The organism is Microbulbifer sp. ABF4_148 (assembly GCF_056158985.1).
The window spans coordinates 757,231-987,916 of sequence record NZ_JBSWUI010000001.1 but is presented as its reverse complement, the minus strand read 5'-3'; the positions used below and the strand labels follow the sequence as shown (position 1 = coordinate 987,916).

Genomic DNA, 230,686 nt, shown 5'->3' with positions numbered 1-230,686 from the left:
ACGCCGGCGTCTTCCGCCTGAACGGCAGCGCGGGCCAGCTGGCCTGGTACGTGGACGGCGTTTACCGCGAAAACGGCCTGACCCAGATCCCCGGTGAGGCCATCGTCCACCACGAAGAGCACGACCACGCCGAGGAAATGGCCGGCGAAGAGCACGCCGAGGAAGAAGAATTCAACACCGATGGCTTTGTGGGGAACAGCAACAACCGCGCCCACAGCTACAGTGGCGGCCTGTCCTGGATCACCGAAACCGGCTTTGTGGGCTTCTCTGTCAACCAGCTGGAAAGCAACTACGGCATCCCGCTGGGCGCCCACGAGCATCATCATGAAGAAGAGCATGAAGGCGAAACCGCAGAAGAGCACGCCGAGCACGAAGAAGAAGGGGCCGAGGCTGTCCGTATCGCCCTGCAGCAGACCCGCTACGACCTGAAGGGCGAGCACCGCCTCAACAGCGAATACTGGGACAAGCTGAGCGTACGCCTGGGCTACAACGACTACGAGCACGCTGAGCTGGAAGAAGGCGAGCCCGGTACCGTGTTCACCAATGAAGCGCTGGAAGGCCGCATCGAGATCACCCACGACAACGGCGGCGAGTGGCGCGGAGCCTATGGTCTGCAGCTGACCGACAAAGACTTTGCCGCCGTCGGTGACGAGGCCTTTATCCAGCCGAGCAACACCACCAGCATTGGCCTGTTCGCCATGAAAGAACGCACCTGGGGTGACTGGCACCTGGACCTCGGCGGCCGCGTTGAGCAGGTCACCATCGATCCAGAACTGGCCGACAGCCAGGACTTCAACCTGCTGGGCCTGAGCAGCACCCTGCAGTACTTCCTGACCGAGCACCAGCACCTGAGCTTTGGTGCCACCCACGCCGAACGCGCGCCGGTCGCGGAAGAGCTGTTCGCCTTCGGTGAGCATCTGGCGGAAGCCCGCTTTATCGAGGGAGAAGAAGACCTCAACAAGGAGAAGTCCTTCAACCTGGAGCTGGGCTACCACCACCACAACGAGGAAGCCTCCGGCTGGCACGCCATGCGCGTCGAAGCCAACCTGTTCTACAACCGTGTAACCGACTACATCTACTCGGCCAATACCGGCGAGATGTTCGTGGAAGAGCACCTGGAAGAAGATCCGCTCGCTGAAGAGCCGCACGAAGAAGAAGGACTGGCCATCTACGGTTACACCAACCGCGATGCGGTGTTCTACGGTGCCGAGGCTTCCGTGAGCTTCCCGTTTGCCGGCGGCCACTACGTGGAACTGTTCGGTGACAGCGTGCGCGCCAGCTTCGACGGCGCCCTGGAACTGCACCACGAAGAAGAGGAACACGCCGGCGAAGAGGAGCATGCCCACGAAGAGGTTGTGGACAACAGCCGCTCTGTACCGCGCATGCCGCCGCTGCGTGTCGGTATCGCCTTTGGTGGTAACTACGACCAGTGGAACTGGCAGCTGCGCACCACCAAGGCGTCTGCCCAGGAACGCGCCGGTGCCTTCGAAGAAGAGACCGAAGGCTACACCCGCATGGACCTGACCGCGCGCTACAACCTGAATGTGGCCGGCAACAACGCGGTGCTGTTCGCCAGCGCACGCAACCTGCTGGACGAAGAGATCCGCAACTCCACCTCCCTGCTGCGTGACTTCGCTCCGGAAGCCGGCCGCAGCGTGGAAGCCGGTATTCGTTTCCGCTTCTAAGCGCACTCAAGGGGCGTGGCACCTGGACCCCGGCCTGCGCCGGGGTGACGGGATACTGGATGGGCAAGCAGGCTCCCGTTGGGCCTTCACCGGTTCCTACCTCCGTCCCGGCGCAAGCCGGGAACTTGGTGCCACCGCATCCGACTCTGGACTCTGGCTGCGCCGGAATGACGAGAACCGCAACACCTCCACGGTCGTCATCCCGGCGCAGGCCGGGATCCAGAACCCACCGCGCTCGACGCATTGCAGGAGTCCATTTGCTCCCCCGTGTTTTTAGACGACACACTTTCCCAGCGTCAAATTCCTCCTTTCGCAAAATCCCCGAGCAAATTCCTGACGTCATTCACCACACGGCCAGCCTTTTCTCCTACAATTGCCGGATAAACCAATAACGCCTGCAGCGCCGGTTTGCGCTGTGAACAAGGGATTGTCCGCTCCATGGCCGTGCTCAAGCGCATACTCATTACCCTGCTTATCCTGATCCTGCTGCTGGTGGGCGTTGTCGCCTGGCTGCTGTCCGGGATCGACATCAACAAATACAAGCCGCAGCTGATTGAGCTGGCGCAGAAACAGGGCATTGCGCTGCAGCTCGACGGGGACATCGGCTGGCAGCTATGGCCGGACATCGGCCTGGAACTCGAGGGCGTGCAGCTGGCACCGCTGGCCCTGCCGGAGCAGCCGCTGGTCAAGGCCGAGCGCCTCGCCATTGGCGTGGCCCTGATGCCCCTGCTGAAAAAGCAGGTGGATGCGGAAGAGATCGTGCTGGTCGCGCCGCAGATTGAGCTGGCGGTAAACGAGCAGGGCAAGGGCAACTGGGAAGTGCTGGCAGAAGCCATCCAGGCCAAACAGAAAGCCGATGCCCAGCAACCGCCGCAGCTGGATGTGCCCCAGCAGGGCACACAGGCCATCGACCTGTCGCTGAACAAGCTGCGTATTGAAGACGGCCGCATCCGCTACACCGATGCCCAGGCCAAGACCGAATATGCCGTGGACCAGCTGCAGGTCACCGCCGACAATCTGGTACCCGGCGGTGAACCCGGCCAGATCAGCGCCACCGCTGAAGTCACCGGCAGCGCCCTGACCGAGCCTGTCACCCTGCAGATCAACAGTTCGCTCGCCATCGACGAGGGCCTCAACGGCCTGCGCCTGCAGCCGGTGGAAGTCACTGCCAGCGCCGGCGACGCCCGCGCGGAGTTTTACCTGCGCGGCTATGTGCGCCGCAGCAAGCCGGAGCAGCCCTGGCAGATCCAGCTCAACACCAACGCCAAGCTCGAGCCCCTGCGCCCGTGGCTGGCCGTGGTAGGCAGCGAACTGGAAACCCAGAACGCCAACGCACTGCAGAAGCTGACTCTCGAATCCAACCTGGAAGGTACCGACAAGCAGCTCACCTTCACTCCGCTGCAGATACAGCTGGATGACACCGAGTTCGCCGGCAGCGCCCAGTTCCGCAACGACAACATTCCCGGTATCGACCTGAACCTGCGCGGCGGCGCACTGGTGCTCGACGACTACCTGCCCCCGTCGACGGACGAAACCGCCGCGCCCGCGGCAACCGCCGACAGCACCGCGGCTGAGCAGGCTGCCGACCCTGCCCCCGCCGAACAGACGGCAGACGTCAGCGCGGAAAACAAAGCCGCAGATAAGCAAGCCGCAGAAGAAAAAGCGGCAGAAGCCGAAGCGGCAGAAGCCACGCCGCTGCCGCTCACCGCCATGCGCGGCTTCCGTGCCAATATCGACCTTTCGCTGGAAAAGCTCACCGCCGCCGACCTGCAGCTCGACAACCCGCAGCTGCAGCTGAATGTGGATAACGGCCTGTACCGCCTGCAGAAACTCGCCGCCGGCTTGTACGGTGGCCAGTTCAGCAGCAATGGCACCTTCAACGCCCGCGCCCAGTCAGCGGTGGCTGCACTCGATGGCGGCCTGGCCGATGTGGAAATCTCCAAGGTGCAGGAAGCCCTGTTCCCCAGCGACAAGGTCAAGGTCTCCGGCCAGTCCAGCGTGAACTGGACCGCACAGACCCGCGGCGCCGATACCGCCGAGCTGCAGAAGCAGCTGCGCGCGGTGGTACAGGTATCGAGCAAATCGATGGCACTGGCGCCGTTCAACCTGGAAAAAGGCATGTGCCAGCTGGTGAGCTACGCCGAAAAAACCGAGCTGCCCGCGCGCGACTGGCCCGCCCAGACCCGCCTGCAGGACCTGCGCGTGGACCTCACCGTGAGCGGTGACGAGGTGAAGGTCGAGGAGATCCTCGCCGGAGTGGAAAACATTGCCGTCACCGGCGATGGCGAAGTGGACCTGGACAAGGGCGAGTTCGACTTTGCCCTGGGCCTGGCACTGGTGGGCCAGCAGACCTCTGCCGACGGCTGCACCATCCGCAACGAACGCTGGCGCAACCGCCCGCTGCCGCTGCGCTGCAAAGACAGCTTTGCCGACGCCGGCGCCACCAGTTGTAAACCCGACAGCCGCCGCATCGACGACGTGCTGCGCGAGGAAATCAAGCACAAGGCCAAGAAGAAGTACGAGGGCAAGGTGAAGGAGCAGGTCGACAAACTCAAGGACCGCTTCAAGGGCCTGTTCGGGCGCGATCGCAAGGACTGAGTTGCACACGCAACATTCGCTCAAACCGTTCCACCAACAGCAAAACGGCGCCAACCCGACGAGGGTTTGGCGCCAATCTCGGGGCCGCGCCACAGGCCCCGGCCTTTCGGCCAGATTGCCACCTTTTGCCAGGCGCTTTGCGCCGCCAGGCCGTTCCCTTCCCCGCAGAAATCCCCTAAGGTGACCCTCGCCGGTACAGGACCGCGACCGGCACAGGAGAGATTTGCCAGGAATGCCCGTGACCGAGCCAACAACGCGAGAACTCAACCGCATCCCCAGCGTGACCGCCATGCTGCTGCGCGCCGGTACCTGCCGCAAGCCGAAGCAGACGGACCCACAGTTTCCGCCCATCGAGCTGATCGCCCGCAATGTGCGCGCCGATGCCGGCAAGCTGCGCAAATTCCGCCGCGCCTGTGACTTCGCCGACGGCGACACCATGCCGGTCACTTATCCACATATCATGGCCTTCGCCCTGCACCTGCAGCTGATGCTGGAACCGGCCTTCCCTTATGCGCCCATGGGCGCCGTACACCTGCGCAACCAGATCCACCAGCGCCGCCCGATCCGCAATGACGAGGCGCTGGATATCAGCGTGCGCCTGGGCGAGGCCCGCCCCGTCACCAAGGGCTACGAAGTGGACATCATTACCGAAGCCCGCCCCGCCGGCGACAGCAGCGGCGAACCCATCTGGGAAGAACTCAGCGTGGTGCTGATCCGCAAGGGCCCGCACCTGGGCAAGGGCAAAGCCAACAAGACCGCCGCCGCCAAACCCACGCGCCCCGCGCGCGAAGCCGCCAAAGCCTTCGCCCGCTCGGTACAGTGGCAGCTGCCCGCCAATAAGGGCCGCCAGTACGCCGCCGCCTCCGGCGACTTCAACCCGATTCACCTGTACCCGTTTACCGCCAAACTGCTGGGCTTCCGCCGGCAGATTGTGCACGGCATGTGGAGCAAGAGCCGCACCCTGGCCGAACTACTGCCCGCCGATCACAGCGGCCCCATCACCACCGACGTCGCGTTCAAGCTGCCCATCTACCTGCCCGGCACCGTCACCCTGCTGTCCGACAGCAGCAACGGCGCCACCGAGTTTGAACTGCGCGACGGCCGCGGCCGCAAGCCGCACCTGTCGGGCAACCTGCAGCTGGGCTGAGCCACCCCCTCTGGACCCCGGCCTCCGCCGGGGTGACGACATCTCATTGTCACACCACAAACCATAAACCGGTCCAAAGCACACACTTACGCCATCGTCATCGCGACACAGACCGAGACCCAGCCACCACAACACCACCAGTACCTCCCATCGTCATCCCGGCGAAGGCCGGGATCCAGCCACCACAAAACCATCAGCGCCTTCCAACACGCACACACCCCTCCTCGTCATCCCGACACAGGCCGAAACTCAGCCACCACAACACCACCAGTCCCTCCATCGCACACATAACCCCATCGTCATCCCGGCGCAGGCCGGGACCCAACCACCACAACACCATCAGCCCCTCCCATCGTCATCCCGGCGCAGGCCGGGATCCAGCCACCACAACACCACCAGCACCCCCCATCGTCATCCCGGCGAAGGCCGGGATCCAGGGACCACCCAACCCCTCCGTACCGCCAGAGCCACAACAGAACCCGGAACAACCCAGCTCTGGTAAACTCCCCCCAAATGCAACAGCCCGCCAACCCCATGCCCACGAAGATGTCCCCCACCCAATTCCAGCAAGCCGTCCTCACCTGGTTCGACCAGCACGGCCGCAAAGACCTGCCGTGGCAGCAGGACATCAACCCCTACCGGGTGTGGGTATCAGAGATCATGCTGCAGCAGACCCAGGTCACCGCAGTGATCCCTTACTTCGAGCGATTTATGCAGAGCTTCCCCACGCTGGACGCCCTCGCCAGTGCACCGCTCGACCAGGTACTAGCCCACTGGAGCGGCCTTGGCTACTACGCCCGCGCGCGCAACCTGCACAAGTGCGCACAGACCGTAATGACAGAACACGGCGGGGCTTTTCCGCAGGATGTCGAGGCCCTCACCGAACTGCCCGGTATCGGCCGCTCCACCGCCGGCGCCATTGCCAGTATCAGCATGGGCCTGAACGCGCCCATCCTCGATGGCAACGTCAAACGGGTACTGGCCCGCTTTAGCGCCATTGCCGGCTGGCCCGGCCAGAGCGCCGTGGCCAAAGACCTGTGGGCCCTGGCCGAACAGTTCACCCCAGAAGAGCGCACCAACCATTACACCCAGGCCATGATGGACCTGGGCGCCACCGTGTGTACCCGCAGCAAACCCCGCTGCGACGCCTGCCCATTGCAAGCAGGCTGCACCGCACGCGCGCAGGGCAACCCGCAGGACTACCCCGGCAAAAAGCCCAAAAAAGAGAAACCGGTGCGCTGCACCACCATGCTATTGATCGAGCACGACGGCGAGCTCTACCTGGAACAGCGCCCACCCAGCGGTATCTGGGGCGGCCTGTGGATTCCGCCACAATTGGAACAAGACGATGGCGGGGAGGCCAGCGCACAGGAATGGCTCGCCAGCCGCGACCTGGCCGCCAGCGAGCTACAGGCCCTACCCACCCTGCGCCATACTTTCACCCACTTCCACCTGGACATCAGCCCCGTGTGGATCCAGCTGGCTAAACGACCAACGCTTGGCAAACAGCAGGTAGCCGAAGGCGGCAGCGGCTGGTATAAACTGCGCCAGCTCAACCGCCCCCGCGCGGCACAGGACCTGGGCCTGCCAGCCCCCATCGCCAAACTGGCGAAACAACTGGACGCCATGCGCGCCCCGCTCCTCACCGAGCAGGCCGGCAGCTAACCATCCAGCAAACAGGCAAACCAACAGACAGCGCAGCGGCCCAGCCGCCGCTGCCCACAACAGACCAGTAACGACTGCACAGGAAGGAGACCCCCATGTCGCGCACCGTATTCTGCCGCAAGTACCAGCAGGAACTCGAAGGCCTGGACCGCCCACCCTTCCCCGGCCCGAAAGGCCAGGACATCTTCGACAACGTCTCCAAAAAAGCCTGGGGCGAATGGATGGCCCACCAGACCATGCTCATCAACGAAAAGCGCCTCAACATGATGGAGCCGTCGTCCCGCGCCTACCTGGGTGAGCAGATGCAGAAATTCCTCAGCGGCGAGGAGTACGACGACGCAGAAGGCTACGTTCCCCCGTCGGAATAAGCCCCAAAAGGAAGCCCGAGGCGCCTAAAAAGTAAGCACTCACTTACAGAAAAACTGATTTGCAATCAAAGGGTTGACTCCTCCCCGGCAAGCGGGTTTAATACGCGCCTCGCTACCGGGGACACCCCGGAAAAACAGCGAAGCCCGGATAGCTCAGTTGGTAGAGCAGGGGATTGAAAATCCCCGTGTCGGTGGTTCGATTCCGCCTCCGGGCACCATACAAAACAGGCTCCATCCGAAAGGATGGGGCCTTTTTTGTATGGCTCTCGGGGGCCGGATGATGAACCACCGCTGGTTCGACTAATTGCGACAGCAATTAGAAACGAGCGCGAACGCGCGAAGCCCGCAGGGTCGTAATAGCCCCTAGGCTATTACGATTCTTCCGCCTCCAGGCAACCCTACCCGACACCTCAAAATCGCCTAGAACCACCGATGTGGTTCGACTAATCGCGACAGCGATTTGCAACGAGCACAAAGCGCGACTAACCAGCGCAGCGCCAGTTAGCAAAGCGAAGCTTCCCGAAGGGCGCACACCTGAAAGGTGGGCGTATACCCCGCAGGGGCACAATAGCCCCCAGGCTATTACGATTCTTCCGCCTCCGGGCACCTCTTCCCGACACCTCGATACTCTTTAGAACCACCGCCGGTTCGACTAATCGCGACAGCGATTTGCAACGAGCGCAAAGCGCGACTAACCAGCGCAGCGCCAGTTAGCAAAGCGAAGCTTCCCGAAGGGCGCACACCTGAAGGGTGGGCGTATACCCCGCAGGGTCGTAATAGCCCCTAGGCTATTACGATTCTTCCGCCCCTACCCGACACCCCTCAAGCCGATAGAACCACCACTGGTTCGACTAACTGCGACAGCAGTTAGAAACAAGCGAAAACGCGCGAAGCCCGCCGGGGCACAATAGCCCCTAGGCTATTGTGATTCTTCCGCCTCCGGGCAGCTCTACCCGGCAGTTAAAAACCTCCCGGGAATAGTTCGATAAGTATATCCGCGCTCTAATTACCATTGGCCACCGCGCCCCACCGGAAACACTTTAGCGTACATGACACTCTTACAGTCAACGGACACCCACAACCAACCTTCGAACTCTAGGCCGAACTTAAATATTTTACGAAAGACTTATACCAACTGACCCAAAAAAATTCTGCTCAGATAGTTCGAGCTATCAAATTTCGTCCCGCGCAACCAAAAGATGGCGAGAGCTGAAGCTAGCTTTTCAAATAACCTTTGATGAAACAAGACTTCGCCCCCACAAAACCTAAAGAATGCCTTTTACTTTAGATTTGTGCCCTACGAGCCGCCAACTCTGCCCGTCTAAATTTTTTTCCAAAAGAATACCAATTCAAGCTATGTTAAAGGGCCCTCCCTAGCTCTTATCGTCCGCTCGCTCATCTGGACACCAATACTAAAACTTGAAGGCTTCCCATAACTCAAAAGACGAGCATCTCAAAATCGAGAGAACAAATTTCAAACACTTCATTACGAAACGCTCATGCCGAGCAAAGCGTGTTGCTCAACTATCTACAGGAAAAATCCAAAAAACGGCTATTTTTAGGCTGTTGTTTCCATCCAATTGGTAGATAATACCGAAATGCATGAAGTCTATTAGCGTCGATCTCGATGGAAACAACCACATTAAACAAATCATATTCAGGCATGGTAGGAACGTATATAGACCTATTTAGTGGCTGCGGAGGCCTTTCGCTCGGGCTTGGAAAAGCAGGCTGGACAGGTATCTTTGCTATTGAGAAAGATCAAATGGCATTCGAAACCTTTAGGCATAACATGATTGACGGTTCGAGGTACTCTCACTTTACGTGGCCAAAGTGGTTACCCAAGGAATCAACAACTATCGAGACCCTTCTGAGTCAACACTACGAAAAGCTAGAAAAACTTAAGTACAAAGTAGACCTGATAGCGGGGGGGCCACCGTGTCAAGGATTCTCTCTGGCTGGAATGAGAAAATCGGACGATCCGCGTAACCGCATGTCGCAAGAATACATAAAGATGGTCGGCATTATTCGACCAAAATTCTTACTTTTAGAAAATGTAAAAGGCTTCGATGCGGCATTTAACAATAGCAATAAAGAAGCCAAGAAAACAGCATACTCACTAATTGTCCAAAAATCACTTGAGGATCTTGGATACAAAGTTTATCGCGAAATATTAAATTCAGACCGCTTTGGCGTGCCTCAAGTCAGATCTCGTTTCATAATGCTCGGAATTCGCAACGATCTTAAGCATGATGGAATTTCGCCGTTCATATTACTTGAAGATATTAGGAAGAAATTTCTTGAAGAAAAGAGGCTACCGATCAACAGGCCTATCACCGTAAAAAATGCAATCGGTGATTTAGAAATTTCCAAGCACAAACTGGTACATCATTCTGGGAATATCCAGAGTGGATTTAAGAAAATAAAGTATAAGCCACCTAAAAAACCAAATAGGTTCCAAAAATTAATGAGGGAAGGACTTAACGGGCGCCCTCCAAACAGCATGAGACTAGCCAGACATAAAGCCTCAACAATAGAAAAGTTTAGGCTCATCAAAAAAATATCTCGACCAGGCATAGTGTTAAACGCTAAAGAGAAGGCAATTATTGGTACTCGAAAACATGCCATTTGTGTTCTAGACCCAACCAAACCATCCAAGACGGTCACGACGCTACCGGATGATATATTGCACTACAGCGAGCCGAGAATACTTACGGTGAGAGAAACGGCGAGAATTCAATCGTTTCCTGATGATTTTGTATTCACTGGAAAGTACACCACAGGCGGTAAAATACGCACCAGCGAGTGCCCAAGATATACACAGGTTGGAAATGCTGTTCCCCCTCTTCTGGGAGAAGCACTCGGAAAGCTAATTTTATTCCTCTTAGTAAAAACCATGCATTGACGCGTAATACAAGGACGTAATCGATGGAAGATAATTCAGTTAGCGATGCAGACTTGCAGCTTATAGAGGACATTTCTCAATCTGAGATCACAGGTAAAAATGCCACGACCAAGCTGAAAACGGACGAGAAAGTACTAGCTCGAGTAACCGATGGGATCTATCGACTACCGGGCTCAGCCATTCGCGAGCTAATTTCCAATTCTTATGATGCTGACGCTGAACAGGTAACAATTTATACCGATGCTCCACGTTTCGAAAGCATGACCATTAAAGATGATGGCAACGGTATGTCAGTTGAAACATTAGTTAACCTAATTGGACACATTGGCGGGAGTGCAAAAAGAAGCCTAAAAGGTCAAAACTTAAATATAACCGACCCGAATGATTTGACTCGCTCCCCGCGAAAAAAACGTAAGCTAATTGGAAAGATCGGCATTGGCCTTTTTAGCGTTGCGCAATTAACCCGTAATTTTGAAATTATCACTAAGCAAGAAGGTACAGATTTTTATCTCAACGCTAGAGTACGTCTCTACAATTACTCAGAAGAAAATGTTTCCAAAGAGGATGCTCTGGCCTCTCAGGAGAATCGTGGCGCGAGCTTCGAAACCGGCGACGTTGAAATCTGGAAGGAAACGACTAAGAATCTTTCTGCCCATGGCACAGATATAATTTTACGTGACATAAAGAAGAGCGCAGCCGATCTTCTAAAGAGCGTCGATATTTGGGGGCAAGAATCTGCCGAAACAGAGAAAGCCGATAACACTGATGCTTTAGACTCTGGAAAAATAGAGAAAAACGACATCTTTGATTTCATGGACTCTTCTAAAGCAGTTCTGCCCGAATATCATATTGGATATTTGAGCGGGAAAAATGGATTCGAGTTTTTCGATGAAAAAAAACAGAGATCCCCTAAACTCCCTTGGAATGAAGAAGACAAATCAAGCGATAAATTTAATAAACTACATGATGCGGTTATTCGTCTAACTCGAAGCAGAGTAAATCCAAAACTAAAAGAAGTTCTTGATGAATATCTTCAAATGCTATGGACTCTGTCACTTTCGGTTCCTCTAAATTATATAGATAAGCATCCATTCTCATTATCTATTGCTGACATTCCCCAAACTTACATCATTAGCAATAAGTTAAAGGGACAAGCTGAAAAACTATCAGCCAAAGATAGCTTAGCTAGCTTTTCCTCATACATCCCGCTCAAAACGACGTCCAAAAGAATAGACTTTAATGTAACTATAGATGGTATTGATCTTTATCGCCCGATTCGATATTCAGACTTGCCGACTAGTTCAGCTTCAGTAAAGAAGCCAATTTTATTTCTTGGCTCCTACTCTCCAAACTTAAAGGCAATGGATCCCAAGGACTCTGCTGGTTCTCTCGCTTTTGATGCCTATCTTTTATGGTCTCCAAAAGTTGTCCCTAAAGATCATAACGGAGTTCTCGTTCGCCTTCATAACTCTTCGGGCATAATGTTCGATGAAACATTCATGAAACATCAAGTTGCAGAACACACTATAAAAAGCCAGCTAACAGTTGAAATTTTTGTTACCGAGGGCTTGGACTCTGCATTAAATATAGATCGTGAATCATTCAATATTGCCCACCCACACTATCAAATAGTTATGAGATGGCTACACCAAGCTATTAGGCAAGTTGTAAATAAGTACAAACAAATAAAGAAAAACCAAACACTTATCAATCAGGATATAAGGCGCTCAAAATTTGCTCAAAATCTTTCTAACCATGTAGACAATAGAATTGTGGCTCTTGGGCAAGATCCAAACGAAAAACCAAAATTTGAGGTCAAGGACGGAGAGGATCGCAAAACCAATAATAGCGACTCTTTTTCTATTTCAAAAAATCTATATCAAGAGTACACAGGAATTAGACAGACAGCATCAGAGAAGAGCTTAAAGATCGAAGCCAAATCCGAAGCTATTCTTCAAATTCTAGATGCCTACGGTCTATTAGAAGGTATCACTCAGAATCAAGCTGACAGCCTAATCGTCGATTTATTAAAGATTTTAAGTACGGATGCATAAGGGCCTGAAGTAATGTTTGAATCTAATGATGATTTTTTCGATAAAAATGAAGTCTCTGGGATTAAGCCGACTTCAAATGATCACCCTAGTTTTAAGCCTTGGCACAAACCTAGAAAACAATTCGTGCGAGAGAATCAATGGTGGTCCGCTATCAATCAACTAGTCACGAGGTATAGCAATCACTATGAATCCATCCCTACCATACGGTATTTTGGCTTACCGGGCGGAGACCTTTTAGATGTTCAATATATTAAAGAAAAGCTATCTAGCACTACAAAAAATCTACTCGTACATGGTTTCATCAGCAACCCTGAAGATAAATGTCGCGCGGATTCCAGAATCGCGGTTCTAACAGACGACCCGAACATTCATGAGGAATCCAGAGTTGATAGGTTCAATTTTGCGTCACTTGAAACCCAAAACTCTATAAGTTGGAGTCGAATCAAAGAGATTGGCCCCTATCACTTCATCAATCTGGACTTCTGCGACGGAATATTTAAGGCTCAAACCCTATCTTCGATGATGCTTTTACTGAATTACCAAATTCAGCGATTTATAGAAACCCCATGGATGTTTTGCTTGACCACAAGAGTAGATCGCAATGGCGTGAACAGAGACCTATTTGATAAGCTAGAAAGTGTTCTCGAAAATCTCAATGCGGAGGCCATCCTAGAACTTCTTGAAAATCAGTTTTCAGACGCTTTCACAGTAGTTACTCAGGCGATGTCATTGTCTGACGATAGCCTGTCAGACGCCAAGTTTTCAGAAATTTTGCAAATTTGCGTTGTAATCTGGGTGGTTTTGTATGCCCTAAACCACGGCTGTAGAATTTCTCTCATTAGCTCATGTAAATATAAGGTAGATCCAAGCAGTACGCGTCCGGATATGTTTTCCTTCGTATTTAGGTTAAGAAAAAGCGAAACGGTAATACCCGATGAGACAGGCTTAGCATCTCCAGACTTTTCTCCAGCACTAGAAGCTGATGAAAGACTTGACCTGCAGCGTCAAGCCTTATCTAGACTTTCTGAGAGCCTCGATGTAGACGCACATTTAGAATCGAATTCAACTGTTCATCGCCAGTGCGCAAAGAAGATGGAAGAATTGCTAACTGTCTGTGGATGGGATGTATCCGATTACATGGATCAGGTATGTCCGGATCTTATCTAGATGGTTTGTGTTTTCGTTGAGTCACTTTCGTATACAATTTCCAGTAAATAGCGATGGTAATTTTTACACTGACAATGCTTGATGTTTCAGCGTGCAAGGCTGGAGACAAAATGGTCGTCAAACCAGATACTTTTGGAGCCTTGTCGAAAATCTAAGCTCTCATTCTGGAAAATTGCACTTCGAAACACGACAGCTATAGATAATCTTGGTCGATGCTAAGCGGGTTTAGAGCAATTACATCAATTTTTTAGAGGTATAAATATTCTATCTTCTTATATCTCCGAGGTCGCTTGCTAAAACCATTACAGATGATTGACCCTATGGCTCGATGACTTTTGTACAACGTGGTCTGATCAAAGGATATCTGCCCTCGAAATTCTCGCTTCCAAAGGAAATATGTAACGATTTCACTGAGAATTAACTTTGGTTGACTAAAGCGCTGCTATCTCCACGATGAACATTCCAGACACTCTACAGTGCTTTCTCGATATACAAGCTACTAGCCAAGTGGTGACAACGTTAATCATTAGCAGAGACGAGTCTTCGAGAGATTCACCTCCCGCACAGTATGGACGAAGTCTCGCACCTTAAGGAGCAGGAGAACTTAGTCGCATGTATACCTCCGGTATTATCCAACCCAAGTCCATTACATTTTTTGACATCTTTATGCTCTTAGATTTCGCTCAACGACTTGCCTGCCTGTTCTAACTCATTAACTTTCTCCTCAACGATTTCTGGCGAGGGAGGAAAAACCTCATGGGATATAAATCTATCTTCATTCTCACTGTACCCGGCGTACAGTTTTCCATCGAAGTACAGGTAATCGATAAAGTAATCAAACCCATAGAATTGGTAGCCGCCATCCGCATAGTAGGTGCGCAGTATGTCCATGCCTAACTGGGAATGCTTTAGATCAACCCCTCCGCTTGTCACCGGGTACTGGAACCCATGCTCCTCACTTTTTTGGTAAACAATTTCACCATTCTCATCGAGCACAGTGCCACTGGTGAGAATCGTCAGCCAGCCATTGGCTGGATCCGTTTTCCAGGCTGGAACAAAGCCGTGCGCAAGGACCTCCAGCGGGTGCACATTGTCCAATTCAACGGGTTTGAGTTCAAATTGTTGGGTAATAAAAGTCAGGGACCCTTCGGGACGAAATACGTAACTGGAAAAGTCTGTATTCTCTGTAAAATCTACCCGGTAAGTTTTTCTGCCGTATTCTTCCTCAAATTTGTCAAGGGAGATTTTAAAGCCGAATTTTTCTTCAACGGCACGCAACCTTTGTTGAACCAGATCCTCGGCAGCGCGCTGAGCTTCCTCCTGGGAATCGAGCGTTTCACCCTGGTACTCTGCCGGTAGAGCAATACCAGATACAATGTCGTACTCACCGTGACTTCCGAAGGTGCTTACCAGTCCCGCACCAATTTCAAGCGCGGCTAATCCGAGCCCCAGCTCCGACAGATAGGGATCATTGTTCAAGGCAAAATGCGCGGTAGAAGCACTGCTTATACCTGATTTCAGCGCATCGGAGATCTCAGCGTTTTGCTCATTAATACGCTGGAGAAACTGCCTTCTGTTTCCTGGTTTAGCATAAACCTTGCGATATAGCTCAATTTGTCGAGTTCGATTTGTTCGACCTCCATCTCGACATTCTCTTCCAAACGATGATCTACGTTCCAGGCTGTTGTAGAGCAACCAGACAGCAAAGTTGCTCCTGCAACCGCTGCGATAATAATTGAATTTTTATTCAAAAATCTCCTGAGAATATCCATAGCGCCCCCTTGATATGTAACGAGTACATATACGTTTATCTAATCCATTAAGAGGGGATATTTATATTCGAGAAAAATTTATTCTCAAACTTTTTCCTATGAATGCCAGGATATAAGAGGAAATGAGCAGATCCAGATGATTTTTTGGAAATGCAGCCGAATGATTATTGCGGTATTAATGCTATAGGTTTTTCGCCCATGCTCGTTGATACATCGCTACATATGAACTGTGATCACTTTTCTGCAACGCAGTATTTTCTCCCGCAGAGACGCAATGGCGCTATCTGGGTGTATTCGCCCGTAACACACCACCTAGTATTCGAATCATGGAAAAAATCGGCGCGCATGCAGGCGTTAATACCTACATTGGTCGGGACTCACGATTTCCTACTACTGAGAACCGCTACGACTTCAGGAAATAACGGTTTTTTTTCATTTACACGTGCGAATTCTTATATCCCTGGCGCCGGTGCAATGATTCAAGCATTAGTGTTCTGACTTCGATACCGTTTAACCAACCCCCTCTGCCTAATCTGCCCCAACACCAAACTCACCAGCGGATGCAGTTTCTTCACCCGCTTGGCCGCACCCCAGCGTTTCAGGTAGCGCTTGATGATCGCCATGTTGGCAAGGCCACTAAGGGTTTTGTCTTTCCAATTGGCGGTGGGGATATGTGGGCGGTGTTCGGGTGTATTGGCCCATTGATTGGGGAGATCCGGTTGTACCGCCAGGGCGCTGGCAATACCCACCACATCCACGCCGGCGGCGAGCACGTGCTCGACGGTATCGAGGCCGCGGATACCGCCGGTGGTCATTAAGGGTACCTGGCTGACTTTGGCCAGTTGTTCGGCGAATTCCAGAAAGTAGGCTTCCCGCGCGAGCGTGCTGTCATCGACGGTGCGGCCCTGCATGGCGGGGGCCTCGTAGTTGCCGCCGGAAATTTCGATCAGGTCCACACCGGAGCCATTCAGCATTTGCACCACACGCGCGGCATCGAGCTGGTCGAAACCGCCGCGCTGGAAATCGGCGGAGTTGAGTTTAACCGCCACTGCAAAGTCCCGGCGCACGTTGGCGCGGATGCCCTGCACCACATCCATTAACAGTCGCGCGCGATTTTCCAGGGTGCCGCCCCAGCGGTCTTCACGCTGGTTGGTGCGCGGTGACAGGAACTGGTTGATCAGGTAACCGTGGGCGCCGTGCACTTCAACTCCATCAAAGCCGGCACGCTCGGCCTGCATGGCGGTGTTGATAAAGCGCTGGATAACATCCTGGATTTCCTCTTCGTCCATGGCCTTGGGCACCGGGAACATGCCGGAGTGTTTGCCCATATCCAGCTGGATGGCAGACGGTGCCAGTGCCTTGCCGCCCATGGCCTTGAATACCTGGCGGCCCGGGTGGCTGATTTGCATCCATACGCGGGTGTGGTTGGCACGCGCAGAAAGGGCCCACTGGCGGAAGGGTTCGAGGTCCTCATTGGCCTCCAGCGCTATACCGCCGGGACCAGTCATGGCCAGCTTATCGATCATCACGTTGCCGGTAATAATCAGCCCCGCGCCGCCCTCGGCCCACTGCCGGTACAGATGCCGGATCTGCCCGCCGGGCTGCAACCGGGCGGTGCCCATGCCTTCTTCCATGGCGGCTTTGGCGATGCGGTTCTTGAGGGTCTGGCCATTCGGCAGCACCAGGGAGGCAAACGTCTGCTCGGACATAAACAACGGATCTCGTAACGCGGGAAACTTGCGATGCTTGTGGTAATACAGAAATGTTAAAGTTGAAGCTAACTTCAACTTCAAGGCCTTTGGTTAACCAATTGCCGTTCTACCCGGAGGCTTTCAACCTCCCTTAGCTGTCAGAACATGATTATGCGCATAGGTTCCCTCGCTGAGCAAACCGGCGTCCCGGCTTCCACCATCCGCTACTACGAGCAGCGCGACCTGCTGCCCGGTGTGACCCGCACCGCCGGCGGCAACCGCCGCTACAGTGACGAGACCGCCATGCGCCTGCAGATGATCCGCGGGCTGCAGTCACTGGGGTTTTCCCTCGAGGAAATGGCGGTGTTCTTCCGCCCCCATGAAGAGTTCGAGCCCGACAGCGCGCTGCAGGCGATCGATACCCGGCTCGGAGATATCCAGCAGCTGATCAGCAGCCTGCAGCAAAAGCACGCGACGCTGACTGAAGTGCGCGGGATGGCGATCAACGCGTGGGAGAAGCGGCGCTGCCTGGTATCGGAGGACTTGCAGAGGATGGCCGAGGTCATGGAAGTGGGAGAACAATAACCGCGGCGATTATTCCGCTGTGATAAAAAATAGTTTTTCTGGCTGCCGACAGCGCAGCCCTTAACCTTCGGACAGTTGCTGTGTGAACTCGTCGAATACCTCGGGGAACCCCTCGGTACTTAGCCAGCGCGCCACTTCATCGAGATTGACCGGCTGCAGGCGTGTAACCATCAGCGCCTGCGCCAAACCCTGCTGGTCCTGCCAGTACCTTGCGGATTTTGCGAGCAGGCGCATAACTGACATCGATCAGGTAGAGATCCTTCGAGACATACGCTTCGCTGGAGTAAATAGAAACGCAGGATCCACCGGTCAGGACGACCTGGATACCATCCAACTCAAGCTGCGTGCAGATACAGGCAGCGAGCTCTGCCCGGAACAGGCCTGCGATGCTCATAATGGCTTCCCTGTCCGGCGGGGACGGCGGCGGCTCACTAGGAGATCTTCGCGTAACTTCGACGGCAGGCGATCGAGGGCCGCGCGCAGCAGGGCCCGGGTCTCTGAAAGAAATACAAAACGTGGATTAAAACGAAACACACGGGTTCGTCCGACCGTCTCGCTCACCAGGAGGCCATCCGCTTCCATCCGATACAGGTGATTTTGCACCACGTTGAGGCTGAGCCCATAGAAGTCACTGATCTCACGGGCATAGCCGGACTCTCTTGCCTCAAGGAAGAGCAGTGTCCGTTCCGCGCCTTCTGAGCCGAGGAGTGCTTCCAGCATCTTGCGACCTAGTTATTGGGTTATATGACCTAAATTATCGGTCTTATGAGTTCGAGTGCAAGTACGCAGAAGGAGCGCTGCGGTTAACCCGAACGAGATGCATGAAGAGACGAAGCAAGCCCGGTAAAAAATTGCCGGCATGGGTAAGTCGCGCTTTGAGCGCGCAGCTCAATTACTCCGCTGCCGCGGCTGCACCGGTTTTGCTGGATTCGTACTGCTGCATTAATCGCTGCGCGCGCTGGAGCTGCTCTTTGGTATGCGCCCAGTCCACCACGCGCTCGAGGAAGTGCACGGCGCGCTCTTCAATACCGGCCTTGATCATGGTTTCTGCGGCGAGGGCATTGGCGGAGAAGCTGGCAGGGTTCAGTTCGATAATGCGATCCACCTCATCCATGGCCACGCGCTGGTTGCCGAGCGCCCAGTGGATGCGCACCAGTAAATGTTCTTCGCCGTAGAGGGCGTTCTGGCTTTTGGATAACCCCAGGTGGTGCAGCGACTGCTCCAGCAATTCGCGGCCACGCTTGGGCTGGAGGCGCGCCTGTTCATACAGAGCGCGGCCCAGATAACCGTGCCCGACCGCGCTCAGCGTGGGTTCCTGCAGCAGGGCTTCAATGGCCTTCTGCAGCTTTTTCATATTCTTGTCTTCACGTACTGTCAGCACGGCCAGTGCGGCCTGCACTTCGGCACTGAGGCGCTCGTCGTGCTTATCTATCATTGCTTTGACGTAGGGGCTCCAGCCGCGCACGGCGAGGGCGAGGCGCACCTGCAGATTAAAGGCTTGTTCGTCATTGAGCTCGGCCACGGCCACATAGTTGCTGACCTGGGGGGCCGGAATACTGACGCCATTGGTTTTGTTCTGGTTGAGGTAGTTATCCAGGTCCAGTTGGAGCGCATTCGGCTCAACCCCGAGGGACTCAAAAAATACTTCGGGGGCGTGCTCGCCACTGTTGTAGCGCACCAGGTAATCGATGAGTCCGGCGGTATGGTTTTGCAGGCCGTTCTGGTCGGCTAGTAACAGCCGATGAGTGAGCAACCAGGCGGTGGCATAGAAGCCGGTGGTAAATTGTTTGTCGGTTTCACTCTGGCCACTCAGGCGTTCGCCGGGGGCGAGTAGTTGTTCCACCGGCAAAATGGAATCCCGCGCGATCCAGTGGGCGGCCAGGTCCGGCAGCTTGCCGACGATGGCATTATCGCCATCAAACTGCATGGTCGAATAAAATTCCGCGAGACCCTCGCCGTACCATTTGGGGAACTGGAAACTGCCGAGCCGGTGCACGAGGAAGTGCACATACTCGTGGTACATGGTTTCGTTATTGCCCCCGGCCCCCACTACCATCAGTGGATGTCCGGTACGGTCGATAAAAAAGCCGGCCACGTTGTCGCGGTTGATCAGTTGGCGCAGCGCGCGGTCATTGCGAATCAGGTAGATTTCCAGCGGGGTGCTGTGGGCGGTTTCGGGAATGCTGAGGAAGTTATGCACCGCCTGGCGGAACAGCTCGAACTCCTCGATCTTTTGCAGGCTGACCTGTTCGGAGAAATCCGAGTAGACAACAAAGTTTTCTGACTGGTATTGGCGCCAGTCTGGGGTGGCGCTGGCGTAGCCGGCCAGCAGTAGTGCAGCGAGAAAAATGACTGTCGATGCCACCCGGTTTCGCCACACGCCAATCACCCCGACTGCTGTTCGCTCACGCCATACCTTGGCATTTAGCTTAGTGGATTACAGTTCCGCTGTCCCATCCGGTTCTGGTTGGGCAGTGACGGCCTTGTGCGCATCGGCCTCCCGGCTCAGCTTTAGTACTCTGGCCAGCCGTTCAGCCTCTTCGCGCTGACGCTCAGTATGGGCCCAGGCGAGTACGTTGCCCACGAAGTAGTCCGCATTGTCCTGCAGACGCGCCTTGATGGCATATTCTGCCGCCAGGGCATTGGCCGAGAAGCTGGCCGGGTTGAGCTGGATGATCCGGCTGAGCTCGCGGATCGCTGCATTTTTCTTGCCGAGCAGCCAGTTGACCTCCACCAGAATGGACTCGTGGCCATACAGCGCATTGTGGTCGCGGGCATGCTCCAGGTGCCCCAGCGCCTCAGCAAGCATGGCATCGCGGCCATAGCCGGGCTTTCTGGCCAGGTCATATAGGGCGTGCCCCAGATAGGCGCGACCCACCGGGCTCAGGGACGCGTCCTCTGCCAGCGCGGAAAGCGTTTGCTCAAAGTCCGGATCGACTGTCTCTTCATGCCCTTCGAACACCGCCTGCGCCGCTTTCAGTTCACCGGTGAGCGGCAGCTTCTGCTTGTCGAATAGTGTTCTGGTGTATTCACTCCACCCGCGCACCGCGATATGCAGGCGCAGATTCACGCTAAATGCTTCCTCTTCACTCAGTTCGGTGACGCTAATTTGTGGATTCACTTGCGGGGCAACCAACCCCGCGCCGTTGAGCCGCCGTTTGCGCAGGTAGCTGCTCAGATCCTTGCGGAATGCCTTGTCATCCATTCCCAGTGATTGCAGAAACTGGTCGGGATCATGTTCACCCTGATTGTATTTGATCAGGTAATCCGCAACGCCTTTTTTATAATCCGGCAATCCGTTTCGATCACCCAACAAAATTCGGTGGGTCATTACCCAGGAGGTGGCATAAAAACGACCGATAAAGCGGTTGGCAGTTACGCTTTTCTCAGACAGCTTATTGCCTGGCGCGAGCAGGTCATTGGTCTTGAGCATCGAGTCATACCGCAGCCACTGTGCGCGATCTTCCGGCACCTTGCCGATCACTGCCTTGCCGTCTTTGAAGGTCATGGTGGAGTAAAACTCGGCCAGCCCCTCGTCATACCATCTGGGCAGTGTGACGGCACCAAACCGACGCACCACGAAGTGAATATATTCGTGATACATCGTTTCATTGTTCCGACCAGGGCCGACGACCATCAGCGGATGACCCGTTCTATCGATAAAAAACCCGCTCAGGTGTTTTGCATTCGCGAGTTTGTTGAGCTTGCGGGAGCCGGAAATAAGGTGAATTTCCAACGGTGTTTTGGTTTTTTCTTCGGGAATACTCAGGAAGGTATGTATCGACTTTCTGAAGAGTTCGAACTCTTCGATACGCTTGCGGGTTTTCTTTTCGGAAAGCTCGGAGTAGACCACAAAACTGTCGGTTTCGTATTTGCGAAGATCAGCGGCGCCTGCAACAGGGAGATGAACAACGACGGACAGGACAAGCGTCGCGAAAAGAAAGGACGGTTTCATGGTGTGCGCACCTTATGATTCGTGCGCCCGAAGTTATAACAAATTCGATTCGCCCACAATTGGGCTAATAGCGGGATACCCGATAGTTACTCCCGGCGATATCAGCCCCGGTTACAATTATCCCAGTGGGGAAGAGCGCTAACCACGCCGATTGGGTTAGCGCTCTGTTTATGTCAGACAGTACTTAGTCTTTAAAGACCTTGCCGCCCTTCATGACAAAATCCACATCCAGCAACTCTTCGATATTGTCGAGCGGCGAGCCTTCGGTAGCGATGATGTCCGCATGCTTGCCCACTTCGATGGTACCGAGGGAATCGGTCATATCGATCAGATCGGCGGCGTTTACAGTAGCGGATTTGAGGATCGCCATATTGTCCATACCGGCCTCGCTCATCAATACCGCTTCGCGCGCATTGGTGCCATGCCTGGACACACCGGAGTCGGTCCCGAACGCGATCTTCACACCGGCATCCACCGCCTTGCGGAAGTTACCGCGCATATCAGTGCCGACGCGGATGGCTTTTTCTTTCTGTGCTTCACTCAGTACATCGGTGTTCTTGGCCATCTGCACCACGGTGTCACCGGCCAGCAGGGTGGGTACCAGGTAGGCGCCGGTCTGGCGGAACAGTTTGTGCGAACGGGGACCCGCGTAGGTGCCGTGCTCGATACTGGCAACGCCGGCTTCCAGCGCGGCGATAATGCCGTCTTCCTGGTGCGCGTGGCTGGCGACTTTGCGACCCATACGCTTGGCTGCCAGCACCACTTCTTTCAGCTCGTCCATTTCCATCTGCTGGCCGGTGCCAGTGGCGCGATCGGTGAGGACACCGCCGGTGGAAGTAATCTTGATCAGGTCAGCACCGTACTTGATGGCATGACGGGCCGCGCGGCGACAGTCGTAGGGGCCATCACAGACGGTCTTGGTCTTATGGTCATGAAATTCCATCAGCTCCGGGCTAACGCCGCTCACGTCCGCATGGCCACCGGTAATTCCCACGCCCCCGGCCGCAATAATGCGCGGGCCATCGACCCAGCCTTTGTTGATGGCATCGCGCATTGCATACATTTCTTCACCGCTGTTACCCACGTCGCGCACGGTGGTAAAGCCGGCTTCCAGGGTACGGTTGGCAAACATCTGCGAGCGCATTTGGGTCAGCGGCATGGACATTTTCAGGGCTTCGGAATCGTTCTTGGGGCCGAGCTCGCCCTGCAGGTGCACGTGCATATCCATCAGGCCGGGCATCACGAAGCTGTCTTTCAGGTCGATCACGGTGGCGCCGTCACGATTTACGTAGCCAGCGCTCACACCGGTGATCTTGCCGTCTTCGATCACCACACTCTGCTCTTTTAAGGGCGCCTCACCGGGAACGGCGAGCAACGTGCCGGCATGGATCACGGTGGTGTCTGCCAGTGCAGAGGAGGACATCAGGGCAGCGGCTGCGGCCGCGAGGAGGGCGTGCTTCATGGTCTGTGTACCTAATTATTGTTGCGGTACACGCTAAAGGAATTTGCCGGGGATGACAATTGGGCTACCAGCCAAGCGGCGCTTGCGCTTTTTGGCGGGGAGACAGCCTGCGCCCCGGTAAGTCACCGGAGGCGCAGGCCAGTATCGTTTAGATGATTTATGAACGATAAGCGCTTTGCATCAACCGCCGATAGAGGCCGCCAGGCGCATACTCTGGTCGATGGCACGCTTGGCATCCAGCTCGGCTGCTTCGTCTGCGCCGCCGATCAGGTGATACGGCTTGCTCAGGCCTTCGACCAATGCGCGTGCCGGTTCCTGACCCGCACACAAAATGACGTTGTCGACGTCGAGCACTTTGCTCTCGTCACCCATCTTGATGTGCAGGCCGTCGTCATCAATCTTCACGTATTCACAGCCCGGAATCATCTTGACCCCTTTGTTGGCGAGGCCGGTGCGATGGATCCAGCCGGTGGTTTTACCCAGTTTGCCGCCCACCTTGCTCGCCTTGCGCTGCAGCAGGAAGACTTCGCGCGGTGAGGCCGGTACTTCTGCCTCAACGCCTTCGATACCACCACGCGCCTGCAGGGTCATATCCACACCCCATTCGCGCATAAATGCTTCGATATTCTGGCTGGTGGCTTCACCGGCATGAGTCAGGTATTCGGACACATCGAAACCGATACCGCCCGCACCAATGACGGCGACTTTCTTGCCGACCGGCTTTTTGTCTCTCAGTACATCGAGATAACCCAGTACTTTTTCGTGGTCGACACCGGGGATGGCCGGCACACGCGGGGTAATACCGGTGGCGAGAATGACTTCATCGAAGTCGCTGTCGTTCAGCTGCTCAGCGTTCACCGGTGTATTCAGCTTGAGGGTCACGCCGGTAGTCTCGATACGGCGGCGGAAGTAACGCAGGGTCTCGTAAAACTCTTCCTTGCCCGGAATCTGTTTGGCGATATTGAACTGGCCACCGATTTCGCTGGCAGCATCAAACAGGGTGACGTCGTGGCCACACTCCGCCGCCGAAGTGGCGAACGCGAGGCCGGCAGGGCCCGCACCAATGACGGCGAGTTTTTTCACATTGGTAGCCGGCAGCAGGTTCAGCTCGGTCTCGTGACAGGCTCGCGGGTTAACCAGGCAGCTGGTCATTTTCAGGCTGAACACGTGGTCCAGACAGGCCTGATTACAGCCGATGCAGGTATTGATTTCGTCACTGCGGTTTTCCGCCGCCTTGTTGACGAAGTCGGCATCCGCCAGGAACGGGCGCGCCATGGAAACCATATCGGCATCACCGCGCTGCAACACTTCTTCGGCCACTTCCGGCGTATTGATCCGGTTGGAAGTAATCAACGGTACCGACAGTTCTTCACGGAACTTGGCGGTAACCCAGGTAAACGCGGCACGCGGCACCTTGGTGGCAATAGTGGGGATGCGCGCTTCGTGCCAGCCGATGCCGGTATTGATAATGGTGGCACCGGCTTTTTCGATGGCTTTACCCAGCGTGACGATTTCCTCGTAGCTGCTGCCACCTTCGACCAGGTCGAGCATGGACAGGCGGTAAATAATAATAAAGTCTTCGCCCACCGCTTCGCGCACGCGGCGCACTACTTCTACCGGCAGGCGCATACGGTTTTCGTAACTGCCACCCCAGTCGTCATCTCGCTGGTTGGTGCGCGCAGCGAGGAACTGGTTAAGGAAGTAGCCCTCAGAGCCCATGATCTCCACACCGTCGTAGCCACTCTCTTTGGCCAGTACGGAAGTGCGCACGAAGTCGACGATCTGCTCTTCGATCTCGTCTTCGGTCGCGGCCTTGGGCATAAACGGATTGATCGGTGCCTGGATGGCAGACGGTGCAATGGGGTTTTCGTTAAAGGCGTAACGGCCGGTGTGCAGGATCTGCATACAGATCTTGCCGCCTTCTTTATGCACCGCATCGGTGATCAGGCGGTGATCTGCGCAATCCTCTTCACTCCACAGCATCTTGGTGTGCTCGTGGGTGGCAGCGCGCTTGTTGGGGCCGAAGCCACCGGTGACGATCAGGCCAACGCCGCCGCGGGCACGCTCGGCAAAAAACGCGGCCATACGCTTGTGGCCATCGGGTGCTTCTTCGAGGCCGGTGTGCATAGAACCCATCAGTACGCGGTTGCGCAGGGTGGTGAAGCCCAGGTCGAGGGGCTCGAGCATTTTCGGGTAAGGGCTGGCGGAGGTGTGACTCATGATCTGCTACCTAAAATTTGTGGACATCGTTACCCGGGACACACCCGGGTATCGTGGAATGCGTTGGCGTATCAGGCGAAGCCGGCGGCAACGACACGCGCATTCATGTGTTCGAATACTTTCTGCAGGCCGTTGAGGGGCCGCAGCATCACTTCGAAGTGAATAATCTGGCCGTTGTCATCCCAGCGAATCAGGTCGATACCCTTGATGCTTTTGTCTTCGACCGTGGCGGAGAACTCCAGGGCCATATCGTTGCCGTTAACCAGCTGACGGTGGTACTGGAAGTCCTGGAAGATATCGATCACGTTCATCAGGATGAACTGGGTTACGTCGCGCCCGAGCTTCGGCTTCCACACGGTGGGGGAGTGGAACTCCACCTGCTCTGCCAGCAGTTGCCGCAGCAAGTCCTGGTCTTTTTCAAATACAACCTGATGCCATTGTTCTAAACGTGGGTCGGTCATCGCCTGTCTCCCTTGTGCTGTGCTGGCTCTGTTTGTCGTTCTTGTTCGGGCTGTGTTCTGTGCCGGCCGCGCGGTGTGAACGCCCGTCCACCATCGCTATCGCCGGCGGGAAGCCGGTTTGCGCCTTCTTGACACTGTCAAAATATGCTCAGCTACCATATGCCGGCGTTTTGACAGTGTCAAGATGGCCTGTTAGATTGCGTGACATGACCACATCTACCAGCCGTACCAGCAGTTACCACCACGGGGATTTACGCCAGGCCCTGGTCAATGAGGCCGTGCGTATCATTCGCGAGGAGGGGGAGAGCGCGCTGTCGATGCGCAAGCTAGCGCTGAATATCGGTGTGTCCCGTACCGCTTCCTACCATTACTTTTCCGACAAGCAGGCGCTGCTGTGCGCCATCGCCGAGGAGGGCTTTCGCCGCTTCAACGTGATGCTGGCGGAGGTTCATAAGAACGGGCAGCGGGACCCGAGTGCCGAGAGCATGAAAGAATTTGTGCGCGGCTATGTGCAGTTCGCGACCGAGCAGACCGAGTATTACGACCTGATGTTCGGCGGGCATATCTGGGAATCCCGCACTTTTACCGACTCCCTGCGGGAAGAAGCCCACAACAGCTTCCGCAACTATGTGACCAGCGTGCGCCGCTGGAAAGACCATGGCCAGATCGCCGCCAGTGTGGATGCCCTGCGTTTTTCACAGGTGAGCTGGAGTACCCTGCACGGCATCAGCCGCCTGATTATCGATGGCATCTATGTGGATTCCGCGGCGATCGACCCGATCTGCGACAATGCGGCCGAGATGTTCTGGCGCGAGCTGGCGCCCTGACGTTCGCTATGCTGACCACACCGCAAACTGTCATACACTGAACGCCTGTTCCCCAGGAAAGCCTCCGCGATGGACAACCAACAAGCCAACAACCCGCTGCACGGCGTTACCCTCGAGCGTGTCGTCACACGACTGCAAGAGCACTATGGCTGGGATGGGCTGGCCCAGAAGATCAATATCAACTGCTTCAAGTCGGACCCGTCGGTGAAATCTTCCCTGAAGTTCCTGCGCAAAACCCCCTGGGCCCGCACCAAGGTCGAAGCGCTGTATATCAAGACGTTCGCCAAACCCTCGCCCTGGCAGCAGCGCAAGTAAACCTGTCTCGATTTTGTGCACCCCCAGCACCAGAGCGCTCTCTATACTAGGGCGACTGGCCCCAGCTCACGGGTAACCGCATGAATGACCCCCACAATCTACAGCGCTTCATCAGTGCCCAGGATGGCATTTATCCACAGGCACTGGCGGAGATCCGCGCGGGCGACAAATGCTCTCACTGGATGTGGTTTGTTTTTCCGCAGATCGACGGTCTTGGCCGCAGTTCGATGGCCCAGCACTACGCCATCAAAAGCCATGCGGAAGCGGAGGACTATCTGGCCCACCCCATATTGGGCCGTCGCCTGAGGGAATGCTGCGCGGCGCTACTCGCGGTGCGTGGACGCACCGCCCACCAGATTTTCGGCAGTCCGGATGATCGGAAGCTCAAGTCTTCGATGACCCTGTTTACCCAGGTCGAGGGTGAGGAGAGTGATTTTCAGGCGGTGCTCGACCGCTATTACGACGGCGAGCAGGACGACGCGACACTGGAGATTCTCGGCAGCCTCAGTAGCTGACTCCCAAAGCTTCAGCCTGCCATGGCCGGGTTACCCGGCTCCACAAACAGCTTGGCCACATAGAGGATGGCCAGGATCAGCATGGCCCAGCCACCGACGGTACAGAGTTTACGGATATGCGCCTCGCGCTCGGGCGTGACCGGCTTGTGTAATTTGGGCAGCGGGCGGCCGCGGCCCAGGGCGAGCAGGTAGAGGCCCAGCAGGGTGTTGATCACTGCCATGATGATTTCGAACATACTGCCTTCCTTATATGTCTTTTAACGCGCTTTCGGGGATACCCGATAACGCCCCCTGCCATGGCCGGCAGTCTAGCCGAAAACCGAATCGATAGCGGCGCCGGCGTCCGAAAATAACCATTGACTGAAAACTATCCAAAGGTCACCTTTCAGACCAGCGAATGTGTATTTTTTACGCATTGGCGACGCTTTTAGAGAAATTCGCACTAACGGCTTTCGAAATCCGCGACATTTGACCGAAAAGTAACCTATTGAGGCCCTCGCATCTCTGGTATTCTGCTGCCCAGAGAATTGGACGAATGTACCAAGTACAAAAATCGGCACCTGTATCTAAGATAAAAAGGTGAGTCCCGCGCCAGACAATTTCGGCCATGGGATTAAGCCAACAGAAGGACGAGCACTACCGTGAAGACAATTCCGACCAAATTTCTGCTGGCCGCTGTGCTGGCCACCTCCGCCAGCGCCGTAATGGCTGCCGGCGATGCAGCAGCCGGCAAGGCCAAATACGCCACCTGCGTGGCCTGCCACGGCGCCAATGGCGAAGGTAACCCCGCCCTGAACTCCCCGGCCATTGCCGGCCAGTCTGCCGCTTATGTCGAGCGCCAGCTGAAACACTTCCGCTCCGGCCTGCGCGGTACCGCAGCTGGCGATACCTTCGGCGCACAGATGCGCCCGATGGCGCTGGCGCTGCCCGATGACCAGGCCGTCGCCGATGTCGCCGCCTATGTCGCGAGCCTGCCGCTGGCGAAGCCCGCTGCCACCGTAGAGGGCGATGCCAACGCCGGCGCCAAGCAGTACCAGAGTAAGTGCGGTGCCTGCCATGGCAGCAGCGGCCAGGGTAACGAAGCGTTGAATGCGCCGCGCCTGACCAACCTGGGCGATGCCTACCTGATTCGTCAGGTAGAGCACTTCCAGAAAGGCATCCGCGGTGGCAAGCCGGAAGACAAGTACGGCATGCAGATGAAGATGATGGCCAACACGGTCAACGAACAGCAGCTGAAGGACATTGCCGCTTACCTGAACTCCAAGTCAGAATAACAATCCAGGCGGCCACTGGTCGCCCCGAACGGCAGAACATAAAAAAAGATGTATCCAAAAAGCCTGATGAAAAAAGCCACCCAACTGGTGGCAGCCTGCATTGCGACGGGTGTGGCCGCGACAGCGAGTGTTGTGTCGGCCGCGCCTGCAATCACCCCCACTTCTGAAGCGCCCATCGAGCTGTCCAAGTACTGCCCGCCCGGCTTCGAGCGTACACGCTATAACCAGTGCAAGCTGCGCAGCATGTACGACGGCTACAAATCCCTGGAAGACTCCGGTGTGGGCGGCCTCAAGACCGCATTGCCCGATGTGCGCGATGGCTTCAGCCCGCAGCAGATCGACCTGGGTCGCTACCTGTTTTTTGATCCCATGCTGTCCGGTGATAACACCCTGTCCTGTGCCAGTTGCCACCACCCTGACCTGGGCCTGGCCGACGGCCGCCCGCGCAGTGTGGGTGTCAACGGCCACGAGCTGACCCGTGCCGCACCCAGCTTGTGGAACGTGGGCTTCCTGAAGAAATTGTTCTGGGATGCGCGCGCTGACGATCTGGAAGAGCAGGTACTCGGCCCGCTGTACTCCCCGGTGGAAATGGGCAATAACCCGGTCAAGCTGCTGAAAGACGTGGGTGGCAACGCGACCTATCAGCGCCTGTTTAAGGAGGCCTTCCCCGGTGATGAATCCGAAGAGCCGACCCTGCAGCAGATTTACACCGCGATTGTCGCATTTGAGTCCTCGCTGATTTCCCTCAACAGCCGCTACGACCAGTATGCCCACGGTTACGAAGACGCCCTGACGGCGAACGAAAAAGAGGGGATGAATATTTTCCGCTCCTTCGTCGCGCGCTGTGCCGAATGCCACACGCCGCCGTTGTTCACCCACCAGCAGGTGGCGGTGATCGGTGTGAACGAGCCGGAAGGCCTGCCGTTCGATCCGGGTGCCGGTGCCATCTACGACAACCCGACCTGGCACGGGGGCTTCAAGGTGCCGTCACTGCGCAATATTGTGAAGACCGCGCCGTACATGCATTCCGGTACCTTCGACAACCTGCGTGACGCCACCGAGTTCTATACCCTGGGCCGTGGCCACGCGCTGCCGAAGGAAGAAAAGGATCGCATGATCCTGCACTGGCATATCTGGGAGCCCAACCTGACCGACGAGGAAATTGACCGTCTGGTGGACTTTATGGGTACCCTGACCGATGAATCTTTTGCTCCGAGGATCCCTGACCAGGTTCCCTCCGGGCTGGCTCCGATTGGCACCTTGCCGCCGGCGCTGCAAACGCAGACTGCTGCACAATAACCAACGACATACACAACAATAACCGAACCACAGGATTTTCTTATGGCGAGTAAACTCGTAACCCTGACCGCGGCGGCGGGCCTGCTGGCAGTGGGTGCCTTTGTCGGCAGCCAGCTGGGCAAGGACAACAGCGCGACCATCGTTTCCAGCGAAGACCGCTACGCGGAGAGCGGCGAACTGAAAACCAGCACTGCCCAGTTCGACAGTTCTGTGGGCGCCAGCGGCTCTGGCGACGTGTGGGAAGTCAAAGATGGCGAATCTATCCAGGCCGTGGTTAAAAAGGCCAAGTCCGGTGACGTGATCAAGGTTTATCCGGGCACCTACTCCGAGACCGTGTATATCGATAAAGACGATATCCAGCTGTCCGGTGTCATCGTTGATGGCGAATGGCCGGTAATGGAAGGCCTGAAAAAGCACAACGATGCGATCCTGTATTCCGGTAACAACATCACCGTCGAGAACTTCCGCATCCAGCACTACAAGGGCAATGCGGTGATGGGCCAGGCGGGTAACAACTTCCTGATCCGCAACAACCACGTGATCGACACCGGTGTGTACGGCATCTTCCCGCAGCTTGGCAAGAACGGCCTGATCAGCCACAACGTACTGAGCGAAATTGAAGATGCGGCGATCTACGTGGGCATGTGCGACAACATCCACGTAAGCCATAACGAAGTATTCAACAGCGTTGCCGGTATCGAAATTGAAAACACCCGCAACTCGATTGTTGAAAACAACTACGTGCACAACAACACCGGTGGTGTACTGGTGTTCATTACCCCTGGCCTGCCCATCAAGGACACGGTCAACACCATCGTGCGTAACAACTTTATCGTGAACAACAACACCGCCAACTTTGGTGCCGAAGGCTCCATCGTTGCGGGTGTTCCGGCCGGTACCGGTATCCTGAACATGGCGGGCGACAAGACCACCATCGAAGGCAATATCATCAGCGGCAACAAGAACATCGGTATCCTGATTACCGACCACCACAATGCGCCGAACCTGACCCTGGACCCGGACTCCGATCCGGACTCCGACGAAGTGGCCATCCTGAACAACTTTATGTTCGACAACGGCACCGACCCGATCCCGGAAATCAAGGCCCTGAAAACCCTGGCCCTGATGAACGGCCCGGTGGATATCCTCAACGTGGGTAACAGCAAAAACAGCTGTATCCTCGATCGCAACCAGTACCCAACTGTGGGCCTGAGCGATTTCGGTACCTGTGGTTTCACCAACACCAACGACGTGGCCACCTTCCTGCTGGACGAGCCGGCGCCGAAGCGTGAAATTGCCGCGGCAGATATGGGCAAAGCGGCTTACTACGGCGTGTGTGCCGGCTGCCACGCGTACAACGTGCGCATGATTGGCCCGCCCACCCAGATTATCCAGGCGCTGTACATGGATAACCCGCAGGGCATTTACGACTACATCACCAACCCGACCAAGAAACGTGATGACTACCCGGAAATGCCGCCGCAGAACCACCTCTCCGAAGAAGTACGTATGGCTGCCGCCAAGTACATGCTGGAAGTGGAGCGTGTATGGGTGAACTCCGAGAACCCGGAGAAGATCAAGAAGGATATGGAGAAGGCCAAGGAGCTGGAAGACAGCCAGGGCTAAGCCGCCTTATCCAGACCTCCCCGAAATGCTTGAAGCCCGGCCCAGTGCCGGGCTTTTTTGTTGTGCTGTGGCGCAGTTTTTCACTCGATTTGGCGGCAACCCATCACATCCCATCACAAGCGTTACGCAGGCGCTGGCGAGCGCCACTTTACAGATGCTATGTTTGGCGGTTCAAAACCGGGACAGGGATTATTACCGGTTGGAGACCAAGCAGTACCTGTAAACACAATAAAAGGAGCAGGCCATGCGCAACGCAAATTGGCTGGTGGCGGTATTGTTAGTCGGCACCCTTGCCGGCTGTCAGTCAGAAGAAAAAACCGAACAAATTGAAGAGCAGTTATCCACAGCAGCGGAGACCGAATCTACCGCTGCAATGACCGTTGAAGCAAAAGAAGAAAAATCTGAACTGATCCCGCGCGCGGAACTGTTCGGCAACCCGGAAAAATTCCGGGGCCGTATCAGCCCGGACGGCATGACCGTTAGCTGGCTGGCGGCAGTCGACGGGGTAATGAATATCTGGGTGGCACCCACTGCCGCACCGGAAAAAGCAAAGGCCATTACTGCCGATACCGGCCGCGGTATCCAGGTATATCACTGGGCGCCGGACGGCTCCTCCATTCTGTATTTGCAGGATAAGGGTGGTAACGAGAATGACCACCTGTACAAGGTCGCGCTCGATACCGGTGAAGTCACTGACCTGACGCCGATGGATGATGAGCACAAGGCCCAGATAGTCGGCGTCAGCTACAATCGTCCTCACGTCATTGCCGTTGGCCTGAACACCCGCAATACCCAACTATTTGATATCTACGAGATTGACCTGAAAACCGGCGAACAAACCCTGGTGATGGAAAACCCGGGCTATGGTGGCTGGCAGCTCGACAACGACCTGGTGCCCCGTCTTGGTTATCGCCCCTTGCCGGACGGCGGTCTGGAACTGGTCTCCGTGCACGGTGATAACGCCGGCGAAGTGGTGTTCACCATCGCCTCGGAAAACATGATGGATTCCAACCTGCTCGGTTTTGCCGGCGATAACCAGCATGTCTACCTGACCGACAGCAGCGGCCGTGACAAGGCGGCCCTGGTCAAGCTCAACACCGAGACTGGCGAGACCAGCGTGCTGGCGGAGTCCGACAAGGCCAGTATCAATGCGGTCATCCAGCATCCACAGACGCACAAGCCGATCGCCTACTCGGTGAACTACCTGAAGAACGAATGGTTCGGTCTCGGCCAAACAGGCGCAGCGCAAATCGCCGACCTGTCCACTGCCATCAACGGCAGCCTGCAAATCCTGAGCAGTACTGCCGACGGCAAGCAGTGGGTCATCTATGCAGACGACCCGCAGGCACCGGGCAGCTACTTCCTGTTCGACAGTGAAAAAGGCGAAGCCAGCCTGCTGTTCAATACCCAGCCCGCCCTGGCGGCGCGCAACCTGCAACCGATGCAGGCACTGGAAATTGAAGCGGGCGACGGCCTGCAGCTGGTCAGCTACCTGACCCTGCCCGCCGGCAGTGACAGCGATGCCGACGGTATTCCCGAAGAGCCGGTGCCCCTGGCGCTGACTGTGCACGGCGGCCCCTGGGCGCGCGATGAGTACGGCTACAACTCCTGGCACCAATGGCTGTCCGACCGCGGTTACGCGGTACTGTCGGTGAACTACCGCGGCTCTTCCGGTTTTGGTAAATCCTTCACCAATGCGGCCATCGGCGAATTCGCCGGCAAGATGCACCAGGACCTGCTCGATGCAGTGGAATGGACCGTAGACCAGGGCATTGCCGATGAAAACAAAGTCGCGATCATGGGCGGGTCCTACGGTGGTTACGCCACCCTGATCGGTGTCAGCCATACCCCGGACACCTTTGCCTGCGGCGTCGACATTGTGGGCCCGTCCAACCTGGCCACGCTGATCGAGTCCTTCCCGGATTACTGGAAGCCGTGGCTGGCCGGCACCTGGTACAAGTTTGTCGGCGACCCCGCAGATCCGGCGCAGCGTGAAGAAATGATCGCGCGCTCGGCCATCTCCAAGGTGAACCAGATTCGTGTCCCACTGCTGATTGGCCAGGGCGAAAATGACCCGCGTGTGATCAAAGCGGAGTCCGACCAGATTGTGGCAGCAATGGAAGCCAAGGATCTGCCGGTCACCTATGTGAACTATCCCGACGAGGGCCACGGTTTTGCCCGTCCGGAAAATCGCCAGTCCTTCTACGCCATTACCGAAGCCTTCCTGGCAGATTGCCTGGGTGGTGAGGTCGAGCCGATTGGCAATGCCTTCGCCAATTCGAGCCTGGAAGTATTGAAGGGCAAGATGCTGGTCGCAGGCCTGTCAGACGCGCTCGAGGATCAGCTCGAGGCCGCGGAGCCGATCGAAGAAGCGGGAACTGAAACCAGCGAGTAGTTAGTGCTGGCACCCGCGTAAAGAAAGCCCCTTAACCGGGGCTTTTTTATATCTATGTAATGTACCCCGGGTGTAAAGAGCGACTCAGGATTTGTCCAGCTCTTCCATATACGCCTCGAGCAACAGGTTACTGGTCGCGCCCTTGCGGGTGATGGCAGAGAAATGGGTGACGTAATTGCGCTCGGCCACATCGATAGCGCGCATCTTCCCCTGCGCCACCCAGCGCTCGGCAAAATGAGTGGGCAGGAAGCCGATAAAGCGCCCGGTGAGAATCAGGAAGGCAGTACCCTCACGGTCGGTACTGGTAGCGCTCGCCTTCAGCAGTTTCTGTTGCTGCTTGATATCCGCCGCCTGTGGATAAGCCGGCACCACCGCATCGTAGTTAGCCAGTTCACGATTGGTCAGGTGCTCGACGTCACCCTGGAACAGCGGATGCTGGTCACCGCAGTAGAGCAGGGATTCCTCCTCATACAGCGGATGGTAATCGAGCCCCGGCAGGCTGCGCAGATCAGGCACCACACCAAAATGCAGACGGCCGTCGACCACCGCCGCCTCGATATCATTGGGCGGCATCATGCGGATGTTGTAGACGATATCCGGCGCGCGCTCTTTGAGGGACCGCAAGGCACCGGTTACCCGCATGTGCGGAATGGTCACGAGGTTGTCGGTAATACCGATATTGAGCTCGCCCACCAGCTCGGTATTGATGGCATTGATCTGCGCGCGGAAGGTTTCCAGGCTGCCCAGCAACTGCAGCGCTGCCTGATACACCTGGGTGCCCTGTTCGGTGACTGCAAAGCCACTGCGCCCCCGCTGGCACAGCTTCATGTTCAGCAGGGACTCGAGCTCGCTCATGGCCTGGCTGATGGCCGGGCGGCTGATATTGAGCTCCACCTCGGCGGCGGCAAAACCACCGGATTCCACCACCACTTTGAACACCCGCAGCAGGCGGATATGGGCATCCCCGAGGCGCTGGGGCAGAAGGCTCTTGCTGGCAGTGGTCATGGGGCGCTCACGGTCATTTTGGCGGTGTTTTCCGGTGAATCCGGACCCCCTGATTATAGGTAAGCAATCACTTAACTTAAATTTATTTATTCCGTCTTTTATGACCTTTCCTGCGGGGCAATAATCAGCCTATACCACTGCGGCGATCGCCCCTGCGACGCCGGCAGACATAACAACCGGAAAGGTGGAACCCCACATGAGTGACAAGTTTGCGGGCCTGAGCCCCGACCAGCTGGACGCCCACTGGATGGCGTTTACCGGCAATCGCCAGTTCAAGAAAGACCCGCGCATGATGGTGAGCGCCGAAGGCCGCTACTACACCGATGCCGAGGGGCGCCGCATCTTTGACGGCCTGTCCGGCCTGTGGACCTGTGGCGCGGGCCACAGTCACCCGCTGATCAACGAAGCCGTGGCCAAACAGGTGAAGGAGCTGGATTACTCGCCGGCGTTCCAGTTCGGACACCCCAAGGCTTTCGAGCTGGCCAACAAGGTGGTCGAGTTTATGCCCGAGGGGCTGAACCGCGTGTTCTTTACCGGCTCCGGTTCCGAGTCGGTGGAAACCGCCCTGAAGATTGCCCGGGGTTACTGGCGCAAACTGGGCCAGCCGGAAAAGACCCGCTTTATTGGCCGTGCGAAAGGCTACCACGGGGTGAACTGGGGCGGCATCAGCGTGGGCGGCATTGCCCCCAACCGCGCGCTTTACGGCCAGGGTATCGAGGCGGCGCACCTGCCCCATACCGTACTGCCACAGAATGGGTTCTCCAGGGGCATGCCCGAGGAAGGCGCGCATCTGGCGGACGAACTGGAAACCATGATCGCCACCTACGATGCGTCCACTATTGCCGCGGTGATCGTCGAGCCGATGGCGGGCTCTGCCGGCGTACTGCCGCCGCCCAAAGGCTACCTGCCGCGTCTGCGCGAGATCTGCACCAAGCACAATATCCTGCTGATTTTTGATGAAGTGATTACCGGCTTTGGCCGCATGGGCGCCAATACCGGTGCGGAAGAATTTGGTGCGATCCCGGATATCATGACCACCGCCAAGCAGCTCACCAACGGTGTCGTGCCGATGGGCGCGGTAATTTCCCGTCAGGATATTTACGATACCTTTATGGAAAAAGGCGGCCCGGAGTACCTGCTGGAGCTGCCCCATGGTTACACCTATTCCGCACATCCGCTGGCGTGTGCCGCCGGCCTCGCTTCGCTGGAAATCCTGCAGCAGGAAGCGCTGCCCCAGCGCGTCAAACAATTTAGCCCATTGTTTGAGGAATCCCTGCACGGCCTCAATGGCTGCGAACATGTGACCGATATCCGCAATTACGGATTTGCCGGTGCGCTCACCCTGCAAGCCAAAGACGGGCAGCCGCTGCTGCGTCCGTTCGAGGTGGCCATGAAAATGTGGGAAAAAGGTTTCTACGTGCGCTACGGTGGCGACACCGTGCAGCTGGGCCTGCCGTTTACCACCGAGCCGGAAGAGATCGACCGCCTGATCAATGCGCTGGGCGAGTCCCTGAACGAAACCGAATAAACAGAATATTTAACGAGATTGTTGTTATGACCAAAGTAGTTGGCCACTTTATCGGTGGTGAAATGATTGAAGACACCGCCCGCACCCAGGACGTGTACAACCCGTCTACGGGCGAAGCGGAAAAACAGGTGGCCCTGGCTTCTGTAAAAACCACCGAAGACGCGATTGCCGCTGCCGAAGCCGCCTTCCCGGCGTGGCGCAATACGCCGGCGATCAAACGCGCGCGCATTATGTTCCGCTTCAAGGAACTTCTGGAGCAGCACGCCGACCGCATCTGCGAACTGATCGGTGAAGAGCACGGCAAGATTTCCCACGACGCCGCCGGTGAACTGCAGCGCGGCATCGAGAACGTCGAATTTGCCTGCGGCGCGCCGGAACTGCTGAAGGGCGAGCACAGCCGCAATGTGGGCCCGGGCATCGATGCCTGGAGCGAATTCCAGCCGCTGGGCGTGGTGGCCGGCATTACCCCGTTCAACTTCCCGGCCATGGTCCCCATGTGGATGTTCCCACTGGCACTGGTCTGCGGCAACACCTTTGTATTGAAGCCGTCCGAGCGCGATCCGTCCTCCACTCTGTACATCGCCCAGCTGCTGCAGGAAGCCGGTCTGCCCGACGGCGTACTGAACGTAGTGAACGGTGACAAGCAGGCGGTGGACGTACTGCTGACCGACGAGCGCGTCAAAGCGGTCAGCTTTGTGGGCTCCACCCCTATTGCCGAATATATCTATGCAACGGCCAACGCCAACGGCAAGCGCTGCCAGGCCCTCGGTGGTGCCAAGAACCACGCGATCGTGATGCCCGACGCGGACATGGACAACGCGGTCAACCAGCTGCTGGGTGCGGCCTTTGGTTCTTCCGGCGAGCGCTGCATGGCACTGTCGGTTGCCGTCGCCGTGGGCGATCAGGCGGCCGATGCGCTGGTGGAAAAAATGTCTGCGGCCATGAAGGACCTGACCGTTGGAGCCTACAGCAACAGCAACAACGACTTTGGCCCGGTAATCACTGCGGCCCACAAAGAAAAAGTACAGGGCTTTATCACCAGCGGTGAGCAGCAGGGAGCCAGCGTGGTCGTGGACGGGCGTAATCCCTCCGTCGAAGGCTACGAGAACGGTTTCTTTGTCGGCGCCACGCTGATGGATCGGGTGACCCCGGAAATGGACAGCTACAAGGCCGAGATTTTCGGTCCGGTACTGCAGGTCGTGCGTGTCGACACCATGGAAGAAGCCATGCAGCTAATCAACGACCACGAGTACGGCAACGGCACCTGCATCTTTACCCGTGACGGCGAAGCCGCGCGCTACTTCTCTGACCACATCCAGGTGGGCATGGTCGGTATCAACGTACCGCTGCCGGTGCCGGTGGCCTATCACAGCTTCGGCGGCTGGAAGCGTTCCCTGTTCGGTGACCTGCATGCCTACGGTCCGGACGGTGTGCGCTTCTACACCAAGCGCAAAACCATTACACAACGCTGGCCATCCAGTGGTGTACGGGAAGGCGTCTCGATGTCTTTCCCATCCTGAGACCTGTTTCTGGAGACTCCCAAAACTCTGAAGGCAAGGCGGCCTGACCCGGCTGCCAAGCCCGCTTAAGGAACCAGGTTTCAGACGCTTGAGCCGACTCTTCCACCCTGTAAGAGTCGGCTTTTTTGTGCCTGCAGAAAATAGCGGGGTGCGCGCGGTGCCCCGCTACTTGAGTCACACCGACAGCACGTCGCTTCGTGTAATTTGGTGTGCCTGAAGAATGAGAACTATGCCCAGAAACGATCGCCCTGACCCACCATTCCCCCAAACCTCCGCTCGCCATTCATGTCAAAGCTGTCTTTATAGCCGCGGGCAAAAAATATAGCTCTGATACCATTTCGTCGCGAAAAAAAACATTCACATAGAAAATGGGGATTCTTCTAGTGTTAAGAAAAATAGTGCTTCTCGCGTCCGTCAGTTAGATGGCAGCGTGCTCGGTCACGCCTTATGAAAACTTCGACGCCAATGCGGTTCAAGGCAAGCAATCGATGAAGCTTGTCTCGCAAGTCCAGCAGGAAGAGATGGTCAAAGAGTTCGTGCCTTCGAACACAGCCAGCAGTACCGGCGGTCAGTTTGGCCTGGTGGGTGCCCTTGTAGGCTCAGCCATCGATGCTTCTGTGAATAATTCTCGTGCAAAAGATGCAGAAGAAGCGGTGGAAGCTTACCGCAATGCTCTGATTGATATGAACGTACGCGAGATGTTGTACACCGAGGCTGCCAACAATGCACATCGCCTTGATTGGATTGCCGAAATCAATCCCGTGCAGGAACAGTTTGAAAAGAATACCAAAACCAAAGACTACGTCTCCCGGGCGGAAGAAGATTTGGTCCTGCTGGTGAACAGTAACTACAGCATCAAGCCGGGCTCCCAGGTGATCGAGTTCGCTGCCAACTACGCACTGTATGACAAGGCGGCTCTTGCCAAGTCTGGCAAATCAAAAGCGGAGCCGGTTTACAGTAACTCCGCCATCGTGCAATCGTACCCGCATAACGCCAGCGTTCGCCGCCTGACGAAGGAAGAGAAAGAAGCCAGACGCGCAGAACTTACCGAGCGGTATCCGACTGAGGGGAGCTATTCCTCATCGACCCTCAAGCGCAACAAGAAAAGTCTCGCCAAGGCAATGGCCAAACTCGATACAGAGACCACAAACGTCGCGAGCTATGACGCAGAAGGCAGTATTTGGCTGGCCAACGATGCCCAGTTCCTGCGCGAGGAAGTGACCGGAGCACCCCCCCTGTTGGTAGATATGATCATCAAGGACTTAACTGGCGAATACGCCCTTCCCGCTGTTGCCGAAGGGGAGAAGCGTAAGGTACCAACCGAGCCGCAGGTACTTGAGGAATCAGAAAATGGCATGGTCATTACCCGTCAACCGAACGGCGTACTGTTGTCCAAGCATCGTGATGCGCCTTTGTATACCCTGTTTGGCACCGTATTCTGATGAATAGCCATGCCAACTATGCGCGGGCATTGCTCGCCGGAGTAGTGCTGGGCCTGACCGCCTGCACTACTCAGGGGAGCAATACGGTAATCGGAAGCGGTCCGTTGCCATTGGTTGAGCCATCTACGACAGAAATCGATGCGGAAAAGGCCGGCTGCCCAGCGACTATTTCCATTGTCGACAGCAGCACCAAGGCGATCCCGCTGAATGAGCTCGACGAGGACCTGGTGCGCCTTGCCGCTGAGCAGGTACTCGCTGACCTCGGCCCGGAAATTGTCCGGGATGAGCAGGGTATCGAAAGCGAGATGCATATAGATATCAAACGTGCTTATGTACATGGGCTCGCAACCTCAAAATCTGCAGTTGTCGTACTCTCGGTCAGCAGCAAGGACTCACAAGAGTCCACTTTTTACCGTGGCAGATCGGTTGGCGTGAACTGGGCCGGCTCTTCCGGTGAATTTACCAATTCAATCAGAAGAGCGATGCGCGAGGCACTCAAGCCCCTTACGTATCAGCTTTCGAGAAACTGCGCCGCGTAAAAAGCTGCAGGTTTCTGCCATAAAATATTCCCGGCCCTGCCGGGAATATTTTTTTCAAAACCAGCCAACCGATGAGGCCCAACCGATGCCACTGACCCCGTTTCACCTCGCCATTCAGGTCCGCGATATTGATGAAGCGCGGGATTTCTATGGCAACAAGATGGGACTGGCGGAAGGCCGTAGTTCCGAACAGTGGATTGACTGGAACCTGTTTGGCCACCAGCTGGTGACCCACCTGAACCCCTCTATTGGCAAAGACGGCAAGGTACCGGCGATTGCCAATCACGTAGACGGCCACGGTGTGCCAGTGCCGCACTTCGGCGTGATCATGGACTTCGGTGACTGGGAACTGTTTGCCCAGCGGGCACGTGGTTTTGTAGAAGAGTTTGTTATCGAACCCTATGTACGCTTCGCCGGCCAGTCCGGTGAACAGGGTACGCTGTTCTTTATGGATCCCAGTGGCAATGCACTGGAGTTCAAAGGCTTCCGCGATATTGAGCGCGAGCTGTTTGCCAGCTAAGTAGCACTGAACGTCTGACGATCCAAGGCTAGCGCTTCACGGGAATCGGCCACAGTAGACGGGTATGGGCCTTGTACTGCTGGTAGCCCGGCTCCTGGCCCCAGCGCGCATCTGCGCGCTGTTCCAGCATGGGCACACCGCTGATATAGCGCAGCAATACGTAAACAAATACCGGTGAAATCAGAGCCAACCACTGACTGCCCTGCAGCACCGGGACCGCAATCAGGGCAACACCGGTCCACAGTAAAATCTCACCGGCATAGTTGGGGTGTCGCGACCAGGACCACAGCCCTTCATTGATGAACTGTCCACGATTTTTGGGGTTCGCCTTGAAGCGGGATTTTTGTGTATCGGCGGTTACCTCAATAGCCATCCCCAGCACCCACAGCGCCGTGCCGGCTGCGGCCCAGATGCCCAGTGGCTGTGTATTTTCACTGGTCAGCACCACCAGCGCACAGGCAGCGGTCAGACTGACCCATAGCCCCTGCAGAGTCCACACCATCAGGAAACGAATAAACGACGGCTTGATTGCGTCGAAGCGACCGTCTTTGCCATCTTTATGAATACGGGTGAACAAGAATGATCCCAGGCGCAGGGCCCACAAGCTGACCAGTACCGCTACCAGCACTCCACGTACAGACACCTGTGGATTCAGCAACAACGGCAGCAACACAACACTGAGGTAACTCAGGCTACCGGTGAGGTCAAAAAACTTTTCCGTCTGCGCCAGGTAGGAGGGAATAAAGACCAGCCACTGAATGACAAAGGCGAGTGCAAACATCCACATCACCAGCGGCACGCCGGCCACGACAACGCTATGGGAAGACAGCGCGATTGCCAGGCCTACGGCCAGTGCAACAATGACCGGTAATGCCACTGCGGAAACTTTTTCTGCCTTGTTCATAACGCTCCCTAATCAATCGTGTCCGTCTGCAGGCTGTTACTCCAGCACGATCAAATTAGATCACTCATTGAACCCGCAGACACATTGAGAATAGAAGTTTCAGGCGGATTCCGCCTCACGCAGTTTTCGCCGCTGCTTCATCCAGGTGGACTGCTGCTTGAGTACCCGTTTGCTGGCCTCGAAGACGGACAGGTCACGATCCGGCTTACCCTGCTGCCCAATGGCCTCGAGCTGACTATAAAACCAGTACTGCAACGAGAAACCAGATAGGGAACGCATCACACTGCCGCGGTTGAGAAATTGCAGCCAGCTCGGCAGCAGCGCGACGGTATCTTCAAAACGCTCCAGGGTTTCCTCGCCAGCCAACAGGCGGGCGGGCGCATCCGGCACCACGCACAGGGGGCGGCCCAGGCCTATCATGTCCGCCGCGCCGCTGGCAATCGCATGCTCCATAACCGCGCGCTGCCGGAAACCACCGGTGACCATCAGCGGGATCGTGATTTTTTCCTGCATCGCCATGGCGAATTCGACAAAGTAGGCTTCCCGCTGTGCGGTGGATTCCGCTACATTTTGTTTTTCCTCAGCCTCGATTCCCTGAATACCCAGCAGCTTGGGTTGCTCATAAGTACCGCCGGAAATTTCGATCAGATCGACGCCCGCCTGCTCCAACCACTGGGCTACCTGCAGACTCTCTTCGAAGGCGAAGCCGCCTTTCTGGAAGTCGGCACTATTGAGCTTAACCGCCAAAGGCACTGACGAACCAATCGCGCTACGTACCGCGGAGATAATTTCCAGTAAAAAACGCGCGCGATTTTCCAGCGAACCGCCATAGTGATCTTTGCGCACATTACTGCGCGGGCTGAGGAACTGGGACACGAGATACCCATGGGCAGCGTGCACCTGCACGCCGGTAAAGCCCGCCTCGCTGACCGCTTTTGCCGCCGAGGCAAAGCGTCGTACGATTTCTTCAATCTCTGCAGTGGTGAGGGGCTCGGGCTGTCCGAACTGGCCACCGGGTAGATTGACCTTGATCGCCGAAGGTGCCCTGGGTGTGGGATTCACGAGCTTCTGGGTCTGGCGACCCGCGTGACTCAGCTGTGCCCAGAAGTGATTGCCGTTACGGGTCGCCGCCGCAGCCCATTCGGCCAGTGCGACGCCCATCGCGGCATCGGGTTCACGATCGAGAATCACATTGCCGGGGCGTTCCAGATGATCACCATCTACCTGAATGTTGCCCGACAGCAACAGGCCAGCGCCGCCATCGGACCAGACGCCATAGAGTCGCGCCAGCTCTGGCGTGGGCAAACCGTCCGGTCTCGCCAGTCCTTCGGTCATGGCGGCCTTGCACAGGCGATTGGGGATCACCGCCCCGCAGGGCAGGGTCAACGGCTGGGACAGGCAATTGTTCACTGTTGAGACTCCGGGGTTATTCAGGATCCACTGGCTCATGCTGCCACGTCTATGGCGCGGTGCAACCGTTTCGGGTTGCTATTGATCATCCGCCGGCCGCACGATGGCTCGGCACACAGTGTTCAACACAGCCATTTCACCCAGCGACTGCGAGCCTGCCGTATCGGCCGGACCGATAGGGCCCTGCACGAAAGACCGCGACCCCATGGGTAAACTGGCAACAAGGTTATTACTTACTTACGGTGCAGCACCCATGAAAGTTCACACCCCGCTTCGCGCCCTGCTCCCGGCCCTGCTCTGGCTTTCCGCCTGCTCTGAAGTCATCGAACCACCGAAGAGCAATCGTGCGGATGTCGATTCCTTTCCGCCCATCACTATTGCGGCAGACGACAAACCCTATAAGTTTAAGGAGGGCGAGGGTGCCTACCGGGTGCACTTCAACTACACCGGCGACAACTGGACCCATGCGGATGTTGCGGCGATTCGCGTCGATACGGACAAGCCCATCGCCATTCTGCCCATGCAGTACACGGCGCCTGGCGGCATGATGCATGGAGCGGTGGTCAACGAGAAACCCACCGGACAGCAGTGGAACCTGATCACCCAGGAAGAGATGGCGATTCGCCTGCGCGAGCGCGGCTTTGTGGTGTTTACCCCCACCATTACCCAGTACGGTGAAGATCTGCCCGGCTATCAGGCCTTCGAGCATTTCATCGCGGGCCTGCATAAGGGTAATCCCAACGTACAAACCGTCTTGCTCACCGCGGATGCACACAACCCCAATGCGCAGAACCCGCTCCCCGGTGCGCAGATGCTGGTCACCGGTAACAATCCACGCAACGAAGCATGGGAAGCGCTGATCCAGCGCCATATCGCTCCGTTTTATCAACAGGTCGGCCTGGGTAACCGCGGTGCGCGCGTACGCGGTGGTGCGTCGGATCAGGAAGGCTCTTCACTCGCCTGGCATCCGTTGATCGAACGCGCGGCAGAGTACGGCCCTACTGTGTCCATCCTGGAAGTCTCCCGCGCAATCGACATTGTGGAACAAGCGGGCTCGATCGAGGCCGGCCGTGAGTGGGCAGCGCCATTGTTTGATGCGCTTGCAGATGCGATGCAGGAGTGGGCTACCAGTCAAGCTCAAAACTCAGTGGCGAAAAAAACATTCGACGCCAAATAAATGCGAACCACCGCAGGCCAGAGAGGTTCGGTTTTCCACATGATGATCCATTGATACAGTGGTCAGGTTTTTGCCTAAAACGGATCACCAGTAAGCGATAATAATCAGGGAATGATAGCCATGTTTTCAGTATCTCGCAGAAGGGTTGTACTCACCGCAAGCGTCGCCCTTCTCTCATTGCTCGCCAGCATCGCCTCTGCTGGCAATATCAAACCGGATGTCAAACAACTGGACCTGTATTTTGATGCCCTCGAGCAGAACCAGCGCTGGCAAGGCTCGGTGGCTCTCCTGGTGGATGGCAAGCTGGCCTATCAGCGTGACCTGACACTAGCTCAATCCGGTGATACTTCACCAACCTATCGGGTGGGTTCAATTTCCAAGAGCCTTGTCAGTACGCTGGTTATGCAACAGGTCGAAGCTGGAAACCTGTCCCTGGATGCCACCCTCGACAGCTGGTATCCGAAGATCCGCAATGCAGACAAAATTACGATCACCCAGTTACTGAACCACCGCAGTGGCATTGCCAACTATACGGATCAGGCAACATATCTTCAGCAGAGCAAATCTGCCACCTCTCACCAGCAGATGCTGGACTTGTTCCAGTCCCTTGCCAGTGAGTTTGAGCCAGGCAGCGAACACCGCTACAGCAATACCAATTATTATTTGCTCGCCCTGGTACTGGAAAAGGTGTCCGGCAGCGCTTATGCAGATCTGATCCAAAGCAATATCGTAAAGCCAGGTAAGCTCGAGCAGCTTCAGGCCAGCGGCCCGACTACACCATCGTTAATCTGGAGTGATCGCTGGCAAGAGATGCCGATCACAGATGCAAGCTGGACATTCGGTGCCGGAGACATCACTGCATCAGCTAGGGATATTGCGCACTTTTATCACAGCTTGCTCAATGCAAAGCTACTTTCTCAGGCGAGTATCGAGGCGATGAAACCTGTAGAGGACAACTATGGATTTGGCCTTATTTCAATTCCTTACAATGATCGCATAGGTTTTGGGCATGGCGGTCGGATTGACAACTTTAACGCAAGCGCAGCCTACTTCCCGGATGGAGCGGTAACAATCACCGTGTTGGAAAACGGTAGCCGTTCGATCATCAACAATGATGTGGTCATTGCGATGCTGGCGGCCGCCTACGGGGATCCAATTCAGATCCCCCAGTTCGCAACGGAAGAAGAGATCGCCAATGCATCGGCTTTGATCGATAGATACACCGGCCTCTACACCAGTGATGAGTTCCCTCTGGATCTGACACTGTTCATCGAAAACAGGCAGCTGTTCGGTCAGGCAACCGGCCAGGGCCCCTTCCCTCTGACACCAATGAGCGATACAGACTTTGAGTTTCCCGCTGCGGGCATTGTGATTCGTTTTTCTGAAAATGCACTGCTACTGGAGCAGGGCCCTATCAAGGTTAACTTCGAGCGAAAAAGCGACTGAACTAACTGCCGACAGTGATACCCCGATCAGCAAACTCGCTGATCGGGAGCAGTTTTAGCGACCGTACAATGCCCGGCGAAGTGCAATCAGCAACGGCGGGATCAGTAACCAGCCGAGCTCCCAAATCAGCGGACTGATAAAAGCCAGGCCGATGGTCAGCAATGCCGTCAGCGGTTCAATGCTTGAGTTTCTCGCTACCTGATGTTTTTGTTTCTCGTCCAATGCCGGGTTGGCATAGCCTTTCCGGCACGCATATTTCCACCCTGCCAGACCGATCACTCCGGCCATTGCCAGGCAAACACTTTGCCCCACCGTGGAAGAGACGCTGGTCAGGTCGGGATCGGCGATGGCGAAAAACAGATAGAGCCCGACCACCACCAGCTGTAACAGGACCAATGAGGTATGCAGGCCATCGGAGCGCTCTACCGGGCCGAGTAATTTATGCGTCAGATTCCAGTTCACCAGCGTCAGGCCGACGGCAATCACGAGTCGCAGTAATAACTGTGGATCCTCCACCAGCAAACTGAACAGGCCGTAAGGTTTTTCGACCCAGGCCATGTCCTCAGTGGGCGGCAGGTACATGATGAAATTAACGAACAGAACGGCATAGGCGACGTCCAGGAAGGTTTCGAGTCGTCTGAGTCGACAGCGCTGGATCGATACCTGTGCAACGTCTGTAGTAGCCATCCGGGAGACTCCATCTTCTAGAGTCTTCCAGACTAGCAGTTAGGGCGGGATGGAAGGTGGTGACGCCCGAATAGAGACGACAGGAGAAGCTTGCGCTCTATTCGGGCAGAACAACCCTACGCTTTGGTCAGCGTGTCAGCTGCACATTGTCGACTTGTAGTACTACACCGTTCTGGTTTCCCACGCCGGGTGAAATCACAAACGGGGTATTAACTTGTGTAAGGTTCAGTCCGCCATTTTCCAGTTCCATCAGCGGAATCTGGTAGTGGGTCCAGGTGTCTTTTACCGGGTAGGCGAGTAGATAATCGCCGGACGTACACGGCCAGGTACAGTCGGCACGAAATACCAGCGAGGCGGCAAAGCTGTCCGCGGGTTCGGTCACCAGTTTCAGGTCAAATTCCACATAGGTATAGCCGCTCAGATCGTGCCCGGTGGGCGACTGGAAAAAGCCAATCCCGTCATCAGTCGCGTAGCTGAGCTGCCCGACCGTACCGTAATTCCCACCGACATCCAGTGTCTCAACTTCTACGCTGCCGGTGCCTGCGTAGGTACCCCAGGCGTAGGGGGCCTGCGCCGCACCATCAAAAATCAGCAGGGTGTTACCGCTGTCGTCCGGTGCGGTGGGAGGTGTGTGGCCCGGGTTCTGCTCATAGTCGTTGTCGCGGGTCGCGCAACCAGCTCCGGTGTCACGATCTTCCGTACACTGGTAAACGCGCACGAAGTCGACCTGCATCTCCTGCGGGAAAGCACTCTCGTCAATGCCGGTATCGTTGACGTTGGCCGCCCAATTGCCACCGACAGCCAGGTTCATGATCAGGTGGAAGTGCTCGTTGAAAGGTGCATCCGGATCATCCAGCGCCGCAGAGGAATACCAGCCATCACTGGTCTGGGTCGCATAATGGTCGCCATCGACATACCAGCGGATTTCACCCTGCTCCCACTCGATTGCATAGGTATGGAAATCGTCTGCCGGATTGGCGCCGCCGGGGAGGCGATACTCAACACCGGAATAAACGTTGCCCGGCCAGGGACCACCATAGTGCAGGGTGCCATGCACGCGGTCTTCACCGCCTACCTTGAGGTTGACCGCCTCCACGATATCGATTTCGCCGGAGCTGGCCCAGGCACCGTGCACCCAGTCACTGGGCAGCATCCAGATGGCCGGCCAGGTGCCCTGCCCCTGGGGCATCTTTGCGCGAATTTCAAAGCGACCATAAGTCCAGTCGCCTTTGTCGAGTGAGCGCAAGCGCGCCGAACTGTAGGTACCGCTACCGCTGGTGTCATTGGGATCGTAGCCATCCTGCCCTTCCGCAACGGCCGGGCCAGTCAGGTCCTCGCGAATGGCCTTGATGTGCAGCAGGCCGTCAGCGACCCAGGAATTCGCAGCACTGTCGACATAACACTGGGCTTCGTTGTTACCGCCACCCCAGCAGTTGCGTTCATGGGACCAGCGGTCGGTATCGATGGAATCGCCATCGAATTCATCGGACCACACCAGGCAATAGCCACTCGCCTGCGGATCTTCCTGACACCAGTCGGGCGCATCAGGTACCGGATCTGGATCCGGTACAACCGCCACCTCATCATTGGCAGAACCACCGCCGGAACCGCCACCACAGGCCGTCAGGGAAAGGGCCAACAATGTGCCCGCAAACAACATCCATCTTTTTTGGTCTTTATCCGTCATTCTCTCTTCCATTTTTGTGTTGTCGTTATTGTTGTTATTGATCGCCGCAGACTGGACTTCTCTATTCGTCATAGGTCAGGCCGAATCCAAAGGGAAACAGCGGATCATAATTTTCGTCGCCTTTATTCATCGGTATCTGATCAAGATGTTTCGGCCAGGTTACCGGTAGCTTGCCGACCGCCGGCCGATCACCGAAGAGAACATCTGCCACGCCGGCACCCTCGCTGCCTGGCAACCAGGCCGCGACCGCAGCCTGCCAATGGGGTATCTCATCGGCGATCATCAGCGGACGACCGGAGACCACCAATACAACCATCGGCACCCCGCTGGCCTTTACGCGCTTGAGCATTGCGATCTGCTGTTCAGGCAAAGTGATGGGCAGACATTTCTCACAGGGTGCTGGACGGTAATCACCCATGCCTTCGGCATAGGGCTCCTCGCCGACAACGACCACGGCCACGTCGTGCCCTTCGGCCCCTTCACCCGCTGCGCTGTAGGTCACTTCACCAGTGGCGGCCTGCTGGATGCCCTCGAGAATGCTGGTGCCGCGAGTAATGGGGCCGCGCTTGCCCTGCCATTCGATAGTCCAACCACCGGACTGCAGGCCAATGTCGTTGGCGTGATCACCGGCAACAAAGACTTTCGCCTGTTTATCCAGCGGCAGCAGGTTGTTCTGATTTTTTAGCAGGACCTGGGATTCCGCCACAGCCTGACGTGCCAGTGCGCGGTGGTCCGGGTGGCCAATCAAACTGTCGGCTTCAGGAGAACTCGCCAGCGGTGCAATCGGCTGATCCATCAGGCCCGCACGATATTTGATGGTGAGGATGCGGGTTACCGCATCATCGATGCGACTCATGGGTACTTCACCGGCTTCCACGGCCGCGGTCAGGTCGGTAATAAATTCACGCCATTTTTCCGGCTCCATGACCATGTCGAGACCGGCATTGATAGAACGCACCACTCGTTCGCGATTGGTCTCCGCGGGGATTTCACTCAGCGCGGACCAGTCGGAAATGGTAAAGCCATCAAAGCCGAGCTCTTCCTTCAGGGTATCGGTCACCAGGCCTTTGTGTTCATGCAGCTTGGTGCCGTTGACGCTGCTGTAGGACACCATCACGGTGCCGACATCGGCACTTAACGCCGGTAGGTAGGGCGCAATATGCAGACGACGCAAGTCTTCTGCACTGAGCTGTGTATCACCGCGGTCAATGGCATAGCCCTCATCGCCGGTGCCATAAGTGGTGCCGCCATCAGCGACCCAGTGTTTGGCGGTGGCGACAATCTTGTTGGACTTGAGGGTGTCGCCATCGAGACTGTTGCCTTGCAAGCCCTCTACAAACGGACCGGCGAACGAGGCAACCAGTTCCGGATCTTCGCCAAAACATTCATAGGCGCGGCCCCAGCGATCATCCCTGGCTACGCACAGGGTCGGTGCAAAGGTCCAGTGAATACCGGTTGCGGCGACTTCCTTTGCCGTGGCCGCAGCAATGTCACCGACGAGCTGCGGATTGCGGGTTGCACCCAGCCCGACGTTGTGCGGGAAAATCGTCGCGTCTTTGACATTGCTGTGGCCATGTACCGCATCGGTGCCATAAATAATCGGAATGCCCAGTCGGGTCTCACTGGCCGCCTGCTGGTAATCGCCAATCATTTCTACCCAGTCGCTGCGGCGGTTTTCGCCAGGGATGGATCCGCCCCCGTTGAGAATCGAACCGAGAAAATAGGTTTTTACGTCCTCGGGCGTTGCAAACTTGCGCTCCGCCTGGGTCATCTGCCCGACCTTTTCCGCCAGCGTCATCTGGCTGACCAGCGCAGCCACCTTCTCCTCGACGGAGCGATTATCTTCCATCGCCTCTTGAGCAGGGGTTTGCGTGCTGTCGACAACCGAGGAAGCCGGTTGTTGATCCGCCAGGAAAAAGACGCCAGCAGAAACCAGCGCGAGCGCAGATAGCCCCAACAGGGCCGATTGGGTTTTATTCACGATTCTCTCCACGCGATGCGTCGCGCTGTTATTGTTTAGTCTTCGTTATCGAGCGCAGCAATTTTTCTCTGCGTTGCAACCGCGAGGTCACGCACGTATTGCAGCAATGTGGACGAGTGAAGGGAGACATCCATGTTCGCGGGAACAGGTTCGACCAGCCAGTAAGTGCGCCAGTCGAGAGACGCACCCCTGGCAAGTGGCCGCGCAGCACTCTGCACTTCCAGTTCCAGATACGGGTGTCGGTCACTCAGATAGAGTTCGATATCGCCCTCGTTGGTGGCCATCTGCTCGACAGCCACCGGAGGATAGAGTTTGAGGTACAGGTGCGCCGCATCCACATACGCCAGCCACCCCTCACTGCCATTGGCGATCACCTTGCCTTCACGTAAAGGCGCAGCGGGATCAAGCGGCAACCACAGCACATCATTCTCAACGCTTACGTCCATGCTTCCACGGACGATTTCGACGCTGCCTTTGGTAACCGGTGCAAACGCAATACCACGGTTGGCAACGCGACTAATCTGCCAGGCAGCAAGTTCCGGAAAATCCTGATCAGCAGTAACGCGGTAGTCGAGTTGCAGTAGTCGGTCGCCAGCGAAACGAATAGATTTTTCCACCGTAGCGCCCGCGCCGGAGTCACTGGCCATACGCACGGACCGGGGCGTCTGCTCCAGCAACTGATAGGCCGCGGAATCATGCGCAACTACGGGCGGCCATTCCCAGATCGCCTGCGGGCTCAGCCAGAACGTGGACCCGAAATTATTCGCGTCGACCTCAGGACCACTGAGGAACTGATGCTCGCCCAGCCACAAACCCGTCAGACGTCCGCCATATTGTGGGTCGACCGATACCGCCAGCTCTCCCTGGCGGAGGGTCAGTTCGTGCCCGTTTTCTGCTGGCGGGCTGGCGCGTTCACAGCCAGCCACACCCAACAGCGCCGTCCCGATAATCGCTACCGTCGCGACGCTAATACGCCACGACCTGTTTGTGGCGTTCATCGAGTTAGCCTTCGCAAGTAATGGCAGCGTTGGCGGCCACACCCGGTACGTATTTAACGTTGGCAACGGACAGCTGCAGCGCACCCTCACTGGCAAAACCGATGGCGCTGGAGACGCGACTGAAGTCTGCGCCTTTCTCGGCGAAGCACTGCAGGTCGATGGAGATGTTCGACCAGTTACCCGGCTCCAGTTCGGCGAGTGCTGACTGCAGCGGCAGCTCTGCGACACAGTCTTCACCACAGTCGATACGAGCGCTTACCGGCAGTTCCGGTTTGCGGTCGACACGCACATCGAAGGTCAGTGCCGCGCCCTCTTTGATGTAGCGGCTCAGGTCCTGCGGCTGTTCTGCACCCAGTTGTACGGTACCCGGACGCAGGCCCTTAAACTCGAGCAGGCGCGCATCTTCCTGCGACTCCATATCGATAGAGGCAACGGTAATGTTTTCGTCGGCACCGCTGGTCGCGCGGTTACCGGTGACAGCCACCAGCCCTTCGGCGTCGGCGATAAACAGATCCCAAGGCGCACGCGGACGCGACACCATCAGCCAGGCATCTTCCAGCGCGCCGTCGGCGTAGGTCTCACCGTCTTCGGTGAGGGTATTGCTTACGATGGACTCGTCAGCGGCAGCCAGGCCATAGCCCAGCTCGAACAGCGGCTCGTAGCCAGCGTGATACGGATTCAGGACCGCCTGATGCACATACTCCGGCCAGCTGAACGGCAGGGTCCCGGTGAAGTCATGCTGTACGGCGCCATCGGCGTCGGTAAACAGTACATCCGCAACACCGGCGCCTTCAGAGCCCGGCAGCCAGGCTGCCACAAACGCATCGGAGGCATTCAGCTCCTTGTTCACCCACAGCGGACGACCGGACAGGAACACGCTGACCACAGGCACCCCTTCGGCACGCAGCTTCTTCAGCAGCGCCAGGTCTTTCTTGCTACCGAGCTGATATTCGATGCTGGCAAGGTCGCCATGCCATTCGGCATAGGGCTCTTCACCGAACACGACAATCGCGACGTCTGGCTTGTCGGCATCCGCAAAGGTGTCGGCATCAAACTCGCCTTTTTCACTGAGTACCACTGTGCCGCCTGCAGCGCTGACCGCGGACTCGATACCTTCAAAGATCGAAGTGGCACCGGGGAAATCTTCGCGGGTGTTACCAGTGCCCTGCCAGGAAATGGTCCAGCCACCGGACTGCTTGGACAGGTTATCGGCACCATCACCGGCGACGAGGATATTCTGACCGGGCTTGAGCGGCAGCAACTTGTCGTTGTTTTTCAGCAGCACCAACGACTTGCGCACGGCTTCGCGCGCCAGCGCACGATGGTCGTCATTACCGAGGATGCCATCTTTGCCCGCCAGCGGTCGCTCATGCTCAAACAGGCCCGCACGGATTTTCACGCGCAGTACGCGACGCACGGCGTCTTCGAGACGCTCCGGCAGGATCTCACCACTCTTGGCCTGGGCGAGGGTGTTTTTGTACAGCTTTTTCCAGTCGGACGGAACCATAAACATATCGAGGCCGGCGTTGATCGCGGCTGCACAGCTGTCGACCGTACAACCCGGGACAAAGCGGTGTCCGTTCCAGTCACCAACGACAAAACCATCGAAGCCAAGGCGCTCTTTCAAAACGTCATTGAGCAGATACTTGTGGCCGTGCAGACGGTCACCGTTCCAGCTGTTGAAGGAAGCCATCACCGTCTGCACGCCGGCCGGCAACGCACTCAGGTATCCGGCAGCGTGGACTTCGGCCAATTCTTTTTCCGGTACCCGGTTGTCGCCGCGGTCGATACCGCGCTCGGTTCCGCCATCACCCACAAAGTGCTTGGCAGTCGCCACCAGGTTTTCGCCACGCAGGAAATCCCCATCGGTCTTTTCACCCTGCAGGCCTTTTACCATGGCTTCGGCATAGGCTTTTACAATGGCGGGGTCTTCGGAATAGCTCTCGTAGGTACGGCCCCAGCGATCATCGCGCACAACGGCGATGGTGGGCGCAAAGGTCCAGTCAACACCGGTGACCGCCACTTCACGGGCAGTGGCTTCACCAATTCGGCGGATCAGTTCGGGATCGCGTGCGGCACCCAGGCCAATGTTATGCGGGAACAGCGTGGCACCAACGATATTGTTGTGGCCATGCACCGCGTCGCTGCCCCAAATAATCGGAATGGCAACGCCGCCATCACTGGTATCCATGGAAGCGGCGAAAAACGCCTCTGACAGCGCCAGCCAGTCCTGCGGGGTAGAGAACTTGTTGTTGTTCGGATAAGTACCGCCGCCGTTCAGTACGGAACCAATGTGATATTTCTTCACATCTTCCGGCGTGATGTATTTGATCTCAGCCTGAATCAGCTGACCGACCTTTTCTTCCATCGACATCTGCGCCATCAACTCGGTGATCCGCGCTTCGAGATCCGGGTCGACCGCGAGGGCCGGAGCGATTTCAGGCCACACAGAGATATCCGTGGCCTGAGCAGTTGCAGTGGTTTCAGACTCTGACGACATGGCAGTCTCGGACTCCTGAACCTCGCGCTCGCAGCCCGCGAGCATAGCGCTGCAAATCAGCACGCTGGCGGTCACCTTGTTAGTCAATTTCATCATCTCTCTCCTGATTTTTATCTTTCTCGGCCGAGGTACGCCGCAGCCCCGCTGAGGGCTGGAAACGGATGGCGTACCAGATAGACCGGCAGGTTATTCAAGTAGTCGGACATCACGCCCTTGGCGCACATCCGCTGTTCAAACTGGCTTTCACGCAAGAGCGGCTCAACGCGCGGCAGAATGCCACCACCCAGGTACACGCCGCCGCGCGCCCCCAACTTCAGGACCACATCACCACAAAAACTGCCCAGCAAATCACAGAACATCAAGATGGTATCCTGCGCGAGACGGTGGCGCCCACCCAGCGCCGCCACGCTGATATCGGCGGCAGAATCTCCTGCCGGCGCCTGGTCACGCACTGCGGCAAGCCCGCGGTGGATATTTTCGATCCCGCGACCGCTCAGTAGATGCTCGGCGGAAACATGCTCGAAGTCGCGACGCAGGAACTGCAGCAACGCAAACTCCTCGTCGGTTACCGGTGCAAGGGCAGAGTGGCCACCCTCTCCGGGCAGTGCCTGCCAGCCTTCACCCTCTGGCAGCAGACCGCAGACGCCCAAGCCTGTGCCGGGGCCCACCACGGCGCGTGGCGCACTCTCGGCCACTTCAGAATCCGTCCAGGACGCAGAGCCCAATCGGGTCATATAAGCGGGATCGAGTACCGGGCAGCTGAGTGCCAGTGCGGCAAAGTCGTTGATGACCTCGAAGCGGTTATAGCCGAAGGTCGCGCCCACCTTGCGCTTGGAAAACTCCCACGACAGGTTGGTCACGGAGACCGTATCACCCTCGGTGGGACCGGCAATCGCAACACAGGCGTCTCGCACCGCCGCACGCTTACTCTCTGCCAGGCCGTCCAGATAGGCGCCGACCGCCTGCTCAATGGAGCCGTACTCCGCACAGGACAAGGTTTGGATATCTTCCACGCGCCCCGCGCCACTGGCTGCAGCAAGGCCAAAGCGCGCATTGGTGCCGCCGATATCGGCGACGAGGTGCCAGTGGGGATGATCTGATCCGGTTTCCTGCAGGTGCATCGATTACTCCATCTGTTGCTCGCCTTGCAGCATCCTCATAGGAAAGCCATCCCAGCTAGGTCGAGCCAATTCTCTGCGCCGCATTTTTCGGTCGCAAAGATTCGAAATTCAATCAGCCTGACAAAATGCAATATCAGGCACAAGGGAACAACAGAACCCCGCTCAATTGTCGGCAGGAGGGATTAATTTTTGGCTAAGCGGGAAGCGCGCTCAGACTGCGCGATACACCCAGGCAAGATGCCCCCGTCATGCGACCCTGTTGCGAAGCAAAGGAGAAAAAGCACCGTAATAAACGATGTAGCAATAGCACAATAGAGGTACACAGAAAGACCACTGTATCCCGGCCGCATCGGCGAGCATTCCCTGCATCAACGGGACAACGGCCCCGCCAACAATTGCCATACACAGCACGCCGGAGCCCTGACTGGCAAAACGCCCGAGCCCACCCAATGCGAGACTGAAAATGGTTGGGAACATAATGGAGTTGCACAAACCAACCGCAAGAATCGCCCATACGGCAACCATGCCACTCGAAAGCATGGCTACAGTGATTAATACAGTGGCAAAAAATCCGCAGACAGCGAGCAGTACTCCTGCACGAACATAGCGCAGTAATGCCGCACCGATGAAGCGACCGACCATAGCGCCAGCCCAATAGTAAGAAACATAGCGCGCAGCGACAGCCGCCTCCATATTCGCAACGCTAGGCTCACCAAAGAAGTTCACCAGGAAACTGCCGATCGCGACTTCCGCGCCCACATAGACAAAAATGCCTACCGCACCCAGAGTGAGACGCGGGAAACGCAGAATCTGGAATCGACCTGAAACTTCACCATCCACGCCTTCATCTGGCTCTGCCTGCTCCCTGACCGTCGGCAGTCGCACCCAGGCAAAAAATGCCACCATTACCAGCAGTACAACCGCCAGCCAGAAATAGGGCTTTTCTACCAGCGCAGCCTCATGGGCCCTGAATGCCAGTAAACCGGCTTCGGTGGAAACATCAGGGCCGATATAGACCGCAGAAAAGATGACGAGACTACCGAATACCGGCGCAAGCGTTGTGCCCAGAGAGTTGAATGCCTGAGTCATGTTCAGACGACTGGGGGCTGTTCGGCTATCACCGAGCGCAATCACATACGGGTTGGCGGAAACCTGTAGAACAGTGATGCCCGCCGCGAGGATGAACAGACCAAACAGGAAGATCGCATATACCTGCATTCGTGCCGCCGGGATAAAGACCAGACATCCGGCGCAGGCGATCAGCAAACCCAGCACCAGACCAAGTTGGTATCCCACACGCTTGATCAGCATTCCCGCGGGAATGGACACGATGAAATAGGCTGCGAAGAAGCTAATCTGGACGAAGCTCGCGCCAGTGTAGCTCAGATCAAAAACGTTCTTTAAATGGGGAACAAGAATATCGTTGAGACTGGTGATAAATCCCCAGATGAAAAACAGGGACGTGAGCACGACCAGACTGATGCGCGGGCTCACCGCCGCCGCGCCAGTATTGGGTACCCCTGCAGCGACTGCTGCCTGGCCTGTCTCTGCTACAAACTCTTTCATGGGTGATTCGCCAGCCCTGCTGGTCGTATTATTCTCGCCAGATCGATCCGGCACATCCCGACATCTGGCTTCGGCATCACGAAACTCGTAACCCGAAATCCGTCAATCCTACCTCTCCGCCAAGCCAAACCTCCAGTGAGCGCCTGGGCTTGCACGTATTTTGCCCGACAATAGCACAGCCGCCCGGTAGCAGCAGAGCCGTAGCCGGCAACGCTCACGATAAACGGGACTGAATGCACGGCGGACAGGATGATCGGGGCAGAGCCCGGCTCCCCCGCGCACCACGCCGCGCGTAAAGTTTGACCAATGTAGACGGGACGGTCCGAAAGCACGATAACCCGGACATCTGGTCATACGGGTTGCTAGCCTAACTTTTCGCCAGCCGTTAGTATCATGACAATACCGCGCTACAACATAATCACAGCGGTCAGAACGATGATACAAGCGATGACACTCGGCAGATGATGCCGTCCAGCACCCAACCTTACCCCAGCGATTCCGCGGACCTTCAATCGCCGCGGTGGTTCTGGAAATTACAGCTCATATGTTGGCTGGGGATCGTTGCGACCACCTTTCTCTCCCTCGGTTTCTGGGATTCCACCGCAGAGTGGCCACACTTTGAGCCTTTCAACACCATGTTCCAATGTGGTGTCGGATTCCTGCTCTCCCTGTTGCTCAAGCCTATTTTTGACGTGGCCTGGGAAACGCCGCTGGCATTGAGAACGTTTATCTATCTAGTGGGTGTTGGCATCGTTGCCGGCATCTGGACCCTGGTGAGGATGGAGACCTATATCCACCTGACCGGGGAGCATTCGATATGGTCTGAATTTGCCGGCTGGTACTATGCGTCGCTTTTCGTTTTTTTGTTCTGGAGCGCCCTGTATTGCGGGGTAAAGTATTCTCTTTTGCTGCGCCATGAGCATGACAAGGTACTCGATGCTGCGGCCCTCAGCGAGAGAGAGCAGGTTCGCCGACTGCACGCGGAAGCAGTCGCCAAGGAAGCGCAACTGAAAATGCTGCGCTATCAGCTCAATCCCCATTTCCTGTTCAACACCCTGAACTCCATCAACGCGCTCATCCGCTTCGACCAGTCAAGTGAAGCCCGCGATATGGTGGTGCGTCTGAGCCAGTTCCTGCGTCATTCCCTGACAGAAGACCCGGTCAAGAAAGTTAGCCTGGAACAGGAAATCAGCGCGGTGTTACTGTACCTGGAGATTGAAAAGACGCGCTTCGCCGATCGCCTCAAGGTCAAGCTGGACATTGAAGAAGGCACGCGTGAAGCGCTCGTTCCGAGCATGCTGCTACAGCCACTCGCCGAGAATGCGGTGAAATATGCAATTGCGCTCAGCGAATCTGGCGGCACGATCAAGATTCGCGCCCGTCATGAGGCGCAACGCCTGCGCCTGCAGATGTGTGACTCAGGCAGCTCCACTGACCGGATCACACGGGACGAGGACAGCCCGGCTTCGACCGGAGTGGGGCTGGCCAATATCCGCGAGCGACTCTCCACTCTGTATGCGGACGAATATGATCTGACCCAAACCCGTAAAGAAAGCGGAGGCATGCTGGTCAGCATCGAGCTGCCCTTTGAGCGCGACAATAATCACGATTTCAGCACTCGCAGCCATAGCCAGCGAGAGGTAATAACATGACAACACTCAAGGTCGTTCTGGTCGATGACGAACCCCTCGCTCTTCGCTTGATGCAAACCATGCTGGAAGACTTGCCCGGCATTGAGATTGTGGCGACCTGCCGCAATGGGCGTGAAGCGTTAAGTGCTGTCGCCCGGCATACTCCCGACCTGTTGTTTCTCGATGTACAGATGCCCGGCATGAATGGCTTTGAGACCGTGCGCAGGCTGCAGGGGGATACGATTCCGCTCGTTATTTTTGCCACCGCCTATGACCACTATGCGATCGAGGCCTTTGAGGTGCATGCTGTCGACTATGTGCTCAAGCCGATTGAGACGGAGCGGCTGCAGCTTGCGGTCGATCGGGCACGCACGCGCATTGCCCAGCAGGTTGCCGGTACGCTGGACGGCCCCAATGGTGATAAAGCGCGCCTGATGGCCTCTCTTGACGCAATGAATCCGGAAAGCAAGGCGCAAGTCAGCCAGGGTACTGAGGGACCGGGAAAGCTAGCGATCAAGGATCGCGGACGCATCATCATGCTGAGCCAGTCAGAAGTAGAGTGGATCGATGCCGCGGGCGACTATATGTGCGTTCATGCGAGTGGCGAAACGCACATCATGCGCAGCACCATGAAGGAACTGCAACAACAACTTTGCGCAACGACCTTCAAACGGGTTCATCGCTCCACGTTAGTGAACCTCAACTATATCGATCAGATCAAAGTACTGACCAAGGGTGAGTATTTACTCACGCTGAAGAGCGGCGCAGAGGTTAAGGTGAGCCGCAACTATCGCCAGCCCATCAAGGACTACCTGGATGCCAGCCGTGGCACGGTGACCTCCTGATTCTGCGGACCAACCACCGCTTTCCCAACTCAGTCTAGACAGCGAGCCACCGGCTCGCTCGTCCGAGCCCAATTCTCCCAGCACGCTATTCCGGACAAAAAAAAGCCCGGCTCAAGGCCGGGCGTCCAAGGGAGATACAAGCTCTCAGTGATCAACCTTATGTCCACGGACTCCGTAGAACATGATGTACAGGTAGCAAAGGATCGGCAGGACAAACGCCAGCTGGATGCCGATGCTGTCCGCGAGCACACCTTGCAGCAGCGGCACCAGTGCACCACCGACAATGGCAAGGCAGAGGATCCCGGAACCCTGGCTGGTGAGTGAGCCGAGGCGTGTCAGCGCCAGGCTGAAGATCGTGGGGAACATGACCGAGTTGCACAGACCTACAGCGAGCACTGCCCACATAGCAACCTTGCCGGTGCCGAGGATAGTCACCATCAGCAGAATGCAGGCACCGAGGGAGCATGCCGCAAGCACCTTGCCCGCCGGGACGGAACGCATGACGACGGCACCGATAAAGCGGCCCACCATCGCACCACCCCAGTACAGGGAGACATAGAAGGCGGCTTCCTTTTCAGTAATTCCGGCAATACTGTCTTCGGACAGGAAGTTGACCAGGAAGCTGCCGATGGCAACTTCTGCACCCACGTACAGGAAAATGGCAATCGCACCGAGCAACAGGTGTGGTTTTGACAGGGCCCGGCCGAAGGCAGCCAGATCACTGACATCAGTCGCTGCCGCATGGCTGTCAATTTTCGGCAGCTTCAGGAAAGCAAAGGTAACGGCAAGCGCCGCGAGTGCAGCCGCCAGAATCAGGTAAGGCAGCTCAACCGCTGAGGCGCGCTCGGCGGCAGACAGCGCTTCGCCGGCCGGCTCAGCCACAGCAAGAATCAGGAACGCACCGAAGAAAGGCGCAACCGTTGTACCCAGGGAGTTGAAGGCTTGGGTCATGGTCAGGCGGCTGGCCGCTGTGCGCTCGTCACCCAATGCAGCAACATAGGGGTTTGCCGATACCTGCAGGACGGTAATCCCCGCAGCCAGCACAAACAAAGCGATCAGGAACAGCGCGTATACCTGGATACGGGCCGCAGGAATGAACATCAGGCAGCCAACAACGGCAATCGACAAGCCCACCACGATGCCTCGCTGGTAGCCGAGACGACTGACCAGCCATCCGGCCGGGAGGGAAACCAGGAAGTAAGCACCGAAGAAGCAAAACTGCACCAGCATCGCCTGGGTGTAGTTCAGATCGAAAACGCCCTTGAGGTGCGGGATCAGAATGTCATTGAGACAGGTGATAAACCCCCACATAAAGAACAGCGAGGTCAGTGCGACCAGCGCAAACTGCTGTGTAGACTCGCCCATGTCAGCCCGGCGCGCCGCAGCTGTATCCATATTGGTTCCGAGTGTTGCCATTTTTATATCCTGAGACTTCTTGGTTTTGTTATCGGCAGCAACGGTCGATATCCCTGAAATCGATCTGCCGGTATTTTGCTAGGATCTGTTTTAACACAGCAATAAACCCGCTTTGCCCCATATACGACAAGCGGGTACAAAACAGGGGCAACAAGGAATTAGCGAAACTCGAAGAAGATATTTGCGGTGAGACGACCGGTGGCGGGAGAGGCACCAATATCCTGTACAGGGTCTACCAGAATTGAGTGCAGCAGATTGCCCGGATAAACAGCAAGCCGATGCTGGCGGTAGTCTATCTGGTGGTATAGCTCATATTGCCCTGACGATTTTGTAGGATATCCGGGTGCCGGCTGACCATGCACGGACTGATATTGATCCGCCTTGGCGAAATAATTGTCTACCCGCTCGTCGCCGATGCGCTCATATCCAGTAGGCTGGTGGCGGAAGAACCCAGTTGCACCGAACGTGCCGGGATTCAGGTAAAGAAGTAGCGCGAAAAAATAACGTTCAGAGGTATCGAAATGTGGAATGCGCTGCAAAGCGGATAATGTTTCCGGCGCACGGGTCACCAGAGAAAAACTTCCCTGAATAGGACGCAATCGCCGATCTGCCGGTATCTGGTAAATTCGATAGAGCTGGCGATACACGCCCTGTAAAATTTCCACAACCGCATCCCGAGGCATCCGCGCACGCATTCCCGGATAGAGCGAATCACGATCAGGGCCAAACTCGGCATTGCTGGCAGCCTGTCGCAGGGCAGCAGTAAACCGGGTGACGCCATCGACAACGACAATGGGCGTTCTCTCTTTGCCAATCACATCGATCGACGTCTGCTGCGGCTCCCGGGCAGGTTCACCTTTTTCCATAGCGCCATACGAGGCCAGCCCACTCATTCGACAGTGGCTTTGCAGTAATGATCGAGGAACTCTACATGATTGGGGAAATTCTCGACCTGCCGTCGCACTTGCATGCGAATATTACCGAGAAAAGCCTCCAGCTCTGCGTCATCCATCAAATCGACGATCGGATGATGTCTTTCCGGCATCATGCCCTGTCCAAGCATGACCTGAATCCAGGAGGCAATACCGAACAGATCTGATTCATACTTAAATAACGTACCGCTTTCCCGGAACATCTGCAGCCGGTGCGTCAGGGAGTCGGGAATCGGCATCGAGCGACAATAACGCCAGAAACCGGTGTCGGTACGATCGGTAACGTGATAGTGCAAGACGATGAAGTCGCGAATATATTCCAGCTCATCCAGCGTCTGGCTATTAAATTCATCGATATCCGCCTGACAAAAACCACGTGATGGAAACAGCTGCATCAATCGCACCACACTGCGCTGGATCAGGTGAATACTGGTTGATTCCAGCGGCTCGATAAATCCGCTTGAGAGACCGATGGCGACGCAGTTCTTGTTCCAGTGTCGGCGCCTGGTTCCGGTGCGGAATGGGATGACACGCGGGTCATTGAGCAACTCCCCCTCCACGTTGTCCAGTAGCTGCGCTCGTGCCTGCTCTTCATCCATGTACTTGCTACAGAAAACAAGTCCGTTGCCTACACGGGTTTGCAGGGGAATTCGCCATTGCCATCCCGCCTCCCTGGCAATGGATCGTGTATAGGGTATCGGGTGATCCACTGATGTGGTCTGTACCGCGACGGCGCGATCACACGGTAGCCAGTGGGTCCAATCATGATAGCCAGTATGCAGCGCCTGCTCGATCAACAGTCCGCGAAAACCGGTGCAATCGATAAACAGGTCACCCTCGACTACCTCACCGCTCTTTAACAGGACGGACTCGATACTTCCAACTTCATGATTGAGATGCACTGCATCGATGATGCCTTCTGTACGCACGACACCGTGTTTCTCTGCGAACCCGCGCAAAAATTTTGCGTACAGCGAGGCATCCATATGGTAGGCATGATTACGATCCTGATTGGGCAGCACCGCAAAACGTCCCTGCCGAGCGGCAAGATGCTCTTTGCAGTAATCGCCAATCTCGAACTCGATTCCTTTATCCAGCCCCTTTCGCCAGAAATGGTGAAACTGTGCAGCCCAGCAGTCTTTGCCAAGGTGCCCGAATGAATGCAAATATTCCTCACCGACATTGCGCCAGTTCTCAAACATAATACCGAGTTTGAACGTTGCATTGGTCGCGGCCATCACTTCCTGCTCGTTCAGGCCAAGCAACTGGTGAAAAATATGCAGGGTCGGTATCGTTGCCTCACCAACGCCAACGGTACCAATTTGATCCGACTCGATCAGCCGAATATCCAAATGCTTGCCGATCAATTTTGACAGCGCGGCCGCTGTCATCCAACCGGCAGTACCACCACCAGCGATCACCACCTTTTTTACTTGTTGGTCCGTGTACACATCGAGCCCCTTTATTGTCTTTTTCACTCGCGAGCAGGTCAGCGTTTTAATCGATTCAGCAGTTCTGCGCGTAGCTGCCGCGCCTGCATCTCGTCCATCGGATGGGCGAGGACACCACGCGCGCGTTCAGCGATATGGTCGGCCGACTTTTCATTGGCATCAAAAACGTAATAATCAAACAGAGACTTCCACGCCTTGCGCTGACTCTCCGGTAAATTCCTGATACCAAGCATTGCATGCATCAATGCATTCATCGGTCGCCCCAGATATGCAGGAGATGTTCGCCACCAATGTGTATACAGCACATTCAGAACGTCGATGCTTTCAACATGGTGCCACCACATGCCTGGCAAAAATAATGCATCTCCCGGACTGAGGTCGGCGACCTGGCCATAGGCAAGCGCCTGGCGAAATTTTGGAAAGCGATCAAAATCTGGCGCAGCCAAGTCAACCAGGCTGATCTCCTGGCCACCTGGCGCAAATTCCAAAGGTCCAGGGTAAAGATTGTTGATCTGATCTGGTGGGAATAAGGTAAACTTTCGACGCCCGGCAATCACACAGGCGAGGTTATCGGGGAAATCATAATGTGCAGCCACGCGCACCTGATTGCCAAGCCACAGGAAACCTATAGGACTCAGGTGACCCACGCCTGCATCATTTTCTGCGGCAAAACCGGGGAACCAGTGGCTGACATCAGTAGATGCCATGTAAATCATTGGCGGTTCGGCACTGTCCCCGTTGGTGAGGATATCATCCAGCAGTTTATTGAGGTCAACTCGGGATCCACGAAAGTTGAATCCACTCATATCCTCGTTGTAGAAGACACGACCGCCAGTGTCAGCCTCACCATAACTTGCAGAAACCGGCACGCCGCTATAGCAGCCTCGCAGATACTCTGTCATCCGCATCGGAGATTCCTGGCCCGCAATAACAGCAGGCCAGTGACCACAAAAATCGCGCAAAACCAGTGGTGTTGTCCTTCCCTCAACAACACTCGCAACATCCTCCGGGCGTACACCCACAACCTCTTCGACAGGTGCCAACTTGTCCGTCACTTTTGAACAGTCTCCGCGACGGTTCGTCACTTGGCTGCCACCCTGCGATTCTTTTCATTAATCAGGTAACGCATATTGGACTGCGATGCCATGACATAGTAAATCGACTCCAGATACCCGGCGCTGTGCAGTTCAACCAACTTGTCGGCGTCCAGATCCCGCAGGCGCTCTTCATTGATGGTATAAAAGCCGACCAACTGATGCCGATCGCCATTATCCAGCGCGATATCTGCGGTGAAGGACTCGAGTAGTTCATTCGCCAGCAAGGCATCGACAAATGCCTCACTGTCAGAAATGCCCTGATGTATCGCTTCCAGAATATCCGCGACCTGGTCGAGATAGGGTGTATTTCCCCCGAATTCCATAAACAGGGGCACACCCTGATCGCGACTCACCCTGGGATTGTCCAAATCGATATGAATCACACGCTGTGTCAACTCCTGTCCATCTTCGACAATTTTCTGCTGACCAATCAGGAAGGGCTGGCGCCGGATTGTGAGCGGGACATAGGATACACCCCATGTCGTATTGTCGAGATACAGATTCTCGCCTTCAGAGAACCCCAACAGCGCCAGGGGAAATAGATTTCCGGTACGCGGATCCTTCTGAAAGAAAATCGGATAGTGTGCCTGCAGAGCGCGAAACTCCAACGGAAAAGTCAGTGCATACCAGATGTCATCTCCATATTCGGCAGAGCGCTCTGTAATCACCTTCAGGTCACTGTGCTCAACACTGTTGAGTAGAACGGCGTTGGTCATCTCATCCTCTTTCTTGTCTTTTCATTATCGTTATTGTCAGGCCAGTTAAATTGTCGGCAATGCGACGCTCTGAACCTGCTTGAGTAATTGGCGGTTTCCGGGCAGAGCCTTGAGGAGCTTTTCCCCCTGTACAAGATTGTCCTGCATCAGGGCAAGTGCCTGTGCAGACCGATCTGCACGTTTTCGTAATGCATTGACGTCCGATAAAAATTCCATACCGGACAGTACATACTGGAAGCTTGCCGCCGGGAACAGTTCATCGGCCATGACGCCATCATTTGCTGAGGCTGGGTGGCTTCGCCAGATGCTGAGCGCGTCCAGCAGTTGCAATGGGACGGTAGCTTCAGCGCGGTGATCGCGCCAGTAGTCGCTGTCATTACGCCGTGAGAGCACGTAGTGGAGTTTCAGGAATTCAATAATCCGCTCCCAGTGCCCGCTGAACCTGCGATTGAAGCGGCGCTCCAGCGCAGCCAGTCCGGAGCGGTGCGCCGGTAACTGTTCTGCAAGCATCTGTGCAGACTTTTCGATCATCACCAGCGCAGACGCTTCTAGCGGCTCAATAAAGCCCGCAGACATTCCGATAGCAACACAATTACGATGCCAGAACTTCTCACGGTAACCCGGCTCGAAGCGAATTTTGCGCGGCTCTGCCTTTACCAGCTTGTGGCCTCCGGCAAAGCGCTCGACGTAGTCACACAGTATCTTTTCGGCAGCTTCATCTGTACTGTGCGCACTGGAATAGGTGTAGCCAATACCGCGACGTGACGGCAACCCGATATCCCAGACCCAGCCACTGCTTCGCGCAATCGAATGGGTGCAGGAAGCAATCGGAAGATCGTCACTTTCATAGCCGACCTGCATGGCCAGCGCCCGGTCATTAAACAGAACTTGCTGTTGCGGTCGAAGATCTACACCGTAGTGTTTGCCAATCAACAGTGCCGCGGCACCGGTACAATCGACAAACAGGTCGGCGCCAAGCTCTGCTCCACTATCCGTGATTAATACTTCGATATAACCGCTGGCATCTTCACGCAGTTCTGACACCCGGGCTTTAATATGCTGAACGCCAAGTTTTTCCGTGCAATGCCGCTGCAGGAAAGCAGCGAACTTCCCGGCGTCGAGGTGATAGCCATAGTTGAGCGCGAAGGCATACTCTGGCATGGAAGGCAGTTTGGGAGCCAGCGCACGGCGGCTCACCTCCGCTTGCACACCAACGGCATCGGCAAATGGACGTGCGCCCCCTTCCTTCTGCCAGTAAGGGGCAAGATTGAGCTGCTGGAAGGCAAGGGGTGGTGTAAATGGATGGAAGTAGTCCTCACCATTGCCATCGAGCCAGTCGATAAAACGGCTACCCTGCTTGAAACTCGCATCGCATTCACGCAAAAAATCAGTTTCAGAGACACCGATGCGCTGGAGGGTACCGCGCATTGACGGCCAGGTGCCCTCACCGACGCCAACGGTTGGCACATCAGGAGACTCCACCAGAGTCACGGCAATACCACCGTCTCCAGCGGTCTCATATTCGGCAGCGATAATTGCAGCGGTTAACCAACCGGCGCTGCCACCACCGACAACCATCACATGGTTGATTGTCTTATTATTCTCGCTCATAGACCTCGACCATAGCGCGATTCCAGCGCTATGCCCATAGCAGTTTTCGGACAATCGGTAACGTAAAAACGGAAAAGCCGCTGGATATCCAGCGGCCTTTCGTACTTCATTGTGACAATAGGTCAGTCACGCTGTTAGAACGCGTAACGCGCACCCATCTGCCAGCGCGCACCGCCCTGGTATACCCCGAGGACCTGCTGCTCAGAGCGACCGAATACACGGCCATACTCATCAGTCACGTTAAGACCTTCGAGGAATACCTGGAGCCCGTCGACCTGTGGCACTTCGTAGCTCACATTCAGGTCAAGCTGCTGATATGCCTCCGTGAACTGCGGGTTACTGCCGGTGTCCTGGCCACGCGAACTCAGGAACTCATCACGCCAGTTGTATGCCAGTCGAGCCTGAAGGCCATTCTTATCGTAGAACGCAGCAAAGTTGGCACTGTCGCTCAAGCCGAGCATGGCTTCCTGATCTTCCAGAAGGAAGGGGTCATACTCGAGCCCGGAGTCAACAATGGTGTAGTTGGCTACGACACCAAAGCCGGTGTCGCCAAACATATGCTGGACGTTCAATTCCCAACCGTTGACAGTCTCTTCACGATCGCTGTTTACCGGGGTATCCAGCAGGAAGCTCATCAGATTGTCAGTAGCCGGATCACCGATTACCACAGTATTGAGCGGATCAATTGAACCATCATCGTTAAACGCGACGGTGACAAACGGTGTATCACCGTAGTTTTCCGCAATGTAACGCTTGATATCCAGGGCATCCACACCGACAGCTGCGCGAGCTTCAGCAGCCCGGGCGCCATTTGACGGATCAGGAATGCCCAGCGTTGCGTCGGTCTTACCAATAGTAATGAAGTTGGAGATTTCCTTACGGAAGTAACCAACAGACGCATAGCTTGTTTCGTCGAAGTACCACTCAACCGCCAGGTCAAAGTTCACCGATTCAAACGGCAGCAGACTGGGGTTGCCGGTACTTCCGCTACCGCCATTCTGGTTGGCGAGGTTGCCTACAACCGTACCACCTTTGATGTCATTGTAGTTAGGTCGACCAATTGTCTGACTCGCAGCGGTGCGCACAACCACATCTTCCATCACTTCGAGACGGAAGCTGGCGCTTGGCAACCAGTAGTCATAGCCACCGGTCTGTGAGAGATACTGGCGTTCTTCATCGACCAGAAGGATCTCGGTTGCGGCAATCCATTCAGCACCGTTATAGGCACGTACCGCAGACTCGGAATCGACCGAGGTGTCTTCGTAGCGCAAACCCAGGTTCAGGGTATAGGGCATACCACTGATTTCGGAGTTCAGGTTGTACTGTGTATAGAGGAAAGTTGTCTCCTCTTTGGTCATGCGATCCGTATCGGCACCATAGTCAGTGGAGGGGCAGAATTGCGTGCCACAATCGCCAATGACACCCGGTTCGATCTGATCGCCATACAGCTCTTCGGCGCGTGCGCGCAGTGCGGCAAAGTCCCAGTCGAAATAGACATTCTGAATATCTGCGCCATCTACCGTTGGATCTTCGGAGAAGTCACCGGTATCGACGTCAAATTTGTCCTGGATAGTGTCTGCCGGGAAGAAGGAATCATCGAAGTCACCGGCAGCACCCACACCGCCCCAGGCATTTCGCTGGACGTTGACGGATTGCGAGTGGTTCATGACCTCCTGCATACCGATACCGAAATCAATGTCGCTACTATCGGTAATTTCAAAGTTCCCGCTAAACCGGAATGCATCAACCTCAGACTGGTCGCGCGAGTTGCCAAACACACTGCCGGTAAGGCGCATATCGGAGGGCTGCACGCTATTACCATTCTCTACGTAGAGAGCGGGCAGATCCTCGGTAAAGTCGGTTGCCGACTTGGTGCGAATAAATGCAGCGGTGGACAGTGTATTACTTGAACCCCAGGGGCTATCTGGACGACGCTCGGCATCGGAAGTGTGCGCATCCAGCTCAAGTGCCAGGCGGTCATTCAGCTGCCACTCGACGTTGACACCGAAGGTCTGCCCGGTAAATGTCTCGGCACTATCACGAGCAGCCATCGAGAGATCGGTGGGGTTATCGAAGGTCTCAGAGTATATCAGCGGTGATGCGACAGGCCCGTCGGTCCATACGTTCTCGGAAGGTACGAAGTTATACCAGGCAGAAATCTCGTTATGCTGAGTCGCGATATCGTTGGCATAGTAGTTATAGTCAACACTTGCCGTTACATCGTCAGTAGGAGCCCACTGCAACACCAGCTGCCCGTTGGTACGCTTACGCTGCTGCTCCTCGAACTTGTAAATGGTCGTCTGTGGGACCGAATAGATGTCATCAGGACCCGGACGGTTAACCTGATTATCCTGCGGCACACCACCCCATTCAGCGGTACCGGCACCCCAGTCGTTATCGACGGATCCGGAGAAGCTGCGCCAGCCTGTACCAACCAGACCCTGCTGGCTACCACTCTCACGCTCCTGAACACTTGCAGAAATCGCAACACCAAACTGGCCATCAGCGAAGGTTTCAGAATAAAAACCGGAGTACTCCGGAGTAATTGAGGCATCTTCTGCAGACTGATCGAGAACACCTTTAGTGGCAAACTGCATGCGACGCTCGCCAATCTCGAGCGGGCGTGCGGTCAGCATATTCACAGTGGCTCCCATGCCTCCACTGGGCACTGAGGCATCACTGCTTTTTGCAACCTCTACGCCATGGACCATTTCCGACGCAATGTTCTGAAAATCAAACGAACGGTCACCGGTGGTTCTGGCAAGCTGGCGACCGTTCAAAGTGACGAGGTTGAACTCTGGACCAAGGCCACGAACGGTGATCTTACTGCCCTCGCCATTGACGCGGTCGATCGATACACCGCTCACGCGCTGCAGTGATTCAGCCAGATTGGTATCCGGGAACTTACCAATATCTTCTGCGGAAATAACGTCGACAATCCCATCGGCATCGCGCTTGATGTCCATGGACTTGCTCAGACTGCCGCGGATACCGGTTACCACCACCTCTTCAATGTCACCATCTTCCTGAGCCAGCGCAGCACCGGGCAAAGCCGCCGCGCCAAGCATCATGGAAATAGTGACCGCCAGGCGATCCTTGTGGAATATTTTCTTGCTCATCAACACTTCCCCGAGTCTATTGTTGTTCTGTGTCGTTGTATGGTTTGTTAGCAGCGTTGGTGGCGCCCGGCTTGCGAAAACGCCGGCCTCTCTCTCCATCTCGCCTCAGATTACCACTTGCTGAAGCGCATTTATCCGGTATTTCCCGCCGGACAAACTCCGACACGAAACTGCAAACCTTCACGCTGTGATTGCATATTGCCGTGTCCAGCGTGTACATCAATTCACCCCCTCAGCAAACAAGACAATAGGGATTAAATGCACGGCAACAGGGAAGGCGGCACGGGGAAGCGGTCAAAAACGCCCACAAAACGAGCACGCAGTGGGGAAGTCCCCTCTTTTTCCGCCGGGACCAATCAGTCAGGCAACTCCTTCTCATTGCCCGGCAAAACACTTACGGCCGAGCCCCAACAGCAAAAACGGCGATCACGACCTTTCAAGCGCCCTTCAGGCACGCCTGGAGTCGGGCGGACGCAACAGGTAGTCTAAAAAGCCAACAATTTTCATAATCACGATAAATAATTCCTTGTTAATGCATAAAATTGGAATAATCGGCTCTCATCGGTTCAATTTTGGTTGTATACTGCGCCACCGGTGTGCCTGCCGGGTCCAACCCCCACGCCCGACGCCAGCAGTTGCACCGCTTTTGGAAATTGTATCGAGGGAATAGTTGCGAAGAAGATTTTGATCGCCGCTGCCATCGCAGCATCGAGCCAGGCGAGCGCCTATACCGAAGGAAATAACTGGTATACACGGGTGAGTTTCGGGTTGGCTAACCCGGATTCGGCCGAACTCGAGAGAGGCATCAGCAACGTCATATTTGACACCGTGGGGATTGCGGAAGAAGTGGATTTCGAGAACCCGCGTGCCTATAGCTTTCACCTGGGCTACCAGATCAACCAGTACATGGCCGTCGAAGGGGGTTACACCAACTTTGGCGAGAGCACTCCACGCTATGAATACTGGCTGCAAAGCGGCAACCTGGCGAATACGGGTTACTCATCGTACGAGCAGATCACCTTCAAGAACCGCGTGACCGGCTCATCCCGTACGCTGGGTTTTGTACTCAGCAGCGATGTCCGCAAGAACTACTTTGGCGGGATTCGTACCGGCCTGAGCCTGTGGAACACCCGCGCGGAAGTGGATTATGAGCGCGCACTGACCGAGTATGTGGCCAGCGTAGACGGTGAGGGCAAGGAGACGGTACTGACGCTCGAATCCAACACCTATGAAACGCTGTTGGACGACGACCTCTCCGGGGAAGATCTGTACCTTGGCCTGTTTGCCGGCGCCCGGTTTAATGAATGGTCCTATACCCTGGATTTCACCGCGTTCAAGACCGACGAATCCGACCCCACCATTTCGTCTCTTTCCATCAATTACGCATTCTGATGAATGGCAGGATGTCGCGACCGCGGCATCCTGCAGCGCCTGTCAGCCCCCTTACAGCCACACCGACCAGAACAACCGGATGACATTGGCACCGAAGCTGTACGTTGGCTCTTCTCCTGGAGCAATCACGGTATCCGGGCCGTGCACCGTTACGTCATGGAAGTTGTCATAGTCGAACAACATATGATCCCAGTAGAGGTTCAATGTGTTCTTGCGATCAAACAACGCCCATCGGTCCGGGACCCGGTAACTCACACCCACCCCGAATGACAGGTTGGTGTAGTCACTCAGCTCTTTGTCACGCGCCCGAAAATTGGTGGCATTGAGGTAGGGAAACAGGTCGCTGTAAAAGTCCGCACCCTCTTGCTGGTAATAGCGCAGTTTGGCTTCCAGGATCCATTCGTCCTGTTCTTGCAGAGGATGCACATAGCGGAATTCGACATTGTCCGCCTCGACACCCCAGCTATCCGCATAGCGACGGTATTCCGCTTTCACTGCGGCCCGGTAGGGCAGGCGATACTTGGCCCGTAGCGCAACCGCATCACTGTTCCGCGTGGTGGGATAAAGCTCCGCCTGATAGCTGAAGCCGGTGCCGGAATTCGGATCGAGATAGCGCACACTGCGGTAAGGATTGTTCAGGAAACCCTCGTCAGCAACTGTCTCGACATTGAGTTCGGCAATCAGCTTTTGGGTCACGATTTGGTTCCAGGCGATGGAGTAGCGGCGGTGCTGGGCATCGGCCGCAAAGTTTTCATCACCATTACGGAACACCTGGTCGTCCCCCAGGCTAACCTTCAGGTCCAGGGTACTGAGATCTCCAAAGAAAGACTGGCTGACAGTGAAACCAACCGTTTCTGCCTGATAGTCGTTTTCCGAACTGTTGGTATAGCCGAGGGACAGGGTGGTTTTATCCACCAGATAATTAACCCCGAGCGAGTACTCGTCACGCTGTTCGGAATACGGACTGGCAGTGGCCTGCACATCGATAGACGCCCCCGAGATCATATCGACATAGTAATTTGCCGATACGGATACCGAGTTACCGATATTCTTCCGGATCAAAAAGGAAGGACCATCGATCGTAACGCCGCCACCACTGTAGGAGTGGTACATGCTGTCGGCACGCTCTTCTGGCAGTACCGCGGCATTGACGACAGGCGCGGCGGCCACCAGGAGCAGGGCCGCAACCGACGCGGCTACCGAACGCCATCCTCGCTGTGGCGATGTTTTAGTTACAGCCACATCCGCCTCCGCTTCCACCTTCAGCACCACGCGCAGCTTCACGGGCTTCATAGACGTGGTTCAGGTAGCTGGCCGCGACCGGATCGCGCTCGAACCCCATGATCGGGTCCGCCAGGTAATGTCGTTCGTAGGGTTTGACCCAGGGCTCGACACTGGCACACCCGCTGAACAGGGCAAGTGCGAAACCGATTAAAGCCAGGCGCATCAACATGGGTTACTCCCGGATAAGTTCCTTGATGACTTTCTTGTACGCAGCGAGATCACCATCGCGATAGCCACGGTGGATGTGACGCACCTTGCCATCACGATCGATAAATACGGTACTGGGCATTGCTTGCACGCCGAACAGCTTGCTGACGTCGCCTGCACTGTCAAACAGGATGGGGAAGTCCACTGGAATTTTCGCCAGCATCTGCTCTGCATCCGTGCGCTTTGCGTCGACGTTTACACCCCACACTTTGAAACCTGCGGATTCATAGCGCGCATGCAGGTCATCCAGCAAAGGCATTTCCTGACGGCAGGGACCGCACCAGGATGCCCAGAAGTTCAGCATAATGACATCGCCACGCTGCTCGGCGAGACGCAGGTTCTCACCGCCTCTGGATGCCAGGGTAAAGTCCGGCGCGGTACTGGCGGCGGCACTCGCCAGCTGGGAAGAGATTGCCAGTACGGCGACAACGAGAAAGCGCATCATTGACAGGACTCCTTACAAGTCAGAAATAAATGGAAAAGCCGAGTTGCGTCGACAAATTGTTGGTCAGCTGCGCCTCACCAAAGAGTTCATGCTCAAAGACGTGGTCGCGCACATCCAGGCGCAAGGCCAGCCAGTCATTCGCCAGCAGGCGCACGCCGGCACCCAGGTTGTAGGTGAAGTAGTCACTATCGGCGAAGTGGGTATTGCCAATACCACCGATCAGGTAAAGACTGCTGTTCAGGGTCCAGTCGTCCAGCACAAAGGTTTCACCCGGCAGGATGTTCCAGGCCAGTGACAGGTTGTACATGGTTACTTCGCGCTGCTCTTCGGTAAGCAGGGGCGCGGAGCCACTCAGACGCTCATAGCTGGACTCTCCCAGCTCGGTCTGGCCATAAAACGCCTCCGCAAAGAAGTCTTCACTGATGTGATAGGCGAGCGCCCCGCCATACAACGGATTGGAACCAAAATCTTCAACATTGATGACGCCACCAAGATAGGCGGTCACCTCAAAGTCTTCGGTATCAATATCCGCCTCACGGATTTCACGGCGCTCGAGTCCGGGCGAAATGATTTCGTCCAATACCGTGTCGTCTTGCGCAAAAGCACCACCGGCGAACAGGCAGGTCACTGCGGCTACATAAATACGTCGAAACCCAGTTTCCATTCGGTGATCTCCTGGTTGTTCTCTCGGGAGGTGAGCAGGTAGTGGTTGGCCACTTCGGCGCGCAAGACAAACCGGCGCGACAGGTAGGTCTTCAGGCCAAATCCGGCGAGCATGGCGGTATCTTCGCGGTCTTCTGTCGCGACGATGGTGGCATTCGGGGAAGTGATGTTCATCCCGGTTCCCAGCATGAAGTAGGGAGAGACCCGCCAGCTGGGAAATGGCTGGTGGGTGACCGCGACCTGATAAGTCTGGCTGTCAGAGAAAGTGCCTACCGCCTGGGTTGCGCGCAGCTCACCGGTGAGGTTGGCAGTAAAGCGATAGCCGATGATCACCCCCAGTGAATCGGCACCACCGAAGTCTCCATAGGTCGTGCCAATATGCAGGCGCTGGTTGCGATAGTCATCGAAATCCGGCTGACGCAGGCGCAGCGGCTGACCGGCCACATCGGTAATTTGATCGAGGTCGCGCACCCGCACCCAGCCACTCACGCCACGGCGCGTCGACACTTTCACCCAGTCGGTACGGCGCTTTTCCAGCCACAGGTACTCGCCGTGCTCAACGACATGGAATATCGGGTAGCCGCGCCCGGGGCCCTTATAGATATTGACATAAGGCGCACCGACGCGAACCGGCAGGGCGTCCTCTGGAACCTCTTCCTCGCCACGCCACTCGCTGCGCCAGTCGGGTTGCTGCTCGTCACCCAACACTGCACTGTCCTGGTTCGCGGGCCCGTCCTGCTGGGCGAGCGCCGATCCGCCAGACAGGAGAAGGCCCAGCAGCGTGGTCAGCACGCAGCGGAGTCGACAGGTTTGATGGCGGTGGTACAGCATGAATCAATCAACCGGGGCTTCGAAGGGATCGTTGTAATACTGGGCACCCAGATCAATCCACTCGGAAATCAGGCGCAGCTCTACCGGATCGAGATACCCTTCGTGAGCTCCCCCGGCTGCAAAAATATCAAAGAAGCGGCTCGCCACCGCCGCGCCACCCACCAGGCGTGGCACTTCAACAGTAACCATAACCGGTATTGGGTCGCCGTTGCTATCCAGAATCAGCTCACCGTTTTCATCGGTCTCAAACAGGGGGTTACCCTGATCGTCCGTATCCTGCACCTGAACTTCCTGCAGCGCCCCGTCAACCAGCTGCTGCTGTGCGGTATTGAGCACCAGCTCGGGATAGGACACCATCCAGGCACCATTAATACCGGACTGCCCCGACCCCAGGTCCAGCTGTCCTGCAGGCACCTGTGTCATGCCGGCGGCGTCGCGGTTGGTGTGACAGTCCTGACAGCGGTTATTGGCCACTTCCAATCCCATCCCGTCCAACACCGGGCGACCCCGCTCCCACAGCGCAGCGATATGGATCGGGTAGTGAATCACGGTGCGGCACAGGCGACTCCAGTCGTCCAGGCAGCTGGGCGGGAACGGCAGCAGGGTCTCCAGATCGGCATAGGGCACGCTGCTGGCAACATCTTTGGGACGCACCAGGGGATCGGTCCACAGGTCGGCAAATTCGATGTCCCGTTGCAGCGAGGCCTCACCGGCAATCCGCGCCAGCACCTGGGCCATGGTTTCTCCCATTTCCGCCAGCAATGCGGGCTCGGTGTTGGCGAAAGGGGCCGCTGAGGTCGGCGCGCCCGCCCAGGCAGAAGCTGGTTCCTTGTCGGCACGCCCGTGCGGCACCTCACTGCCCCCGGTATGACACCCATTACAGGTACGAATCTCTCCCGGGCGCAACTGCAGCCAGCTGCGATGGCGGCCGGTGATCCGCTGACCATCAGCATCCACTACCGAAATCGCCAGCGGCATATCCGCCGGCAAGATAACCCGCACCGAACCATCGGGCTGGATCGGCGTGTAACCGAGAATCTCGCGCATCCCCTCGGCGCGATTGCGGCCAAACGCGGCGCGGTCAAAATCCCGCACATCGTCATCCGGGATGGCAACGCCCTTCACTACACGCAGGTAACGCGCAGGGCGCAGGTCGGCGGTGGTTTGCGCGGGGTCTGCCAGGACATCAATGCCGGCAATATCGACGCCGTCAAAATCGTATACGCTGCGTATATCCAGCACTCCTGAACCCTCGTCCACGAGCGTGCGGTCCAGGTCAGTTACAGGGATTTTTTCCGGCAGGAATTCGGGAAGGGCACTGGGCTCCATAATGGCGCCCTCGGAGATCATCACGCCCTCTTCTGCCAGTACGATGGGCAGCTGGGTGCCACTCTCATAGTCGTAAATCCAGAGGCCATACAGCGGATCTGCGGCAACCACCTCGGGATCGGCGAGGCGCTCATCAGTACAGGGCTGGGTCAGGGTCTCTCCTGCCGTATCGGTTTCCAGCACCCGGCATTCGCTCCAGCTCACCAACAGACGACTGGTGCCGTCGCGAAACGGCCAGGCGGCGGCGAACAGGCCATGGGGTGACAGGCTGCCATCCGTCAGGACTTCGAGCACTGACAGGGAGGCCTGCCCCTGGAGGACTCCCGACATATCAGGCTCGCTATAGGCCTCGACATAATTTGCTGCATCGACCGCAACCAGGTCACCACCGAACCCGATACCCTCGGCCGAGCGCAAAATCACCAGCAGGCGACCATCTGGCAGCTCACGGGGTGCGGAGAAAATTGCCTCACTACCGCCGGTGCCGGTTTGCTGGCTGTGGTATCCGTAAAGCAGGGATAAGTCCGTGCCATCCGGACGCACCGCGTACAGACTCACGTTATCCACACCGCCCATATTGTCCCAGCGATTGAACACCAGACGCCCGTCCGCCAATAGCGTCGGGTGCAGGTCATGGCTCTGGTTAAAGGAGATCTGGCGAATGTCGGAACCATCGGGCTCCATGGAATGCAGAACAAACGCCTCGCTGTTCAGGTCCTCTGTCAGCGTGGGGAACTGTGGCTTGTTGTCATCGAGCAGCAGGGCCCGCGAGCGCCGCTGGCGCGTCGAGGAAAATACGATACGGCCATCCGCCAGAAAGGACGGCGCGACATCTTCACCTTCCTCGGCTATCAGGTCCGAGGAGATCACCCGGCTCAACTCATTGGCACCCCGGTCATACAGCCAGATGTTCCAGGTGGGCTGTTCATCTTCATCCGCATCGGGGATTTCCGGGGCGCGCATGGCAAACACCAATTGCTGCCCATCCGGAGAGACACTCAAGTCACGAACGTCATAGTCCCCTTCGAACAATCCGGCGGTAATCTCCTGCTCCGCCGCACTGGCAGAGGCGCGGTCCTTGAGGATGAGTTTCGCCCCGGGACGGAATTCGGCCGGTTCCAGAAGATTGTCCGGCATCAGCGAGCCGTCTTCTTCCTCAAAATTCAGGGCGCGAGAGACATAGGCAATCGGGAAATCCACCGCGACCGGGTCGGGATCCTGCTCGCTACTGCCGGAAGACGAGCCTCCGCCACTACATCCCTGCAGCAACGCGATGCTGGCGACGCCTGCCAGCAACCACTGTAATCGCACTGTCATATTCACCCGTGCCCACCCCGGCGGAAATTCTTTTTGATCGACAACGGATTCTCACTGCTGCCCCGCATACACTCAAGATAATTGCCGTCAAAATGCTAACTGCGACGCACTTCAATTAATTACCGGTGGAAAATCGGCCCGTACCACTTACCATCGGAGCTCGATAGGAATAAGCAGGCTCCCCATCGATGGAAACACGAGCAAACCTACCGAGGTTCCCCTTTGCCAGATATCTGGCCCTCGGCACCGCACTGACCGCCAGTCTGTACGTCAGTACCACTCACGCAGGACCACACGAACAAGCGGCACAGATTCACAGCCGCCTGACCGGCGTAAAACCCTCGGAGTCCGTACTGTCGGAAATGGCTGAGGCGATCGAAGCCGGCGACGCACGCGCGGCGGCATATACGGCCATGGAAAACGATGCGTTTTACGATGTTACGCTGAAGAATCTGGCCACACCCTGGACCAATCGCGACCAGGACGTCTTCGCCCCCCTGAACGACTACACCGCGACCTTTGTCGGGATCGTGCGCGACAATGAAGATTTTCGCCAGCTGCTCACCGGCAACCTGATTTATACCGGGGACAGCAGCCTGGGCCTGCCGAGCTATCGCAATGACGATAATGATCACTACGAGGCACTGGAAGCTGGCGGCTACCCACTGCAGTCCAGCCTGATCCAGCGCAGCCAGTCTTCCGTCACGGGGCTCCCGGCGGAGGCGACCGCCGGCGTCATGACCACCCGCGCCGGGGCCAAGGCATTCTTCATTGCCGGCACCAACCGCGCCATGTTCCGCTTCACCCTGCTGAATCACCTCTGCCGCGACCTGGAACAGGTGCACGACACCAGCCGCTCGCCCGACCGCATTCGCCAGGACGTGAGTCGCAGCCCGGGTGGGGACAGCCGTGTTTTCCAGAACAACTGTGTCGGCTGCCACAGCGGCATGGACCCCATGGCCCAGGCCTTCGCCTACTACAACTTCGAGTACGATGCGGACAATGATCCGACCGGCGAAAATGGCCGCCTGGATTACAACGGGGCCAGCGAAACGGATCCGGTCACTGGCCTGCGGGTAAAAGCGAAGAACCACATCAATGCCGCCAACTTCCAGCCGGGCTTTATCATCCCCGACGACCGCTGGGACAACTACTGGCGCGAAGGACCCAACATGCACCTGGGCTGGAGCCCGGTCCTGCCGGGCAACGGCAACGGCGCCAAGTCCCTGGGGGAAGAGCTCGCCAACAGCCGCGCCTTCTCGCAGTGCCAGGTCACCAAGGTGTTTCGCCAGGTTTGCCTGCGCGCGCCGGAAGATGCCAGCGACCGCCTGGCTGTGAGCAATATCACCGACAGTTTTGAGTCCGGCGGCTACCTGCTGAAGCAGGTCTATGCAGACTCCGCGGCTTACTGTGCGGGGGAGTAAGGACATGCTGAACAAGACAATCGCCCTGTCGACGATCGCTGCAGCCCTGCTGATTGCAGGCTGTAGCGGGGGCAGCGGCCAGGGTACCGAGCAGCTGCCGGACACCAGCGGCAACAACAATAATGGCTCTGTGTATTCCGGCCCCGCGCCGCGCGATCAGGATGTGCAGGACTACAAGCGCTTTATCTGGGATAACCTCGCAACAGAAGACCGCTGCGGCAGCTGTCATATCGATGGTGGCCAGAGCCCGCAATTTGTCCGCAGTGATGACATCAATGCGGCTTACGACGCGGGACGCCCGCTGATCAGCCTGAGCTCCCCGGCGGAATCGCGCCTGGCGACCAAGGTCGGCGGCGGCCACAACTGCTGGCTGGCAGACGCCAGCGCCTGTGCAGAGATCATCACCAACTACATCGAAGAATGGGCGCTGGAAAACGGCAGCCTGGCGAATACCCTGGTACTCACCGCACCGGCCCTGCGGGAAGTTGGCGAAAGCCGCAGCTTCCCGGAGTCCAGCGGCAATTTTGCCAACACGGTGTACCCGCTGCTGACTGAATACTGCGCCGGCTGCCACAGTGAAGACGCCCCGACCGCACAGCAGCCGTACTTCGGCAGTAGCGATGTGGACATCGCCTACGAGGCATCGAAGAGCCGCATGAACCTGGATACGCCGGCCAACTCGCGTTTTTCCGTGCGGCTGGGCCGGGAGTTCCACAACTGCTGGAGCGACTGTGCCGACAACGAAGACGAGATGACCGCGGCAATCCAGGCATTCGCCAACAACATCCCGCTGACCACCGTCGACTCGAGCTGGGTCATCAGTAAGGCCATGCGCCTGCCAGACGGTATCGTTGCCAGTAGCGGCGGCCGGATCGAAAACAATGCGATCGCGCTGTACGAATTCAAAACCGGTACTGGCACCACCGCCTACGACACTTCAGGGGTCAATCCGGCCATCGACCTGAACCTGTCCGGCGACGTGGAGTGGCTCGGTTCCTGGGGGATCCAGCTGAAAGGCGGCAAAGCCCAGGGCGCCACTGCATCCAGTCGCAAGCTGTTCGACACCCTGACAGCCTCCGGTGAATATTCCATCGAAGCGTGGGTAGCGCCCGCCAATGTGGTGCAGGAAGGACCCGCGCGCATCATTACCTATTCAGGCAGCAATGATTCGCGCAACTTCACCCTCGGGCAGGTGATGTACAACTACACCTTCCAGAACCGCAACAACAGCAGTGACGCGAACGGCATGCCGGTGATGATCACCGATGATATGGCTGAGCGCGCGCAGGCCACCCTGCAACACGTGGTTGCCACCTACTCTGCGGTGGAAGGGCGCAAGCTGTACGTCAACGGTGAGTACACCGGCGACCCCGACCCGGGTACGGCTGACCTGCTTAGCACCTGGGATGAGTCTTTCGCACTGGCAATCGGCAGCGAAGTGTCCAACGAGTTTGGCTGGGAAGGCTCTGTGCGCCTGCTGGCCATCCACTCCCGCGCACTGGCGCCGGAAGATATCGCCACCAACTACAACGCTGGTGTCGGCGAGAAGTACCTGCTGCTGTTCAATGTGGATGAGCACACCGGGCTCACCGACAGCTACGTGATGTTCCAGGTACAGCTGTTCGACAATTACGGCTACCTGTTCAGCGAGCCGAAGTTCATCAGCCTGGATGAGACCGCAGACCTCAGCGGCCTGGTGATTGAGGGGCTGCGTATCGGTATTAACGGTCGTGAAGCAGAAGTCGGTCAGGCCTGGTCTCGCCTGGCAGCCACTGTCGACGACACCTATATCGTGGGTGAAGGACAGCCGCTGTCACGTCTCGGCTCTATCATTTCCGTGGATAAGGGACCGGAAGCCGATGACTTCTTCCTCACCTTTGAGCGGATCGGCGATGCCACCTACACCCGGGTGGAACCGACCCCGGCCGCCCCACCGGAACCGGCCAACCTGGAACCGCAGCCTCGCATTGGCCTGCGCCGCTTCGAGCAGATCAACGCTGCCCTGTCGCGCGCAACCGGCGTTGCCAGCAGCAACCCCGACGTCGCAGAGACCTGGGACAAAGTGAAACGCCAGCTGCCGGTGGAGAGTGATATTCAGGGCTTCCTGTCCGCACACCAGATGGGCATCACCCAGCTGGCAGTGAAATACTGCTCGGTGCTGGTGGACTCGCCGGCGGCCAGCGGCTATTTCGCCGGCTTTGACTTCACCGACGCGGTGACCTCTGCCTTCGATACCGATGCCAAAAAAGCCCAGGTGGTGGATCCGCTGATCGAAAACCTGCTGGCCCACGACATCACCTGGCACGATGGCTCCGTAAGCCCGCTGGCAACTGCCGCGCAGAGCTCAGAAGTGCGCACCGAACTCAACGCCCTGATCGACAAGATGGTCGCATCCTGTGGCACCAACTGTGGCTCAACCCGCACAGTCACCACGGTCAAGGCCACCTGTGCCGCTGCCATGGGCAGTGCGATGATCCTGATTCACTAAAGACGAGAAATGCCTGAGCCGCGGCACATGACTGCCGCGGCGCACAGCCGACTGGAATCACCATGAGCAAGAAAAAACATTTTGAACTGGACCAGCCCCTGGCACACCCGGACCACCATCGCCCGGTGACCCGTCGGGACTTTCTCGCGCAGGGTTTTCGCGCGGGCCTGGCAACTGTCCTCGGGGGCTCGGTGTTCAGTCTATTCGCCAACCCCCGTGCCGCGCATGCGGCGCTTTCGTCGGATGTCGAGGCGCTACGCGGTCCCTGTGGTATCAGCCCCATCGGCGGTGCGGGTCGCATTCCGTTTATCTGTTTCGATCTGGCCGGCGGCGCGAATATCGCAGGCTCCAATGTGCTGGTCGGCCAGCGCGGCGGCCAACTGGATTTCCTCAGCACCGCTGGCTATAGCAAGCAGGGGCTTCCCGGCGATATGGTGCCGTCCGTTACCGACGCTGCCGGCAACAGCCTGATCAATACCGACCTCGGCCTCGCTTTCCACAGCGACAGCGGTATGTTGCGCGGCATTCTCGACAAGGTCGCAGCCGGTACTGCCGCCGCCACCAATGGCGCGGTGATTCCGGCGCGCTCCGAGAATGACACCGGCAACAATCCACACAACCCGATGTATGGCATCAACCAGGCCGGCGCCAATGGCGAACTGCTCGCCCTCATTGGTTCCAACTCCAGCGAGTCCGGCGGCAACTCCATGGCACCGGCGTCGATGATCAACCCCGAGGTCCGCCCCACCAAGGTTGACCGCTCTTCCGATGTGACCGGACTGGTGGACGTCGGTGACCTGGTCGGCCTGCTGGAAAAATCGGATACCGTTGCGGTCATGGAATCCATGTATCGCCTGTCCAACGCCAAACTCGGCCGGGTCAACACCCAGGTGACCGCCGACGCGGTGATCAAGGACATGGTGCGTTGCGGCTATATGAAGAGTGCGGATCTGGCGGACCGTTTCGGCGAGCCGGAATTGCTCAACCCCGAGCTGGATCCGGATATCGTCGGGCCCGCCGGCATTTTCACCAGCGCAGAGCTCAGCGGCGACCGCGAATTCCAGAAAACTGCCTCGGTAATGAAGCTCGTCATGAACGGCTATGCGGGTGCAGGCACCATTACCATGGGTGGCTACGATTACCATACGGGCGAGCGCGCCACCGGTGAGATTCGCGATTTGCGTGCGGGACGCTGTATCGGCGCCTGCCTCGAGTATGCCGCGCGCATCGGCACCCCCGTGATGATTTATGTATTCAGTGACGGCTCCGTGTTCAGTAATGGCATGCTCGACGATTCCATCGAAGGGCGCGGCAAGGGCGTCTGGACCGGCGACAACCAGCAAACGGCGGCCTCGTTCTTCCTGGTATACAACCCGGTCGGCCGCCCACAACTGCTCGGCGGCACGCCCGAAGAGCAGGCGATTCACCAGCAGCTCGGCTATATGCGCCCATCCGGCGATGTGGAAACCGCTTCGAGCCCGGCAGCCAACAACGTCAACCTGCTGGTCGAGACGGTCATTCTGAATTACATGGCGCTGCATGGTGACCAGGGCAACTTCGCCAGCGTGTTCCCCAACCATGGCCTCGGCAATGCTTCGCTGATGGACAGCCTCACGGCATTTGCCCCCATCACCTGAGCAGACGAATGTGATCAAGATGTACCGCACCCTGGCCGCAGCGCTTTTCGCGCTTGCGGCTTCTTTGCTTTCGCTACCCGTGACTGCGGAGTGGCACTTCAGCCGTGCCCCCATTATGGGCACCGAGGTGACGGTGCAGCTGTGGCACGAGGACCCCGTTCAGGCGGAACAGCTGATCGCCGATGTGATGGACGAATTTCGCCGTCTCGACAACAAGCTGTCCCCATACAAGTCCGATAGCGAGCTCACACAACTGAACGAGACAGCGCCCCGCGAACCGATGAAAATTTCAGCGGAACTACAGGCACTGATCGAAAAATCACTCTGGTACAGCGCGCAGACTGACGGTGCCTTTGATATCACTTACGCCTCGCTGGGCAGCCACTATGACTTTCGCAAGGGCCAGCAGGCCGATGACAAAACCACAGAGGCTCTGCTGCCTGCGGTGGGTTATCGCCAGCTACTGCTCGACACCGAGGCGGGCACGCTGCAGTACGCCCACCCGCAGACGCGGATTGATCTCGGCGGTATCGCCAAGGGCTATGCGGTGGACCGTGCGATCACCATCCTGCAACAAGCCGGCGTTACCAATGCCAGTGTGAGTGCCGGTGGTGATGCACGCATGCTGGGAGATCGTCGCGGCAAACCGTGGCTGGTCGGGATTCGCCACCCCAGGGAAAAATCCAAGAATGCGGCAGTGCTGCCACTCTCGGACAGCGCCATCTCCACCTCCGGAGATTACGAACGCTATTTTCTCGATGAGGAGGCAGGACGGGTCCATCACATTTTTAACCCCTCTACCGGGCGTCCCACCGAGACCTCTCCCGAGGGCAGTGCAGACAAATTGATCAGCGTGACCATCATCGGTCCCGCAGGTTTCGATACCGACCCGCTCTCCACCAGTGTGTTTGTACTCGGACTCAACTGGGGACTCGCACTGGTGGACAAATTGCCCGGTTTCGAGGCCATTGTGATCAATAGTGAAAAGAAGCTGTTTTTCAGTCGAGGACTGGAGCAGCCCAATTAGGGGCGCACAGGGAATTTGCCAACCCTGTCACACCAGAGATATGAAGCCCTGCGATAATTTTTAACATTCACAAAGACCCGCACCACCGCGTACCATCACCGGTCCGGGCCAGAATTAACCGAGAAGAACATCCCCATGCGCCGCTGTATCCAGTTACTACTCCTTGCCTTCGTGGCGCCGCTACTGGCCCAGGCCCAGTCGGATGCTGCCAACTTCTCTGCCGACGATATGGAGGCACTGAAGCGCGAGGTCCTCAAGCTCAACCGCGACCTGCTGATTCTGGAAGAAGATCTGCTGTACCCGGCCCAGAGCCAGCTGGCTGTCTACGTTTCCATGGATGTCGGGCATTATTTCCAACTCGACGCGGTGAAACTTCATATCGATAACAAGCTCAGCGCCAGCCACCTGTACACCGAGCACCAGCGCGACGCCCTGATCCGCGGCGGTATCCAGCCACTCTTCAAGGGCAACCTGAAAACTGGTAGCTACACCATCACCGCATACTTCACCGGGATCGGCCCCCAGGGGCGTGAATACAAGCGCGCGGCCACCCTGGAGCTCGACAAAACCGACGAGCCTGCGGTGATTGAACTGCGTATCACCGACGCCGCCAATCGCCAGCAGCCGGAGTTCGAACTGGTTTCCTGGCCAGCGCCGTAACCCGCCATGTTGTACACCTCGCGCCTGTCCCGTTTTTTTACCGCCGTGACCCTCACTGGTCTCGCCGCTGCGTCCTGTGCGGAAGAAAACTTTCGCCAGGCACAAGATATGCGTTACGGCGCGGTGCTGTATGAGTATTTTCAGGGCAACAATTTTGAGGCCCTCACCCACCTGATGATTGCAGAGGATCGAGGCGGGATTCAGGTGCACGCCGATAATGCGGCGCTGATCGAAGGTGGTATCAGTCTGGGTTTTGGCCTGCATCAACGCGCTGCAGACCTGTTCAACCAACAGTTACAGCATCAGCAGGGAGATCCGCGCGCACTGGCCCGCTACCGCGAGATTGCCTGGCTGAAACTGGCAGAACTGAACTATCTGCAACAGGCATTCGAGCGTAGCGCCGAACAGCTGGCATTTTCCGGCGCTGAGGCAAAAAGTGATCTCGCCCTCAACCTCGCCCTGCAACTGAATCAGCTGGAACAAGCCGAGCAGTTACTGGCAGGCAAAGGGCCGGCCCTGGCCAGCTTGCCACTGGAACAACGCGTACTCGGCCATATCAATCTGGCCGCGGCCTACGCCCGCGCTCAAGCATTTGATGCTGCCGCGCGTCACTACCGACGCGGCAGCGCGCTGGTCGAGCAGGAGAGCGAGCCGGGCAGCGAACTGCTGATCCTACGCGACAAAGCGCATATCGGCAGGGGCTTTGTGCTGTCGCTACAGGGACAACATACCGAGGCCGTCGATGCCTTCCGGGGAGTGCGTCTCGACACACCATGGTCTGAGCGCGCCCTGCTGGGGCTCGGTTCCGCCGCCATCAGCGATGGCAATTTTGCCGTTGCCGTGGATGCCCTGCATTACCTGATCGAACAAAACCCACTGGCGCCTGCCGTACAGCAGGCCCTGATGGCACTGCCATATAGCTATGAACAACTGAATCGGCCGGGCACGGCGCTCGCCGGTTATCAGCGTGCGGAGGCCAGCTACCGGGTCACGCTGCAGCAACTGGCAGACCTGGATCAACAGGTCGCCGCAGCGCGCTTCGACCAGCAGGCACAGTCCGGCCAACAGCGCTACGGCTGGTTGCAGGCCGCCGACGCACCACAACCACTGAAAGATGGTGATCGCTACCTGCATCGTTTGCTCAACAGCGATCGCTTCCAGCTCAGGTTATCGGACCTGCGCGACCTGCATCAGCTCGGCCAAGTCCTGGACCGGTGGGAGGCGCGTACGCCACTATTCGGTCAGTTGATCGATGAGCGCGCGCAGCGACACCAGAACATTGTCGCCAGCTATACCAGCGCCCAGTATGACCAGCAGGTTGACCTCGCCCAGCGCCAGTTTGAACAGCTTCGCGATGGCCTCGAAGCGATTGAGACCAATAGGGACGCTCTCGCCTTAATGCGCAATCGCCAGGCCAGTGAAGAGGAAGAAGAAGGGCAGGCCCTGGCAGAATTGCTGGTGTTGCAGGAACGCGCCACAGCGACCATGGAAAAACTCGAAGGCAGCGGCAAAGTCCGTCCTTACCAGCGCACCCTGCTCGAGCGGGCGCGCGGCCTGCTGGCCTGGGAAGCTTCCCAGCAATACCACCAGAATCTCTGGCAACAGCAGAAATCCCTGCAAGCGCTGGAAAAGTCGCTGAATAAAGCCCTTTCCCAACAGCGCCAGGTCGACCGCATCGCGCAACAGGCACCGGAACTTGGCGTCCTGCGCGGTCGCGTCCAGGACGCGCTGCCGCGACTACGTGCCCAGCAGGAAACCATTACCCGTGCCAGTGCCGCCATCGAAGCCTCTATCCGCCGCGACTTGCGTGCCCAGTTGGCCACGGAGCGTGCGCGGGTTGAGCAGTTCAGCGCCTATGCCCGTCTCGCGATTGCACGACTGCAGGATGCCGCTTCCACGTCGCCGGCGCCTGTCCCGACAGTAGCGGATACGACTGAAACCAATACCGGTGTCGCAACGCAGGAGGGCATGCCATGAGCAGAAGAACGCTGCTCGCCATCGCCATCTGCAGTGCCGCCCTGTCCGGTTGTGGCCAACAGCCGACGACGCCCACACTGGCCGACTTGCCGCGGATCAACCTGCCGGAAGAGACCGCCGTCGAAATTCCACAGGTGGACGTCAACACCCTGTTACAAAATTACGAGCAGGCACTGAGCGGCCAGACCGATCCGATGCTGCGCCGACATATTGCATTGCGTCTCGCGGATCTTGAGATGGAGCGCCTGGAACAGCTCCAAGCGGATAACCCCGGACAGCAGGTGTCGTTCCAGGGCGCCATTGATCGCTACGAGGCTCTGGTTGGCGCGGGCTCCGATGACGACTATTTACTGTATCGCCTCGCGCGCGCCCGCTCGCTGCAGGGCGAAGCGGTCGAGTCCCTGGTGGCGCTGGAACAAATTGCCCGTGCCGCACCCGAATCGCCGTTTATGGCAGAGGTGCTTTTCCGCCGCGGTGAATCCTCCTTTAACCGACGCAATTACCGCGCGGCAGCAGCAGATTTTGAAGCGGTACTCGCCCACGGCGATTCACCCTTCGCTGACAATGCGCGCTATATGCTGGGCTGGTCGCGATTCAAGGATTCGGACTATCCGGGTGCTACCCGCTCTTTCCTGCAGCTGCTCGACACCCTCCACAGCAATGGCGCACCCGCGGAACAATCCGCAGGGGTGCAGCGCCTGACAGACGATAGCCTGCGGGGGCTGGCACTCGCCTTCAGCTATCAGGGCGGGGCGAAAGTCATTGAATCCTATAACCCGCACAACCAGCCGCGCCCCTACCAGCACCGGCTGTATGAATCGCTGGGTGACTGGTATCGCGAGAAAGAGCGCTTCCGCGAGAGTGCCAACACCTACCTGACCTATGTCGAGCAGTACCCACAGACCGAGCAGGCACCGCGGCTGCATCTGCGCGCGATTGAAACCCTGCAGGTAGCGGGCCTTGCCGAAGAAATCTTGCCGGCCAAACGGGAGTTTGTGCAGCGTTACGGTATCCGCGGGGCCTACTGGGGCAACGCCACCGACAGCCAGCGCCAGCAATTGGGCACCTGGTTGCGCCCGTGGATTATCGAACTGGCGCAATTTGACCACGCACGCGCGCAGGCCCTGCAAAAACAGAAAGCCCGTTCAAACCGCGAACGCAAAACGCTGGCAGACCAGGCACGCAGCGCGTTCTTCGATGCCGCAGCGCTGTATCGCGAATTTACCGAGTCGTTCCCGCAGGACAGCGAAACACCGGAAATGGCCTTCCTGATGGCAGAGTGCCTGGAACAGGGCGGCGATTTCGCCGGTGCCTGGCGTGCCTACCGCGATGTCGCCCGGACCTATCCACAGCATGCCCGGGGTGCCGAAGCCGGATACGCGGCGATCCTCAATGCACAGTCAATGGCTCGCCAGTTGCGGGGCAACCAGCTGGAGACCGAGCAGGCCATCCTCTGGCTGGATCGCAAGATCGAGGCCGGACTCTACTTTGCCGAAACCTGGCCCTCCGATAGCCGCGCGCTGGCAGTATTGATTGAGGCATCCGACCAGCTTTACCGTCAAAACCGGTACCCCGAGGCCATTGCCGCCGCCGGTCGCGCACTCGACTGGCAACCACCGGCGAGTCGCATCCAGCAGGAAAGCCTCAACCTGCTGCTGGGGCAAAGCCACTTTGAACTGAAACAGTTTGCCCAGGCCGAACAGGCCTACCAGCGGGTACTGGCCGACCCGGCTGCCAAGCCGAGCAATGCGCAAGTTGCCCGCCAGAAAATGCAGGCGGCAATTTATCGCCAGGCAGAGTTGGCGCTGGCCGCTGACATGAACGAGGATGGCATCCGTCACCTGTTGCGTATTCGCAACAGTGGCCGCAGCGAAATTGCGGCGACAGCACAGTACGACGCCATCAACAAATTAATTGAACTGGAACGGTGGCAGCGCGCAGCAGAGGAGATTACGGACTTCCGTCGTTTTTATGCCGCCCACAGCCTCACCCCAACCCTGGCGGCCAAAGCCGTGGTGATTTACCAGGCGCTGTCGATGCCTGGTGCCGCCGCCAGCGAATTGCTGCAACTGGCACGCACCGATGCGGATCCTCAGGTCCGCCGTCAGTCCCTGTATCTTGCCGCAGAAAGTTATCAACAGGCCGGCGATACCAAGCGCGCAATCGATACGTATCGCCAGTACAGTGAGCAGTGGCAGGAGCCCCGTGCGCAGCAACTGGAGGCACAGTTCCAGCTGGCCGAACTGTACAAGCAGAGCAACGATCCCGGACAGTACCGCTACTGGCTGACACAGCTGGCGGCAGCGCGCCCGGATACCGATCGCGCGCGCTACCTCGCGGCGTCCGCGCAAAGCACCCTGGCCGAGCAGAGCTACCAGGCGTTTGCCCGTATCCCGCTGAAGCTGCCGCTGAAGCAGAGCTTGGCCAGCAAGAAACGTGCGATGGATGCGACCGTCGCCGACTATCGCAAGGTCATTAAACTCGGTGTCGCCAAGTTCAGTACCCAGGCCAATTTCCGACTGGCCGAGGTGTACCGCCAGCTCAGTGGCGACCTGATGGACTCACAACGCCCGGCAGGCCTCAACGCACTGGAGCTGGAGCAATACGAAATTCTGCTGGAAGAGCAGGCCTATCCGTTTGAGGAAAAGGCCATCGAATTGCACGAGGCCAATATCCAGCGCACCAGTGACGGGATTTACGACAGCTGGGTGAAACAGTCTTTCCAGTCTCTCGCCAAGTTGTTGCCGGGACGTTACCTGAAAAATGAAAAAGTCACGGAGTGGAGCGATGCACTGCACTGATCCTGTTAACCGCTCCCGTCGTTTGAAGTCAGCCCTGCTGGTTGCGGCGGTGCTGCTGGCGAGCGCCTGTAGCCAACTGCCCAACACCGGCGAGGAAGTGCCTGTTGCCACGGATTCCGCAGAGGCGCTGACACCAAATCCCTATTTAGTGACCGCTGCCGATGTGCCTTCCGCGGCTCGCACTGCTCAGCAGCAGGCGCGTATGGCCTATGATGCGGGCGATCACAGTGGTGCATCGACGCAGTTACAAACCCTGGTACAGCAGTGGCCACAACTGTCGGGAGCCTGGCTGAACCTTGCCATTGTGCAACAGGCGCTGGGCGATGCCGATGCCGCCCAGGAGAGCCTGCGCTCCGCACTGGCCGCCAATGACAACAATGTGTTCGCATGGAATGCGCTCGCCGCGCTGCAACGGGATAGCGGTGCTTTTGCCGAAGCGGAAACCAGCTATCGCGCAGCGCTGGCACGCTGGCCTGACTATGCCGATGCCCACCGCAATCTGGGCATACTGCTCGACCTCTACCTGCACCGGCCTGAAGAGGCACTCGGGCACTATCGCAGGGCGCAGGCATTGCATCAGATTCATGACCCGGAACAAAAACCGGATCGACAATTGGCCGGCTGGATTGTCGACCTGGAGCGACGCTTATGATGCGTATCAACCGAGCCTTTTGCCGTCTCGCTGCAATAACCGCCCTGTATTCTGGCATGGCGAGTGCAGAGGAAGTGCTCAACCTCGAGTCCACGGTAATCGGTAGCCAGGAGCAGCCCAAGGTCCTGTACATCATCCCGTGGAAGCAGGCAGATAGCCTCGGGCGGGTGCAGGGCAATCTGCCCCAACTGGTTGGGGATGTGTTCCAGCATCAGGAGTACTCGGAGCTGCAACGGGAAATTCAACTGTTCGAGCAGCGCACCACCAAGCAGGATGCAACACAAAAAATAGACCCGTAGCGGACTCTCATCCCGCACCGGTTCACCGAATTAAAAACGACAACGACTTTCTGAATTGACACACTGACGAGACGCGGAGATTTATCATGGAATTCACTCAAGCGGTATTGCGCTTCTTCCAGACAGGCGGCCCCTTCATGTACCCGATCGCGCTGGTACTGGTTATCGGGCTGGTAATGGTTGTGGAGCGCTGGGTTTTCCTGACCCGTGCCAAGAGCGCCAATCGCAAGGCGTATGCGCAGCTGCTGCCAATGCTGCAAAAGCGCAACTACAACAGCGTACTGCAGCTGGCTCGCGAAAATAATGCCGCGATGGGCCGTATTGCCGCCGCTGGCATCGGTACCCTGCAGCATGCCAAACGCGATGAAAACATTGCGCTGGCGATCGAAGAGGGCATCCTCGAGGCGGTACCGCGCCTGGAAAAACGCACCAGCTACCTGGCAACCCTGGCCAACATCGCCACACTGTTGGGCCTGCTCGGTACCATTATGGGTCTAATCGCTGCGTTTACTGCGGTAGCCAATGCGGATCCTTCCGAAAAGGCGTCCATGCTGTCTTCCAGTATTTCCGTGGCGATGAACACCACCGCCTTCGGCCTGATCTCTGCGATTCCGCTGCTGCTGGCTTACTCCATGCTGCAGAACAAGACCAATGAAATCGTTGATAGCCTGCAAATGGCCGGGGTGAAATTCCTCAACCTGCTGTCCATGGGACGTGCAGCAATGATGGAACAGCGCGCAGCAAAAAGCTGACGGGGCCGCACCCATGCTGAAATTGAATAAGCTGCGGCGCAGTACTACGGATACGGATCTCGACATCACCTCTTTTATGAGCCTGATGATCATCCTGGTTCCGGTACTGTTGCTGAACATGGTGTTCTCGCACATCTCTGTACTGAAACTGAACCTCCCCGGTCTCAGTGACGGCGCCCCCAGCACGGAAGAGAACCGTCAGCTGGAAGTTGTCCTGCGCGGTGAGTTTATCGACATCAATTACCCGTCCGGCATCCGCGTCAAGCGCATCGACCATGTCGATGGCGCGCCGGATTTTGATCAGATGTCTATCGTGCTGCAGGAAGTGAAACGACAGTTGAAGGAAAAATCGATCGACAAGAGCGATATCCTGATCCTGTCCGAGAAGAACACCCCGTATAAAACGTTGGTCAGTGCCATGGACACCGCGCGGAGTTATCGCGCCGTCGTGGCCGCGTCGGTGGTAGATGCAGAGTTATTTCCGCAGATCTCACTGGGCGACGCCGCTGAACCACCAACCAGTGTAGCGGGGCGATAATATGCTGAATGCCAGTGCCAAGTTGCAGGCGCGCAAGGCGCGCCAGAAGAAGCAAGAGAGCAAACTGAATCTGGTATCGCTCATGGACATTTTCACCATCCTGGTCTTTTTCCTGCTGGTGAACTCCTCCGATGTAGAAGTTTTGCAGAGCGACAAAACCATCAAACTGCCCGAGTCCACCTCGACCGAAAAACCCCGTGTCACCACGGTGGTACGGGTGAACGGGGAAACCCTATTCGTGGGCAACCGACCAATCGCGACCATCGACAGCCTCGATCTCTCTGCGGAGGAGATTGCCCCGCTGCGAGCGGAACTGGACTACCTGGCCGAACGGGCAGCACCGCTGTCCGAGCGCCAGAAAGAAACCGGCCGCGCGATCACCATCATGGGTGACGAGCATGTGCCCTATGCGGTACTCAAGCAAATCATGCGTACCTGTGCGGCGGCAGACTTCCGCGATATCTCATTTGCCGTCAGCCAGACTCCGCCCGTCGACCCCGAGGAGGCCGGCAGTTAAATGACCACAGCAACCGCAAAGCGGCCGCTGTGGCCGCAAATAGAGACTGACCTGCCCTGGGCATCTGCCGAGGCAGAGGACGCCCGTTTCCGCAAATTGCTGAAATGGGGCATGGGTACCTTCTGCGCATTGGGCATTATCATTACGCTGGTGCCCGTTCCCGAGCTGACCCGCGAGCAGGCGGAACGCATTCCGCCACAACTGGCCAAGGTCATTCTGGAGAAAAAGGAGCTGCCCAAGCCGCCGCCTCCGAAGGTGCAGAAACCCAAGCCGAAGGAAAAGAAACCCGAGCCGAAAAAACCGGAACCCAAGAAGCAGCCGGACAAGCCGAAGCCCGTCGAACTCAAGAAACCGGAACCGGCAAAGGTAAAACTCGCCCGCGAAAAAGCCTCCCGTAGCGGCCTGATGGCCATGCAGGATGATCTGGCCGCGATGCGGGATAGCTTTGATGTAGCCGAAGTCAGCAAGCCCGTAACGACCAGTGCCGCGGCGACCGCGCAGAAAGTGGACCGCTCGGTGATTGCCGATCGCTCGCGTACCAGCAGTGGTGGCGTGTCGGACAGCAACCTGAGTCGCGATACCGCCGGCGCGCAACTCGCGGGCCGTCGCGCAACGGAAGTTCAGAGCAGTGCCGCGGAAGGTGCAGCCCAGGCGGTTGCCAGCACGGCGCGGCGCGAAACTTCCAGTCGCGGGGAAGCGTCTATTCGCAGTGTAATGGAGAGCAACAAGGGCGCGATTTATGCGATTTACAACCGCGCCCTGCGTCGCGATCCTACCCTGCAAGGCAAGGTCACCGTTCAGCTGGTGATTGAACCGGACGGCAGCATCTCGAATATCAAAATTGTCAGCAGCGAACTGGAGTCACCGGCTCTGGAAAGCAAACTGCTCGCGCGTATCCGCCTGATCAATTTTGGTTCGGCGAACGTGGAGAGAGCAACGCTGAATTATTCGATCGACTTCCTGCCTTCTTGATTCGCCACTCAATTTGAGTGACTGCAGAAAAAACGGCCACGCTAGATAGCGTGGCCGTTTTGTTTGCGGCGATAAAAATTTCGCTCAATTCAGGTCCGCAGCGTACTGGCGCAATACCGCCAGCGGTACAATTTCCAGCGCGCGGACATGGGTACGCTGAAGAAACACGCGCGGGGCCATATCCGCCTGCTGTGCCTCCAGCCAGCGCTGCGCACACAGACACCAGCGGTCGCCGGGATTGAGCCCCGGGAACCCGTATTCTTCTACCGGCGTAGACAGATCATTACCGCGGCCGCGGGAAAAGTTCAGAAATTCCGCAGTGACCTCTACGCAGACTGTATGGGAGCCATAATCCTGACTACAGGTATTGCAGTAGCTATCGCGAAAAAAACCGGTCAGTGGATCACTGCTGCAGGGCACCAGTGGGTCACCGAACACGTTGACTGATTTATCCATTTCCATTGTGAGACTCCTCCGTATCTGACTGCTCCGCCGCGGTCACCCACTCCAGGTCCACCAGGCGCCAGCGCATACCCTGCCGCGCCAGGGTCGCGCGCAATTCTACACTGCGATTGCCACCATATTCCGCCACCACTTCATCGAGCGCGACAAACTGCCAGTGGTGACGATGCCAGTCGGTGCGGGCACCACTGCCATCGGTCCCCGGCACCAGTGAGGGATCGATTTGCCCCAATTCGCGCTCCAGCTCATCCATCAGGGAGCGCAAGCCGGAACCGCCGCGCAAGACATCGGCAACCCCATCCGGCGTTACCAGCTGGCGCAGGATCGGTGTCAGGAACAGGTTACTGCCCGCGACAAACAACTCATCGAGCTCTTGCGGCAGCATGTTACCCATCGACATGCGCAGATCGGCCTGCATTCGGTGCGCAACATTATCCCGCAGCACCGGAAAATCCACCCACTGCTTCAGCCGCGTGGTACTTCTGTCCTGCGCCGCATGCTCAAGCTGCCCAATGGCGTAGTACGGCAGGGCCAGATAGGCACCCGCTGCCAACAGCAACACAAACAGTACAGAAAATAGCCAGCGCGTCATATACCAAGGTCCCGCAACAGAAATCCGGCCGAGCTGGCCTTTCCGGCTGGCAGTTTATCCTGCTCCATCGGAAAAACTGAAATTTGGGGCCACTTGTGATGCCGCGTAATGGCGCATGATTGTTCGCACTGGGGCTCTGTGAGATATTTGACTGCTGGAATCTGGGCTTGCAGGAAGAGGCCTGTCCCGGCCATTTCCGCTGTCCCAACAAGCAATAATGAACAAGGATTAGACAATGAGTGATATCTACAAGGCCCCAGAAGCCAAGCTGACCGGCGAAGATGCCGAAGGCAAAGGCGATTTTGGCTCTATCGAGAAGGGTCTTGCTGGTGACTATGACGCCTCCATTGGAAACATCATCAGCGAAGCATGGTCTTTGACCAAGGGAAATAAGGGTACCATCTGGCTCGGACTGATTCTTTTCGTCGTGGCCTATCTGGCAATCGCCTATATTGCTGGCGTAATTACCGGCTACGACCCGTTTGACCTGGAAGCAGCTGCATCCGCAGGCTACTCCGCCTCTTCACTGCTGCATCAGCTCATTGTGACCGTTGCGATCGCACCACTGAGCGCCGGCCTCATGATGATCGGCGTCAAAGCTGCTCGTCAGGAGCAAGTTTCTCCAACCGAAGTTTTTGCACATTTCGATAAAATGTTGCCGCTGGTACTCGGCACTGTGCTGGTAAACATTCTGGTCGGCCTGGGCTTTCTGCTGTTGATCTTGCCCGGCGTTTATCTGGCCGTATCCTATATGCTGGCCATCCCGGTCATTGCCGACAAAGGCGTGGGCGCATGGAAAGCCATGGAGATTTCTCGTAAAGGCTTGACCAAACATTGGTTCAGCATCTTTGGCTTACTGATCGTTCTGTTGTTGATCTATATCGTTGCCGCCCTGCCGCTGCTGATTGGCCTGATTTGGGCTATTCCTCTAGCACTGATTACCATCGGCGTTCTGTACCGTCGTGCATTTGGCGCAGGCCCGGAAGAAGCCGGCGAAGCCGCCGTCGCTTAATCTTCCTACTTGACCCCGGGGGTCCGATGCTCGATACCACGTATTATGTCGAAACCCCTGAGGGTATTGATCTGCGCGCACAGGCCGCCGGGCCTGTGCCGCGCATCCTTGCCTACGCCATTGATCTTTTTTATCGCACCCTCATCCTGATCGCACTGGCCATCGGCTTGAGTTTCGCCGACGAGGCTGGCACCGGTGTCTGGCTCGTGTGCGCGTTTCTGCTCGAGTGGTTTTACCCGGTTTTTTTTGAAGTACTCCGCAATGGGCAAACCCCCGGCAAAAAAGCATTTGGACTGATGGTCATCAATAGCAATTTGACCCCGGCCACCTGGGGATCTTCTTTACTACGCAACCTGCTGCGATTTGCGGACTTCCTGCCATTTTTCTATGCCAGTGGCATTATCAGTATGACCATGAGCCGCCAGTTCCAGCGCCTGGGTGATATTGCCGCAGGCACCATGGTGGTCTATCAACCACAAAAAAACCGCAACATGCACCTCCCCAACGTTGCGCCAAAGGCTCCGCCACGTGGGCTGCAGCTGGAAGACCAGCGAGCCATCATCAGTCTCACCGAGCGCCATAACGACCTGAGCGAAGCCCGCCAGGGCGAGCTGGCAGACCTGCTGCAACCGGTGACGGGTAAATCCGGGCAATCTGCCGTACAACACCTGCGCGCGATTGGCCGCTGGCTGCTGGGGGGCTGACGTCATGCGACAGGGAGATTTTGAACAGCGCTATGCGGACAGCTGGGCCAGGCTCGATGACTGGCTTCAGCAAAAGCCGACGCGCCGCGACGACAATGATGCGCCAACGTTCGACCTGCCGGCGGAATACCGCAGCCTGTGCCAGCAACTGGCCATGGCCAAGGAGCGCCAGTACACCAGCGCCCTGGTGGAAAAGCTCAATCGCCTGGTGCTGTCCGCTCACCACCGGCTCTATCGTCAGCGCGGCCTGCGCAGCAATACCTGGTTCTGGTATCTGTTGGCGGGTTTCCCGCGCGCAGTACGCGCCCAGTCTACCTACGTGTGGATCGCGACGGCCCTGTTCCTGGTACCGGGATTGCTGTTTGGTCTGGCCGCGTATTTTGACGATGCGATTATTTATGCCGTGATGTCACCGGAGCAGGTCAACAATTTTGAATCGATGTATGACCCGAGCAATCGGGTTCTGGGCCGCGAACGCGATGCGGGTACCGACCTGCAGATGTTCGGACATTACATCCGCAACAATATCGGCATTGCCTTCCGCACCTTCGCCGGCGGGGTGGCTTTTGGACTGGGATCGATCTTTTTCCTGGTGTTTAACGGTGTAGTGATCGGTGCGGTGTTCGGGCATATCACCCGGGTCGGGTTCATTTCGACTTTCTATTCCTTTGTGGCAGGCCACGGCGCCTTTGAACTGACCGCCATTGTGCTGGCCGGTGCTGCCGGACTGATGCTCGGCCACTCGCTGGTGGATCCGCGCGGACATACCCGGGTTACCGCCCTGCGCATTGCCGCCGGTGAGGCGATGAAGATTATGTACGGCGTGTTCCTGATGCTGGTGGTCGCTGCCTTTATCGAGGCGTTCTGGTCCTCGACAACCGGGTTCGAGCCCATGGTCAAATATGCAGTCGGCGGCACCTTGTGGGTACTGGTAATCGGCTATTTTGTCCTGGCTGGCCGCGGAGAGGTGCGCCGTGCAGCTTGATCAACTCGCTATCAATGCCCGTCTGCGCTCACCGTGGGAATCGATCGATCTCGGCATCGCGCTTGCCCGTCGCCTGTGGCTGCCACTGTTTATCGTGTGGCTATTGCCTGCCCTGTTGGTGCTCGGTCTGACGTACTGGTTCTGGTGGGAATCGCCGCTCTGGTCGATGTTGCTGGTGTGGTGGCTGAAGCCTGTCTACGACCGCCTGCCACTGTTTGTTGCCAGCCGGGCGCTCTTTGGAGAAAAAATCTCTGCGGGTACGGCGCTGCGCCAGTTCTTCGCACAGAATCGCCGCGACTGGTTTGCCTGGCTGACCTGGCGTCGACTGAGCCCCACCCGTGCTTTCGATATGCCGCTCACCATGCTTGAACAAAGCTCCGGTAGCGCGCGCTCCGCACGACTGGGCGTCCTGCATCGCAATCATGCCAACGCTGCGACCTGGCTCACCCTGACTGCGGTTCATATTGAGCTGTTCCTGTCGTTCGGCTTCGCCGGCCTGGTGCTGATGATGATCCCCGAACAGGTCGAATTGAGCTGGGCGCTGTTTATCGAACAGGAAACCACCCTGGCATGGATCGGCAACCTGGTTTCGGTATTGGTCCTGGCCGCGGTCGGCCCCTTCTACGTCTGTGCCGGCTTTATGCTGTATATCGGCCGGCGTATCGAACTGGAAGGCTGGGATATCGAAATTCAGTTTCGCCGCCTGCTCGCCCGACGCGAGCAGCAGGAATCCCGCAGCCGTCGCGCACCCACTGGTGCCGTGCTGGCATTGCTGGCAGCACTGCTGACCGGCTTGGGCAGCACACCCGCGCCGGCCGTCGCCCAGGAGACAGTACCGGCGGAAACTGCCGGTGAGACCCTGCAGCGGGAACCCGCCGGCGGCCCTGTCCTGTCGCCGCAAGACGCTCGTGACCGTATCGATCAAGTTCTCGCGAGTGATGCGTTCCACCGCACTGAGATGACCAGTGGCTGGCGCCTGAAAGAGGCAGAGGATTCCGAGGATCTTGAGCGCATTCCCGATTGGCTTATCTGGCTACTCGACTGGCTGGCGAGCGACAACAATCCCGCGGAAACTGGAGACAGCTTTGGCTGGAGCAGTGTGATCGGCGCCCTGCTGGAGCTGCTGCTGTGGATCGCCCTGATTGGCCTGGTAGTTTACGGACTGTGGCGCTACCGGGAGCCGCTGATCAACAGCTTGCGCTGGCGCAAAACCCAAAAAACGGTACGCCAGGCTCCGGAAACCCTGTTTGGACTCGATGTGCGTACCGAAACCCTGCCAGAAGATATCTGTGCAGAGGTCATGGCCCTGTGGCGCGACGGCGAGCAGCGCGCAAGCGTTGGTCTCTTGTATCGTGCGACGCTGGCGCATTTGATCGAGCACTTCGGATTCCACTTCGGCGATCACCTGACCGAAAGCGAATGCGCCAGCCTGGTCAAACATCGCGCTGCACAGCAGGAGCCACCCGCGATCGAACTCGCCAGTTTTGTCCATCGCCTGACCGGCACCTGGCAACAGTTGGCGTATGCGCACAGGCCGCCCAGCGGCTCGCAATTGCAAACCCTGTGCGATCAATGGCAGGAGGTGTTCACCGATGAGCGCTAAACGCATCGCCATTGGCCTGGCCGGCGTCTTCGTGGTCGCTGCCGGCGCAGCGTTTTTCACCTTTTTCGAGCGTTACTCCGAAGAGGTCGACCTGGGCTGGAGCCCGGAGGCCCAACGCAATCCGTTCCTTGCCGCCGAACAATTCCTGCAGGACTCGTCCATCGCCACCCGGCGCGCCGACAATATTTCCGTTGTCGCGGAGCTGGGGCCGGAAGACACCCTGCTGCTGGCCAGCTCCCGTCAGGTGTATAACAGCGATCGTGTGGATGAGCTGCTGGCCTGGGTATCGAGCGGTGGTCATGCCATCGTGATCGCGCAAAACACCTTCGACGACGAGCGCGACTGGCTACTCGAAACCCTCGATACCACTGTGGTGAAGGGCGACGGCATCGTCGAGTTTGAAGGCATGCTGAAAGACTTGCTGGGGGATGAGTTTGAGCTCGATGAAGAACCCAAGTCTGCGGGCGAACTGGCCAGGGAATACAATCGACGTCTCGACGAAAGGGCCAAATCGGAGAATGTTGCGGAAGCAGCCAGTAGCGACGAGCCGGCGACACAGCCACGTGAGCCGGACGTAGACGCCGAAGACCTGGTGACCCTAAGCGATCACAGTGAACGGGATTACGTTCTGCACTTCAATCCCCGCCATCTGTTGTGGCACCCGACGTTCGACGACGAGCAGGCAGCATTCGAGCCAACGTACTGGACCACCATCGAAAGCCAGGACAATGGCGTTCCGCTGCTGCAATTCGAACACGGCGAAGGTCTTGTCACGCTGATGGCCGACCAGAAGCTCTGGCAGTCAGAGCGTATTGGCCAGTTCGACCACGCCTACTTTCTCTGGGAGATGGCGTCTTACGGTGAGTTTGTATTGATCACCCGGCCCCATTTTGCTTCGCTGGGCGAACTCGCCAACCGCTACGTGCGCGAATTTTTGCTCGCCGGCGGTATCTGCCTGCTGGCCTGGTTGTTGCTCCGCTCGCGCCGCTTCGGCCCCACCAGGCCAACTCCGGAGACCGGACGCCGCTCCCTGACTGAACATATATCCGCCAGTGGACAGTATTACTGGCGCAGTGACCACTGCGCGGATGCGCTGCGCAGTATCACCGAACCGCTACTTCGCCGACTCGGCCTGCACAGCCATGCGCTGGCGAACGACGCCGACAATGGGAAACGCAGCCAGATCTGCCGACGCCTGTCGGCACTCACCGGTATCAAAGAAACGACCATCGCCGAATCGCTCTGGGGTCCCGCACCCGAGTCCGAGGAAGCGTTCACTGAACGAATGCGCAATCTGCAGCGAATCGAGGCAGCCTTATGAACGACGTCACCGACACCCAAGCCGCACCGACCACACGCCAAGTGAGCGAAGAACACTGGCAGGCTGCAGCGGCAAAACTTCAGCAGCTCCGCGATACCATCAACCAGATGCTGATCGGCCAGGAAGCGGTGGTCGACCAGGTTGTCATCTCCCTGCTGGCATCCGGCCACGTCCTGCTGGAAGGCGTTCCGGGACTCGGTAAAACCCTGCTGGTGCGCGCGCTGGCGAATTGCTTCGGCGGAGAGTTCCGGCGCATCCAGTTTACCGCCGACCTGATGCCGGCGGACGTCACCGGACATGCCATTTTCAACATGGCAGAAAGCCGCTTCGAAGTGCGACGTGGACCGGTCTTCACCAACCTGCTGCTGGCGGACGAAATCAACCGGGCGCCGGCCAAAACCCAGGCGGCTCTGCTCGAGGTCATGCAGGAGCGCCAGGTCACCATCGACGGTGAGGCGCAGGCAGTGCCCCAACCATTTATGGTGTTGGCAACCCAGAACCCGGTGGAGCAGGAGGGCACCTATCCGCTGCCCGAGGCGGAACTCGACCGCTTCCTGTTGAAAGTCCTGATCGATTTCCCCAGCCACAGTGCGGAATTGCAGCTGGCGGATGCCGCGAGCGCCGGCAGGATCGAAGCGCGGCTGGAAAGTGACGCCAAGGCCCTGTTGAGCATCGATGCCCTGTGCACACTGCAGGCGCTGGTGCCCCGGGTGTCGCTCGATCAGCAGGTACTCGATTATGCGGTGCGGCTGGTCCGTGCGACGCGCGAGAGTGCGCAGCTGCGGCGCGCCGCAGGACCGCGCGCAAGTATCGGGCTGGTTCAGGCGGCGCGTGCCCACGCACTGCTCGCTGGACGCAGTTTCGTCCTGCCGGACGATGTCAAAAGCATGGCGATTCCCGTGATGCGCCACCGTATCGGCCTGTCGCCGGATATGGAAATTGATGGCGAAACACCGGACAGCGTACTCGCACAAATCATTGAGTCCGTGGAGGCGCCGCGCCTGTGATGCGCCTGCCGCTGCGACCCAGCGCACGCCTGGTGCGCGTGCTAGGAATCTGGTGCTTCTCGGCACTGGCAATCAGTGCGTCACGTGTCTGGTGGTCGGACGGCGCCGACATGATGGCGACGCTCTGGTGGCTGAGTGGTGCACTCCTGCTGACCGCAGCACTGCTGGACGGGTTAACCGGGGCACGCGTACGCGGCCTGGACGGACAGCGGCAGCTACCCGGCAACCTCGCGCTGGGGGTCGAGAACCAGGTTGACCTGCGCATCGAAAACAACGGGCCGCGCGCACTCGGCCTCTGGCTTCACGATGCCTACCCGGCGCAACTAGCCACCAGCGATCTGCCGCTGCGTCTCGCATTGCAGCCCGGGCAGCATGCGGACGTGCAGTATGCGGTCACGCCACACCGTCGCGGACCGGCACAGTTCGGCGCCATTGAAGTGCTGGCGGACTCGCCGTGGGGGCTTTGGCAGCGACAGATGCACATTGGCAGCGCTCAGACGGTCAAGGTCTACCCGAATTTCCTCGGTATTTCCTCCCTGCAGGCGCTCAGCACCGAGCAGAGCCTGCGCTATCTGGGTCTTCACCAGCAGCAGCGGCGCGGCGAGGGCATGGACTTCCGCGAACTGCGGGAATACCGCCGCGGCGACAGCCAGCGACAAGTCGACTGGCGTGCCAGTGCGCGCATGCGCAAACTGATCAGCCGGGAATACCAGGACGAGCGCGATCAGGAAATTATCTACATGCTCGACTGTGGCCGCCGGATGCGGGCTCGGGACGGAGACCTGAGCCATTTCGACCACGCGCTCAATGCACTGCTGCTGTCGGCCTATGTCGCGGTAAAGCAGGGTGATGCCGTCGGCTTGCAGGCCTTTGCGCGGGGTGTGGGTGCCGAGGGAGGTACGTTAGCGCCGGTTAAGGGAGAGGGCAGTATCAACCTGTTGCTGAACCATGTGTACGACCTGCACTCCGGTACCGCACACAGTGATTTCAGCGGCGCGGCACAACAACTCATGGCCCACCACCCGCGGCGTTCCCTGATCATTATGGTGACCAACGTACGGGACGAGGACAGCGATGAATTGCTCGCAGCGGTGCAATTGATGTCACGGCGCCATCTGGTGCTGGTGGCCTGCCTGCGGGAAACCGCGATCGACCGTGCGGCGGAGCAGCCGGTGAAGGACTTTGACGGCGCCCTGGATGTGGCGGCCGCACGAGATTTCAGCCGCCGTCGCAGTCGTCTCCTGCAACATTTGAGCGCGCGTAATGTAGAAGTGGTGGATGCCCCACCAACGCAGCTACACAATGCGTTGGTGGAGAGTTACTGGCGCCTGAAACGCAGTGGCCGGATCTAACAGCGAACCGTCAGTAGGTGGAACCAAAGCGATAGGCAAAGTTCACCGTCAGTGAACGCAGGTGGCCCATGTCGAAATCGCCCACGCGCCCGGCATCGTTGTAATTGTATTCCACCGAGGTATCGAACTTGTTGGTCCAGCGATAGCGATAGCCCACCCCGGCATTCCAGTAATTGTCATTGCCGTCATAATCCACAATCAGGCGGAGGTCGTTCCGACGTACGCTGTAGACATCGAACTCGGCGTAATTCCAGCCAGCCATCCAGTACAGGCACTGCACTTCACAGTTGAGCGTGAAGTCCACTTTGAAGTTCACCCCGTACTGGTCAATATCGATCCCTTCGTCTTCGAATTTGGAATAGCGCAGCTCCGCTTGCCACACACCCAGCGCGGGTGAAATGCCAATGCTGGCGTATCCGAACGTATCGTTATCCCGGTTGATCTGCAGTTCGCCAGTCCCGACGCCAAGGGTGCCCACCACCTGGTACTCGCCCAGGCAAATCTGCTCAATCGGGTTATTCCACTGCGCAACCACCGGCACCGCGGCAGACATCATGATGAATGCCAACAGAATTTTTTTCATAACCACCTTCCTTGGAAATTCAACTTCGCCGCGCAGCGCGGGAATCCACCCACGCCACGCATCACCAACAACCGGATTCAATCTGGGTCAGGATGAAAACTGCGAGGATTCAACGTCAATAATCGCCCATCGCCCGCCCTCGAACGCGGGATTTTTTTTCAGCAGATCGATATCTGTGGGAACGGGAGGCTCTTCACCCGCCGCTTGCAAATCTTCCAGACGTTGCAAGATCGTCGACGCCATTTTTTGCAGAGTCTCGTCGAGGGTTTCTGCATGGCACTGGCAGTGTGGCAGGTCCGGTGCAATGGCACCGTAGCCGGCATACTCGATATTGTGGACGACCACCGGATAGCGCATCGGAAGTTACTCTTATTAGGTGAACTCCCAAAGGGTAGACGGGTTTACTTTTTTTGCGGGACGATTGGCGTGGAAAAATCGGCGTGCGTACGGCGGAGAGAAATCCCATCCATCGTCATCAGCGCGGGATACGTCCGAGCATTGCGCGGCGACAGAAGATCATTTCCCGATAGGTTTGTACCAAAGACATATCCAACGAAGAACCCGAGCTACGCACTTCCTCAAGCTGCCGCTGTAGCCAGCGTATTTCTTCCTGTAACTGCTCCCGCAGTCGCCGGGTTTCAGAATGATCGATATTGACGTGCGAACGGGCGGGCGCCTGAGAAGGGGAACGGGACTGATTTGCCATCAAGGTACCTCGGGCATGAACATCTCGGGCCAGACGGGTTGTCGCACCGGCCCCAGAGTTCAGTCTAGCCCAGGTTACCTATTGCGCTCAGGCGTTGAGCAGCGCCTTCCAGTCATAGGAAGGATCGCCAATCACGTAGAAAAACGGATTGAGCAACGAGTCCTTCTGGTTGTAACGCAGCAGTTCAAACTGGTCATCAACCACAATGCCACCGGCTGCCTCGACCACGGCCTGCGCCGCAGCGGTGTCCCACTCACAAGTGGGCGCCAGGCGTGGATACAGATCTGCGGCGCCTTCGGCCACCAGGCACAACTTCAACGAACTGCCCATGTTTTTCAGACCGGTCTGCCCCAGCGTGCTCTCAATACGCGACAGCAGGGCATCGACTGCGCCCGCTCCATGACTGCGGCTCGCCACCAGTTCCACCGGCTCACCGGATGCCAGCCGCGGCGCCATGGCTCGCACCTGAATGGCGGATTCACCTTCCGCAGTGCGCTTGAACGCACCGAGTCCTTTGCAACCGGCATAGGTGATATCCAGCACCGGCACATGCACAACACCGAGTACCGGCTCGCCGTTTTCGATCAATGCGACGTTGACCGTGAACTCGCCATTGCGACGGATGAATTCCTTGGTGCCATCCAGCGGGTCAATGATCCAGTAACGCTGCCACTGGCTGCGCTGTTCAAATGCCGGCATGGCATCTTCTTCGGACAAGACCGGGACCCCGTCGATCAGCTTGGCGAGCGCGGGTGCCAGGATCGCGTGGGCGGCCAGATCAGCCGCGGTCACCGGAGAGTCGTCGGCCTTGGTGTCCACCTCAAGTTCGGCATTCTGGTGATACACCTCGAGGATCGCTTCCCCGGCCGTTTTGGATATGCTGATGACGCTTTCGAGAAGTTCCTTATCCATAAATCCCCCTAATTCTTAAGGGGGAGGATTATACGCCGCTAGCGTGACAGCGCCATGGCCACGGGCACGGGAATGCCCGCCGCCAGAGCGAATTCCGCGACAGGATCAGGCGAGGAAGAGGTCTTCGATGGAGAGATAGCGCTCACCGGTATCGTAACTGAATACCAGCACACGGCTGCCCGCCGGCATATCGTGCTCAACCAGCTTGACCGCAGCCAGACTGGCGCCCGACGAAATACCCACGAAAATTCCCTCTTTGAGTGCACACTGGCGCGCCATTTCAAAGCTGTCCTCTTCAGAAACCTGCACGGTACCGTCGAGACATTCGCGATCCAGAATGTCGGGAACAAACCCGGCACCAATACCCTGCAGGCGATGCAGTCCTTTCTCGCAACCGCTGATCACCGCAGATTTTTCCGGCTCTACTGCCAGTACTTTGAGTTCGGGAAAATCTTCTTTGAGCCGCTGCGCGCACCCGGTGATATGCCCACCGGTACCAACGCCCGTGATCATGTAATCGAGCCCCTCGGGGAAATCCTCCAGAATCTCCCTGGCGGTTATCTGGCGATGGACGCTGACATTGGCAGGGTTCTGGAACTGCTGCGGCATCCAGGTATTGTCGTGCTGGGACATCAGCTCCTCGGCGCGCGCGATGGCGCCCGGCATGCCCTTCTCCTTGGGGGTCAGCTCCAGCTCTGCGCCCATGGCTTTCATGATCTTGCGGCGCTCCACCGACATGGATTCCGGCATCACCAGGATCAACCGGTAACCACGAACCGCGGCGACCATCGCAAGGCCGATACCGGTGTTGCCCGAGGTCGGCTCGATAATCACACCGCCGGGCTGCAGGGCACCGCTCTTTTCCGCTGCATCGACCATGGAAACCGCGATGCGGTCCTTGATACTGCTGCCGGGGTTGAAGCGCTCTACCTTCATCCAGACTTCGATATCATCACGGAACAGGCGATTGAGCCGCACATGCGGGGTATTACCAATGGTGTCGAGAATATTGTTGGCTTTCATGGACCGAGCTCTCCCTGTTGTTCGGTGCGGAATATTGGATGATCACAAGCCCCGGCGGCGCAGTTGTTATACTGGCGGTCAGTTTGCCTTTGGCAGCCGAGCAGTCCTTACAAATACAAGAAATTCGCGAGAAACGCCATGACGCACAACACGGCAGACGCCACCCCCATCCGAGAGAATGAAGCGCGCGCCACTAGTAGGCACCTATCAACGCATCTGGGGCTGCCGCTGTTCGCCGCGCTGGCGCTGGCCTACATCGCGCTGGACCTGATCGGCATCTCTGGACCGGCCATGGCGACCCTGAAAGCGGCCCCGATCGCTGTGCTCGGCTGGCTGGCACTGCGCCTCTTGCAGGGCGCGACACGCACCCTGGCGCTGGTCGCCCTGCTGTTTTCTGCACTGGGCGATATTCTGCTGGCCACCCCCTTCCACAACCATTTTGTCTTTGGCCTGGGGGCCTTCCTGGTCGCCCAGCTGGTGTATGCGATCAATTTCCTCAGCCGTGCCGACTTTCGCACGGTTCGGTTTGGCCTGCGCGGACTGCCCATCATTCTGGCCGCCGTGGGTCTCGCCCAGATGCTGTTGCCCGCCGCCGGCGAACTCGCACCGGCGGTAGGCGCCTACCTCATGGCGATCTTGACCATGGCACTGGCCGCCGCGGCGCATCGGGGGCGCTCCGGGCTCCTGCTGGCAGGCGCCCTGTGCTTTATGCTGAGCGACGCGCTGATCGGCGTGAACCGGTTCCTCGCCCCGGTCCCGCTGGCAGGTACCGCGATCATGGTGACCTACTATCTCGCCCAGCTGATGCTGCTGTACGGGCTGCGCCGCGCGCGGGCATAATAGCCACCCCCGCACTCCCCCGAGGTTACCGCCAACATGCTGGACTGGCACAAAGTCGACACGGTGATGCTGGACATGGACGGCACCCTGCTCGACCTGCATTACGACAATCACTTCTGGTTTACCCATCTGCCGCAGCGCTATGCGGAGACCCACGGCCTGTCACTGGCGGAAGCCGAGGTGCAGCTCAAGGAGCAAATCGACGCGCGCCGCGGTACCCTCGAGTGGTACTGCCTGAACTTCTGGTCACAGGAGCTCGGTCTGGATATCCCCGCCGTACTGCGGGAGATCGAGGATCGCATCGCCCTGCGCCCGCAGACCCAGGCATTCCTGGAGGCCCTGCACCAGCTCGAGAAACACGTACTGCTGGTGACCAATGCACACCCGACCGGGCTCGAGCACAAACTGGAAAAGACCGGTATCGACCGCTGGATGCACGGGGTGATTTCCTCACACGACCTGCAGCACGCCAAGGAAAGCGCGTTTTTCTGGGAGGCCCTGCAGGAAACCGTGCAGTTTGACCCCCAGCGCACCCTGTTTGTCGACGACAACCAGCAGGTGCTGTCGGCCGCCAGGGACTTTGGCATTGCCCACCTGGTCTGTATTCGACAGCCCGACAGCCGCAAGCCGCCGCGCGACATCGGCGACTTCCTGGCAATTCACCACTTCGAAGAGCTGCTGGCGCTGTGATCTCCTGATGGACAAGGTACGTATCGACAAGTGGCTGTGGGCCGCACGGTTCTATAAGACCCGCAGCATCGCCAAGCAGGCGATCGAAGGCGGCAAAGTACACCTGGACGGCCAGCGCGTGAAAGCCAGTAAGGAAATCACGACCGGACTGACCCTGACGTTGCGCCAGGGGTGGGACCAGCTCGAAGTCGAGGTGCTGGCCCTCTCCGACCAGCGGCGCGGTGCCGACATCGCGCGCACCCTGTACCGTGAAACCGAGGCCAGCCAGGCCCGGCGGGAGCGCGAGGCGGCCGAACGCAAGGCCAGCCATGCTGGCATCCACAGCGAGCGCCCCAACAAGAAGCAGCGACGCCAGATTCATCGCTTCCTGCGCGAGGGTGGCGACAACGACTGAACCGGTGCAGCCTGCGGGACACCGGCGACGGTTCTGCTGCTAAACTGGCCGAACGCATTACCAATGGCTGATCCGGTGACGAAGTCTTTGCTCGCCACCGGCCGATGAAAACGGGACAAGTAACAACAATGACCAGATTCCTCGCCCTAGCCTCCTTATTCTTGCTGCTGTGGCAACCGGCCGCGGCGGACAACCGCGAACACGAGCAGCTCAAGCGCTCCATCATCAAGATCTACACCACGGCGGCAGCGCCGGATTATTTCAATCCGTGGGCGCTACTGAACCCCAAACAGCTGTCCGGTTCCGGCGCCGTTATCGAGGGTGAGCGCATCCTCACCAACGCCCACGTGGTCGCCAATGGCAGTTTTATTCAGGTCCAGCGTCATGGCGACGCGCAGAAATTCCGCGCCCAGGTGCAGTTTGTTTCCCACGCCGCCGATCTCGCACTGCTGACCGTGGACGACGAAAGCTTCTTTGACGACACCCGCCCACTGACACTGGGAGAGCTGCCGGAGCTGCAGGAAGAAGTCACCGTGTATGGCTATCCCATCGGTGGCAAGTCGCTGTCGATTACCCGCGGCGTGCTGTCGCGCATGGAGCACCAGTACTACGCCCATGCCGAAAGCTACCTGATGGCGGGGCAGATCGACGCCGCCATCAATCCCGGTAACAGCGGTGGCCCGGTGATCTCTGACGGGCGCATTGTCGGCGTCGCCATGCAGACCAACCAGAGTGCTGAAAATCTCGGGTATTTCGTCCCGCCCAGTGTCGTTCGCCATGTGCTGCGCGATGCCGAAGACGGCGTCCACCAGGGCTTCCCCGAGCTGGGTGCAGTCACCCAGAGCATGGAAAGTCCGGCGATGAAGGCCGCCGCCGGCCTCGAGCCCGACCAGGACGGCGCGCTGGTGGTGAAAGTATTTGAGGATTCCCCGGCAGCCCAGGTGCTGCAGCCCGGCGACGTGCTGCTCGAGGTAGACGGCCTCGAGATCGCTGCGGATCGCACGGTGGAGTGGCGTAAGAACCAGCGCACCAACTACCACTATGCCGTAGACCAGTATCACGTGGGCGACTTCCTGCCGGTGCGTTTCTCGCGCAATGGCGAGGAACAAACCGCGAAGATACAGCTGGCCGCACCCCCCCCCTCGCGCTCGCTGGTGCTGAGCGAGCAGTACGACCAGCGTCCGCGCTACTACATCTACGGTGGTGTCGTTTTTGTGCCGCTGAACATGAACCTGATCAAGCGCTGGGGCAACAACTGGCACTCCAAGGCGCCGATCGAATACCTGTATGCGCGCAATCGCTGGGTCGAAAAAGACCGTCGCGAGCTGGTGGTCGCACTCAAGGTCCTGCCGGCGGGCGTCAATCTGGGATACCACGACTGGAAGAACTGGATTATCGATTCGGTAAACGGCAAGGATGTGGCGGATTTTGACGAATTTGCCCAGCTGATGGAGAGCAACCAACAGGGCTTCATTGAACTGCGCGATCGCTCCGGCTATCGCATGGTGCTCGACGCTGCGAGTGCGCGCGAGCAGGAGCCGCAGATCCTGCAGACCTATCACATCCCGCAGCGACACTCGCCGGGCCTGTTTACCAACCTCGCCGCGGACAAGGACAGCTGATCCATGGCCACTGCCGCCACCCTGCGCTGGGTGTTCTGCGCGGTCATTGTCGGCGCGACCAGCATGGTTTGCGCCAGTGAGATGTATCGCTGGGTGGATGAGAACGGACAGGTCCACTTCGGCGACCGGCCGCCCAACCAGGCCAGCGCCGAAAACGTCGGGACAGAACTGAAGCCGATCAATACTTCTGACAGCAACGGTGCTGCGCGTACCGCTGGCAAAAGTGCCCAGGCGGGCAGTCGTCAGGCCGCGCTCGACCGCGCCTACCGTGAACGTCGCCGGGCCGAGCAACAGCAGGTCAAGGCACAACAGCAGCGCTGGCAGCAAACCTGCGAAGAGGCACGCCACCAGCTCCGCATACTCGAAGGCCCTGTGTACTATGTCGACGCGCAGGGAAAAGAGTACACCGTGTCCGAGAAAGAGCGGCAGCGCCGGGCCGACGCCCTGCGGGTGACCATACACCAGCGCTGTGGCTGACGAGTCTGCCCGGCCATCACCGGGCGGTTTTATTACGGCGGCAACCGCACTAGAATTCCGCGTTTTTCTGCCGAGGCAAATCCCCCATGTCCGACCAGCTGGAACGCTTTATTTTTTCCAACCACGATATTCGCGGGCAGGTGGTCACCCTGACCGACACCTATCGGGACATCCTGGAAAATAACCAGCTACCGCCTGCCGTGGCACAGCTCCTCGGTGAATTTCTCGCCGCGGCCTGCCTGCTTTCCACCACCCTCAAGTTTGACGGGTTGCTCGCGCTGCAGGCGCGCGGCGAGGGACCGGTGCCCCTGCTGCTGGCAGAATGCACCCATCACAGTGACCTGCGCGGGATCGCCAAAATGGCGGAAGGCGTGGATATCCCGGAAGGTGCCACCCTGCGCGACCTGGTTGGCAACCGCGGCGCACTGGCGATCACTGTCGAGCCCGAGCGCGGCGAGCGCTACCAGGGGATCGTGCCGCTGGAACGGGAAACCCTGGCGGAGTGTCTCGAGGACTACTTCACCCAGTCCGAACAGCTGGCGACGCGCTTCTGGCTGGAATCCAGCCCGGATACCGTCGGCGGAATTATGCTGCAGATCTTGCCGGGCAATAATGCCGCCAGCGAGGAAGACAACCGCGACGCCTGGGAAACCGCCCAGCACCTGGCGGCCACCGTCACCGCGGAAGAACTGCACCAGTTACCCCACGACCAGCTGATCCTGCGCCTGTTCCATGAAATGCAGCCGGCACGGCTGGGCACCGCCAACATTCGCTTCAAGTGCAGCTGCTCGCGGGAGCGCAGCGCCCGCGCGCTGATGGCGATGGGGCCGGAAGAGGTCTACAAGCTGCTGGAAGAACAGCAGGGCAATATCGTCGCCGACTGCCAGTTCTGCAACGCGCGCTACGACTTCAACCGGGACGACGTCGAGTCCCTGTTTAACGCTCCGCCGCACACCCTGCACTGATCCTTCCCCGGGCGGGGCGCTGCGCCCCGCCCGTCACGTTCGCGGGTGGCATGCCCGCCATCCACTCTCTCGCCCACCATCCACCACCCTCTCGCCCGCAATCCTTGCACACCGCATCCGTCCCAGTGCGCGCACGACGTGCTCGCCGCGCGCGGTGTCACCAGCCTGTCGTCCGCCCGAACTTCCCGCTCGCCTCCGACATCTATCGGGCTGGCCGCCAGGACCAATATTCACGCTCTGATTCACTAAAATTAGTCAAATGAATGTAGTTTTACTACATAATCCGCGAAATTTATGTAGTGGCGCATATTTTTGCATGACACCGCTGTCATTGAGTGTTTTTCAGCCAATCCCGCTATGCCCCCCTATTGAACTCTGTAATAATGCGCGCGAATTTTGGTCTCTGGCGTGATGTGCCAGAGCTCTACACTGATTTACACACGACTTTCACGGGTAATCGACGAATGGCACAGATCGACGACACGGCGCAGGTACTGAAGAATCTCGCAACGTCGCAATTGGTTGAACAGGCTCTGGTACGGGGTGAAGGCAAGCTGTCCGACACCGGTGCCCTGGTGACCGAGACCGGTGAGCGCACCGGCCGCTCTCCGGCAGATCGCTTTGTGGTGGAAGAGCCTTCCACCAGTGACAGCATCGCCTGGGGTGCAGTAAACCGCCCCTTCCCCCAGGACAAGTTCGACGCCCTGTGGGATCGAGTCGAAGCCTTTGTCGAAGGGTCCGATCGCTTTGTGCAGGAACTGCACGTTGGCCAGGACGAAGATCACTACCTGCCGGTTGTGGTGACCGCCCAGACTGCCTGGCACACCCTGTTTGCCCGCAACATGTTCATCCGCGCCGAAAACTACAACCCGAAAGGCAAGGAAGAGTGGCGCATCCTGCACGCGCCGAACTTTGTGTGCGAGCCAGAGCGCGACGGCACCAACTCCGAAGGCGTAGTGATTATTAACTTTGCTGCGCGCAAGGTCCTGCTCGCCGGCATGCGTTACGCCGGTGAGATGAAAAAGGCCATGTTCTCCGTCCAGAACTTCCTGCTGCCGGAAAAAGACGTGATGCCGATGCACTGCGCTGCCAACGTGGGCAAAGACGGTGACGTATGCCTGTTCTTCGGCCTGTCCGGTACCGGTAAAACCACCCTGTCTGCTGATCCCGAGCGTTACCTGATTGGTGATGACGAGCACGGCTGGGCCAAGGGCGGTGTATTCAACGTTGAGGGTGGCTGCTACGCCAAGACCATCAACCTGAGCCAGAAAAACGAGCCGGTAATCTGGGACGCGATCCGTTTCGGCGCCATCGTGGAGAACGTGGTCACCAATGCCGCCGGCACTGCCGACTACTACGACACCAGTCTGACCGAAAACGGCCGCTGCTCCTACCCGCTGGAGCACGTTGAAATGCGTCAGCTGGAGAACCGTGCCGGTGAGCCGAAGAACGTCATCTTCCTGACCTGTGACGTTTCCGGTGTTCTGCCGCCGGTTTCCATCCTGTCCAAGGAAGCCGCTGCGTACCACTTCCTGTCCGGCTACACCGCGCGTGTTGGCTCCACCGAACTGGGCGCAGAGGCGGGCATCCACCCGACTTTCTCCACCTGCTTCGGTGCGCCGTTCATGCCGCGCGCGCCGCGTGAATACGCCGACCTGCTGATGAAGCGGATCGAGGACTTCGGCTCCAAGGTCTACCTGGTCAACACCGGCTGGACCGGTGGCTCCGGTGACAACGGCAAGCGCTTCCCGATTCCGGTGACCCGCGCGGTGATCGCGGCTATCCAGAGCGGCGCACTCGAAGGTGTCGAGACCGAGCACCTGGATGCGCTGAACCTGGATATTCCGGTTGAAGTACCGGGCGTCGACAAGGCCTACCTGAACCCGCGCGAAGCGTGGGCCGACAAAGCCGCCTACGACGACCAGGCCGGCAAGCTGGCCAAGCTGTTCAACGAGAACATCGAGAAGTTCAGCGTCAGCGATGCGGTCAAGGACGCTGGCCCCAAAGCCTGATTCTGACAGAATCCCTGTATGAGCCCCCGCGGTGCGAGCCCCGGGGGCTTTTTTTTGCCGTTTTGGCGCACCCCTCAAGATCACAGTCGACCGTCATCCCGGCGGTGACCTGTCGGCCGGAAAGAGCCCCGGCCTGGAAGCATCCAGCGTCTATAGTGAAAGGAACAGGCGCCGCTACGCTTCGTCAGCGCCTGTCAGGCGACTGGATTCACAGGCAGCGCGATCATCTCCATGGTTCAAGGCACACCCTTCTTTTTTCGCCCCGTCGATCCGCGGGGAAAGAACGTCAACCGGCTGGTGATTACCGGCCTCACCCTGATGCTGATGGCGCTGGTTGGCGGCCTGTGGTTGTTCCTGTACCTGAAATCGCTGGAACAGCCCTACGAGCGCATCAAGGGCTATCGCGTCGCGACTCCGGCCGCCCTCAAGGAGTTTTTACGCCATGGTGACCGCCGGGCCGAGGTGGCGGAACTCAAGGATTTCCTCGACCAGCGCGGCGTTGCCGACGTGGTCCCGGTGGAGGACCTGTTGCGCCAGGGGCCGCAGTGGCTCGACCTCAACCTGCCGCCGTTCGCCATGCCGCCGCGCAGTCGCTGGGACAGCATTGTCGAGACACTCACGCTGGTACGCGATCATCTTCAACCGGCCATCGGCCCGGTGATTGTGCTCTCCGGGTTTCATACGGATAACTACCAGCGCCGGCGGGAAGGCAAACTGGATACCCACCACAGTGACTTTTGCGGTGTAGATCTGGTACCCGCCTCAAATATCAGTCGCAAGGAGCTGCTCGAAGAGCTCCGCAGCTTGCACGCGCGCCTGGGGCCAGCCAGCAACATGGGGCTGGGCATCTTCGGCAGCGTCCACTTCCATATCGATACCTGCGGGTTTCGCACCTGGTAATTGCGCACGCCTGCTGCGCTGAGTGAGGGCCGTCATGGACATCAAGGAAACCCCGGACCACGCGTTTTACGATATCCACATCGAACGCCGACGCGCCCTGTGGATTGCCGGGCTGGTACTGGTGGGCACCATCATTCTGGTGGTGCTGACAGTGGATAAGGTGCGGGAGTTTGCCGAGCGCGTTGTCACCCCCATCGAGTATCGGCCCCAGCCGTTGATGTACAAGATCAAAGGCTACCCCGCCGCATCTGAGCGGGCATTCGATGAGTTCCTCAGCGAGGGCACCAACCGCGAGACCTTTGCCAAGCTGGAGAACTTCCTGCAAAAAAACAAAGTCGACAAGGTCGTCCCTCCCATGGCGCTGCTGCGCCAGGGCAGCGACTGGCAGAAAATCGACCAGCCACCCTTTGCGATTCCACCGGAAAACCAGTGGCCGGCCATGGTGAACACCCTGAAGGTCTTACAGCAGGAGGTGATCCCCAAAATTGGCGATGTTTATGTGCTGTCCGGCTGGCGCACACACGAATACAACGCACAGGCAGGCGGCTCGCGGCGCAGTAAGCACATGCATTTCTGCGGGCTCGATATGGTGCCCATCGCCGACTTCAAGCGCAAAGACCTGGTACCCATCCTGCGCGGCATCCACCAGCGTGCCGGGCGCCGCTGGAATATGGGGCTGGGTATCTACCGCGGTATTCGCTTCCATGTAGACACCTGCGGGTTTCGCAGCTGGTAAGTGTGATCCCGCATTACTGTCGCCACTGGAGAAGGTGTTAGCATAGCCCCCTACGGACAGACACAATAAAACATGGGGGAGCACCAATGGTGCATGAAATAATCGAACGGCGTTCGTTCGTTATCGCACTGGTTCTGGTGTCGATTGCCTTTCTGGTTCTGATCAAGCCGTTTTACATACCCATTTTCTGGGCATGTGCCGTGGCGATGATTTTCTACCCGGTCTATCAGCGACTGCTTACCAAAGCGCCCAAGTGGCCGAATATGATGGCGCTGGTGACGCTGCTCCTGTGCGCTGTGCTGGTGGTACTCCCCGTACTCGCAATCACCAGTGCTTTCGTCGAGGAAGCGGTCAACCTCTACCAGCGGATCCAGAGCGGTGAAATCAATCCTGCGCATGAACTCGAAGTGGTGCGCGCAGGCATCCCCGGCATCAGCTCACTGATCGAGCGGATCGGTATCGATTTTGAAGAACTCAAGTCGCGCCTGCTGGAAGTGCTGATGAGCGCCGGCAGCCTGATTGCCAAGAACGCCCTGACCCTCGGGCAAAAGACCGGCAACTTCTTCCTGATGCTCGGCCTGATGCTGTACCTGACGTTCTTCCTGCTGCGCGATGGCGAAAAACTGGTGAATGTCCTGATTCGTGCGTTGCCGCTCGGCGACGAGCGCGAGCACCTGCTGCTTGCCAAGATAGGCGAAGTCACCCGCGCAACCATCAAGGGCAACCTGGTGGTAGCGATTACCCAGGGTACGCTCGGCGGCCTGATCTTCTGGGCGCTCGACTTGCCAGCGCCTCTGCTGTGGGGCGTCGTCATGACGCTGCTGTCGCTGTTGCCCGCCGTCGGTGCGGCGCTGATCTGGTTCCCCGCGGCGATTTATCTCTATTCAACAGGCGACATCTTCAAGGGTACGATCCTGATGGCCTTTGGCCTGATGGTGATCAGCCTGATCGACAATCTGCTGCGCCCGATTCTGGTGGGGCGCGATACCAAGCTGCCGGACTACCTTGTGCTGTTTTCCACCATTGGCGGCCTGATGATGTTTGGCATCAGCGGCTTCGCGATCGGCCCGCTGTTAGCAGCGCTGTTCCTGGCGTTCTGGCAAATCTTTATGCGGGAATTTATTAACTCCGCGGAAGAGCAGGATTTCTGAAGGACAATGCGGCGCGGCGCTCATTAGGGCGTCCCGCGGGCCGCGCGCAGCTTTTCTTCCTGCAGCAGGTGTCGGTGCAAATCGGCCATCGGTTCCTGTGACACCACCATCAACCCACCGTGCTGCCGATCCAAATCGGCTATCAGCACAATCACGGTGGCAAAGGTGACCGCCACCATCACCGCCACATGGGCGGCACCACCGCGGCTGGTGCCGAACTGGAAACCCACTGCGAGCATCGACAGCCCGAGCATAAAGTACAGCGCAATCCAGATCGGCTCGGGAATGCGATATTCCAGGGCCACCACAACCTGGGCATGATGGTCGCGAATGACTTGCGTCAGGGGTTCGACAAACTGGCGCAGATAACCGGGGGTATAGCCCTCGGCAATATGTGCCTCCACCATCTGCCACAGCTCCCGGTGAATCGCTTCCACACGATCAAACTCTTTTTTCTTGGGATGAAAGTCCGACGCGTCGAAGTCCTGCAAATCGGCGTATTCCACCAGCAGCTCGCGCGCGCGTTTGGCGGCCGGTGGTTGTAAAAAGTCCGCATGCAAGTAGGCACTGAGAATGGTGTTGCTCTCTTCCAATACCAGCGCCTTGCGATCGGCAAACCGCGAGGCGGTCATGTTGAAACTGAAGGCGAGGATAAAGGCGAGTAGCCCCAGGGTTGCCGTCACCGCATTGCCAATCGACAGCTGTTTGTCTTTCCCGATGCGATGCAGGTAGTGGCGGCCAAACTTCAGGCCGAGCGCCATAGCCGCCAACACGTAGACCACAGTGAAGGCAAACAGGGCAGGTAACGGCAAGACCTGAATTGGATCAGTCACGCTGCTGACGCTCACGCTCAGGGTGGCGGCTTGGGTGCCAGCTGCGTGGCCTCAAGCAAACGGTCACGCAAATCACCCATAGGGCGCTGGTTGACGGTGAGAAACCCCTCATGGGGCCGGTCAAGATCCGACACCAGTAAAATGACCGTGGCGAAGGCCAGTGACAGCGCCACTGCCAGGGGTAAAGAGCCACTGTTACTGGCACCCAGCTGAAACCCGATCCCGAACATGGCCACCGCCGTCATCAGGTAAAGGCCGGTCCAGATGGCCTGGGGAATTTTATAGCGCCCACCCACTGTCAGGCGCTTGGTGTGCAGATCAATCACCTGATTGAGCGGGCGATAAAATGCCTTCAGCTTTTCGGTATCGTAGCCCTGGTCCACATGCGCTGAAACAATGGCCCAGAGTTGATCGTGGATGCCCTCGCTCGACTCGATGGCGGCCATGATCTCTTCTTCGGGCATCTTGGTAGGCGTGAAGTATCGGGTCCTGGCATAGTCGGCGAGCAGATTGCGGGCCGAGTCTCTCCCGGATGCATCGAGGAAATCCGCCCGCAGGAATGCGGTTTCGATGGCATTCACTTCATCCAGTAGCAGTGTCTTGCGCTCGGCAAACCGCTCGGCGGTCATATTGAAGGTAAACGCCAACATAAAGGCCAGGAGCCCCAGGGTCGCGGCCACTGCACTGCCGATCGAGGAGTCTTTTTGCTCTCCCGCGCTACGCTGACGCCGGTTGCCTGCCCAGTAGCCCACCGCCAGGGCAACCAGCACGACAACAATCGAGACGATACAGACGATTGTCAGGGAAACAGTTGTAAACAGCGTATCCAAGGCACCACCACTGCGAGAATCTGTAGTAATTCTGGATCAGCTTTACCGGGCTTGCCTGCAGGGTGGGGCATCCACAGTCATTTGTAATCAATGAATGATCGACATAATGCGATCGGCGCCAAACTCCCACGAAGGGCTGGTGGAAGATCACCGCGCATACCGGGGTTTTAATATCGTGCGTTCAGTGAGAAGAAGTGTTGGCTCCGGAATCTACTACGGAGTCCACTTCGGTGGCCTGTGCCAGCCGCACCAGTTCGATCGCCGCGGTGGCCAACCGGCGGGCAAAACGCCGGTAGCCGGCTGCGGAGTAATGCAGGTCATTCATCAACTGTTCGCCCTGGCGGCTGGGTCCGTCGTTCAGATCATCGGTATCGACCCAGCGACCGCGGGAAGACGCTTCGGCCAGTCCTTCCTGCACCATACGTATCCGCTGCCAGTGGGATTGCCAGCCGGGCCTTTTATAACTCGCGGCATGGCGCTTGCGATCATGGTCACTCAGCCGCCCAATCACGAAGTTCAAGTTAACGTCGCCCAGATCGGTGGCCAGCTGTGTCATCAGGCCTAGCAGGTCCCGTTCGTACTCTGCCCCGCGAAGACGAAAGGCGTCGGCTTCTCCCTGCATCCACAGGAAGGTAACCGTCGCGATCGAACGGTGCCGCGTCTGCAGGCGAACAGCCTTTAACAACTTGTCGTAGAGGTCACCGGTTTTGTCGCCTGTGCTTCCTGTGGAGGCGGCGTGGCGGTACCAGCGGCTGATCGGTTGGCCGCCCTCGGCACTCTTGATCAACACCACCCGATTCCTGCCAAAGGCCCCTGCCACCAACGGCAGGAAGTCCGCCTCAGCATCCAGCCGCGCCATGTTCGATTGCCCGGCCAGTAAGAACACATGCACGGGCGCCTCTGCCGCACAGGTGGCACTGAGCGTCAGCAGCAACAGCGCTGGCCAAAAGCCTCGCTTGCCGAGGCAGCCCCAAAGGCCATGCAGCCCGAACCACGCTGTCTGGTGAACCGGCTTCGCCTCCATGCGAACATTCCTGTAAACGTGATATCAGGAAGTCTATGCGGAGTGCGGCTATCTGCCAGTTGGAGATGAGTAGTATCAAGACGGGTTGCGCGCGTCCAGCGCCAGTCAGAGCTCTGATCATGCCCGCCGATAAGCGTCCGCGCAGTGACAGCGTGTGCCGCACCAACCAATCTATCTGCTGCCCGTCAGCGTAAGTACAGGGTGTCACCTCCGAATCGGTAGCCTGCGCCGCCGTCGGGGGTTAGGATGGTCATTGCCCTTGCAGCTGAAAGATACTCAACTTATGAACAAATTCATCGCGCTCATTTCCACCCTCTTGCTCAGTCTGTCTGCCCATGCTCTGGAGGTCGGCGACCCCGCACCAGCGTTCAGCCTGGAGGCCTCTGATGGCAAGACCTATGCCCTGTCCGATTTCAAGGACAAGCAGGCAATCGTGATCGCCTGGTATCCCAAGGCGTTTACCAAGGGATGCACCATTGAGTGCAAGTCGCTGGCGGAAAAAGGACACCTGGTCCGTGAATACGATGTGACCTACTTTATGGCCAGCACCGACGACGTCGAGAAAAACACCAAGTTCGCCGAGTCGGAAAAGGCCGATTTCCCGCTATTGAGCGATCCGACGGGGGAAGTGGCCGCAGCCTATGGGGTGAAAATGCCAATGGTCAACATCGCCAAGCGCGTCACCATTTATATTGGCAAAGACGGCAAGATCCTGAAGATCGATAGCGACATCAAGCCTGCCACCAGCGCTGAAGATATGGCGCGCACCCTGGGCGAACTGGGCGTAGCCAAACAGGGCTAAATCGCTTCCACCCACTAAAAAAGGCTCCGCAAGGAGCCTTTTTTTATTGCGCCGCCGGAGCGATATCGAGCGTCATGTGAGTGTGGTCCACCACGCGCCCAAACGCCGACGAGAGCCCGCCCTTGCGCGACGTCACCTCACGAAACCCAAGACGCTCATACAACTTTCGCGCCCCGGTGTTTGTCTCCGCAACATCGAGCCCTGCCTCGGTGTGACCGCGCTGTCGAAGCTCGGCCAAGAGGAAAGCGATCAGCTGCTGTCCGATACCCTGTCCCTGCCACTGCGGGGACACCCCGAGGTTATACAAGAAACCTGCACCGCCAGAGGGTGGCGGAATAACGGCCTCCGTGCGCAAACCCCGGATCAGGGTTCGACCCGCAGCCACTGGCGAGTAAAAACGCAGGATGCTGGCCGCCGCTGAAACGGTAAATCGCAGATTTTGATGGGCAAATCGCAACCCGCCACATGCCACAACCTGGCCATCAAGCACACCGGCCCAATGCTGACGATGACTGAACTCGGTACGCGTACCGCCGAATGCCCGGGTCAGAAATGCCATCGACTGTGCCGAAGACGCGTCGCAAAACACATAGTCGTAAGCCAGCGGGCCAGAACTGTGAATCAGGGGTACCGCCTGATCTGCATCCGCCGGTACGCACGGCCGGAACTCGAGTGTCATGCGCTATCCTCAATCGTATGTCCGGCTATAATCTGCCACTAAGTCGTGGGCCATCAGTCTTGCTGTTGCAGCTGCTGGATACGCTCCGACTCGGCCTTGATCATGGCCTGCAGCTCACCAATATTTTCCTGCACGCGACGCACACCGATCTGGCTACCCTGCGCCATCAGTTCGGGCATTTTGTTAATGGTCTTCTGGCCGACGTCGGTCGAGTAGAACGCATTGATTTCACGCAGCTCCTCCACCGTAAAATTGTCGGTGTAAATGGCAACCATCTCCGGCTTCACCGCCTCGTAACCGACATATTTGTCGAAAAACTCCATCATCACGGACTTGTACGGCACCAGGGCAGGGTTTTGCTGTAATTGCATATCCAGCATCTGCGACATGGTCGTTTCAAGCATGCTCTCGATACCGACCAACTCAAACAGCTTGTCGACCTCTTGCTCTGCGGCTGACTCGGCCAGGGTAGAAAAAGACACCATGCTCAGCAGCAATGCTGCCACCGTCGTTTGAATCGCTTTCAATGCACTCACTCCTTTCAATAGGTCGAACAACTGTCGACAAAAAACGGTTGATCCAAGGTTGTTACCGGTCCCGCGCCCGCGCGTTAGCCCTTGGGCGTGACGATTTTACCTGCGGACTCCACAGGACTCGGGCAGTCCCGGGAAACGGTAAACTGATTCTCCGAGGCAAAACTCTTGTAGGTAAAAATTGACTCGGTGACCTCAAGTACTTGGTAAGCATCGTAAAGCACGGCGTCACGCGTATCAAAGAAGCTGTGCGTGCCATCCTCAATGAATTCCCGCGCTGCGGTAAAGTAAATGGGATATCGAATACCCCAGATGCCCAGCTCACTCCACTCACTGGTGGCCCCATCGGTCGCCACCAGCTTCATGTCTATGCGGTAGACCCCATCTTCGCGGCGCACCACCTTCCACTCCTGGAGCTTTCCATCATCATGTAATTTCTCTCCGCACCAGGCGCCCAGCAACAATGTTCTCATATGCTGCGTTTTTAAGTGATTGGGTTCAGATGAAGAGGCGTGTGCAATCGTTGACGATACCGCCGAAAGCAGAAGGAGGCCGCTGCAGCACAGTGAAATAAGCGTTTGCATCATTGTTCGTGCCAAAAATTATTATGTTTTGATAAGGCGCCCAATTATGCCCATATCCCGGTTCAGCGAATAGTGGTGCAGCGCAATAAGTTGCATAGTGGAGTTGGCAACAGGGCATCATGAGGCAGTAGGCCGATCAGGACGTGCGGTGTCGCCAGACGTACTGTGCCCTCCAGCCGTATACTTTACGTGCGATCAGCATGTCCCGCAGACCACCAGAGCAATAGCGCATCAAATCCATCGTTCAGCGGTCATTTTATATGGGACAAAAATTGGGCGGGAAATCGGGCGAGGGGGCATATTTGAGATAGTGCGCGCGCTCAGCATCCACGCTTTAAGTCCCCATTCCCTGGTGATGCCAAAGAAGTGACTACCTGCTCGCGAAAATTGATGGCGTAAGCACGGCCGCGGTGTGGCCGTCGTTCATCTTCGGGCTTGCGCCAATCATCTCACTACACCGCCTCACCGCGAGGCATGGGCGCTATCCCGTTACTGACCGACAATAGACGCGGTCACGTCTTGTAAGGATCCTCGGCGAGCAGATAGGCCCGCAAGTCCGCGCGCTGATCAGACGCACTCAACCAGGCACGCACTTCCTTTGCTCGTTGGTAGTCTTGCTCACCAAACTTGGCGACATACAAGTCCTCGAAGGTCGACTTCGTGTCGTTGTCACGCAGCTGCTTCTGCCAGTGATCGGTAAAAATTCGGTTCAGTGAGGTGGCCAGTCCATTTTCCTTGAGGTATTCCCACTCACCCGCATCCAGCCACACACCGCCAACTCGCGCACTGTAGTCCAGTTTGTGATCAGCATCGTTATTAATACGGAATTTCTGCATGATCGCCCCGGAAAGCGGGCATATCAAAGCCGTCTTGGTGTCTTCCACTTCAAACGTCGTCGATGAGGACGGTTCAGTCTCACCCCGCTCCAACCAGGAAATATAGTCTTCGATCAGAAGCCAGTTACCGCCGCAGGATTTACAGTGGTGACTCCGCAAAGAGTCCTCCAGGAAAGAAGGAAACAGGGTATTGGACTGACAACCGGGGCACTGCATGGCAACCTCTCACTAAATTCATTGACCGTGATCATTCGCTTTCGCCCCAATATCGAGGCAAAGATTACGATTCGTTTTTATATTCTTCTACTGCGCAGTAACGGGTCAAGCTTTGACCTATGGGAATTACCCTAACACAAACCTGCAGGACTTACTGTCTATGGTCTTCCGACACACGGAACTCGGGGATTTCGGGGAAGGAGCAAACGACCCCGTCATCCAAAATGCCAAACTCCAAATTCTTGATGGCGGCCTGGCTCTGGAGATCGATGAGCCACGTCATGGCGAGATAAATCACAAACGTGCAACATCCACCGGCCAAGAGGCTCAAGCCCAATTTGCTACTCACAGTCCTATAACCCAACGTGTCGTCACCACGTGTGATACCTAGCCTCTGGGTGCCAGCAGCCATTGCTGAAACGCTTCGATCTCCACACCAACAAACTTTAAGTGTTGCTTGAATTGCTCGGGCTTGCTAAAGCGCCCTATCTTGATGTCTTCTTCGGACATCGACCAATAAATACCGGGCATACTGTCTATACCAGCCAGCAAACCAATACCCGGCGCAGACAGGAATCGCTGCCCTTCTTGCTCCTGCAGCTTCCCGGTGAATTCCCGGTTGATGACGAGATCGACGCCTTCAGGAATACACTCTCGGTTAAGGGCCGGAAACCGGTAGAGACCATCAGAGAGCTGGTAAAATTGGTGGTCCTCCGCGGGGACTGCAGTCACAAAGTACTCTTCGCCGACCTCAAGAAAACCAAACCGTCCCGACCCGCGGACATCTGCAAGCATTAAAAACTGAACAGAGGCACCCACCTGATACTCAGGTGAAGGCGCCGTCACAACACCTTGGTATGCCACGCCACATACCCGCCCACCATGGAATACAGCCGTGCCCTGGTTAACTGCTACCGTGCTGAATAATTCGGCATTGGAAAACACTTCTTCTTTGGAATACGTCGGAGGCACTATTGCCAAAGCGCAAGAAGACAAGACAAGTAACACGAAGCCAATAAATTTTTTTATATTAATCAAAAGGCTCTACTCTCTGATTCATACTCTATATCATTCACCCAAGTAGCTACTGACTTTAGGTTTATCTAAACTCCGAAGCTATCGGGGCAATTATTGCTCGGACTTTCTAATACGACGAACTCATAAGACTCTATTCCAGCAATCCGCAGCTAAACCAATACCAGTTGTTATCCACTCAACCGGAGGAAGTACACGTCGGCCTGCAACGCCTTGTTATGTTTTTTTAGCCGAAAGGCATTGTACATTGCTCAAGTTCACCCCTGCTTTCAATATCTCGCAGTGCGCTTTCGATAATACTTTCGGATATTTCAGACACAAGAATCATATGTGAAGCCCCATAGTGAAATCGGACACATGTACCAGATATCCAATCTCCGCATGCGGACATACCTTCCGGAGTGAAAAAGAAACACCATCTTTTCTCCCCGGCCTTCGTAGTAATTATGACCTCAATGGCACCCTTTACATGATCCTCAACAGGGTCTTCAATTTTAAGGGACTCAATATTCATGGGAAAACATAACGCCCGGCTTTGGGGCGGACTTGGAGCTGCGAAGCAGCGGAAAGGCTGTCCCAGCCCCGCAGGGGCGATAACAGCCGATTGTTAACTGTGTTTCAGCGCAGCTGGCTGTGCCCCACAACGAACTCTCTATGAGTGATTCTCAGAAGGTCATTCATCCCCAAACACTGTTTTAGAGAACTCACCCCAAAACAAAAGCATCTCCCCAGATTTCAGCTGGAATTCAGGTGAGTACACCTCCACCCACACAGCATCTTTCATTTTCTCTAAGACTCTTATGCGTAAAGAAACATCATTCTGAAACTCATCCGCATAACGGGGAGATGGAACATATGGGATATCGTTGCCTTCTCCAACGAACCGGAATACCGAGCCATGCCAATTGACGCTTATATCGTAAAATGCCAACTCAAGGAGTTTTCTAGTTTTTTTCTTTTTTAGGCGCCGTTTCATGATCAATTTGTACAGTTAACGCCTCAAGAAGAGGCGTGATCTGCTACCACTTTCGTGGACACTTTATGCCGCCAGTTTTTCATACTCGGAGGGCGATTGATAGCCGAGACTGGAGTGGAGCCGCTCTCGGTTATAGAACTCTATGTATTCGATGATATGCGCTACCGCATCGATTTCGTTCTCAAACATCCGCTGATGGACAAGCTCTGTCTTCATACTGTGGAAGAACGATTCAACGATGGCATTATCCAGCGGATTGCCCTTTCGGCTCATACTCCTTGTCATCCCTGCCGACTCAACAAGCTCTCGATACTCATGTGCGGCATATTCAATTCCCTGGTCAGAATGAAATATACAGCCAGCCTTTGGTTTCTGGCGCGCCAGGGCCATCTTTAGGGCACTCTTCGTCAGTTCGCTATTACGCCTCCTACTGAAGGACCAGCCAATCACCGATCTCGTAAACAAGTCGATCACAACGGCATGATATAGCCAGCCAGTTCCGGTCTTTATATAAGTAAAGTCTCCGGCCCACTGGCGACCTACGGAATCCGCGGGATCAGCTACCCCAAGTTGATTGCCTGTCGCCGAGTAAAACTCATGCTTGCCTGGGTTCCAGGTGTAGAGCCCTCTGCTAGAGGCCTTGATACCTACGCATTTCATCAGCCGCGATACGCGCCTAACACTACACGGTAGGCCGTTACGCTTCAGCTGCTGATGTACTCTGCGCGAACCGTAAGCCTTCCGGAACCCCTGATGCAGCTCTACAATGGCGTCAGTAAGGCGCCGATCGTGCTTACGTCGCTCACTCTCTTCGCGACTGCGCCAGGCATAGAAGCCGCTCTTCGATACGCCTAATAGGTTACAGAGCTTTCTTACATCCCGCCCTTTGCGGTTCTTCTCAACCAGCTCGAAGAGCTTTACTTTTTCCGCTGGAAGAACCGCTCGGCCTTTTTTAGCAAATCGATCTCATCATTGCGATTTGCCAGTTCGCGCTCCAACTTCTTAATTTTCTTCTCTGCAGCAGCCAGCTTCTCTTCTGCTTCTTTTACTGGATCAGCTCTATCGGGACGACGTTTCGGTGACGGCTTGCTCGGCTTCATGTGCTTATTTTCCTTCAGATCTCCCCTGCGATGCTCCATCTGCCACCGATATAGCATCACCGGATGTATGCCGAGGGATTCTGCCACATCCTTTGACCTAACGTCAGGATGATTGGCCAACTTAACGGCCTGTAGCTTATAAGCCAATGTGTAACGGTCGTAGTTACGCTTTTTCGTTTGTCCCATTCTGGACCTCTTTCATGAACAGTAAATACCGTCCACAAAAGTGGTTACAGATCAGCGCATATAATGCGTCCCGGCCGAAGGCCCTTGCTGCTTTGATTTGTTAAGCGTGACGGACTACGAAAGCTGATCACGCACCTCCATTAATGCGAACCCCAAAAGGTTAGCGCCTTTCCATTGGCTTGGGTTTTCACAAGCCGGATTATCTTCAGCTAGACCTATGCCCCATATTTTATCTACTGGACTAGCCTCGACGAGCACTCGATTACCAGTATTAAGCAAGAACTGTTTGAGTTCAGGGTAGTTACCAAATTTGGCTAAGTTTGCCGAGACCACTATTTCAAATCTATGCTCATCCCACTTAGCTTGATCAAAACCTAAAACTTCCCGACCAATTGCCTTTGCTTCTCCAGGGTTGCTTGCAGAAAGAAGTCTTTCGGCAGCTACACTATCACCGAATAAAACAGCTTTTTGATACATCATATGATGCTCCGCTGTCATAAAGCGATGTCCGCCGGACTCATAAGGCGAGTCATACCACTGACTAAAGCAACTCTTTGATACTCCGTTTTTAGCTTTCTGGTGCCCCCAGAAAAACACGAACTTCACTTTATTTCCGTGATTTACATAATCTGCTAGTTCTTCTCTACTTCTAACTTTCAAGTTAAATCCGTTTTCGATGGTTTTGACGCTTAACGCCCGCCGCACAGGCGAGCAACTTGTTGCGAGTCCAAAGCGCATAGCGCGCATTTGTGCCGGCGATTGTTAGTTTTCACAGGGGTCAATTCCAGCGTTGACTCTATGGACTTCTAAATAGCTATTTGCAGCTTCAATGTATGTCGATTCAACACTAGGCCATGCAGCATCTTTGCCTAGATTCATTCGAAACGAAATATGACATAAAGCTTTCTGCGTCGCATCAGCACGCAGCGCATTATCAGTTTCCAATCCGCTAACCACTTGATGGATTGCTATGGAGTTCTCTATAGCTCTCGTCGAAGCTACCTCTCTCTTTAGAACATAGTATGCAGCCAAAGTGGCACATATCGCCCCTATGAATAGTCCGAGAAGAAAGAATGATGTTCGATTCATACTGAAAACTAACGCCGCTAGCAGCGGCCGTAGTGAAGGCGCAAAGCGCCGAAACGGAGGTCCAAGCACAGCTTGCTGGGCTGAGGCTGGCTAGCTTTGTTACGTTTTTGCTTGCAGGATGGCGATAACATTAGATAAGTCCTGTTTGCCAAGATTATGTATACATTTTGCAAACTCTAGACTCGCAAGCCCATTACAATATTTAATGCCTTCGCGCTTGACCTCGATATTGGTGCTCGCGCCCCTCTTTATTAGAAAACTCACTAGCTCTGGTGAGTTAGCTAAGATTGCACCATTTAAGGCTGTGTAGCCTTGGAACTTAGCATTTATATCAGCACCTTCTTCGATAAAGCGATTTATAAGAGCCAATATTTCTTTATTATTGAAACTGTCTAGATCATAGCCTGTGGCTACATAAGGTACAGACGGCGATCCTTCAATTTCTTGATTGGCTAGCGAGTAGCCAGACAACTCTAAATAGGCTTTTGCAACAAAACCCGGTATTTGTTTGTATGAATCTTCGGTAACGATGGCCAGTACAGGGCGAGACGTATCAGCCGCTAAGAAGCTCCATGCGTAAAACACGTAACCAAATATGCATACTGCAAATGTAATGATGATCTTTTTCATGGCTCTATGAAACGTAACGCCGTTTTCAGCGGTGAGCTACGCAGTAGCGAGTCCGATGGAGGCCGCAGGCCGAAATGAACTGGAAAGCTTTGTTATATCTATACGTCATTTCTCTCGCTTCTTGGTTTTAAATAGCGCCAAAATAGTTTCAAGTTCGTACATTGGGTACTCAAATATTCCAGCATAAGCTGGTTCGAATTTTTTCCCTCTCAAAACCACCAATGAAGGATATGAGGCACCATTATATGCATTTTTAATTTGCCCCAATGTATAATGCATAGATCCATCGAGTGGTATTTTGACTATTTTTGGAACTTCGTTTTCGTTGGAAATATGTACTTCTTTAACTTCACAAACGAGTCGAATCAGATTCTTACTTCCTGGACCAGTCATAGCGTCAGGATCGATAACTTCGTTACCTTTACCGTCAATCATATCCACATCTTTTACCAGCACAGTAAGAACATGATGAGATTCCGATACCACCTTCAACATCGAGACTTCAAGTGGTAGAGACGCTAGTGTTAGTGTAGAGGTTAAGAGTAATAATAAAGTAGCTAAATAATATCTCATGGTTCGACTCAAGATATAACGCCCGCGTAAGGCGCGACTAGCGGCGCGCCGCTTTTTTGTTAAATTGTGAGCGCAGCGAACAACAAAAAAGCGAAGCAAAGCTTACGGAGTCGTTCTTCACGCGCTTGTTATAAGGCCGATAGATCAGCGCTCAGCCAAGACGTAGATAGCAAGAATTCCTGCTCAAGCTTGGTAGCTTGTGGGCTGTTACTATCAAATGATAGCGCTTTCAAAATGATGCCCTGCCTACCATCTTCAAGGTGCCGCCAACTCAACACCTCCCAACTATGCTTTTTGGGGAGGCGGTACAGTCTTGATAGCGGCCCCTCATCATCTTCCTCTGTTGTTAGGACTAGCAACTCCGTTAGTGGCCTGCAATGCTCGGACGCCGCACAGCGTCCGTCAAATTCCACACCATAGAACATCACGGTATAGCCCTGAGCATCAAATCTGATAGGTTCGTGAACCTTCACCAAATTACTGAGCATATGGGAAAGCTGATAGTTATCCTCTGGCTTTAATTCCGCCGCGGACGCTGCCCCAAAAAGACAACAAAAGGTAAATATTATGATTTTTCTCATAAGGCCTTATAACGCCGCAATCAGCCGCATTTAAAGCGGAGCGGCTTTTGTGTATAAAATGTGAGCGAAGCGAACATACACAAAAGGTGCATAGCTTTGAATGTCGCGCTGCATTGCCTTGTTAACCTTTGGCGACCAGGGAGTAACTTGCTATCTGAAGTTTATTATCTTTCTTCTCAACAGTGAACAACAGAAATACAGTGTTCTGATTCTCACAATAAACCTCTACAGTTACAAATTTCTTATTTTCTGTCTTCGAATACGATGAATAGAGCACTTACCGCCATCTTCAACGTAACCAAAAATATCCTCAAAGGCCTTAGAATCATTTGGGGAAAACGGCCAAAGTTCACCTGAAATTGTCTTACTAACTAGCTCCTCAGCCTTCCATCGAAAATTATAATCTACGAAAAATAATTCAGTGAAAACCAGTGCCATAATTGACATTGCACACCCCAAGGGTTAACGCCCAGCGCAGGCGCAGCCAGCGCGGAGCGCATTTTGTGTTAATGTTTGAGCGCCAGCGAGTAACACAAAAGGTGCGTAGTGTTGCTGTCGTTCTTCCGCTGTTTGTTATACGTCAGAACCTGATGCCCGCATTGAGGTTGAACAAGAAAACACGGGCCGCGGTTTCACCAGGACTTCCAACAAACTGAAACTTTACTTCAGGGCCAACTGTAAACTTATCGTTAAAAATCAAACCGCCCTTAAAAGATGCCTCAGCCATAGATCTAACTTTATTTGCCTCAATACCGAAATCGGCAGCACCAACTCCAGTCGAGCAACCCAAGTACGCACCTAACCTTTCGTCAATAGCGTAATCTCGAAATAAACGAATCCCAGCCGATAGGGACTTATAGTCGCTCCTATACTCACTGTGAATATCTTTTTTTGGATCAAGCAGAGTTAGATCGAGATAATACAACTTTGAGCGACTGACCCAGCGTACACCCTTTGCTCCCCGGGAATCCAAGTTCAAATGTGAATATGGATTTCCATTAATTTCACTTTCATCTGTATCAGCTTTAATGGTGGCATATGGTCCGTATGAAACAACCAGTTCATTTGCAAAACAAGCATCTGAAACTAAAAAAATCACAAGCGATAGATAGAGTTTTTTCACTATTTTTCCGTATAACGCCGCCAGCAGGGGCAGCTTACCTTGTGCGCATTTTGCGCAAAAATGGGAGCAAAGCGACCTGCGCAAAAGGTGCACAAGGTAAGCTGTCCCGCGGAGGGCCGAAGGCCCGCAGCTTCATTGCCTGGCATTGTTAAGCCTGAACTTTGCCAAAGCTTGGAAGCTCATCCCTGCCGCCTTATGAGGAATAAACTTGGCCTTACTAAGAGCACTTTTTGCCGGCTCAATAAAGACGTTATTGTCTGCCTCTTCAACATGGATATTTTTAACACTTCCATTTCCGTCCACTGCAAATGACATGAGAACGTTACCTTCATATCCTGCATATGCAGCGTTCTTTGGGTACGCGGGCGAAACTTTAACGACAGGCTGCACAGCTCCCAAGAAGACCATTTCTCTAGAAACATCGGGGACATATGCTGACGTACATTGAGCAAGATAGAAACAACACGCAATAACGGCGATTCTTTTGATGATCTTCATAGTTTCCTTGTAAGGCTTAACGCCCAGCGCAGGCGCAGCCAGCGCGGAGCACCTTTTGTGTTAATGTTTGAGCGCCAGCGAGCAACGCAAAAGGTGCGTAGCGTTGGCTGTCGCTCTGCCGCTGCTTGTTATGAGCTGGGCCACCTCGGGCTATCTGCTTCATCGTAAAGCACCCCGAGATTTACACAATCAAGGCGGCCAAATTGAAACTGTAACTCTAACCAATGCTTTTCGTACGATACAGAAACAAATGAACCATAATCTTCAAGTTCAGGCTGCTCCTTCAAAAAATCTGTAACGTAGGCCAAAGCATTTTCTTGTGGTGTGCCAATTATTTTTCGACCGCCTAGGGATATCTCAGGATTATGGATCTCAATCCAGCCTAGGCGATAATCATTCTCCGGCTCAAATGACAGCTCTAAACGTAGTCTATTGAACTGCAGTCTTTTACAACCTTCATCTGTTCGATATGTTTTATCAGGTTGACCTAGCAAAGCTATAGATTCAGCTTCCGCAACCCCAAATTGAATGATGTCTGTTCCAACTCCGGGAATTACTTGCATCTACAATATCCATCTAGGCTCATAACGCCGCAATGTGCGGCCGTAGCGGAAGGCCGAAGGCCTGGAACGGAGGTCCAAGCCCAGCTTGCTGGGCTGTTGCACCATTGCTTTGTTATGAGTGACCAAGCCCTGCTACCCCCACAATAACTGTAATAAATATGACTAGGCAACTGCAGAAGAACCTTTTAAGGAAAAGACTCTTTGAAACCAACAGACTATCACCTGATGCTAAATACGAATTACCAAAGATATATCTTAAGAACGACACATTGTTGGAAGGCGTATTATTTGAGAACAATGTAGGTTGCCCCATTTCCCTATAAGTCTCTGGATGATGCTCTCTGAGATAGGAAAAGTATTTAGAAACAACCACGAACCAAACCGGAACCATACAGAACATGGCTGCCACCAATGGAACTAGAAGTATTGCGATGATCTCGTTCATGCTTTACTCATAACGCCCGCAACAGGGGCGACCAACGCTATGTGTGTTTTGTGCGAAACTGGGAGCGCAGCGACCCGCACAAAACGTGCATGGCGTTGGGCGTCCCGCGGAGGCCCAAAGGGCCGTAGCATTCTGCTTGCGTTTGTTAGATTTAGTCGGAGCAAATTGCATGGTTTACCATACCTAACTCGACATTTGCCCAGCAACCACAGGGATTATTGGATTTAGAGCACTGCCCTACGGCAAAAACATTGCCAGCCTTACTCTCTGAAACCCTACATTCACCCTGGCACTGCGAGCTACTTAAGCACGACTTCCCGGCATCTGTGTAGTCCACAATACACATCTCGTGACCCGACAAGCACACTGGGCGAAACTCTCCACCAACCGACACGCATTGCTCTGCTGTTCCAATTCCATTGTATCTCGCAAGCTGCTCTTGCTTATCTTTGGAAAGCATCCACTGCTTCATAGCAAACAACATCAAGATTACTAGAAGAACAGCTGATATAGACCTGGCCATAGAAATCTAACGCCCACGGCAGGGGCGGATTACCTTATGCGCTTTTTGCGCGAAAATGGGAGCGAAGCGACCGCGCAAAACGTGCTTAAGGTAAGCCGTCCCGCGGAGGCCCAAAGGGCCGGAGCTTCACTGCCCGTGCTTGTTATGTGTTTTAGTAAACTGCAAGCGAGCTACCCTGCTCTATTGCTTCTTCATAATATGGTTGGAATTTAACACCAGACGGACTATTCAGCGACTCTACTTTTAGCTCAGCGCCTCTGAGATCACTGATATATTTAAACCCGTATGGCTCAATTTCCGTACTAGCAAGCTCAAAATTTTCGGTATTGCTCCTCTGTGCAAGCAAGAGGATAGCTTTCAGCTCTTTTCCTTCCTCGGGAAAACGATATTTGTACGAAGACTCGCCGCTGAATACACCTTTAAAACCATAAACAAAAACTTTTTTCACAGCTTCACTCAGTAGAACACATAACGCCGCCGGCAGGGGCAGCTTACCTTGTGCGCATTTTGCGCAAAAATGGGAGCAACGCGACCTGCGCAAAAGGTGCACAAGGTAAGCTGTCCCGCGGAGGGCCACTGGCCCGGAGCAAATTGCCCGGCATTTTTAAGGTACATTGGACAGGTCGAGCTCAAGACTAGATAACAGGTCATCCAGATTTTGGGATACAAAAACTTCCATAGCTAAGCTGTGATCCCAAAGCACAAACTCACCTGAGCTTTTACATAATAGAAAATTACCGTCTAGATCCACCCCGGCAATGGAAGCACTCTTACCCCGCCACCATGGAGCTGCCAATCCCCGCCAATCTTCTTTTCGCAAAAGTAACGCGAACCGAATTTCGCGGCCATTTAGATTTAGCAACCGTATCATGCCCAAGTTGTCGATGGCCTTCGATAGTCGACTCATTTTGGGTACCTTAACGCCCCGCACAGGGGCAGACAAAAAAGCGCAGCGTTTTGGCTATCCCAGCGACCAACGGGAGCGATTGCTGCGGCTTGTTATGTGTTTTCGTTTCGAGCATGCTCTAAAGCCCAGTATGTATTTCTGATGACAGCAGATAAAGCCTGATTTAGATCATTAACCTTAGCTTCATCCTCGAGTTCATATTCGGTGATGAAAAGCTCTTCCACTTCGCATGTAGGGGCGTACTTAAGGTAGAGATTTTCAATTACCGTAGTATCGCCTAACTCAATCATCTTAATCGAGTCACGTGCCTCGGTAGACCATGATTGAAAGCCACGAGAATCAAAGTAGTCCGCAGCGGCTCCGAGGGCGTCAGTTAGCTTCTCAAGCTTGTTCATGATTCACACATAACGCCCAGCGCAGGCGCAGCCAGCGCGGAGCACTTTTTGTGTTAATGTTTGAGCGCCAGCGAGTAACACAAAAAGTGCGTAGCGTTGGCTGTCGCTCTGCCGCTGTTTGTTATGGTTTTTCATTCCTCGAAGCACCAAAGGTAGCGATCCCGATAGTACTTGTACGGATTATCCAACCGCACAATCGGTGGATCTTCGAAGTTATACTGGATTAATGCAACATCGTAGACCCCATGGTTTAGATCTTCTTTGTCAAAATTGCAATTCATTGACTTTCTCTTTCCTTTTGCAATTTTTATATAAAGAACATCACCCATCTCGCTATCATGGGCACTAAAAATGCCGTGCTCAATTTCCATTGTTTGCAAATCAAGATCAGTAAGCTTTGCCCTCTCCGACTCGGAGAAACTGAGTAGCTTTCCATCTACAGTCAGAGAAATATTTTTTAGATCATCATTTTCCGGATCTAGATCTATTTTCACAGACACATTTTTATATGGCTCAGGAAGAACTCCCTCTACATAGACATGATGAGAGTGCAATTTGGTTGTGTCATAAGCAGCTGCAAACATTGGGAAGACAGCGAGCAAAAGTATGAAATTTTTCATGGGCTCTAAGGAACCATAACGCCGCCGGCAAAGGCAGCTTACCTTGTGCGCATTTTGCGCAAAAATGGGAGCGAAGCGACCTGCGCAAAAGGTGCACAAGGTAAGCTGTCCCGCGGAGGGCCGAAGGCCCGGAGCAAATTGCCCGGCCTTGTTAACAGTCTGGGGCCCTAACCGCTACTACAGTAACTTCTACGAGCACATTACCTTCAAGATCCACCCCTAAACATGCGCGCTGTGGCCAGTTGGCTTGATTGTCGCCAATCCAAGAACACCAGGCTTCATCCATTTGCGATTTTTCATGCATTCTTGCAATGAACACCTGGGCCGAAAGGATGTGCTCCTTACTTGAACCAAGCTCTTTCAAATTCTCCGATATTACCGCAAGAGCTTGCCGTGTTTGCTCTTTCGTACCGACATCTGTATTTGGTGAAGTAGCTACGGAGAAAACGAGATCTTTGTATGCAGAAGACTTATTTCTTCCTTTATAAATTCCAGCTACTCGTTCGATCATGGAAATACTCATTGACTGTTAACGCCCGGCTTTGGGGCGGACTTGTAGCTGCGAAGCAGCGGAAAGGCCGTCCCAGCCCCGCAGGGGCGGCAACAGCCGCTTGTTATGTGCGTCCCCACTTGGAGATTATTTCGTCCAACCTCTTCAGAATAAGCTGTCGGTTTACTTCTCTTTTTAAACCTTTTGGCAATCGACTATACCAAACAAAATACCAATGTTTGTACACGTTCGGATCGCGTGTAGAGGGATGAATTTTCTTTGAAAAATATTCTCTCGCCTCACATACTTGATCGATGCCAACGAAAGTAAATGTAAACCCTTTGACCTCTGCAAAGTAAACCCAATTTTTAATTAGGTTGTCCTTAGTTTTCTCAACCGGTACCCCTCCGACATTCACATAAGTCATGAAATCACGATGCTTGGTCGGATCAGAAAGTTCTCGCCAAACCTTGCTCATGTATACAAACCAGATCTATGTATTAAGAAGCACATAACAGTTTATTAAAGAGCCAGTGGCTCATTATCCATTTGGCTACTATTTCTGGAAGACCCCGCGCGAAGCTCAGATAAAAGCCAATATTTACAACAGGTTATAGATTTCGGGTCATTTGGCAACCAGTGATAGTGAGCCAGTGGCTCAAGTCGCCTGATTTCACATGTGGCTCTTGAACACATTTCCTGCCCAATGAAATCAACAGGTTAGAGAAGATTTTCCGTGAATGTGAGCCATGGCTCATTAATTCGGGCTTTTCAATACGGTCTTTGACGGAAGGATACCGTACACAGGCAGCAAAAGAGGCAATTCGGGGAAGCTATTCGTCTGCGACGTCTCGGGGAATCGAGCTGTCCTATCTTGATGTTTACGCAGTGCACGCCAGGCCCACCAATCCATCGCCTTTCAGGGATTTTTCTTAGGCGGCTCATCGCTAGAGTGCAGCCATATAACGGGACATTTAGTCATGCGCTATATCTGCGATTGCACTAAGCGGATAGCAGGTGATTAAAGGGAAAGGTTTTTTCCGGCGCCTTTGACGGCGCCGGATTCCGAGAAGTAACCAGGTGGGGAGGGGAGGCCTTACTCGCCCTCGCCGTTCATACCCAGCTCTTTGAGTTTGCGGGTGAGCGTGTTGCGCCCCCAGCCGAGGAGCTCGGCGGCGTCGCGCTTGCGACCGGCGGTATGTTTGAGGGCGATCTCGATGAGGGCGCGCTCAAATTGCGGCACCGCCTCACTGAGAATTTCGCGACGACCGGTAGCGAGTGCCTGATCCGCCCATAAGCGCAGGGCCTTTTGCCAGTCCTGTGTGGGCGTCGCGCTGGTAGCGGTTTGCTGGTGCAGTTCCTGGGGCAGGTCTTCGACGTGCACTTCGCGGCCGGAGGCCATCACGGTGATCCAGCGGCAGGTATTTTCCAGCTGACGCACGTTACCCGGCCAATCCAGGCCGGACAGGTATTCTTCGGTGTCCTTCAGCAGGATCTTTGGCTCCACCCCCAGGTCCTTGGCCGCACTGTTGAAGAAGTGGCGCACCAGGCGCGGGATGTCTTCACGGCGATCCGCCAGGCGCGGGATGTGGATGCGAATTACGTTGAGGCGATGGAAAAGGTCTTCCCGGAAACGGTGGTCTTCCACCAGTTTTTCCAGGTTCTGGTGCGTAGCGGCAATGATGCGCACATCGACTTTCACCGGGGTGTGGCCACCAACACGATAGAACTCGCCGTCGGCGAGCACACGCAACAGGCGGGTCTGGGTCTCGGCCGGCATATCGCCGATTTCATCCAGGAACAGGGTGCCGCCGTCGGCCTGCTCGAAACGGCCGGCGCGCTGTGCCGTTGCACCGGTGAATGCCCCTTTCTCATGACCAAACAGTTCGGATTCCATCAGGTCTTTGGGAATCGCGGCCATGTTCAGCGCGATAAATGGCTTGTGTTTGCGCGGGCTATGGTTGTGCAGTGCCTGCGCAACCAACTCTTTACCGGTACCGGATTCGCCATTGATCAGTACGGTGATATTGGAATGCGACAAACGGCCGATTGCACGGAAGACTTCCTGCATCGCCGGTGCTTCGCCGATGATTTCTTTATTCGCCGCACCCGTCTCGATACTGGTGGCCTCGGGCCCTTCCTGCTCGTTGGCATGGGCCAGCGCACGGCGGGTTACCGCAACCGCTTCATCGACATCGAAGGGCTTGGGCAGGTATTCAAACGCACCGCCCTGATAGGCCGCCACCGCGCTGTCGAGGTCGGAGTGGGCAGTCATGATAATAATGGGCAGTGCAGGGCGCTCGGCCTGGAAGCGCTGCAGCAGTTTGAAGCCATCGGAACCGGGCATGCGAATATCGCTGATGACGACGTCCGGGGAGTCGCTGTAGAAATCGTCGAGCGCGCGGTCACCGCTCTCGTAGCACTTGGTATCAAAGCCCTCGCGAGAGAGCGCGCGTTCCAGCACCCAGCGAATAGAACGGTCGTCGTCGATAATCCAAACCCGGTTACTCATGTTCATTCTCGTTCTCTGCTTACTCGTGGCTCAGGGGCAAATACACCTGGAAGATGGTTTGCCCTGCGCGACTGTCACACTTAATCAGCCCGCGGTGCTGATTGATGATGTTCTGCGAAATGGACAGGCCGAGACCGGAGCCTTCGGCTCGACCGGAAATCATTGGATAAAAAATTTGCTCGAGGATCTCTTCGTCGATCCCCGGGCCGTTGTCTTCTATTTCTATGCGGCAGACCAGCGGACACTGGCGGCGTCCAATGGTGAACTGGCGCTGCACGCGGGTGCGCAGCGTGAGTTCACCGGCGGCCAGGCCAATACTCTCGTTCAGCGCCTGCATGGCATTGCGGGCAATATTCAGGATTGCCTGAATGAGCTGCTCCCGATCACCCGGCACATCCGGAATCGACGGGTCATAGTCGCGCTGGATTTCCAGCTCGCCGTCGCACTCCACTTCCACCAGTTGCGCCACCCGCTCGGTCACTTCGTGGATATTCAGCGGCTGCACGTTGGCCGGCTGGTGCGGCCCCAACAGCTGGTCCACGAGGTTTCTCAGTCGGTCGGCCTCGTCAATGATGATGTTGGTGTATTCCGCCAGCTCCGGGTCCGGCAGCTCGCGCTGCATTAACTGCGCTGCGCCGCGGATCCCGCCGAGCGGGTTCTTAATTTCGTGGGCCATGCCCCGCACCAGGTTGCGGGTGGTCTCCTGCGCATCGATGAGCGCGTCTTCCCGCGCAATACGCAGCATGCGATCCATGGTCTGCACTTCGAGCAGCAATACGCCCTGCTCCAGCACCGGCGTTACGGAGTAATCAACCGTACTGGTTTCCAGGTTGTGCAATCGCCAGATGGCGCGGCGCACGGTATACCGCTGTCCGTGCTCCAGCGCGGCACGCATGGCCTGCAACGCCTCCTGTGATTCGTACACCACGTCCAGCAGTGGACGCCCCGCGACCCGGGCGTTGGATGCCGACAGCAGGTTCTCCGCAGCCGTATTGAGGTAGCAGAGCGACAGCTCGCCATCCAGCACCAGAACAGCGGATGACAGGTTATCCAGTAGCTGGCGCAACTGGCGGTCATTCAGCATGCGTGTGTATTCCTGAGTTTGTCGCGCCGGGACTGGCGGGCATTCAAACACCCGATGGCCTGTGCCGACGCAGTTCTGTTATGGACAGTGCAAGAAGCAAACCAAAATGGCGCACTGGCGTGATTTCGGTGATCCCGTCGCGGTCCATTCACTGGCACCGCCGGAAAAGGGCACCATTATGGTGCATTGAGTAAAAAATGACCAGCTATGGCGCCTCATTGTCGGGAGCTTTTCGCCGACGGGCGCTGTGTTGGGGCGGGAGGGAAGCGATGAGAAGGTGGCGCAGACGGCTTGTCCGCGCCAACCGGTTCGAAAATGGCGCTATGGTCAGGCTAGCGACGCGGCTGGCGGTTCGGTATCAACCCCTGAGCCGGTGGCGCTTTCGGTGCCTGGGGGGCACGCGGGGCAGCGAAATCGGGTACCAGGGAGGACGGCCGCTTCACGTGCACCGTAATAGTCTGCGAACGGGCCAGCACCTGGCCGTTCATGTCAGTGAGCACCGCGCTGATCTGGTGGCTGCCGCGCTCCAGCGCCGACAAATCGAGGCTGGTGCCGGAGGAGCCGCCCTGCCAGGGCTGGCCATCCACGACGGCAAAGAACTGATGCCCACCAACTGGCAGTGGATTGATGGCCACTTCCAGCACGATAAAGCGCTGTCCCGGCGTAATGGTCGCATCATTGGCCGGGCTGACAATCGAAAAGCTAATGGGCCCCTGCGGTACCGGGCGGGTATCCGCGACCGCCTGCGGAGTTTTGTCTCTGGGGGAGAGCTTGCGCGTGGGCAGCGGCCGGTTGGCCGCCACGCGCTGCACGTTGGTCGGGCCTATCTGAATCTTCTCCACTTTGCCGCTGGCCGGACGCGTATCGCTGAAGGTAACCGTGCCATCCGGATGCACCACCTTGTAGATGGTCGTGCCATTGCTCGGCGGCTCCAGGCGCACAGTGCCGGAATCCCCTGCGCTCACGGCAAAAGAGGCAGCCAGCATCAGAAGCGTGGCGGCGACGGTGATGGCTTTGCAGAATGTCCGCATGGGCGTCCCTCGCAATCGGTGTGACACAAAAGCTGCGGTCATTATTAAGGCTAGCAGGCTGCGAGGGAAGCCCGTGCCAGTTCGGGCCGCCGAACGGCCTGCAACTGTCGACCCAGCGGCCACGCATAAAAAAACCCGCGCCGAGGCGCGGGTTTTTCGCATGTGACTGCTGCGTGTATTTACACGGAGTAGTACATGTCGAACTCGACCGGGTGAGTGGTCATGTTCAGGCGCTCAACTTCTTCGCGCTTCAGCTCGATGTAAGCGTCGATCGCGTCGTCGGAGAATACGCCACCTTCAACCAGGAAGGCACGGTCCGCGTCCAGTGCGTCCAGAGCCTGTTCCAGGCTGGAAGCAACAGTCGGGTACTCGGCCACTTCTTCCGCCGGCAGGTCGTACAGATCCTTGTCGGCTGCGTCGCCAGGATGGATCTTGTTCTTGATGCCGTCGAGGCCAGCCATCAGCATGGCAGCGAACACCAGGTACGGGTTAGCGGTGGGATCCGGGAAGCGCGCTTCAATACGCTTGCCTTTCGGGGAAGGCACGTACGGGATACGGATGGAAGCAGAGCGGTTACGCGCAGAGTAAGCCAGGATAACCGGGGCTTCGAAGCCAGGAACCAGACGCTTGTAGGAGTTGGTAGAAGCGTTAGCGAAGGCATTCAGGGCACGCGCGTGCTTGATGATACCGCCGATGTAGTACAGGGCAGTTTCAGACAGGCCAGCGTAGGCATCACCAGCGAACTGGTTAACACCGTCTTTGCTGAAAGACTGGTGGATGTGCATACCAGAACCGTTGTCGCCTACCAGCGGCTTCGGCATAAAGGTAGCGGTTTTGCCGTAAGCGTGCGCTACGTTGTGTACCGCGTACTTGAGGATCTGCACCTCGTCCGCTTTTTTGGTCAGGGTGTTGGCGCCAACACCAATCTCACACTGGCCGGCAGTACCCACTTCGTGGTGGTGCACTTCAATTTCCAGGCCCATCTGCTCCATGGCGGAACACATGGCAGCACGTACGTCGTGCAGGGAGTCAACCGGAGGTACCGGGAAGTAACCGCCCTTTACGCCCGGACGGTGGCCGATGTTGCCTTCGTTGTAAGCAGCACCGGAGGCCCAGGCCGCTTCCTCAGAGTTGATCTTGTAGAAAGCACCACCCATCTCAGCGCCCCAGGTGATGTCGTCGAATACGAAGAACTCGGGCTCCGGACCGAACAGCGCAGTGTCACCCAGACCGGTAGACTTCAGGTATTCCTCAGCGCGCAGGGCGATGGAACGCGGGTCGCGCTCGTAACCCTGGCCAGTGGACGGCTCAACGATGTTACAACGCAGGATAACGGTGGTTTCGTCGGTGAACGGGTCCAGGAAAGCGGTCTCGTCATCCGGCATCAGGATCATGTCGGATTCGTTGATGCCTTTCCAGCCAGCGATGGAAGAACCGTCAAACATCTTGCCTTCTTCGAAGAACTCGCCATCAACTTCAGAAGTCGGGATGGATACGTGCTGTTCTTTACCTTTGGTATCGGTGAAGCGCAGGTCTACCCATTTGGCCTCACTGTCTTTAATCAAACCAAGCGTTTTCGCTGACATTGCTGTCCTCCAGGTTTCGGGAAGTTATTAGTCGCTGTGTTTCAGGCCGGCTGGCCAATCCCTACGGCGGCTTATTGGTCGTGAGCAAAACTCATGGGCTCATTCGAAGCAAGGAGTGTGCCAAATTGGGGCAACCACGGGGATTAGGCGCCGACCCGCGCGTACCGGGGCCTCTGTGCCCCATATCGGCCAGCCCTGCACAACCGGTGCAAACCGACCAAACGCTAGCGCACCATTATAGTGCCACCAGCACAGCGCGAGCACTTTTGTGGTGCATTTTGTCGCCACGGTGAAATTGGCCCGCGTCTGTTTATAATTCGCGCCTCATTACCAACTTACGGCAGACCCCGGAATTCCATGCATTTTGTCGTCAAATTCTTCCCAGAGATCACCATCAAAAGTAACCCGGTGCGCAAGCGCATGTCGCGCCAGCTGGCGGACAACCTGCGCCACCAGCTGCGCAGGCTGGACGACCGCATCAAGGTGATCAAAGACTGGGAAAAGATCGAAGTGATCGCCCCCGATGCGGTTGCACACCTGTCGGCGCGCATCGAAGAGGTGCTGGCGCATACCCCCGGCATCGCCAACTTCGCCCGCGTGCGCCAGTTCCCGCTGGGTGACCTGCACGATATGTATGAAAAAACCTATTCGGTGTGGGGCGACAAGCTGGACGGCAAGACCTTCTGTGTACGGGTCAAGCGCAGCGGCAAGCACGACTTCCAGTCGCTGGATGTCGAGCAGTACGTGGGCGGTGGTCTCAACAAGAATACCGGCGCGGCGGGAGTGAAGCTGAAACACCCCGACATCACGGTGCGCCTCGAGGTGCGCCACGACAAACTCAACGTGGTGGAGGAAACCCACCAGGGCCTCGGCGGCTTCCCGCTGGGCACCCAGGATGCGGTGCTGTCACTGATCTCCGGCGGCTTCGACTCCACCGTCTCCAGCTACCTGACCATGAAGCGCGGGATTCGCACCCACTTCCTGTTCTTCAACCTGGGTGGCCGCCAGCATGAGCTCGGCGTGAAAGAAGTCGCTTATTACCTGTGGAACAAGTTTGGCTCGTCGCACCGGGTGTGCTTCGTCACGGTACCGTTCGACGAGGTCGTGGCAGAGATTCTCGAGCGGGTCGACGATTCGCAGATGGGTGTGATCCTCAAGCGCATGATGCTGCGCGCCGCCACCGCCATTGCCGCGGAGCTGGAGGTGGATGCCGTGGTGACCGGCGAGGCTATCGCCCAGGTCTCCAGCCAGACCCTGCGCAACCTGAAAGTAATCGACAGCGTGACCGAAACCCTGGTGTTGCGTCCTCTGATTACCAGTGACAAGAACGACATCATCAGTACCGCCCGCGAGATCGGTACCGAAGAGTTTGCTGCAGCCATGCCGGAGTACTGCGGGGTCATTTCGGTGAAGCCCACCACCCGTGCCCGCTTTGAAAAAATCGAGAGCGAGGAACAGCGCTTCGACTTCGCCATCCTCGATCGCGCCGTCGCTAACCGCGTGCGGCAGAACATTGACGAGGTGATCGAGGAAGTCGATGGCGAGGCGCCGGAAGTACAGATTCTGGCGGAAGCCGGCGATGCCATCGTGCTGGATATCCGCCATCCGGATGAAGAGGATGTGGATCCGCTGGAAATTGACGGTACTGAAGTGGAGCACATCCCCTTCTATCGACTCAATCGGGAATTTGCCAAGCTCGACCAGGACAAACAGTATCTGCTGTACTGTTCCCGTGGGGTCATGAGCCGCCTGCATGCCTCACACCTGCTGGACGATGGCTACGGCAATGTCGGCGTGTATCGCCCGGAGATTCCCCACCGCACCAAGTAACGGTGCAGCACCCCCAATAACGCGGTGTGGCCACCAAATAAAAAGGCCCGGTATCCATACCGGGCCTGCTGGGGGATGCCCATGGCCAGGCTGGCCACAGGACTTTTGATCAGCCGCTCGCGATCAGCGGCCAACGATCAAGGCGTATCGATAAAGAACAGGTCGTAGAGCGGACCGGACCACTGGGGTCCGTAAAACGTGACCTGCGCCCCGGGTCCTTTCGGCCCCTGCGGTACATCACCATCCTTGCAGTCTTCCGTATCTTTACCCTCGTCACAGGGATCTTCCTTGAAGATAAAGGGGAACAGCCAGTCCTTGCCGCGCACCGCTGTTTCGATCGGGACAAACTGCCAGTTCTTTACCGCCGCGAGTACCGGCTCGGCGTAGACCAGAACCTCCTCCGAGGTCTGGTCTTTCAATGCCACACCGGAAACACTGCCATCCTTCTCAATATTGAAGGAAACCAGCAGCGCACCTTCCAGCTTGTCTTCGAACGCCTTTTCGATGTTTTCGTTATCGGAAAAATCGGGGCGCTCGTAATACCAGAACTGGATACCCGCTTCGCGCAGTTCGCTCTGCCGCTCCATGCGCACAGCGTTCTTGTAGGCATTGATACATTGGGACTCCAGGTCATAGCGGCTGCAGTCGGGACGCTGCCAATCAAGCGCCAGGGATTGACCGGCACCGAGCAGCGCGATTGCACCAAACAATGCCTTAACCACGCGGCACCCCCTTGAAGTATTCATACTCCAGGCCATCTTCCCCTGCGGGGATACATTGGTCTGAGGGCGGATCCATCGGCTTGCGATCACCAATGTGGCGATCCATAAAGTCGATCATGCGACAGTAGATCTCGAGGCGACTTTCGGTCTCGCGCGCGCCATGGCCAGCACGGGGAGCCACCAGTGTTTCGAGGCGATGATCCTGATTCATCAGTGCCGCTCGCATATCAATGTAGTGATCCCAGTGCGCGCGAACATCCCGTGCACCCTGCACCAGAAATACCGGCGCCTTGATGCGATCCACATGAGGCGTGGAAGACTGCGTACGACGTTTTTCTTCAGTCGCACCCAACGCTTCGGTCATGTAGTCGATACCCGCTTTACGCAGTCCGACATCACCGGACTTCATCATGGTATTGAGGTCATACACGCCCACATAGCCGATACCGCACTGATACAGGTCCGGTTCTTTCACCAGCCCCATCAGTGTCGCGTAACCACCATAGGATGCGCCGTACATGCAAATACGGTCCCGGTCGGCGATCCCAGAATTGATCGCCCAGTAGGTTGCATCGGTCAGGTCGTCCTGCATCTCCAGGCCCCAGTGACCATACCAGTCGTACATAAAGTCGCGACCATAGCCACCGGAACCGCGATAGTTAATATGCATGACCGCGTAACCGGCATTGGCAAACAGGATGCGCTCCTTGTTGTAGCCCCAGTAATCCCGTGGGCCATGGGGGCCACCATGGGGCAGGACGATCAGCGGCAGGTTTTTCGCGGGCTTGTTCACCGGCAGGGTGATGTACCCGTTGATCTCCATACCATCGCGTGCGCTGAAGCGGAACGGATGGGTAGCGGGCACATCCGCACGATCGATCCAGTCACCCTGATTTGCCAGGAACTTCAGCGCCCCGTCAAACTGGTTGTACAGGTAGTACTTGCCCGGGTGACGGTCGTCACGCACATGAATTACCCACTCGTTGCCATCCTTGGTCCGGTTGACGATCTGGATGTAATGATTGGGGAAAGTCCCCTGCATCCGCTTGTGGGTCTTGGCATAGTGATTGTCCTCGTCGAGGTACACCACTTCGGGGTAGTCGTAATTGATCACGGCGCCCCATGGGAACCCATCGTCATCCGTCAGTACCCGATCGTAATCCACCTTGGGGTGACGGTAGATCAGCTTCTTCTCGCCGCTCTCAACATTGACCGTGTATAGCCCCTTGGTAGATGCTTCCACCGTATCGGTGTACCACAACCAGTTTTCGTCCTTGCTCCAGCCGACGGGTGTAAACACACCCTTGGACTGGTCATACACCTGCTCGTCCCAGTCACCGCGGGTATTCTTGCTGGCAACCACGGTGTGCTTGAAGCTCGACGGCAGGCCGCCAACCCAATGGGTGATTTCCTTGTCTTTGTTGAAAATCGGTCGGCCCATACGGATCGGTGAGCGGGCTATACGGGTGGTTTTACCGGTATAGATGTTCATCTTGTACACGTACAGATGCGGGAACTTGGTCGAGCTACCGGACGGAAAAACCATCACGCGATAGTGTTCGTCATCGATACGACCGGCAAGGCTGCCGCCCTCGGCACCACCGTAATCGTGGGTGCCCTGCCAGATGATGTCCTTGCGGCTGCCATCGATGTTCATGCCCGCAATACCGCCACTGCCAACCCCTTCCGAAGTGGCGGACTTGAAACTGAAGCTGAATAGCACCCGCTCGTTGTTGGCCCAGCGCATTCCGCTGATGCCTACAGTGCCTTTCAGCTGCAGGATCGACTTCACTTCCATGGTCTTGCGATCGATGATCACACCATCGACCAGCCCATCCTCACGCACCTTGCCGGCAGCAAAATGCTTGCCATCCGGTGAGATACGGATATTGGTGTATGGGGACGGTCGAAACAGGTCCTCATAGGGCACCGGATAGTCCGTCATATGCGAAAAAGGTTTGGCTTTCTCTGCGTCCGCTTCGGCGCTTGCAGAAACTCCACAAGCTGACATGGCTACGGCCAGCAGAGGGGCCAGCATCGCTTTTGTCATTTTCATTGTTTTACTCCTGTGGCCGACCCCAACGCGAGCGGGGCCGACCGGCACATCAAGAGAGTGTTAGTTACTCATGAAATAACTGAAGGAGAAGTTCACGCTGCGGCCCAGCGGACTCTGCAGGTGGCTCCAGTAGTAAGGCCAACGCGGGTTGGTCTCGTCCGTCGTGGGCATGGCATTCGTCAGGTTCTGAATGGCCACACCAACACTGAGACGTGCGTCGACACGATAGTTCGCAGTCAGGTTCGCGGTGTAATGCGGTTCCAACTTCTTGGTACCGACAAAATTGTCCACACTACCCTGGCGCTGAATGAACAGACCGGCACCGACGGATTTGAAACCGCTCAGCGGATTGCTCCAGCTGAAACCGACACCGCTGCGCGTGGCAGGCAGTGACTGGCCCGGCAGCCCCTGGCGCAGATCGAACACCTCATCGCCGGCAAACTGCTGCCACTCGTGCTTGAGGGTGTTGACGTAGCTCATGCCAACGCCGAAGTTACCGAATTTTTCCGATTCAAATCCGGCCGACATCCGCACGTCGACACCTTCCATCTCTCGGTATTGCTGGTTCTGCGGCTCGATGATCAGGCGTTCAACGCGGCCGGACTCATCGCGGATCACCCGATCGAACACGTCCTGACAGAAGCGACTACCGGATGGCAATCCACCGGTGGCACACTGCCATTCGTTGGTCATCAGGCCATACGCACTCTCGGTCAGCACCAGGTCGTCGAGACGCACCTGATACCAGTCGACGGACATGTTGACGTTGTTGAGCGGGGTGAATACCACACCAAAGCCAATGTCCTTACCCTTTTCCTCGAGCAAGTCATCACTGCCGCGGCGCGTGGAAATCACTGAGTAGGACGGACAGCTACCGGTGAAGTTTTCTCCATCGAAGCAGTCAGCACCCAGTAGATCGGTTACCCCGAGGAAACCTGTGGACTCACCGTAAATATTGAACATATCCGGTGCGCGGAAAGTCTGCGCCCAGTGGCCGCGAAGCTTCAGCATGTCGAACGGCTGGTACATAAACTTCGCAGTGGACGTGTTCCGGCCACCGATCGCACTGCTATCGTCATAACGGTCAAAGCGCGTCGCAAGGGTAATTTCCAGATCCTCGAAAACCGGGACCAGGAACTCTGCGCCCACAGCCATGCGATTACGGGTACCACTGGCTTCGATCGCGCCGACGTTCAGCCAGCCGTTACCGTTCAGATCGAGCGAGCGCTCGTCCGGGTCGATCCCGGTACTCTGGCTGGCCCAGTCTGCCACGATGGCCATGGTGACCGGGTTGTACAGCACGCCGAAATCGCCGATCTCGCCAACCACTTTCGCCGTCAGTGCCTCGGCACTGGAGTCGGCAAACGTGACTGCCTGCCCCAGCAGGCTATCGCGATCTTCCTCGGCATTGCGGAACACATTGTTCACCAAACCGTTTTCAAAGAAGCGATCACTGACCTGATAGATATTGGGCGCCAGCTCCACGTAGTCGGCACCCTCAAAAATCCAGTCACGGGTAACGTCTGCACGCAGGGCGGCAAAGGTCTGCGCCATTTTGAAACGCGCCTTGGAGTAACCCAAGTCCCAGTTCCAGGTACTGGCACCCAGCTCGATATCCCCCTGCAGGCCGAGCATGACGGTCCACATTTCCTGGTCGTAGGTGGAGTCGGTATAACCGAGGTCCGGACCAAAAGAGCGGTAGATAGACGCTGCCTTGGTAAAGTCCTCGTTATAGACCGCACCATTCCAGCGGTTTGCCGGAACAGAGCTCTTCACTTCCTGCTTGGACGACAGGATGGTCGCAAAGCCACTGATGTTATCGGTGATCTGGTAACGGCCATCGACAAACAGCGAGGTACGATCGAACTCTCCCGACATGGAGATGCCGCGGGAGGTGTCGAAGTTACAGATGCGCTTGCCGTCCTCGCCAAAGGATTCGGAACTCAGCATGCGCTCCGACTCACAGTCATAACCGGCGGGTGATACCGGGCCATTCGTCGAGGCGTCGGTCAGGTCCTGACGAATCACATTGATGCCACTTGTGACGAACTTTCGGTCGTCCAGGTAGCTTACCTGATCTGCGGTCACCGGCTCGGTTGTGAGCTTCTCCAGGGAAAAAGTCACCGAGCCGCGATCAAACGAGGTGCCCGTGATAAAGGATGTCTGGTTAACCAGACCATAACCTTCCTCGAATACGCCGGTGGTGCTGGTGAGCATGGTTTGCTCCATGTCGCGCTTGGTGATCAGGTTGATCACACCACCGACAGCATCTGAACCATAAATGGCAGAGGCACTGCCACTCAGCACTTCCACACGCGCCAACGCAGATGCGGGAATGGTTCCCAGGTCAACACCGTTTTGCTCGCCACCAAACGGCAGCGGATAGTCGGCAATCCGGCGGCCATTCACCAGTACCAGTGTGCGGCCTGCGCCGAGCCCGCGCAGGTTGGCCTCGCTGGCGCCCACGGTAAAGCCGGACAAAAGGTTGCCGGATTCGCCTTCACGATAGCCGGTGTTCTCGGACAAGGAGTCGATGACATCTGCCACCGTCATGAGGCCCTTGGCCTTCATCTCTTCCTCATCGATGACCGTCATGGGGTCGGGGCCATCAAACGAAGTGCGCGGAATCAATGATCCGGTGACTTCAATGGTCTCGACGTCCTTGTTGACTGGAAGAATCACAAGCTCGTCTTCGGAAGCCTGGCCTGCCTCTGATGATTGCTCCTGAGCGCTTTCTTCCTTCTGCTCAGCAGAGTCTTCCTGTGCCGATAGCGGCATCGCGGCCGCCAGGCCCCAGACTGCCGCCACGACACAGATGGAAAGCTTATTTTTCTCAAACATAATCTTTTCCTGTGGGCTTTGTAGCCCAAATGAAAATCTTCGACTTGGGGGGCGACGCGTCGCCCCCCTGCCAACGGGGTTTACAGGCTGCGAGAAACCGTGAAGTGGCCGCTAATGCCATTCTTGTCTACGTCGCCGCTGTGAACGCCGAGGCCGCCTTTTACGCTCCAGGCCTTGTATTGGCCGTCGACGCCGAAGTCGATTTGCATACCGCTGCCGGACACATCACTGCCGAAGGACACACCATTGGAGTGCAGGTCGTGATTGTTGGCGTTGGTCAGATCAACCGCAGAGAAGGTCGCGTAAGGCACAACAAAGCCATCCTTCACCTTGAAGGATTTGCTCAGGTTCAGCCCGAGGCGCGCCTGCTTGGAATTGCCCAGGTCGTAGGCGTAGTTAAAGGCACCGTCAGAAGAGGTGAATGCGTCCATCTCGACTTTCACATCGCTCCACTGCGCAAATGGCGTCAGCGCAATGCCAGACTCGGTTGCGTAGGTCCAGCCAGCTTCGAGGCTGAAACCGTGCGCATTACCGGAGGTCATGCCACTGGAGTTGTAGGCATTAATGCCCGCGTCAAAGTCGATGCTCTGGTACATGGCACTCGCGTAGAAATCGGCCATGCTCCAGCTACCGCTGATGGCAAGGGTTTCCGCTTCCAGCGACGCGTTGGACTGCTGCTCAACCTGGTTGCTTTCCGCAGAACCCATGCCGACCATTGGGGTGACCGTGAACCAGCTATCGCCGAGCTTGGCGGCATAGGTTGCCCCCAGGGTGGTGCCGTTCAGCAACTGGGTATAACCCATGGCCTGTTCTGCGAGGTCACCCTGGCTGTCCACATCGCTGTCGCTATGGAAACCATTGGTCCAGACTTCCAAGCCGGCGACACGGGTTTCTGCGGCGTTTGCCGCACGCTCGCTGTCCTGGAAGGAGGAAGCAGAACGCAACCACAGGCCTTCTGCCAGGTGGGAAACGGTCGCGGCCGCAGTACCCAGGTGGGACAGGCCGGCGGTGTAGGAGATAGACCATTCCCCTTCGCCATTATCCTGCAGCTCTGCGGTCAGGATGGTGTCCGCAAACTCGCCGCCGATACCGGTCAGCACCACGTTCGCCACGTCGACCTCTCCGTTGACCGTCAATACGGCATCGGTAGTGACGGTGCCCTTGCCCTGGTTCACCACATTCATGGCAACGCCCAGGCTGGACGGTACGGTATCGCCTTCGGCATTTACCTGGTCTGCAGCGGTCAGATCCCCGTTAATGGTGACACTGTCGCTGCCCATGGAGCTCACGTCGACCAGGAACAAGCCGTTGCGGCCCTGGATGGAGGTGAAGTTCACATCACCGTTGATGGTCAGGCTATCACCGGTTTCTCCATTGATACTGTTGATGGTGACATAGCTGTCCTGGACAGAAAGGTTGTCCATGCTGCTACCCGCGTCACCCAATTCGATGGTGCTTTCGCCGGAGAAAATAATATCGCCGAACACGTTGTAGAAACGGTTAACACCGGCACCCAGGTCAATGGCGGCGTCGCGCAGAATGGTGCGGCCTGCCGCAACGGCAAGACCGTCTTCGTCAGTCTGCACTGCGTTGTACAGCAGGTCATCGCCAGCACCCATGCTGATCGAGCCATCGATGGTGCCAGTGTTGATGATCATCGCTGCATAATCAGAGGTGGACTCCACGGCGAGACCATTCTCACCGCCAACGATGGTGCCTTCGTTAATCACATAGCCGACACGCTGGCCAACAACTTCTCCGCTCTCGTCAACAACGTTGATCACGCCGGATGACAGGCGTACCGCTGTGGAGTTATCACCGGCAACGATGGTGCCGGTGTTGATCACGCGTGCATTCACCGCGAAGGCATCGACACCGATAGAGTCTTCACCAACAGTGACCTCACCAGAGTTGTACGCAACAGAGTAGAGCGTACCCATGGCCTGCATACCGGTTGCACGATCACCGGTGGTGACAATGCCCTGGTTTGCAGCGGTGCTGAAATAACCGCGGGAAACCATGCCAGCGGCATCATCCTGAACGGTAATGCTGCCTTCTTCGTTTTGCACTGCGTAGGCAATGGCTGCTTCGGAGAACATGCCAGCAACTTCATTGCCACCATTGATTTCACCGGAGTTCACCAGCACCGACTGGAAGCCAGTGCCCTGTATGGTCTTCATCCCCGCAGCGACACTCACGTAGCTGCGGTCATACATGTTGCCACTACCGATATTGATGGTACCGGTGTTGTGGCCGTATACCACGTAGCCATTCAATGCCATCCCGGTGGAGTGATCGCCAGTGGTAATCACGCCCTCGTTGACCGCAACCGCGGTACCGATGTGGTTAAACTCCTCCGTCATCAACACGCCATTGGTGAAGACATTGGACACCACCATGCCGTAGGAATGGTTGCCGGAGGTGATATTGCCGCTGTTTTGGGCCATTGCATAGGCATCAAAACCGCCGGCGGTGACAGACACCAAACCAGAGCTGAGCGCACCGTGGTTATTCTCACGGGCCTCGAAGTCGTCGGCATAAATGACGTGGCCATCACCAACGGTGATGTTGCCTTCGTTCACAACATAAGAAGAGCCATGCCAGGTGTAGGACACCATGCCCTGCGCCATATCTCCGCCAGTAATGTCACCGGTATTCAACATGAAGTGGTCGGAGAAACCTTCCATGCCCCAGTTGTCGGCTTCGATGGCTGTGCTGTGGTTGGTGACAGCACTATAGGTACCCGCAGCAGCAAAGTGGCCACCATCACCCACGGTGACGGAACCATGGTTTTCCACAACGACGGTTCCGTAGCGGGTAGAAACGTCGATGCCGTTGGCGAAGTCAGACAGCTCGATATCACCGTTGTTGATGATGCTGACGGTATCCAGTTCGATGCGCTCGTCGATCTCGACGTCCACACCCAGGTGATCGATGACACCCTGGCCATACTGGGTCCACTTCACATCAGAATTGGCCATATTTGCGCCGAGCGCCGATACACGAATACCAAAGCTGTGTGCCGCGCGCGCTTCGACTGCACCAGCCTCGTTGTACTCGGTGAGTTCACCCGTATCGGTCATTGCCATGATGGCGCCGTTGTTGACCACGTTGGTGTCGCCGCTGTGGATACCACCGTAAGTGGCTGCGACATCTGCGTCGGCGCCGGCGCCTACCAGCTCCACCGAGTCTGTGTTCGCACCCGGCATCGCGGTAACGCTGATCCCGGTTCCGCCCGCCGCGTGCAGGTTGATGCTGCCGCTGTTGTCGATGTTGGTTTCGCCGGTGCCGCCACTGAAGATACCGGTTCCACGCACACCAATATCGATGTTGCCGGCATTGTAAACGGTGGTATCGCCCAACCCGACCGCCGCAATACCGGTACCGAAGGCCGCTTCGGACACATTGATATCGCCGCTATTGGAAATGGTGATATCACCCTGGTCGTCAAAGTAACCGCGTGCTTCGATGGTATTGGTCTCGAGGAAGTGCTTGGTGTCGACTTCCGCCGCGTATTTACCAACACCCGGCACAAACTTGTTGATGGTCTGGGTGTAGTAGAGACCGTACTGGTTAAAGTCGTCCTCGCCCGCGCGCGGTGCACCTTCGCCCTCGGTGTAATAGACGGTCTCGCGACTTTGCAATTCGGGGTCATCAATCTGGGTAACAAGTCCCGCAGTGGTATCTGCAACGATACCGTTGCCACCGGTACCTTCAGCGATAGTGATATCACCGGAGTTGCTGATCTCGATGCTGTTACCCGAGGGGTTTTCTGCGCGAATACCTTCGGAACCTGCACCCAGGTTCATATTGCCCGCGTTTTCAATCACGATGTCAGTATCGGAACCGTCCGCGGTCAGTACATCCACGTTGTAGATGTTGGTGGTGTGGGTGTAGGTCGTCTCGGCGCCAAAGCGACCGGGATTCACCTGCAGCGCTTCGCTCACCACGGAATATTCCGTCATCAATTCCGTCTGGACTTCAGCTGAGGCATGAATACCCACGGAGTTGGCGCCGGCGTTGATGTCACCAGTATTGGAAACGGCGATGTCGCCATCCACGGTGGACACATCGATAGCCTTGGTAATATCGCCACCGATGAAGTTGCCTTCGTTGTTGATAACAACGTTGCCGCTATTGCTGTGGGCATCGATACCAACGGCATAAGCGATGGAGGTGTGTACATCATCCTCAATAATAAACAGCTGGTGCTTGCCACCGAAGAAACGCGTGTCCTTGACGCCGTCACCGTCCGTGTCGACATCCCAGAAGTTGCCGCCACCGTGCAGCTCGCGGTATTCAGAAACATAAGTGACGGACGCACCGTTGCCCACGGTGATATCGCCGGTATTGTTTACGGTGACATCACCCGCGTCGGCCTCTGCCGAAACAGCCGCGACGTCTTCCAGGGCGATCTCGCCAACGTCCGCAACCAGGATTTCCAGGGTTTCTTCCGGACCCGGCTTCGCGCTTACGTCGACAACATTCGGGTCGAGGCCGAGATAAGTTTCGATATCATCGACAGAGACTTCCTGACCGAAATCGGTGCGATCGCCAATTAGCGTGCGGCCGTCCGTATCCAGGGACTGCATTCCGGTAATGTAGTAACCGGAGTAGTTACCGTTTGAGCCGGTAATCCGCGTACCCATATTGTCGAACGTGACATAGTGGCTCGGATCAATGGCGATACCATCTTCGCCCGACATGGTGATATCGGCGTTGTTGGAAATAGTCACTGAACCCTGTGCAGCAGTTTCGCCCGCGGCCGGGGTGACAGAGCTGACGGCAATACCAGAAGCTGTGCTGCCCTCGGTGACAACCACGGTAACATCGCCAGCGACCACGGACGCTTCCATCGTGGTCGGATCAACAACGGTGGTATCAACAACGTCGTAGCGAATGGTTTCGTCAAAGTTACCGGCACAAGTGACACTGTCACCGGCCATCGGCATTCCAATTTGACCTGGCTCGCAGGCGATTTCTGCCGCTGCTGCGTAGCCCGGAGTGCCTACCGCAATGGCGGTGGCGGCTGCCGAGGTAAAGAGTGCTTTGCGAACCGCTGACGTCAGCTGGCTCTGGGCACTGGGAAAGCCTTGATTTACGGCCATAGGAAATCTCCCTAAGAGAGTTGGTTTTGCGTTCAATCGCTGTTATTAAAAATTCCGACCGATGCATGGAACCATGAGGCGAATCCAACAAGCCAAGGCTTTCGGGTAACAGTTTGTAGCGTTCGGGAGCGGATCTTCAGCAAGGACTCAGGAAGGAAATGGGAGGCAACCCCCCGGCCTGAAAAAAGATGACTCTGCAGACAGCGGCGTGGCGGATCGCGGGCAATTCAATAGACTGAACGGTTCCCGAGAATACGCTCAGAATAAAACTCGGGAGACTCACCATTCACCGGGAAAATATCCGGGGCGTAATAGTTTTGTAACAATTTGTTTGTTTTTGCGGCATTCACTGGCGGCGCGCGGAACGCCTGTGATAAAAGTTTGTCCGCTAACAACAACAAATCATTCAGATGTACCGAACACTTTCAGTCATTTTGCTATGCCTTTTCGTTGCCGGCGCCCACGCCCTGGCCGAAGAGCCGCGTGCGCCTGAATGGAAAATAAGCCTGGCCCTCGGCCAGGGCGTGATCGAGAATCCGCTCAAGGGGCGTGAGGATGGCAACACCTATTTGCTGCCTACCTTCAGCTATTACGGCGACCGCTTTTTTGTCAGCAACCTCACCGCTGGCTACAGTCTTCTGGAAGAAAAAAACTACTACGTCGATCTCATTGTCCGACCGAATGAAGACGGCCTGTACTTCAACCTGGACGACGCGGAGTACACCATGGCCTCACTGTCGAGCTTCCTCGGCAATGTGGGAGGCGTCCGAGAAGATGGCCTCGGCCAGATCGAGCGCAGGATTTCCGCCATGGCGGGCCCCAGTGCCACCATCGTGACCGCGCCGGTCGACGTATCTTTTTCCTATCTGCATGACATCAGCAGAGTCCACAACGGTACCGAGGCCAGCCTGAGCCTCGACAAAAGCTATCCACTGTTCGGGGGCGGTATTGGCTGGAGTTTCGGTGCCACCCAGAAAGATATGGACGTGGTGGACTACTACTACCACCTGCGACGCTCCGAGGCCGGACGGTTCGCTTCGCAGTATCGACGCGCCATCCCCCCCACTGATGTCACCGACTACTACGCGCGACTGCATTTTTCTTATCCGTTAGGTAAAGGCCTGGAGCTGCGCCTGGCAGCCAAGTACAACCATCTCGATATGGATGGTCGCAACCCGCTCATGATTGGCAAGCCGGAAACCCTGAGCTGGTTTGCCGGCCTCCAGTACAGTATTGGTAGCGGGCAATGAACAGGTATCTGAAGGCGGTCGGCCTGCTCTTTGCCCTTTGTTTCAGCCAGTCCGGCTCTGCGGCGGAACTGAATATTTCGCCTTCGCTTTGCGCGGTCGATGAAGACGAAAGCCTGTGCAGTATTTCTGTCAAGGTGGATTTCTTAGCCGACGATACAAATCGTTACTGCCTTTCCGTATCCGGCAGAGGCTTGGTCCGCTGCTTTACCGGCAGCAATGGGCGCGGCATCCAGGTCTATGTCACGGCAAAGAATCACCTGGTGTTCCTGGTGACCGACGATGAAAGTGGCGAGCAAGTGGCGCAGGCCACGCTCAAGGTCGCCCGGTACCGTCCGAAGCGTCATCAACGCCGATATGGCTGGGGCCTGCTTTAATGTTCGATACCGGATATCGCATACTCCTGCTCGAGGACGATGAGCAACTCGCAGACCTGATCTGTCGTTTTTTGTCGGCGCGGCGCTGTGAAGTGTCCCACGCGGCGAACGGCAAGGACTTCCTCAAAGCCCTGCACCATCGCGATTACGATCTGATACTGGCAGATGTCGTGCTGCCGGATGCCAGTGGCTTCCAGTTATTGGAACAGTGCCGGAATCACATTACGTGCCCCCTGATTTTTCTGAGTGCGCTGAGCTCGATTCATGACCAGGTCAATGGTCTTGAACTTGGCGCCTGCGACTACCTGGTGAAGCCGGTCGACCCGGAATTACTGTGGGCAAAAATCGAAGCCAACCTGCGCAATGCCAAGCGCCCTACCGCTACCAGTGATATCTGTTTTGGCCCGCTGCAAATCGATCTCAGTACCCGCGAAGCGAGCGTTGATGGCGCGCCCATCGTACTGACTGCCAATGAGTTCGAACTGTTGCTTATTTTTGCCGAGCAGCCGACCACCCTGTTGAGCCGCGAATATCTTTTCCGCCGTGTTGTCGGCCGGGAATTTGACGGGCTCGACCGCGTGATCGACATGCGCGTCAGCCGTCTGCGTAAAAAACTCGACAGTATTTCCAATGGCGTGGTGATTCGCTCGATCCGCGGCCGCGGATACTCACTTCATACCGCTGCCGGTAACGCCTGATGCGAAAGCAAATGTTGCGCTTGCTCGGCGTGATGGCGCTGGCACTGGTCGTTGTGCTGACGGCGATCAGCACACTACACCAGCATTACTCCGACGGCCCTGGCGAGTACACGATCAGCGCGGCACAACTGGCGGACGTGCTCGAGCGCGGTGATATGCCGCTGGCACAAAGCTATCCCCTCGATGCGGTTTATTTCCCGGAAGAACTAATGTCACGCATGCGTGCGGGGGATATTGTCGGACTGGACAGCGGCGACAACCAGATTCTGTTCTACCATCTGAGCGATAAGGGCGTCATGCAAATTGGCCCGTTCGCGCAGCGGCAACCCGAGAGCGTTACCCAGTGGCGACTGCTCTTTATCGGCGCGATGCTACTCGTTTTGCTTGCGGCAATCTGGCCAATGTTTCGCGATCTCAATCGCCTGCAAAATGTCGCGATCCGCTTCAGTAAAAAACCGTTCCGCATGCCGGCACGCACCAACCGGCGCTCGACTATTTACCCGCTGGCGGAAACTTTCCGTCGTATGGCGAATATCGTGTTGGGCTACTGCCAGATGAATCAGGATCTGGCCCGCACCATTGCCCATGAAATTCGCACGCCCCTTGCCCGCATTAAATTCCAGCTGGCGCTGAACGACTGCGGAGCAGACCGCAATCGCGTGATTGCGCAGGCGACCGGTGACATCGAAGAGCTGATCGACAAGTATCTGAATTTTGCCAAAGTCGAGATTCAGGAGGAGTTTATCTCCCGCCAGGATAATGCGCTGGATACGTTTTTTAGCGAGTTGGCAGACTCCCTGGAATCGAAGTGTCCTGAGCTGCAGATTGGCTATTACTTTCCCGATGGAAAAGCGTGGTTCGAGCGAGATTCACTGACCATCGCTATCCATAACCTGGTCACCAATGCCAGCAAGTATGCCAACAACCGCGTGGACCTGCGGTTTCGCCATGACGAACACCGCTGCACCCTGACCGTTGAAGACAATGGCCCGGGGCTCGGCGGCGATGCCCTTGAGTTGACGGACGCCTTCACCCGCTCGGCAACAGACGACCAGGGCTACGGCCTCGGCCTGTATATCGTCAAAAAGGTGATGATGTGGCATGACGGCGAGTTCCAGCTGGACCGATCTCCGAGTCTTGGTGGTACCCGCGCAACCCTCAGCTGGCCGAATACGCCCTGATCGCAGGCCGTTTTGAAGACGCACTCTGGGATGGCTGCCATTGCCGATCCCCCGGGCGACTACCGCTCCCCCGGTGGCTACCGCTCACTCAGTCAACGATGACCGCCTCAATCAGCGCTTCCCCGTTTGGTCCAGCATCCCGGGCTTTGGGCACCGGTCGCATCGGGGTGCGCGCCTTCTTCTCTTTCTCCTGCATGATGAACTGGTGCGCCAGGTTCGTTTCACCCAGTTCAGGCATAAACAGCGCATACGGCGGTGACTGCAGGTTATCGAGATTCACTTCCTCCACACTGGGGAAGTGAATCAGACGAAAGAACTGCTCATCGACCCGTACCATCACGTGATAGGGATTATTATCCGCCGGATACCATTTGACCCGTTTGCCTTCAGCGTTGGCCTTTTGCACAAACGCTTTAACCAGGTTTGACAGAAAGAATGGTTCATCATCGCAACGCCCCACCCTGGAGGCGGTGCGAATGCGGAAGTGATGAGGCGCACCCCAGAATCGCTTGCAGTGCTCCCACACCTCATCCAGGTCATCCAGATCTCGCAGGGAAAAACTGATGTGATTGATGCGCGCATTCCGCGCGATCACATTGTCCAGTGCTTTGAGTTTTTTCTCGAAGAGAATGGGTTGGGGCAGGTAGTCGCGCATGTGCAGGGAAAACGCAATGGTGTACAGGTGCGGCAGCACCTCGTCGCAATACTGTTCGCTCGCGAGCCGGATGCCATTGGTGTACATGGAAACCGGTTTTCCGGTCTCACGCTGCAATCCCTGAATCAATTCTGGCAGGTCACGGCGCATTGTGGGCTCAGAGCCCATCAATATCAGCGTACGGCTGTTGGGCGCAGTCGATTGCCTGGCAATGTCCACCAGCGTTTCTATGCTGGGATCGGTAGCACCATTCTCCGGTAGTGCATAACAGCTGGGGCAAGAGACGTTGCAGCGCTCGGTGACTTCCAGTGCCGTAGTGCCAATGACCTGGTACCAGTAGTCCTGTGCGGGGCCGGTCACCAGACTGCGCTGGTAGAAGCCAGTATCCGATTCAATACGAATCGACTGCTCACCATGGTCAACACAATGCTTGTCCAGATAGACACCATCGTCCCGATAGTGAATTTGCGCCGGTACTTCCTCGTAGCAAATATTGCACAGGCTGCGAGTAGGGCCGGCGCCAACCGGCTGGTCATGGTGACGGTCTGTGCTCATGATGCATTATATTTCTTCAGGAACAGGGGTGCCTTCCGGCCGGGGCATATTCTCTTTGACAGACTCGTCAAACTTGCGCGAATACACCGGATCGCCATTCTGCAAATAGCCAACCGTATAGAATCCAATTTTATTGCCCGCGCGCAACACGCTTTTACGTGTGAGCTTGCGATTTTCCGGGACCACCATGACACCGATCGGCTTCTGCTTGAGAACCGCGGGGTCCCAGGCTTTCAAGAGTTTGTAGGTTTGCGCCAGCATTTCCCGCCAGAGCAAATGGACCCGATGCTCCTTCTGCACAAACTTGCGGTAGAAATAGTACAGCTCACCATCCCGCGACGCTTTCGCAACGTAGACCGAGGAAACCGCAGCAATTTCACCGTCTTTCTCGACCAGGACGGCGACCTGACCGGCACGGCGTTCGGCTTCCGCCATCGTTATGTTCGACGATAGTGCACCGTTCCGCCGCCAGAATTCGATGATTCGAAAAATACCCGCAGTCGTCAGCTTGCGATATACATCCTTGATGAGATAGCCGTTGAACCCCGCAACGGTCACGATGTCTTGATTATCCACACCAACACCTATCAACCAGTCGCGTCTTCGAAGGTCACCATGGTGAGGTTTTCCTTGCTCTGCTCGCCGATACCCATCGGACAATGCACCCCCGGCAAGACGGTCAGGTCGAACAGCTCGGTTACCGGTCCATCCAGGCGAATCCAGTGTTCCACGTTACCGCTGTTCAGGTTGATGAACTGGACTCCACACCAGGCTTCGGAATCCTTGTCGGCCAGGTTCTGATCCAGCGCAAGACCTTCAAAGCGTTCGTAACGGGGTTTGGACAGTCCGACAATGGCGTAGTCGCCGTGGATCGCGAGCCCGCGCATAAACCCGGGGCAAAAAGTGTGCGGGACAAATTGCTTGTTGTCGAAGTCGACATAGCCGAGATAGCCCGTACCGCTGTTCAGTACCCAGAGTTTTCCTCCGGCCCAGCGCGGCGAATGCGGCATGGACAGGCCTTCGCAGACGATCTCGTCTGTCTCGACGTCGATGATGACTCCGCCGTTGTCACGCCGCTCGCGCCAGCCATCGATGGTGTCTGATTTGCACACGGCGGTGACATATTTGGGTTTACCATCCACCATGGCCAGGCCGTTCAGATGGCAGCGATCTTCAGGCACCAGCTTGGAGATGAACTTGGGCTTCCAGATCGCCTTGAAGCTGTGGGTCAGGCTCAGTTCTGCGAGGCAGTTGAACTTGGTGTTAACGAAAATGACCTTGCCATCTTTCTGGATACCCAGTTCATGGATGTCGACTTCACCGGTGAACTGGGCATTGCGCGGCACATAGCAGGCATCAAAGATCTTGTTGGCGACCTGACCCGGCTGCAGCACATTCTCAAAGCGCCAGACCTGATAGAGGCCGCCCATGTAAATACGCTTCTGGTTACCGACAATGCCCATGGCGCGCTGGAAAATGCGCTCGTGGAACGACAGCTTGCCACCCGGTTCGGCACCGACCATATAGACGCGGCCGGACTGGTAGGAAGTGAATGCGACCGACAGCTGATTTTGGCGCATCCAGCTCGCCAGGTTGGCGGAGCAGGATTTCTTCACCGGCTCTGGCTGCTTTTTCTTCTGGTCTTCACTGGCAGCCGCCTTGTCTGCGCCAGCGTCTTGGTCGGACTCGCTTCCCGCGGTAGGGTCGATGACTTCCTGGTCTGACTGTTGCGCCTCTTTTGGCTCGGTGACGTCTGCGTTACTCATGTGTGCTTTACCCGCTTACCTCAGGGGACGATCATCGCGCCCCGCGTCGTTATTCTTCTGTTACAAACCTTTGTAACAACAAAGACTGTACCGCGCCGGCCACACACTCTGGGCGCCGGGATTGTAACAATTTGTACCCCCAAGCCTTTGTTTTCATTGGGAAAGGCGTTGACCGCCCATTCTGTTTCGGCATCCTTCCGAATGGGCGAACAGCTTTCCCCGAAATCGCACCGAGCCAGCCAATCAGGCTCCAGATCACGAAAGCCGCCCGTGCGCGGCGACCCGTAAATACGATGATTTTTTACGCAATTTCGCTCCCATTTGTCACAGCGGGCCTCTATAATCGCCGCCTTTGGCTGGATCGCCGCTGTACCAACCCCGCAGCCCCCGCCCCCCACTAAGCGTTAACGCCCAGAGGCACCCTGTGATTGAGAATTTGCGCAATATTGCGATCATCGCCCACGTAGACCATGGCAAGACCACCCTCGTGGACAAGTTGCTGTCCCAGTCCGGCACCCTCGACCGCCGCGACGAAGGCGCGGAGCGCGTCATGGACTCCAACGACCAGGAGAAAGAGCGCGGCATCACCATCCTGGCGAAGAACACCGCTATTCAGTGGCACGACTACCGCATCAATATCGTGGACACCCCAGGGCACGCCGACTTCGGTGGTGAGGTAGAGCGCGTACTCTCTATGGTCGACAGCGTACTGCTGCTGGTAGACGCCGTAGACGGCCCGATGCCGCAGACCCGCTTCGTGACCCAGAAAGCCTTTGAACAGGGCCTGAACCCGATCGTGGTCATTAATAAGATCGACCGCCCCGGTGCCCGCCCTGACTGGGTGATGGACCAGGTATTCGACCTCTTCGACAGCCTCGGCGCTACCGATGAGCAGCTGGACTTCCCGGTCGTATACGCGTCCGCCCTCAATGGCATCGCCGGCCTCGACGATACCGATATGGCGGAAGATATGACGCCGCTGTTCCAGATGATCGTCGACAAGGTTGAACCGCCGAAGGTCGACCAGAGTGGCCCGTTCCAGATGCAGATTTCTGCACTGGACTACAACAGCTACGTGGGTGTCATCGGTGTTGGCCGCATTACCCGCGGCACCCTCAAGCCCAACCAACAGGTCGTGGTTCTGGACCGAGACGGTCACAGCCGCAAGGCCAAGGTGTTGCAGGTCATGGGTTACCTGGGCCTCGAGCGCGTTGAGGTGGAACAGGCCAGTGCCGGCGACATCGTGTGTATTACCGGTGTGGGCGAACTGAACATTTCCGATACCCTGTGCGACCCCGAAAATCCGGAAGCACTGCCGGCGCTGTCTGTGGATGAACCGACCGTCAGCATGACTTTCCAGGTAAATGACTCCCCATTTGCGGGCCAGGACGGCAAGTTCGTCACCTCGCGCAATATCAAGGAGCGCCTGGACCAGGAGCTGATCCACAACGTGGCACTGCGTGTCGAGCAGGGCGACTCCCCGGACAAGTTCAAGGTTTCCGGCCGCGGTGAACTGCACCTGTCGGTACTGATTGAAACCATGCGTCGTGAGGGCTTCGAGCTGGGCGTTTCCCGTCCGGAAGTGGTCCAGAAAGAAGTGGACGGCGAAATTCAGGAGCCGTACGAAGAAGTCGTCATCGATGTGGAAGACCAGCACCAGGGCTCCATCATGGAAGAACTGGGCCTGCGCAAGGCCGAGCTCACCAATATGGAACCGGACGGCAAGGGCCGTGTACGCCTGACCTTTATCGTGCCGTCACGCGGCATGATCGGCTTCCGTAACCAGTTCCTGACGCTGACCAGCGGCTCCGGCATCATGACCAGTATCTTCGACCACTACGGTCCGGTGAAGGAAGGTGAGGTCACCAGCCGTATCAATGGCGTGCTGGTTTCCATGGTGAAGGGCAAGACCCTGGCCTACGCCCTGTATGCACTGCAGGACCGCGGCCGTCTGTTCCTGGGCCACGGTGAAGATATTTATGAAGGTCAGATTGTGGGCATCCATTCCCGCAGCAACGACCTGGTGGTAAACCCCACCAAGGCCAAGCAGCTGACCAACGTGCGTGCCGCCGGCACCGACGAGGCGCTGACCCTTACCCCGCCGATCCGCCACACGCTGGAACAGGCACTGGAGTTTATCGAAGATGACGAACTCTGTGAGGTAACGCCCAACCATATTCGCCTGCGTAAAAAGATCCTGCAGGAAAATATGCGCAAGCGCGCGAAGAAGTAATTCTTCTGCGAAACAAAAAACGGGCCCAAGGGCCCGTTTTTTGTTTAAATCTGAAAAGACAATATTCAATAAGACAAGCGGCAGTAGCGCTTACACAGCCATCCCGATTGACGTATAGCGATTACCAACCGACCTTTAGGCCCGATACAGTGCCGCGTCATACGATAAAACTACGCGGCAGGTTTTGCTTCGAGTATCCGATAGCCAAAATCGGTATGCAATATTTCGAAGCGGTATCTCACCTTGCTTTCGACGGGCCTGGAGTCACCCGCGCAGACCGAGAATGGCCCTGGAAACGCGCTGGAGACCAGGGTTGCCCAGTCAGGCCCAGAATATCTATATTTACATTTTTTCACCCAGCGGAACTTCCCCGTGCCTCGACCAGAACGTACTTGCAAGTGTAAATCTGCGAACCGAATTTCTCTGGAACCTATCGTATCCGAGAGAGCGACGCCCCATAACGTCACTTGCGTTTTATAAAAATAGAATCCGCAATAAAGCCCCATGATTAAAGATACAAAGAAGATTAAAAACACTGATGGTTTTTTTGTCTTTCGCTGCCGACGATTTTTATAGCGCCTTGGGACAACTACCGAAAAGGCATAGAACACCAAAATTGTAGCCACACAGCCATATATAACCCCTAATATCAAAAATATTCTGTAGAAAATATCGGAAGTTATATAAAACCTAAAATCCTGAAGCAGGATAGCAAGGCACAACGGCACCGCTAAAACAGAAACAAATATTTTGAAAAAATTATCATCTAAAAACTGCTTCATACCCCTGCCCTATCCGCCCCAGCAACAATTATGACTCTCCAAATGGCTTCATGGTTTCCCTATCACCGAAGCCTTTGTGACCAACCCCATTTCCCGATGGCTAAACATATAACAAAAAACGACCCCAAGGGCCCGTTTTTTATTGCAACCTGGAAAGACAACATTCAACAAGACAAGCGGCGGCTGCGCTTACACAGCCATCCCGGTGGCAAACGCGTAATACCCCAAAAGATTCACCAGCCACAGCAATCCGCCCAGGGCCAGCCAGAAAAAGTTTGCAGGAATCAGCTTGGCATTTTGCTCTCCCGCGGGGTCACCACAGGCCACATTCGCAGCCCGTTGCGCACGATAGAGCACAATCACCGTCCCCACCCAAATCAGGTTCACCACGAGATCCGTAATTCCCAGTGTATCCGTGGACATGGAGTGGGCCGTGCCAATGCCGTTGAGTATCGCCAGTAGAACAAACAGCAGGGAAAGGAAACCGGGGAACCAGCGATAGTCGCTGGCCTCCTGCTGGCGACGGGCGTCTATTTTGGAAAATAGCGAAAAGACAAAGAAAATAGAAAAGATTGCCCGCATGACTGGCAACATGCCGACCTTGTGGGTTCTCTTCTATGCGCGCCAGTGACGATAAAACCAGTAGATTTCGTAGATCCCCATGGTACCGACCATCAGCAGGAGATACTTCTTCATCGATACAACGTAAAACTCCGGTTCGACCTCTTCCTGCGCCAGCTCAGCGGCAGGCGCGCTGTAGATATCCATACTCATTATTGTTTTCCCCTAAAGTGGTTTTTCCCCACCGCACAAAATAGACGCATCCTGGTCGTAGGCTGACAGCTTGATACGGCCTGCATGCACAGAGAGATCGCAGCAGGACCGCTCCGCAGAACAGCGGCAACTTTTCTAATGCCCCCTTCTATTTCTTAGCTGGTTGGCGGTGCGGTCTCTCGAAAGGCAGAGTCCTCTTCAGCAATATCCAGCAGCCGCTGCAGATTGACATGCGAGTCGATGGAGAAGCGCTGGCGGAACTGGCCCCATGCGACGCCCACTGCAACCCGGTAATCCGCGTCGCCCAGTTGACCAGCCTCCGGCAATGGCGCCGCATCCAATTCCGCAAGAATCAGTTCCATACGTTTTTGCTGTCGACGGGCATAGACATTCGATGCGATATCCAGGCCGCTGCGCTCGAGCAGGAACAGGTTGATCGCGGAATCGAGCAAGGTGTTAGCGAGACAGTAGCGGTCCAGGTCCTGCGCATCGGGAATAAAAACACTTCCCGATTTTTCCCGTACATATTTGACGATGGGCGTTGAGTCCGTCAGCTTGAGGGAGCCATCCTCCAGGAAAGGCACACGCAGCGTCGGCGTACCCGGGTCTTGGTTGGTATGAATATCCAGTTCCACCATTTCCCAGTCGAGTCCGGATTGCATCAGTGCAATACGGCAGTGTCGGACATAAGGAGAGGTCGGGCTGCCAAACAGTTTCATGCGGATTATTTCCTTGCGTACACAGTCAATGGGCGATCATGACGAAAAGTGACGGCTTCAGCAAACCTTCCTTACCCGCCCCCAGGTGAACTGCCGAAATCCGCACAACGGGCACCATTCTGCAACAGAACAAAAAAAGCGGGCCGTGGCCCGCTTTTTCGTCACAACTTACACTTTGGTTACTCGTAAATATGTAACCAGAGATCGTCACCGGCGCCATTGTCGTTAATGGCATATTCAAAGGCCTCACGTGGATAGCGCATACCTTCCCCTGATACAGAGGAATTGTAACTACCCCACTTCTGCAGGTTCCATTGCCCGAACGGATCGTTCACGGTGTAGTAGTCACCATCGAAATCGGTAACCACCATAATGTGGCCCGGGTTGGTAAACCAACCATGGACGATCGCCAGCTTGCCGGAAGTTACCGCATCACGCAGTTCCTGAATGGTGCCATTGGTCTTGCTGTTGGCGCGCTTGTCACTGCCGGCGCGGATGGCCATCTCATTGAACCCCCACTCGAGCGCTGGCACCGTTTGCAGCACGCCGCCGAGCTCTTCATACAGGAAATCCGGAGTACGCCCATTGGCCGCCTGGCTGGTAAAGCCGAAGTAATCGGTCACCATCGCGAGGGAGGTCACGGAGCAGGTACCGTAAGGGTCGTAATAGTTTTCAGTCTGCTTCCAGTAGGGTACCGCTTGCGGTGGCTCCGGTGGATCAATCACGACATCCCCGTTGCCCAGATAGTCGGTCAGATCGTTGTTACCGCCATTGCAGTCGGTCGCGTCAAACTGATCCATGTCCCAGTTAAGTGCTGCCCAGTCGTCCCATACGGCCTGGGGTACCGAGCCGCCGGGCACGCGCCAGATAGAAGCATTCGGCCCCGCCGCTTCGAGGAAGTCGGTAAGCTGGGCCGGGGTGATGTCATCGTATTCAGTCGACACGATATGCCAAATCGGCTTCTGCGCACCCATCTGGCGGTACTCACAGTTACCTGTCGCAATCCACTGCTTGGCCGCCGCCATGTAGGGCTGCCCCCAGACTTCGACATAGGTCTGAGGCATATGGAAATCGACATACTGATCAATTATGCCAACGTCCATGCCCTGGTCGAGCGGATTGCCCCAGGTGGTGGTTCCGATGGGGAAGCTGCCGGAGAAGTGGCCATCCAGCTCGGCCTGATCCCGTGCGGCATGCATCGCCTGGTAAATGCTGTGAAGCTCGGTAGTGGTATTGTTGAATTCCACCTCGACGTCCAGGACAAAACCTACATAACCATATTTGGCCGCGTAATACAGGGCATCTGCCTGTGCAGTTTCGTTACCCGGATAGTTGTAGGACCATGCCCAGGGCTCTATCCCGCGTGAGCGATAGATGTCGGTGGTTGTGGTGGAGCAGGCATCGGCAAAGAGTCCACAGTTCTGTGAGCCGTCGGCAATCTTGATAAAGATCCGCTTCACACCCATCGCCGCCAGCTCGTCGGCCAGCTGGGTATGGGTCCGGCCAAGACCGGCTTCATCGATGTACCACAACCAAACACCGAACTTATTCACCAGTTGTGGATTGGGATCGGGGTCCGGCGTGTTGGCCATTTCATCTTTTACCGCCAGATAAAAGTTCGCCGACCAGCGATTGGTATAGCACGCCGTACCGCCACCCAAACGATCACAGGCAGCCACTTCGTCACTATTGAAGTTACCGTATACATTGTTTTCTGCCCCGGCGACCTGCTCGAAGCAGTGGCCACCATAAGTTGGGGAACGCACTGTTTCATCCGGGCAGTTACCGGTGCCTCGCAGGTTTTGCGTGAAGGAACGCGACCAGCGTAATACCTGGATATTGTTGCCCTGCACCGGATAGGTATAGGTATTGGTGCACGCACTGCCACCACCATAGGCAACACACTTATCCACCATGGCATTGGTAAAAGGACCAAAGGCGTCCGTTTCGGTTGCACAAAAATCCAGTGAGGAATCGAAGGTGGCGCCTTCTGGACACAGCGCGTGTCCCTTGGCGCAAAACAGCAGCGCCGCCACCAGAAAAAGCTTTCTGAGCGTCATGAGAGTTTCCTGTCGTTATTTTTGTTGGGAAAGCACCAGGACTGCAGGACGCACACCTTGAAACTTCTACGACCACCGTCGTCTTCCGTGCAGTGGTTATAAGACAGCGAAATGTGGGGCGATAATCAGAAGGTATCGGCAGGGGCGATTATTGCGCGGGCGAACGTGCGCAAGCGTACATTATTCGCAAGCCGGACAGTCGCTCAAAGTTTGGCGATGAAAGGCGTAACCAGACGATAGTATTCGGCGAGATACTGACGCGTTTGATCCGCCCGGCCATTCTCCGAACTTAAATGGATCGCTTCGACAACGTCTGCAATCTCTTTGGCCGAAGCCTGTTGGTCACCCTGGAGATTTTGCGCAAAGTAGGCAACGCTTTTTTCCAGGGAATAGGTAATGATATGAATCTGTTCCAGCTCTGCCTTGTCGAGGGTGCCTTTCCCTTTTAACTCCTCGGTCTTGGCGATAATGATGCTTTTGGCATCCTGCATGGATTCCACATCCGGCAGCTGCAAATGCTGAATGGGCTTTTCATCACTGGCACAAGCGACGACAGCAAACGCCAGGCAGACGGCAAGCAGCAAGTTCGGGAACATCGTTTTCATGTCTTTACCCAGTGGGATGTCATTGAAGGCCAGGCAACCCCGGCACGCGGCCGCTAGCTCCGCCACTCAAGGCGCTTTGCGCAATGCGCGGTCAAAGCTGCGCAGATAATAAGGTCCGGTGCACGCGTTCAGCGAGTTTATTCACCCACCCTGGTCCCCAGAATGAGCATCTGCGACGCCCACTCGCGCGCGATGACGCCAGCCGCCGCCGACGACGCATAAATCAACACGATATTGCCCTCAGCAATACATAAGAAGCAATTTGTTCCATCAAACAAAACCCTTTGAGTCTGATGGTGCGCTCAGAGCAGGGCAAACTAACGCATTCCCAGCGAACCTAGTAAGTGCTTACTAAGCCCGAGCACAAGGAAAAAAGCCGGTTTCTCCACCGGTAGGCGCGCTCAGCACCGGACCGGCCCCGTTGGAGTGAGGGCTTGGCAGGGCGGCAGGAAGCCATATACTGTCGTATTGTACGCCAGTCTCAGGTCGGCACGCTGACGCCCGGGACCCGACGAATAATAAGCCCATCTGACAGTAAAGGGCGGCTGCGCGGACCCGGGCAGGGTCCGTTTCACTTAGGGAGCACACATGCCTTCAGGCTTTGATACTCAGGACGAGGTATTTGTCGATCCTGCTGAGCGGGCGCATGCGCTCGACCTGCGCCGCCGTGTGCAGGCAGCGGGCTATATGCTGATTTTCTCTCTCGCGATTACCGGAGCGATGGGCGTCTTTGCGCTCACCGACGGGGAGCTGCTCCAGGCGCTGGCACTATTTGGTGTCACCCTGCTGATTCTGGCCGCCTACGTGGTGATCAATCTTCTTGGTCCAACGCCAAAGACCCCTCTGCTGGTCACCCTGTTACTGCTTCTACTGTATTTCTACCTGCTGCTTTCCGGCGGGGTAAACAACACAGGCCTGATGTGGGCGGTGATGCTCGTTCCGGGATTCATCAACTTGTTTGGTTACAAGAAGGGCACGGTGGTCCTGCTCGCAGTGGGGCTCACCACGGCGTTGATCCTGTTTTCCCCGGACTTCCCCGGTTTAACGGCAGAGTATGACACTGCCTATCGCGCTCGCTTTATTGCGGTATTCGGTGCGCTGACGGCCCTGACGGCCTTGCTCGACAGCAGCCGCGCAGAAACACAAAAGCTGCTCAACTCGCTGGCACAAGAACTCGAAGGCCAGGCCTCTACCGACGCACTGACGGGATTGGCAAACCGTCGCGAGGCCTATCGGGTGCTCGCGGACTTGCAGCGTCGCAGTAGTAGCAACGCAAATTACACGGTACTGATTGGCGACCTCGACAACTTCAAGAGTATTAACGATACCCGCGGACACAGCTTCGGCGACCAGGTACTGCAGGACGTTGCAGCGGTTCTGAGTAACAATACCCGTGCGGGCGATATTGTCGCGCGCTGGGGTGGTGAGGAATTTCTCGTCTTGCTGCCCAATACCGGTGCCGCCGGCGGCGCGGTGCTCGCGGAGAAGCTCAGAGCCAAAGTGGAACGACTCAGCGAGCGCTATGAACCCGCCGAGAAAATTTCCATCAGTTTCGGCGTGGCCGAGGGTAACGCTATCGAGCAATCGCGAGACGACCTACTCGCGCAGGCTGATGCACGCATGTATCGAGCCAAGCATGCCGGTCGCAACCAGGTTGTCACCGCCTGACTAAGCAACCTTTCGGTTCCGCCTTTCACCACGTCCAACAAAAAAGCCCGCACGAGGCGGGCTAACGTTGGGGATAATCATCGCGAACGATGCATCAGTTACAGCCGCTACCACGGGGGGGCAGGTTGGTAACGGCTGCAAGTCTGATTCAGAAAGACCAACGGGTACCGAATTCGGCAATCATGCTGCTCATTTCCATTTCAAATTCTGCGTCGAACAAGTCGGCGTTCACGGAAATGTCATCTGTCTCACGCAAACGGAGACCACCGAATACGGTAAGCTGGTCGGAAACCATGTAATTCAGGCCACCCATGATCTGGTAGGCGAAAACACTGTCGTCGTCATCAATAATGGTAACGCCGGAAGGCTGGTAGCTGACGTCGATACTGGCGTTACCGATACCTGCGCCGATATAAGGCTTCAGCGCAGTGCCGATGTCGAAGTCATAGTAAACATTGGCAAACAGGTAGGTGGTTTCAAATTCACCGCGACCGTCAGCAACCAGGTCTGCAACGCTCACACCGAGATTCTCGGTAGTACCAGAAACCAGTACCGCCGCATCTTCGGTGCCCAGCGCCAGTCCGTCGGCGACACTAACACCACCATGTGAAGTCACGTCGTTCATGCTGCGCGCATATTCGCCTTCGAAACGCAGGTTACCCATGTCGTAGCCAAAGGTCAGGCTGAATGCCGTGCCGCTATCGACATTCGTGTTCCAGCCAACCTGAGTGCCAGCAGGCAGAGGGACGCCGGCCGGGATAGTAGTACCTGCACCGGTGACGAACTCACTGCTGAAACTGCCGCTGGTCGCCGTATCATCCAGGTCGCTATAACCGATGTTACCGCCGATATAAAATTGTTCTGCCTGAGCAGCCATGGTGAATGCACTGGCCGCAATCGCGCAAGCAAGCTTTGATTTGGTCAACATACTGATTCCCTTTGAGTGTAATGATCTGCTGGCTTGGTTACGGCGACTTTTCAGGGGTGGATTTAAAAAAGGCGCGAAAAACTGGAATTTTTGCGGCAGTTCAGATTTTCTTTAAAAATTCGAAAAAGCACTGATCTCAATGATTGGATTGCGCGTAGCCAGTGCTTTTTGAGACCTAAAAAACAGCGCAAAATTACGCGACGTATGCCGCCCTGACTGCCGATCACACTTCGTCTTCTTTCTATGCCTCTGTAAAAAATCCTGGGGTCAATTTTCGATAAGCATTCTGCGCACGGTTATTTCTGAACGGTTATTCATTCCATTTTTAGCGCATTGCCCGTCGTCAATTTGCGATGTACGGGGATAAAAAAAGCCCTGCCAATCGGCAGGGCTTTTTTGTGGTGGGTGGGCTGGGTCGCCGGCAAGTACGTTAGTCCTTGTGGTCGACTGGCTCCAGACGATAGAGACCACCATCCGTCGCGTCACTGAGCACGTAGATGTAGCCATCAGTTCCCTGACGCACATCGCGGATACGACCAAGTTCCCCATCCAGCAAAACTTCGGTTGCCTTTACCGAGGCATCATCCAGAGTGATTCGCAACAGCTGTTCACTCGCGAGGCCACCGGCCAGCAGATTACCCTGCCACGCGGGGAAACGATCACTGTCGACTTGATCGAGACCTGACGGCGCATAACGACCCTCGAAAATCAGTACTGCATCTCGCACACCCGCTTTCGAAGGCACGCCAATCGCGTCATCGCCACGGTATTCGAAACTCTTGGTGACAATCGGCCAACCATAGTTCACACCCGGCTCAATCAGGTTTAACTCATCGCCGGTACGCGCACCATGCTCAGTGGCCCAGATGCGGCCATCTTTGGCGACCGTCATCCCCTGGATATTGCGATTGCCGTAGCTGAACACTTCATCGTGCCCAGGTTGGTCACCGGCAAACGGATTATCCTTCAGTGGCGATCCCGTCTCGGTCATGCGTAAAACGCTGCCCGCATGGTCACTGGTGTCCTGTGCTCGCTCACGCTCGACGCCGCGATCACCAATACTCATGAGCAGCGAGCCATCCGGCAGCCATGCCAGGCGCGATCCATAGTGGCGCCCTGCGATGGAATAGCGGTCCTGTTCGAAGACTGGCTGTACCTGTTCCAGCCCCTTGTCACCAAGCCGCGCACGCACGACGGCACTGGCAGAATCCATGCCCGTCTCGGCAGGCTTGGAGTAGGTCAGGTAGATCCAGTCATTGGCGCCATCGCCAAACTTCGGATGCAATACAACATCCAGCAAACCGCCCTGACCCTGAGCCGAAACTTTAGGTACACCCTCGAGATAGGTGACCGACCCCTGGTCCACGAGCGCCAGCTTTCCGCGACGCTCGGTCACCAGGAAACGTCCATCAGGGAGCTGCGCGACCGCCCAGGGATGGTGTAAAGCTTCCGCCACCTGGACAATACGGAACGGCTGCGATTCGCTTTCTACCTTTTCTTCAACAACCTCCGCTGCCAGTACCGGCAGCGTCAGGCCAATGGCCATTACCGAGAGACTGCGCCGCAGCACAGTTGTTAGCAGGTTCATTAGGTTTCTCCATATACATATAAACAGGAAGTGGATGGCTATATTACGCCCAATCAATGGCGACAGATTCGCATGCCTGACCGCGATTGTCGATCTCGCTCCTATTCTGTTGCCCTCGGAGTGAGCACGGCAAATAAAAAGCCGGGACAAGCCCGGCTTCGCATCGATGGCTAAGTGATCAGTGAGCGATCACGAAGTTCTCTGTTGTTCAATCCAAAAATCTACACGCTTCTCTAACATGGGCAATGGCAAGCCACCGCCACCTAGAATGGCATCGTGGAAGCCGCGAATATCGAATTTCTCACCCAGGGTCTCCATCGCCCTGGTACGAAGTTCGAGTATTTTCAGCATACCTACTTTGTAAGCAGTGGCCTGGCCAGGCCAGGTCAGGTAGCGCTGGACCTCGAAACGCACGGCTTTTTCAGGCAGGGAAGAGTTGGCCAGGAAGTACTGGACGGCCTGCTCTTGACTCCAGCCTTTCGCATGCAATCCAGTGTCGACTACCAAGCGAACGGCACGCCACATTTCATTGTTGAGGCGGCCAAACTTCTTATATGGATCTTTAAAAGCCCCCATTTCTTCGGCCAGTTTCTCTGCGTAGAGACCCCAACCCTCACCGTACGCGATCACTCTTGCCTGCGTACGGAAGCGTGGTATGTCATTTAACTCCTGCGCAATTGAGATCTGCATATGGTGGCCTGGATTGCCTTCATGGTACGCCACCGTTTCCATATCCGACTTTGAATAGGCGCTCATATCAGAAAGATGGGCGTAATACACACCAGGTCTTTCACCATCAGGAGAGCCAGGAAAGTAATGCTGAACACCACCGTCTTGTTCGCGAAAGGCTTCTACCCGTTTTACCTGCAGCTCCGCTTTTGGCAACAAACCAAAATAGTCCGGTAACTTGGACTCGATGTCATTGAGGAATGCCCTTGAATCCGCCAGATACGCCTCACGCCCCTCATTGGTATTGGGATAGAGGAACTGGTCGTCTTCACGCAAAAATGTGAAAAATCCTTTGAGATCGCCATCAAATCCGACCTCGTCCATGATGGAATGCATTTCCGCACGGATACGCTCGACCTCGGCCAAGCCGGTTGCATGGATTTCTTCTGCACTCAGGTCGGTACTGGTCATCTCGGCCAGTGCGTAGTTGTAGAATGCCTTTCCGCCTGGTATCTCACTCATGCCACGCGGCTCTATATCGGCATTGCCAATATCATCCTGCAACCATCCGAGCAGGCCATCGAAGGCCGCCAGGAACTCACCGTGCAATGCGGTGTGAGCAGCCATGCGGAGTTCATCGGCTTTAGCCTGGTCGACAATACCTTGCTCTAGCAAGTCATCGAGCTTGGATTTAGTGAATTCCCACAGCGGAGCGTCAGCTTCCGATTCTACGAATGGGGCTCCAGTCACTTGTTGCTGAGCTTCCTTGATAGCCACTTCGTAGGCAAAACGGGGCGGCCGGATACCGTTGCTTGCAGCTTTCTGGGCGCGCTCCTGCAGCTGTCTGATGGCTCGACCAAGTTCATCAATCCGGCTGATAAGCGCCTGCATATCTTCTGCGGACTCCACCTTATGGAAGTTCAACAGTACGCTTGGCAAATAAGACTGCGCTCCGAACATTTGCTCGAAAAAGAAAGCGCCAGATTCGTTATAACCCTGGCGCCAGAATGGCTCCGCAGCGACGGCACGCTCATATTGATAGACCCACAGATCATAGGAGGTCTTCCCCTCCAGCGTCAGGTTGGCGTAGTCAAATTCACTCTTTAGCTGTTCGACTGTAGCGCGCTTCCAGGCGAGCTTTTTCTCAAGCCCCTTTTCCGAGAGATCATCCAGCTGGTCGTTGAGGTCCTTGCGCCCGAGAAACATCATCCAAATAGGACTGAATTGCAGCTCTTCCTCAAAGCGTGCGTCCAGCCACTCATTGAGTCTTTGGGTCTCAACTTCAGGATTAACTGTTTTGACGATTTCTAGTTCGGCCGCCTCTTCTTTTGACTGGCAACCCGCCAGTAACAAGAGCGCAAAGATACTCCCCATTACTAATCGCATACCATTTCCTCATTATATTTATTCGTAGGGAATGACCGATTACAGGCTGGTCTTTCGGGGAATAAGCCTCCCACAGGCGAAGGATTTTGTCGAATGCCCACGACTTTCGTCTTGTCCCACGCACAAAAAAGCCGGGCGATGCCCGGCTTTTTATATTGAGCGGAACGCTCAGGTATTTACTCAGGACTGCTTGTTATCGGCAATCCAGCGCTCAACCCGCTTTTCCAACATCGGCAACGGTAGTGCGCCGCCGCCGAGAACGGTATCGTGGAATCCACGGATATCGAACTTGTCACCGAGCTCGGCCTTGGCCTTTTCACGCAGCTCGTGAATCTTCAGCATACCAATCTTGTAAGAGGTCGCCTGGCCAGGGTAGGTCAGGTAGCGACGTACTTCAGAGCGCACGGCACTTTCCGGTACGGCGGCATTCTCCAAGAAGTAGTCTACAGCCTGCTCCTGAGTCCAGCCCTTGGAGTGCAGGCCGGTATCGACCACGAGACGCACGGCACGCCAGATCTCGGCGGTCAGGCGACCGAAGTCCTTGTAGGGATCCTGGAACTGGCCCATCTCTTTGGCCAGCATCTCGGAGTACAGCGCCCAGCCTTCAATGTAAGCCGTAAAGTGGGCCTGGGTGCGGAACTCGGGAATACCGGTCAGCTCCTGGGCAATGGAGATCTGCATATGGTGACCGGGGCTGCCCTCGTGATACGCGGTGGTCTCCATGTCGTTCTTGGAGTACGCACTCATGTCAGACATGTGCACGTAGTAAACACCGGGGCGGGAACCATCGGGCGTACCGGACTGATAGTGCTGTGCACCACCATCCACTTCGCGGAAGGCCTCTACCCGCTTCACCTCAAGCTTGGCCTTCGGCAGGATACCGAAGTACTCGGGCAGCTTGGTTTCGATGTCGGCCAGGAAAGCACGGGTATCTGACAGGTAGCCTTCACGGCCTTCGTCGGTATTGGGGTAGTAGAACTGGTCGTCGTCGCGTACGAAAACGAAGAAGTCCTGCAGGCTGCCGTCAAAGCCCACCTGATCCTTGATCTTTTCCATCTCTGCCTGAATACGGGCAACTTCCTTAAGACCAATCTCGTGGACTTCGTCAGCGCTCAGGCCGGTAGTGGTGTAGTTGGCCAGACGGTTGTTGTAGAACGCTTCACCGTTGGGGAGCGCCGAGACACCCTGCGGCTTTTCATCGGCATTTTCACGATCGCTTTCCAGCCAGGCGATATAGCTTTCGTAGGCCGGCTTGAACTCTTCCAGCAGCGCTTTGCTGACCTGTGCCTCGAGATCGGCGGCGGTTTGCTCGTCAATCTTATCGGCGTCCTGCAGGGCTTTGATTTTGCCTTTGGCGTCCTTGAACAGCGGCGCTTCACCTTCACCGTCAAACGGCGCACCACTGCTCACCTTGCCAGCACGCTGAACGGCCAGGTCGTAAATGAACTGGGGCGGACGGATACCCTCTGCGGCGGAGAGCTTGGCGCGCTCATGGATCTGTTCCAACGCACGGCTGATGCCGCCGATACGCGCGATATAGGCATCCATATCTTCCTTGGAATCCACCTTGTGGATACTGATCAGGAAAGATGGCAGGGAAGCTTCTGGACCACCCAGCTCGCTGGCGAAGTAGCCGTGGCGACGGAAGGCATGGTTGGCCTTCTCTTCCTCATACTGGTAGATCCACAGATCGTAGGATTCCTGCGCCGCGGGGGTCAGCTTGTCGTAGTCGAACTTGGACTTCAGCTCCTCGACGGTTGCACCCAGCCAGGCAAGCTGGCGATCATCGGCAGCTTCGCTGAGATCGTCGATCTGGTCGTAGAGCTCTTTACGGCCCAGGTAGCTGAGACCAATCGGGCTGAACTGCAGGCTCTCTTCATAGCGCTCGTTGAACCAGTCGGACAGGCGCTGGGACTCGTCGGCGGGATCGACTGCCGGTTTCGCATCGGCCTGTACCGCGCTCTGCGCCTCAGACGCATCGGCGCCAACCTTGGTTTTTTCGTCACTCTGGCAGCCTGCCAGCACGGCCAGCGCCAGTAGGCTGGGAATCAGGGGGTTATGCAGCTTGGTTCGCATGTGTCTACCTCGATTGAGTACTGCCCAAATTTAACGGCCGTTACTCTGACACGATTTGACAGGCAAGTCGACGTAGCGCTCCGCAGCGGCGCGTCAGTTGCGCCGACTTGAGTCAAAAAGGGGATCAATCTGCTGGACGGCCCCGGGGTCAGGAGGGCAGCCGTGGCTCGGCGGCGTTCACAATGTGCAGCTCGCGCTGCGGGAATGGAATCGATAGCCCCCGTGCCTCCAGGGCGGGCTTGAGCTTCCGCATCAGGTCCCAGTGGACATCCCAGTAATCCTCCCGCTTGGCCCAGGCACGCAGGTGCAGCTCCACCGCGTTCTCGGCGAGGGCGCGCACGGCATAGGCCGGCTCGGGCTCCGCCAGCAGGCGAGGCTCTTCGGCTACCAGACGGCGCAGGACGGTCATCCCGGCCTCGATATCATCGCCATAGGCGATGGCCGCGACGATTTCCATCCGGCGGGTTGCGTTACGGCTGAAATTGATCAGGTTCTGTCCCCACACATTGCTGTTGGGTGCCGAGATCCGCAGGCCATCGATTGTATCCAGCTGGGTCGTGAACAACCCCACTTCCCTGACGGTACCCGTGGTATCGCCAAACTGGATGACTTCCCCCACCCGGAACGGCCGCAAGCCAAGCAAAATAAATCCGGCCGCAATATTCCGCAGGGTGTCCTTCAGCGCGAGGCCAACTGCGATGCCAGCGGCACCCAGCAGAGCCACCAGGCTGGTGGTATTAACCCCAAAGCGATCGAGGATCACCAGAAGCCCGACAATATAGACGCCCCACACCGCGATGTTACTCAACACCGGTATCAGTGTGGCGTCGAGCCTGTTTGAGAGTCGCCGCACACCGCGGCGTACGACGCGCGCTGCAATCCAGGTCAGGATCAGAATCAGCACCGCACTGGCAAGTTTCAATGCGAGCGCGATGAGCATCGGGGTGTATTCGGCCATTAGCTGCTGGACATCCATATCGAACGTTCCTCAATCGGGCATTGCCATCCGGCGTTTATCTTGAGGGAAGCGGGCGCCTCAGAGCAATCCTTTTTCGCTGGCTTCGCGCTCGCAACGACCATGTGCCGGGCAGCTGCGCAGATGGTCATTGACCATACCGGTTGCCTGCATATGGGCATACATAATGGTCGAGCCAACAAAGTTGAAACCCGCCTTTTTGAGTGCCTTGCTCATCGCATCAGAGATTGGTGTGGCAGCGGGCAAATCACGCATGCTGCGAAAGCGATTGACGATGACCCGGCCATCGGTGAACTGCCAGAGAAAGTCCGACAGAGTGGTACCCCTTTCGCGCAACGCCAGAAAAGCCCGGGCATTTTTCACCGCCGACTGGACCTTGAGCCGATTGCGAATAATGCCGGGATCCTGCAATAGCGCTTCGACTTTCTTGTCAGAATACCGCGCTATTTTTTCCGGGTCGAAGCCATCATAGGCCGCGCGATAATTTTCACGCTTGTTCAGCACCGTGATCCAAGACAGTCCGGCCTGCGCGCCCTCGAGCAACAGGAATTCGAACAGGGTCGCATCGTCTGTGACGGGGCGGCCCCATTCGTTGTCATGGTATTGCTGATAGAGGGGGGTGGACAGACACCAGTCACATCGCTGTTCCTTCATATCAGCTCCCCTTCAGCAGATGTGCACAGGGCTTCACTGGGCACCGGAGAAAAAATAGTGCTGTACCAGCTGCAAAACCAGTATCAGCATCACCAGTATGAAAATAATATTTTGTCGATTCATAAGCTTTTGGACTTCAATAGACCCTGTTCCAGTAACCAGTCGCGACTTTCCGTCAGCATCTGCTCCAGATTAACATCAGTGGTGTAATCCAGTTCTCGCTTGGCTTTGTCACTGAGAGCAATGACACGGCGGGTAATCATCGTTGCCTTTTCCGGAGTCACTGACGGTTCCCGGCCCGTCAGCAACCCACCCAGTTCATAGAACTGTGCCAACGCACGGATCGCCAGGGCAGGCGTGGTGCGCCTGGGCTCGGGTTTGTCTAACAGGCGGGCAATCAGCGCGAAAAATTCGAGAAAACTGGCATCGCTACCAGCGAGAATATAGTTCTCCCCGCTACGCCCACGATGAAAAGCATTGATGTGCGCGCGCGCGACCTCGCCCACATAACAGAATGAACCGGCTCCCGGCGGGACGCCCGGCAGCCGATCTTCATTGATCATGAAGAAGGTCTGCGCCCAGCTGGTGGTATCGTATTTGCCAACGATGCCACAGGGATTGAGAAAGACAGCGTCCAGCCCCTGCTGCATCTCTGCACGCACCGCCTCTTCGGCGCGCTTCTTGGTATACAGGTAGTGATGCCGAGGATCATCGGCGAGCTTGGGGCTCTCTTCCGTAATTGGGGTATCGTGATAACCGTATGCCGAAATCGAGCTGGTCACGATCAGGCGGCCTGCCTGCTTCTCCCGTGCGACCTGAGCGATATGCGCGCTACCCTCGACATTGTCGCGCCACTGCTGCGCATTGCCGCCGCGCCACATATTGGTGTTGGCAGCAACATGAAACACCGCGTCGACGTTTTCGGGCATTGCCGCGCGCAGTGAATCCACATCACCCAGCGTGGCCTCGACCAGTGACACCCCGGGTCGCTCAATCAGGTGGGTATCAGAACTCGAGCGACGCATGGCAGTGACCTGCCAGCCATCGCCCAGTAACTGCTCAATCAGGTTGGCACCCAGAAAACCGGTGCCACCAGAGACAAATGCGTGCATAGCTCACTTATTGTTTTCAATTTTTTACAGCTTGCCAGAAAAACCCGGGCGCAATCCAGCATTTAATGCATTGCGAATTTTGCCAAATCGCCCCGGGAGAATGTCCGCTAGGAGTTATGGCTTCTCACAACATGACAAGCCAATCACTCCACTGGCATACCGAGAATATCGGCGAGGAATGCATATTGGTTGGTAAAGTCCTCCACCTGCATCCACACGGGCTTGCCCGCACCATGCCCAGCGCGTGTTTCGACGGCGAGGTAAATGGGTTTGTCGCAGTCCTGCGCTTCCTGCATGGCAGCCGCAAACTTGTAGCTGTGCCAGGGCACCACCCGGTCGTCGCGGTCAGCCGTCGTGATGAGTGTGGCAGGGTAGCAAGTGCCTTTCTTGGTATTGTGCACTGGCGAGTAGGCATACAGTGCCCTGAACTCATCGGCATTTTCGCTGAGGCCATAGTCGCTCGACCACTGTCGCGCATTGGCTGAGGCGGTGTGGTAGCGCAGCATATCCATCACCCCCACGATGGGCAGGGCCGCAGCAAACAGATCGGGACGCTGCAACTCCACCGCACCCACCAGCAGGCCGCCATTCGAACGGCCCATGATGGCGAGTTTTTGTGGCGACGTGATTTTCTGGTCGATGAGCCACTCAGCAGCACCGATAAAATCATCGAATACGTTTTGCTTCTGGGTCTTGGTGCCCGCCTTATGCCAGGCTGCACCATACTCGCTGCCCCCACGCAGGTTGACCATCGCGAGGGTGCCGCCCATGTCCAGCCAGCCGGCAAAGCGGGTGTAGAACTGCGGTAACTGTGCGCCGTTAAAGCCGCCATAGCCATAGAGCAGCGTCGGGTTACTGCCGTCGCGTTTGATGCCTTTTTTGCTGACCAGGAATAGCGGCACACGGGTGCCATCTTTACTCTTGAAGAAATGTTGGCTGATGGCAAAGCCAGAGAAATCCGCCGGATAATCTGGCGCCTTCACCTTTTCACTATTGCCGGTATGCACGTTCAGGCGATAGATCGCCGGAGGGGTGAGAAAATTGCTGAACGAGTAGTAGGTCACCGGGTCATCGATGGCGCCCTCAAATCCGTCGACAGTCCCGATACCCGGCAGCTTGAGTGCATAGTGCTGCTTGCCATCCAAGTCTGTGACAATCACACGGGACTTCACATCCTGCAGGTAATGCAGGACCAGCCTGTCACCGATGAGTGAGGCATCGACCAGCGCATCGCGTTTCTCGGGTACGACTTCGATCCAGTCCTGCTTGCCGGGCTTGTCGAGATCAATAGCGATAATGCGGGCATTGGGCACGCCGGCATTGGTACGGAAATAGAAGCGCTTGCCCACATTGCCGAGATAGCGATAGATGCCATCCCAGTCATTCAACAGTTTGACCACCTTGCCACTGTCGTCGCGCAGATCGCGATAGTAGATTCCATTCTTGTCATAACCATCGAAGATATCGAAGATCAGGTAGTTACCATCTTCGCTGACAAGGGCACTGGGGTTGCGGGTGTCGTGGTCGGTAATTTCGTAGACCAGGGTATCTTTTTTCTGGGGGTCGCCGAGCTTGTGGAAATACACCGCTGTCTGCTTGCTGTCATCGGCAAAGCCATCGGCGTTGAATGGGTAGCGTGAGTAATAGAATCCCGTTTCATCCTTCGCCCAGGCGGCCTCACTGAATTTGATGCCTGTGAGAATGTCCTCGAGATCCTTGCCGGTCTTCAGGTCACGAACGTGGTAGTCGGTCCAGTCTGTTCCGCCATCGGAGGTGCCATAGGCCAGGTAACGCCCACTGGGGCTGACTGCGTAGCGTCTGGCAGCAATCGTACCGTCATCACTCAACTTGCGCGGATCCAGGGCCACGGTACCTGCGTCTTCGGCGATATCGCCGGTGCGGTAGAGGACTTTTTGGTCCCAATCTCCGGCATTGTATTCATAAAAAACCTGCCCCGCCTTGTTATAGGGCACGCCGAACTGTTCGTATTGCCAGAGATCGGTCAGACGCTTGTTGATCTTGTCCCAACCCGGCAGCGCCTTGAGTCGCGGCAGGGCATAGTCATTCTGTGACGCCACCCATTGCGCCACCTCTTTGGACTCCAGGTTCTCCAGCCAGCGATACGGATCTTCGACCTGCACGCCAAAATAGGTATCGACCTGTTCGACGGTCTTGGTCTGTGGCGGTTCCGCCAGCGCGGCGGCCGACAAGGCCAGGGACAAGGGGAAGCCCAACGTTGAGAGGATTTTTTTCATGTTTCTGTTTCCGCGAAGTGGGAGTCTGGCGGTAGCATAGCCATCCAGAGTCACAGTGTCGAAGGAGTTGCTGGTGAAAGGCCTGATACAGCGAGTCAGTCATGCAAAAGTGGAAGTGGGCGGCGAACCGGTCGGATCCATCGATCAGGGTCTGCTGCTGTTGTTGGGTGTGGAAGGATCCGATGATGAGACCAGCGCCGACAAACTCCTGCATAAAGTCTTGCATTACCGCGTTTTCGCTGACGAGCAGGGCAAGATGAATCGGAATGTACAGCAGGCCGGTGGTGGACTGCTGGTGGTCAGTCAGTTCACCCTGGTGGCAGATACCGCGCGTGGACTGCGCCCCAGCTTTAGCCGCGGGGCCACACCGCAACAGGCGGAGGCGCTGTATGACTATTTCCTCGCCCAGGCTCGGCGTCAGTTCTCACCAGTGGCCAGTGGTATATTTGCCGCGGACATGCAGGTGTCGCTGCTAAACGACGGCCCCGTCACTTTCTTGCTGGAATCCTGAGCGCGGGCGGACAAGGCCTTCAGCTGACGGGTTCGCTCCGCCTTACTCTGCCCACCGAGCGCCTCCACCCGGACATAGAAGTCTTCCCAGCCGCGGGATTCCCGGAAGAGCTGCTCGAAGGCGGGCACCAATGACTCGTATTCCGCCGCCAGCGCCAGGGTCGCATTGTTGGTTTTCTCGATATAGGCGCGATAGAGATTGGGATTGGGCCAATCGGCGGAAAGTGCGCGGTAACACTGGCGCAACTGGCGCAGCACCCGCTGCTTCTGCCCTCGCTTCACGTCGGTATCTACATCCGACGCGTAGACTTTTTCCAGGGACTTGCGCGCACTCACCATCAATCCGCGCACGGCGACGGCTTGCGCGTTCAGATCGACAGGCACGCCGGTCATACCCCGGCGTCGACGCCAGTCTGGCAACGCGATACGCGCAACCGCAGTGGCAAAGCTCTCGTTAAAGCGTGTATCCCCGGAAATGTAGACTTTGCGGTGGGCAAGCTCGTGAAACAGCAGGCCCGCGAGACGATCCGGTGTCCAGTTCACAAAGCTCGACAGGACCGGGTCATTGAACCACCCGAGGGTGCTGTAGGCCGGTACCGGCCCCAAATAAGTGTCGTAACCCTCTCGATCCAGCTCGAGTGCCTTGGCACGCGCGGCATCCTTGTTGAAATACCCGCGGTAACTGGCGCAACCGGCAATGGGGTAACACCAGCGCTTGGGTTTGAGGGAAAACTCGGGCGCGGCCATCACATTCCAGATCGGGTATTTGTCCTTCAGCTGCACATAGGAGCTGTAGGCATCGCCAACCGGCAGGTAAAGCTCGCCGGCAGCGTAGGCGCGCACCTCCTGCACCAGCCGCAACTGCTGCGCCAGCCTGGCATCGATATCCGGTTGCGCCAACACCCGGTCAATGGGCTCCCTGGCCGCCAGGATACGCAGTTGACCCGTTGCCGCCTGGGAGTAGAAGCCCACCGTCTCGCAACCGCACAGAGTGAACGTGACCACCAGCGCAGCCATGCACCGCAAAAGCCGCCTTTGGCTCAGGTTGAGATACACTCTAGGGAATCGCTGTGTGGACATACTGTTTCCTGCCAGAGAGCCGTGCATGTCACCGGTCGCTGCTATCACAACTGTTTTCGCGCTGGTGCTTTCTGTGATCGCCTGGGTCCGGCTGATCGCCATTTGTACCCATCGCGGGCCGGTCATGTCGTTTTTTGCTTTATTGCTTCCACCTGTCGCGCTCATTGCCCTCTTGCCGGAGTGGCGCACTCAACGGGATCTTTTTCATGTCGTCGGTGCGGCGCTGGTGTTCTCCAGCATAGCTGCCCTCTACTGACCCGGCCCTGCAATCCCGCGCGCGCCTTCTGCCGCTGTGGCCAACTCAGCTACCCTCGGCATACGCCCGACGCACCTCGTCGGCAATAATGCGGACGCCGGCCTGTACCCGTTCGGGATCCTGTGCATAGGACACACGAATACACTCGCGCTGATGCTGCCAGTCGGAATCAACACCAATAAAGAAGTTCTCTCCCGGCACCACAAGTACTTCTCGTGCCTTCAGCCGCTGGTAAAGAGTCTGGCTATCGATCGGCAGCCCCTCAAACCACAACCACAGGAAAATGGCCCCCTCTGGTGCATGGATACGCAAAGGGATGTCCGGCATTGCCTGCTGTAACCAGGCGACGGTCTGCAGCGCCCGCTGCTGGTAAAAAGGCGTGATGTGCTGTGCCGTGATCGCACGCATCCCGCCGTCACGGAACAGGGGCCGCACCAGTGCCGGCCCAAGATTGCCACTGGCAAGGCTGATGATGGTGCTGGCATGAGTATACGCCTGAATAACCGGCTCGCTGGCAACGACAATGCCGGTACGCACACCCGGGAGACCAAGTTTGGACAGGCTCAGCACCAGAATGACATTGTCGTTCCAGTGGGGTGTCGCTTCCGCGAACAGGATTGACGGGAACGGCAGGCCGTAAGCGCCGTCGATCATCAATGGAATATCGTACGCCCTGGCCAGCGCATCGAGCTGCTGTACTTCGTCGTCGGTCAGGACATTACCGGTGGGATTGGTGGGCCGGGACACACTGATTGCCCCCACATGCTCACCGAGAGCCTGCTGCGAGAAATCCACTCGATACTTGAACTGCTGATCATCGAGCAGCTGAATATCCGGACGCGTCGCGGTAAAAAAGGTTTCACTCAGGCCGGCATCGGCATAGCCAATATATTCCGGCGACAGGGGCAGATGGATGGTCTGATGCGTGCCGTCCTGTACAGGCCCGGCAAACAGGTTGTACAGCACGAAGTAGGCAGACTGGCTACCATTGGCGACGGCGATATTATTTTCACCCAGATTCCAGCCGAATTCGCGGCGCAGATAGGCGGCGATTTCCTGGCGAAACCCCTTGTCGCCCTGGGGAGACTGGTAAATACCCAGTAACGCGCGGCGTTCATGCTCGCTTGCCAGAATCTCCCGCAGGCGCGCCTCGAAGATCTGTTCCACGGCCGGAATATGCGCGGGGTTGCCCCCGCCCATAAAAATCATCTGTGGATTTTCACTGAGTGCCTGCCCCAGGTCATCCATCAACTCGACAATACCGGAGGGGCGGGCAACGCCGGAAAACTTTTCACCAAACGCGGATAACTTCACTGATCTACCTGTTGCTGATCCAGAATTTTTCTATCCCGGAAAAATGAACAGGCGGACTATAGCGCTTTGGTGACTATGCCGAAAAGCCCTCACTTAGCTTAAAAGGCCAGTTCTCATATTAGCCATCACTCAGCGCAGCACGAATGGCGATCGCGAGGCGCACGCCGGCCTGGCGCAATCGGAGCTCGACCAAAGGTGCATTGACGGCATAGTAGTCCTCACCAAGATGAACCGCATCGGTATAGGCGTTACTGTGGGCAAACCGCTGGGACTCTTTTAGCCAGTCTTCCACGCCACTATTCGACCATTCGACAAAATCCTGCTCAGAGGTTTTTGCCACAGCGATAAGGCTGTAGCGTAACCAGTCACCCCGGATGACACCTGCTGGCAAGTGTGTATCCCAAACCGCATGGAGATTACTGGGAAAGCCAAAGAAATAGACTTCGCGATCATTACCACCGCGATCCTCTCGCAGCCCAGTATGCAGTGGCTGATGGAGGTCACCGATAAAATGACTGAGGAACAGCAAAGCTTCAGCGCGTTCTCGATCGGCGAGTGCACGATTGGCCAGTTGACGCTGAAAATGTTGAATCGCCTGCATGACACAACCTTCTTCAGGGCAATCAACTGTCGCCCGATAGGTATTCCAGTCCGCAGGCAAATTGATGTAATGCAAGGGCGCTGCCCAATCGTACTGATCCAAAGAGCGAATTCGGTCCGCCCAAGTTGCCCCGTCTGCCAGCGACGTCTCGTCGATCGTCACCAGCAACCGCTCAACCTGGCGCCTTTCTCCTTCCTCTAGGTAATTCCATGCCACCTGCCCAATCGTGCGATGGCCATCAAAGCCCCACGCCATCGCCTGAACCTGAAAAAATAGACCTGCCAACAGTAAAAGCGTGCGCATCTGCAATTCCTTTTATTCCTACCGGCTGGCGCCAGTCAGTTCCCTTTTCGAGGGAGAACTTTGCCGGCGGCGTATGACAACACCGCAACAAACGGATGACGTTGTTAAGTCACAACATGACTGCCATCACTCGGACTTTTTTTCTACTTAATGCTGCCATACCCCACTGTTAAAAATCGCGCTGGCTGGCCGGAACAATCCTGCTGCCGGTAATTTGGGGCCGATACCCGCGGAGCGGGCATCTCATAAAATATGGAGAGCATAATGAGCAACAGTTATTTTCCGCGAGCGCTACTGGCGACCGCGATACTTTCCGCGGCAATGCCGCAGGCATTTGCACAGCAAACGACCGCAGCGATTCGCGGCGTGGTCACCGATGCGGAAGGCAATCCTGTCAACACCGCCACCGTTACCGCCATTCACACTCCATCCAACAGCCGCAGCACCATCGCCACTGGAGTAGATGGTCGCTTTGCAATGAACGGCTTGCGCGTAGGCGGCCCTTATTCCATTCGAGTGTCCGCAGAGACCGGCGAGCGCGTGCTGGACGACGTTTATTTGCAATTAGGCAATACCTTGTCGCTGCCTCTGTCGCTGTCCCCAGTCGCAATGGAAGAAGTGAGTGTTACGGGCGAAGCACCCAGTGATATTCTGGCACCGGGGCCGTCCTCCCAGTTCAGCCTCGATGACCTCGACAATGTGGCTTTTACCTCACGCGATATTAAGTCCGTTCTCGAAACCGACCCCCGCATTGCCATCGATCTGGCCGATGGACGCGATCGCATTCTATGTGCTGGCGCTAACCCTCGCTTCAACAGTCTGACCGTCGACGGCGTGCGCATGAATGATAATTTCGGCCTGAATGGAAACGGTTATCCCACTGAGCGTATGCCCTTCTCCTATGACGCCATCTCTCAGGTTTCCGTCGAACTTGCGCCATTTGACGTTGAATATGGCGGTTTTACAGCATGTAACATTAATGCGGTGACCAAGTCCGGTACCAACGAGTGGCATGGCTCCGTCTTCTATGACTATCGCGATGACGGCTTTCAGGGGGATTCTCTCGAGGGGAATACCTTCGACACTGCACGCTTCGATGAAAGTCGCTATGCCGTCACCCTGGGCGGGCCGATTATTCAGGACAAGCTGTTTTTCTTTCTCGCCAGTGAACAGTACGAAGGCGTAGAAACATTTACTCAGGGTCCGTCCGGTAGCAATGTGGCCAATCCGGTGAATGGGGTATCACAGGCCCAGTATGACGAAATTTTACGTATTGCCCGCGAGATTTATCAGTATGACCCGGGCACATTGCCCAGCAGCCTGCCAGAGGAAGATGAAAAGCTGCTGGTAAAGCTTGACTTGAATATCTCAGAGAGCCAGCGCGCGGCATTTACCTATAACTACAATGATGGTTTCAATATCAGTCGTGCCGATGGCGATCCTGACGAACTGGAGTTATCCAATCACTTTTATGAACGCGGTGCCGAGCTGAACGCCTATGCACTGAGCTTGTTCTCCGACTGGAGCGATAGATTCTCTACAGAAGTGAAGGTCGGCTACTCGGAGCTGGATAACCGCCAGCTTTCTCTGGGCGGCACCGACTTCGGCGAAGTACAGATTGCCACGCGCAATGACCACGACAACGACGGCTCAGAATCGCGTGCGACGGTTTACCTTGGCGCGGATGATTCCCGCCATGCCAACAAGCTGCGTTACGAAACCTACAACTTTAAATTCGCCGGAAACCTGCTACTCGGCCAGCATCGCCTAACCGCAGGTTATGAACTTGAAACCTATGATGTCTTTAATCTGTTCATTCAGGAGGCAGCGGGAGAATATCGCTTCGGTAGCGTCGAGGAATTTGCGGCGGGCACACCCTTCCGTATTACTTATGAAAACGCTGCCGGTAGCAATAATCCGGATGACGCCGCAGCAGAGTTTGGCTACGACATCCACACCATCTATTTTCAGGACGAAATCGCACTCAACCGCATCGATATGACGGTAGTCGCCGGCCTGCGCTACGATCGATACGCCAGTGGCGACGAGCCCGTTTTCAACGCTGACATCCTGTCGGCCTATGGTTTTTCCAATCAGCAGAATCTGGACGGCATTGACCTGATGCAGCCACGTCTCGGTTTTAACTGGAATGTCGACGGTAACCTCGAGCTGCACGGGGGCATCGGCCTGTACTCTGGGGGCAACCCCAACGTGTGGGTCTCCAATAACTACTCCAACGATGGCGTCACCCAGATCGAAGTACAGGACCGTTCCGGTACCTCGCTGTTTGACATGGACTGGACTGGTAGTGGCCAGCCCATCTATGAGGTTCCACAGGCCCTGTTCAACGCCGTTGCCGCTGGTGAGGGGTCCAATGGTGGCGTCAATCTGCTGGATCCGGACTTCGAAATGCCATCCGTGTGGAAATACTCTGTTGGCGGTAGCTTTGAATTTGCCGATGGTTACCTGGCCAGCGCCGACCTGCTTTACAGCGACCTGCGCGATGCGGCGATCATTCGTGATATCACCCGTACCCAGCTGGGTACTGCGGTCGATGGTCGCCCCATCTACGGCAGTGTCAACGGCCGCTCACAGGACTTTCTGCTGACGAACGTGGATGGCAATTCAGGATCTTCAACCACCCTGTCACTGAGCCTGCACAAAGATTTCGATTTCGGTCTGAGTGCTTCTGTGGGCTACGCCTACACCGACTCCGAGGACATCAATCCGATGACCAGTTCGGTGGCCTTCTCTAACTATATCGGTGTGGCGACGACAGATCCTGAGAATCCCGGCCAGGCCACCTCGAACTATGCGATTCCGCATCGCTTTACCTTGCAACTTGACTATCGCAATGAATTCTTCGCGGGATATGAGACACGTATTGGCCTCTTCGGCCAGGCCAGTGAAGGTCTACCGTACACCTATACCTTCGATGAGGGATGGATGTTCGGTGATTCCACCGGCTTTATCTCACGCCATCTGCTCTACGTGCCCAGTGGTGTCAACGATGCCAAGGTCGTCTTTGGCGATGACTTCGATGCCGACGCCTTTTTTGCTTTTGTGGACGCCGAAGATCTGGATCGCGGCGCAATTGCCGAGCGCAATGGGCTGAACAGTGACTGGTGGACGCGCATGGACCTGCGCATCACCCAGGAGCTCCCTGGTTTCCGCAGCGAAGACCGCGCTGAAGCGTTCTTGTCCATCTACAACTTCGGCAATCTCCTGAACGACGAGTGGGGCATTCGCGAAGAGGCGGGCTTCCCTCGCTCGCAGGCGGCCGTAGCAGCCAGCATGGACGAACAGGGGCGCTACGTGTTTGAAGAGTTCCTCGACCCGGCAGGGCAGACGCTGGTCACCGACACCTCGTTGTGGCAGGCACGGCTGGGTATTCGCTACCAGTTCTGATGAAGTTCCTCTCGTGATTTGGCGGACCCTCGGGTCCGCTTTTTTGTGTCACTCACACAACTCCGGTGAATGTGTCTCGCTTGATCCAGGTCAAGGGCGCTGTACCCGGTCGCCCTACACTGCGTCCATTGCCTCATTGTGTAATCAGACCACGATAGTTCGGGAGCCTAAAATGGATGCTTTGATCGACCTGTTCACCAGTTTCTCCGGCCTGCTGAGCCTGGGCATTATCGGCTTTATTCTGCTGATGGCCGCGTTCTTTGTCCGCCTGGCGAAGCGCAATATCGATCGGGAAGTGACCCAGCGGGCATAACACCCGCGAGAGAGTCGCAACGTCTCAGGACTCCGGGGATGGTGTCGGCGGCGTGGGCAAGTCACTCGCGGCGCAGGGAAAACGCTGTGCGTCTCCGGTGAACTCGCCATGGTTGAGGTAATGGATGACTTCCTTGATCGCCCGTGGACTTTTGTAAATCGTGCCGTGGGATTCCGGCAGGGGCAGCAGGCTGCACATGCCTTTGACGTACACGCTCTCAAACGGTACACGGCCATCATCCGGCCCCTCCAGGATCCAGGCCGAGAGCGGGTTGCTGGAGCAGTATCCCGCAATGATTCCCAGGTCCATATTCACCGGACCCATCGCCAGTGGCAGGCTGCTGTCACCAGTACCCATCTGACGACCCGCAGGGCCATTCACGTCGGCCAGAATCGGGATTCGCTCAAAAATGTCACCGATACGACTGCCCTGGTTCGGCGGGGCCAGCATCACCACGCGCGGGGGCTCCTTCGCCGGATGCTGTTCGAAGTAATAACGCACCAACAAGCCGCCCATGGAATGGGACACAAAGTACACCGGCCAGGCGTGCGCGGCGGTGCACTCGGCAAAGCCCTGGGGGATCGCCTCTTCCGCCAGTTGCTGGATAGGACCCTTGCGGGATGGATAGTCGATATTCGCCACGTAAAAGCCGGCTTGCTCCAGCGCCTCCTCGAGCTTATTCAGCCCTTTGGCACGCTGGGTAATACCATGCAGCAAAATGACACAGGGACGGCCGGATGTGGGGGTTTCGGGCGCTTGGGAGGAAGCCGCGGCGGACAGGGAAAGGAAAGGGACGACAACAGAGAGCAAGATAAACGGGAGGGCCCGGAAGCAGCGGGCCCGCAGAGGCAATAAACGGCTTTTACCCATCCTCAACCTTTTTACTGGATTTCACCCAGCGTCCTAAAAATACCCCCAACTCAAACAATAGCCACATCGGGATGGCCAGTAGTGATTGGGAGATCACATCTGGCGGGGTAAGCAACATACCCACCAGGAAGCAGCCAACAATGACATAGGCCCGCTTGCTCGCCAGAGTTTTCGCATCCACCGCGCCGCTCCAGATCAACAACAAGGTGGCAATGGGAATTTCAAAAGCAAAACCAAAGGCGAAAAACAGTTTCAGTACGAGATCGAGGTAACTGCGCATGTCCGGCATCACCTTGATGTCGGCATGGGCAGAGCTGATAAAGAAATCGAACAGAATCGGGAAGACGACATAGTAGGCAAACGCCATTCCCGCGTAATACAAAATCACGCTACTCACCAGCACCGGGGCCAGCAGGCGTTTTTCGTTACGGTAGAGCCCTGGGGCAATAAAAGCCCATAACTGATACAGCACGATCGGGATCGCGATAAAAAACGACAGTACGAAGGTCGTCTTGAACGGGGTCAGGAAAGTAGAAGTCACCTCGGTGGCGATCATGCCCGCCCCCTCGGTGAGCCGCGACTGCAGCGGCTCTGCGACAAAGTCGTAGATTTCCGTCGCGAACGGTATCAGGCACACGAATACAATCAGCACCGAAACGAACACCTTGAGCAGGCGATCGCGCATTTCGATCAGGTGATCCAGGAAAGGCTGATGGCTTTCGCCAGTCTGATGGCTGTTATCCGTCACTGGGGTTTTTCTCCACCGGATGCTGACTCGTCACCAGCGGGTTGCGCGGTGGTATCCGCGGGGGCATCAGCACCAGCGGCATCATGATGCGGCTCGTCTTCCGGCCAGTGATGATGCGGGTGGAACTCGTTGAGCGCCGGGTCACCATGCTCGTGAAAATGCTCTGGATATTCCGGATCCTGCAGGTCCTCGGCATTTTCATCCTGCTCCGGCAGGTAGTCCTCCGCCTCGACGCTGTGCTTATGCGCGGCGTGATGCTCTGCTTCCGGGCTGGGCGTGGGAGTAGCCGCAGGCTCGGCCGGGCTGGACTGTCGCGCCGCTGCCACCGGAGATCCGGCATCTTCGCCGAGTGCCTGCTCAACCTCGCGACGGCTTTCTTCCAGCTCGCGCAGGATGCGCTCGTTGTGGAGCTCACGACGTATATCATCGGCCCCCACTTCGCGCTCAATTTCCATACGCGCATTGGTCAGGCTGCGTTTGAGCCCTGACCACCAGCGCGCAGTGGTGCGCACTGCGTCAGGCAAACGCTCCGGGCCGACGACAACCAGTGCCACAAGCGCCAGCAGCAGCAATTCAAAGAAGCCGATATCAAACACGGCGCTGCGCTCCGCTTACTTGTCGTGGGACTGCTTGTCTTTGGACTCGACAGAGTCGCTCTCAGCCGAGGTTTTTTCCTCGTGACTGAGGCGCTCCGGATCTTTGTTCTCATCCTTGTCATCGGACTTGTCTTCGTCCTTGACGGCCTTCTTGAAGCCCTTGATTGCGCCGCCCAGGTCACCGCCCAGATTTTTCAGACGCTTGGTGCCGAACAGCAACAGAACGATCACCAGGATGATCAGCAACTGCCAAATACTAATACCGCCAAAACCCATAACCTTCTCCTGATAGTCAATGTGGTCGGGGCGCTCGCAGGCGACCCGTACCGGCTATTAATATGGCAATAGACCGCGTCTTCCCGACCCGGTTATTGTCTTCCATGAAACCCTCAAGTGAGCGACTTTGCTCACCGTTTCACGCACGTGTACTGGTATGACCAGCGACGGCACCCCTTGTGCCGAAATTCTTTCGAGCCCGCCCGCGCAGGCTAGCCTTTGCGGGCAGCTTTCTCTTCGATACCCGACAGCCCGAAGCGGCGCGCCAGTTCGGCAACGACGTCTTCCGAGCCCGCATCCAGGTGCGACAGCATCACCAGTGAATGAAACCACAGGTCGGCGGTTTCCGCGATCATCGCCTGACGTGCTTCGTCGCCACCGCGCTCCGCATCTTTGGCGGCCAAGATTACCTCCGTCGCCTCTTCACCGACCTTTTCGAGGATCTTGTTCAGTCCTTTACGGTGCAAGCTGGCAACATACGAATGCTCTGCATCTCCGGCCGCCTTTCGCTCTGCCAGTACCGCGTCCAGTTCCTGTAGCAGGTCCGCGCCCGCGCGCTCACTCATAGATCGACTCCGGATCTTTAATCACCGGCTCACTGGCCTGCCACTGACCGTCCCGGTACAGATTGTAGAAACAGCTGGTGCGTCCGGTGTGGCAGGCTATGCCACCCTTTTGCTCGACCAACAGCAGCACTGTGTCGCCGTCGCAATCGAGACGCATTTCACGCACCTGCTGCACATGTCCTGACGACTCTCCCTTGCGCCACAGCTTGCCGCGCGAGCGCGACCAGTACACGGCACGGCCCTCGGCAGCCGTTAGCTGCAGGGACTCGGCATTCATCCATGCCATCATCAGCACGCGACCGGTGCGGAAGTCCTGCGCAATTGCGGGCAACAGGCCATCGCTGTTCCACTTCACCTGAGTCAGCAGGTCGTTTTCGCACGGCCCTGCTGCCTGGCTCTCTGTCTGACCGTCTTTCAAGATCCGTTCCTGTTCTTCTGCTCTATTGTAGGGCCGGCCGCGCGCCGCCACCTCCGGCGGCCTGCCCCCTTCAGGGCCACAGTAACAGGGCGGCCGCTGCCACCCCCATGACCCAGCCTGCAGGCGGCAATTGGGCCAGCCAGCCGGGCGCGGTAGTCGCCACGGTCGCCGCAGCGAGGGCAACCCCTGCCAGGCGACGCAGGTAACGCCCACGGCCACTGCCGTGTCCCTGCGCCAGTTGGTCGGAGATCTCCTGCAGCTGTGGTGCCAGCTCGCGCGACTGCTCCAGGGCGGAATACACCAGTTGCGGCAGCTGGGGGAATTTCTCCAACCACTCCGGCCCATAGCGCTGAACTTCGGCCCACAGCGTGCGCGGATGCACCCGTTCGCGCATCCAGCGCTCCAAAAATGGATGGGCAGTCTTCCACAGATCCAGCTGCGGATAAAGCTGTCGTCCCAGACCCTCGATATTCAGCAGGGTCTTTTGCAGCAGTACCAGCTGCGGTTGCACCGTCATATCAAAGCGACGTGCGGTCTGGAACAGGCTGATCAGGACCCGGGCAAAAGAAATTTCACCCAGCGGCTTTTCAAAAATCGGCTCGCACACCGAGCGGATCGCCGCCTCGAAAGTGTTTACCGGCGTATCGGCCCGCACCCAGCCGCTCTGCACATGCAATTCAGCCACCATTCGATAGTCACGACGAAACATGGCTAACAAGTTGCGCGCCAGGTAGTACTGATCCTGGCGGGACAGGCTGCCCACAATGGCGGTATCGATGGCGATATATTGCGGCCGCCGCGGCTGCTGGCGCGATACGAAAATATTCCCGGGGTGCATGTCCGCGTGGAAGAAATTGTGTTCGAACACCTGCTTGAAGAAAATCTCCACGCCGCGCTCGGCCAGCAGTTGCATATCCGTGTCCTGCGCACGCAACTGCGCCAGATCCGTCACCGGGATTCCATCGATGCGCTCCAGCACCAGCACATTCTCGCGGGTGAACTCCCAGTGCACCTCCGGGACATACAACAGGGGAGAGTTGCTGAAATTGCGTTTCAACTGGGTCGCATTGGCGCCTTCACGCACCAGATCCAGTTCACCCTCAATGGTATGCCGGTAATCCTCAACCACTTCGACCGGGCGCAGGCGCCGGCCTTCCGGGCCCATGCGCTCCACCCAGCGGGCAATCACGCGCAACAGGCGCAAATCCTGCTCGATTACATGCTCGATGCCGGGGCGCAGTACCTTGACCACCACGGAAGCACCCGGCGCTCCTGCATCGTCCCGCAATCTTGCGCCGTGCACCTGCGCCACCGAGGCGGACGCCAGCGGCGTGCGCTCGAATTCAGCAAACAGCTCGTCGACCGGCGCCTCCAGGGCTTCCTCCACCAACGCGACACACTGGTCCACCGGGAAGGGCGCGACGTTATCCTGCAGGTGATCCAGCTCGGTCACCATATCCGGCGGCAGCAAATCCGGCCGCGTGGAAAGCAGCTGGCCAAACTTCACAAAGATCGGGCCCAGCTCCTCCAGTGCGCGGCGCAGGCGTTCGCCACGCCCCATGCGCGGGGAGGGCAGCAACTTGAGGGGAGACCACAGGGCCCGCAGCCACACCGGCCGCCGTTCCGCAGGTAACAGGGTATCGAGGCGGTAGCGCAGAAATACCCGCGCTATCTTAAAGCTCCGTGCCAGGGGCATTCACGCATCTCCCTGCGGAGTCAGTTTGCGCCGCAGGAGCTCGACCCGCGCCGCAAGCCGCTCGGTAGCCAGCGACAAATCCGCCACTGACCCGGCAAAATCCTCAAACTGCGCCCTGGGTGGCGTCAGCTGCCATTCCTCACTGATGGCTTCGGCACTGGCCTGCGGCGCGCGTTCCACATTGTCGCGCAGCCAGCGCCCCGCGTTTCGCAGGGCATTGCCAATGGTATGGGCCGGGATATCACCGAGCAGCTGCGCCAATGGTGCCTCCCAGTCCACATCCAGATCACGCAGGATCGTCTGCAGTTCCGCCAGCAGGGCACTGGAGCCGGTGACGCTGACGCCCAGTGCTGCGGGAGTGGCATCGCGCTCGCGCAGGAGCCGTAACAGGGCCATGCCCGATCCGCACAAACGGGTGTTGATCTCACCTTCCCAGTGACGATGCACGGCGACTTGCTCGCCCTCAATACTCAGCACCAACGTCATGGCTGGCGCAGTCAGCTCGAGCGCGAGGGCACGGCCATCAAGCTGTGCCAGCCGCGCGCGCGTGGCCGGGTCGTAACGAAGTGCCGTATTGATAGCGGTTTCCAGCGCGGCATCCACGCCGGCACGAAAAGTGGGGTCCAAGGTGCGGTTTCTCCCGGCTCGGGTCAATCAGGGCTTGATGCCCTTGTGCAGGGCGACAACGCCCCCGGTCATATTGTGGTATTCGCAGTCGGCAAAGCCCGCGTCCTGCATCATTTGCTTGAGGGTTTCCTGGTCGGGATGCATGCGGATACTTTCCGCCAGGTAGCGGTAGCTTTCGGCATCGTCGGCCACCAGCTTGCCCATGAACGGCAGCAGGCGGAAAGAGTACTGGTCGTACACTTTTTCCAGCAGCTTGGATTCGGGTTTGGAAAACTCCAGCACCAATAAGCGACCGCCGGGCTTCAGCACCCGCAGCATAGAGCGCAGAGCCAGATCCTTGTCGGTGACATTGCGCAGGCCAAATGCGATGGTGATGCAATCAAAGGTATTGTCGGGGAATGGCAGGTACTGGGCGTCGGCCTGTACCGGTGTCACGTTGCCCGCAATACCGCGATCCAGCAGGCGATCACGACCCACTTTGAGCATCGAATCGTTGATATCAGCCAGCACCACCTGCCCTTCCGGGCCGACGATACGGGCGAACTTTGCCGTGAGATCGCCGGTACCACCGGCAATATCGAGGATCGTCTGGCCGGCGCGGGCGGCGGACATCTCAATGGTGTAGCGCTTCCACAGGCGGTGAATGCCGCCGGACATCAGGTCGTTCATCACGTCGTATCGCGCCGCGACCGAGTGGAATACATCCGCCACGCGCCCGGCTTTCTCTTCAACCGGTACTTCCTGGTAGCCAAAGTGTGTGGTCTTGCGATCCGTCATTTCTCGCCCGCTCCGCGTAAATCAGCCCGCTATTGTACATAGCCCGCTACGACCGCGCGACGCTCCCCCCGGCAATCACACTAAACTTTGTGCTGTGTTCTCTGGCGCCCGTCGTTTTCTGCACAACTTATGCACCCAGATCCCCGCTATCGCGTCGTGTCCGCGCAAAGACTCCGCACCGTATGGCAGCGCCCCGTATGGGAGCACGCCGATGCGTCAGGCGCTGCCCTGTGACCTATCTGCTGCCTGCGGAGCAGTCCGCGCCAGATGCCGTATATCAGGTCGCACGCGCAGAACTGCAGTCCGCGCTTGCGGCGATCGAAACACAGCCGCAGGCCATTGCCGTGCACGAAGTCCGCAAGCACTGCAAGAAGCTCCGGGCCCTCCTGCGCCTGATACGACGCCAGTCTCCGAAGTTATTTCGGCGGGAGAATGCCCGGTTTCGCGGTATCGCATTGCTGCTGGCAGGCAGCCGAGATCTCACCTCACTGGGTGACGCACTCAGCAATCTCGATGGACAATCCAGCTTTCCCCTCGCGCACTCCTTGTTGCATCAACGTCAGACCGCTGCGGATGAGCTGGAAGCCGCATCCATGGAATTGCATGCCGCTCTGGTGCGACTGCCGGAGTGGCCATTACAGGGGCTGCGCTGGAATCACTGCAGACGGGGATTCAAGCAAGGATATCGACGCGTACGTCGCAGCATTCGGCCTGCGTTGAAACAGCAGGAACCCGCTCGCATGCATACATTGCGCAAACGCGTCAAAGACCACTGGTATCACGCGCGCCTGCTATCGAGTGTCAGCCCCCGGGCACGCGCGCGCATTGCGCCGCTGAAAGACCTCGCGCAGGCACTGGGAGACTGGCGCGACCTGTACCTGCTGGCGGAATTTCTGCGGCGCCACCAGGACCGGTTGTCGACGGAGGCGCCTTCCCTGCAAGCCGCAATCCGTAACCAACAGGAAAACCTGACCCAACAGATACGCGAGCAGAGTGCCGAACTCTTTCGGAAAAAACACCTGTCACCGCGCTAGCAGATCGCTGAATGCCCTCCCCACTTTACAGGGAGGTCACCCCTCCACCCGATGAGACGATCCGCTGCGGGCAAGTCAGGAATTGCGCCCCGAGCGATGATGATCCACAGAGAGGTCATGGCGACCGCGACGCGACCCCCGTTTCGAACTCCAGTTCACACCCAGTTTTTGCTCCAATGCATGCAGGTCAGTAGAGGGACGCAATGGCTCCGTTTCATCGACCATCATCAGTGTTTTCAGCATCTCCGAGATGGTGCCCTCTGGCTGGTGGACATCTTCGCCACGCAACTCTGACCATTCGGGAATGTGCTCCGAGTGCACGGCCTGCACGGACTCACGCTGATTGCGCTGAACCGGCTTCATCACGGGGTCTGGGCTCACCATGGTTTCCTCCTGCGGCGGACATAGCAAAGGACAGCCCGCTCACTGACTGTGGATAACCAAGTGTAATTTTGCCGTTGGCCCACTCCCAATCTGAGAATGACCTGTGTGAACCACCCGCAAATTGAAATGACTTCCCGGTAAATCGCGCCCCTGAGGTCGAAAATATGCAATGATTCTGACCAGAGAGTTGCGGGGGCCACGTTGGCGACTGCAGAAACGGGATAGTTTTTTATGTTGGATTGGTTAAATACCCATATTGCGTACTGGCACTGGCTGGTGCTGGGACTGTTACTGGTTTCCGCGGAAGTATTCGTCACCAGCTTTGTCCTGTTCTGGTTCGGACTTGCCGCCATTTTCATGGGTGTGCTGCTGATGATGTTCGATATGCCGATCACTCTGCAGCTGACCCTGTGGGCATTCATCTCGCTGACGTTTGTCGGCATCTGGTTCAAAGTCTTCCGCCCCCGCTGGAAAGACCGCACCACTGCCGGGATGGCAGCCGAGGCGCTACACGGCCAGGTCGGGCAGGTGGTGGAGTCCAATCGTGGTCGCAGCAAGGGCCGGCTGAAATTTCCGGCGCCCATTCTCGGTGAAGAGGAGTGGCATTTTATCTGTAAAGACGAGGTTGCCATCGGCGACCGCGTGCGGGTCACCGATATTTCTGGCAATGCACTGATCGTTGCACGCCACTAAACAACAAAAACTGTATTGGAGATTGAGATCGTGGAAGGTTTATCCGTTGTCGTCGCGCTGGTCGTACTCATCATTATCACGATTGGTATGGGCATCCGCATCGTACCGCAGGGTTCGAAACATATCGTTCAGCGCCTGGGGAAATACCACTCGACGCTGACACCGGGCATGAACGTCATCATCCCCTATATTGACCAGGTGCCCTACAAGGTCACTACCAAGGACATCGTGCTGGACATTCCCTCGCAGGAAGTCATTACCCAGGACAACGCGACCATCGTTGCCAATGCGGTGGCCTACATCAATATCGTCTCGCCGGAAAAAGCCGTCTACGGTGTCGAGGATTACACCATCGCCATCCAGAATCTGGTGCAGACTGCACTGCGCTCAATCGTCGGCGAAATGTCCCTTGATTCCGCCCTGTCCTCCCGGGAAATGATCAAGGCCAAACTGAAAGAAGCCATCTCTGACGATATCGCCGACTGGGGCATTAACCTGAAAACCGTGGAAATCCAGGACATTAATCCGTCTTCCACCATGCAGGCCGCGATGGAAGAGCAGGCCGCGGCAGAGCGCCAGCGCCGGGCCACCGTGACCCGCGCCGAAGGGGAAAAGCAGGCGGCAATTCTCGAGGCAGATGGCCGACTGGAAGCCTCCAAGCGCGATGCGAAAGCACAGGTGGTATTGGCCGATGCAAGTCGCGAGGCCATTGAACGGGTCACGCAAGCCATCGGTGAACAGGAATTGCCCGTGATGTACTTGCTCGGCGAACGCTATATCACCGCACTCTCTGAACTCTCCAGTTCGGATAACGCCAAGAGCATTGTGTTCCCGGCGGACCTGCCCAATGCGGTTAAAGGTTTGCTCAACCGCTAACGAGTACGTCCGGACCTTACCCGCTCAGCACACGCGGCGAGATACTTAAGCCCAACGATGCAAAATGGAGAGTGACTAGAGGTTACTCTCCAATTCTGCCCGCGTGAGCACCGGCTGAATGGAGATCTGCGCGTCCAGCGCGGCAAACAGGGTCTCGTTATAGCTCATCAACCTGGCCTGGTCCGTCTCCTGCAGAATAAACAGGCAGGCGCGCTGACCGTTCCGAAGAAAGAAGTACGCCGCCTCGGGCTGTGCCGCCTGCATAAATGTGTTGAGCGCCTCCTCCATACTCCCCTTTTGCTTTGCTTCATTGCCTTTAACAACGGGGATCGTCACTTCCATCATCAATCGCATACGTCCTCCTGAATCCTGCCGGGGCCCTAGGGATTTACTCTGCTAACGATAGTGGACTTGCGGAGGGCTGTGCGAACGTTTGCGCATCAGGCGCAATCAGGCCAGCGAGTGATGAGAGCGAGATAAGGACAGAGAATGCGTATGGAGGCGAGTGGAGGGGCGCACCGGCAAACAGGACTTGCCGGTGCTGTCGGTCAAGCAGGGGCGTCGCTTTCGGATTTCTCCTGCTCGTCTTTTCCCTTTCCATCGAGGTTAAACAGGAAGTAACCGAGAATCAGTGGAATAAAAGCGGAGTACTTCCAGATGATGTCTGGCAGTGTGACCCCCAGGGTGCCCCACAAATCAAACCCCATATAGCTGCCCACCAAGTCGACGAGCCCGAAACCGATTAAAAGAATACCCAGAATTTTCACAGTTTTTCCTTATTGTTGCCTGGATTACTGAGCTGACCGGACATTCGAACCGGTCACTCCGTGCCAGATTAGACCTTGGCGCCTGTGAATAGCTATCCGATGTAAGCGCGCGTAATCGAAAGTTGATTCTGGCGCCACCCTCTACAGTTTCGGGTGGATATCGGGCGCCTGGGCATACCTGCCCCGGGTCAGAATTTGGGAAATCTGTATCTGCGGCATCTGGTTGGCGTAATTGGGAATATCATCCAGTAACTGTTGTGAGTGGTCGTCGAGTAATTGTCTGAAGCGATCCGGATCCTCGAAATCGAACCGGGTGATACTGGCATAGGGCGGAGGGTTTCCATCGAGGTCATGCTCTCCGCGCTCTATTTCATAGTTCAGTAAACCGTAACGATCAAAGATCTTCAGCGACATGGGGAAGTGATGATTCAGGTAGTAGTCAAAGTCCAGCTTCAGTGAATCACTGTTCGGGTAGAGCACGGTCAAACGCAGCATCGATCAATCTCCCTGTGACGTCGCAGTTTGGTTGTCCCAGCGAATCCATTTCAGATCCAGCACCATGGTTGCGTAAATTACCGGCACCAGCAGCAGGGTGCCGCAGGTCGCCAGAATTAAACCGCCGATCTGCGCGAAGCACAGTGGCTGCCACAGCGGCCCACCATGAAAAGCCAATGGGACCAGCGCCAGTGTGGTTGCCGCAATCGTGATGAGAATCGGCCGCAGGCGCATCACACCCGCATCGAGCAGGGCCTGGCGAAAGGGATCGCCGGCGGCATGACGGCTCTCGATAAAATCGAACAGCACTATGATGTGACTGACGATCACGCCAATGAGGCTGACAATACCGAGAAACGCCATAAACCCGAATGGTTGCCCGGTCAGGAACAGTGCCAGTAAAGCGCCAATCATGCCAAAGGGCACCGTGGCGAAAACCACCAGCGGTTTGATCAGGTTGCTGAACTGGAACACCAGTGCGAGAAAGATTGCACCGGCGGAAATTCCCATGATGATCAGCAATTGCTTGAAACCGTGCCGGGTATTGGCGGCGTCACCGGATATTTGCAGCGTGTATCCCACCGGCATGTTGTTGGCCAGGACTTCCAGCTGCTTGTGTGCGTCCGCCATAATTTCCGAGGAGATATGCCCGGCCTGGGGATAGGCAAATACGGTGATGGTACGGAATTGCTCCAACCGGCGAATACGCTCTGTTTTCAGGTCGATTGCGGTGGAGGCCACCTGTAACAGCGGCACACGGATATTGTCTTCGCTGGCATACACATACAGATTGTTGATATCCGCGAGCTGTGCACGCTGATCGAGCCGCAGGCGCGCGACAATCGGAATCTGCTTATCGCCCTGGCGCAAGGTGCCGACCTGCGTACCATTGATACCCGTGGACGAGGCCAGCGCAATATCCGCATTGGTCACGCCCGAGAGATTGGCGCGATCTTCCTGAATATTCATATTCACCACCAGACTCTCGCCGCCCCAGTCTTGCCGCACGGTGCGGGCATACGATGAGCCGGACACAATACGCTCGACCTCATCCGCATAGCGGCGCAAAATCGCGATGTCTTCGCTCTCCGACAAACTACCACTGGTAATTCGTCCTGACAGTCGAATAGCGAAAGGATACTTGACCGGGGTCGTCTGCAGCTGCCGCACATCCAGGTGCGCGCCGGGGATTTTTGCACTCAATGCCTGTTGCAGAAGTGGCACCAGCTTGGGGGTAAGATCCTTGTCACTCACACGAATGATGATCTGCCCATAGTTTGCCTGGTGCTGCTCGGGATTGATGGTGAACCAGAACCGGGGTGCGCCACCACCGAGCGTGGTACTCAGGGACTGCAGAATGGGCACATCGCTTTTTTTATTCTGCTGTTCAAACTGTTCAATAGTGTCGCGGATGATCTGTTCAGCCTGTTGTGCCACCCGATCGGTGGCGACGATATTGGCATCGTTCTTTAACCATACATCCACATAAGAAAGATACTGCACGTCATCCGGGAAAAAGGCATTTTTCAACTGGGTTTTGACCGCGCCCCCCAGCACCAGCAATATCGTCGCCGCCGACAATACGAGCTTGCGATGGTCGATGGCCCATCCCGCAACGCGACAGTACCATCCGGTAAAACCGCTGCGCCTGCGCTCTTCCAGGGACTTCACCGGCTGCGTGGGCGCCCGCAGCATCAGCTGCCCCAGAAATGGCACAAACGTCATGGAGACAATACGCGAAGCGATCAGCGCGCAAGCCATCACAATCGGCAGGCTGTGCAGAAAATCGCCCTGGTTACCCGTCAGCATCAGCAGCGGTAAATAAGCCACGACGTTGGTCAGGGTGGCAAAGAAAATGGCCTTGGCGAGCAACGTGGGTCCCAGCCAGGCGGCGGTTTTTCGCGGTTGACCCGCGGCCATCTGGCGCTTGATGGCATCCCCGGCCACCACCGGGTCATCCACCAACAGTCCAAGTGCAATAATCAGCGCTGCGATCGAGACCTGCTGGATTTCCACACCGAGCACGCTGACAAAGCCGAAGGTCATGGCCAGGGTAATGGGAATAGAAATCATCAGGAGAAGTGCCGCACGCCACTCCCAGAACCCGATCAGCGCGACAATCACCACCAGAATGACGGCTTCGAGCAATGCCTCCATAAACAGGCCGATACTTTCTTTCACCTGCCTCGGCTGATCAGAAACCCGCTCGATGATCAGGTCATCGGGCAAATCGACGCGCACCTGCGCCAGCGTTTTATCCAGTGCCCTGCCGAGTTGCGCGATCTGTTCTCCGGCGTGCATCTGCACGGCGAGGTTGACGCTGCGACTGCGCTGCCAATGTCCCTGGGTGTCGCGCCAGGTATAAAAGTTCAGCATGCGCGGCGGCAGTTGGTAACCACTGCGGATATCGACCAATCCGCGCAGGTAAACCGGCGTGCCATCGCGGCTACGCGCCACAATGACATCACCGATCTGGCCAACCTCGGTGAAGTCGCCAGTGGGGCTCAGCGCAACATTCATATCCTCCACTGCCAGCACGCCACCGGGAATCGTGGTATTGCGGGCATTGAGGATTTGCGCAATGGCATCGGGCCGAACACCGTACGCCGCGAGCTCCTCCTGGGAGTAGGTGAGGTTCACCTGCTGTGGCAATACACCGGAGCGCAGCACACGCTTGACCTGACTGATGGTACTGAGATTCGCGGCGAGCAAATCGGAGAAATCGTCCAGCTGGCGATAACTGTATTTGTCGCCGGCTACCGCAGCCAACCGGGCTTCGGTATTTCCCGGATCCCTGACAATCATCGGCTGCCAGGCGTCGGGGAAAAAGCGCTGAGTGCCCAGACGCTCCTGCAGGAATCTCGCAGTACTATCGAGGGTCTGCACGTCGGTTCTGGCCGGTATAAAGTCGACGCCCACGTAGCCCGGCCCCTCCATCAGAATGAAGTCCTTGCCCATCTGCTCGCGTCGCAGCCAGTCGCGGAACAACCGAAAACCACTATTGATGGCTCCGGGATTGACTGCCAGTGGCAACGCCACAACCAGGGTCGCACGTTGCGCTGCCTGTGGACGATCGAGGCGGGTCGAGCGAATCGCTGCCGCAATTTCCTGGGCACGCAGGGCGATCTCCGCCACATCCGCTTTGGGGCTGGCGACACTGAGCATGACCGCGGCCGTATCGCCAAACTCCGTGTTCAGATAGATGGGCCCCGCGCCAGCCGGCAGGCTGTCATTGAGCGCATTCAACTTCAGATTCAGCTCATTGAACGCCTTGTCGCGGTCGGTGCCGGGGTCGAGCTGGATCTGCACCATGGAAACGCCGGTCAGTGTCAGCGAATTAATTCCGAAGGTCCGCGCGCTCGGCCCCTGGACAAATTCGCTCTCGGCAATTTTTTGCTCGATAGGCCGGGTAACCAGCTCTTCCACCATCCGCGCATTCTGGCCAGGCCAGGGGGTAATCGCCACAGCGATGCGCACGGGAATGTTGGGGTCTTTGCTTTTGGGCATCTGCTGGTAGGCATACCAGCCCCACAGGAAAACACCGATCAGTAGTGCCCAGGAGATGTGAGGATTATCGACACAAAACCGCGCGATATTGTGACGATCAGCAGCGGTCGATATTTCGGGTGGGCTGGATGGTGCAGCGGACATACTGACTCCCGACCTCAGGGCACAATGGCCACTTGCTGGCCGTCGCGCACCTGCGCCGCGCCGGTGACAATCACACGCTGGCCCGCACGCAACCCGTGCTCAACCACAATACGATTGCCCAGTACCTGCCCGGTCACCACGGAGCGGCGATGTGCAAAATCTCCCTGATCCGTCCCCTCCACAACAAATACGGCGAACCCCTGCGGGCGATCCGGATCCGTCACCAGGCTGGCCATGGGAATGACGACTTGCGAAGGCAGGCGCAGGGCACCCACATCGAGTGCGGCAATCATGCCGGTCTTGAGTGCACCATCCGGATTTGGCACGGTTACGGTAATCGAAAATACCCGTGTGCGCTCGTCAGCAGACGGAGCCACTTCTGTCACCTTGCCCTGGAATACCCGATTGGGCAGGGACTCTGTGCGCACATTCAATGGACTGCCCAGTTGCACATTCTTGAGCACCACGTCCGGCACACTGAACAGCACTTTGACGCGTGACAGGTCCGCCAGCACAAATCCTACGGAATCAGAGTGGACCAGTGCACCGACTTCAATATTGCGCTGCAGGATCAACCCGGCCATCGGCGCGCGCAGGATGGTGTCATACAGTTTGAGGTGCGCCTGATCGAGTCGCGCTTTTGCCCCTTTGACGCCCGCCGCTGCTGTCTCGAATTCTTCCCGCGCGGCATCATATTCCGGCGCAGTGATACTGGCGGTTTTGAACAGTGCAGTGGCTCGCTGGTAATCCAGGTTCGCCTTCTGCCGCGCCGCTTCAGCCTTGCCGAGGTTAGCTTCGGCTTCCACCACGTCATCGCGATACTGCTGGTCGCGGACCTTGGCCAACTCCTCATCCTTGTTAACCGTATCGCCGGGTTGCAGGATACGCGGCTGTCCCAGCCCCGGTCGCTCGGCAATGGACTCGATATAGCCATTGGTACGAAACGCCACATCGACCTGAGTAAATGGCGTCACTTCCGCAGCGTAGCGCAAACCTTCCGTGCCCTCGATCGCACTGGCCGCGATCACGCGCACCGGGATTGGCGTAACTGGCGGAGGCTGCTTACTGCACCCGAGCAAACAAGCCGCCGCGAGGAGACCGGTGCACCAGCGCCGCATATCAGTGCGCCCCGATCGCTTTTTCATAATCGGCCAGCGCCGCCCAGACACTCAACACCGCACGATTGTATTCACTGTTGGCGCGTTCCAGTTCCGTCTCGGCTTCCAGCAGGTCCTGTAGCAACGTGGCCTGCTGTCGATAACGGTTGAGGAGTACCCGGACTTTGTCGCGATAGGCCAATTGCGCCTGTTCCGCCACGCCAACGGATTCCTGTGCGGTTTGCAGTTTGCGCAGACTGTCGAGGACTTCAATTTCAACCCTGCTGGTGACTTCTTCAGAATGCTGTTCGGCACTGAGGATTGCGCTGCGCTTACCGGACAATTCGTCGCGCTTGCGACCCCAGTCAAAAATCTCCCAGCGCACATGCAGGGAGACATAGGCTTCGTCGTCGGGAATCAGGTTGACGTCATACAGCTTGGCGTATCGCAAGCGCAATTCCACATCAGGAATGTACTCGGACTTTTTGATGTCATAGCTCAATTCTGCCTGCTGGATATGCAGCGCGGATTCGGCCACATCTGCGCGCTGTGCAAACGCCAGTTCAACCGACTGGGCAGGATCGAAAGCGAGTTTGTGGGGATCGGGCAGGTGCTCGATACGGAAAGCCGTTTGCAGCGGCCGCCCCATTAAGGCATTAAGCCTTTCGCGTGCCGTCTTCAATTCATCCTGCCGACGATGGCTGTCGAGCCGTCGCCGTGCAAGGCGTGCACGAACGTCGAGCAATTCATATTCGAGGGCAACCTGTTGTGCAACGTAATTGCCAACCAGGGTCTCCAGAGACGCATAGAACGTAATGGATTCATCCAGCGTGCGCAGGTCGCCATGAATTCGACCAATCTCGAAATACTGGCGCTTTACCAGACGCGCGATGTCCTGCTGGGTGATTCGCATTTTCTCCCAGGCGCGCCCGGCGATGACATCGCCCTCCTTGATACGCAGCGACAGCCCATAAAGCTGGGTCAGTGGCTGCGCGATACCCGCCGACACATAGCCCGTCGTGTTCTCCTGTGTGGTAATGCTGATATTTTCCGGCGGGATTGGACCGATCGGCGAGTCCGGATACCAGACGCCCTGATCGAATGTGTAGGTTTGATCAGTAAGATGATCCCTGACGCCGCCGATCAGCTCGAGCTTGGGATAACGGCGGGTCTTGATTGCGGCGACACGATCTTTGAGCTGATCTGCTTTCAGCGCGGCACTCTGCACACGATGGTTATCCGTGACGGCGATATGCACGGCCTCGTCGAGGGTCAATAGCGGGGATTCGCCCCCGGCCCCTCCCAGAGCGAGCACCATGAACAGCGCGCCTGTCACCAACTTTACCTCCATGCTGCCAGCGGGCAGGACCACCTCGCCGCTCGCCAGATGCGCGGCGTCCCTTCAGTATATGAAGAACCGGAGCGCCCTCAGCTCGAGCTGGCGGCTAACACAGCGCATTCGTCTCAGATCCAGTATGCGAGGATTGGCGGCAAAACCAGAATGGAAAGTAAAGTGGATGCCAGTACATAACTGGCCGCATCGGGCGCCTCCGGTTCGTCAAACTTATCCACCAGCAGGTAATTGGTAACCGCCGCCGAGGGCAGCGTTGCCTGGATAATAAAGACGCCCTTGACCATGCCCTCCAGGGCAAGCAGTTCGGTAATGGCCAGAACGACGCCTATCGCCAGACCGGTGCGTGTCACACACAAGAAAATACTGCGCCAAAAGCTACTGCCCTTGAGTACTGCTACCGCACAACCGAGCGTGAACAGCTGCAAGGGGATCATTAATTGCCCAAGAAACCCCAGCCCTTTATCCAGTACGACTGGCAGCTTGGTGCCCGTTGCCACCAGCGCCATCGCGATCAACATGCCGTAGGTCACCGGCATGCGAAACAGCATTGAGAAGTCCAGCTTTCCTTCCGGAATCCACATGCCCACAGTAAACAGTGCCACGACAACGACCAGCGTGTAGGCCAGGCCCAGCGCCAGGCCATCCGCGCCGTATTGCAGCAGGCAGACAGACAATCCAAAACTTCCCACATTGGTCAGTGACATGCTGCCGAGATACGGACGCATCGGCTGTCGGGTGACTTTCAGCACCAACCAGCAGAGTAGGAGAATCGCCAGAGTTGCAATAATGGCAGCGCCACCCACCTGATAGAAATTGTGGGCACTCACATGTTGTTGGCCGAGGTGTGAGATCAGCAAAGCCGGAATGGCGATATGAATCACCAGCGCACTGATGGTTTTCTTATCCCAGGGCTGCTTGAGCTTGATCCAAAAGAAACCCGCAGCCATGACCAGGAGAATGGGCCCGAGGACTGAGATAACTTTTTCCAGTACCTGCTCCATCGGAGGGTTTTCCTGTCAATCGGTCATGCGGTTGCTGAGGGCAGCCACAGATGTGCGGCAACAAGACATAGCACCATCACCACGGTAAACAGTGTCATCCAGATGCGCGGCCAAATCTGGTGCTTCCAGTGCAACAGCCACAGCTCACCCAAAATCAGCACCGCCAGCAGCGTCAGCAACCAGCGGTTGCGGAAATAGGTTTCCGCCATATCCGGCGGCACGCCGAGACCCCGAACAATTTCATTCAATAGCATCAACGGGAACACGGTGAGGATGACCGCAATACACGCCAGCAGAATAAACAGTCCGCGGTTGCGCGCCATCTCCGCGGCACTTTCTCGGGCATCCGGATCCGATGGTCGCTCGTCCACGGGCATACTCCCAGTAATTTGAGGATATCCCCTCAATCTAGCAGGCGTGGCCAAACTTGAACGACAGGTGCTTTAGGTGCCGACCGGGAAAGGATTGCCGCGGGAAGATTGCGGCCGCGCAGGCGGTGAACTAGCGTCTAATCGAGGACAGTCTCACTAGCGTACGCAATACCGGAGCGAGGCCGCTGTATGATCGCGTTACTATTTCTCTTGATCGCCGTGGGCATGGTGGCGGCAATATTCGACAAAATGCGGCTCGCGTATGGCAGCTATACGCTCTGTTTTCTGCTGAGTCTGTTCTGGTTCAAAGTCCACGCCACCGACAAACTGTCCATTGTGCTGTAACCATGCTTGTACTCTCCAATAGTGCCGTCCGATTTCTCAACGCTCTGGGTGTTGCCGGTATCACCCTGGTTCTGCTCATCGGGTTTGGCTTGCAGCTTGGATTAAATGAGCTGCCCTGCCCACTGTGCCTGCTACAGCGCGTCGCGTTCTGCCTGGTACTTTTCGGTTTTATGCTGAATGTATTGAAGGGCGTTCAGTACGCGCACTATGGACTGGTGATCCTCGGGGCCATATTTGGCGCTAGTGTCGCCTTGCGACAGGTGTGCCTGCATATCGTGCCGGGAACCGGCACCTATGGCTCTCCAATTTTTGGCCTGCATTTTTATACCTGGTCATTCCTGCTTTTCTCCGCCACGATTTTCGCTGTTGCGATCCTGCTGCTGTTTTCCCAACAGCGGCCGGCAGGGGAAGCATTGCAGGTCAGCAAGCTGGAGAAAGGCATTTGCTGGACAGCAGTCGGGGTTACCGTCGCGAATGCCATCGCAGCGTTGCTCGAATGCGGTCCTGGAAAATGCCCGGACAACCCGGTGAACTACAAGCTGCTGAGTTTATTGTCGGTGTTCAGCGGGTAGGGCTTACCGCAGCGGTATCGCGATGCGAAATGCCAGGGTATTGTCATTGCGAAAGAGACCACGCGAAGCGCGATCTGCCTTGTCCATTTTCTGGATCTGATAGTCAGCACCAACCTGTATCCCGCCAAACTCCTGCTCAATACCCAGCACATAGTGCCAGTAGTTGTTGACGTCATACTCACCATAGTAATCACCGAAGTAATGCGCAGCGACCAGCTTAAGGGCGGCAGACTCAAACAGCGGCTGGGACAGTGCTACCTCCGCTCTTTCGCTCTGGAGCCCGGTGTTATACGCATTATCGCTGACGCCATAGGTCGCCCAGAATGTCTCTGTACCGAGTGAAGATTCGAGTTCCAGATAATCGCGGTTTTCGACCTGGCCACCCTGCTGGGTGATATAAACCAACGAAACTGTGTAGTACCAGTCACTGGATATTGCGCTGCTATAGCCTGCGTAAACATCCAGCTCCACATCGCTACCATCTCCATAATCGATATTGCTGCTCCACAATCCAGCAAAGGCGCCGTTGCCAAAGTCATTTTCCAGTTCGACCTGCAGCGCCGGATTACCAGCGGTCATGGAGACACCGCCGTAGCGATAGTCACTGACCAGCGTCACTTTGGCGCTTAGTTCCGAAGCCTGCAATGGGAGGGAAAATATCAAGGCGATAAAGGCAATGACGACAGATTTCACGTTATGTCCTTATGGTTATTCCGGTACAGACTTTGCCAGCATGTCAGCATGTCAGCAGGAGTCGGCGCATTCTATCCACTCTCCTGGCATGAATCATCTATGGGTTAGGGGCCGGCTTGCCGTACCCGGCAGAGAATCCATACTCAGCAGTAAGACGTATTCCCCCAGTGCACCCCCCTACGGATTCAAACCCATGGCCAAGTTTTTTCTGCGTTACCTGCCACTGTTAGGCGCATGCCTGCTTTCAGTGGCCTGCGGGTCAACCCGCATCGACACTTACTATGATGAGCGTCCCGCGCTGATTCCCGAGGAATTCTTCCGAGGAGATATGACGGCACATGGTGTTGTCCAGGACCGCAGCGGCAAGGTGACTCGACGTTTCAATGCGGAACTCAAGGGTAGCTGGGACAATGGCCAGGGCTTACTGGCGGAACGGTTTGTCTTTGATGATGGCGAGGTTCAGTTCCGTAATTGGCAGCTGATTCCCACACCGGCCAACGATCGCGCGGGCGTACGGACTTTTATTGGCAGGGCAGAGGACGTCGTCGGCGACGCCGAGGTCGAAGTCAGCGGCAATGCGATGTTCATTCGCTATACCTTGCGCGTCTCGTACAAGGGAGACACCATCGACGTCAATGTCGATGACAGAATGTATCTGGTATCTGACAAGGTCATCATGAACGAGTCGCGTCTGAGCAAGTGGGGCTTCTCTGTCGGCGCCATTCTTTTGACAGTGGTAAAATCAGACTAGGCCTGTCCACGTTCAGTTCTGTGTCGCGTATCCAGCATGGAAATGCACAATGCCCCCATCGACAATGTGCCGACGGGGGCTGCCGTTTTGCCGGCATCGCTGCCTTACAGCAAACCGCCGGAGTGCGCCATCACATGGAAAATCACACTCTGCTCATTGGTACCGCTGAGGAGGTGTGAACCCGGTCCCTGCGCCCAAACGCCAACGTCTTCACCGGCATGCGTTTCAGCTTCGAGGGGTACCAGCGCTTCCTGGTGAAAACCCGACGTTTCCGTATCCACAGCGGTGAGATCCTTGCGACCGCTGTCTATCGGCAGGCCATAGCGAACATCTGCATCAGTTTCTTCACTGAGATCCGCAAAGCCCCGGCCATTGGCATAACCCAGGGTGGTGTAGGGTAGCCCATCCTCGGCGAGCGATTCGGCACTCTCTGCCGCACCCGTCGAATCATTGCCGACGACTTTTCCCAGAATTGGATTGCCGCGGGTCGGGTAGCCTGCAATGGTCATCACGTGACTGTGGTCGGCCGTCACAATGATCAGCGTGTCTTCCATGCTGGTGTTATCCATCGCCACCTGTATCGCCTCGGCAAATTCGATGGCATCGGTCAGCGCATTGTAGGCACTGCCCGCATGGTGGCCATGATCGATTCGACCGGATTCCACCATCAGGAAATAACCGTCGCTGTCCTTCTGCAGCAGTTCCAGGCTTTTGGCAGTCATGGCAGCGAGCGAGGGCTCACCCGCGGTATCATTTGCCCGATCGGCCTCGTAACGCATGTGAGAGGAACTAAATAGCCCCAGTAATTTGTCTGTCGCTGCAACATCCATCCCATCAAATGCGGCCTCATCTTCGATGTAAACCGCGTTGGTAACACCATCGTCGTAGCGCTGCTGCCACTCCTGTACCAGGTTGCGACCGTCTTCACGACGCCCTGCGCTACCCTCGAGATCCGTCATCGCGGTCGGCAGAAAGCTACGGCGGCCTCCGCCCATCACTACGTCGATGCCGTCACCAGCCTGCAGTGCGACCATCTGGGAGGCGATATCCACGCAGTCCCCGCCTGCGCTGTACTCCCAACCGCGCTCAGGGACTTTTGCATAGGTAGCACCAGGCGTGGCATGGGTGATACGGGCAGTACTGACAATACCGGTACTTTTGCCCAAATCCTCCGCAAGCTCCAGCGCCGTCACGAGCTGACGCGACTTGCTTGCCTCGCAATCTCCGCGCGCCACATCCTCCGCAACGCTCAGCACGCCGGCCTTTGTCTTCACACCAGTGACCATTGCCGTCATGGTGCCGGCAGAGTCCGGGGTTTGCTGGTTGGTGTTATAGGTCTTGATCAGGCCCGCAATCGGCATGGTCTCGAAGCTTAACTGATATTCCTCGCCGCTCATTCCCTGCTGCTGTCCGGCGAGAATGCGCGCAGCGGTGACGGTCGAGATACCCATGCCGTCGCCGACGAACAGGATGATATTTTTTGCTGCACCTTTGTCGTTGTTAATGACCTGGGCGCGCGCCTTTTCGATCACCGTCTGGCCCTCAGTAAACCAGTCGCTCTGTAACTGATGTTCCGACAGGTTTATCACCGGCACTTCCGGCTCAGGCAAAATTTGTGTCTGGCCCGGCTCGTTGTCACTACAGGCGCTTAATACGAGCGTCGCGGCTACGGCGGCCGACAGCGCGGCCCGCGAAAATTGAATAAATTGCATCACTGCTGCTCCTAATATTTTGGGTTCGCTCAGTTGGCGCTCACTGATAGCCCGGTCGCCTCGACCATCAGATGGAAAATGATATTCTGTTCAACGCTGCCTTGCACCAGTTGGGCACCGGCACCAATCGCATGCAGGCTAATGTCCTCACCCGCATGGGTCTCTGCACTGGTGGGCACCAGCGCTTCCTGGTGGAAGCCGGGGGAAGTCGTATCCACAGCGGTGAGATCCTTGCGGCCAGTGTCCACAGGTAATCCATAGCGCACGTCCGCATCCGTCTCATCACCCAGGTCGGCAAAACCGCGACCATTAAAGTAACTCAGGGTGGTATAGGGCAGGCCATCCGCGGCCAACGCCACTACATTGGTCGAAGCGCCACTGCTGTCATTGCCGACCACTTTACCCAAAATCGGATTACCGCGGGTCGGATATCCGGCGATCGCAAACACGTGGCTATGGTCCGCGGTGACCAATACCAGTGTTTCTGAAAGGTCTACGGTATCAATCGCTGTCTGTACCGCGTTGGCAAAGGCCAGCGTATCGTGCAGGGCATTGTACGCACTGCCCGCATGATGGCCATGGTCGATGCGACCGGACTCGACCATCAGGAAGTAGCCTTCCTGATTGCCTTGCAGCAGATCCAGCGCCGTCCTGGTCATTTGCGCGATGCTGGGCTCATCGGCACCTGTGGCCAGGCGATCAGCGTCGTAACTCATGTGGGAGCTGGTAAACAGTCCGAGTAACTTGTCCGTGTCAGCAAGGTTCAGCCCGTCCAGCTCGGTGCCAGACACCACATACTCGGCTTGCTGCGCATCGGCATAGCGGTCGAGCCACTCGGCGGTCAGGTCGCGCCCGTCAAGTCGTCGGCCGCCGGCGTCTCCGGGTAAAAAGTGACGGCGGCCGCCACCGAGTATCACATCGATCCCATCACCAGCCTCCAGTGCGACCAGCTGGGCAGCGATATCGGTACAGCCATTTTGCAGCGCCTCATCAGGCAGCGCATCATCAGACTCCCAACCGCGCTCCGGGGCCCGGGCGTAGGTCGCAGCCGGCGTGGCGTGGGTGATGCGCGCCGTGGATACAATACCGGTGCTGCGGCCCCGGCTCTCCATCAGTTCCAGGAAGGTAGACAACTCATTGCCGGCAACGGAGCCACAGTTGCCACGCTCCACGTCGCTATCCACGTTGATCACACCCACATCCGTTTTGACGCCGGTCATCATTGCGGTCATCGTGCCGGCAGAGTCCGGGGTCTGCTGATTGGTGTTATAGGTTTTTACCAGCGCGCTATACGGAAAGCGTTCAAATGCCAGCAGGTTTTCTTCGCCCGACTCCCCGCGCAGCTGGCCTTCCAGAATTCTCGCTGCCGTCAGCGTGGTGATACCCATGCCGTCACCGACAAACAGGATGACATTTTTTGCTGTGGCGTCATCTCTGGTCAGAGCAATTTTGTCCGCAACCTGTTCAGTGCCTGTGGTAAACCACGGGCTCGCAGTCTGATAGTCAGGGAGTTCCGCGGCATGGATGTCAAAAGCCAAACCCACTAGCAACGACGTAACGACCGCGCTTTTTATACTGTTGCGCATGATGTCCTCGAGTTAGTTGAAAAATTCGAGGGGCATTAGAGAAAAAACAGATGAATGGCTGGTAACACGAAGATGAATTTTGTGTGGAATGTGAATCATGCCGCGGAGTATGGCGTAGTAAATTACAAAAATTTTTCTGGAAAATTTTTATCGATAAAATTTTATCGCACCTGCCCCATAAGATACGTGATAACAGAACATTTTATAAAGGCTCGCAAATAATTTATCCCGACACAACCGGCCAACCGCAGCGACACCTCCGTTAACAATGATCGTCGACGAGATAATGCAACGGCAAAAGAGCAAAATTTTAGTCGCCCAAACCAATGATCGCGCGCGCCCGCTGGTAACGTTCGGAAAAATGGTGCAACGGAAAGCTGTTGGCACCCGGCACGAGGTGAGAAAACGGACCCAGCGCATTCACCTCTTCTTCCCGCAGGTTCCGATAAAAATCGGCGGAGACCGTTGCATCAAAGGTAAATGACAAGCCCATACTGGAGTGATTGATCAGCGCGCCTTTCCGGCCTGTCAGCTGGTCCGGCAAGTTGAGCTGTAGGACCAGCCCCTGATCATTTTCTATCATTCGGTAATCTCCACCCGCAAACTCGTGTTCTGCGAGAGGCAATTCCGCCGCATGCTCTGCCAACACATTACTACCATCGCTCTTGTCGGCGCTGTCGCTAACAACCGGCAAGTAGGCGTTGCCGGAGAAGTTCATCCCGCGACCACCGAACACTTCGGGAGCAGTTTCCCCAATAAACAGATTGTTCAGCCAGCGACTGTAGGCGATGGCGGGGCGATCCCCCCAATCCTGATTGATCCAACTGGGAACATTATCAATAAACAGGTTGTGCACCCAGGCATCTCCCACAGAGGAATAGGTCCCTGCGGTACCGCCAATCAAAATGTTGTTGTCATAAAGGTTTGGCCCATGCATGTTGGCCTCAGTGAGGATCGCATTGGCTTCTGCCCCCATGACAATATTACCGGTGACACGCACGTCACTATTGTTGAAGTCGATCCAGATTCCATGGGCAGCGCCTTCTTCCGGATTAATGGTGTGTACGTTGCGGATAAAATTGCGCTCAATCCGCAACGATTTGCTCATATGGTGTTTGATACCTGCAGTTTCCCAACCGCCAAACTCTTCCCGGTAGTTAATGTCCTCGATATGGTTCTGGGCAATCAGGGTATTGTTATTCCACCCCTGCCCGGCAATGCCGGCCTGGCCACAACGCAACAGGACATTGCGGACCACGCGATGATGCCCGCTGGCGTTTTGATTAGCGACCGCGGTCGGATTGCCCAAGGAGACGCACACACCCTTTGCATACATCACGATGTTGTCCTGGATATTCCAGTGATGCCCGCCGTTCGGGCCAATTGCGCCAGGCTGGTAGGCCACCGGCGGCGCCCAGTGACTGGCCACATTCATCACGGTAAAACCGCTGACCGTGATAAAACCCAGTCCGGCGGTAGTGGGGAAAAATCCATAGGGCCGTTTGTTGATTTCCACCGATAGGACGTTCGGGTCGGCCTCGCCGAAGTTGGCCCAGATCGTGGTGATGCCCTGTTCGTCATCGGTGCGTGTTTTCCAGGTCAGGGGCTGATCCAGCACCTCAACCAGGGTTCGCTTTTCGGTCAGCCCCTGCCCGTCCAGGAAGACATCGCCAAGATGGGTCCAGCGGCCATACTTGAGCCACCCCCAGCCGTCTCCCTCTTCGTCCTGGACAATATATTGGGGATGCCGGGTCAGTGTGTTGAATGGATTGAAGTCGCCAAAGTAGGCGACCGGTAGCTGCAATTGCCAGCTACCGTCGGCCTGGCGCTCCCAGCCAGCGACGCGTTCAGACCCGAGAATACGGACGTCCTCGCCGGGGGCCGCGCGGTAGACAATACGGCGGGTTTCAGACTCTCCCCCGCGCGGTGGTTTGACCCACTCACGATAAATGCCGGCGCGCACCGTGACAGTATCCCCCGGCAAGGCCTGCTGCGCCGCGCGATTGATTGTTCGAAACGGTGCGGCTGTCGTGCCCGGTCCATTGTCGTTGCCATCCGGCGCAACGAAATACTCCACCGGCATCGCGGCAACACTGCCGCTACGCTCGGTATCATCTTCCACACTACAACCGCTCAAAGACAAAAGGCTCGTGACAATCCAGGCCACAGCACGTCGATTTCCAACAATCCGATGGAAACGTTTACATTTTGGATCGAAAATTGTCATCGCGCTGCTCGCCGGTTCGTTATTCGGGTACGGGGATTGGCTCAAGCATACGCCAGCTCGAGTGTTCGGGGAAAGAGGAGCGGTGGTGCTGACCCGGAATGCGGGATGCGGGCGCCACGGACAGTAGCACCCTGAATCAGGACAGATTATTCATTAACTGATGATCCGCACCGGACTCTCATCCGGATCGCGACCCTGACCCGCTTTCTCGAGACGGTCGAGATAGGCCTGCCATTTTTGCGCCTGTTGCTCGCCCAGCTCGCGCAGATATTCCCAGCTGTAGAGACCGGTATCATGGCCATCATCGAAAACGATCTTCAGTGCATAGCGGCCGGCGGTTTCGAGGGTGTCGATTCGCACATGCAGCTTGCCGCTCACCAGCTTGCCCTCGCCGGGTCCGTGGCCGCGCACTTCCGCACTGGGCGAATAGACCCGCAGGTATTCGGCCGGCAGGGCATAACCCTGGCCGGCAAACTCCAGCTCCAGGGTATTGGCCTCCCGATTGAGGCGCACCCGGGTAGGTTTGGCAGTCGCGGCGCACATTTACAGGATAAACCGCGACAGGTCTTCGTTCTGGCTGAGCTCACCCAGGTGGCTGTCGACGTAGGCGGCGTCGATGGTGACATCACTACCGTTGTCGCCAGCGCTGAACGAGATTTCTTCCAGCAGGCGTTCGAGCACTGTGTGCAGACGACGTGCGCCGATATTTTCGGTGCGCTCGTTGACCTCAAACGCCACCTCGGCAATCCGCCGGATCCCGTCATTGGTGAAAGTCAGCTGCAGGCCCTCGGTGGCCAGCAGCGCTTTCTGCTGCTCGGTCAGTGACGCAGATGGCTCGGTGAGAATGCGCTGGAAGTCATCGGAGGTCAGCGAACTCAGCTCCACGCGAATGGGCAAACGTCCCTGCAATTCCGGAATCAGGTCGGACGGCTTGGCCAAATGGAAAGCGCCGGAAGCAATAAACAGAATATGGTCGGTCTTGAGCATGCCGTACTTGGTGCTGACGGTGCTGCCCTCGATCAGCGGCAGCAGGTCGCGCTGCACACCCTCGCGGGAGACGTCGGCTCCGCCGCCTTCCTGGCGCTTGGCGACCTTGTCGATTTCGTCGAGAAACACGATGCCGTTCTGCTCGGCAGATTCAATGGCACGTGTCTTGATCTCTTCATCGTTGACCAGCTTGCCGGCCTCTTCATCGGTAATCTGTTTCAGCGCCTGCTTGACCGTGAGCTTGCGCTTGCGGGTCTTGTCCTTGGCCATGTTGGAGAACATGCCCTGCAGCTGATTGGTCATTTCTTCCATACCGGGAGGCGCCATAATCTCGACACCCATGGGTTGCTCGGACACATCGATCTCGATTTCCTTGTCGTTGAGCTCACCCTCACGTAATTTCTTGCGGAACATCTGCCGGGTGCTGGAATCGCGGTCGCCGGGTTCGGCACCGCGCGCGGGCGGTAGCAGGGCGTCGAGGATGCGCTCTTCGGCCGCGTCCATGGCACGCTGCTGCACACCGGACATGGCGCGCTCACGCTCCAGCTTGATGGAGACTTCCACCAGGTCACGCACGATGGATTCCACATCGCGACCAACGTAACCCACCTCGGTAAACTTGGTCGCTTCCACCTTGATAAACGGCGCACCGGCCAGCTTCGCCAACCGACGGGCAATCTCGGTTTTACCCACACCGGTGGGGCCGATCATGAGGATATTTTTCGGGGTAATCTCCGGGCGCAGCTCTTCGCTGACCTGCATGCGGCGCCAGCGATTGCGCAGGGCGATGGCCACGGCACGCTTAGCATCCTGCTGACCGACAATATGGCGGTCGAGTTCATGGACGATTTCTCTGGGGGTCATCTGGGACATGGTCTTACTCTGTCTCGTATTCGGTTGCCGCCTCGTCATTGAAAAGAGGCCGGTGGCGGGCGTGTACAGGCACAGGTATTTCAAGCTCGCGGTAAATACTTCCCTGACCACTCTGTCGGAATCGTCCCGGATTCCATCTGGCTTGAAATACCAGTGCCCATACCCGCCCTTCAGTTCACGTTGAATGGGCGAGCGCTGTGTAGCTCGCTCAGTAACTCAGTTCTTCAATGGTGTTGTTGTGGTTGGTGTACACACAGATATCACCGGCGATCTTCAGCCCCTGTTCGACGATGGTGCGGGCATCCAGTTCGGTATTGTCGAGCAGTGCGCGGGCCGCGGACTGGGCGAAGGGGCCACCGGAGCCAATGGCAATCAGGTCATCTTCCGGCTGGATCACGTCACCATTGCCGGTCACGATCAGGCTGGCAGTTTCATCCGCCACGGCCAGCAGGGCCTCCAGGCGCCGCAGCGCACGGTCGGTACGCCAGTCTTTGGCCAGTTCCACCGCCGCGCGGGTCAGCTGGCCGCCGTGGGCCTCGAGCTTGGCTTCAAAGCGCTCGAACAGGGTGAAGGCATCGGCTGTGCCGCCGGCGAAACCGGCCAGTACCCGGTCCTTGTACAGGCGACGCACTTTGCGCGCATTGCCTTTCATAATGGTGTTTCCCATGGAGACCTGACCGTCGCCGCCAATGACGACCTTGCCATTTCGACGACAGGAGAGAATGGTGGTTCCGCGATACTGTTCCAAGAAGAGGCCCTCGGGTTGGGGAATCGATGCGCAAACCGCGCGCTGACAAACTAAGTGAGGTCGCCACTTACGGATTTCAACGCGTGCCCGCTAAAATGCGCGCTGGCTGAACCGGAGGTACCCATGCCGAATCTTCCCACGCGACGCTATTCCCTCGCGTTCGCGCTGATTATGTCGGGGCTGATGTCCCTGTTGATGTCCGGGATCATCACCCTGGTCAACACCGGGATGGATGTGGGCTTTTTCCTGCGCTGGATGCGCGCCTGGGCGGTGGCGTGGGTCGTGGCATTCCCGCTGGTATCGGTGATCGCGCCATTGTCCCATCGACTGGCGCGCAAACTGGTGGGTCAGCCGGGAGAGGACTAACGCTTGGCGGGGCGCTTGAGGACCAGCGGCATCAGGCTGTGTTCCGCCAGAATCTGGCGCGCCTTCGCCACACTGGAGCGGCTGGTATAGGGGCCGACCAACACCCGATGCCAGGTTCCACGGGCATCGGTCGCCTGCTCGACGCTGACATCCAGGTTGGCGAGTACCAACTGCGCCCGCAGGCGATCGGCCTCGGCGGCCTCACGAAATGATGCGGCCTGCAGGATAAACACGGTGGGGGACTCTACGGCGACCGGTTGTGGCGCCGCTTCTTCCTCCGAGGTGCCGGCCTGGCTGGACGCCCGACGTTCCAGCTGGCGGGTCTTGGGTTCGGGGACCGAGACTTCGTTTTCCTGCAGCAGGGTATAGAAGTCGAACTTGGGCCCCGCCTTGTCTTCCGCTTTGGCTGGCGCCTCGACACCCGCAACACTGCGGGCTTTAACGCCTTCCTGCTGCAGGCTGTTCATAAACACCATGAACACGGCAAAGCCACCGACAAAATTACCCAGTACAAACCAGACCCAGGCGGGACGACCCGCGGAACTGCTGCGGCGGCTGGCATTGCGACGGCTCATTCTGTCGATATCCTCAATCAAGACTCTGAAGTTGTTGTTCTTTGTGCCTGGCGACTGGTTTTCCGCCAAGCGATCGACGGAGATTGTAACGCTAATCCCGCCCCGGTGGGCAGCGCAGGGGCCGGCTCAGGACAATTCCTGCGCGTCCATATCCACCGCCCAGCGGACCCGCCGATTGCGCGAGCCTTCTGCCCACTGGCAGAAACGACTCAACACCGACTGCAGAACACTGCGCCTGTCTGCCGTAATCTGGACATAGAAGCGGAAGCGACCGGATTTCCGCTCCAGCAATGCCGGCACCGGCCCCAGGTACTGTAGCGACGGTGAACTCGGAGCCAGCGCTTCCATTTGCTGCCGCGCGTCCTGCAGGAAAGCTTCGGCCCAGCGCGCTTCCTCACATTCCGCACGCACCAGCGCCATCGCCCTTAGCGGGGGCAGGCCGGCGGTTTGGCGCTCCTGCAACAGCTGTCGGGCAAAGGCGCCATAACCCCGATTGAGCAACAGTTGCAGCAGCGGGTGTTCAGGAAAACGGCTCTGCACCAGTACACGGCCCGCGAGGTCACCGCGACCGGCTCGGCCGGCAACCTGCTCCAGCAATTGCCCGGTGCGCTCGGGCGCGCGGAAGTCGGCACTGAACAAACCCCCATCGGCATCCTGAATCACCACCAACGTGACCTTTGGCAGGTGATGCCCCTTGGCCAGCATCTGTGTACCCAGCAACAGGCAGGGCTCGCCGGCCCGCGCCGGTGCCAGCAAGTTATCCACAGCCTGTTTGCTGGTGGTGGTATCCCGGTCGACGCGAATCACCGGAAACGACGAGAAGCGCTGGGCCAGCAGACCCTCGCTGCGCTCGGTACCGCCGCCCAGGGCACTGAGGGAACGGCTGTGACATTGCGGGCAGCTGTCGAGCAGAGGACGACGATAATCACAGTGGTGGCAGCGCAACTGACGCTGGGCACGGTGCAGGGTGAGCTTGCTGGCGCAGTGCGGGCAGTCCGCCAGCCAGCCGCAATCATCACAGGTGAGCGCCGGCGCGAAACCGCGTCGGTTGATAAACACCAGCACCTGTTCACCGCGCTGTAGTGTCTCGCCAATATGGCGCAATACCTGCGGCGCGAACCCTTCCTCCAACTGCTGCCCCAACGTCGGCACCAGGTGAATTTGCGGCGGCTGCGCGCCGCCCGCACGCTGCTTCAGACGCAGGTGCTGATAGCGACCGCTGAGGGCATTGTGCAGGCTTTCCAGGGACGGCGTGGCGGATCCCAGCAGTGCCGGCACATCGGCATCGCGCGCCAGCACCACGGCCAGATCGCGCGCCGAATAACGCACGCCATCCTGCTGTTTGAAAGAGCCATCGTGCTCTTCATCGACGAGTACCACCCCCAGTCGCGGCAGCGGCGTAAGAATCGCGGAGCGGGTACCAATAACAATATCTGCCTGGCCGCCGGCTGCGGACAGCCAGGCCTGCGCACGCTCGCCTTCGGCGAGGCCGGAGTGCAGCGCGGCAATGTTGTGATCGGGAAAGCGCGCCGCAATACGACGCAAGGTTTGCGGAGTAAGGCCAATTTCCGGTACCAGCAGCAAGGCCTGCCTACCGGCGTCGAGTGCCCGCTGCATGAGACGCAGATAGACCTCGGTCTTGCCGCTGCCGGTGGTCCCCTCCAGCAATGCGCAGGAAAATCCCTCAGCGGGCACCGCATCCAATACCTGCTGTTGCTCTTCATTGAGCTGCGGCGCGGCCTGCACCTCCGCCACCGAAATGGCCGGCGGCAGGGTCGGCCCCGGCTCCCAAACCACCAGGCCCCGCTCCTGCAGTGCACGCACCGTGGGCGTATTGTGTCCGAGTGCGCGCAACTGGCTGCGCCCGACCCGGTCGCGCTGCAATAGCAGCTGCAGCAGTGCCTGCTGCTTGGGGGCACGAGCGAGCGCGGTTTCCGGCAAGCCTTTGCCTTCGGTGGTGAGCTGCAGCCACTGTTCGGCCCAGTGATCCGCCGGCTTGCCTTTGCGCAATGCGACGGGCAGTGCGGCCGCATACAGCTCTCCCGGTGGCGCCTGGTAATAGTGCGCGGCCCAGGCAAGAAAGCGCCGATAACGCGCGTCAAACAAGGGCTCTCGATCAATTTGTTCGTGGACGGGCTTCAGCGCGGCAAGCGGGCTCTCATGCACGACTTCCACCAGCACGCCGACCAGCTTGCGCGGACCAAACGGCACCCAGAAGCGCTGGCCAGGCTGAAATTCAGCCGGGTCGGCATCCTGCAGCGGAAGATAGTCAAACAATCGGCGCAGGGGCACGGGCACCGCCATCCGCAGGATGACCTCCGCCGCCTGACCCACCTGTTCTACCTGCGCCTGTTGCACGACTGCTTCCTTCACACGCGTCTGATCAAACGCGCTAGTCTAACGGCTACCCCGCATTCAGCACAGGGTGGGCATACTTGATCCCCCGCGTCACATTGCGGATACTCGCTCGGCACCTGTAACGAGTGATTTGGCACGCAATGACCATTACCGAATTTATCGAGGATGATATCCGCTCGGCCTTGGCCGAGGGTCGCAGCCTGCCGTACAAGCTCACACTCGGTGCCATGTCCGACTACTACAAAGTCAGCCTCACCCCGGTGCGCGGTGCGATCGAGGAGCTGGTGCAGGAAGGCCTGGTGATCCGCAAGGACAATGGCCGGCTGGAACTGACCAGCGAGCCCAGCAAGGCGCGGCGCGGCCGTCGGCGTGCACCCGCCATGCCGGACCCATCCCAGGAACTGGACGAACAGATTCGCAAAGATGTGGTGCGCCGCAGTCTCGCCCAGGACGAGGATTACCTGCGCGAGCAGGCCACTGCAGAAAAGTACGGTGTCGGCCGCACACTGGTTCGCCAGGTGTTTTCGCGACTCGCGGGCGCCGGCTTGCTGGAACATATCCCCCGTTGCGGCTGGCGTGTGCGCCCGTTCAATGAAGAAGACATGCTGAATTATCTCGACGTGCGCGAGATGATCGAACTGCGTGCCCTCGATCTGGCCCGCCCGCACTTTGATGATGATGAGCTGCGGGAAATGCTCGAGGCCAATCGTCCGGAACATGGCCGCCTGGGAGCCAAGCTCGATTTCGATATGCACGACTATTGGATCAGCCGTTGCGGTAACCGCTATATCCAGGAGTTTATCGAGCGCTACAGCCCTTACTTCAACACCCTGTTCAATTACGCGGTCAATGATGAGGACATCAAACGGGAAATGTCGCAGGAGCACTGCGATATTCTCGAGCGCCTGATCGAACACGACTGGAAGGGCGCGCGCAAGGCGCTGTCGAAACATATCCGCGACCAGCGCGAAGCGGTCACGCGGATGATCAGCTACCTGCAGGGCAACTGACCAACCTCACGGCTCCCTGACAATCCCGTGGGCATAGGGATCTTCCGGCTCCAGCACCAGTTTCGATTCCGCACTGACGTAGGCCTGACCGGTAATGGTCGGCAACACGCCGTCCGCGTGCGGTTGTACCGTCCCCTCAAAAATACTGCCGACAATGCTTTCCTGTCGCCACAGCTGGCCCGCGGCCAGTTTGCCATCGTCATACAGGCACGCCATCTTGGCACTGGTGCCGGTCCCGCACGGGGAGCGGTCGTAGGCGCTGCCGGGACACAGGACGAAGTTGCGGCTGTCGGCGGTATCGGGGTCGGACGGTGCGGCAAACAACTCAATATGGTCCACCTCGGCCCCGTCTTTTCCGGTGATGCCCGCCGCCACCAGCGCCGTGCGAATGCGCTCGGCAAACGCGGTCAGGGCGGGCGCATTCTCCAGTTGCAGTGACTGGCCGTGGTCACTGCACAGGAAAAACCAGTTGCCACCCCAGGCGACGTCACCGTGCAGCTGCCCGTGACCGGGCACATCCACCGCCACCTGCGAGTGCCAGCGATAACTGGGCACGTTGTCCACACTCACCCGGTGGTTGTTGTGCAGGGTGAACGTCACTTCCCCCACCGGCGTTTCCAGCCGGTGGCTACCCGGCTGAATGCGTCCCATACGCGCCAGGGTCACGGCGAGCCCGATGGTGCCGTGGCCACACATACCGAGATAACCGACGTTATTGAAGAAGATCACTCCGGCTGCGCAATCGGGGTTTTGCGGCGCACACAGGAGCGCACCCACCCAGACATCGGAACCCCGCGGCTCGAGCACCATCGCCGCACGCAGATGATCGAACTCGTCGCGAAAACGCGCCAGCCGCTCTGCCATGGAGCCGTCTCCCAGCTCCGGGCCGCCACTGACAATGACCCGTGTCGGCTCTCCACCGGTATGGCTGTCGATGACTTCAATCGTGCGCATAATCTCCTCCATGGCGACCTATCCTGACAGCCACAACGGCTGCCGGATAGTGCAATGCGGTCCTTTTGTTTACGCGGTTTCCAGCTTGATCGTCGGGCGGGTAGCAATCGCCTGGCGAATCATTTGCAGAACTTCCTCGCGCTCCTCCCCGGTCACCGGCAAGCGCGGGTTGCGGCACAGCTCACTGCCATAGCCACATTCCTGAACTGCCATTTTGATGTACTGCACCAGCTTGGGCTTGGTATCCAGGTGCAACAGCGGGGTGTACCAGCGATAGACTTCCCGCGCGCGGGCATAGTCACCGGCCATCGCCAGATCCCACAGCAGGCGGTTCTCCTGCGGGAAGGCATTGACCAGTCCGGAAATCCAGCCATGCGCACCGAGCGCGACACTCTCCAGTGCCAGATCATCCACACCGCAGAACAGGATCAGTTCATCACCGATCAGGTTGGCGATATCAGTCAGGCGACGGGGATCGTCGGACGATTCTTTCACCGCGACAATATTCGGCACCTTGGCCAGTTCCGCCACTGCTTCAGCGGTGACATCGACGCCGTAACAAGCCGGATTGTTATAGATCATCACCGGCAGGTCGGTGCTTTCCGCCACCGCACGGATATGCGCAACGACTTCTTCCATATCTGCCTTGTAGGACATGGGCGGCAACACCATCAGGCCATCCACGCCCGCCTCTTTGGCGGCCCGCGCAAAGGCACACGCCTGAGTGGTGGTGTACTCGGCCACCCCGGTGAGCACCGGTACACGACCATTCACCTGTTTCACGCTGGCTTCCAGCACCGCAATCTTTTCATTAAAGCTGAGAGAGCAGTTCTCCCCAACCGTACCGAGCATTACGAATCCGTGCACGCCCGCCTCCAGAAGAATTTCCAGATGGTCCACGGTGGCTGGCAGGTTCAGGCTCTCGTCCGGGTGGAATTGGGTGGTGGTGGCGGGAAATACGCCTTGCCAGTTAACTTGCATCTCACAGTCCTCAGTTAGATGTTCTTTCACCATCACGTACTAACACGCTCACTTAGCGCGTCATTCCGCTTTTCATCATTTTGTTATTGTGTACAATAAATAAATATTCCAAAGCCTGTCAACACCCAATCGTCATTCGCGAACAACTGGCAGGAATGACACCGGCAACCCAACAACCATTGTGAGGGCACATTCATGAATACCGCCACGCGCTACGCCGATCACCTCAACATCCTGGGTCAGAGAATGGAGTCCGCACTGGCCGCCTGCGGCTTTGACGCGGTATTGATAGATGCCGGCTCGCCGCTCACCGCCTTCCGAGACGATAACACCTACCCGTTCCGCGCCAACCCACATTTCAAGCACTGGCTTCCCCTGACCAGTCACCCTAGTTCTGTGCTGGAGATTCGCCCCGGCACGCGTCCTCGGCTGTACTACTTCCAGCCCAAGGATTACTGGCACCAGCCACCGGCAGCGCCCGCCGGTGACTGGGTGGCACACTTCGAGATCGAGGTAGTCACCGATCTGGAACAACTGCGGGATTGGCTGGCACGCGCACCGGCGCGCAGTGCCTGGATCGGTGAACCTGCGGCATACCGCCCAGCGCTGCCGAACAGTCACTGCAATCCAACCAACCTGTTGTCGCTGCTCGAATACCAACGCGCCTACAAGACCGACTATGAAATCCAGTGCATGGCACAAGCCAACCGGATCGCAGCCCGGGGCCACATTGCCGCCGGCCAGGCTTTTCACGGAGGAGCCAGCGAACTGGAAATTCACCAGGCGTATGTGGCTGCCGCAGGTGTGCAGGAACAGGAGCTGCCGTACTTCAATATTGTGGCCATGAATGCACACAGCTCGATCCTGCACTATCACGGCACCGACCGTCAGGTGACCGACCAGGTCCACTCGCTGGTCATCGATGCCGGTGCGCAGTTCAACGGATATGCCAGCGATATCACCCGCTCCCATGCACGCACGGCAGGGCTTTACAGCGAACTACTTGGGGAAGTCGACCGGATACAACAGCGGCTCGTCGAGGAAATTCGGATTGGCCAACCATTTGCGGACCTGCACTGGCGCGCGCACCACTACATCGGTGAAATCCTGCAGCAGTTTGACCTGGTGCGTATGGACCCGAGCGACATGGTCGCCCGTGGGGTCACCAATAAATTCTTTCCCTGCGGACTGGGGCACTTTATCGGCTTGCAGGTGCACGACGTGGGCGGCTACCTGAAAAATCCGAACGGAGAGACCTACGAACGCGATCCCGCAGCGCCCTTCCTGCGCATGGTGCGCAATATCGAGGCACGCATGGCGCTCACGGTAGAGCCGGGTATTTACTTCGCCGATGTGCTGATGGACGAACTCCAGGCCGACTCCGCCAGCGCACTGGTGAACTGGCCGTTACTCGAACAGTTGCGCCCCTGTGGCGGCGTACGGGTGGAAGACTGCGTCATCGTGCATGCGGACAGCCACGGTACCCGCATTGAAAACCAGAGTCGGGATGCCTTCGCACAATTGTCATCCTGACGCACTGGCAGTAGGCCGCGCGCCATACCTGCGGTATAACAGAGGGGAAGGGGTAAACACATGTCAGACCGTTCCGACAACTTGCAATCCGTCGACACACTCGTGGTCGGCGCCGGGATTATTGGTACTGCCATTGCGTCGCAATTGCAGTCCGAGGGGCATCAGGTCACGCTGCTCGATCGCGAGGGCCCGGAGCTCAGCTGCTCCTCCGGCAACTGCGGCCATTTTGCCACCGATATTGTGCTGCCGCTGGCCAACTGGCGCACGCTGATGGCCCTGCCGCGCCTGATGACGGACCCGCTCGGCCCCCTCGCACTGCGCTGGCAATACCTGCCGAAATTAATGCCGTGGCTGCTGCGCTTTGCCTGGGCGGCCATGCCGCACAACTGCAACCATACGACCAGGGTATTGAGGGAACTGAACGGCCGCTCGCTGGAAAGTTATGACCGACTGCTGGCACGCACCGGCCTGCAAGCGCTGATGCAAAAACGCGGTGCGCTTACCCTGTTCCAGACTGAGCGCAAACGCAATGCCGAGCGCGCCCTGATCCCGCTGCTCCGCGACTACGGAATCAATCTACAGGAACTCGATGCCGCGGAAGTGGCCGAGCTGGAGCCCGCGCTGAATACGGGTATTGCCGGCGCACACTATTATCCCGATACCGCACATACTGCCGATCCACTCGCGTTGGTAAAAGGCCTGAGCGAAGACTGCGGCAATAACGGCGGCAACATTGTGCGGGATGAAGTGCGTGAAATTCGCCCGCTGGACAATGGCGAATTCTTGGTACAGCTTTCCGACAGATGCCTGCAGGTACGCCGCTTGGTGCTGGCCACCGGTGCCTGGAGCAAACAGTTCGCCGCGCAACTGGGGCACCGCGTTCCCCTGGAAAGCGAACGCGGTTATCACCTGATGCTCGCCGACCCCAATGTGCAATTGCATCGCCCCGCGACCCTTGCCGAACGCTCCTATGTGCTGACCCCCATGGACGACGGGTTGCGACTCGCCGGCACCGTGGAACTGGCCAGCCTCGATGCAGCGCCGGACTACCGCCGCGCTGATATATTGCTGGGCCATGCCCGCGAACTGTTCCCGAACCTCGAAAGCCGGGAACAAATTCGCTGGATGGGCCGCCGACCATCGCTGCCGGATTCGCTCCCGGTGGTTGGGCAGGATCCCCACCATGCAAACATCTTCTATGCGTTTGGCCACCAACACCTGGGGTTAACACAGGCCGCGGTTACCGCAGAAATTATTGCGGACCTGATCGCCCAACGGAAAACAGCGTTCGATATTGCACCGTTGTCGATTTCACGGTTTTAGCAGGTCTGCGCTGGCCGGCATTCTTAGAACAAACAAAAGGGAAACGATGAGCCTCAATCTCAAGGAAGTAGATGGCGTACCAATTGAAGCAATCCACCTGGCAACCTGCCATTGCGGCGCAGTTGAAATTGAACTGAATTTACCCGACGGACTGGTAGATGTGCGACGCTGCGACTGTTCCCTGTGTCGCCGAAGAGGCGCTATTGTTGCGTCCGTCCCACTCAATGGCATCCATATCCGTAAGGGTCAGGAGCATCTCCAGCTTTACCAGTTCAATACCCAAACGGCCAAACACTATTTTTGCCGGCGTTGCGGTATCTATACACACCACCAACGCCGGTCGAATCCAGAGCAGTATGGTTTTAACGTCGCCTGCCTGAGCGGTATCAACCCGCTCAAGCTAAAAGATGTTCCCACCTATGACGGCGTCAGTCATCCTGCGGATCGATAGCTGAACGGAACACCTGATTGACAGTTTGCGCCGGCAACGCCTGATACCAGCGAGATTTACAGTTCGATCAGGTCTCGAGAAGATCTCGTGAGTCGCTCTGCACCCGTCGCGGCCACCAACACATCATCCTCAATCCTGACGCCACCCCAACCGGGCTGGTAAATGCCAGGCTCTACCGTCACCACCTGGTTCTCCTGCAGGATCGTCGTGCTGTTCTCTGCCAGGTAGGGTTTTTCATGCAGTTCGAGTCCGATGGCATGACCCAGGCCTTCACCCATCCACCGGGCAAATGGACTGGCCCGTAAAAAATCGGCGACGACGCGCGCCGGTTCGCTGCAGGGCACGCCCGCGCGCACCGCATCAATGCCCAGCTGCTGCGCTTCGCGCACTGTCTGGTACACCGCTCGCTGGCGCGCGTCCGCACGCCCCATGACCACAGTGCGCGTCATGTCGGATCGGTAGCCTTCCACCACTGCACCGAAATCCACTTTTACCAAATCGCCGTTCTCGATCACCTTATCGCTCGGTTGGCCGTGCGGACGACAGCTACGCTCGCCGGAAACCAAAATCGTAGGGAAGGCGACACCTTCCGAGCCGAGGTCGAGCAGGGCGATTTCCAGTGCCTGCGCCGCCGCCCGCTCGGTCATGCCCACAGCCAGGCAGCCCAGCAGGCGATCCCAGGCGCCATCGGCGATGCGGGCAGCGTGACGCAGCTGGTGAATTTCACGCTCTGTCTTACACTCGCGCACTTGCTCTACCAGCCTGGTAACCGGCACTAATGCAAACATAGAGAGATCACGGTCCAGCTCCTGCCACAGGCTGAATGGAATCCGATCCTGTTCGAACGCCAGCGTTTTTACAGCGCATGCCCCCAGCAATCGCGCTACTGTCTGCCCCAGCCGCTCTTTCGCCCGATCTCGTTCCACCACCGTAAACGTCGGGCATTCTTCCTGTGCCTGGTCGACAAAACGATAGTCGGTAATCAACCATCGTTCGGTACGCGTCAGCAGTAACGCAGCAACCCCATTCTCCTGACTACTGAATCCACTCAGATAGCGGATATTTGCGGTGGCCGAAACCAGCATCGCATCGAAACCGTCAAATCGCTGAATGATTTTGCTGAGCGCACTCATGTATGGGAGCCCTCCATTTTTTTCGCGAGAAATTGATTAAACAACAGTAATCCCAGTGCCGACACCAAACCGACCATGGCGAACAAACCCCACATCCATTCCGGCCGCCCCATGTCTTTTGCCAGATCCTGATAGGCCCACCCGGACAGGATTCCGGCGAGTAAAAAGCCTAGTGCCATCGACAGAAAGTAGTAACCCATATACAGCGCAGCTTGCGCTTTCGGCATGACCGCAGCGATATATTCCTGGCTCTTGGGGGACGCCACCATTTCGCCGATGGAGAACAACACCACTGCCGCAATCATTCCCAGGGCACCCCAGACCGCAAGAAAACCGGTCAGCAGGAAACTGCTACTGATCAGCAGGGTACCCACCACCAGCACCGGCACAATCGGCAGCCGCAAAATGGTCCGGCTGACCAGAATTTGAAACAGCAGGATGCTGCCGAAGTTGAACGCCGTAATAAATTCCGGGCCTATCTGGCCATTACTGCCGGTTACCGCATTGCCAATGACGGGCCAATGCACCTGCAACCAGTCCGCCAGGGGGCGGGTATCGACAAAATCGCGAATATACAGGGGCAGGGTGATAAACAGCTGGTTGTACATGGCCCAGAACCCCGCCATTAACAACAGGTAGACAACGAACGGGCCATTACTCAGTACCTGTACAATTTCGCGGGCAATATTGGGTTTGGTCCCGACCGTTTTTTGCACCGGCTCGCGGAAGCCCAGTAACAAAAAGAAATTTACTGCAATCCATGCCGCCGCCATGGCGAAGACCAGATCCCAGCTCACGGCGCGTACAACACCGGCAATGACCGGGCCGAGGAACCCGCCAATATTGACCATGGTGTAGAAAATACCGAAGCCAAGGCCGCGGTTACTGTCATCGGTCGTGCGGCTGACGGTACCCACGACCAATGGCTTGAAGATCGCCGCCCCCACCGCCACAGCGATAAACACACCGAAAAATGGCCAGAAGGATTTAACCTGCCCCAGCAGGTAATACGCCGGCGTCATGATCAGGAAAGCAATAAAGAACATGCGCCGGTAGCCAAAGCGGTCCCCCAGTGCACCGGTAAAAACCGGTAGCAGATACAGCAGAAATGGCACGATGCCCTGTAACAGGCCCCGCTGTTGTTCACTGTATCCAAGCCCGCCCTCCGCCAGTGGCAAGGTGAAATAGAGGGAAGACAGCGTGAAAAACCCGTACCAGGCCAGCCGCTCAAAAATTTCCATGGCATTGGCCACATAAAAGGTGCGCCCAAACGCACTGCGGGTATCACCGGGAATTTCTTCTGGCAGTGCGACACTCGTCGTCATCTTATTCGGCCTCAGCGTTTTTCTTATCGGTGCAAACTACCGCAATATTACTTTGCGTACAATATTAAACAAATCGATCCACAATCCTCGTCGCACTAAAAAATCGATCAGAGACCAAAAACTGGCGCCAAATCACACGCGCAAACGCACCATGGACTTTTCAACTCTATTTTTTAGAGTACTCTATTTATGGATACCCCATCTATTCGAAGGAACGATCATGACCGATGTGGAACAGATCAAGCAGGACCTGGATTTTGTCAGTAACGCCGTGCGCGGCGACAGCGCGGGCAACGGCATCCCGCAGTTATATTTTTTATGGGCGATTCTGATCGCCATCGGCTTCAGCCTGCCGGATTTCGCCCCCGCTGCAGCCGGCCTGTACTGGCTCTGCGCCGGCATCGGTGGCGGTCTGTTCAGCTGGTGGTTTGCCGAGCGGCGCACACGCCGGCAGGGCATCAACAACAGTCCCCTCGGTCGCCGCTATGGCGCCCACTGGCTGGTGACCGGCATTGCCCTGTTGCTGTGTTTCTTGCCGCTGGTGACCGGACGGATGCCAGCGGCAATCGGGGCCACCAATTTTCTGCTGGTAACAGGGCTCGCCTATAGCCTCGCTGGCGTGCATCTGGAAAAGCCCATGTTGGCCAGCGGCATCGTGATGCTCGGCGGTTACGCCGTGATGCAATTGCTGACGCCGCCCTACGCCTGGACCCTGACCGGACTGATCACCGGAATATCGCTCGCCATTGCCGGCATTGCACAACTGCGCGCGGAGCGACGGGAGGCAGCGTGAAAGCACTCAACGCACTGGATCCTCTGTTCGAACATCGGGTGAGGCTGGGCATCTGCGTGCTGCTGGCCCGCGATGGCGAAATCAGCTTTTCCCGCTTCAAGGAACAGCTGGAAGTGACCGACGGCAACCTCGGCGCGCAGTTACGCAAACTGGAGGACAGTGGCTATGTCGATCTGAAGCGCGACTTCGTCGGTCGCAAGCCAGTCACCTGGTATCGCCTGACCAGCACAGGACGCGGGGCGCTGGACAACCACCTCGCCGGTCTGCGCGCACTCATCGATGGCACTGATTGAACGTGTACGGGAGTCAGGCCAAGACCGCCCACAAAAAAGCCCCACCGAGTGGTGGGGCTAATGCACTACAACCGCATTGGGTAAAATCGCTTACTGCAGGTTAACCAGCAAACTGGTGCCGCTGAAATCAGGATTGCCCACCAGGCTGATGTAGTACCAACCGGAACTGGGATTGTTCACCGAGATCGATTCACTATTGCCTGCGTTCGCAGAGACCTGGTCATAGTCGCTGGCGGTCGCCCAGTTCGCATCGTTGACATACAGCTCGGCGTTGCCGCTGCCATTGCCCGTTTGGACCTGCAGGCTCTGGGTGCCCGCGGGCACGTACACATAGGTGTACACGATACTGTCAGATGCAGCGATACAAGTCGGCGTATCCACTGTGACCTCACCATAGTCGAGTGGACTACTGCTGGCACAGGCATCGGGCACGCTGCCACTACCCGTATTTTCGGTAAAGCTCGCGGTCAGGGTCACATCGCTGAAGGCATTGTAGGCTTTCAAACGCACATACCAGGTGCCCGCCTGCGGCGCGGGGACGCTACAGCTTTCACTGTTGCCACCCACGTAAGGACGACAGTCATAATCACTGTCCGTTGGGGCACTGCCATGCTTCACGTATAAGTCTGCATCCCCACTACCGCCGCTAATCGCGACATTCAGGTCAGTAGCGCCCGCCGGTACCGCCAGTGTGTAAATGACGTCATCACCTTCAGTCGTAACGGCCACACCGGTAACCGCAACACCATTGGTTAAGGTATTGTCGCCGGGATCGGTACCGCCACCATCCGTATCGAAACTCATCGACAAACTGACATCGGCATAGGCATTGTAGGCCACTACGCGGACATACCAGGTCCCCTCCTGCGGCGCAGCAATATTGCAGCTCTCGCTGTTGCCCGTCTGATAGGGACGACAATCGTAGGTAGAGTCCGTTGGCGCGGCACCGTAGCGCAGGTACAGGTCGGCATCACCACTGCCGCCACTGAGGGAAACCGCCAGATTGCTCGCGCCCTGAGGCACTTCGAAAGTGAATTCCAGCGCATCACCGTCAGCAGCGACACTCAGGCCAGAGGCAGGGACACCATTTTCCAGCACAACGGGATCGGTACCACCGCCATTATCTCCCCCGCCGTTGTCACCCCCACCATTGTCTCCGCCGCCGTTGTCCCCACCACCGTCGACCGTGCTCTCGACGGTCAGCAACCAGTTGCGCCATTCGGTATCGTAGCTGGTGCCGATATTATTGAGGTAATTCAGGTAAGCGTCGTAATCGCCCGCGCGCAACAGCGCCAGGATTTGCTGTACGTCACTGTTGCGACGCTCAAACATAAACCGCACGGCCAGGTAGCCCCAGCGATACACCCGATCCTGCCCGCTACTGTAGGTATTGGCGAACACTTCGCTCAGGTTCAACGACTGCGTACGGGCCAGCGTAATGGCCGCATCGTTGTCGTCTTTCAGGGAAATATATTCGGCGAGCCCCTCGATCCACCAGACCGTCTTGTGGCTACCGGTCCGCGCATCGCCGAAGTCACCTTTCAGGTTGTAACGGCCATCCAGGTAGTGCACGTATTCATGGGTGAGGTTCCACACATGAAATTCCGGGCGCAACCAGTCGGCCTCGTGCGCAATAAAGCGTGCCTGGTTAGCCGGGTCTGCCGGGTTACCCTCCAAGTACATACCGCCATTGTTGGTATCAATACCGTAAAAAATTGAGGCGTATGTGTTGTAGTTATCCCAGTCATCGAACACCACCACTTCCAGGTCTTCGTTGAAATCGTCGGCGACCGGATTGAAGTTGGTACCGAGGCGCTGATGGAAATATACCTCCTGGGCAGACAGGTCGTCACAGGACTGCACCATCTGCGTATTGGTCATATCCTGCGCGCGGATTTTCAGGCTGGCACTACAGGTATGGTTGTTCACCAGCACCTGGTCTTCGAGCCCATCGGACCAGCCACAGATACCAAAGTCGGCACAATCACCGTAGTAGTCGACACCATTGGCAGCAATCAACCAGACACTTGCCCCGGTACCATTGACGCTATAGCGGTCGAGTATCGCCTGTACTTCGCTCTTGACCACTGAGTGAACCGGCGCGTTGCTGTACTGGAGAAAACGCGCCAACTCACGGGCAGCATTTTCCTGCATAAACAATGCATCACCGGCAAGCATCCAGTCAGATCGTGCGAATGCACCAAGCCGGTAGATCAGGTCATAGTCGCTGCTGGCGGCATCGACAAAATCCTGCTGGTAGTGCCCGCGAAACAGCACGGTAAAAATGCCATTGACCGAGCTGCGCATATTGAATGAAGCGGCGTAGCTCGCGTCCCAGCGACTTAGCCATTCTCGAATCACCGGCAGGTACCGCGCCTGCTCCTCGGCACTGTCCATTAATACAATGGCATCCTGGATCGCACTGCCGTGACTGTCCGAGTTTGCGTAAAAGTCGGCATTGCCGACAAACGCATCCAGTGCAGCAACCACCGCATTTTGCACCTCACCGGCAAACGGGCCCACGTCATTCGGGTAGTAGTATTCGATGTAGTAGCCAGTGCGCAGAAAATAAAACAGATTGTTAATACTGCTGTCGCCATCGGCTGCAAGATAAGTCGATGCCATCTGCTGCGCTGCATTGGCAACACTCACCATTTTGGCGTTCTGAAAAGCAGCAAAGCTGGTGGCGTTGCCATCGTAGAGGTCATTGATACAGCTACCGGGCGACTGCAGGATATGATCGACCAGCGCCTGACCGGAATAATTCGCGTACCCACTGACATCACAGGTGGTGGACATTGGCGTTGCCAGCGCCTGCATCGGCTGGGCGGTTTGGATTTCCTGCAACGCATCGTACTTGGGCTCGACCGGAGCCTGTATCAATTGCGGTGTGGAATCCGGGCGCTGTACAGCAATCGGCCCCTCGGCGGAGGCCGCCAGCGACAAGCAGCTGAATAGCAGCGCCGCGGCAGCCACAAGGATTGGCTTATGTTGGTTTTTCATTATTGGTCTCTGAATGTGGAGCTAGGTAAAGTGGAATCCGCTACCCCGCAGACACAGCAGCCGGGGGCGCGACCCGGCAAGAAGCGACTGGCCAACCTCCACGTTCTTGCA

The 230,686-nt window shown here is 56.9% G+C and carries 207 protein-coding genes and 1 tRNA gene (1 of these 208 cut by a window edge); 83 read left to right on the top strand and 125 right to left on the bottom strand.

Annotated elements, in window-relative coordinates; all coding sequences use genetic code 11:
• The 3 genes from ACXAD0_RS04315 to ACXAD0_RS04305 form a co-directional block, all read left to right on the top strand.
• Positions 1 to 1,685 carry the 3' portion of a TonB-dependent receptor gene (locus ACXAD0_RS04315; RefSeq protein WP_475087121.1) on the top strand. Its footprint begins 538 nt before the window's first position, so 1,685 of the gene's 2,223 nt are visible here — the last part of the coding sequence; its start codon lies beyond the left edge, outside the window; its stop codon occupies positions 1,683 to 1,685.
• 438 nt (positions 1,686 to 2,123) lie between these two features.
• A complete protein-coding gene (locus ACXAD0_RS04310; protein WP_475087120.1) occupies positions 2,124 to 4,283 on the top strand; it encodes an AsmA family protein in 2,160 nt (719 codons plus the stop codon).
• 238 nt (positions 4,284 to 4,521) lie between these two features.
• The gene (locus tag ACXAD0_RS04305) at positions 4,522 to 5,430 is read left to right on the top strand and encodes a MaoC/PaaZ C-terminal domain-containing protein (RefSeq protein WP_475087119.1); all 909 of its coding nucleotides are present in this window, start codon (positions 4,522 to 4,524) and stop codon (positions 5,428 to 5,430) included.
• 193 nt (positions 5,431 to 5,623) lie between these two features.
• Here ACXAD0_RS04305 and ACXAD0_RS04300 read toward each other — a convergent pair whose 3' ends face one another.
• Entirely contained in the window at positions 5,624 to 5,770 is a 147-nt protein-coding gene (locus ACXAD0_RS04300; protein ID WP_475087118.1) for a hypothetical protein, read from the bottom strand.
• 173 nt (positions 5,771 to 5,943) lie between these two features.
• On the opposite strand from ACXAD0_RS04300, the gene mutY reads away from it, so the two are divergent.
• The 6 genes from mutY to ACXAD0_RS04270 all read left to right on the top strand — a co-directional run bounded on the left by mutY (position 5,944) and on the right by ACXAD0_RS04270 (position 13,589).
• Positions 5,944 to 7,095 carry an A/G-specific adenine glycosylase gene (gene mutY, locus ACXAD0_RS04295; RefSeq protein WP_475087117.1) on the top strand — a complete coding sequence of 384 codons (1,152 nt, stop codon included), beginning with the start codon at positions 5,944 to 5,946 and terminating at the stop codon, positions 7,093 to 7,095.
• A 95-nt stretch (positions 7,096 to 7,190) separates the two neighbouring features.
• Positions 7,191 to 7,463: an oxidative damage protection protein gene (locus ACXAD0_RS04290; RefSeq protein ID WP_475087116.1), complete on the top strand. Its 273-nt coding sequence runs from the start codon at positions 7,191 to 7,193 to the stop codon at positions 7,461 to 7,463.
• A 142-nt stretch (positions 7,464 to 7,605) separates the two neighbouring features.
• Positions 7,606 to 7,681 (top strand) — tRNA-Phe (locus ACXAD0_RS04285).
• Positions 7,682 to 9,090: 1,409 nt separating this feature from the next.
• Positions 9,091 to 10,368, top strand: a complete 1,278-nt coding sequence (locus ACXAD0_RS04280; protein WP_475087115.1) for a DNA cytosine methyltransferase — start codon at positions 9,091 to 9,093, stop codon at positions 10,366 to 10,368.
• A gap of 23 nt (positions 10,369 to 10,391) precedes the next feature.
• Positions 10,392 to 12,422 carry an ATP-binding protein gene (locus ACXAD0_RS04275; RefSeq protein ID WP_475087114.1) on the top strand — a complete coding sequence of 677 codons (2,031 nt, stop codon included), beginning with the start codon at positions 10,392 to 10,394 and terminating at the stop codon, positions 12,420 to 12,422.
• A gap of 12 nt (positions 12,423 to 12,434) precedes the next feature.
• The gene (locus ACXAD0_RS04270) at positions 12,435 to 13,589 is read left to right on the top strand and encodes a PP_RS20740 family protein (RefSeq protein ID WP_475087113.1); all 1,155 of its coding nucleotides are present in this window, start codon (positions 12,435 to 12,437) and stop codon (positions 13,587 to 13,589) included.
• Positions 13,590 to 14,261: 672 nt separating this feature from the next.
• Here ACXAD0_RS04270 and ACXAD0_RS04265 read toward each other — a convergent pair.
• The 3 genes from ACXAD0_RS04265 to ACXAD0_RS04255 form a co-directional block, all read right to left on the bottom strand.
• Positions 14,262 to 15,068 (bottom strand): hypothetical protein, encoded by an 807-nt coding sequence (locus ACXAD0_RS04265; RefSeq protein ID WP_475087112.1) that lies wholly within the window; start codon positions 15,066 to 15,068, stop codon positions 14,262 to 14,264.
• Positions 15,069 to 15,106: 38 nt separating this feature from the next.
• The gene (locus ACXAD0_RS04260; protein WP_475087111.1) at positions 15,107 to 15,361 is read right to left on the bottom strand and encodes a hypothetical protein; all 255 of its coding nucleotides are present in this window, start codon (positions 15,359 to 15,361) and stop codon (positions 15,107 to 15,109) included.
• Between the two features lie 479 nt (positions 15,362 to 15,840).
• Complete coding sequence (locus ACXAD0_RS04255; RefSeq protein ID WP_475087110.1) at positions 15,841 to 17,070, bottom strand: NADH:flavin oxidoreductase/NADH oxidase family protein; 1,230 nt, start codon at positions 17,068 to 17,070, stop codon at positions 15,841 to 15,843.
• A gap of 147 nt (positions 17,071 to 17,217) precedes the next feature.
• Here ACXAD0_RS04255 and ACXAD0_RS04250 point away from each other — a divergent pair, with 147 nt between their 5' ends.
• Positions 17,218 to 17,637 carry a MerR family transcriptional regulator gene (locus ACXAD0_RS04250; RefSeq protein WP_475087109.1) on the top strand — a complete coding sequence of 140 codons (420 nt, stop codon included), beginning with the start codon at positions 17,218 to 17,220 and terminating at the stop codon, positions 17,635 to 17,637.
• 136 nt (positions 17,638 to 17,773) lie between these two features.
• Here the strand turns inward: ACXAD0_RS04250 and ACXAD0_RS04245 are convergent, their stop codons facing one another.
• The 4 genes from ACXAD0_RS04245 to ACXAD0_RS04230 form a co-directional block, all read right to left on the bottom strand.
• Positions 17,774 to 18,031, bottom strand: a complete 258-nt coding sequence (locus ACXAD0_RS04245) for a hypothetical protein (RefSeq protein ID WP_475087108.1) — start codon at positions 18,029 to 18,031, stop codon at positions 17,774 to 17,776.
• Entirely contained in the window at positions 18,028 to 18,357 is a 330-nt protein-coding gene (locus ACXAD0_RS04240; RefSeq protein WP_475087107.1) for a winged helix-turn-helix domain-containing protein, read from the bottom strand. The genes ACXAD0_RS04245 and ACXAD0_RS04240 overlap by 4 nt, the downstream gene beginning before the upstream one ends.
• Positions 18,358 to 18,529: 172 nt before the next feature.
• Complete coding sequence (locus ACXAD0_RS04235) at positions 18,530 to 20,002, bottom strand: tetratricopeptide repeat protein (RefSeq protein WP_475087106.1); 1,473 nt, start codon at positions 20,000 to 20,002, stop codon at positions 18,530 to 18,532.
• 72 nt (positions 20,003 to 20,074) lie between these two features.
• Positions 20,075 to 21,241 (bottom strand): hypothetical protein, encoded by a 1,167-nt coding sequence (locus tag ACXAD0_RS04230; protein ID WP_475087105.1) that lies wholly within the window; start codon positions 21,239 to 21,241, stop codon positions 20,075 to 20,077.
• Positions 21,242 to 21,280: 39 nt separating this feature from the next.
• Here ACXAD0_RS04230 and ACXAD0_RS04225 point away from each other — a divergent pair, with 39 nt between their 5' ends.
• Positions 21,281 to 21,610 (top strand): hypothetical protein, encoded by a 330-nt coding sequence (locus ACXAD0_RS04225; protein WP_475087104.1) that lies wholly within the window; start codon positions 21,281 to 21,283, stop codon positions 21,608 to 21,610.
• A 166-nt stretch (positions 21,611 to 21,776) separates the two neighbouring features.
• On the opposite strand, the gene ACXAD0_RS04220 is transcribed toward ACXAD0_RS04225, so the two are convergent.
• The 3 genes from ACXAD0_RS04220 to ACXAD0_RS04210 all read right to left on the bottom strand — a co-directional run bounded on the left by ACXAD0_RS04220 (position 21,777) and on the right by ACXAD0_RS04210 (position 25,735).
• Complete coding sequence (locus ACXAD0_RS04220; RefSeq protein ID WP_475087103.1) at positions 21,777 to 23,054, bottom strand: amidohydrolase family protein; 1,278 nt, start codon at positions 23,052 to 23,054, stop codon at positions 21,777 to 21,779.
• Between the two features lie 180 nt (positions 23,055 to 23,234).
• The gene (locus tag ACXAD0_RS04215; RefSeq protein WP_475087102.1) at positions 23,235 to 25,274 is read right to left on the bottom strand and encodes an oxidoreductase; all 2,040 of its coding nucleotides are present in this window, start codon (positions 25,272 to 25,274) and stop codon (positions 23,235 to 23,237) included.
• 71 nt (positions 25,275 to 25,345) lie between these two features.
• Positions 25,346 to 25,735: a nuclear transport factor 2 family protein gene (locus ACXAD0_RS04210; protein WP_475087101.1), complete on the bottom strand. Its 390-nt coding sequence runs from the start codon at positions 25,733 to 25,735 to the stop codon at positions 25,346 to 25,348.
• Between the two features lie 206 nt (positions 25,736 to 25,941).
• Between ACXAD0_RS04210 and ACXAD0_RS04205 the strand changes: the two genes are divergently transcribed.
• From ACXAD0_RS04205 to ACXAD0_RS04195, 3 genes are all read left to right on the top strand, one after another.
• The gene (locus tag ACXAD0_RS04205; RefSeq protein WP_475087100.1) at positions 25,942 to 26,562 is read left to right on the top strand and encodes a TetR/AcrR family transcriptional regulator; all 621 of its coding nucleotides are present in this window, start codon (positions 25,942 to 25,944) and stop codon (positions 26,560 to 26,562) included.
• Between the two features lie 69 nt (positions 26,563 to 26,631).
• Positions 26,632 to 26,877, top strand: a complete 246-nt coding sequence (locus tag ACXAD0_RS04200; protein WP_475087099.1) for a VF530 family protein — start codon at positions 26,632 to 26,634, stop codon at positions 26,875 to 26,877.
• Positions 26,878 to 26,957: 80 nt separating this feature from the next.
• Entirely contained in the window at positions 26,958 to 27,392 is a 435-nt protein-coding gene (locus ACXAD0_RS04195) for a DUF1810 domain-containing protein (protein WP_475087098.1), read from the top strand.
• An 11-nt stretch (positions 27,393 to 27,403) separates the two neighbouring features.
• Here the strand turns inward: ACXAD0_RS04195 and ACXAD0_RS04190 are convergent, their stop codons facing one another.
• Positions 27,404 to 27,628: a hypothetical protein gene (locus ACXAD0_RS04190; protein WP_475087097.1), complete on the bottom strand. Its 225-nt coding sequence runs from the start codon at positions 27,626 to 27,628 to the stop codon at positions 27,404 to 27,406.
• Positions 27,629 to 28,033: 405 nt separating this feature from the next.
• Here ACXAD0_RS04190 and ACXAD0_RS04185 point away from each other — a divergent pair, with 405 nt between their 5' ends.
• The 4 genes from ACXAD0_RS04185 to ACXAD0_RS04170 all read left to right on the top strand — a co-directional run bounded on the left by ACXAD0_RS04185 (position 28,034) and on the right by ACXAD0_RS04170 (position 33,986).
• Positions 28,034 to 28,666 carry a c-type cytochrome gene (locus tag ACXAD0_RS04185; RefSeq protein ID WP_475087096.1) on the top strand — a complete coding sequence of 211 codons (633 nt, stop codon included), beginning with the start codon at positions 28,034 to 28,036 and terminating at the stop codon, positions 28,664 to 28,666.
• A gap of 66 nt (positions 28,667 to 28,732) precedes the next feature.
• Positions 28,733 to 29,965 carry a cytochrome-c peroxidase gene (locus tag ACXAD0_RS04180; RefSeq protein ID WP_475087095.1) on the top strand — a complete coding sequence of 411 codons (1,233 nt, stop codon included), beginning with the start codon at positions 28,733 to 28,735 and terminating at the stop codon, positions 29,963 to 29,965.
• A 42-nt stretch (positions 29,966 to 30,007) separates the two neighbouring features.
• Positions 30,008 to 31,591 (top strand): parallel beta-helix domain-containing protein, encoded by a 1,584-nt coding sequence (locus ACXAD0_RS04175; protein WP_475087094.1) that lies wholly within the window; start codon positions 30,008 to 30,010, stop codon positions 31,589 to 31,591.
• Between the two features lie 244 nt (positions 31,592 to 31,835).
• Positions 31,836 to 33,986, top strand: coding sequence for a S9 family peptidase (locus tag ACXAD0_RS04170; protein ID WP_475087093.1), 2,151 nt, complete (start codon positions 31,836 to 31,838; stop codon positions 33,984 to 33,986).
• Positions 33,987 to 34,070: 84 nt separating this feature from the next.
• Here ACXAD0_RS04170 and ACXAD0_RS04165 read toward each other — a convergent pair whose 3' ends face one another.
• A complete protein-coding gene (locus ACXAD0_RS04165) occupies positions 34,071 to 34,991 on the bottom strand; it encodes a LysR family transcriptional regulator (protein WP_475087092.1) in 921 nt (306 codons plus the stop codon).
• 196 nt (positions 34,992 to 35,187) lie between these two features.
• On the opposite strand from ACXAD0_RS04165, the gene aptA reads away from it, so the two are divergent.
• From aptA to ACXAD0_RS04140, 5 genes are all read left to right on the top strand, one after another.
• Positions 35,188 to 36,519, top strand: coding sequence for an omega-aminotransferase AptA (gene aptA / locus ACXAD0_RS04160; protein ID WP_475087091.1), 1,332 nt, complete (start codon positions 35,188 to 35,190; stop codon positions 36,517 to 36,519).
• A 26-nt stretch (positions 36,520 to 36,545) separates the two neighbouring features.
• Positions 36,546 to 38,039 (top strand): CoA-acylating methylmalonate-semialdehyde dehydrogenase, encoded by a 1,494-nt coding sequence (locus ACXAD0_RS04155; RefSeq protein ID WP_475087090.1) that lies wholly within the window; start codon positions 36,546 to 36,548, stop codon positions 38,037 to 38,039.
• 488 nt (positions 38,040 to 38,527) lie between these two features.
• Positions 38,528 to 39,481: a hypothetical protein gene (locus ACXAD0_RS04150; protein WP_475087089.1), complete on the top strand. Its 954-nt coding sequence runs from the start codon at positions 38,528 to 38,530 to the stop codon at positions 39,479 to 39,481.
• Entirely contained in the window at positions 39,481 to 40,020 is a 540-nt protein-coding gene (locus ACXAD0_RS04145; RefSeq protein WP_475087087.1) for a hypothetical protein, read from the top strand. Before ACXAD0_RS04150 ends, ACXAD0_RS04145 begins: the two co-directional genes overlap by 1 nt.
• 85 nt (positions 40,021 to 40,105) lie before the next feature.
• Entirely contained in the window at positions 40,106 to 40,540 is a 435-nt protein-coding gene (locus tag ACXAD0_RS04140) for a VOC family protein (protein WP_475087086.1), read from the top strand.
• Between the two features lie 28 nt (positions 40,541 to 40,568).
• On the opposite strand, the gene ACXAD0_RS04135 is transcribed toward ACXAD0_RS04140, so the two are convergent.
• Together ACXAD0_RS04135 and ACXAD0_RS04130 are read right to left on the bottom strand one after the other, a co-directional pair.
• The gene (locus ACXAD0_RS04135) at positions 40,569 to 41,444 is read right to left on the bottom strand and encodes a DUF1295 domain-containing protein (protein WP_475087085.1); all 876 of its coding nucleotides are present in this window, start codon (positions 41,442 to 41,444) and stop codon (positions 40,569 to 40,571) included.
• A 99-nt stretch (positions 41,445 to 41,543) separates the two neighbouring features.
• Positions 41,544 to 42,893, bottom strand: a complete 1,350-nt coding sequence (locus ACXAD0_RS04130) for an NADH:flavin oxidoreductase/NADH oxidase family protein (RefSeq protein WP_475087084.1) — start codon at positions 42,891 to 42,893, stop codon at positions 41,544 to 41,546.
• A gap of 214 nt (positions 42,894 to 43,107) precedes the next feature.
• Here ACXAD0_RS04130 and ACXAD0_RS04125 point away from each other — a divergent pair, with 214 nt between their 5' ends.
• Positions 43,108 to 44,031, top strand: a complete 924-nt coding sequence (locus ACXAD0_RS04125; RefSeq protein WP_475087083.1) for a hypothetical protein — start codon at positions 43,108 to 43,110, stop codon at positions 44,029 to 44,031.
• Between the two features lie 120 nt (positions 44,032 to 44,151).
• Complete coding sequence (locus ACXAD0_RS04120; RefSeq protein ID WP_475087082.1) at positions 44,152 to 45,477, top strand: serine hydrolase domain-containing protein; 1,326 nt, start codon at positions 44,152 to 44,154, stop codon at positions 45,475 to 45,477.
• Positions 45,478 to 45,531: 54 nt separating this feature from the next.
• Here ACXAD0_RS04120 and ACXAD0_RS04115 read toward each other — a convergent pair whose 3' ends face one another.
• From ACXAD0_RS04115 to ACXAD0_RS04085, 7 genes are all read right to left on the bottom strand, one after another.
• Positions 45,532 to 46,164 (bottom strand): hypothetical protein, encoded by a 633-nt coding sequence (locus ACXAD0_RS04115; protein WP_475087081.1) that lies wholly within the window; start codon positions 46,162 to 46,164, stop codon positions 45,532 to 45,534.
• Positions 46,165 to 46,291: 127 nt separating this feature from the next.
• Entirely contained in the window at positions 46,292 to 47,923 is a 1,632-nt protein-coding gene (locus tag ACXAD0_RS04110) for a family 16 glycosylhydrolase (protein WP_475087080.1), read from the bottom strand.
• Positions 47,913 to 49,832 carry a glycoside hydrolase family 3 protein gene (locus ACXAD0_RS04105; RefSeq protein ID WP_475087079.1) on the bottom strand — a complete coding sequence of 640 codons (1,920 nt, stop codon included), beginning with the start codon at positions 49,830 to 49,832 and terminating at the stop codon, positions 47,913 to 47,915. The genes ACXAD0_RS04110 and ACXAD0_RS04105 overlap by 11 nt, the downstream gene beginning before the upstream one ends.
• A gap of 35 nt (positions 49,833 to 49,867) precedes the next feature.
• The gene (locus ACXAD0_RS04100) at positions 49,868 to 50,830 is read right to left on the bottom strand and encodes a DUF4380 domain-containing protein (RefSeq protein WP_475087078.1); all 963 of its coding nucleotides are present in this window, start codon (positions 50,828 to 50,830) and stop codon (positions 49,868 to 49,870) included.
• Between the two features lie 4 nt (positions 50,831 to 50,834).
• On the bottom strand, positions 50,835 to 53,423 hold the full coding sequence (locus tag ACXAD0_RS04095; protein ID WP_475087077.1) for a glycoside hydrolase family 3 protein: 2,589 nt from the start codon (positions 53,421 to 53,423) through the stop codon (positions 50,835 to 50,837).
• Between the two features lie 17 nt (positions 53,424 to 53,440).
• Positions 53,441 to 54,451, bottom strand: a complete 1,011-nt coding sequence (glk, locus tag ACXAD0_RS04090; protein ID WP_475087076.1) for a glucokinase — start codon at positions 54,449 to 54,451, stop codon at positions 53,441 to 53,443.
• A gap of 246 nt (positions 54,452 to 54,697) precedes the next feature.
• Positions 54,698 to 56,017 (bottom strand): sugar MFS transporter, encoded by a 1,320-nt coding sequence (locus tag ACXAD0_RS04085; protein WP_475087075.1) that lies wholly within the window; start codon positions 56,015 to 56,017, stop codon positions 54,698 to 54,700.
• A gap of 461 nt (positions 56,018 to 56,478) precedes the next feature.
• Here ACXAD0_RS04085 and ACXAD0_RS04080 point away from each other — a divergent pair, with 461 nt between their 5' ends.
• Both ACXAD0_RS04080 and ACXAD0_RS04075 read left to right on the top strand, forming a co-directional pair.
• Positions 56,479 to 57,669, top strand: a complete 1,191-nt coding sequence (locus ACXAD0_RS04080; protein ID WP_475087074.1) for a sensor histidine kinase — start codon at positions 56,479 to 56,481, stop codon at positions 57,667 to 57,669.
• On the top strand, positions 57,666 to 58,493 hold the full coding sequence (locus ACXAD0_RS04075) for a LytR/AlgR family response regulator transcription factor (RefSeq protein WP_475087073.1): 828 nt from the start codon (positions 57,666 to 57,668) through the stop codon (positions 58,491 to 58,493). Before ACXAD0_RS04080 ends, ACXAD0_RS04075 begins: the two co-directional genes overlap by 4 nt.
• A gap of 144 nt (positions 58,494 to 58,637) precedes the next feature.
• On the opposite strand, the gene ACXAD0_RS04070 is transcribed toward ACXAD0_RS04075, so the two are convergent.
• From ACXAD0_RS04070 to ACXAD0_RS04040, 7 genes are all read right to left on the bottom strand, one after another.
• On the bottom strand, positions 58,638 to 59,909 hold the full coding sequence (locus ACXAD0_RS04070; RefSeq protein ID WP_475087072.1) for a sugar MFS transporter: 1,272 nt from the start codon (positions 59,907 to 59,909) through the stop codon (positions 58,638 to 58,640).
• A gap of 158 nt (positions 59,910 to 60,067) precedes the next feature.
• Positions 60,068 to 60,775: a DUF6445 family protein gene (locus tag ACXAD0_RS04065; protein WP_475087071.1), complete on the bottom strand. Its 708-nt coding sequence runs from the start codon at positions 60,773 to 60,775 to the stop codon at positions 60,068 to 60,070.
• Between the two features lie 23 nt (positions 60,776 to 60,798).
• Positions 60,799 to 62,319 (bottom strand): tryptophan halogenase family protein, encoded by a 1,521-nt coding sequence (locus tag ACXAD0_RS04060; protein ID WP_475087070.1) that lies wholly within the window; start codon positions 62,317 to 62,319, stop codon positions 60,799 to 60,801.
• Positions 62,320 to 62,330: 11 nt separating this feature from the next.
• The gene (locus ACXAD0_RS04055; RefSeq protein ID WP_475087069.1) at positions 62,331 to 63,347 is read right to left on the bottom strand and encodes a cupin-like domain-containing protein; all 1,017 of its coding nucleotides are present in this window, start codon (positions 63,345 to 63,347) and stop codon (positions 62,331 to 62,333) included.
• 26 nt (positions 63,348 to 63,373) lie between these two features.
• On the bottom strand, positions 63,374 to 64,105 hold the full coding sequence (locus tag ACXAD0_RS04050; protein WP_475087068.1) for a SapC family protein: 732 nt from the start codon (positions 64,103 to 64,105) through the stop codon (positions 63,374 to 63,376).
• A gap of 45 nt (positions 64,106 to 64,150) precedes the next feature.
• Positions 64,151 to 65,716, bottom strand: coding sequence for a tryptophan halogenase family protein (locus ACXAD0_RS04045; RefSeq protein WP_475087067.1), 1,566 nt, complete (start codon positions 65,714 to 65,716; stop codon positions 64,151 to 64,153).
• Between the two features lie 134 nt (positions 65,717 to 65,850).
• A complete protein-coding gene (locus tag ACXAD0_RS04040; protein WP_475087066.1) occupies positions 65,851 to 68,835 on the bottom strand; it encodes a TonB-dependent receptor in 2,985 nt (994 codons plus the stop codon).
• 684 nt (positions 68,836 to 69,519) lie between these two features.
• Here ACXAD0_RS04040 and ACXAD0_RS04035 point away from each other — a divergent pair.
• Positions 69,520 to 70,227: a hypothetical protein gene (locus ACXAD0_RS04035; RefSeq protein ID WP_475087065.1), complete on the top strand. Its 708-nt coding sequence runs from the start codon at positions 69,520 to 69,522 to the stop codon at positions 70,225 to 70,227.
• Positions 70,228 to 70,278: 51 nt separating this feature from the next.
• On the opposite strand, the gene ACXAD0_RS04030 is transcribed toward ACXAD0_RS04035, so the two are convergent.
• Genes ACXAD0_RS04030 through ACXAD0_RS04005 form a run of 6 tightly spaced genes read right to left on the bottom strand, consistent with a single transcriptional unit; the run spans position 70,279 to position 76,303 of the window.
• Positions 70,279 to 71,469, bottom strand: a complete 1,191-nt coding sequence (locus ACXAD0_RS04030) for a DUF3570 domain-containing protein (RefSeq protein WP_475087064.1) — start codon at positions 71,467 to 71,469, stop codon at positions 70,279 to 70,281.
• Entirely contained in the window at positions 71,456 to 71,674 is a 219-nt protein-coding gene (locus ACXAD0_RS04025) for a DUF4266 domain-containing protein (protein WP_475090306.1), read from the bottom strand. The genes ACXAD0_RS04030 and ACXAD0_RS04025 overlap by 14 nt, the downstream gene beginning before the upstream one ends.
• A 9-nt stretch (positions 71,675 to 71,683) precedes the next feature.
• Positions 71,684 to 72,163, bottom strand: coding sequence for a TlpA family protein disulfide reductase (locus ACXAD0_RS04020; RefSeq protein ID WP_475087063.1), 480 nt, complete (start codon positions 72,161 to 72,163; stop codon positions 71,684 to 71,686).
• Positions 72,164 to 72,182: 19 nt separating this feature from the next.
• A complete protein-coding gene (locus tag ACXAD0_RS04015) occupies positions 72,183 to 72,827 on the bottom strand; it encodes an outer membrane beta-barrel domain-containing protein (protein WP_475087062.1) in 645 nt (214 codons plus the stop codon).
• On the bottom strand, positions 72,797 to 73,657 hold the full coding sequence (locus ACXAD0_RS04010; RefSeq protein WP_475087061.1) for an SH3 domain-containing protein: 861 nt from the start codon (positions 73,655 to 73,657) through the stop codon (positions 72,797 to 72,799). Before ACXAD0_RS04010 ends, ACXAD0_RS04015 begins: the two co-directional genes overlap by 31 nt.
• Positions 73,658 to 73,660: 3 nt before the next feature.
• Positions 73,661 to 76,303, bottom strand: coding sequence for an HzsA-related protein (locus tag ACXAD0_RS04005; protein WP_475087060.1), 2,643 nt, complete (start codon positions 76,301 to 76,303; stop codon positions 73,661 to 73,663).
• A gap of 188 nt (positions 76,304 to 76,491) precedes the next feature.
• Between ACXAD0_RS04005 and ACXAD0_RS04000 the strand changes: the two genes are divergently transcribed.
• The 13 genes from ACXAD0_RS04000 to ACXAD0_RS03940 all read left to right on the top strand — a co-directional run bounded on the left by ACXAD0_RS04000 (position 76,492) and on the right by ACXAD0_RS03940 (position 92,047).
• Positions 76,492 to 77,727: a hypothetical protein gene (locus ACXAD0_RS04000; RefSeq protein ID WP_475087059.1), complete on the top strand. Its 1,236-nt coding sequence runs from the start codon at positions 76,492 to 76,494 to the stop codon at positions 77,725 to 77,727.
• 4 nt (positions 77,728 to 77,731) lie between these two features.
• The gene (locus ACXAD0_RS03995; RefSeq protein WP_475087058.1) at positions 77,732 to 80,215 is read left to right on the top strand and encodes a LamG-like jellyroll fold domain-containing protein; all 2,484 of its coding nucleotides are present in this window, start codon (positions 77,732 to 77,734) and stop codon (positions 80,213 to 80,215) included.
• A gap of 62 nt (positions 80,216 to 80,277) precedes the next feature.
• Positions 80,278 to 81,852, top strand: coding sequence for a hypothetical protein (locus ACXAD0_RS03990; protein ID WP_475087057.1), 1,575 nt, complete (start codon positions 80,278 to 80,280; stop codon positions 81,850 to 81,852).
• Between the two features lie 19 nt (positions 81,853 to 81,871).
• On the top strand, positions 81,872 to 82,879 hold the full coding sequence (locus tag ACXAD0_RS03985) for an FAD:protein FMN transferase (protein ID WP_475090304.1): 1,008 nt from the start codon (positions 81,872 to 81,874) through the stop codon (positions 82,877 to 82,879).
• A 135-nt stretch (positions 82,880 to 83,014) separates the two neighbouring features.
• Positions 83,015 to 83,539: an AraC family transcriptional regulator gene (locus ACXAD0_RS03980; protein ID WP_475087056.1), complete on the top strand. Its 525-nt coding sequence runs from the start codon at positions 83,015 to 83,017 to the stop codon at positions 83,537 to 83,539.
• Positions 83,540 to 83,545: 6 nt separating this feature from the next.
• Complete coding sequence (locus ACXAD0_RS03975) at positions 83,546 to 85,516, top strand: tetratricopeptide repeat protein (RefSeq protein ID WP_475087055.1); 1,971 nt, start codon at positions 83,546 to 83,548, stop codon at positions 85,514 to 85,516.
• Positions 85,513 to 88,317: a tetratricopeptide repeat protein gene (locus tag ACXAD0_RS03970; RefSeq protein ID WP_475087054.1), complete on the top strand. Its 2,805-nt coding sequence runs from the start codon at positions 85,513 to 85,515 to the stop codon at positions 88,315 to 88,317. The genes ACXAD0_RS03975 and ACXAD0_RS03970 overlap by 4 nt, the downstream gene beginning before the upstream one ends.
• Positions 88,304 to 88,969 carry a tetratricopeptide repeat protein gene (locus ACXAD0_RS03965; protein WP_475087053.1) on the top strand — a complete coding sequence of 222 codons (666 nt, stop codon included), beginning with the start codon at positions 88,304 to 88,306 and terminating at the stop codon, positions 88,967 to 88,969. The genes ACXAD0_RS03970 and ACXAD0_RS03965 overlap by 14 nt, the downstream gene beginning before the upstream one ends.
• On the top strand, positions 88,966 to 89,268 hold the full coding sequence (locus ACXAD0_RS03960) for a hypothetical protein (RefSeq protein WP_475087052.1): 303 nt from the start codon (positions 88,966 to 88,968) through the stop codon (positions 89,266 to 89,268). The genes ACXAD0_RS03965 and ACXAD0_RS03960 overlap by 4 nt, the downstream gene beginning before the upstream one ends.
• Before the next feature lie 86 nt (positions 89,269 to 89,354).
• Positions 89,355 to 90,020 carry a MotA/TolQ/ExbB proton channel family protein gene (locus ACXAD0_RS03955; RefSeq protein WP_475087051.1) on the top strand — a complete coding sequence of 222 codons (666 nt, stop codon included), beginning with the start codon at positions 89,355 to 89,357 and terminating at the stop codon, positions 90,018 to 90,020.
• Positions 90,021 to 90,033: 13 nt separating this feature from the next.
• Positions 90,034 to 90,558, top strand: coding sequence for an ExbD/TolR family protein (locus tag ACXAD0_RS03950; RefSeq protein WP_475087050.1), 525 nt, complete (start codon positions 90,034 to 90,036; stop codon positions 90,556 to 90,558).
• Between the two features lies 1 nt (position 90,559).
• Positions 90,560 to 91,075 (top strand): ExbD/TolR family protein, encoded by a 516-nt coding sequence (locus ACXAD0_RS03945; RefSeq protein ID WP_475087049.1) that lies wholly within the window; start codon positions 90,560 to 90,562, stop codon positions 91,073 to 91,075.
• Positions 91,076 to 92,047, top strand: a complete 972-nt coding sequence (locus tag ACXAD0_RS03940; RefSeq protein WP_475087048.1) for an AgmX/PglI C-terminal domain-containing protein — start codon at positions 91,076 to 91,078, stop codon at positions 92,045 to 92,047.
• Between the two features lie 84 nt (positions 92,048 to 92,131).
• On the opposite strand, the gene ACXAD0_RS03935 is transcribed toward ACXAD0_RS03940, so the two are convergent.
• Together ACXAD0_RS03935 and ACXAD0_RS03930 are read right to left on the bottom strand one after the other, a co-directional pair.
• Positions 92,132 to 92,509: a DUF2237 family protein gene (locus ACXAD0_RS03935; RefSeq protein WP_475087047.1), complete on the bottom strand. Its 378-nt coding sequence runs from the start codon at positions 92,507 to 92,509 to the stop codon at positions 92,132 to 92,134.
• Entirely contained in the window at positions 92,496 to 93,101 is a 606-nt protein-coding gene (locus ACXAD0_RS03930) for a DUF2939 domain-containing protein (RefSeq protein WP_475087046.1), read from the bottom strand. The genes ACXAD0_RS03935 and ACXAD0_RS03930 overlap by 14 nt, the downstream gene beginning before the upstream one ends.
• A 235-nt stretch (positions 93,102 to 93,336) precedes the next feature.
• Between ACXAD0_RS03930 and ACXAD0_RS03925 the strand changes: the two genes are divergently transcribed.
• Genes ACXAD0_RS03925 through ACXAD0_RS03895 form a run of 7 tightly spaced genes read left to right on the top strand, consistent with a single transcriptional unit; the run spans position 93,337 to position 101,085 of the window.
• Positions 93,337 to 94,113, top strand: coding sequence for a hypothetical protein (locus tag ACXAD0_RS03925; protein ID WP_475087045.1), 777 nt, complete (start codon positions 93,337 to 93,339; stop codon positions 94,111 to 94,113).
• Positions 94,114 to 94,139: 26 nt separating this feature from the next.
• The gene (locus ACXAD0_RS03920) at positions 94,140 to 94,817 is read left to right on the top strand and encodes an RDD family protein (RefSeq protein WP_475087044.1); all 678 of its coding nucleotides are present in this window, start codon (positions 94,140 to 94,142) and stop codon (positions 94,815 to 94,817) included.
• 4 nt (positions 94,818 to 94,821) lie between these two features.
• Entirely contained in the window at positions 94,822 to 95,802 is a 981-nt protein-coding gene (locus ACXAD0_RS03915) for a stage II sporulation protein M (RefSeq protein WP_475087043.1), read from the top strand.
• Positions 95,792 to 97,405 carry a DUF4129 domain-containing protein gene (locus ACXAD0_RS03910; RefSeq protein WP_475087042.1) on the top strand — a complete coding sequence of 538 codons (1,614 nt, stop codon included), beginning with the start codon at positions 95,792 to 95,794 and terminating at the stop codon, positions 97,403 to 97,405. Before ACXAD0_RS03915 ends, ACXAD0_RS03910 begins: the two co-directional genes overlap by 11 nt.
• Complete coding sequence (locus ACXAD0_RS03905) at positions 97,395 to 98,726, top strand: DUF4350 domain-containing protein (protein ID WP_475087041.1); 1,332 nt, start codon at positions 97,395 to 97,397, stop codon at positions 98,724 to 98,726. Before ACXAD0_RS03910 ends, ACXAD0_RS03905 begins: the two co-directional genes overlap by 11 nt.
• Positions 98,723 to 99,733: an AAA family ATPase gene (locus ACXAD0_RS03900; RefSeq protein WP_475087040.1), complete on the top strand. Its 1,011-nt coding sequence runs from the start codon at positions 98,723 to 98,725 to the stop codon at positions 99,731 to 99,733. The genes ACXAD0_RS03905 and ACXAD0_RS03900 overlap by 4 nt, the downstream gene beginning before the upstream one ends.
• Positions 99,733 to 101,085: a DUF58 domain-containing protein gene (locus tag ACXAD0_RS03895; RefSeq protein WP_475090302.1), complete on the top strand. Its 1,353-nt coding sequence runs from the start codon at positions 99,733 to 99,735 to the stop codon at positions 101,083 to 101,085. The genes ACXAD0_RS03900 and ACXAD0_RS03895 overlap by 1 nt, the downstream gene beginning before the upstream one ends.
• A 10-nt stretch (positions 101,086 to 101,095) precedes the next feature.
• Here ACXAD0_RS03895 and ACXAD0_RS03890 read toward each other — a convergent pair whose 3' ends face one another.
• The 5 genes from ACXAD0_RS03890 to cysK form a co-directional block, all read right to left on the bottom strand.
• Positions 101,096 to 101,668: an outer membrane beta-barrel protein gene (locus ACXAD0_RS03890; RefSeq protein ID WP_475087039.1), complete on the bottom strand. Its 573-nt coding sequence runs from the start codon at positions 101,666 to 101,668 to the stop codon at positions 101,096 to 101,098.
• A gap of 87 nt (positions 101,669 to 101,755) precedes the next feature.
• Positions 101,756 to 102,025 carry a type II toxin-antitoxin system HicB family antitoxin gene (locus ACXAD0_RS03885; RefSeq protein ID WP_475087038.1) on the bottom strand — a complete coding sequence of 90 codons (270 nt, stop codon included), beginning with the start codon at positions 102,023 to 102,025 and terminating at the stop codon, positions 101,756 to 101,758.
• A 118-nt stretch (positions 102,026 to 102,143) separates the two neighbouring features.
• Positions 102,144 to 102,374 carry a hypothetical protein gene (locus ACXAD0_RS03880; RefSeq protein WP_475087037.1) on the bottom strand — a complete coding sequence of 77 codons (231 nt, stop codon included), beginning with the start codon at positions 102,372 to 102,374 and terminating at the stop codon, positions 102,144 to 102,146.
• Positions 102,375 to 102,461: 87 nt separating this feature from the next.
• On the bottom strand, positions 102,462 to 103,286 hold the full coding sequence (gene cysQ, locus ACXAD0_RS03875) for a 3'(2'),5'-bisphosphate nucleotidase CysQ (protein ID WP_475087036.1): 825 nt from the start codon (positions 103,284 to 103,286) through the stop codon (positions 102,462 to 102,464).
• A 105-nt stretch (positions 103,287 to 103,391) separates the two neighbouring features.
• Positions 103,392 to 104,309, bottom strand: coding sequence for a cysteine synthase A (gene cysK / locus ACXAD0_RS03870; protein WP_475087035.1), 918 nt, complete (start codon positions 104,307 to 104,309; stop codon positions 103,392 to 103,394).
• A 138-nt stretch (positions 104,310 to 104,447) separates the two neighbouring features.
• On the opposite strand from cysK, the gene ACXAD0_RS03865 reads away from it, so the two are divergent.
• The 10 genes from ACXAD0_RS03865 to ACXAD0_RS03820 all read left to right on the top strand — a co-directional run bounded on the left by ACXAD0_RS03865 (position 104,448) and on the right by ACXAD0_RS03820 (position 114,096).
• Positions 104,448 to 105,149 (top strand): lysoplasmalogenase, encoded by a 702-nt coding sequence (locus ACXAD0_RS03865; RefSeq protein WP_475087034.1) that lies wholly within the window; start codon positions 104,448 to 104,450, stop codon positions 105,147 to 105,149.
• Positions 105,150 to 105,185: 36 nt separating this feature from the next.
• Positions 105,186 to 105,839, top strand: a complete 654-nt coding sequence (gene yrfG, locus ACXAD0_RS03860; RefSeq protein WP_475087033.1) for a GMP/IMP nucleotidase — start codon at positions 105,186 to 105,188, stop codon at positions 105,837 to 105,839.
• A gap of 7 nt (positions 105,840 to 105,846) precedes the next feature.
• The gene (locus ACXAD0_RS03855; protein ID WP_475087032.1) at positions 105,847 to 106,233 is read left to right on the top strand and encodes an RNA-binding S4 domain-containing protein; all 387 of its coding nucleotides are present in this window, start codon (positions 105,847 to 105,849) and stop codon (positions 106,231 to 106,233) included.
• A 128-nt stretch (positions 106,234 to 106,361) separates the two neighbouring features.
• Complete coding sequence (locus ACXAD0_RS03850) at positions 106,362 to 107,855, top strand: S1C family serine protease (protein WP_475087031.1); 1,494 nt, start codon at positions 106,362 to 106,364, stop codon at positions 107,853 to 107,855.
• Between the two features lie 3 nt (positions 107,856 to 107,858).
• Positions 107,859 to 108,332, top strand: a complete 474-nt coding sequence (locus ACXAD0_RS03845) for a DUF4124 domain-containing protein (protein ID WP_475087030.1) — start codon at positions 107,859 to 107,861, stop codon at positions 108,330 to 108,332.
• An 86-nt stretch (positions 108,333 to 108,418) separates the two neighbouring features.
• On the top strand, positions 108,419 to 109,297 hold the full coding sequence (gene hslO, locus ACXAD0_RS03840) for an Hsp33 family molecular chaperone HslO (RefSeq protein WP_475087029.1): 879 nt from the start codon (positions 108,419 to 108,421) through the stop codon (positions 109,295 to 109,297).
• Between the two features lie 464 nt (positions 109,298 to 109,761).
• Complete coding sequence (locus ACXAD0_RS03835) at positions 109,762 to 111,309, top strand: phosphoenolpyruvate carboxykinase (protein ID WP_475087028.1); 1,548 nt, start codon at positions 109,762 to 109,764, stop codon at positions 111,307 to 111,309.
• A 231-nt stretch (positions 111,310 to 111,540) separates the two neighbouring features.
• On the top strand, positions 111,541 to 112,209 hold the full coding sequence (locus ACXAD0_RS03830; RefSeq protein ID WP_475087027.1) for a hypothetical protein: 669 nt from the start codon (positions 111,541 to 111,543) through the stop codon (positions 112,207 to 112,209).
• 34 nt (positions 112,210 to 112,243) lie between these two features.
• Positions 112,244 to 112,945 (top strand): D-Ala-D-Ala carboxypeptidase family metallohydrolase, encoded by a 702-nt coding sequence (locus ACXAD0_RS03825; protein WP_475087026.1) that lies wholly within the window; start codon positions 112,244 to 112,246, stop codon positions 112,943 to 112,945.
• An 86-nt stretch (positions 112,946 to 113,031) separates the two neighbouring features.
• Positions 113,032 to 114,096, top strand: coding sequence for an AI-2E family transporter (locus ACXAD0_RS03820; RefSeq protein WP_475087025.1), 1,065 nt, complete (start codon positions 113,032 to 113,034; stop codon positions 114,094 to 114,096).
• Between the two features lie 23 nt (positions 114,097 to 114,119).
• Here the strand turns inward: ACXAD0_RS03820 and ACXAD0_RS03815 are convergent, their stop codons facing one another.
• From ACXAD0_RS03815 to ACXAD0_RS03805, 3 genes are all read right to left on the bottom strand, one after another.
• Positions 114,120 to 114,929: a bestrophin-like domain gene (locus ACXAD0_RS03815; RefSeq protein ID WP_475087024.1), complete on the bottom strand. Its 810-nt coding sequence runs from the start codon at positions 114,927 to 114,929 to the stop codon at positions 114,120 to 114,122.
• Positions 114,930 to 114,946: 17 nt separating this feature from the next.
• Positions 114,947 to 115,759: a bestrophin-like domain gene (locus ACXAD0_RS03810; RefSeq protein ID WP_475087023.1), complete on the bottom strand. Its 813-nt coding sequence runs from the start codon at positions 115,757 to 115,759 to the stop codon at positions 114,947 to 114,949.
• Between the two features lie 181 nt (positions 115,760 to 115,940).
• Positions 115,941 to 116,783 (bottom strand): sialate O-acetylesterase, encoded by an 843-nt coding sequence (locus tag ACXAD0_RS03805; protein ID WP_475087022.1) that lies wholly within the window; start codon positions 116,781 to 116,783, stop codon positions 115,941 to 115,943.
• Positions 116,784 to 117,066: 283 nt separating this feature from the next.
• Between ACXAD0_RS03805 and ACXAD0_RS03800 the strand changes: the two genes are divergently transcribed.
• Complete coding sequence (locus ACXAD0_RS03800) at positions 117,067 to 117,585, top strand: peroxiredoxin (RefSeq protein ID WP_475087021.1); 519 nt, start codon at positions 117,067 to 117,069, stop codon at positions 117,583 to 117,585.
• Between the two features lie 43 nt (positions 117,586 to 117,628).
• Here ACXAD0_RS03800 and ACXAD0_RS03795 read toward each other — a convergent pair whose 3' ends face one another.
• The 24 genes from ACXAD0_RS03795 to glnA form a co-directional block, all read right to left on the bottom strand.
• Positions 117,629 to 118,264, bottom strand: a complete 636-nt coding sequence (locus tag ACXAD0_RS03795) for a GNAT family N-acetyltransferase (RefSeq protein ID WP_475087020.1) — start codon at positions 118,262 to 118,264, stop codon at positions 117,629 to 117,631.
• A 53-nt stretch (positions 118,265 to 118,317) separates the two neighbouring features.
• A complete protein-coding gene (locus tag ACXAD0_RS03790; RefSeq protein ID WP_475087019.1) occupies positions 118,318 to 118,791 on the bottom strand; it encodes a DUF2059 domain-containing protein in 474 nt (157 codons plus the stop codon).
• A gap of 83 nt (positions 118,792 to 118,874) precedes the next feature.
• On the bottom strand, positions 118,875 to 119,270 hold the full coding sequence (locus tag ACXAD0_RS03785) for a hypothetical protein (protein WP_475087018.1): 396 nt from the start codon (positions 119,268 to 119,270) through the stop codon (positions 118,875 to 118,877).
• Between the two features lie 623 nt (positions 119,271 to 119,893).
• Complete coding sequence (locus ACXAD0_RS03780) at positions 119,894 to 120,433, bottom strand: TFIIB-type zinc ribbon-containing protein (RefSeq protein WP_475087017.1); 540 nt, start codon at positions 120,431 to 120,433, stop codon at positions 119,894 to 119,896.
• Positions 120,434 to 120,584: 151 nt separating this feature from the next.
• On the bottom strand, positions 120,585 to 120,782 hold the full coding sequence (locus ACXAD0_RS03775; RefSeq protein WP_475087016.1) for a hypothetical protein: 198 nt from the start codon (positions 120,780 to 120,782) through the stop codon (positions 120,585 to 120,587).
• A 38-nt stretch (positions 120,783 to 120,820) separates the two neighbouring features.
• The gene (locus tag ACXAD0_RS03770; protein ID WP_475087014.1) at positions 120,821 to 121,471 is read right to left on the bottom strand and encodes a hypothetical protein; all 651 of its coding nucleotides are present in this window, start codon (positions 121,469 to 121,471) and stop codon (positions 120,821 to 120,823) included.
• 670 nt (positions 121,472 to 122,141) lie between these two features.
• On the bottom strand, positions 122,142 to 122,444 hold the full coding sequence (locus ACXAD0_RS03765; RefSeq protein ID WP_475087013.1) for a hypothetical protein: 303 nt from the start codon (positions 122,442 to 122,444) through the stop codon (positions 122,142 to 122,144).
• Between the two features lie 63 nt (positions 122,445 to 122,507).
• Positions 122,508 to 123,350 carry an IS3 family transposase gene (locus ACXAD0_RS03760; protein WP_475090301.1) on the bottom strand — a complete coding sequence of 281 codons (843 nt, stop codon included), beginning with the start codon at positions 123,348 to 123,350 and terminating at the stop codon, positions 122,508 to 122,510.
• Positions 123,351 to 123,361: 11 nt separating this feature from the next.
• Positions 123,362 to 123,730 (bottom strand): transposase, encoded by a 369-nt coding sequence (locus ACXAD0_RS03755; protein WP_475087012.1) that lies wholly within the window; start codon positions 123,728 to 123,730, stop codon positions 123,362 to 123,364.
• Between the two features lie 114 nt (positions 123,731 to 123,844).
• Positions 123,845 to 124,390 (bottom strand): NADAR family protein, encoded by a 546-nt coding sequence (locus tag ACXAD0_RS03750; RefSeq protein ID WP_475087011.1) that lies wholly within the window; start codon positions 124,388 to 124,390, stop codon positions 123,845 to 123,847.
• Positions 124,391 to 124,918: 528 nt separating this feature from the next.
• Positions 124,919 to 125,449 (bottom strand): hypothetical protein, encoded by a 531-nt coding sequence (locus tag ACXAD0_RS03745; RefSeq protein WP_475087010.1) that lies wholly within the window; start codon positions 125,447 to 125,449, stop codon positions 124,919 to 124,921.
• A 105-nt stretch (positions 125,450 to 125,554) separates the two neighbouring features.
• The gene (locus tag ACXAD0_RS03740) at positions 125,555 to 125,944 is read right to left on the bottom strand and encodes a hypothetical protein (RefSeq protein WP_475087009.1); all 390 of its coding nucleotides are present in this window, start codon (positions 125,942 to 125,944) and stop codon (positions 125,555 to 125,557) included.
• 1,239 nt (positions 125,945 to 127,183) lie between these two features.
• Entirely contained in the window at positions 127,184 to 127,726 is a 543-nt protein-coding gene (locus ACXAD0_RS03735; protein WP_475087008.1) for a hypothetical protein, read from the bottom strand.
• A gap of 132 nt (positions 127,727 to 127,858) precedes the next feature.
• Positions 127,859 to 128,224 carry a TonB family protein gene (locus ACXAD0_RS03730; protein WP_475087007.1) on the bottom strand — a complete coding sequence of 122 codons (366 nt, stop codon included), beginning with the start codon at positions 128,222 to 128,224 and terminating at the stop codon, positions 127,859 to 127,861.
• 128 nt (positions 128,225 to 128,352) lie between these two features.
• A complete protein-coding gene (locus ACXAD0_RS03725; RefSeq protein ID WP_475087006.1) occupies positions 128,353 to 128,787 on the bottom strand; it encodes a hypothetical protein in 435 nt (144 codons plus the stop codon).
• A gap of 1,119 nt (positions 128,788 to 129,906) precedes the next feature.
• A complete protein-coding gene (locus tag ACXAD0_RS03720) occupies positions 129,907 to 130,203 on the bottom strand; it encodes a hypothetical protein (RefSeq protein ID WP_475087005.1) in 297 nt (98 codons plus the stop codon).
• A 551-nt stretch (positions 130,204 to 130,754) separates the two neighbouring features.
• The gene (locus ACXAD0_RS03715) at positions 130,755 to 131,057 is read right to left on the bottom strand and encodes a hypothetical protein (protein ID WP_475087004.1); all 303 of its coding nucleotides are present in this window, start codon (positions 131,055 to 131,057) and stop codon (positions 130,755 to 130,757) included.
• 131 nt (positions 131,058 to 131,188) lie between these two features.
• A complete protein-coding gene (locus ACXAD0_RS03710; RefSeq protein WP_475087003.1) occupies positions 131,189 to 131,677 on the bottom strand; it encodes a hypothetical protein in 489 nt (162 codons plus the stop codon).
• 151 nt (positions 131,678 to 131,828) lie between these two features.
• Entirely contained in the window at positions 131,829 to 132,188 is a 360-nt protein-coding gene (locus ACXAD0_RS03705) for a Rid family hydrolase (RefSeq protein WP_475087002.1), read from the bottom strand.
• A 103-nt stretch (positions 132,189 to 132,291) separates the two neighbouring features.
• Positions 132,292 to 132,645, bottom strand: a complete 354-nt coding sequence (locus tag ACXAD0_RS03700; protein ID WP_475087001.1) for a hypothetical protein — start codon at positions 132,643 to 132,645, stop codon at positions 132,292 to 132,294.
• A gap of 618 nt (positions 132,646 to 133,263) precedes the next feature.
• Entirely contained in the window at positions 133,264 to 134,685 is a 1,422-nt protein-coding gene (gene glnG, locus ACXAD0_RS03695; protein WP_475087000.1) for a nitrogen regulation protein NR(I), read from the bottom strand.
• A 13-nt stretch (positions 134,686 to 134,698) separates the two neighbouring features.
• A complete protein-coding gene (gene glnL / locus ACXAD0_RS03690; protein WP_475086999.1) occupies positions 134,699 to 135,763 on the bottom strand; it encodes a nitrogen regulation protein NR(II) in 1,065 nt (354 codons plus the stop codon).
• Positions 135,764 to 136,095: 332 nt separating this feature from the next.
• Entirely contained in the window at positions 136,096 to 136,794 is a 699-nt protein-coding gene (locus ACXAD0_RS03685; protein ID WP_475086998.1) for a DUF4124 domain-containing protein, read from the bottom strand.
• A 179-nt stretch (positions 136,795 to 136,973) separates the two neighbouring features.
• The gene (glnA, locus tag ACXAD0_RS03680; RefSeq protein WP_475086997.1) at positions 136,974 to 138,380 is read right to left on the bottom strand and encodes a glutamate--ammonia ligase; all 1,407 of its coding nucleotides are present in this window, start codon (positions 138,378 to 138,380) and stop codon (positions 136,974 to 136,976) included.
• A 357-nt stretch (positions 138,381 to 138,737) separates the two neighbouring features.
• Here glnA and thiI point away from each other — a divergent pair, with 357 nt between their 5' ends.
• Positions 138,738 to 140,210 (top strand): tRNA uracil 4-sulfurtransferase ThiI, encoded by a 1,473-nt coding sequence (gene thiI, locus ACXAD0_RS03675; protein ID WP_475086996.1) that lies wholly within the window; start codon positions 138,738 to 138,740, stop codon positions 140,208 to 140,210.
• Positions 140,211 to 140,347: 137 nt separating this feature from the next.
• Here thiI and ACXAD0_RS03670 read toward each other — a convergent pair whose 3' ends face one another.
• The 4 genes from ACXAD0_RS03670 to ACXAD0_RS03655 all read right to left on the bottom strand — a co-directional run bounded on the left by ACXAD0_RS03670 (position 140,348) and on the right by ACXAD0_RS03655 (position 150,937).
• Complete coding sequence (locus tag ACXAD0_RS03670) at positions 140,348 to 140,932, bottom strand: energy transducer TonB (protein ID WP_475086995.1); 585 nt, start codon at positions 140,930 to 140,932, stop codon at positions 140,348 to 140,350.
• Entirely contained in the window at positions 140,925 to 142,988 is a 2,064-nt protein-coding gene (locus ACXAD0_RS03665) for an alpha/beta hydrolase family protein (protein ID WP_475086994.1), read from the bottom strand. Before ACXAD0_RS03665 ends, ACXAD0_RS03670 begins: the two co-directional genes overlap by 8 nt.
• 60 nt (positions 142,989 to 143,048) lie before the next feature.
• Positions 143,049 to 145,829 carry a TonB-dependent receptor domain-containing protein gene (locus ACXAD0_RS03660; RefSeq protein ID WP_475086993.1) on the bottom strand — a complete coding sequence of 927 codons (2,781 nt, stop codon included), beginning with the start codon at positions 145,827 to 145,829 and terminating at the stop codon, positions 143,049 to 143,051.
• Positions 145,830 to 145,909: 80 nt separating this feature from the next.
• Complete coding sequence (locus ACXAD0_RS03655; RefSeq protein ID WP_475086992.1) at positions 145,910 to 150,937, bottom strand: hypothetical protein; 5,028 nt, start codon at positions 150,935 to 150,937, stop codon at positions 145,910 to 145,912.
• A 410-nt stretch (positions 150,938 to 151,347) separates the two neighbouring features.
• Between ACXAD0_RS03655 and ACXAD0_RS03650 the strand changes: the two genes are divergently transcribed.
• From ACXAD0_RS03650 to ACXAD0_RS03635, 4 genes are read left to right on the top strand one after another with little or no spacing between them, the layout of a single operon-like run.
• On the top strand, positions 151,348 to 152,187 hold the full coding sequence (locus ACXAD0_RS03650) for a MipA/OmpV family protein (protein WP_475086991.1): 840 nt from the start codon (positions 151,348 to 151,350) through the stop codon (positions 152,185 to 152,187).
• Positions 152,184 to 152,561: a DUF3019 domain-containing protein gene (locus tag ACXAD0_RS03645; protein ID WP_475086990.1), complete on the top strand. Its 378-nt coding sequence runs from the start codon at positions 152,184 to 152,186 to the stop codon at positions 152,559 to 152,561. Before ACXAD0_RS03650 ends, ACXAD0_RS03645 begins: the two co-directional genes overlap by 4 nt.
• Positions 152,561 to 153,259, top strand: a complete 699-nt coding sequence (locus tag ACXAD0_RS03640; RefSeq protein WP_475086989.1) for a response regulator transcription factor — start codon at positions 152,561 to 152,563, stop codon at positions 153,257 to 153,259. Before ACXAD0_RS03645 ends, ACXAD0_RS03640 begins: the two co-directional genes overlap by 1 nt.
• Positions 153,259 to 154,440, top strand: coding sequence for a sensor histidine kinase (locus tag ACXAD0_RS03635; RefSeq protein WP_475086988.1), 1,182 nt, complete (start codon positions 153,259 to 153,261; stop codon positions 154,438 to 154,440). The genes ACXAD0_RS03640 and ACXAD0_RS03635 overlap by 1 nt, the downstream gene beginning before the upstream one ends.
• A gap of 88 nt (positions 154,441 to 154,528) precedes the next feature.
• Here the strand turns inward: ACXAD0_RS03635 and ACXAD0_RS03630 are convergent, their stop codons facing one another.
• Genes ACXAD0_RS03630 through ACXAD0_RS03620 form a run of 3 tightly spaced genes read right to left on the bottom strand, consistent with a single transcriptional unit; the run spans position 154,529 to position 157,416 of the window.
• Complete coding sequence (locus tag ACXAD0_RS03630; protein ID WP_475086986.1) at positions 154,529 to 155,650, bottom strand: radical SAM protein; 1,122 nt, start codon at positions 155,648 to 155,650, stop codon at positions 154,529 to 154,531.
• 6 nt (positions 155,651 to 155,656) lie between these two features.
• A complete protein-coding gene (locus ACXAD0_RS03625) occupies positions 155,657 to 156,226 on the bottom strand; it encodes a hypothetical protein (RefSeq protein ID WP_475086985.1) in 570 nt (189 codons plus the stop codon).
• Between the two features lie 11 nt (positions 156,227 to 156,237).
• The gene (locus ACXAD0_RS03620) at positions 156,238 to 157,416 is read right to left on the bottom strand and encodes a TIGR03032 family protein (protein WP_475086984.1); all 1,179 of its coding nucleotides are present in this window, start codon (positions 157,414 to 157,416) and stop codon (positions 156,238 to 156,240) included.
• Between the two features lie 424 nt (positions 157,417 to 157,840).
• On the opposite strand from ACXAD0_RS03620, the gene typA reads away from it, so the two are divergent.
• Complete coding sequence (gene typA / locus ACXAD0_RS03615; RefSeq protein WP_475086983.1) at positions 157,841 to 159,649, top strand: translational GTPase TypA; 1,809 nt, start codon at positions 157,841 to 157,843, stop codon at positions 159,647 to 159,649.
• A 170-nt stretch (positions 159,650 to 159,819) separates the two neighbouring features.
• Here the strand turns inward: typA and ACXAD0_RS03610 are convergent, their stop codons facing one another.
• The 6 genes from ACXAD0_RS03610 to ACXAD0_RS03585 all read right to left on the bottom strand — a co-directional run bounded on the left by ACXAD0_RS03610 (position 159,820) and on the right by ACXAD0_RS03585 (position 164,589).
• On the bottom strand, positions 159,820 to 160,431 hold the full coding sequence (locus tag ACXAD0_RS03610; RefSeq protein WP_475086982.1) for a hypothetical protein: 612 nt from the start codon (positions 160,429 to 160,431) through the stop codon (positions 159,820 to 159,822).
• 189 nt (positions 160,432 to 160,620) lie between these two features.
• On the bottom strand, positions 160,621 to 161,025 hold the full coding sequence (locus ACXAD0_RS03605) for a hypothetical protein (RefSeq protein ID WP_475086981.1): 405 nt from the start codon (positions 161,023 to 161,025) through the stop codon (positions 160,621 to 160,623).
• A 21-nt stretch (positions 161,026 to 161,046) separates the two neighbouring features.
• On the bottom strand, positions 161,047 to 161,205 hold the full coding sequence (locus tag ACXAD0_RS03600; protein ID WP_475086980.1) for a hypothetical protein: 159 nt from the start codon (positions 161,203 to 161,205) through the stop codon (positions 161,047 to 161,049).
• A 155-nt stretch (positions 161,206 to 161,360) separates the two neighbouring features.
• Positions 161,361 to 161,924, bottom strand: a complete 564-nt coding sequence (locus ACXAD0_RS03595) for a glutathione S-transferase family protein (RefSeq protein ID WP_475086979.1) — start codon at positions 161,922 to 161,924, stop codon at positions 161,361 to 161,363.
• A gap of 179 nt (positions 161,925 to 162,103) precedes the next feature.
• Positions 162,104 to 163,984 (bottom strand): C39 family peptidase, encoded by a 1,881-nt coding sequence (locus tag ACXAD0_RS03590; protein WP_475086978.1) that lies wholly within the window; start codon positions 163,982 to 163,984, stop codon positions 162,104 to 162,106.
• A gap of 203 nt (positions 163,985 to 164,187) precedes the next feature.
• A complete protein-coding gene (locus ACXAD0_RS03585; RefSeq protein WP_475086977.1) occupies positions 164,188 to 164,589 on the bottom strand; it encodes a DUF6746 family protein in 402 nt (133 codons plus the stop codon).
• A gap of 588 nt (positions 164,590 to 165,177) precedes the next feature.
• On the opposite strand from ACXAD0_RS03585, the gene ACXAD0_RS03580 reads away from it, so the two are divergent.
• Positions 165,178 to 166,257, top strand: a complete 1,080-nt coding sequence (locus ACXAD0_RS03580; RefSeq protein WP_475086976.1) for a GGDEF domain-containing protein — start codon at positions 165,178 to 165,180, stop codon at positions 166,255 to 166,257.
• A 148-nt stretch (positions 166,258 to 166,405) separates the two neighbouring features.
• On the opposite strand, the gene ACXAD0_RS03575 is transcribed toward ACXAD0_RS03580, so the two are convergent.
• The 8 genes from ACXAD0_RS03575 to ACXAD0_RS03540 all read right to left on the bottom strand — a co-directional run bounded on the left by ACXAD0_RS03575 (position 166,406) and on the right by ACXAD0_RS03540 (position 177,901).
• A complete protein-coding gene (locus tag ACXAD0_RS03575; RefSeq protein ID WP_475086975.1) occupies positions 166,406 to 167,185 on the bottom strand; it encodes an outer membrane beta-barrel protein in 780 nt (259 codons plus the stop codon).
• A 430-nt stretch (positions 167,186 to 167,615) separates the two neighbouring features.
• Entirely contained in the window at positions 167,616 to 168,773 is a 1,158-nt protein-coding gene (locus ACXAD0_RS03570; RefSeq protein WP_475086974.1) for a PQQ-dependent sugar dehydrogenase, read from the bottom strand.
• 189 nt (positions 168,774 to 168,962) lie between these two features.
• Entirely contained in the window at positions 168,963 to 170,828 is a 1,866-nt protein-coding gene (locus tag ACXAD0_RS03565; RefSeq protein WP_475086973.1) for a DUF885 domain-containing protein, read from the bottom strand.
• 180 nt (positions 170,829 to 171,008) lie between these two features.
• Positions 171,009 to 172,904, bottom strand: coding sequence for a DUF885 domain-containing protein (locus tag ACXAD0_RS03560; RefSeq protein ID WP_475086972.1), 1,896 nt, complete (start codon positions 172,902 to 172,904; stop codon positions 171,009 to 171,011).
• A 148-nt stretch (positions 172,905 to 173,052) separates the two neighbouring features.
• Complete coding sequence (locus ACXAD0_RS03555) at positions 173,053 to 173,880, bottom strand: mechanosensitive ion channel family protein (RefSeq protein WP_475086971.1); 828 nt, start codon at positions 173,878 to 173,880, stop codon at positions 173,053 to 173,055.
• A gap of 60 nt (positions 173,881 to 173,940) precedes the next feature.
• A complete protein-coding gene (locus tag ACXAD0_RS03550; protein ID WP_475086970.1) occupies positions 173,941 to 174,534 on the bottom strand; it encodes a DNA-3-methyladenine glycosylase I in 594 nt (197 codons plus the stop codon).
• A gap of 119 nt (positions 174,535 to 174,653) precedes the next feature.
• The gene (locus tag ACXAD0_RS03545) at positions 174,654 to 175,646 is read right to left on the bottom strand and encodes an NAD-dependent epimerase/dehydratase family protein (protein WP_475086969.1); all 993 of its coding nucleotides are present in this window, start codon (positions 175,644 to 175,646) and stop codon (positions 174,654 to 174,656) included.
• A gap of 143 nt (positions 175,647 to 175,789) precedes the next feature.
• Complete coding sequence (locus ACXAD0_RS03540; RefSeq protein WP_475086968.1) at positions 175,790 to 177,901, bottom strand: prolyl oligopeptidase family serine peptidase; 2,112 nt, start codon at positions 177,899 to 177,901, stop codon at positions 175,790 to 175,792.
• A 73-nt stretch (positions 177,902 to 177,974) separates the two neighbouring features.
• On the opposite strand from ACXAD0_RS03540, the gene dtd reads away from it, so the two are divergent.
• Complete coding sequence (gene dtd, locus ACXAD0_RS03535; RefSeq protein WP_475090299.1) at positions 177,975 to 178,412, top strand: D-aminoacyl-tRNA deacylase; 438 nt, start codon at positions 177,975 to 177,977, stop codon at positions 178,410 to 178,412.
• Here dtd and ACXAD0_RS03530 read toward each other — a convergent pair.
• Positions 178,319 to 179,491 (bottom strand): aminopeptidase, encoded by a 1,173-nt coding sequence (locus ACXAD0_RS03530; protein ID WP_475086967.1) that lies wholly within the window; start codon positions 179,489 to 179,491, stop codon positions 178,319 to 178,321. The genes dtd and ACXAD0_RS03530 overlap by 94 nt on opposite strands.
• Between ACXAD0_RS03530 and ACXAD0_RS03525 the strand changes: the two genes are divergently transcribed.
• A complete protein-coding gene (locus ACXAD0_RS03525) occupies positions 179,484 to 179,747 on the top strand; it encodes a hypothetical protein (protein ID WP_475086966.1) in 264 nt (87 codons plus the stop codon). The genes ACXAD0_RS03530 and ACXAD0_RS03525 overlap by 8 nt on opposite strands.
• 45 nt (positions 179,748 to 179,792) lie before the next feature.
• Here the strand turns inward: ACXAD0_RS03525 and ACXAD0_RS03520 are convergent, their stop codons facing one another.
• Entirely contained in the window at positions 179,793 to 181,061 is a 1,269-nt protein-coding gene (locus tag ACXAD0_RS03520; protein ID WP_475086965.1) for a valine--pyruvate transaminase, read from the bottom strand.
• Between the two features lie 118 nt (positions 181,062 to 181,179).
• Complete coding sequence (locus ACXAD0_RS03515) at positions 181,180 to 181,965, bottom strand: S1/P1 nuclease (protein ID WP_475086964.1); 786 nt, start codon at positions 181,963 to 181,965, stop codon at positions 181,180 to 181,182.
• Positions 181,966 to 182,229: 264 nt separating this feature from the next.
• Here ACXAD0_RS03515 and ACXAD0_RS03510 point away from each other — a divergent pair, with 264 nt between their 5' ends.
• Entirely contained in the window at positions 182,230 to 185,373 is a 3,144-nt protein-coding gene (locus ACXAD0_RS03510; RefSeq protein WP_475086963.1) for a TonB-dependent receptor, read from the top strand.
• A gap of 172 nt (positions 185,374 to 185,545) precedes the next feature.
• Positions 185,546 to 185,686 carry a DUF3149 domain-containing protein gene (locus tag ACXAD0_RS03505; protein ID WP_475086962.1) on the top strand — a complete coding sequence of 47 codons (141 nt, stop codon included), beginning with the start codon at positions 185,546 to 185,548 and terminating at the stop codon, positions 185,684 to 185,686.
• 24 nt (positions 185,687 to 185,710) lie between these two features.
• On the opposite strand, the gene ACXAD0_RS03500 is transcribed toward ACXAD0_RS03505, so the two are convergent.
• The 9 genes from ACXAD0_RS03500 to ubiE form a co-directional block, all read right to left on the bottom strand.
• A complete protein-coding gene (locus ACXAD0_RS03500) occupies positions 185,711 to 186,556 on the bottom strand; it encodes an esterase/lipase family protein (protein WP_475086961.1) in 846 nt (281 codons plus the stop codon).
• Entirely contained in the window at positions 186,549 to 187,304 is a 756-nt protein-coding gene (gene tatC / locus ACXAD0_RS03495) for a twin-arginine translocase subunit TatC (protein ID WP_475086960.1), read from the bottom strand. The genes ACXAD0_RS03500 and tatC overlap by 8 nt, the downstream gene beginning before the upstream one ends.
• Positions 187,301 to 187,900: a Sec-independent protein translocase protein TatB gene (gene tatB / locus ACXAD0_RS03490; protein ID WP_475086959.1), complete on the bottom strand. Its 600-nt coding sequence runs from the start codon at positions 187,898 to 187,900 to the stop codon at positions 187,301 to 187,303. Before tatB ends, tatC begins: the two co-directional genes overlap by 4 nt.
• Positions 187,901 to 187,915: 15 nt before the next feature.
• Positions 187,916 to 188,176, bottom strand: a complete 261-nt coding sequence (gene tatA / locus ACXAD0_RS03485) for a Sec-independent protein translocase subunit TatA (RefSeq protein WP_475086958.1) — start codon at positions 188,174 to 188,176, stop codon at positions 187,916 to 187,918.
• A 212-nt stretch (positions 188,177 to 188,388) separates the two neighbouring features.
• Entirely contained in the window at positions 188,389 to 188,742 is a 354-nt protein-coding gene (locus ACXAD0_RS03480; protein WP_475086957.1) for a phosphoribosyl-ATP diphosphatase, read from the bottom strand.
• Positions 188,735 to 189,097, bottom strand: coding sequence for a phosphoribosyl-AMP cyclohydrolase (hisI, locus tag ACXAD0_RS03475; protein ID WP_475090298.1), 363 nt, complete (start codon positions 189,095 to 189,097; stop codon positions 188,735 to 188,737). The genes ACXAD0_RS03480 and hisI overlap by 8 nt, the downstream gene beginning before the upstream one ends.
• Positions 189,098 to 189,230: 133 nt before the next feature.
• Positions 189,231 to 190,856 (bottom strand): ubiquinone biosynthesis regulatory protein kinase UbiB, encoded by a 1,626-nt coding sequence (gene ubiB, locus ACXAD0_RS03470; protein WP_475086956.1) that lies wholly within the window; start codon positions 190,854 to 190,856, stop codon positions 189,231 to 189,233.
• A complete protein-coding gene (locus ACXAD0_RS03465) occupies positions 190,857 to 191,483 on the bottom strand; it encodes a ubiquinone biosynthesis accessory factor UbiJ (RefSeq protein ID WP_475086955.1) in 627 nt (208 codons plus the stop codon).
• Positions 191,484 to 191,510: 27 nt separating this feature from the next.
• The gene (gene ubiE, locus ACXAD0_RS03460; protein ID WP_475086954.1) at positions 191,511 to 192,260 is read right to left on the bottom strand and encodes a bifunctional demethylmenaquinone methyltransferase/2-methoxy-6-polyprenyl-1,4-benzoquinol methylase UbiE; all 750 of its coding nucleotides are present in this window, start codon (positions 192,258 to 192,260) and stop codon (positions 191,511 to 191,513) included.
• A 230-nt stretch (positions 192,261 to 192,490) separates the two neighbouring features.
• On the opposite strand from ubiE, the gene ACXAD0_RS03455 reads away from it, so the two are divergent.
• Entirely contained in the window at positions 192,491 to 193,294 is an 804-nt protein-coding gene (locus tag ACXAD0_RS03455) for a CHAD domain-containing protein (protein WP_475086953.1), read from the top strand.
• 75 nt (positions 193,295 to 193,369) lie between these two features.
• Here ACXAD0_RS03455 and ACXAD0_RS03450 read toward each other — a convergent pair whose 3' ends face one another.
• Positions 193,370 to 193,678: a hypothetical protein gene (locus ACXAD0_RS03450; RefSeq protein ID WP_475086952.1), complete on the bottom strand. Its 309-nt coding sequence runs from the start codon at positions 193,676 to 193,678 to the stop codon at positions 193,370 to 193,372.
• Between the two features lie 231 nt (positions 193,679 to 193,909).
• Here ACXAD0_RS03450 and ACXAD0_RS03445 point away from each other — a divergent pair, with 231 nt between their 5' ends.
• Entirely contained in the window at positions 193,910 to 194,371 is a 462-nt protein-coding gene (locus ACXAD0_RS03445) for an NfeD family protein (RefSeq protein WP_475086951.1), read from the top strand.
• A 30-nt stretch (positions 194,372 to 194,401) separates the two neighbouring features.
• Entirely contained in the window at positions 194,402 to 195,247 is an 846-nt protein-coding gene (locus tag ACXAD0_RS03440; RefSeq protein WP_475086950.1) for an SPFH domain-containing protein, read from the top strand.
• Between the two features lie 75 nt (positions 195,248 to 195,322).
• Here ACXAD0_RS03440 and ACXAD0_RS03435 read toward each other — a convergent pair whose 3' ends face one another.
• The 8 genes from ACXAD0_RS03435 to ACXAD0_RS03400 all read right to left on the bottom strand — a co-directional run bounded on the left by ACXAD0_RS03435 (position 195,323) and on the right by ACXAD0_RS03400 (position 203,983).
• Positions 195,323 to 195,601, bottom strand: coding sequence for a hypothetical protein (locus ACXAD0_RS03435; protein ID WP_475086949.1), 279 nt, complete (start codon positions 195,599 to 195,601; stop codon positions 195,323 to 195,325).
• A 194-nt stretch (positions 195,602 to 195,795) separates the two neighbouring features.
• A complete protein-coding gene (locus ACXAD0_RS03430; protein WP_475086948.1) occupies positions 195,796 to 196,014 on the bottom strand; it encodes a hypothetical protein in 219 nt (72 codons plus the stop codon).
• A 141-nt stretch (positions 196,015 to 196,155) separates the two neighbouring features.
• A complete protein-coding gene (locus ACXAD0_RS03425; RefSeq protein WP_475086947.1) occupies positions 196,156 to 196,509 on the bottom strand; it encodes an EthD family reductase in 354 nt (117 codons plus the stop codon).
• Positions 196,510 to 196,512: 3 nt separating this feature from the next.
• Entirely contained in the window at positions 196,513 to 200,160 is a 3,648-nt protein-coding gene (locus ACXAD0_RS03420; RefSeq protein WP_475086946.1) for an efflux RND transporter permease subunit, read from the bottom strand.
• Between the two features lie 14 nt (positions 200,161 to 200,174).
• The gene (locus tag ACXAD0_RS03415; protein WP_475086945.1) at positions 200,175 to 201,305 is read right to left on the bottom strand and encodes an efflux RND transporter periplasmic adaptor subunit; all 1,131 of its coding nucleotides are present in this window, start codon (positions 201,303 to 201,305) and stop codon (positions 200,175 to 200,177) included.
• Positions 201,280 to 202,608 carry a TolC family protein gene (locus ACXAD0_RS03410; protein WP_475086944.1) on the bottom strand — a complete coding sequence of 443 codons (1,329 nt, stop codon included), beginning with the start codon at positions 202,606 to 202,608 and terminating at the stop codon, positions 201,280 to 201,282. The genes ACXAD0_RS03415 and ACXAD0_RS03410 overlap by 26 nt, the downstream gene beginning before the upstream one ends.
• Before the next feature lie 113 nt (positions 202,609 to 202,721).
• Entirely contained in the window at positions 202,722 to 203,612 is an 891-nt protein-coding gene (locus ACXAD0_RS03405) for an AEC family transporter (RefSeq protein WP_475086943.1), read from the bottom strand.
• Positions 203,613 to 203,635: 23 nt separating this feature from the next.
• Complete coding sequence (locus ACXAD0_RS03400) at positions 203,636 to 203,983, bottom strand: hypothetical protein (protein ID WP_475086942.1); 348 nt, start codon at positions 203,981 to 203,983, stop codon at positions 203,636 to 203,638.
• A gap of 189 nt (positions 203,984 to 204,172) precedes the next feature.
• Here ACXAD0_RS03400 and ACXAD0_RS03395 point away from each other — a divergent pair, with 189 nt between their 5' ends.
• Entirely contained in the window at positions 204,173 to 204,328 is a 156-nt protein-coding gene (locus ACXAD0_RS03395) for a DUF5993 family protein (RefSeq protein WP_475086941.1), read from the top strand.
• Between the two features lie 2 nt (positions 204,329 to 204,330).
• Positions 204,331 to 204,900 (top strand): disulfide bond formation protein B, encoded by a 570-nt coding sequence (locus tag ACXAD0_RS03390; RefSeq protein ID WP_475086940.1) that lies wholly within the window; start codon positions 204,331 to 204,333, stop codon positions 204,898 to 204,900.
• Positions 204,901 to 204,903: 3 nt separating this feature from the next.
• On the opposite strand, the gene ACXAD0_RS03385 is transcribed toward ACXAD0_RS03390, so the two are convergent.
• A complete protein-coding gene (locus ACXAD0_RS03385) occupies positions 204,904 to 205,593 on the bottom strand; it encodes a TorF family putative porin (protein ID WP_475086939.1) in 690 nt (229 codons plus the stop codon).
• A gap of 193 nt (positions 205,594 to 205,786) precedes the next feature.
• Here ACXAD0_RS03385 and ACXAD0_RS03380 point away from each other — a divergent pair, with 193 nt between their 5' ends.
• Positions 205,787 to 206,344: a DUF3833 domain-containing protein gene (locus ACXAD0_RS03380; protein ID WP_475086938.1), complete on the top strand. Its 558-nt coding sequence runs from the start codon at positions 205,787 to 205,789 to the stop codon at positions 206,342 to 206,344.
• Positions 206,345 to 206,448: 104 nt separating this feature from the next.
• Here ACXAD0_RS03380 and ACXAD0_RS03375 read toward each other — a convergent pair whose 3' ends face one another.
• The 6 genes from ACXAD0_RS03375 to hslV all read right to left on the bottom strand — a co-directional run bounded on the left by ACXAD0_RS03375 (position 206,449) and on the right by hslV (position 214,477).
• Complete coding sequence (locus tag ACXAD0_RS03375; protein WP_475086937.1) at positions 206,449 to 208,056, bottom strand: alkaline phosphatase; 1,608 nt, start codon at positions 208,054 to 208,056, stop codon at positions 206,449 to 206,451.
• A gap of 29 nt (positions 208,057 to 208,085) precedes the next feature.
• A complete protein-coding gene (locus ACXAD0_RS03370; RefSeq protein WP_475086936.1) occupies positions 208,086 to 209,642 on the bottom strand; it encodes an alkaline phosphatase in 1,557 nt (518 codons plus the stop codon).
• A 310-nt stretch (positions 209,643 to 209,952) separates the two neighbouring features.
• Positions 209,953 to 211,764, bottom strand: a complete 1,812-nt coding sequence (locus ACXAD0_RS03365; RefSeq protein WP_475086935.1) for a right-handed parallel beta-helix repeat-containing protein — start codon at positions 211,762 to 211,764, stop codon at positions 209,953 to 209,955.
• Positions 211,765 to 212,022: 258 nt separating this feature from the next.
• Positions 212,023 to 212,412 carry a gamma-butyrobetaine hydroxylase family protein gene (locus ACXAD0_RS03360; protein ID WP_475086934.1) on the bottom strand — a complete coding sequence of 130 codons (390 nt, stop codon included), beginning with the start codon at positions 212,410 to 212,412 and terminating at the stop codon, positions 212,023 to 212,025.
• Positions 212,413 to 213,729 (bottom strand): ATP-dependent protease ATPase subunit HslU, encoded by a 1,317-nt coding sequence (gene hslU / locus ACXAD0_RS03355; protein WP_475086933.1) that lies wholly within the window; start codon positions 213,727 to 213,729, stop codon positions 212,413 to 212,415.
• A 208-nt stretch (positions 213,730 to 213,937) separates the two neighbouring features.
• Complete coding sequence (gene hslV, locus ACXAD0_RS03350) at positions 213,938 to 214,477, bottom strand: ATP-dependent protease subunit HslV (RefSeq protein ID WP_475086932.1); 540 nt, start codon at positions 214,475 to 214,477, stop codon at positions 213,938 to 213,940.
• A gap of 123 nt (positions 214,478 to 214,600) precedes the next feature.
• On the opposite strand from hslV, the gene ACXAD0_RS03345 reads away from it, so the two are divergent.
• Complete coding sequence (locus tag ACXAD0_RS03345) at positions 214,601 to 214,843, top strand: DUF2798 domain-containing protein (RefSeq protein WP_475086931.1); 243 nt, start codon at positions 214,601 to 214,603, stop codon at positions 214,841 to 214,843.
• Here the strand turns inward: ACXAD0_RS03345 and ACXAD0_RS03340 are convergent.
• Both ACXAD0_RS03340 and ACXAD0_RS03335 read right to left on the bottom strand, forming a co-directional pair.
• Entirely contained in the window at positions 214,840 to 215,418 is a 579-nt protein-coding gene (locus ACXAD0_RS03340; protein ID WP_475086930.1) for an SPOR domain-containing protein, read from the bottom strand. The genes ACXAD0_RS03345 and ACXAD0_RS03340 overlap by 4 nt on opposite strands.
• Positions 215,419 to 215,544: 126 nt before the next feature.
• Positions 215,545 to 217,791, bottom strand: coding sequence for a primosomal protein N' (locus ACXAD0_RS03335; protein WP_475086929.1), 2,247 nt, complete (start codon positions 217,789 to 217,791; stop codon positions 215,545 to 215,547).
• Positions 217,792 to 217,916: 125 nt separating this feature from the next.
• Between ACXAD0_RS03335 and ACXAD0_RS03330 the strand changes: the two genes are divergently transcribed.
• The gene (locus tag ACXAD0_RS03330; protein ID WP_475086928.1) at positions 217,917 to 218,786 is read left to right on the top strand and encodes a GntR family transcriptional regulator; all 870 of its coding nucleotides are present in this window, start codon (positions 217,917 to 217,919) and stop codon (positions 218,784 to 218,786) included.
• A gap of 6 nt (positions 218,787 to 218,792) precedes the next feature.
• On the opposite strand, the gene ACXAD0_RS03325 is transcribed toward ACXAD0_RS03330, so the two are convergent.
• Together ACXAD0_RS03325 and ACXAD0_RS03320 are read right to left on the bottom strand one after the other, a co-directional pair.
• Positions 218,793 to 219,740, bottom strand: coding sequence for a 4-hydroxyproline epimerase (locus tag ACXAD0_RS03325; RefSeq protein ID WP_475086927.1), 948 nt, complete (start codon positions 219,738 to 219,740; stop codon positions 218,793 to 218,795).
• A 69-nt stretch (positions 219,741 to 219,809) separates the two neighbouring features.
• Positions 219,810 to 220,721 (bottom strand): dihydrodipicolinate synthase family protein, encoded by a 912-nt coding sequence (locus tag ACXAD0_RS03320; protein ID WP_475086926.1) that lies wholly within the window; start codon positions 220,719 to 220,721, stop codon positions 219,810 to 219,812.
• A gap of 195 nt (positions 220,722 to 220,916) precedes the next feature.
• On the opposite strand from ACXAD0_RS03320, the gene pepQ reads away from it, so the two are divergent.
• From pepQ to ACXAD0_RS03305, 3 genes are read left to right on the top strand one after another with little or no spacing between them, the layout of a single operon-like run.
• Positions 220,917 to 222,254 carry a Xaa-Pro dipeptidase gene (gene pepQ, locus ACXAD0_RS03315; RefSeq protein ID WP_475086925.1) on the top strand — a complete coding sequence of 446 codons (1,338 nt, stop codon included), beginning with the start codon at positions 220,917 to 220,919 and terminating at the stop codon, positions 222,252 to 222,254.
• Positions 222,255 to 222,314: 60 nt separating this feature from the next.
• Positions 222,315 to 223,577, top strand: coding sequence for an NAD(P)/FAD-dependent oxidoreductase (locus ACXAD0_RS03310; RefSeq protein WP_475086924.1), 1,263 nt, complete (start codon positions 222,315 to 222,317; stop codon positions 223,575 to 223,577).
• A gap of 46 nt (positions 223,578 to 223,623) precedes the next feature.
• Positions 223,624 to 224,028, top strand: a complete 405-nt coding sequence (locus tag ACXAD0_RS03305) for a GFA family protein (RefSeq protein WP_475086923.1) — start codon at positions 223,624 to 223,626, stop codon at positions 224,026 to 224,028.
• 56 nt (positions 224,029 to 224,084) lie between these two features.
• On the opposite strand, the gene ACXAD0_RS03300 is transcribed toward ACXAD0_RS03305, so the two are convergent.
• Together ACXAD0_RS03300 and ACXAD0_RS03295 are read right to left on the bottom strand one after the other, a co-directional pair.
• Positions 224,085 to 225,161: a M24 family metallopeptidase gene (locus ACXAD0_RS03300; RefSeq protein WP_475086922.1), complete on the bottom strand. Its 1,077-nt coding sequence runs from the start codon at positions 225,159 to 225,161 to the stop codon at positions 224,085 to 224,087.
• Positions 225,158 to 226,486: an MFS transporter gene (locus ACXAD0_RS03295; RefSeq protein ID WP_475086921.1), complete on the bottom strand. Its 1,329-nt coding sequence runs from the start codon at positions 226,484 to 226,486 to the stop codon at positions 225,158 to 225,160. The genes ACXAD0_RS03300 and ACXAD0_RS03295 overlap by 4 nt, the downstream gene beginning before the upstream one ends.
• Positions 226,487 to 226,706: 220 nt before the next feature.
• On the opposite strand from ACXAD0_RS03295, the gene ACXAD0_RS03290 reads away from it, so the two are divergent.
• Both ACXAD0_RS03290 and ACXAD0_RS03285 read left to right on the top strand, forming a co-directional pair.
• Positions 226,707 to 227,279, top strand: coding sequence for a hypothetical protein (locus tag ACXAD0_RS03290; RefSeq protein ID WP_475086920.1), 573 nt, complete (start codon positions 226,707 to 226,709; stop codon positions 227,277 to 227,279).
• On the top strand, positions 227,276 to 227,572 hold the full coding sequence (locus tag ACXAD0_RS03285) for a winged helix-turn-helix domain-containing protein (RefSeq protein WP_475086919.1): 297 nt from the start codon (positions 227,276 to 227,278) through the stop codon (positions 227,570 to 227,572). The genes ACXAD0_RS03290 and ACXAD0_RS03285 overlap by 4 nt, the downstream gene beginning before the upstream one ends.
• 90 nt (positions 227,573 to 227,662) lie before the next feature.
• On the opposite strand, the gene ACXAD0_RS03280 is transcribed toward ACXAD0_RS03285, so the two are convergent.
• Entirely contained in the window at positions 227,663 to 230,575 is a 2,913-nt protein-coding gene (locus tag ACXAD0_RS03280) for a M9 family metallopeptidase (RefSeq protein ID WP_475086918.1), read from the bottom strand.
• Between the last annotated feature and the right edge of the window lie 111 nt (positions 230,576 to 230,686).

What these genes read in the sequence shown, in the direction of transcription:
- ACXAD0_RS04310 (WP_475087120.1), top strand. Translation starts at nt 2,124, where the DNA reads ATGGCCGTGCTCAAGCGCATACTCATTACCCTGCTTATCCTGATCCTG.
- ACXAD0_RS04300 (WP_475087118.1), bottom strand. Translation starts at nt 5,770, where the DNA reads ATGGTGTTGTGGTGGTTGGGTCCCGGCCTGCGCCGGGATGACGATGGG.
- mutY (WP_475087117.1), top strand. Translation starts at nt 5,944, where the DNA reads ATGCAACAGCCCGCCAACCCCATGCCCACGAAGATGTCCCCCACCCAA.
- ACXAD0_RS04290 (WP_475087116.1), top strand. Translation starts at nt 7,191, where the DNA reads ATGTCGCGCACCGTATTCTGCCGCAAGTACCAGCAGGAACTCGAAGGC.
- ACXAD0_RS04280 (WP_475087115.1), top strand. Translation starts at nt 9,091, where the DNA reads ATGGAAACAACCACATTAAACAAATCATATTCAGGCATGGTAGGAACG.
- ACXAD0_RS04275 (WP_475087114.1), top strand. Translation starts at nt 10,392, where the DNA reads ATGGAAGATAATTCAGTTAGCGATGCAGACTTGCAGCTTATAGAGGAC.
- ACXAD0_RS04270 (WP_475087113.1), top strand. Translation starts at nt 12,435, where the DNA reads ATGTTTGAATCTAATGATGATTTTTTCGATAAAAATGAAGTCTCTGGG.
- ACXAD0_RS04260 (WP_475087111.1), bottom strand. Translation starts at nt 15,361, where the DNA reads ATGGATATTCTCAGGAGATTTTTGAATAAAAATTCAATTATTATCGCA.
- ACXAD0_RS04255 (WP_475087110.1), bottom strand. Translation starts at nt 17,070, where the DNA reads ATGTCCGAGCAGACGTTTGCCTCCCTGGTGCTGCCGAATGGCCAGACC.
- ACXAD0_RS04250 (WP_475087109.1), top strand. Translation starts at nt 17,218, where the DNA reads ATGATTATGCGCATAGGTTCCCTCGCTGAGCAAACCGGCGTCCCGGCT.
- ACXAD0_RS04245 (WP_475087108.1), bottom strand. Translation starts at nt 18,031, where the DNA reads ATGAGCATCGCAGGCCTGTTCCGGGCAGAGCTCGCTGCCTGTATCTGC.
- ACXAD0_RS04240 (WP_475087107.1), bottom strand. Translation starts at nt 18,357, where the DNA reads ATGCTGGAAGCACTCCTCGGCTCAGAAGGCGCGGAACGGACACTGCTC.
- ACXAD0_RS04230 (WP_475087105.1), bottom strand. Translation starts at nt 21,241, where the DNA reads ATGTATCACGAATATATTCACTTCGTGGTGCGTCGGTTTGGTGCCGTC.
- ACXAD0_RS04225 (WP_475087104.1), top strand. Translation starts at nt 21,281, where the DNA reads ATGACCCGTTCTATCGATAAAAAACCCGCTCAGGTGTTTTGCATTCGC.
- ACXAD0_RS04220 (WP_475087103.1), bottom strand. Translation starts at nt 23,054, where the DNA reads ATGAAGCACGCCCTCCTCGCGGCCGCAGCCGCTGCCCTGATGTCCTCC.
- ACXAD0_RS04215 (WP_475087102.1), bottom strand. Translation starts at nt 25,274, where the DNA reads ATGAGTCACACCTCCGCCAGCCCTTACCCGAAAATGCTCGAGCCCCTC.
- ACXAD0_RS04210 (WP_475087101.1), bottom strand. Translation starts at nt 25,735, where the DNA reads ATGACCGACCCACGTTTAGAACAATGGCATCAGGTTGTATTTGAAAAA.
- ACXAD0_RS04205 (WP_475087100.1), top strand. Translation starts at nt 25,942, where the DNA reads ATGACCACATCTACCAGCCGTACCAGCAGTTACCACCACGGGGATTTA.
- ACXAD0_RS04200 (WP_475087099.1), top strand. Translation starts at nt 26,632, where the DNA reads ATGGACAACCAACAAGCCAACAACCCGCTGCACGGCGTTACCCTCGAG.
- ACXAD0_RS04195 (WP_475087098.1), top strand. Translation starts at nt 26,958, where the DNA reads ATGAATGACCCCCACAATCTACAGCGCTTCATCAGTGCCCAGGATGGC.
- ACXAD0_RS04190 (WP_475087097.1), bottom strand. Translation starts at nt 27,628, where the DNA reads ATGTTCGAAATCATCATGGCAGTGATCAACACCCTGCTGGGCCTCTAC.
- ACXAD0_RS04180 (WP_475087095.1), top strand. Translation starts at nt 28,733, where the DNA reads ATGAAAAAAGCCACCCAACTGGTGGCAGCCTGCATTGCGACGGGTGTG.
- ACXAD0_RS04175 (WP_475087094.1), top strand. Translation starts at nt 30,008, where the DNA reads ATGGCGAGTAAACTCGTAACCCTGACCGCGGCGGCGGGCCTGCTGGCA.
- ACXAD0_RS04170 (WP_475087093.1), top strand. Translation starts at nt 31,836, where the DNA reads ATGCGCAACGCAAATTGGCTGGTGGCGGTATTGTTAGTCGGCACCCTT.
- ACXAD0_RS04165 (WP_475087092.1), bottom strand. Translation starts at nt 34,991, where the DNA reads ATGACCACTGCCAGCAAGAGCCTTCTGCCCCAGCGCCTCGGGGATGCC.
- aptA (WP_475087091.1), top strand. Translation starts at nt 35,188, where the DNA reads ATGAGTGACAAGTTTGCGGGCCTGAGCCCCGACCAGCTGGACGCCCAC.
- ACXAD0_RS04155 (WP_475087090.1), top strand. Translation starts at nt 36,546, where the DNA reads ATGACCAAAGTAGTTGGCCACTTTATCGGTGGTGAAATGATTGAAGAC.
- ACXAD0_RS04150 (WP_475087089.1), top strand. Translation starts at nt 38,528, where the DNA reads ATGAAGCTTGTCTCGCAAGTCCAGCAGGAAGAGATGGTCAAAGAGTTC.
- ACXAD0_RS04145 (WP_475087087.1), top strand. Translation starts at nt 39,481, where the DNA reads ATGAATAGCCATGCCAACTATGCGCGGGCATTGCTCGCCGGAGTAGTG.
- ACXAD0_RS04140 (WP_475087086.1), top strand. Translation starts at nt 40,106, where the DNA reads ATGCCACTGACCCCGTTTCACCTCGCCATTCAGGTCCGCGATATTGAT.
- ACXAD0_RS04135 (WP_475087085.1), bottom strand. Translation starts at nt 41,444, where the DNA reads ATGAACAAGGCAGAAAAAGTTTCCGCAGTGGCATTACCGGTCATTGTT.
- ACXAD0_RS04130 (WP_475087084.1), bottom strand. Translation starts at nt 42,893, where the DNA reads ATGAGCCAGTGGATCCTGAATAACCCCGGAGTCTCAACAGTGAACAAT.
- ACXAD0_RS04125 (WP_475087083.1), top strand. Translation starts at nt 43,108, where the DNA reads ATGAAAGTTCACACCCCGCTTCGCGCCCTGCTCCCGGCCCTGCTCTGG.
- ACXAD0_RS04120 (WP_475087082.1), top strand. Translation starts at nt 44,152, where the DNA reads ATGTTTTCAGTATCTCGCAGAAGGGTTGTACTCACCGCAAGCGTCGCC.
- ACXAD0_RS04115 (WP_475087081.1), bottom strand. Translation starts at nt 46,164, where the DNA reads ATGGCTACTACAGACGTTGCACAGGTATCGATCCAGCGCTGTCGACTC.
- ACXAD0_RS04110 (WP_475087080.1), bottom strand. Translation starts at nt 47,923, where the DNA reads ATGACGAATAGAGAAGTCCAGTCTGCGGCGATCAATAACAACAATAAC.
- ACXAD0_RS04100 (WP_475087078.1), bottom strand. Translation starts at nt 50,830, where the DNA reads ATGAACGCCACAAACAGGTCGTGGCGTATTAGCGTCGCGACGGTAGCG.
- ACXAD0_RS04095 (WP_475087077.1), bottom strand. Translation starts at nt 53,423, where the DNA reads ATGAAATTGACTAACAAGGTGACCGCCAGCGTGCTGATTTGCAGCGCT.
- glk (WP_475087076.1), bottom strand. Translation starts at nt 54,451, where the DNA reads ATGCACCTGCAGGAAACCGGATCAGATCATCCCCACTGGCACCTCGTC.
- ACXAD0_RS04085 (WP_475087075.1), bottom strand. Translation starts at nt 56,017, where the DNA reads ATGAAAGAGTTTGTAGCAGAGACAGGCCAGGCAGCAGTCGCTGCAGGG.
- ACXAD0_RS04080 (WP_475087074.1), top strand. Translation starts at nt 56,479, where the DNA reads ATGATGCCGTCCAGCACCCAACCTTACCCCAGCGATTCCGCGGACCTT.
- ACXAD0_RS04075 (WP_475087073.1), top strand. Translation starts at nt 57,666, where the DNA reads ATGACAACACTCAAGGTCGTTCTGGTCGATGACGAACCCCTCGCTCTT.
- ACXAD0_RS04070 (WP_475087072.1), bottom strand. Translation starts at nt 59,909, where the DNA reads ATGGCAACACTCGGAACCAATATGGATACAGCTGCGGCGCGCCGGGCT.
- ACXAD0_RS04065 (WP_475087071.1), bottom strand. Translation starts at nt 60,775, where the DNA reads ATGGAAAAAGGTGAACCTGCCCGGGAGCCGCAGCAGACGTCGATCGAT.
- ACXAD0_RS04050 (WP_475087068.1), bottom strand. Translation starts at nt 64,105, where the DNA reads ATGACCAACGCCGTTCTACTCAACAGTGTTGAGCACAGTGACCTGAAG.
- ACXAD0_RS04045 (WP_475087067.1), bottom strand. Translation starts at nt 65,716, where the DNA reads ATGAGCGAGAATAATAAGACAATCAACCATGTGATGGTTGTCGGTGGT.
- ACXAD0_RS04040 (WP_475087066.1), bottom strand. Translation starts at nt 68,835, where the DNA reads ATGAGCAAGAAAATATTCCACAAGGATCGCCTGGCGGTCACTATTTCC.
- ACXAD0_RS04025 (WP_475090306.1), bottom strand. Translation starts at nt 71,674, where the DNA reads ATGCGCCTGGCTTTAATCGGTTTCGCACTTGCCCTGTTCAGCGGGTGT.
- ACXAD0_RS04020 (WP_475087063.1), bottom strand. Translation starts at nt 72,163, where the DNA reads ATGATGCGCTTTCTCGTTGTCGCCGTACTGGCAATCTCTTCCCAGCTG.
- ACXAD0_RS04015 (WP_475087062.1), bottom strand. Translation starts at nt 72,827, where the DNA reads ATGGAAACTGGGTTTCGACGTATTTATGTAGCCGCAGTGACCTGCCTG.
- ACXAD0_RS04010 (WP_475087061.1), bottom strand. Translation starts at nt 73,657, where the DNA reads ATGCTGTACCACCGCCATCAAACCTGTCGACTCCGCTGCGTGCTGACC.
- ACXAD0_RS04005 (WP_475087060.1), bottom strand. Translation starts at nt 76,303, where the DNA reads ATGACAGTGCGATTACAGTGGTTGCTGGCAGGCGTCGCCAGCATCGCG.
- ACXAD0_RS04000 (WP_475087059.1), top strand. Translation starts at nt 76,492, where the DNA reads ATGGAAACACGAGCAAACCTACCGAGGTTCCCCTTTGCCAGATATCTG.
- ACXAD0_RS03995 (WP_475087058.1), top strand. Translation starts at nt 77,732, where the DNA reads ATGCTGAACAAGACAATCGCCCTGTCGACGATCGCTGCAGCCCTGCTG.
- ACXAD0_RS03990 (WP_475087057.1), top strand. Translation starts at nt 80,278, where the DNA reads ATGAGCAAGAAAAAACATTTTGAACTGGACCAGCCCCTGGCACACCCG.
- ACXAD0_RS03985 (WP_475090304.1), top strand. Translation starts at nt 81,872, where the DNA reads ATGTACCGCACCCTGGCCGCAGCGCTTTTCGCGCTTGCGGCTTCTTTG.
- ACXAD0_RS03980 (WP_475087056.1), top strand. Translation starts at nt 83,015, where the DNA reads ATGCGCCGCTGTATCCAGTTACTACTCCTTGCCTTCGTGGCGCCGCTA.
- ACXAD0_RS03975 (WP_475087055.1), top strand. Translation starts at nt 83,546, where the DNA reads ATGTTGTACACCTCGCGCCTGTCCCGTTTTTTTACCGCCGTGACCCTC.
- ACXAD0_RS03970 (WP_475087054.1), top strand. Translation starts at nt 85,513, where the DNA reads ATGAGCAGAAGAACGCTGCTCGCCATCGCCATCTGCAGTGCCGCCCTG.
- ACXAD0_RS03965 (WP_475087053.1), top strand. Translation starts at nt 88,304, where the DNA reads ATGCACTGCACTGATCCTGTTAACCGCTCCCGTCGTTTGAAGTCAGCC.
- ACXAD0_RS03960 (WP_475087052.1), top strand. Translation starts at nt 88,966, where the DNA reads ATGATGCGTATCAACCGAGCCTTTTGCCGTCTCGCTGCAATAACCGCC.
- ACXAD0_RS03955 (WP_475087051.1), top strand. Translation starts at nt 89,355, where the DNA reads ATGGAATTCACTCAAGCGGTATTGCGCTTCTTCCAGACAGGCGGCCCC.
- ACXAD0_RS03950 (WP_475087050.1), top strand. Translation starts at nt 90,034, where the DNA reads ATGCTGAAATTGAATAAGCTGCGGCGCAGTACTACGGATACGGATCTC.
- ACXAD0_RS03945 (WP_475087049.1), top strand. Translation starts at nt 90,560, where the DNA reads ATGCTGAATGCCAGTGCCAAGTTGCAGGCGCGCAAGGCGCGCCAGAAG.
- ACXAD0_RS03940 (WP_475087048.1), top strand. Translation starts at nt 91,076, where the DNA reads ATGACCACAGCAACCGCAAAGCGGCCGCTGTGGCCGCAAATAGAGACT.
- ACXAD0_RS03935 (WP_475087047.1), bottom strand. Translation starts at nt 92,509, where the DNA reads ATGGAAATGGATAAATCAGTCAACGTGTTCGGTGACCCACTGGTGCCC.
- ACXAD0_RS03930 (WP_475087046.1), bottom strand. Translation starts at nt 93,101, where the DNA reads ATGACGCGCTGGCTATTTTCTGTACTGTTTGTGTTGCTGTTGGCAGCG.
- ACXAD0_RS03925 (WP_475087045.1), top strand. Translation starts at nt 93,337, where the DNA reads ATGAGTGATATCTACAAGGCCCCAGAAGCCAAGCTGACCGGCGAAGAT.
- ACXAD0_RS03920 (WP_475087044.1), top strand. Translation starts at nt 94,140, where the DNA reads ATGCTCGATACCACGTATTATGTCGAAACCCCTGAGGGTATTGATCTG.
- ACXAD0_RS03915 (WP_475087043.1), top strand. Translation starts at nt 94,822, where the DNA reads ATGCGACAGGGAGATTTTGAACAGCGCTATGCGGACAGCTGGGCCAGG.
- ACXAD0_RS03905 (WP_475087041.1), top strand. Translation starts at nt 97,395, where the DNA reads ATGAGCGCTAAACGCATCGCCATTGGCCTGGCCGGCGTCTTCGTGGTC.
- ACXAD0_RS03900 (WP_475087040.1), top strand. Translation starts at nt 98,723, where the DNA reads ATGAACGACGTCACCGACACCCAAGCCGCACCGACCACACGCCAAGTG.
- ACXAD0_RS03895 (WP_475090302.1), top strand. Translation starts at nt 99,733, where the DNA reads ATGCGCCTGCCGCTGCGACCCAGCGCACGCCTGGTGCGCGTGCTAGGA.
- ACXAD0_RS03890 (WP_475087039.1), bottom strand. Translation starts at nt 101,668, where the DNA reads ATGAAAAAAATTCTGTTGGCATTCATCATGATGTCTGCCGCGGTGCCG.
- ACXAD0_RS03885 (WP_475087038.1), bottom strand. Translation starts at nt 102,025, where the DNA reads ATGCGCTATCCGGTGGTCGTCCACAATATCGAGTATGCCGGCTACGGT.
- ACXAD0_RS03880 (WP_475087037.1), bottom strand. Translation starts at nt 102,374, where the DNA reads ATGGCAAATCAGTCCCGTTCCCCTTCTCAGGCGCCCGCCCGTTCGCAC.
- cysQ (WP_475087036.1), bottom strand. Translation starts at nt 103,286, where the DNA reads ATGGATAAGGAACTTCTCGAAAGCGTCATCAGCATATCCAAAACGGCC.
- cysK (WP_475087035.1), bottom strand. Translation starts at nt 104,309, where the DNA reads ATGAAAGCCAACAATATTCTCGACACCATTGGTAATACCCCGCATGTG.
- ACXAD0_RS03865 (WP_475087034.1), top strand. Translation starts at nt 104,448, where the DNA reads ATGACGCACAACACGGCAGACGCCACCCCCATCCGAGAGAATGAAGCG.
- yrfG (WP_475087033.1), top strand. Translation starts at nt 105,186, where the DNA reads ATGCTGGACTGGCACAAAGTCGACACGGTGATGCTGGACATGGACGGC.
- ACXAD0_RS03855 (WP_475087032.1), top strand. Translation starts at nt 105,847, where the DNA reads ATGGACAAGGTACGTATCGACAAGTGGCTGTGGGCCGCACGGTTCTAT.
- ACXAD0_RS03850 (WP_475087031.1), top strand. Translation starts at nt 106,362, where the DNA reads ATGACCAGATTCCTCGCCCTAGCCTCCTTATTCTTGCTGCTGTGGCAA.
- ACXAD0_RS03845 (WP_475087030.1), top strand. Translation starts at nt 107,859, where the DNA reads ATGGCCACTGCCGCCACCCTGCGCTGGGTGTTCTGCGCGGTCATTGTC.
- hslO (WP_475087029.1), top strand. Translation starts at nt 108,419, where the DNA reads ATGTCCGACCAGCTGGAACGCTTTATTTTTTCCAACCACGATATTCGC.
- ACXAD0_RS03835 (WP_475087028.1), top strand. Translation starts at nt 109,762, where the DNA reads ATGGCACAGATCGACGACACGGCGCAGGTACTGAAGAATCTCGCAACG.
- ACXAD0_RS03830 (WP_475087027.1), top strand. Translation starts at nt 111,541, where the DNA reads ATGGTTCAAGGCACACCCTTCTTTTTTCGCCCCGTCGATCCGCGGGGA.
- ACXAD0_RS03825 (WP_475087026.1), top strand. Translation starts at nt 112,244, where the DNA reads ATGGACATCAAGGAAACCCCGGACCACGCGTTTTACGATATCCACATC.
- ACXAD0_RS03820 (WP_475087025.1), top strand. Translation starts at nt 113,032, where the DNA reads ATGGTGCATGAAATAATCGAACGGCGTTCGTTCGTTATCGCACTGGTT.
- ACXAD0_RS03805 (WP_475087022.1), bottom strand. Translation starts at nt 116,783, where the DNA reads ATGGAGGCGAAGCCGGTTCACCAGACAGCGTGGTTCGGGCTGCATGGC.
- ACXAD0_RS03800 (WP_475087021.1), top strand. Translation starts at nt 117,067, where the DNA reads ATGAACAAATTCATCGCGCTCATTTCCACCCTCTTGCTCAGTCTGTCT.
- ACXAD0_RS03795 (WP_475087020.1), bottom strand. Translation starts at nt 118,264, where the DNA reads ATGACACTCGAGTTCCGGCCGTGCGTACCGGCGGATGCAGATCAGGCG.
- ACXAD0_RS03785 (WP_475087018.1), bottom strand. Translation starts at nt 119,270, where the DNA reads ATGAGAACATTGTTGCTGGGCGCCTGGTGCGGAGAGAAATTACATGAT.
- ACXAD0_RS03780 (WP_475087017.1), bottom strand. Translation starts at nt 120,433, where the DNA reads ATGCAGTGCCCCGGTTGTCAGTCCAATACCCTGTTTCCTTCTTTCCTG.
- ACXAD0_RS03765 (WP_475087013.1), bottom strand. Translation starts at nt 122,444, where the DNA reads ATGAAACGGCGCCTAAAAAAGAAAAAAACTAGAAAACTCCTTGAGTTG.
- ACXAD0_RS03755 (WP_475087012.1), bottom strand. Translation starts at nt 123,730, where the DNA reads ATGGGACAAACGAAAAAGCGTAACTACGACCGTTACACATTGGCTTAT.
- ACXAD0_RS03745 (WP_475087010.1), bottom strand. Translation starts at nt 125,449, where the DNA reads ATGAAAAAGATCATCATTACATTTGCAGTATGCATATTTGGTTACGTG.
- ACXAD0_RS03740 (WP_475087009.1), bottom strand. Translation starts at nt 125,944, where the DNA reads ATGTTGAAGGTGGTATCGGAATCTCATCATGTTCTTACTGTGCTGGTA.
- ACXAD0_RS03730 (WP_475087007.1), bottom strand. Translation starts at nt 128,224, where the DNA reads ATGAAGATCATCAAAAGAATCGCCGTTATTGCGTGTTGTTTCTATCTT.
- ACXAD0_RS03725 (WP_475087006.1), bottom strand. Translation starts at nt 128,787, where the DNA reads ATGCAAGTAATTCCCGGAGTTGGAACAGACATCATTCAATTTGGGGTT.
- ACXAD0_RS03715 (WP_475087004.1), bottom strand. Translation starts at nt 131,057, where the DNA reads ATGAACAAGCTTGAGAAGCTAACTGACGCCCTCGGAGCCGCTGCGGAC.
- ACXAD0_RS03710 (WP_475087003.1), bottom strand. Translation starts at nt 131,677, where the DNA reads ATGAAAAATTTCATACTTTTGCTCGCTGTCTTCCCAATGTTTGCAGCT.
- ACXAD0_RS03705 (WP_475087002.1), bottom strand. Translation starts at nt 132,188, where the DNA reads ATGATCGAACGAGTAGCTGGAATTTATAAAGGAAGAAATAAGTCTTCT.
- ACXAD0_RS03700 (WP_475087001.1), bottom strand. Translation starts at nt 132,645, where the DNA reads ATGAGCAAGGTTTGGCGAGAACTTTCTGATCCGACCAAGCATCGTGAT.
- glnG (WP_475087000.1), bottom strand. Translation starts at nt 134,685, where the DNA reads ATGAACATGAGTAACCGGGTTTGGATTATCGACGACGACCGTTCTATT.
- glnL (WP_475086999.1), bottom strand. Translation starts at nt 135,763, where the DNA reads ATGCTGAATGACCGCCAGTTGCGCCAGCTACTGGATAACCTGTCATCC.
- ACXAD0_RS03685 (WP_475086998.1), bottom strand. Translation starts at nt 136,794, where the DNA reads ATGCGGACATTCTGCAAAGCCATCACCGTCGCCGCCACGCTTCTGATG.
- glnA (WP_475086997.1), bottom strand. Translation starts at nt 138,380, where the DNA reads ATGTCAGCGAAAACGCTTGGTTTGATTAAAGACAGTGAGGCCAAATGG.
- thiI (WP_475086996.1), top strand. Translation starts at nt 138,738, where the DNA reads ATGCATTTTGTCGTCAAATTCTTCCCAGAGATCACCATCAAAAGTAAC.
- ACXAD0_RS03665 (WP_475086994.1), bottom strand. Translation starts at nt 142,988, where the DNA reads ATGAAAATGACAAAAGCGATGCTGGCCCCTCTGCTGGCCGTAGCCATG.
- ACXAD0_RS03660 (WP_475086993.1), bottom strand. Translation starts at nt 145,829, where the DNA reads ATGTTTGAGAAAAATAAGCTTTCCATCTGTGTCGTGGCGGCAGTCTGG.
- ACXAD0_RS03655 (WP_475086992.1), bottom strand. Translation starts at nt 150,937, where the DNA reads ATGGCCGTAAATCAAGGCTTTCCCAGTGCCCAGAGCCAGCTGACGTCA.
- ACXAD0_RS03650 (WP_475086991.1), top strand. Translation starts at nt 151,348, where the DNA reads ATGTACCGAACACTTTCAGTCATTTTGCTATGCCTTTTCGTTGCCGGC.
- ACXAD0_RS03645 (WP_475086990.1), top strand. Translation starts at nt 152,184, where the DNA reads ATGAACAGGTATCTGAAGGCGGTCGGCCTGCTCTTTGCCCTTTGTTTC.
- ACXAD0_RS03640 (WP_475086989.1), top strand. Translation starts at nt 152,561, where the DNA reads ATGTTCGATACCGGATATCGCATACTCCTGCTCGAGGACGATGAGCAA.
- ACXAD0_RS03635 (WP_475086988.1), top strand. Translation starts at nt 153,259, where the DNA reads ATGCGAAAGCAAATGTTGCGCTTGCTCGGCGTGATGGCGCTGGCACTG.
- ACXAD0_RS03630 (WP_475086986.1), bottom strand. Translation starts at nt 155,650, where the DNA reads ATGAGCACAGACCGTCACCATGACCAGCCGGTTGGCGCCGGCCCTACT.
- ACXAD0_RS03620 (WP_475086984.1), bottom strand. Translation starts at nt 157,416, where the DNA reads ATGAGTAACGCAGACGTCACCGAGCCAAAAGAGGCGCAACAGTCAGAC.
- ACXAD0_RS03610 (WP_475086982.1), bottom strand. Translation starts at nt 160,431, where the DNA reads ATGAAGCAGTTTTTAGATGATAATTTTTTCAAAATATTTGTTTCTGTT.
- ACXAD0_RS03605 (WP_475086981.1), bottom strand. Translation starts at nt 161,025, where the DNA reads ATGTTGCCAGTCATGCGGGCAATCTTTTCTATTTTCTTTGTCTTTTCG.
- ACXAD0_RS03600 (WP_475086980.1), bottom strand. Translation starts at nt 161,205, where the DNA reads ATGAGTATGGATATCTACAGCGCGCCTGCCGCTGAGCTGGCGCAGGAA.
- ACXAD0_RS03595 (WP_475086979.1), bottom strand. Translation starts at nt 161,924, where the DNA reads ATGAAACTGTTTGGCAGCCCGACCTCTCCTTATGTCCGACACTGCCGT.
- ACXAD0_RS03590 (WP_475086978.1), bottom strand. Translation starts at nt 163,984, where the DNA reads ATGACGCTCAGAAAGCTTTTTCTGGTGGCGGCGCTGCTGTTTTGCGCC.
- ACXAD0_RS03585 (WP_475086977.1), bottom strand. Translation starts at nt 164,589, where the DNA reads ATGAAAACGATGTTCCCGAACTTGCTGCTTGCCGTCTGCCTGGCGTTT.
- ACXAD0_RS03580 (WP_475086976.1), top strand. Translation starts at nt 165,178, where the DNA reads ATGCCTTCAGGCTTTGATACTCAGGACGAGGTATTTGTCGATCCTGCT.
- ACXAD0_RS03575 (WP_475086975.1), bottom strand. Translation starts at nt 167,185, where the DNA reads ATGTTGACCAAATCAAAGCTTGCTTGCGCGATTGCGGCCAGTGCATTC.
- ACXAD0_RS03570 (WP_475086974.1), bottom strand. Translation starts at nt 168,773, where the DNA reads ATGAACCTGCTAACAACTGTGCTGCGGCGCAGTCTCTCGGTAATGGCC.
- ACXAD0_RS03565 (WP_475086973.1), bottom strand. Translation starts at nt 170,828, where the DNA reads ATGCGATTAGTAATGGGGAGTATCTTTGCGCTCTTGTTACTGGCGGGT.
- ACXAD0_RS03560 (WP_475086972.1), bottom strand. Translation starts at nt 172,904, where the DNA reads ATGCGAACCAAGCTGCATAACCCCCTGATTCCCAGCCTACTGGCGCTG.
- ACXAD0_RS03555 (WP_475086971.1), bottom strand. Translation starts at nt 173,880, where the DNA reads ATGGATGTCCAGCAGCTAATGGCCGAATACACCCCGATGCTCATCGCG.
- ACXAD0_RS03550 (WP_475086970.1), bottom strand. Translation starts at nt 174,534, where the DNA reads ATGAAGGAACAGCGATGTGACTGGTGTCTGTCCACCCCCCTCTATCAG.
- ACXAD0_RS03545 (WP_475086969.1), bottom strand. Translation starts at nt 175,646, where the DNA reads ATGCACGCATTTGTCTCTGGTGGCACCGGTTTTCTGGGTGCCAACCTG.
- ACXAD0_RS03540 (WP_475086968.1), bottom strand. Translation starts at nt 177,901, where the DNA reads ATGAAAAAAATCCTCTCAACGTTGGGCTTCCCCTTGTCCCTGGCCTTG.
- ACXAD0_RS03530 (WP_475086967.1), bottom strand. Translation starts at nt 179,491, where the DNA reads ATGTCCACACAGCGATTCCCTAGAGTGTATCTCAACCTGAGCCAAAGG.
- ACXAD0_RS03515 (WP_475086964.1), bottom strand. Translation starts at nt 181,965, where the DNA reads ATGCGCACGCTTTTACTGTTGGCAGGTCTATTTTTTCAGGTTCAGGCG.
- ACXAD0_RS03510 (WP_475086963.1), top strand. Translation starts at nt 182,230, where the DNA reads ATGAGCAACAGTTATTTTCCGCGAGCGCTACTGGCGACCGCGATACTT.
- ACXAD0_RS03505 (WP_475086962.1), top strand. Translation starts at nt 185,546, where the DNA reads ATGGATGCTTTGATCGACCTGTTCACCAGTTTCTCCGGCCTGCTGAGC.
- ACXAD0_RS03500 (WP_475086961.1), bottom strand. Translation starts at nt 186,556, where the DNA reads ATGGGTAAAAGCCGTTTATTGCCTCTGCGGGCCCGCTGCTTCCGGGCC.
- tatA (WP_475086958.1), bottom strand. Translation starts at nt 188,176, where the DNA reads ATGGGTTTTGGCGGTATTAGTATTTGGCAGTTGCTGATCATCCTGGTG.
- ACXAD0_RS03480 (WP_475086957.1), bottom strand. Translation starts at nt 188,742, where the DNA reads ATGAGTGAGCGCGCGGGCGCGGACCTGCTACAGGAACTGGACGCGGTA.
- ubiB (WP_475086956.1), bottom strand. Translation starts at nt 190,856, where the DNA reads ATGCCCCTGGCACGGAGCTTTAAGATAGCGCGGGTATTTCTGCGCTAC.
- ubiE (WP_475086954.1), bottom strand. Translation starts at nt 192,260, where the DNA reads ATGACGGATCGCAAGACCACACACTTTGGCTACCAGGAAGTACCGGTT.
- ACXAD0_RS03450 (WP_475086952.1), bottom strand. Translation starts at nt 193,678, where the DNA reads ATGGTGAGCCCAGACCCCGTGATGAAGCCGGTTCAGCGCAATCAGCGT.
- ACXAD0_RS03445 (WP_475086951.1), top strand. Translation starts at nt 193,910, where the DNA reads ATGTTGGATTGGTTAAATACCCATATTGCGTACTGGCACTGGCTGGTG.
- ACXAD0_RS03435 (WP_475086949.1), bottom strand. Translation starts at nt 195,601, where the DNA reads ATGCGATTGATGATGGAAGTGACGATCCCCGTTGTTAAAGGCAATGAA.
- ACXAD0_RS03425 (WP_475086947.1), bottom strand. Translation starts at nt 196,509, where the DNA reads ATGCTGCGTTTGACCGTGCTCTACCCGAACAGTGATTCACTGAAGCTG.
- ACXAD0_RS03420 (WP_475086946.1), bottom strand. Translation starts at nt 200,160, where the DNA reads ATGTCCGCTGCACCATCCAGCCCACCCGAAATATCGACCGCTGCTGAT.
- ACXAD0_RS03415 (WP_475086945.1), bottom strand. Translation starts at nt 201,305, where the DNA reads ATGAAAAAGCGATCGGGGCGCACTGATATGCGGCGCTGGTGCACCGGT.
- ACXAD0_RS03410 (WP_475086944.1), bottom strand. Translation starts at nt 202,608, where the DNA reads ATGGAGGTAAAGTTGGTGACAGGCGCGCTGTTCATGGTGCTCGCTCTG.
- ACXAD0_RS03405 (WP_475086943.1), bottom strand. Translation starts at nt 203,612, where the DNA reads ATGGAGCAGGTACTGGAAAAAGTTATCTCAGTCCTCGGGCCCATTCTC.
- ACXAD0_RS03395 (WP_475086941.1), top strand. Translation starts at nt 204,173, where the DNA reads ATGATCGCGTTACTATTTCTCTTGATCGCCGTGGGCATGGTGGCGGCA.
- ACXAD0_RS03390 (WP_475086940.1), top strand. Translation starts at nt 204,331, where the DNA reads ATGCTTGTACTCTCCAATAGTGCCGTCCGATTTCTCAACGCTCTGGGT.
- ACXAD0_RS03380 (WP_475086938.1), top strand. Translation starts at nt 205,787, where the DNA reads ATGGCCAAGTTTTTTCTGCGTTACCTGCCACTGTTAGGCGCATGCCTG.
- ACXAD0_RS03375 (WP_475086937.1), bottom strand. Translation starts at nt 208,056, where the DNA reads ATGCAATTTATTCAATTTTCGCGGGCCGCGCTGTCGGCCGCCGTAGCC.
- ACXAD0_RS03370 (WP_475086936.1), bottom strand. Translation starts at nt 209,642, where the DNA reads ATGCGCAACAGTATAAAAAGCGCGGTCGTTACGTCGTTGCTAGTGGGT.
- ACXAD0_RS03360 (WP_475086934.1), bottom strand. Translation starts at nt 212,412, where the DNA reads ATGTGCGCCGCGACTGCCAAACCTACCCGGGTGCGCCTCAATCGGGAG.
- hslU (WP_475086933.1), bottom strand. Translation starts at nt 213,729, where the DNA reads ATGTCCCAGATGACCCCCAGAGAAATCGTCCATGAACTCGACCGCCAT.
- ACXAD0_RS03345 (WP_475086931.1), top strand. Translation starts at nt 214,601, where the DNA reads ATGCCGAATCTTCCCACGCGACGCTATTCCCTCGCGTTCGCGCTGATT.
- ACXAD0_RS03340 (WP_475086930.1), bottom strand. Translation starts at nt 215,418, where the DNA reads ATGAGCCGTCGCAATGCCAGCCGCCGCAGCAGTTCCGCGGGTCGTCCC.
- ACXAD0_RS03330 (WP_475086928.1), top strand. Translation starts at nt 217,917, where the DNA reads ATGACCATTACCGAATTTATCGAGGATGATATCCGCTCGGCCTTGGCC.
- ACXAD0_RS03325 (WP_475086927.1), bottom strand. Translation starts at nt 219,740, where the DNA reads ATGCGCACGATTGAAGTCATCGACAGCCATACCGGTGGAGAGCCGACA.
- ACXAD0_RS03320 (WP_475086926.1), bottom strand. Translation starts at nt 220,721, where the DNA reads ATGCAAGTTAACTGGCAAGGCGTATTTCCCGCCACCACCACCCAATTC.
- pepQ (WP_475086925.1), top strand. Translation starts at nt 220,917, where the DNA reads ATGAATACCGCCACGCGCTACGCCGATCACCTCAACATCCTGGGTCAG.
- ACXAD0_RS03310 (WP_475086924.1), top strand. Translation starts at nt 222,315, where the DNA reads ATGTCAGACCGTTCCGACAACTTGCAATCCGTCGACACACTCGTGGTC.
- ACXAD0_RS03305 (WP_475086923.1), top strand. Translation starts at nt 223,624, where the DNA reads ATGAGCCTCAATCTCAAGGAAGTAGATGGCGTACCAATTGAAGCAATC.
- ACXAD0_RS03300 (WP_475086922.1), bottom strand. Translation starts at nt 225,161, where the DNA reads ATGAGTGCGCTCAGCAAAATCATTCAGCGATTTGACGGTTTCGATGCG.
- ACXAD0_RS03295 (WP_475086921.1), bottom strand. Translation starts at nt 226,486, where the DNA reads ATGACGACGAGTGTCGCACTGCCAGAAGAAATTCCCGGTGATACCCGC.
- ACXAD0_RS03290 (WP_475086920.1), top strand. Translation starts at nt 226,707, where the DNA reads ATGACCGATGTGGAACAGATCAAGCAGGACCTGGATTTTGTCAGTAAC.
- ACXAD0_RS03280 (WP_475086918.1), bottom strand. Translation starts at nt 230,575, where the DNA reads ATGAAAAACCAACATAAGCCAATCCTTGTGGCTGCCGCGGCGCTGCTA.